The sequence below is a fragment of the Rhodanobacter sp. OR92 genome (genome assembly GCF_000427545.1).
Lineage (GTDB): Bacteria > Pseudomonadota > Gammaproteobacteria > Xanthomonadales > Rhodanobacteraceae > Rhodanobacter > Rhodanobacter denitrificans.
The window spans coordinates 109,590-335,498 of the sequence record NZ_ATYF01000012.1 but is presented as its reverse complement, the minus strand read 5'-3'; the positions used below and the strand labels follow the sequence as shown (position 1 = coordinate 335,498).

The 225,909-nt window shown below is 68.1% G+C and carries 202 protein-coding genes and 2 tRNA genes (2 of these 204 running past the window's edge); 115 read left to right on the top strand and 89 right to left on the bottom strand.

From position 1 onward, the window contains the following. A protein-coding gene (locus RHOOR92_RS0106890; protein ID WP_027489925.1) for a phosphotransferase crosses the window boundary here: on the bottom strand, positions 1 to 374 show its start. 637 nt of this gene lie to the left of the window's left edge; 374 of the gene's 1,011 nt are visible here — the first part of the coding sequence; the start codon lies at positions 372 to 374; the stop codon falls past the left edge of the window. Between the two features lie 143 nt (positions 375 to 517). On the opposite strand from RHOOR92_RS0106890, the gene RHOOR92_RS0106885 reads away from it, so the two are divergent. The 7 genes from RHOOR92_RS0106885 (at position 518) to panE (ending at position 8,070) form a co-directional block, all read left to right on the top strand. Next, on the top strand, positions 518 to 1,006 hold the full coding sequence (locus tag RHOOR92_RS0106885; RefSeq protein WP_007512110.1) for an SUF system Fe-S cluster assembly regulator: 489 nt from the start codon (positions 518 to 520) through the stop codon (positions 1,004 to 1,006). Between the two features lie 8 nt (positions 1,007 to 1,014). Next, positions 1,015 to 2,481 carry a Fe-S cluster assembly protein SufB gene (sufB, locus tag RHOOR92_RS0106880; RefSeq protein WP_162829213.1) on the top strand — a complete coding sequence of 489 codons (1,467 nt, stop codon included), beginning with the start codon at positions 1,015 to 1,017 and terminating at the stop codon, positions 2,479 to 2,481. 211 nt (positions 2,482 to 2,692) lie between these two features. Further along, on the top strand, positions 2,693 to 3,445 hold the full coding sequence (gene sufC / locus RHOOR92_RS0106875) for a Fe-S cluster assembly ATPase SufC (RefSeq protein WP_027489924.1): 753 nt from the start codon (positions 2,693 to 2,695) through the stop codon (positions 3,443 to 3,445). Continuing rightward, positions 3,442 to 4,761, top strand: a complete 1,320-nt coding sequence (gene sufD / locus RHOOR92_RS0106870; protein ID WP_027489923.1) for a Fe-S cluster assembly protein SufD — start codon at positions 3,442 to 3,444, stop codon at positions 4,759 to 4,761. Before sufC ends, sufD begins: the two co-directional genes overlap by 4 nt. 153 nt (positions 4,762 to 4,914) lie before the next feature. Next, positions 4,915 to 6,159, top strand: coding sequence for a cysteine desulfurase (locus RHOOR92_RS0106865; RefSeq protein ID WP_027489922.1), 1,245 nt, complete (start codon positions 4,915 to 4,917; stop codon positions 6,157 to 6,159). A 74-nt stretch (positions 6,160 to 6,233) separates the two neighbouring features. After that, entirely contained in the window at positions 6,234 to 7,148 is a 915-nt protein-coding gene (locus tag RHOOR92_RS0106860; protein ID WP_027485175.1) for an acyltransferase, read from the top strand. A gap of 1 nt (position 7,149) precedes the next feature. Continuing rightward, on the top strand, positions 7,150 to 8,070 hold the full coding sequence (gene panE / locus RHOOR92_RS0106855; protein WP_027485176.1) for a 2-dehydropantoate 2-reductase: 921 nt from the start codon (positions 7,150 to 7,152) through the stop codon (positions 8,068 to 8,070). A gap of 152 nt (positions 8,071 to 8,222) precedes the next feature. Here the strand turns inward: panE and RHOOR92_RS0106850 are convergent, their stop codons facing one another. Next, the gene (locus RHOOR92_RS0106850; RefSeq protein ID WP_027489921.1) at positions 8,223 to 10,268 is read right to left on the bottom strand and encodes a M13 family metallopeptidase; all 2,046 of its coding nucleotides are present in this window, start codon (positions 10,266 to 10,268) and stop codon (positions 8,223 to 8,225) included. Between the two features lie 177 nt (positions 10,269 to 10,445). Between RHOOR92_RS0106850 and RHOOR92_RS0106845 the strand changes: the two genes are divergently transcribed. The 3 genes from RHOOR92_RS0106845 (at position 10,446) to RHOOR92_RS0106835 (ending at position 12,129) form a co-directional block, all read left to right on the top strand. Beyond that, entirely contained in the window at positions 10,446 to 10,994 is a 549-nt protein-coding gene (locus RHOOR92_RS0106845) for a GNAT family N-acetyltransferase (RefSeq protein ID WP_027489920.1), read from the top strand. After that, positions 10,991 to 11,305 (top strand): non-heme iron oxygenase ferredoxin subunit, encoded by a 315-nt coding sequence (locus tag RHOOR92_RS0106840; RefSeq protein WP_007512127.1) that lies wholly within the window; start codon positions 10,991 to 10,993, stop codon positions 11,303 to 11,305. The genes RHOOR92_RS0106845 and RHOOR92_RS0106840 overlap by 4 nt, the downstream gene beginning before the upstream one ends. Positions 11,306 to 11,376: 71 nt before the next feature. Next, positions 11,377 to 12,129 carry a type II CAAX endopeptidase family protein gene (locus tag RHOOR92_RS0106835; protein WP_027489919.1) on the top strand — a complete coding sequence of 251 codons (753 nt, stop codon included), beginning with the start codon at positions 11,377 to 11,379 and terminating at the stop codon, positions 12,127 to 12,129. On the opposite strand, the gene RHOOR92_RS0106830 is transcribed toward RHOOR92_RS0106835, so the two are convergent. Then, positions 12,103 to 12,885 (bottom strand): MipA/OmpV family protein, encoded by a 783-nt coding sequence (locus RHOOR92_RS0106830; protein WP_015447134.1) that lies wholly within the window; start codon positions 12,883 to 12,885, stop codon positions 12,103 to 12,105. The two genes, RHOOR92_RS0106835 and RHOOR92_RS0106830, sit on opposite strands and share 27 nt — an antisense overlap. 140 nt (positions 12,886 to 13,025) lie before the next feature. Between RHOOR92_RS0106830 and RHOOR92_RS0106825 the strand changes: the two genes are divergently transcribed. The 4 genes from RHOOR92_RS0106825 to RHOOR92_RS18595 all read left to right on the top strand — a co-directional run bounded on the left by RHOOR92_RS0106825 (position 13,026) and on the right by RHOOR92_RS18595 (position 18,865). After that, positions 13,026 to 13,727, top strand: coding sequence for an MtnX-like HAD-IB family phosphatase (locus RHOOR92_RS0106825; RefSeq protein ID WP_007512133.1), 702 nt, complete (start codon positions 13,026 to 13,028; stop codon positions 13,725 to 13,727). Between the two features lie 47 nt (positions 13,728 to 13,774). Beyond that, positions 13,775 to 15,178, top strand: coding sequence for an aminotransferase class III-fold pyridoxal phosphate-dependent enzyme (locus RHOOR92_RS0106820; protein WP_027489918.1), 1,404 nt, complete (start codon positions 13,775 to 13,777; stop codon positions 15,176 to 15,178). 1,000 nt (positions 15,179 to 16,178) lie between these two features. Further along, positions 16,179 to 17,534: a hypothetical protein gene (locus RHOOR92_RS0106810; protein ID WP_027489917.1), complete on the top strand. Its 1,356-nt coding sequence runs from the start codon at positions 16,179 to 16,181 to the stop codon at positions 17,532 to 17,534. Between the two features lie 143 nt (positions 17,535 to 17,677). Further along, positions 17,678 to 18,865, top strand: coding sequence for a hypothetical protein (locus RHOOR92_RS18595; protein WP_037115020.1), 1,188 nt, complete (start codon positions 17,678 to 17,680; stop codon positions 18,863 to 18,865). A gap of 204 nt (positions 18,866 to 19,069) precedes the next feature. Here the strand turns inward: RHOOR92_RS18595 and RHOOR92_RS0106800 are convergent, their stop codons facing one another. The 3 genes from RHOOR92_RS0106800 to RHOOR92_RS0106790 form a co-directional block, all read right to left on the bottom strand. Continuing rightward, on the bottom strand, positions 19,070 to 19,849 hold the full coding sequence (locus RHOOR92_RS0106800) for a hypothetical protein (protein WP_027489915.1): 780 nt from the start codon (positions 19,847 to 19,849) through the stop codon (positions 19,070 to 19,072). A gap of 685 nt (positions 19,850 to 20,534) precedes the next feature. Further along, complete coding sequence (locus RHOOR92_RS0106795) at positions 20,535 to 21,764, bottom strand: beta-ketoacyl-[acyl-carrier-protein] synthase family protein (protein ID WP_027489914.1); 1,230 nt, start codon at positions 21,762 to 21,764, stop codon at positions 20,535 to 20,537. After that, positions 21,764 to 22,036, bottom strand: a complete 273-nt coding sequence (locus RHOOR92_RS0106790; protein WP_007512144.1) for a phosphopantetheine-binding protein — start codon at positions 22,034 to 22,036, stop codon at positions 21,764 to 21,766. Before RHOOR92_RS0106790 ends, RHOOR92_RS0106795 begins: the two co-directional genes overlap by 1 nt. A gap of 90 nt (positions 22,037 to 22,126) precedes the next feature. Here RHOOR92_RS0106790 and RHOOR92_RS0106785 point away from each other — a divergent pair, with 90 nt between their 5' ends. Both RHOOR92_RS0106785 and RHOOR92_RS0106780 read left to right on the top strand, forming a co-directional pair. Continuing rightward, complete coding sequence (locus tag RHOOR92_RS0106785; RefSeq protein ID WP_007512146.1) at positions 22,127 to 23,197, top strand: GNAT family N-acetyltransferase; 1,071 nt, start codon at positions 22,127 to 22,129, stop codon at positions 23,195 to 23,197. Then, positions 23,190 to 24,080 carry a hypothetical protein gene (locus RHOOR92_RS0106780; protein ID WP_027489913.1) on the top strand — a complete coding sequence of 297 codons (891 nt, stop codon included), beginning with the start codon at positions 23,190 to 23,192 and terminating at the stop codon, positions 24,078 to 24,080. Before RHOOR92_RS0106785 ends, RHOOR92_RS0106780 begins: the two co-directional genes overlap by 8 nt. Here the strand turns inward: RHOOR92_RS0106780 and RHOOR92_RS0106775 are convergent. The 11 genes from RHOOR92_RS0106775 to RHOOR92_RS0106725 form a co-directional block, all read right to left on the bottom strand. After that, positions 24,077 to 25,672 carry a glycosyltransferase family 39 protein gene (locus RHOOR92_RS0106775; RefSeq protein ID WP_027489912.1) on the bottom strand — a complete coding sequence of 532 codons (1,596 nt, stop codon included), beginning with the start codon at positions 25,670 to 25,672 and terminating at the stop codon, positions 24,077 to 24,079. The genes RHOOR92_RS0106780 and RHOOR92_RS0106775 overlap by 4 nt on opposite strands. Positions 25,673 to 25,807: 135 nt before the next feature. Further along, a complete protein-coding gene (locus RHOOR92_RS0106770; protein ID WP_027489911.1) occupies positions 25,808 to 27,013 on the bottom strand; it encodes a DegT/DnrJ/EryC1/StrS family aminotransferase in 1,206 nt (401 codons plus the stop codon). 22 nt (positions 27,014 to 27,035) lie between these two features. Continuing rightward, complete coding sequence (locus tag RHOOR92_RS0106765) at positions 27,036 to 27,443, bottom strand: EamA family transporter (RefSeq protein ID WP_007513328.1); 408 nt, start codon at positions 27,441 to 27,443, stop codon at positions 27,036 to 27,038. Next, positions 27,440 to 27,820, bottom strand: coding sequence for an EamA family transporter (locus RHOOR92_RS0106760; protein ID WP_007513327.1), 381 nt, complete (start codon positions 27,818 to 27,820; stop codon positions 27,440 to 27,442). Before RHOOR92_RS0106760 ends, RHOOR92_RS0106765 begins: the two co-directional genes overlap by 4 nt. Further along, entirely contained in the window at positions 27,820 to 28,656 is an 837-nt protein-coding gene (locus tag RHOOR92_RS0106755; RefSeq protein WP_027489910.1) for an alpha/beta fold hydrolase, read from the bottom strand. Before RHOOR92_RS0106755 ends, RHOOR92_RS0106760 begins: the two co-directional genes overlap by 1 nt. Positions 28,657 to 28,723: 67 nt before the next feature. Next, positions 28,724 to 29,695, bottom strand: coding sequence for an HlyD family efflux transporter periplasmic adaptor subunit (locus RHOOR92_RS0106750; RefSeq protein WP_027489909.1), 972 nt, complete (start codon positions 29,693 to 29,695; stop codon positions 28,724 to 28,726). Beyond that, the gene (locus RHOOR92_RS0106745; RefSeq protein WP_007513320.1) at positions 29,692 to 30,444 is read right to left on the bottom strand and encodes an ABC transporter ATP-binding protein; all 753 of its coding nucleotides are present in this window, start codon (positions 30,442 to 30,444) and stop codon (positions 29,692 to 29,694) included. The genes RHOOR92_RS0106750 and RHOOR92_RS0106745 overlap by 4 nt, the downstream gene beginning before the upstream one ends. Before the next feature lie 5 nt (positions 30,445 to 30,449). Next, positions 30,450 to 31,580 carry an ABC transporter permease gene (locus tag RHOOR92_RS0106740; RefSeq protein WP_007513318.1) on the bottom strand — a complete coding sequence of 377 codons (1,131 nt, stop codon included), beginning with the start codon at positions 31,578 to 31,580 and terminating at the stop codon, positions 30,450 to 30,452. A gap of 136 nt (positions 31,581 to 31,716) precedes the next feature. Next, complete coding sequence (locus RHOOR92_RS0106735; RefSeq protein WP_007513316.1) at positions 31,717 to 33,171, bottom strand: efflux transporter outer membrane subunit; 1,455 nt, start codon at positions 33,169 to 33,171, stop codon at positions 31,717 to 31,719. A 160-nt stretch (positions 33,172 to 33,331) separates the two neighbouring features. Beyond that, positions 33,332 to 34,747, bottom strand: coding sequence for a sensor histidine kinase (locus RHOOR92_RS0106730; protein WP_027489908.1), 1,416 nt, complete (start codon positions 34,745 to 34,747; stop codon positions 33,332 to 33,334). Beyond that, on the bottom strand, positions 34,744 to 35,436 hold the full coding sequence (locus RHOOR92_RS0106725) for a response regulator transcription factor (RefSeq protein ID WP_027489907.1): 693 nt from the start codon (positions 35,434 to 35,436) through the stop codon (positions 34,744 to 34,746). Before RHOOR92_RS0106725 ends, RHOOR92_RS0106730 begins: the two co-directional genes overlap by 4 nt. Positions 35,437 to 35,708: 272 nt before the next feature. Between RHOOR92_RS0106725 and RHOOR92_RS0106720 the strand changes: the two genes are divergently transcribed. From RHOOR92_RS0106720 to RHOOR92_RS0106710, 3 genes are all read left to right on the top strand, one after another. Beyond that, complete coding sequence (locus tag RHOOR92_RS0106720) at positions 35,709 to 37,391, top strand: sulfite reductase flavoprotein subunit alpha (RefSeq protein WP_007513312.1); 1,683 nt, start codon at positions 35,709 to 35,711, stop codon at positions 37,389 to 37,391. A gap of 81 nt (positions 37,392 to 37,472) precedes the next feature. Then, complete coding sequence (locus tag RHOOR92_RS0106715) at positions 37,473 to 39,695, top strand: M1 family metallopeptidase (protein ID WP_037115017.1); 2,223 nt, start codon at positions 37,473 to 37,475, stop codon at positions 39,693 to 39,695. Further along, positions 39,695 to 40,615 (top strand): hypothetical protein, encoded by a 921-nt coding sequence (locus RHOOR92_RS0106710; protein WP_027489905.1) that lies wholly within the window; start codon positions 39,695 to 39,697, stop codon positions 40,613 to 40,615. The genes RHOOR92_RS0106715 and RHOOR92_RS0106710 overlap by 1 nt, the downstream gene beginning before the upstream one ends. Positions 40,616 to 40,660: 45 nt before the next feature. Here the strand turns inward: RHOOR92_RS0106710 and RHOOR92_RS0106705 are convergent, their stop codons facing one another. The 3 genes from RHOOR92_RS0106705 to RHOOR92_RS0106695 all read right to left on the bottom strand — a co-directional run bounded on the left by RHOOR92_RS0106705 (position 40,661) and on the right by RHOOR92_RS0106695 (position 42,152). Beyond that, positions 40,661 to 41,200 carry a GNAT family N-acetyltransferase gene (locus tag RHOOR92_RS0106705; RefSeq protein WP_007513306.1) on the bottom strand — a complete coding sequence of 180 codons (540 nt, stop codon included), beginning with the start codon at positions 41,198 to 41,200 and terminating at the stop codon, positions 40,661 to 40,663. Positions 41,201 to 41,205: 5 nt separating this feature from the next. Continuing rightward, positions 41,206 to 41,679, bottom strand: coding sequence for an SET domain-containing protein (locus RHOOR92_RS0106700; protein WP_007513303.1), 474 nt, complete (start codon positions 41,677 to 41,679; stop codon positions 41,206 to 41,208). A 104-nt stretch (positions 41,680 to 41,783) separates the two neighbouring features. Beyond that, positions 41,784 to 42,152: a helix-hairpin-helix domain-containing protein gene (locus RHOOR92_RS0106695; protein WP_007513302.1), complete on the bottom strand. Its 369-nt coding sequence runs from the start codon at positions 42,150 to 42,152 to the stop codon at positions 41,784 to 41,786. 207 nt (positions 42,153 to 42,359) lie between these two features. Between RHOOR92_RS0106695 and RHOOR92_RS0106690 the strand changes: the two genes are divergently transcribed. The 5 genes from RHOOR92_RS0106690 (at position 42,360) to RHOOR92_RS0106670 (ending at position 47,625) form a co-directional block, all read left to right on the top strand. Continuing rightward, the gene (locus RHOOR92_RS0106690) at positions 42,360 to 43,775 is read left to right on the top strand and encodes a M20 family metallopeptidase (RefSeq protein ID WP_027489904.1); all 1,416 of its coding nucleotides are present in this window, start codon (positions 42,360 to 42,362) and stop codon (positions 43,773 to 43,775) included. Positions 43,776 to 43,877: 102 nt separating this feature from the next. Next, positions 43,878 to 44,612, top strand: a complete 735-nt coding sequence (locus RHOOR92_RS0106685) for a YggS family pyridoxal phosphate-dependent enzyme (RefSeq protein ID WP_027489903.1) — start codon at positions 43,878 to 43,880, stop codon at positions 44,610 to 44,612. 182 nt (positions 44,613 to 44,794) lie between these two features. Continuing rightward, positions 44,795 to 45,484, top strand: a complete 690-nt coding sequence (locus RHOOR92_RS0106680; RefSeq protein WP_027489902.1) for a C40 family peptidase — start codon at positions 44,795 to 44,797, stop codon at positions 45,482 to 45,484. Between the two features lie 142 nt (positions 45,485 to 45,626). Further along, the gene (locus RHOOR92_RS0106675) at positions 45,627 to 46,244 is read left to right on the top strand and encodes a rhomboid family intramembrane serine protease (RefSeq protein WP_007513294.1); all 618 of its coding nucleotides are present in this window, start codon (positions 45,627 to 45,629) and stop codon (positions 46,242 to 46,244) included. Positions 46,245 to 46,269: 25 nt separating this feature from the next. After that, positions 46,270 to 47,625: an amino acid permease gene (locus RHOOR92_RS0106670; RefSeq protein WP_015447150.1), complete on the top strand. Its 1,356-nt coding sequence runs from the start codon at positions 46,270 to 46,272 to the stop codon at positions 47,623 to 47,625. A 47-nt stretch (positions 47,626 to 47,672) separates the two neighbouring features. Here the strand turns inward: RHOOR92_RS0106670 and rapA are convergent, their stop codons facing one another. From rapA to RHOOR92_RS18590, 4 genes are all read right to left on the bottom strand, one after another. Continuing rightward, complete coding sequence (gene rapA / locus RHOOR92_RS0106665; RefSeq protein ID WP_027489901.1) at positions 47,673 to 50,513, bottom strand: RNA polymerase-associated protein RapA; 2,841 nt, start codon at positions 50,511 to 50,513, stop codon at positions 47,673 to 47,675. 234 nt (positions 50,514 to 50,747) lie between these two features. After that, positions 50,748 to 52,871, bottom strand: a complete 2,124-nt coding sequence (locus tag RHOOR92_RS0106660) for a M13-type metalloendopeptidase (protein ID WP_027489900.1) — start codon at positions 52,869 to 52,871, stop codon at positions 50,748 to 50,750. Positions 52,872 to 52,989: 118 nt separating this feature from the next. Next, on the bottom strand, positions 52,990 to 54,822 hold the full coding sequence (locus RHOOR92_RS0106655; protein WP_037115014.1) for a M14 family metallopeptidase: 1,833 nt from the start codon (positions 54,820 to 54,822) through the stop codon (positions 52,990 to 52,992). Further along, positions 54,819 to 55,496: a DUF502 domain-containing protein gene (locus RHOOR92_RS18590; protein ID WP_037115012.1), complete on the bottom strand. Its 678-nt coding sequence runs from the start codon at positions 55,494 to 55,496 to the stop codon at positions 54,819 to 54,821. The genes RHOOR92_RS0106655 and RHOOR92_RS18590 overlap by 4 nt, the downstream gene beginning before the upstream one ends. A 178-nt stretch (positions 55,497 to 55,674) precedes the next feature. Between RHOOR92_RS18590 and RHOOR92_RS0106645 the strand changes: the two genes are divergently transcribed. Continuing rightward, the gene (locus RHOOR92_RS0106645; RefSeq protein WP_007513282.1) at positions 55,675 to 55,851 is read left to right on the top strand and encodes a type II toxin-antitoxin system HicA family toxin; all 177 of its coding nucleotides are present in this window, start codon (positions 55,675 to 55,677) and stop codon (positions 55,849 to 55,851) included. 32 nt (positions 55,852 to 55,883) lie between these two features. Next, the gene (locus RHOOR92_RS0106640) at positions 55,884 to 56,303 is read left to right on the top strand and encodes a type II toxin-antitoxin system HicB family antitoxin (RefSeq protein WP_007513280.1); all 420 of its coding nucleotides are present in this window, start codon (positions 55,884 to 55,886) and stop codon (positions 56,301 to 56,303) included. A gap of 764 nt (positions 56,304 to 57,067) precedes the next feature. Here RHOOR92_RS0106640 and RHOOR92_RS0106635 read toward each other — a convergent pair. From RHOOR92_RS0106635 to RHOOR92_RS0106610, 5 genes are read right to left on the bottom strand one after another with little or no spacing between them, the layout of a single operon-like run. Next, the gene (locus RHOOR92_RS0106635; protein WP_027489898.1) at positions 57,068 to 58,687 is read right to left on the bottom strand and encodes a type I restriction-modification system subunit M; all 1,620 of its coding nucleotides are present in this window, start codon (positions 58,685 to 58,687) and stop codon (positions 57,068 to 57,070) included. 6 nt (positions 58,688 to 58,693) lie between these two features. Further along, positions 58,694 to 59,854 carry an AAA family ATPase gene (locus RHOOR92_RS0106630; protein WP_231378343.1) on the bottom strand — a complete coding sequence of 387 codons (1,161 nt, stop codon included), beginning with the start codon at positions 59,852 to 59,854 and terminating at the stop codon, positions 58,694 to 58,696. Further along, on the bottom strand, positions 59,851 to 60,861 hold the full coding sequence (locus RHOOR92_RS0106625) for a virulence RhuM family protein (RefSeq protein WP_027489896.1): 1,011 nt from the start codon (positions 60,859 to 60,861) through the stop codon (positions 59,851 to 59,853). Before RHOOR92_RS0106625 ends, RHOOR92_RS0106630 begins: the two co-directional genes overlap by 4 nt. Beyond that, positions 60,858 to 62,114, bottom strand: a complete 1,257-nt coding sequence (locus RHOOR92_RS18585) for a restriction endonuclease subunit S (RefSeq protein ID WP_196802008.1) — start codon at positions 62,112 to 62,114, stop codon at positions 60,858 to 60,860. The genes RHOOR92_RS0106625 and RHOOR92_RS18585 overlap by 4 nt, the downstream gene beginning before the upstream one ends. 2 nt (positions 62,115 to 62,116) lie before the next feature. After that, positions 62,117 to 65,140, bottom strand: a complete 3,024-nt coding sequence (locus RHOOR92_RS0106610) for a type I restriction endonuclease subunit R (RefSeq protein WP_027489893.1) — start codon at positions 65,138 to 65,140, stop codon at positions 62,117 to 62,119. A gap of 295 nt (positions 65,141 to 65,435) precedes the next feature. Between RHOOR92_RS0106610 and RHOOR92_RS0106605 the strand changes: the two genes are divergently transcribed. From RHOOR92_RS0106605 to RHOOR92_RS0106585, 4 genes are all read left to right on the top strand, one after another. Further along, complete coding sequence (locus RHOOR92_RS0106605; RefSeq protein ID WP_027489892.1) at positions 65,436 to 65,921, top strand: hypothetical protein; 486 nt, start codon at positions 65,436 to 65,438, stop codon at positions 65,919 to 65,921. Positions 65,922 to 66,286: 365 nt separating this feature from the next. Then, positions 66,287 to 66,808: a sigma-70 family RNA polymerase sigma factor gene (locus RHOOR92_RS0106595; protein WP_027489890.1), complete on the top strand. Its 522-nt coding sequence runs from the start codon at positions 66,287 to 66,289 to the stop codon at positions 66,806 to 66,808. Continuing rightward, positions 66,805 to 67,476, top strand: a complete 672-nt coding sequence (locus tag RHOOR92_RS0106590; RefSeq protein WP_231378342.1) for a hypothetical protein — start codon at positions 66,805 to 66,807, stop codon at positions 67,474 to 67,476. Before RHOOR92_RS0106595 ends, RHOOR92_RS0106590 begins: the two co-directional genes overlap by 4 nt. 120 nt (positions 67,477 to 67,596) lie before the next feature. After that, a complete protein-coding gene (locus RHOOR92_RS0106585) occupies positions 67,597 to 68,202 on the top strand; it encodes a hypothetical protein (protein WP_027489888.1) in 606 nt (201 codons plus the stop codon). A gap of 66 nt (positions 68,203 to 68,268) precedes the next feature. On the opposite strand, the gene RHOOR92_RS0106580 is transcribed toward RHOOR92_RS0106585, so the two are convergent. Together RHOOR92_RS0106580 and trxA are read right to left on the bottom strand one after the other, a co-directional pair. Further along, a complete protein-coding gene (locus RHOOR92_RS0106580; protein ID WP_007510381.1) occupies positions 68,269 to 68,721 on the bottom strand; it encodes a DUF4442 domain-containing protein in 453 nt (150 codons plus the stop codon). 193 nt (positions 68,722 to 68,914) lie between these two features. Continuing rightward, a complete protein-coding gene (trxA, locus tag RHOOR92_RS0106575; RefSeq protein WP_027484769.1) occupies positions 68,915 to 69,781 on the bottom strand; it encodes a thioredoxin in 867 nt (288 codons plus the stop codon). Positions 69,782 to 69,905: 124 nt separating this feature from the next. Between trxA and RHOOR92_RS0106570 the strand changes: the two genes are divergently transcribed. The 8 genes from RHOOR92_RS0106570 (at position 69,906) to nadD (ending at position 78,556) form a co-directional block, all read left to right on the top strand. Continuing rightward, on the top strand, positions 69,906 to 70,523 hold the full coding sequence (locus RHOOR92_RS0106570; protein ID WP_027484770.1) for a paraquat-inducible protein A: 618 nt from the start codon (positions 69,906 to 69,908) through the stop codon (positions 70,521 to 70,523). Then, a complete protein-coding gene (locus RHOOR92_RS0106565; protein ID WP_007510384.1) occupies positions 70,520 to 71,173 on the top strand; it encodes a paraquat-inducible protein A in 654 nt (217 codons plus the stop codon). The genes RHOOR92_RS0106570 and RHOOR92_RS0106565 overlap by 4 nt, the downstream gene beginning before the upstream one ends. Next, positions 71,166 to 72,863: an MlaD family protein gene (locus RHOOR92_RS0106560; protein WP_027484771.1), complete on the top strand. Its 1,698-nt coding sequence runs from the start codon at positions 71,166 to 71,168 to the stop codon at positions 72,861 to 72,863. The genes RHOOR92_RS0106565 and RHOOR92_RS0106560 overlap by 8 nt, the downstream gene beginning before the upstream one ends. After that, complete coding sequence (locus RHOOR92_RS0106555) at positions 72,860 to 73,519, top strand: PqiC family protein (protein WP_007510386.1); 660 nt, start codon at positions 72,860 to 72,862, stop codon at positions 73,517 to 73,519. Before RHOOR92_RS0106560 ends, RHOOR92_RS0106555 begins: the two co-directional genes overlap by 4 nt. A 100-nt stretch (positions 73,520 to 73,619) precedes the next feature. Beyond that, positions 73,620 to 76,259, top strand: a complete 2,640-nt coding sequence (leuS, locus tag RHOOR92_RS0106550) for a leucine--tRNA ligase (RefSeq protein ID WP_027484772.1) — start codon at positions 73,620 to 73,622, stop codon at positions 76,257 to 76,259. Between the two features lie 5 nt (positions 76,260 to 76,264). Beyond that, positions 76,265 to 76,813: an LPS assembly lipoprotein LptE gene (gene lptE, locus RHOOR92_RS0106545; protein WP_027484773.1), complete on the top strand. Its 549-nt coding sequence runs from the start codon at positions 76,265 to 76,267 to the stop codon at positions 76,811 to 76,813. Next, a complete protein-coding gene (holA, locus tag RHOOR92_RS0106540; RefSeq protein ID WP_007510389.1) occupies positions 76,813 to 77,823 on the top strand; it encodes a DNA polymerase III subunit delta in 1,011 nt (336 codons plus the stop codon). The genes lptE and holA overlap by 1 nt, the downstream gene beginning before the upstream one ends. 85 nt (positions 77,824 to 77,908) lie before the next feature. Beyond that, complete coding sequence (gene nadD / locus RHOOR92_RS0106535) at positions 77,909 to 78,556, top strand: nicotinate-nucleotide adenylyltransferase (RefSeq protein WP_007510390.1); 648 nt, start codon at positions 77,909 to 77,911, stop codon at positions 78,554 to 78,556. On the opposite strand, the gene RHOOR92_RS0106530 is transcribed toward nadD, so the two are convergent. From RHOOR92_RS0106530 to RHOOR92_RS0106500, 6 genes are all read right to left on the bottom strand, one after another. Further along, a complete protein-coding gene (locus tag RHOOR92_RS0106530) occupies positions 78,544 to 80,100 on the bottom strand; it encodes a PepSY-associated TM helix domain-containing protein (protein WP_007510392.1) in 1,557 nt (518 codons plus the stop codon). The genes nadD and RHOOR92_RS0106530 overlap by 13 nt on opposite strands. Positions 80,101 to 80,110: 10 nt before the next feature. Beyond that, positions 80,111 to 80,374, bottom strand: a complete 264-nt coding sequence (locus RHOOR92_RS0106525; protein ID WP_007510394.1) for a hypothetical protein — start codon at positions 80,372 to 80,374, stop codon at positions 80,111 to 80,113. Continuing rightward, a complete protein-coding gene (locus tag RHOOR92_RS0106520) occupies positions 80,374 to 80,661 on the bottom strand; it encodes a hypothetical protein (RefSeq protein ID WP_007510396.1) in 288 nt (95 codons plus the stop codon). Before RHOOR92_RS0106520 ends, RHOOR92_RS0106525 begins: the two co-directional genes overlap by 1 nt. Before the next feature lie 3 nt (positions 80,662 to 80,664). Then, on the bottom strand, positions 80,665 to 82,839 hold the full coding sequence (locus RHOOR92_RS0106515; RefSeq protein WP_037114998.1) for a TonB-dependent siderophore receptor: 2,175 nt from the start codon (positions 82,837 to 82,839) through the stop codon (positions 80,665 to 80,667). Between the two features lie 399 nt (positions 82,840 to 83,238). Beyond that, positions 83,239 to 85,113, bottom strand: a complete 1,875-nt coding sequence (locus RHOOR92_RS0106505) for a 3'-5' exonuclease (protein WP_027489887.1) — start codon at positions 85,111 to 85,113, stop codon at positions 83,239 to 83,241. A gap of 76 nt (positions 85,114 to 85,189) precedes the next feature. After that, the gene (locus tag RHOOR92_RS0106500) at positions 85,190 to 86,113 is read right to left on the bottom strand and encodes an oxygenase MpaB family protein (protein ID WP_007510402.1); all 924 of its coding nucleotides are present in this window, start codon (positions 86,111 to 86,113) and stop codon (positions 85,190 to 85,192) included. Positions 86,114 to 86,348: 235 nt separating this feature from the next. Between RHOOR92_RS0106500 and RHOOR92_RS0106495 the strand changes: the two genes are divergently transcribed. Next, a complete protein-coding gene (locus RHOOR92_RS0106495; protein ID WP_007510404.1) occupies positions 86,349 to 87,443 on the top strand; it encodes a 3-deoxy-7-phosphoheptulonate synthase in 1,095 nt (364 codons plus the stop codon). Between the two features lies 1 nt (position 87,444). Here RHOOR92_RS0106495 and RHOOR92_RS0106490 read toward each other — a convergent pair whose 3' ends face one another. Next, positions 87,445 to 87,870: an OsmC family protein gene (locus tag RHOOR92_RS0106490; protein ID WP_007510406.1), complete on the bottom strand. Its 426-nt coding sequence runs from the start codon at positions 87,868 to 87,870 to the stop codon at positions 87,445 to 87,447. A 149-nt stretch (positions 87,871 to 88,019) separates the two neighbouring features. Here RHOOR92_RS0106490 and RHOOR92_RS0106485 point away from each other — a divergent pair, with 149 nt between their 5' ends. The 8 genes from RHOOR92_RS0106485 to RHOOR92_RS0106450 all read left to right on the top strand — a co-directional run bounded on the left by RHOOR92_RS0106485 (position 88,020) and on the right by RHOOR92_RS0106450 (position 92,567). Then, positions 88,020 to 88,295 carry a GNAT family N-acetyltransferase gene (locus RHOOR92_RS0106485; protein WP_007510407.1) on the top strand — a complete coding sequence of 92 codons (276 nt, stop codon included), beginning with the start codon at positions 88,020 to 88,022 and terminating at the stop codon, positions 88,293 to 88,295. 21 nt (positions 88,296 to 88,316) lie between these two features. Next, a complete protein-coding gene (locus tag RHOOR92_RS0106480; protein ID WP_007510409.1) occupies positions 88,317 to 89,009 on the top strand; it encodes a DUF1345 domain-containing protein in 693 nt (230 codons plus the stop codon). A gap of 91 nt (positions 89,010 to 89,100) precedes the next feature. Beyond that, complete coding sequence (locus RHOOR92_RS0106475; protein WP_027489886.1) at positions 89,101 to 89,373, top strand: pentapeptide MXKDX repeat protein; 273 nt, start codon at positions 89,101 to 89,103, stop codon at positions 89,371 to 89,373. Positions 89,374 to 89,466: 93 nt separating this feature from the next. Next, a complete protein-coding gene (locus RHOOR92_RS0106470) occupies positions 89,467 to 90,534 on the top strand; it encodes a nitronate monooxygenase (RefSeq protein ID WP_007510414.1) in 1,068 nt (355 codons plus the stop codon). Positions 90,535 to 90,640: 106 nt separating this feature from the next. Next, a complete protein-coding gene (gene rsfS / locus RHOOR92_RS0106465) occupies positions 90,641 to 91,027 on the top strand; it encodes a ribosome silencing factor (RefSeq protein ID WP_007510416.1) in 387 nt (128 codons plus the stop codon). A gap of 14 nt (positions 91,028 to 91,041) precedes the next feature. Continuing rightward, a complete protein-coding gene (rlmH, locus tag RHOOR92_RS0106460; protein ID WP_007510419.1) occupies positions 91,042 to 91,512 on the top strand; it encodes a 23S rRNA (pseudouridine(1915)-N(3))-methyltransferase RlmH in 471 nt (156 codons plus the stop codon). A 21-nt stretch (positions 91,513 to 91,533) separates the two neighbouring features. Then, complete coding sequence (locus RHOOR92_RS0106455; RefSeq protein ID WP_007510421.1) at positions 91,534 to 91,983, top strand: GNAT family N-acetyltransferase; 450 nt, start codon at positions 91,534 to 91,536, stop codon at positions 91,981 to 91,983. Then, a complete protein-coding gene (locus RHOOR92_RS0106450; protein WP_027484779.1) occupies positions 91,980 to 92,567 on the top strand; it encodes a Maf family protein in 588 nt (195 codons plus the stop codon). The genes RHOOR92_RS0106455 and RHOOR92_RS0106450 overlap by 4 nt, the downstream gene beginning before the upstream one ends. On the opposite strand, the gene RHOOR92_RS0106445 is transcribed toward RHOOR92_RS0106450, so the two are convergent. Both RHOOR92_RS0106445 and RHOOR92_RS0106440 read right to left on the bottom strand, forming a co-directional pair. Continuing rightward, positions 92,551 to 93,378, bottom strand: coding sequence for a type II CAAX endopeptidase family protein (locus RHOOR92_RS0106445; RefSeq protein WP_027489885.1), 828 nt, complete (start codon positions 93,376 to 93,378; stop codon positions 92,551 to 92,553). The genes RHOOR92_RS0106450 and RHOOR92_RS0106445 overlap by 17 nt on opposite strands. Positions 93,379 to 93,491: 113 nt before the next feature. Continuing rightward, positions 93,492 to 93,881, bottom strand: a complete 390-nt coding sequence (locus RHOOR92_RS0106440) for an MAPEG family protein (protein WP_007510431.1) — start codon at positions 93,879 to 93,881, stop codon at positions 93,492 to 93,494. Positions 93,882 to 94,004: 123 nt separating this feature from the next. Between RHOOR92_RS0106440 and RHOOR92_RS0106435 the strand changes: the two genes are divergently transcribed. Together RHOOR92_RS0106435 and RHOOR92_RS0106430 are read left to right on the top strand one after the other, a co-directional pair. Then, on the top strand, positions 94,005 to 94,865 hold the full coding sequence (locus tag RHOOR92_RS0106435) for a neutral zinc metallopeptidase (protein ID WP_007510433.1): 861 nt from the start codon (positions 94,005 to 94,007) through the stop codon (positions 94,863 to 94,865). Positions 94,866 to 95,031: 166 nt separating this feature from the next. Further along, entirely contained in the window at positions 95,032 to 95,418 is a 387-nt protein-coding gene (locus RHOOR92_RS0106430; protein WP_007510435.1) for a YkgJ family cysteine cluster protein, read from the top strand. 83 nt (positions 95,419 to 95,501) lie between these two features. Here RHOOR92_RS0106430 and RHOOR92_RS0106425 read toward each other — a convergent pair whose 3' ends face one another. From RHOOR92_RS0106425 to RHOOR92_RS0106415, 3 genes are all read right to left on the bottom strand, one after another. Continuing rightward, entirely contained in the window at positions 95,502 to 97,097 is a 1,596-nt protein-coding gene (locus tag RHOOR92_RS0106425) for a hypothetical protein (protein WP_027489884.1), read from the bottom strand. 410 nt (positions 97,098 to 97,507) lie between these two features. After that, complete coding sequence (locus RHOOR92_RS0106420; protein WP_027489883.1) at positions 97,508 to 99,124, bottom strand: sulfotransferase; 1,617 nt, start codon at positions 99,122 to 99,124, stop codon at positions 97,508 to 97,510. A 69-nt stretch (positions 99,125 to 99,193) separates the two neighbouring features. After that, entirely contained in the window at positions 99,194 to 101,053 is a 1,860-nt protein-coding gene (locus RHOOR92_RS0106415; protein WP_027484783.1) for a DEAD/DEAH box helicase, read from the bottom strand. 155 nt (positions 101,054 to 101,208) lie between these two features. Here RHOOR92_RS0106415 and fghA point away from each other — a divergent pair, with 155 nt between their 5' ends. Continuing rightward, complete coding sequence (gene fghA / locus RHOOR92_RS0106410; protein ID WP_027484784.1) at positions 101,209 to 102,057, top strand: S-formylglutathione hydrolase; 849 nt, start codon at positions 101,209 to 101,211, stop codon at positions 102,055 to 102,057. A gap of 69 nt (positions 102,058 to 102,126) precedes the next feature. On the opposite strand, the gene RHOOR92_RS0106405 is transcribed toward fghA, so the two are convergent. Further along, positions 102,127 to 103,455, bottom strand: a complete 1,329-nt coding sequence (locus RHOOR92_RS0106405; RefSeq protein WP_007510447.1) for a DEAD/DEAH box helicase — start codon at positions 103,453 to 103,455, stop codon at positions 102,127 to 102,129. Between the two features lie 169 nt (positions 103,456 to 103,624). Continuing rightward, entirely contained in the window at positions 103,625 to 104,281 is a 657-nt protein-coding gene (locus tag RHOOR92_RS0106400) for a class I SAM-dependent methyltransferase (protein WP_027489882.1), read from the bottom strand. 105 nt (positions 104,282 to 104,386) lie between these two features. Between RHOOR92_RS0106400 and RHOOR92_RS0106395 the strand changes: the two genes are divergently transcribed. Next, complete coding sequence (locus RHOOR92_RS0106395; RefSeq protein WP_015447186.1) at positions 104,387 to 105,619, top strand: MFS transporter; 1,233 nt, start codon at positions 104,387 to 104,389, stop codon at positions 105,617 to 105,619. 54 nt (positions 105,620 to 105,673) lie between these two features. Then, entirely contained in the window at positions 105,674 to 106,159 is a 486-nt protein-coding gene (locus RHOOR92_RS0106390; RefSeq protein WP_015447187.1) for a peptidylprolyl isomerase, read from the top strand. A gap of 171 nt (positions 106,160 to 106,330) precedes the next feature. Here RHOOR92_RS0106390 and RHOOR92_RS0106385 read toward each other — a convergent pair whose 3' ends face one another. From RHOOR92_RS0106385 to RHOOR92_RS19570, 5 genes are all read right to left on the bottom strand, one after another. After that, complete coding sequence (locus RHOOR92_RS0106385; RefSeq protein ID WP_027489881.1) at positions 106,331 to 106,876, bottom strand: C40 family peptidase; 546 nt, start codon at positions 106,874 to 106,876, stop codon at positions 106,331 to 106,333. A 126-nt stretch (positions 106,877 to 107,002) separates the two neighbouring features. After that, a complete protein-coding gene (locus RHOOR92_RS0106380; protein WP_015447189.1) occupies positions 107,003 to 108,223 on the bottom strand; it encodes a TonB family protein in 1,221 nt (406 codons plus the stop codon). A 1-nt stretch (position 108,224) separates the two neighbouring features. Next, positions 108,225 to 108,611 carry a BlaI/MecI/CopY family transcriptional regulator gene (locus RHOOR92_RS0106375; protein WP_015447190.1) on the bottom strand — a complete coding sequence of 129 codons (387 nt, stop codon included), beginning with the start codon at positions 108,609 to 108,611 and terminating at the stop codon, positions 108,225 to 108,227. A gap of 486 nt (positions 108,612 to 109,097) precedes the next feature. Continuing rightward, positions 109,098 to 110,543, bottom strand: coding sequence for a hypothetical protein (locus tag RHOOR92_RS0106370; protein WP_015447191.1), 1,446 nt, complete (start codon positions 110,541 to 110,543; stop codon positions 109,098 to 109,100). Between the two features lie 171 nt (positions 110,544 to 110,714). Then, positions 110,715 to 110,963, bottom strand: a complete 249-nt coding sequence (locus RHOOR92_RS19570) for a hypothetical protein (RefSeq protein WP_015447192.1) — start codon at positions 110,961 to 110,963, stop codon at positions 110,715 to 110,717. Positions 110,964 to 111,062: 99 nt separating this feature from the next. On the opposite strand from RHOOR92_RS19570, the gene hutG reads away from it, so the two are divergent. Both hutG and RHOOR92_RS19250 read left to right on the top strand, forming a co-directional pair. Then, on the top strand, positions 111,063 to 111,842 hold the full coding sequence (gene hutG / locus RHOOR92_RS0106360) for an N-formylglutamate deformylase (RefSeq protein WP_015447193.1): 780 nt from the start codon (positions 111,063 to 111,065) through the stop codon (positions 111,840 to 111,842). Between the two features lie 188 nt (positions 111,843 to 112,030). After that, entirely contained in the window at positions 112,031 to 112,288 is a 258-nt protein-coding gene (locus RHOOR92_RS19250) for a hypothetical protein (protein WP_155950211.1), read from the top strand. Positions 112,289 to 112,372: 84 nt separating this feature from the next. Here the strand turns inward: RHOOR92_RS19250 and RHOOR92_RS0106355 are convergent, their stop codons facing one another. The 7 genes from RHOOR92_RS0106355 to asnS form a co-directional block, all read right to left on the bottom strand. Next, a complete protein-coding gene (locus tag RHOOR92_RS0106355; protein ID WP_015447194.1) occupies positions 112,373 to 112,804 on the bottom strand; it encodes a Rid family hydrolase in 432 nt (143 codons plus the stop codon). Then, positions 112,801 to 113,466 carry a carbonate dehydratase gene (gene can, locus RHOOR92_RS0106350; RefSeq protein ID WP_015447195.1) on the bottom strand — a complete coding sequence of 222 codons (666 nt, stop codon included), beginning with the start codon at positions 113,464 to 113,466 and terminating at the stop codon, positions 112,801 to 112,803. Before can ends, RHOOR92_RS0106355 begins: the two co-directional genes overlap by 4 nt. Before the next feature lie 30 nt (positions 113,467 to 113,496). Next, positions 113,497 to 114,984: an aldehyde dehydrogenase gene (locus RHOOR92_RS0106345; RefSeq protein WP_027484792.1), complete on the bottom strand. Its 1,488-nt coding sequence runs from the start codon at positions 114,982 to 114,984 to the stop codon at positions 113,497 to 113,499. A gap of 87 nt (positions 114,985 to 115,071) precedes the next feature. Beyond that, positions 115,072 to 115,863 carry an SDR family NAD(P)-dependent oxidoreductase gene (locus tag RHOOR92_RS0106340; protein WP_007510479.1) on the bottom strand — a complete coding sequence of 264 codons (792 nt, stop codon included), beginning with the start codon at positions 115,861 to 115,863 and terminating at the stop codon, positions 115,072 to 115,074. A gap of 14 nt (positions 115,864 to 115,877) precedes the next feature. Beyond that, entirely contained in the window at positions 115,878 to 116,192 is a 315-nt protein-coding gene (locus RHOOR92_RS0106335; protein ID WP_015447198.1) for a hypothetical protein, read from the bottom strand. Beyond that, a complete protein-coding gene (locus tag RHOOR92_RS0106330) occupies positions 116,189 to 117,016 on the bottom strand; it encodes a MalM family protein (protein WP_007510483.1) in 828 nt (275 codons plus the stop codon). The genes RHOOR92_RS0106335 and RHOOR92_RS0106330 overlap by 4 nt, the downstream gene beginning before the upstream one ends. Before the next feature lie 14 nt (positions 117,017 to 117,030). Beyond that, positions 117,031 to 118,446, bottom strand: coding sequence for an asparagine--tRNA ligase (asnS, locus tag RHOOR92_RS0106325; RefSeq protein WP_027489880.1), 1,416 nt, complete (start codon positions 118,444 to 118,446; stop codon positions 117,031 to 117,033). A gap of 151 nt (positions 118,447 to 118,597) precedes the next feature. Between asnS and RHOOR92_RS0106320 the strand changes: the two genes are divergently transcribed. The 6 genes from RHOOR92_RS0106320 to radA all read left to right on the top strand — a co-directional run bounded on the left by RHOOR92_RS0106320 (position 118,598) and on the right by radA (position 123,658). Then, positions 118,598 to 118,924, top strand: coding sequence for an iron-sulfur cluster assembly accessory protein (locus RHOOR92_RS0106320; protein ID WP_007510487.1), 327 nt, complete (start codon positions 118,598 to 118,600; stop codon positions 118,922 to 118,924). A gap of 282 nt (positions 118,925 to 119,206) precedes the next feature. Next, positions 119,207 to 119,629, top strand: a complete 423-nt coding sequence (rpsF, locus tag RHOOR92_RS0106315; protein WP_007510489.1) for a 30S ribosomal protein S6 — start codon at positions 119,207 to 119,209, stop codon at positions 119,627 to 119,629. Between the two features lie 14 nt (positions 119,630 to 119,643). Beyond that, positions 119,644 to 119,874 carry a 30S ribosomal protein S18 gene (gene rpsR / locus RHOOR92_RS0106310; protein ID WP_007081973.1) on the top strand — a complete coding sequence of 77 codons (231 nt, stop codon included), beginning with the start codon at positions 119,644 to 119,646 and terminating at the stop codon, positions 119,872 to 119,874. A gap of 151 nt (positions 119,875 to 120,025) precedes the next feature. Beyond that, positions 120,026 to 120,475 (top strand): 50S ribosomal protein L9, encoded by a 450-nt coding sequence (gene rplI, locus RHOOR92_RS0106305; RefSeq protein ID WP_015447200.1) that lies wholly within the window; start codon positions 120,026 to 120,028, stop codon positions 120,473 to 120,475. A 289-nt stretch (positions 120,476 to 120,764) separates the two neighbouring features. After that, entirely contained in the window at positions 120,765 to 122,159 is a 1,395-nt protein-coding gene (locus RHOOR92_RS0106300; protein ID WP_007510500.1) for a replicative DNA helicase, read from the top strand. Between the two features lie 113 nt (positions 122,160 to 122,272). Next, positions 122,273 to 123,658, top strand: coding sequence for a DNA repair protein RadA (gene radA / locus RHOOR92_RS0106295; RefSeq protein WP_007510503.1), 1,386 nt, complete (start codon positions 122,273 to 122,275; stop codon positions 123,656 to 123,658). A gap of 9 nt (positions 123,659 to 123,667) precedes the next feature. Here radA and ccsA read toward each other — a convergent pair whose 3' ends face one another. Next, positions 123,668 to 124,465 (bottom strand): cytochrome c biogenesis protein CcsA, encoded by a 798-nt coding sequence (gene ccsA, locus RHOOR92_RS0106290; protein WP_007510505.1) that lies wholly within the window; start codon positions 124,463 to 124,465, stop codon positions 123,668 to 123,670. Positions 124,466 to 124,561: 96 nt separating this feature from the next. On the opposite strand from ccsA, the gene ffh reads away from it, so the two are divergent. The 5 genes from ffh (at position 124,562) to rplS (ending at position 128,092) form a co-directional block, all read left to right on the top strand. Then, positions 124,562 to 125,941: a signal recognition particle protein gene (gene ffh, locus RHOOR92_RS0106285; protein ID WP_007510507.1), complete on the top strand. Its 1,380-nt coding sequence runs from the start codon at positions 124,562 to 124,564 to the stop codon at positions 125,939 to 125,941. 133 nt (positions 125,942 to 126,074) lie between these two features. After that, positions 126,075 to 126,329: a 30S ribosomal protein S16 gene (gene rpsP, locus RHOOR92_RS0106280; RefSeq protein ID WP_015447205.1), complete on the top strand. Its 255-nt coding sequence runs from the start codon at positions 126,075 to 126,077 to the stop codon at positions 126,327 to 126,329. A 1-nt stretch (position 126,330) separates the two neighbouring features. Then, positions 126,331 to 126,846: a ribosome maturation factor RimM gene (gene rimM, locus RHOOR92_RS0106275; protein ID WP_027489879.1), complete on the top strand. Its 516-nt coding sequence runs from the start codon at positions 126,331 to 126,333 to the stop codon at positions 126,844 to 126,846. 35 nt (positions 126,847 to 126,881) lie between these two features. Then, positions 126,882 to 127,655: a tRNA (guanosine(37)-N1)-methyltransferase TrmD gene (gene trmD / locus RHOOR92_RS0106270; protein WP_007510515.1), complete on the top strand. Its 774-nt coding sequence runs from the start codon at positions 126,882 to 126,884 to the stop codon at positions 127,653 to 127,655. Positions 127,656 to 127,699: 44 nt separating this feature from the next. Beyond that, on the top strand, positions 127,700 to 128,092 hold the full coding sequence (gene rplS, locus RHOOR92_RS0106265) for a 50S ribosomal protein L19 (protein ID WP_007510517.1): 393 nt from the start codon (positions 127,700 to 127,702) through the stop codon (positions 128,090 to 128,092). A 95-nt stretch (positions 128,093 to 128,187) separates the two neighbouring features. Here the strand turns inward: rplS and RHOOR92_RS0106260 are convergent, their stop codons facing one another. After that, complete coding sequence (locus RHOOR92_RS0106260; protein ID WP_027489878.1) at positions 128,188 to 130,230, bottom strand: GGDEF domain-containing phosphodiesterase; 2,043 nt, start codon at positions 130,228 to 130,230, stop codon at positions 128,188 to 128,190. Between the two features lie 134 nt (positions 130,231 to 130,364). Next, a complete protein-coding gene (gene epmB, locus RHOOR92_RS0106255; RefSeq protein ID WP_007510521.1) occupies positions 130,365 to 131,381 on the bottom strand; it encodes an EF-P beta-lysylation protein EpmB in 1,017 nt (338 codons plus the stop codon). A 117-nt stretch (positions 131,382 to 131,498) separates the two neighbouring features. Between epmB and efp the strand changes: the two genes are divergently transcribed. From efp to folE2, 7 genes are all read left to right on the top strand, one after another. Continuing rightward, positions 131,499 to 132,065: an elongation factor P gene (efp, locus tag RHOOR92_RS0106250; protein WP_007510530.1), complete on the top strand. Its 567-nt coding sequence runs from the start codon at positions 131,499 to 131,501 to the stop codon at positions 132,063 to 132,065. Positions 132,066 to 132,283: 218 nt separating this feature from the next. After that, entirely contained in the window at positions 132,284 to 133,612 is a 1,329-nt protein-coding gene (locus RHOOR92_RS0106245; RefSeq protein WP_027489877.1) for a TRZ/ATZ family hydrolase, read from the top strand. A 14-nt stretch (positions 133,613 to 133,626) separates the two neighbouring features. Further along, complete coding sequence (locus RHOOR92_RS0106240; RefSeq protein WP_007510534.1) at positions 133,627 to 133,881, top strand: YciI family protein; 255 nt, start codon at positions 133,627 to 133,629, stop codon at positions 133,879 to 133,881. A gap of 92 nt (positions 133,882 to 133,973) precedes the next feature. Next, the gene (ubiG, locus tag RHOOR92_RS0106235; protein WP_027489876.1) at positions 133,974 to 134,678 is read left to right on the top strand and encodes a bifunctional 2-polyprenyl-6-hydroxyphenol methylase/3-demethylubiquinol 3-O-methyltransferase UbiG; all 705 of its coding nucleotides are present in this window, start codon (positions 133,974 to 133,976) and stop codon (positions 134,676 to 134,678) included. Beyond that, the gene (gene gph / locus RHOOR92_RS0106230) at positions 134,675 to 135,355 is read left to right on the top strand and encodes a phosphoglycolate phosphatase (protein ID WP_007510538.1); all 681 of its coding nucleotides are present in this window, start codon (positions 134,675 to 134,677) and stop codon (positions 135,353 to 135,355) included. The genes ubiG and gph overlap by 4 nt, the downstream gene beginning before the upstream one ends. Beyond that, a complete protein-coding gene (locus RHOOR92_RS0106225) occupies positions 135,352 to 136,206 on the top strand; it encodes a squalene/phytoene synthase family protein (RefSeq protein WP_027489875.1) in 855 nt (284 codons plus the stop codon). Before gph ends, RHOOR92_RS0106225 begins: the two co-directional genes overlap by 4 nt. Before the next feature lie 109 nt (positions 136,207 to 136,315). Further along, entirely contained in the window at positions 136,316 to 137,263 is a 948-nt protein-coding gene (gene folE2, locus RHOOR92_RS0106220) for a GTP cyclohydrolase FolE2 (protein ID WP_027489874.1), read from the top strand. Between the two features lie 120 nt (positions 137,264 to 137,383). Here folE2 and yidD read toward each other — a convergent pair whose 3' ends face one another. Then, entirely contained in the window at positions 137,384 to 137,626 is a 243-nt protein-coding gene (gene yidD / locus RHOOR92_RS19565; protein ID WP_231378341.1) for a membrane protein insertion efficiency factor YidD, read from the bottom strand. A 145-nt stretch (positions 137,627 to 137,771) separates the two neighbouring features. Here yidD and dksA point away from each other — a divergent pair, with 145 nt between their 5' ends. Further along, positions 137,772 to 139,016, top strand: a complete 1,245-nt coding sequence (dksA, locus tag RHOOR92_RS19840; protein WP_196802007.1) for an RNA polymerase-binding protein DksA — start codon at positions 137,772 to 137,774, stop codon at positions 139,014 to 139,016. A gap of 110 nt (positions 139,017 to 139,126) precedes the next feature. Here the strand turns inward: dksA and RHOOR92_RS0106205 are convergent, their stop codons facing one another. From RHOOR92_RS0106205 to cysS, 3 genes are all read right to left on the bottom strand, one after another. Then, entirely contained in the window at positions 139,127 to 141,226 is a 2,100-nt protein-coding gene (locus tag RHOOR92_RS0106205; RefSeq protein WP_027489872.1) for a TonB-dependent siderophore receptor, read from the bottom strand. Positions 141,227 to 141,525: 299 nt separating this feature from the next. After that, positions 141,526 to 141,960 carry a SufE family protein gene (locus tag RHOOR92_RS0106200; RefSeq protein ID WP_007510551.1) on the bottom strand — a complete coding sequence of 145 codons (435 nt, stop codon included), beginning with the start codon at positions 141,958 to 141,960 and terminating at the stop codon, positions 141,526 to 141,528. Positions 141,961 to 142,079: 119 nt separating this feature from the next. Continuing rightward, positions 142,080 to 143,450, bottom strand: coding sequence for a cysteine--tRNA ligase (cysS, locus tag RHOOR92_RS0106195; RefSeq protein WP_027489871.1), 1,371 nt, complete (start codon positions 143,448 to 143,450; stop codon positions 142,080 to 142,082). 190 nt (positions 143,451 to 143,640) lie between these two features. On the opposite strand from cysS, the gene RHOOR92_RS0106190 reads away from it, so the two are divergent. The 14 genes from RHOOR92_RS0106190 to RHOOR92_RS0106125 all read left to right on the top strand — a co-directional run bounded on the left by RHOOR92_RS0106190 (position 143,641) and on the right by RHOOR92_RS0106125 (position 158,065). After that, on the top strand, positions 143,641 to 144,168 hold the full coding sequence (locus tag RHOOR92_RS0106190; protein ID WP_007510554.1) for a glycine zipper 2TM domain-containing protein: 528 nt from the start codon (positions 143,641 to 143,643) through the stop codon (positions 144,166 to 144,168). Positions 144,169 to 144,529: 361 nt separating this feature from the next. Further along, positions 144,530 to 145,537 carry an N-acetylornithine carbamoyltransferase gene (locus tag RHOOR92_RS0106185; protein WP_027484803.1) on the top strand — a complete coding sequence of 336 codons (1,008 nt, stop codon included), beginning with the start codon at positions 144,530 to 144,532 and terminating at the stop codon, positions 145,535 to 145,537. Positions 145,538 to 145,543: 6 nt separating this feature from the next. Continuing rightward, positions 145,544 to 146,167, top strand: a complete 624-nt coding sequence (locus RHOOR92_RS0106180) for an FMN-binding negative transcriptional regulator (protein WP_027489870.1) — start codon at positions 145,544 to 145,546, stop codon at positions 146,165 to 146,167. Beyond that, the gene (locus RHOOR92_RS0106175; RefSeq protein ID WP_027484805.1) at positions 146,164 to 146,637 is read left to right on the top strand and encodes an OsmC family protein; all 474 of its coding nucleotides are present in this window, start codon (positions 146,164 to 146,166) and stop codon (positions 146,635 to 146,637) included. The genes RHOOR92_RS0106180 and RHOOR92_RS0106175 overlap by 4 nt, the downstream gene beginning before the upstream one ends. Before the next feature lie 28 nt (positions 146,638 to 146,665). Continuing rightward, positions 146,666 to 147,859 carry an argininosuccinate synthase gene (locus tag RHOOR92_RS0106170; RefSeq protein WP_027484806.1) on the top strand — a complete coding sequence of 398 codons (1,194 nt, stop codon included), beginning with the start codon at positions 146,666 to 146,668 and terminating at the stop codon, positions 147,857 to 147,859. Next, entirely contained in the window at positions 147,856 to 148,989 is a 1,134-nt protein-coding gene (locus RHOOR92_RS0106165; RefSeq protein WP_027489869.1) for an acetylornithine deacetylase, read from the top strand. Before RHOOR92_RS0106170 ends, RHOOR92_RS0106165 begins: the two co-directional genes overlap by 4 nt. Positions 148,990 to 149,006: 17 nt before the next feature. Continuing rightward, positions 149,007 to 150,326: an acetylglutamate kinase gene (locus RHOOR92_RS0106160; RefSeq protein ID WP_027484808.1), complete on the top strand. Its 1,320-nt coding sequence runs from the start codon at positions 149,007 to 149,009 to the stop codon at positions 150,324 to 150,326. A gap of 3 nt (positions 150,327 to 150,329) precedes the next feature. After that, positions 150,330 to 151,283, top strand: a complete 954-nt coding sequence (gene argC, locus RHOOR92_RS0106155) for an N-acetyl-gamma-glutamyl-phosphate reductase (protein ID WP_027484809.1) — start codon at positions 150,330 to 150,332, stop codon at positions 151,281 to 151,283. Between the two features lie 19 nt (positions 151,284 to 151,302). Then, complete coding sequence (gene argH, locus RHOOR92_RS0106150) at positions 151,303 to 152,598, top strand: argininosuccinate lyase (protein WP_027484810.1); 1,296 nt, start codon at positions 151,303 to 151,305, stop codon at positions 152,596 to 152,598. Between the two features lie 13 nt (positions 152,599 to 152,611). After that, the gene (proB, locus tag RHOOR92_RS0106145; protein WP_051281156.1) at positions 152,612 to 153,799 is read left to right on the top strand and encodes a glutamate 5-kinase; all 1,188 of its coding nucleotides are present in this window, start codon (positions 152,612 to 152,614) and stop codon (positions 153,797 to 153,799) included. After that, positions 153,796 to 155,058, top strand: a complete 1,263-nt coding sequence (locus RHOOR92_RS0106140) for a glutamate-5-semialdehyde dehydrogenase (RefSeq protein WP_027484812.1) — start codon at positions 153,796 to 153,798, stop codon at positions 155,056 to 155,058. The genes proB and RHOOR92_RS0106140 overlap by 4 nt, the downstream gene beginning before the upstream one ends. Before the next feature lie 165 nt (positions 155,059 to 155,223). Next, a complete protein-coding gene (locus tag RHOOR92_RS0106135; protein ID WP_015447228.1) occupies positions 155,224 to 155,937 on the top strand; it encodes an ABC transporter ATP-binding protein in 714 nt (237 codons plus the stop codon). Continuing rightward, a complete protein-coding gene (locus RHOOR92_RS0106130; RefSeq protein WP_007510581.1) occupies positions 155,937 to 156,875 on the top strand; it encodes an efflux RND transporter periplasmic adaptor subunit in 939 nt (312 codons plus the stop codon). Before RHOOR92_RS0106135 ends, RHOOR92_RS0106130 begins: the two co-directional genes overlap by 1 nt. Beyond that, entirely contained in the window at positions 156,875 to 158,065 is a 1,191-nt protein-coding gene (locus tag RHOOR92_RS0106125; RefSeq protein WP_027489868.1) for an ABC transporter permease, read from the top strand. Before RHOOR92_RS0106130 ends, RHOOR92_RS0106125 begins: the two co-directional genes overlap by 1 nt. Positions 158,066 to 158,101: 36 nt before the next feature. On the opposite strand, the gene kynU is transcribed toward RHOOR92_RS0106125, so the two are convergent. The 6 genes from kynU to RHOOR92_RS0106095 all read right to left on the bottom strand — a co-directional run bounded on the left by kynU (position 158,102) and on the right by RHOOR92_RS0106095 (position 164,710). Then, positions 158,102 to 159,397: a kynureninase gene (gene kynU / locus RHOOR92_RS0106120; protein WP_027489867.1), complete on the bottom strand. Its 1,296-nt coding sequence runs from the start codon at positions 159,395 to 159,397 to the stop codon at positions 158,102 to 158,104. Between the two features lie 61 nt (positions 159,398 to 159,458). Beyond that, positions 159,459 to 159,977: a hypothetical protein gene (locus tag RHOOR92_RS0106115; protein WP_015447231.1), complete on the bottom strand. Its 519-nt coding sequence runs from the start codon at positions 159,975 to 159,977 to the stop codon at positions 159,459 to 159,461. Then, a complete protein-coding gene (locus RHOOR92_RS0106110) occupies positions 159,974 to 161,008 on the bottom strand; it encodes an amidohydrolase family protein (RefSeq protein ID WP_007510589.1) in 1,035 nt (344 codons plus the stop codon). The genes RHOOR92_RS0106115 and RHOOR92_RS0106110 overlap by 4 nt, the downstream gene beginning before the upstream one ends. Positions 161,009 to 161,071: 63 nt before the next feature. Beyond that, a complete protein-coding gene (locus RHOOR92_RS0106105; protein WP_027489866.1) occupies positions 161,072 to 163,168 on the bottom strand; it encodes an FUSC family protein in 2,097 nt (698 codons plus the stop codon). A gap of 83 nt (positions 163,169 to 163,251) precedes the next feature. Then, complete coding sequence (gene yeiP / locus RHOOR92_RS0106100) at positions 163,252 to 163,815, bottom strand: elongation factor P-like protein YeiP (RefSeq protein ID WP_007510594.1); 564 nt, start codon at positions 163,813 to 163,815, stop codon at positions 163,252 to 163,254. Positions 163,816 to 163,942: 127 nt separating this feature from the next. Then, positions 163,943 to 164,710 (bottom strand): SDR family NAD(P)-dependent oxidoreductase, encoded by a 768-nt coding sequence (locus RHOOR92_RS0106095; RefSeq protein ID WP_007510597.1) that lies wholly within the window; start codon positions 164,708 to 164,710, stop codon positions 163,943 to 163,945. A gap of 198 nt (positions 164,711 to 164,908) precedes the next feature. Between RHOOR92_RS0106095 and RHOOR92_RS0106090 the strand changes: the two genes are divergently transcribed. Beyond that, on the top strand, positions 164,909 to 165,361 hold the full coding sequence (locus RHOOR92_RS0106090; RefSeq protein WP_007510599.1) for an RcnB family protein: 453 nt from the start codon (positions 164,909 to 164,911) through the stop codon (positions 165,359 to 165,361). A gap of 74 nt (positions 165,362 to 165,435) precedes the next feature. Here RHOOR92_RS0106090 and RHOOR92_RS0106085 read toward each other — a convergent pair whose 3' ends face one another. The 3 genes from RHOOR92_RS0106085 to RHOOR92_RS0106075 are packed head-to-tail and all read right to left on the bottom strand — an operon-like array spanning position 165,436 to position 167,155. After that, entirely contained in the window at positions 165,436 to 165,999 is a 564-nt protein-coding gene (locus RHOOR92_RS0106085; RefSeq protein ID WP_027484815.1) for a GNAT family N-acetyltransferase, read from the bottom strand. 10 nt (positions 166,000 to 166,009) lie between these two features. Further along, the gene (locus RHOOR92_RS0106080; RefSeq protein WP_027484816.1) at positions 166,010 to 166,612 is read right to left on the bottom strand and encodes a YdeI/OmpD-associated family protein; all 603 of its coding nucleotides are present in this window, start codon (positions 166,610 to 166,612) and stop codon (positions 166,010 to 166,012) included. Positions 166,613 to 166,621: 9 nt separating this feature from the next. Continuing rightward, on the bottom strand, positions 166,622 to 167,155 hold the full coding sequence (locus RHOOR92_RS0106075; RefSeq protein WP_255325543.1) for a GNAT family N-acetyltransferase: 534 nt from the start codon (positions 167,153 to 167,155) through the stop codon (positions 166,622 to 166,624). 11 nt (positions 167,156 to 167,166) lie between these two features. On the opposite strand from RHOOR92_RS0106075, the gene RHOOR92_RS0106070 reads away from it, so the two are divergent. Beyond that, positions 167,167 to 167,802 carry a glutathione S-transferase family protein gene (locus RHOOR92_RS0106070; protein ID WP_015447238.1) on the top strand — a complete coding sequence of 212 codons (636 nt, stop codon included), beginning with the start codon at positions 167,167 to 167,169 and terminating at the stop codon, positions 167,800 to 167,802. Continuing rightward, positions 167,799 to 168,275, top strand: coding sequence for an NUDIX domain-containing protein (locus RHOOR92_RS0106065; protein WP_015447239.1), 477 nt, complete (start codon positions 167,799 to 167,801; stop codon positions 168,273 to 168,275). Before RHOOR92_RS0106070 ends, RHOOR92_RS0106065 begins: the two co-directional genes overlap by 4 nt. Before the next feature lie 30 nt (positions 168,276 to 168,305). Here RHOOR92_RS0106065 and RHOOR92_RS0106060 read toward each other — a convergent pair whose 3' ends face one another. The 4 genes from RHOOR92_RS0106060 to RHOOR92_RS0106045 form a co-directional block, all read right to left on the bottom strand. Then, on the bottom strand, positions 168,306 to 169,640 hold the full coding sequence (locus RHOOR92_RS0106060) for an amidohydrolase family protein (protein ID WP_027489865.1): 1,335 nt from the start codon (positions 169,638 to 169,640) through the stop codon (positions 168,306 to 168,308). A gap of 41 nt (positions 169,641 to 169,681) precedes the next feature. Continuing rightward, on the bottom strand, positions 169,682 to 170,584 hold the full coding sequence (locus RHOOR92_RS0106055) for a hydroxymethylglutaryl-CoA lyase (RefSeq protein WP_007510614.1): 903 nt from the start codon (positions 170,582 to 170,584) through the stop codon (positions 169,682 to 169,684). 137 nt (positions 170,585 to 170,721) lie between these two features. Beyond that, entirely contained in the window at positions 170,722 to 172,713 is a 1,992-nt protein-coding gene (locus tag RHOOR92_RS0106050) for a biotin carboxylase N-terminal domain-containing protein (protein WP_027484818.1), read from the bottom strand. Between the two features lie 93 nt (positions 172,714 to 172,806). Further along, on the bottom strand, positions 172,807 to 173,604 hold the full coding sequence (locus RHOOR92_RS0106045) for an enoyl-CoA hydratase-related protein (RefSeq protein WP_007510619.1): 798 nt from the start codon (positions 173,602 to 173,604) through the stop codon (positions 172,807 to 172,809). Between the two features lie 120 nt (positions 173,605 to 173,724). Between RHOOR92_RS0106045 and RHOOR92_RS0106040 the strand changes: the two genes are divergently transcribed. From RHOOR92_RS0106040 to RHOOR92_RS0106030, 3 genes are read left to right on the top strand one after another with little or no spacing between them, the layout of a single operon-like run. After that, positions 173,725 to 173,970, top strand: coding sequence for a FeoA family protein (locus tag RHOOR92_RS0106040; protein WP_027489864.1), 246 nt, complete (start codon positions 173,725 to 173,727; stop codon positions 173,968 to 173,970). Beyond that, a complete protein-coding gene (locus tag RHOOR92_RS0106035; RefSeq protein ID WP_027489863.1) occupies positions 173,967 to 175,802 on the top strand; it encodes a ferrous iron transporter B in 1,836 nt (611 codons plus the stop codon). Before RHOOR92_RS0106040 ends, RHOOR92_RS0106035 begins: the two co-directional genes overlap by 4 nt. Continuing rightward, on the top strand, positions 175,799 to 176,101 hold the full coding sequence (locus RHOOR92_RS0106030) for a DUF6587 family protein (protein ID WP_015447245.1): 303 nt from the start codon (positions 175,799 to 175,801) through the stop codon (positions 176,099 to 176,101). The genes RHOOR92_RS0106035 and RHOOR92_RS0106030 overlap by 4 nt, the downstream gene beginning before the upstream one ends. Positions 176,102 to 176,212: 111 nt before the next feature. Here RHOOR92_RS0106030 and rpsT read toward each other — a convergent pair whose 3' ends face one another. Next, a complete protein-coding gene (rpsT, locus tag RHOOR92_RS0106025; protein ID WP_007510628.1) occupies positions 176,213 to 176,476 on the bottom strand; it encodes a 30S ribosomal protein S20 in 264 nt (87 codons plus the stop codon). A gap of 222 nt (positions 176,477 to 176,698) precedes the next feature. Between rpsT and murJ the strand changes: the two genes are divergently transcribed. The 5 genes from murJ to ispH all read left to right on the top strand — a co-directional run bounded on the left by murJ (position 176,699) and on the right by ispH (position 183,997). After that, on the top strand, positions 176,699 to 178,309 hold the full coding sequence (gene murJ / locus RHOOR92_RS0106020; RefSeq protein ID WP_027489862.1) for a murein biosynthesis integral membrane protein MurJ: 1,611 nt from the start codon (positions 176,699 to 176,701) through the stop codon (positions 178,307 to 178,309). Positions 178,310 to 178,339: 30 nt separating this feature from the next. Beyond that, positions 178,340 to 179,293, top strand: coding sequence for a bifunctional riboflavin kinase/FAD synthetase (locus RHOOR92_RS0106015; RefSeq protein WP_027489861.1), 954 nt, complete (start codon positions 178,340 to 178,342; stop codon positions 179,291 to 179,293). Between the two features lie 97 nt (positions 179,294 to 179,390). After that, the gene (ileS, locus tag RHOOR92_RS0106010) at positions 179,391 to 182,252 is read left to right on the top strand and encodes an isoleucine--tRNA ligase (RefSeq protein WP_027489860.1); all 2,862 of its coding nucleotides are present in this window, start codon (positions 179,391 to 179,393) and stop codon (positions 182,250 to 182,252) included. Between the two features lie 159 nt (positions 182,253 to 182,411). Further along, complete coding sequence (lspA, locus tag RHOOR92_RS0106005; protein ID WP_007510636.1) at positions 182,412 to 182,912, top strand: signal peptidase II; 501 nt, start codon at positions 182,412 to 182,414, stop codon at positions 182,910 to 182,912. Positions 182,913 to 183,034: 122 nt separating this feature from the next. Further along, entirely contained in the window at positions 183,035 to 183,997 is a 963-nt protein-coding gene (gene ispH / locus RHOOR92_RS0106000) for a 4-hydroxy-3-methylbut-2-enyl diphosphate reductase (RefSeq protein WP_027489859.1), read from the top strand. Between the two features lie 172 nt (positions 183,998 to 184,169). Here ispH and RHOOR92_RS0105995 read toward each other — a convergent pair. Further along, positions 184,170 to 184,245 (bottom strand) — tRNA-Thr (locus RHOOR92_RS0105995). Between the two features lie 279 nt (positions 184,246 to 184,524). Here RHOOR92_RS0105995 and RHOOR92_RS0105990 point away from each other — a divergent pair. The 7 genes from RHOOR92_RS0105990 (at position 184,525) to RHOOR92_RS0105960 (ending at position 193,732) form a co-directional block, all read left to right on the top strand. Continuing rightward, complete coding sequence (locus RHOOR92_RS0105990; protein ID WP_027489858.1) at positions 184,525 to 186,381, top strand: GGDEF domain-containing protein; 1,857 nt, start codon at positions 184,525 to 184,527, stop codon at positions 186,379 to 186,381. Positions 186,382 to 186,557: 176 nt separating this feature from the next. Continuing rightward, positions 186,558 to 187,190 (top strand): GspH/FimT family pseudopilin, encoded by a 633-nt coding sequence (locus tag RHOOR92_RS0105985; protein ID WP_007510642.1) that lies wholly within the window; start codon positions 186,558 to 186,560, stop codon positions 187,188 to 187,190. Next, complete coding sequence (gene pilV / locus RHOOR92_RS0105980) at positions 187,187 to 187,714, top strand: type IV pilus modification protein PilV (RefSeq protein ID WP_007510645.1); 528 nt, start codon at positions 187,187 to 187,189, stop codon at positions 187,712 to 187,714. Before RHOOR92_RS0105985 ends, pilV begins: the two co-directional genes overlap by 4 nt. Then, positions 187,711 to 188,763 carry a prepilin-type N-terminal cleavage/methylation domain-containing protein gene (locus RHOOR92_RS0105975; RefSeq protein WP_081660222.1) on the top strand — a complete coding sequence of 351 codons (1,053 nt, stop codon included), beginning with the start codon at positions 187,711 to 187,713 and terminating at the stop codon, positions 188,761 to 188,763. The genes pilV and RHOOR92_RS0105975 overlap by 4 nt, the downstream gene beginning before the upstream one ends. Before the next feature lie 82 nt (positions 188,764 to 188,845). Next, a complete protein-coding gene (locus RHOOR92_RS0105970) occupies positions 188,846 to 189,373 on the top strand; it encodes a PilX N-terminal domain-containing pilus assembly protein (RefSeq protein ID WP_007510649.1) in 528 nt (175 codons plus the stop codon). Between the two features lie 76 nt (positions 189,374 to 189,449). Continuing rightward, a complete protein-coding gene (locus RHOOR92_RS0105965) occupies positions 189,450 to 193,208 on the top strand; it encodes a PilC/PilY family type IV pilus protein (protein WP_027489857.1) in 3,759 nt (1,252 codons plus the stop codon). A gap of 92 nt (positions 193,209 to 193,300) precedes the next feature. Further along, positions 193,301 to 193,732 (top strand): type IV pilin protein, encoded by a 432-nt coding sequence (locus RHOOR92_RS0105960; protein WP_007510654.1) that lies wholly within the window; start codon positions 193,301 to 193,303, stop codon positions 193,730 to 193,732. Positions 193,733 to 193,864: 132 nt separating this feature from the next. Here the strand turns inward: RHOOR92_RS0105960 and recD are convergent, their stop codons facing one another. From recD to recC, 3 genes are read right to left on the bottom strand one after another with little or no spacing between them, the layout of a single operon-like run. Beyond that, complete coding sequence (gene recD, locus RHOOR92_RS0105955; RefSeq protein WP_027489856.1) at positions 193,865 to 195,706, bottom strand: exodeoxyribonuclease V subunit alpha; 1,842 nt, start codon at positions 195,704 to 195,706, stop codon at positions 193,865 to 193,867. Then, positions 195,703 to 199,284: a UvrD-helicase domain-containing protein gene (locus RHOOR92_RS0105950; protein ID WP_027489855.1), complete on the bottom strand. Its 3,582-nt coding sequence runs from the start codon at positions 199,282 to 199,284 to the stop codon at positions 195,703 to 195,705. The genes recD and RHOOR92_RS0105950 overlap by 4 nt, the downstream gene beginning before the upstream one ends. After that, positions 199,281 to 202,724 carry an exodeoxyribonuclease V subunit gamma gene (gene recC, locus RHOOR92_RS0105945; protein WP_027489854.1) on the bottom strand — a complete coding sequence of 1,148 codons (3,444 nt, stop codon included), beginning with the start codon at positions 202,722 to 202,724 and terminating at the stop codon, positions 199,281 to 199,283. Before recC ends, RHOOR92_RS0105950 begins: the two co-directional genes overlap by 4 nt. A 149-nt stretch (positions 202,725 to 202,873) precedes the next feature. On the opposite strand from recC, the gene RHOOR92_RS0105940 reads away from it, so the two are divergent. From RHOOR92_RS0105940 to RHOOR92_RS0105915, 5 genes are all read left to right on the top strand, one after another. Further along, positions 202,874 to 203,293, top strand: a complete 420-nt coding sequence (locus RHOOR92_RS0105940; protein ID WP_027489853.1) for a YciI family protein — start codon at positions 202,874 to 202,876, stop codon at positions 203,291 to 203,293. Between the two features lie 126 nt (positions 203,294 to 203,419). Further along, on the top strand, positions 203,420 to 204,697 hold the full coding sequence (locus RHOOR92_RS0105935; protein WP_027489852.1) for an RNA polymerase sigma factor: 1,278 nt from the start codon (positions 203,420 to 203,422) through the stop codon (positions 204,695 to 204,697). Between the two features lie 115 nt (positions 204,698 to 204,812). Then, on the top strand, positions 204,813 to 208,544 hold the full coding sequence (locus tag RHOOR92_RS0105930; RefSeq protein WP_027489851.1) for a diguanylate cyclase: 3,732 nt from the start codon (positions 204,813 to 204,815) through the stop codon (positions 208,542 to 208,544). Positions 208,545 to 209,015: 471 nt separating this feature from the next. Beyond that, a complete protein-coding gene (locus RHOOR92_RS0105920; protein WP_007510671.1) occupies positions 209,016 to 209,330 on the top strand; it encodes a type II toxin-antitoxin system RelE/ParE family toxin in 315 nt (104 codons plus the stop codon). A gap of 14 nt (positions 209,331 to 209,344) precedes the next feature. Continuing rightward, entirely contained in the window at positions 209,345 to 209,623 is a 279-nt protein-coding gene (locus RHOOR92_RS0105915; protein ID WP_015447258.1) for a helix-turn-helix domain-containing protein, read from the top strand. A gap of 55 nt (positions 209,624 to 209,678) precedes the next feature. Here RHOOR92_RS0105915 and RHOOR92_RS0105910 read toward each other — a convergent pair whose 3' ends face one another. Further along, on the bottom strand, positions 209,679 to 210,110 hold the full coding sequence (locus tag RHOOR92_RS0105910; protein WP_027489850.1) for an Arc family DNA-binding protein: 432 nt from the start codon (positions 210,108 to 210,110) through the stop codon (positions 209,679 to 209,681). Positions 210,111 to 210,198: 88 nt separating this feature from the next. Here RHOOR92_RS0105910 and RHOOR92_RS19560 point away from each other — a divergent pair, with 88 nt between their 5' ends. Both RHOOR92_RS19560 and RHOOR92_RS19000 read left to right on the top strand, forming a co-directional pair. Beyond that, on the top strand, positions 210,199 to 210,561 hold the full coding sequence (locus RHOOR92_RS19560; protein WP_015447260.1) for a hypothetical protein: 363 nt from the start codon (positions 210,199 to 210,201) through the stop codon (positions 210,559 to 210,561). Positions 210,562 to 210,625: 64 nt separating this feature from the next. Further along, entirely contained in the window at positions 210,626 to 211,390 is a 765-nt protein-coding gene (locus tag RHOOR92_RS19000) for a hypothetical protein (protein ID WP_027489849.1), read from the top strand. 95 nt (positions 211,391 to 211,485) lie between these two features. On the opposite strand, the gene RHOOR92_RS0105900 is transcribed toward RHOOR92_RS19000, so the two are convergent. Beyond that, a tRNA-Val gene (locus RHOOR92_RS0105900) sits at positions 211,486 to 211,560 on the bottom strand. Positions 211,561 to 211,684: 124 nt separating this feature from the next. On the opposite strand from RHOOR92_RS0105900, the gene RHOOR92_RS0105895 reads away from it, so the two are divergent. After that, positions 211,685 to 212,026, top strand: a complete 342-nt coding sequence (locus RHOOR92_RS0105895; protein ID WP_007512800.1) for a lipid-A-disaccharide synthase N-terminal domain-containing protein — start codon at positions 211,685 to 211,687, stop codon at positions 212,024 to 212,026. A gap of 30 nt (positions 212,027 to 212,056) precedes the next feature. Here RHOOR92_RS0105895 and metH read toward each other — a convergent pair whose 3' ends face one another. Genes metH through RHOOR92_RS0105880 form a run of 3 tightly spaced genes read right to left on the bottom strand, consistent with a single transcriptional unit; the run spans position 212,057 to position 216,795 of the window. Further along, complete coding sequence (gene metH / locus RHOOR92_RS0105890; RefSeq protein WP_027489848.1) at positions 212,057 to 214,756, bottom strand: methionine synthase; 2,700 nt, start codon at positions 214,754 to 214,756, stop codon at positions 212,057 to 212,059. Next, entirely contained in the window at positions 214,753 to 215,832 is a 1,080-nt protein-coding gene (locus RHOOR92_RS0105885) for a homocysteine S-methyltransferase family protein (RefSeq protein WP_007512804.1), read from the bottom strand. The genes metH and RHOOR92_RS0105885 overlap by 4 nt, the downstream gene beginning before the upstream one ends. A 33-nt stretch (positions 215,833 to 215,865) precedes the next feature. Continuing rightward, the gene (locus RHOOR92_RS0105880; RefSeq protein WP_007512807.1) at positions 215,866 to 216,795 is read right to left on the bottom strand and encodes a metalloregulator ArsR/SmtB family transcription factor; all 930 of its coding nucleotides are present in this window, start codon (positions 216,793 to 216,795) and stop codon (positions 215,866 to 215,868) included. A gap of 132 nt (positions 216,796 to 216,927) precedes the next feature. On the opposite strand from RHOOR92_RS0105880, the gene RHOOR92_RS0105875 reads away from it, so the two are divergent. Continuing rightward, positions 216,928 to 218,088 carry an acyl-CoA dehydrogenase family protein gene (locus tag RHOOR92_RS0105875; protein WP_007512809.1) on the top strand — a complete coding sequence of 387 codons (1,161 nt, stop codon included), beginning with the start codon at positions 216,928 to 216,930 and terminating at the stop codon, positions 218,086 to 218,088. 174 nt (positions 218,089 to 218,262) lie between these two features. Here the strand turns inward: RHOOR92_RS0105875 and RHOOR92_RS0105870 are convergent, their stop codons facing one another. Both RHOOR92_RS0105870 and RHOOR92_RS0105865 read right to left on the bottom strand, forming a co-directional pair. Continuing rightward, positions 218,263 to 221,430, bottom strand: coding sequence for a multidrug efflux RND transporter permease subunit (locus tag RHOOR92_RS0105870; protein WP_027489847.1), 3,168 nt, complete (start codon positions 221,428 to 221,430; stop codon positions 218,263 to 218,265). Positions 221,431 to 221,442: 12 nt separating this feature from the next. Beyond that, positions 221,443 to 222,630, bottom strand: a complete 1,188-nt coding sequence (locus RHOOR92_RS0105865; RefSeq protein ID WP_027489846.1) for an efflux RND transporter periplasmic adaptor subunit — start codon at positions 222,628 to 222,630, stop codon at positions 221,443 to 221,445. A 522-nt stretch (positions 222,631 to 223,152) separates the two neighbouring features. Between RHOOR92_RS0105865 and RHOOR92_RS0105860 the strand changes: the two genes are divergently transcribed. After that, a protein-coding gene (locus tag RHOOR92_RS0105860) for an NAD-glutamate dehydrogenase domain-containing protein (RefSeq protein ID WP_027489845.1) crosses the window boundary here: on the top strand, positions 223,153 to 225,909 show its 5' portion. It continues 2,172 nt past the right edge of the window; only the first 2,757 of its 4,929 coding nucleotides appear in the window; it begins with the start codon at positions 223,153 to 223,155; its stop codon lies beyond the right edge, outside the window.

Here is a 225,909-nt window from a genome sequence, read left to right as displayed (position 1 = left end):
GTCTGCATCGCCAGCAGCGCGTCCATCGCGTCGCCGTAGAGTCTGTCCGCGTTCGCGCCGTTCAATTCGGCCAGGTACAGCCGCGAGCCGAGATCCTCGATCAGCAGGAAGCCCTGCTGCAGATCGTGTGCTTGCACGGCCGGCACGTGCAGGCCGGCGGCGGCCAGCCGCGCGCCGATCGCCAGCCATGGCCGCGGGTCTTCGCGCTGCGGCGGCGAATCCATCACGATCCAGCTTTGTCCACCATGCGCGGTGCGCCAGTAGCTGCGGAAGCTGGCGTCGGCCGAGGCAGGTTGCAGGGTCAGGCTGGCGTCGTCCAGCACCTGGCGGGTCCAGGCGAGGCGGGCGGCGACGCGGTCGGGTATCGGGGGCATGGCAACCATGGGCAACAGGGTGGCGCCAGCTTAGCGAGCCGTCGGCGTGGTGACGAGACAGCCGGCGTCGCGGCATTGACCGCGCGGCATCGAATCAGTACCATTTTAGTCCCGATTCAAGCACGCCAGCCCGAGCGCCCCCCATGCTCCGCGTCAGCCGACTGACCGATTACGCCACCGTGGTGATGACCTGCATCGCCGCGCACCCGGCTGAGGTGCTCAGCGCGGTGCAGATCGCCGACGAGACGCGGCTGGAACTGCCCACGGTCAGCAAGCTGCTGAAGGCGCTCGGCCATGCCGCGCTGGTCGAGTCGTTCCGCGGCGTCAACGGCGGCTACCGGCTGGCCCGGCCGGCCGGCGAGATTTCGCTGGCCGAGATCGTCGAGGCGATCGAAGGGCCGATCGGCATGACCGAATGCAGCGTGGCCGAAGGCCAGTGCGAGCGCGAATCGCAGTGCGGCGTGCGCGGCAGCTGGCAACTGGTCAACAACGTGCTGGACAACGCGCTGCGCGCGGTCAGCCTGGCCGACATGCTCAAGCCGCAGCCGCCGCGGCCGCCGCGCCGGATTGCCACCGTGCCGCTGAGCGACATCGTCATGCCGGCGAAAGCCCGCCGGGTCACCACCGAATGAACGAGATCATGAACAACCAGAGCAGCACCGCCGCCACACTGCGTGACAACGCGCAGGTGGCCCAGATCCTCGGCCGCAACTACAGCGCCGGCTTCGTCACCCAGATCGAGATGACCGGCCTGCCGCCGGGCCTGGACGAGGACACCATCCGCGCGCTGTCCGCGGTCAAGCGCGAACCGGAGTGGATGACCGAGTGGCGGCTTGAGGCCTACCGCCACTGGCTGACCATGCCGAAACCGGACTGGGCCAAGCTCAACATCGACCCGATCGATTACCAGGCGATCAGCTATTACGCCGCGCCCAAGAAGCAGCCCAAGTCGCTGGACGAAGTCGACCCGGCGCTGCTGGAAACCTACGAGAAGCTCGGCGTGCCGCTGCACGAGCGCGCCGCGCTGGCCGGCGTGGCGGTGGACGCGGTGTTCGACTCGGTCTCGGTCGGCACCACCTTCCGCAAGCAGCTGGCCGACGCCGGCGTGCTGTTCTGCTCGATGAGCGAAGCGATCCGCGAATACCCCGAGATCGTGCAGAAATACCTGGGCAGCGTGGTGCCCACCGGCGACAACTTCTTCGCCGCGCTGAACTCGGCGGTGTTCTCCGACGGCAGCTTCGTGTTCATCCCGAAAGGCGTGCGCTGCCCGATGGAGCTGAGCACCTATTTCCGCATCAACGCACAGAACACCGGCCAGTTCGAGCGCACCCTGATCGTGGCCGAGGAAGGCGCCCACGTCTCCTACCTCGAAGGCTGCACCGCGCCCAAGCGCGACGAGAACCAGCTGCATGCGGCGGTGGTGGAACTCGTGGCGCTGGAAAAGGCGCAGATCAAGTATTCCACCGTGCAGAACTGGTACCCCGGCGACGAGAACGGTGTGGGCGGCATCTACAACTTCGTGACCAAGCGCGGCGACTGCCGCGGCGACGATTCGAAGATCTGCTGGACCCAGGTCGAGACCGGCTCGGCGATCACCTGGAAATACCCTTCCGTGGTGCTGCGCGGCGACCGCTCGGTGGGCGAGTTCTACTCGGTGGCGCTGACCCACCACTTCCAGCAGGCCGACACCGGCACCAAGATGATTCACCTCGGCAAGCACACCAAGTCGAAGATCGTCTCCAAGGGCATCAGCGCAGGCAAGAGCTCCAACAGCTACCGCGGCCTGGTGAAGATGGAGAAGGGCGCCGAGGGTGCGCGCAACTACACCCAGTGCGACAGCTTGCTGATCGGCAAGAAGTGCGGCGCACACACCTTCCCGTACATGGAAGTGAAGAACCCCACCGCGATCGTCGAGCACGAGGCGACCACCTCGAAGATCTCCGACGAACAGATGTTCTACTGCCGCAGCCGCGGCATCGGCGAGGAAGACGCCGTGTCGATGATCGTCGACGGCTTCTGCAAGCAGGTCTTCCGCGAACTGCCGATGGAGTTCGCGGTGGAGGCGAAGAAGCTGCTTGAGGTGAGCCTCGAAGGCGCGGTGGGTTGATGTTTATTCCTTCTCCCTCCGGGAGACAAATCGGCAGGACTGCCGTTTTGCACGGCGCGAGCCGCCGAAGGCAAGGCACATGGATGTGCCGAATGAAGGTGCCCGAAGGGCGGATGAGGGTACGGGCGGAGCGAGACATTGCGGCCCGCCCCGAACCCTCACCCCAACCCCTCTCCCGATGGGAGAGGGGCTAAAGAAACCAGGAACAACCATGCTCAAAATCGAAAACCTGCACGCCCGCGTCGCGGGCAAGGAAATCCTCAAGGGGCTCAGCCTCGAAGTGAATGCGGGCGAAGTGCACGCGATCATGGGGCCGAACGGCGCCGGCAAGTCGACGCTGGGCAACGTGCTGTCCGGCCGCGAGGGCTACGAGGTGACCGCCGGTTCGGTGACCTACAACGGCATCGACCTGCTGCAGCTTTCGCCGGAAGCGCGCGCAGCGGCCGGCGTGTTCCTGGCGTTCCAGTACCCGGTGGAGATTCCCGGCGTCAACAACACCTATTTCCTGCGCGCGGCGCTCAACGCGCAGCGCAAGACGCGCGGCGAGAAGGAACTCGATTCCATGCAGTTCCTCAAGCTGGTGCGCGAGAAGCTCAAGGTGATGCAGATCTCCGACGAGTTGCTGCACCGCGCGGTCAACGAGGGCTTCTCCGGCGGCGAGAAGAAGCGCAACGAGATCTTCCAGATGGCGGTGCTGGAGCCGCAGCTGGCGATCCTCGACGAGACCGACTCGGGCCTGGACATCGACGCGCTGAAGCAGGTGGCGCAGGGCGTCAACACGCTGCGTTCGCCGGATCGCGCGTTCCTGATGATCACCCACTACCAGCGCCTGCTCGACTACGTGGTGCCGGATTTCGTGCACGTGCTGGCGAACGGCCGCATCGTCGAGAGCGGCGACAAGTCGCTGGCGCTGAAGCTGGAAGAGCACGGCTACGCCGGGCTTGGCACGGGGGCCGTGGCATGAACCAGCCGGCATCCCTGCCGTTGGCCGCGTCGCTGCTGGACGCGCCGCTGCCGGCCAGCGGCATCGCCTGGCTGGATGAGGCGCGCCGCGAGAACCGCGCCGCGTTCGCTGTCGGCGGGCTGCCCGGCGCGCGGGTCGAGGCGTGGAAGTACACCGCGCTGCGCGGTCTCGGCCAGCGCCGCTTCGCCGCCGGCGACGCCGGAGCGGCGACGCGCGACGTCGATGCCGCCGAGTTCGCCCTGCCGGGCGTGGGCGGGCCGCAGCTGGTCTTCGTCAACGGCGTGTTCCGCGCCGACCTGTCGGCGCTCGAGGCGCTGCCCGACGGGCTGTCGCTGCAGCCGCTGGCGCAGGCCCTGCGCGACGACGCGGAGCCGCTGCGCTTTGCCTTGTCGCGGCCGGCCTTGGTCGGGCACGTCCGCGAGGGCGGCGACGCGTTCGTGCAGGTCAACGCCGCCAGCGCCGCCGACGGTGTGGTGCTGAAAGTCGCCGCCCACGCGACGATCGCGGTGCCAGTGCAACTGGTCTTCGTCGGCACCGCCGCGGAAAGCGAACTGGCCTGGCATGCGCGCAACCTGATCGAGCTGGGCGAGGGCGCCTCGCTGGCGCTGGTCGAGCACCACGTGGGCCACGGCGAGCAGGCCCAACTGGCCACCCTGGTCGGCGACGTCGAACTGCACGAAGGCGCGCAACTCCACTACACCGTGCTGCAGAACACCGCGACCGGCGCCAACCTGATCCGTCGCAGCGGCTTGCGCCTGCACGCGCGCGCGCAGATGCGGCTGCACGTGCTGGAGCTGGGCGGCGCGCTGGTGCGGCACGACCTGCAGGCCGAGCTGGTCGGCGACGGAGCGCAGCTGCACACCCGCGGCGTGTTCATGCCGCACGGCCGCCAGCACGTCGATACCCAGCTGGCGATCCGCCACCAGGCGCTGAACACCACCTCCACCTCCACCTGGCGCGGTGTCGCCAACGACCGTGCACGCGGCGTGTTCCGCGGCGCGATCCTGGTGGCGCCCGGCGCCGACGGCAGTGATGCCAGCCTCACCAACAAGAACCTGCTGCTGTCGCCGAATGCCGAGATCGACACCAAGCCGGAGCTGGAGATCTACGCCGACGAGGTGCAGGCCGCGCACGGCGCCACCGTGGGCCAGCTCGACGAGCGTTCGCTGTTCTACCTGCGCTCGCGCGGCATCCCGCTGGCCGAGGCGCGTGCGCTGCTGACTGCCGCATTCTGCCGCGCGGTACTGGACGACGTGCCGAACGAGGCGCTGCGCGAGCATTTGTCGGCGTTGCTGAGCGCGCAATTGCCGGACTGATGCCCTTATCGCCTCCCCCGCTTGCAGGGGGAGGCGGGGAGGGGTAAGGCTTGTGATCTGAAGGTCAGGAGCGACCCCTCCCCAACCCTCCCCTGCGACCGAAGGAAGTCCCTTTGGGGCAAGCAGGGAAGGGACCCAACCGGATTCCCTCGAATGAACACCACCGTCAGCACGCCCACCGTCTTCGACGTCCAGCGCATCCGCGCGGATTTCCCGCTGCTGGCGCGCACGGTGCACGACAAGCCGCTGGTGTACCTGGACAACGCCAACACCAGCCAGAAGCCGCTGTCGGTGATCGAGGCGGTGGACCGGCACTACCGCGAGCGCAACGCGAACGTGGCGCGCGCGGTGCACCAGCTGGGCGAGGAAGCGACCGCCGCCTACGAAGGCGCACGCGACCGGTTGGTGCGCTTCCTCAACGCGCCCTCGCGCAACGAGGTGATTCTCACCTCCGGCACCACCCAGTCGATCAACCTGGTCGCCTACAGTTACGCGTTGCCGCAGCTGAAGCCCGGTGACAGCATCCTCACCACGGTGATGGAGCACCACGCCAACATCGTGCCGTGGCAGCTGGTGGGTGCGCGCAGTGGCGCCACGGTGAAGGCCGCGCCGATCGACGAGCGCGGCGAGCTGATCGTGGAGAAGTACGTCGAGATGCTGACGCCTGAGGTGAAGCTGGCCTGCGTCACCCACGTTTCCAACGTGCTGGGTACGGTCAACCCGGTGCGCGAGATCGCGCGCGAATGCCGGAAACGCGGCATCCCGCTGCTGGTCGACGGCTCGCAGGCAGCGCCGCACCGGCCGGTCGACGTGCAGGCGCTGGGCTGCGATTTCTACGCGGTCACCGGGCACAAGATGCTCGGCCCCACCGGCACCGGCGCGCTGTGGGCGAAGCGCGAACACCTGGAGGCGATGCCGCCGTTCTTCGGCGGCGGCGAGATGATTCGCGAGGTGAAGTTCTCCGGCACCACCTTCGCCGCGCCGCCGCACAAGTTCGAGGCCGGCACGCCGAACATCGCCGGCTTCGCCGGGCTGTCGGCGGCGATCGACTATTACGCCTCGGTGGGCTTCGAGGCGATCCATGCCTGGGAGCAGCAGCTGCTGCACTACGCCACCGAGCGCCTGCGCGAGGTTCCCGGCCTGCGCATCATCGGCGAGGCGGCCGAGAAGGAGCCGGTGATCTCGTTCCTGCTGGAAGGCGCGCAGGCCACCGACCTGGCCACCCTGCTCGACCTGCAGGGCGTCGCGGTGCGCTCCGGCCATCACTGCGCGCACCCGCTGATGCAGTTCTACGGCGTACCCGCCACGCTGCGCGCCTCGCTCGCGTTCTACAACACGCGCGAGGAGATCGACGCGTTCGTGGTGGCCTTGCTCAAGGTACGCAAGCTGCTGATGTGAGGCGGCGCCCGCCCGCATGGTCTGTCGCCGCCGTCGGCATTATGCTTTCCGTTCCACCCGCCACGACCGACTCCATGCTCGCCAAGCTCCCCGGCCCGATCCGCATCCCGCTGGCCCTGCTGCTGCTCGCCGCCAATATCCTGCTGCACGTGCTGCCGCTGTTCGCGCTCAGCCTGGTCAAGGTGGTCGTGCCGGTGCACGGGATCCGGCTTGCCTGCTCGCGCATGCTGGTGGCGATCGCGGAGAGCTGGATCGGCGTCAACAACTTCCTGTTCGGCTTGTTCACCCGCATCCGCTGGCAGGTCGAGGGGCTGGCCGGCCTGCGTCGCGACGGCAACTACCTGGTGCTGTGCAACCACCAGAGCTGGGTGGACATCCCGGTGCTGCAGAAGGTGTTCAACCGGCGCGTGCCGTTCATGCGCTTCTTCCTCAAGCAGCAGCTGATCTGGGTGCCTCTGCTCGGGCCGGCGTGGTGGGCGCTGGATTTCCCGTTCATGAAGCGCTACTCGCGGGAAACCCTGCTGCGCCATCCCGAACTGCAGGGCCGCGACCGCGAGGCCACCCGGCAGGCCTGCGCGAAGTTCCGCCACATGCCGGTGTCGGTGATGAACTTCGTCGAGGGCACCCGTTTCACGCCGGCCAAGCATGACGCGCAGTCCTCGCCGTACCGGCACCTGCTGCGGCCGAAGGCCGGCGGGCTGGCGTTCGTGCTGGACGCGATGGGCGACGCGCTGCACGCGACCCTCGACGTCACCATCGTCTATCCGGAAGGCCGCGGCACGATGATGGATCTGATTGCCGGTCGCGTGCACGACATTCGCGTGCACGTGCGCGAGCTGCCGATCGACGCCACCCTGGTGGGCAGCTACGACGACGACGCGGCGTTTCGCGGGCGCGTCAAGCTGTGGGTCAATGCGCTGTGGCGCGAGAAGGACGCCCGGGTCGCGCAGATGCTGATGGCGGCGGATGCCGCACCGATGGGAGAGTGACATGCGTATTCTGATCGTGGGCGCCGGTGCCACCGGTGGCTACTTCGGCGGTCGCCTGCTGCAGCACGGGCGCGACGTGACGTTCCTGGTGCGCGAAAAGCGCGCGGCACAACTGGCGCAGCATGGCCTGTCGATCAGGAGCGCCACCGGCGACGCCGACCTGCGTTCGCCGCCGACCGTACTGGCCGGCGACCTGCGCGGGCCGTACGAGCTGATCCTGCTGAGCTGCAAGGCGTATGGCCTGGAGCAGGCGATGGCCGACATCGCGCCGGCGGCAGGGCCGCAGACCGTCATCCTGCCGCTGCTCAACGGCATGCGCCAGCTCGACCTGCTCGATGCGCGCTTCGGTGCGCAGCACGTGCTCGGCGGGCAGTGCGTGATCGCCGCCACGCTGGATGCAGACGGCGCCGTGCGCCACCTCAATACCTCGCACAGCCTCACCTTCGGCGAGCGCGACGGCAGCGCGTCGGCGCGCATGCGGCGAATCACGCAGGCGCTGTCCGATGCGGGCTTCGATGCGCGGCCGAGCAGCACGGTGCTGCAGGACATGTGGGACAAATGGATCTTCCTGGCGGCGCTGGCCGGCATCACCTGCCTGATGCGCGGCTCGGTCGGCGAGATCGTGGCTGCGCCGGGCGGCAGCGCGGCAGCGCTGGATCTGCTGGAGGATTGCCGCGCGGTGGCCGAGCGTGCCGGGCATGCGCCGAGCGAGCAGACCCTGCAGCGGGCCCGCGGCGTGCTGACCGAGGCCGGCTCCACGCTGACCGCCTCGATGCTGCGTGACCTGCAGCATGGCCACCCGATCGAAGCCGACCACATCGTCGGCGACCTGCTGGCCCGCGCCGACCGCTCGCGCGACGAAGGCTCGCTGCTGGCGACGGTGTATGCGCATCTGAAGGTCTACGAAGCGGGCCGAGCCTGATCGCCGCCATGTAGGAGCCCGCTCGCGGGCGATGCTCTTGGAGCCGTGGCTCGGGGTTCGGGATTCACAAAAGCAAAGGCATCGCCCGCGAGCGGGCTCCTACGGGCCATCCGTGGCATCCGCCGTAGCCGCGCCGTGGCCGGTCGCGTGACCTACCAGATCTTCACCTGCTTCGCGCCGTCGCGCACCATCGCGTCGCCTGTCCTGCACTGGAACGCCCTGGCGAACTCCGGCATGTTCGACGGCGCACCGATCGCGCGGAATTTCGCCGGTGCGTGCGGGTCGGTGTTGAGCAGGGTCAGCTGCGCCTCCGGGCGGATGTTGCCGCGCCACACGCGGGCCCAGTTCAGGAAGAAGCGCTGCTCCTGGGTGTAGCCGTCGATCTTGCGCTGCGCCTCGGCCGGGTTCTTCGCCAGCGCCATCTGCAGCGCGGTGTAGGCCGCGTTGAGGCCGCCCAGGTCGCCGATGTTCTCGCCCATGGTGAGCTGGCCGTTGACGTGCTTGCCCGGCAGCGCCTCGTAGCCCTCGAACTGCGCGCCGAGCTTCGCGGTGCGCGTCTCGAACGCCGAGCGGTCGGCGTCGGTCCACCAGTTGACGTTGTTGCCGCGGGCGTCGAACTTGCTGCCCTGGTCGTCGTAGCCGTGGCCCATCTCGTGGCCGATCACCGCGCCGATGCCACCGTAGTTGATCGCGTCGTCTGCGTTGGCGTCGAAGAACGGTGGCTGCAGGATCGCGGCCGGGAACACGATCTCGTTCTTCTGCGCGCTGTAGTAGGCGTTCACCGTCTGCGGGGTCATGCCCCATTCGCTGCGGTCGACCGGCTTGCCGATCTTGGCGATGGCGTAGTCGTAGTTGAACTTGTTCGCCGCCTGCACGTTGGCGTAGTAGTCGCCCGGCGTCAGCGCCAGACCGGACCAGTCGCGCCACTTGTCCGGGTAGCCGATCTTCGGCACGAAGGTGGCCCACTTCTGCAGCGCCTTCTGCCTGGTCGCGTCGCTCATCCATTCGAGCTGCTCGATGCGCGTGCGGAAGGCCGCGCTGAGGTTGGCCACCAGTTCCTCGGCGCGCTGCTTCGCGGTCGGCGAGAAGTGGTCGGCCACGTACAGCTGGCCCAGTGCCATGCCCATGCCGTCGTTGGTGGTCTCCAGCACGCGCTTCCAGCGCGGCTTCATTGCCTTCTGGCCGTTCAGGGTCTGCGCGTTGAACGCGAAATCCTCGCGCTGGAACGGCGTGGACAGGTACGGCGCCGCGTTGGCGATCGCGTGGTAGCGCAGGTAGGCCTGCCATTGCGCCAGCGGCACGCCGCCCAGCATCTTCTGCACCTCGGCGAAGAACTTCGGCTGCGACAGCGAGAAGCCGTCCTTCACGTCGGCACCCTGTGCCTTGAAGAACGCGGCCCAGTCGAAGTCCGGCGTGACCTTGTCGGCCTCGGCGAGGCTGACGTAGTGGTAGCGGTTGTTCGGGTTGCGCATTTCCACCGGGGGCAGCGACACGGCGGCGAGGCGGGTTTCGAACGCCAGCACCGACTTGGCCTGCTGCTGCGCGTCGGTGGCGCCGACGCCGGTCAGTTCCAGCAGCTTGGCGATGTGCGCGACGTAGGCGGCGCGGATCTTGGCGAAGTCGGGCTTGGCGTAGTAGTCGACGGTGGGCAGGCCGAGGCCGCCCTGGCCGGCGTAGGCGATCTGCCGGTTGGAATTCTTGAAGTCGGCGTTGCCGAAGAAGCGGAACAGCACCGGCTCGCCACGTGCGTAGCTGTCGCGGATGTAGCCGACCACGTCGGCGCTGCTGTTCAGCCCGGCGATGCGCGCCAGTTGCGGCTTGATCGGGTCGAAGCCGGCCTGGTCGATGGCCGCCTGGTCCATGCCGGAGGCGTACAGGTAGCCGATCTTCTGCTCGATCGAACCCGGCCTGGCGGCAGCCGCATCGTGCGCGGCCTTCTCGACGATCGTGTGCTGCACGTTGAGGCTGTCCTCGCGCAGCGCATCGAACGAACCCCAGCGCGTGCGGTCGGCGGGAATCGGGTTGGCGGCCACCCACTTCGCGTTGACGAAGCCGTTGAAGTCGGTGCAGGCCTTGATCGAGCCGTCCAGCTCGCCCACGTCGAATGCGGTGGTGGAGGCGGTGGAGGCGGCCAGCGCGCCGCCACCCAGCGTCATCGCCAGGGCGAATGCCAGCGGCTTGATGCAACGGTGCTTCATGGATGGCTTCCTTCGGGTCGGGGGACGCGGGCGTCCGGTCGTGGCGGGTGCCGCAACATATTGCGAGGCTCGCAGGCTAGGCAGCAAGGCGGGGAACTGCCCAGTGTCGAAGGTCACGCCCGGCTGCCTGTTCCAGGTCATAGTGGGCTCGCCCTGCGGCGCACTATCATCGCGGCGATGAGCGCACAAACCCTTCCCGTTTTCCGCGCGGCGACCCCTGCCGACGTCGATGCCATCGTGGCCCTGGTCGAATCCGCGTACCGCGGCGAATCCGGCCTGCGCGGCTGGACCACCGAGTCGCACCTGCTGGACGGCCAGCGTACCGATGCGGCCGATGTGCGCGCGCTGATCGGGCGGCCCGGCAGCCGCATCCTCTTGGCCGAACGCGACGGCCGGCTGGTCGCCAGCTGTCACATCGAACGCCAGGGCGACAACGGCTACTTCGGCATGTTCGCGGTCGACCCGGCCGGGCAGGGCGGTGGCCTCGGCAAGCAGGTGCTGGCCGAGGCCGAGCGGATCGCGCGCGAGGAGTGGCATTGCCGCGGCATGCGCATGACGGTGATCGTGCAGCGCGAGGAACTGATCGCCTGGTACGGCCGCCGCGGCTACCGGCGTACCGGCGAGTACCAGCCGTTCCCCTATGGCGACGAGCGTTTCGGCATCCCGCGCCGCGACGATCTGCGCTTCGAGGTATTGCGCAAGGACTTCGACGAGGTGACGGCATGAACGGCTGGGTACGGGTCGGCACGCGCAGCGACTTCCTGCCGGGCGAGTACAAGGTGGTGTGGGACGGCGACACGCCGATCGCGGTGTACAACATCGACGGCGCGCTGTACGCGGTGGAGGACATCTGCACCCACGACGGCGGCGATCTGGCCGGTGGCGAGGTGTTCGGCTTCGAGGTGGAATGCCCGCGCCACGGCGCCCGCTTCGACCTGCGCACCGGCGCGGTGACGAAACCGCCGGCGTACGAGCCGATCGCCAGTTTCCCGGTGCGCGAGGACGACGGCGCGATCTGGACCCGCGACGATCGCTGATATCCTGCGCGCCGCTGGCGTTTGCCGGTGGTGATGGGGCAGGGGCAGCCGTGAAGAACCGTTGGCGGGCGATGCTCGCATTCGTCGTGTTGTGGCTGCTGTACCAGTCGGCCGAAGGCGTCGGCGGACGCTGGCTGCACAGTTTTCCGGTGCAGGCCGGCCTGATGCTCTCGTGCGTGCTGGTGGCCTGGCCGCTGTCGCGCTGGCTCGGCTATCGCGGCTACGGCGCGTACGCGCTGACCCTTAGGCATGGCTGGCAGACATGGTTGCCAGCCGGCTTGTTGCTGGCCGTGCTGGCGAAGTTTGCCGCAGTGCGGCTCGGCCTGGCCTGGGGCGTCTATGCGCCCGACCCGCAGACAGCCAGCGGCGGCGTGGCCAGCCTGCTGTCCGCGCTGCCGTTGCTGTTGCTTTCCACCTTCGTGGCATCGCTGGCCGAGGACATCCTGACCCGCGGCTTCTGGTATCGCGCCGCCGGCGTGCACTGGCGCGGCGGTGTGGTGTTCGTGCTGGCATCCAGCACGATCTACGTGCTCAACCACATCTACCGTCTTGCCGACGGCCCGCTGGAGTGGTTCACGTTGTTCAGCTTCGGGCTGGCTTATGCCGCCGCGTTGTGGCGCAGTGGCAGCCTGTGGGCAGCGGTCGGCCTGCATTGGGGCTGGAACCTGGGCAACGGCGTGGTCGATGCCACGCTGCCCGCGACCGTGGTGGATGCGCGGATGGCTCCCTGTCTGTCCATCGGTGCACACCTGCTGATGCTGTTGCTGGTACTGGCCTTGCCGACATCGCGCGTGGCCTCACAGGTGGTAGACGAACGCCAGTGATTCCGACAGCTGCGTGCGCGAGCCGTAACGGGTGACCAGCGGACTGTCGGCAGCATCGCCGAGCAAGCGCCCGTAGACCAGCGCCAGCGCCATGCCGGTGTGCCGGCTGGTGGGCATGAACAGGTTGTACTCCAGCGAGGCCAGCTGGCTGCCGGCGCCAGGTTGCCACGCGCGCACCGACAAGGCGCGCGCGGCTTGCGGACCGATGCCGAAGAAGCGGTTCATCGCCGGCGCGTTCATCGCCTGCCAGTGCAACTCGAAGGATTGCTCCAGCAGGCCGATCGGCGGCGGGTCCCATTCCGCATACAGCTCCAGATAGGCGCCGGCGCCGTTGATGTCGTGGCGGAGGCTGCCGCCCACGTCGAGCTGCCGGTTGAGCTGCCATTCGAGGTAGCCGCCCAGGTTGATCCGCGGCGCCAGCGACGGGATCTTCCCGCCCAGGCTGCCGAGGTCGTCGCGCGAGCGACCCCATTGGTAATCGCCATGGATGCCGGCGTGCCATGTGTCGCCGTGGACCAGCTGGATCTGCAGCCCGTCCAGGGTGGAGAAGCTGCCGCGACCGGGCAGTTCGATGTCGATGTACGGCAGCGGCTCGCTGTGCTGGTTGCTGGCGCCGGGCCAGCTGGGCATGCGTTGCATGCCGACGCCGACAGCGAGCGTGGTCGGCTCGGCCGCTGCGGTGCAGCCCGGCAGCCACAGCAGGCACGCGGCCAGCAGCAGGCCAAGTTGCAACGGGATGGCGCAGTGGTTCGGCATGGGGTGGCAGCATACGGGCTGCCGGCGTGCTTCAGCGGGCGACACGGTGCGTACGCTCAGCATCCGTTCGGAAAGGGGAAAGGGCGCCGAAAGACAGCGTTCCTAGGCTGCACCACATCATCCATGCGAGTGTGCCGACGATGCCCGTTTCCGGCTGGACCATCCTGTGCGATTTCGACGGCACCATTTCCGTCGAGGATGTGATCGACTCGCTGCTCGATCGTTTCGGTCGTCCCGGCTGGGAAGTGCTGGAGCAGGATTGGCGCGCCGGCCGGATCGGTTCGCGCGAGTGCATGGCCGGCCAGGTCGACCTGCTGCAGATGAGCCGCGCCGAACTCGATGCGCACCTGGCCGAGATGTGGATCGACCATGCGTTTCCGGGTTTCGTGGCGAAGGCGCGCGAGCTCGGCGTGCCGATCCGCGTGGTCAGCGACGGCCTCGATTATGCGATCCACCGCATCCTCGCCCGCTACGGCCTGGACGACCTGCCGCTGGCGGCGAACCACCTGGCGCCGGCCGAACCGCCGCGGCAGTGGCAGCTGACCTCGCCGTTCCAGGCGGACGGTTGCCGCAGCGGCACCTGCAAGTGCGCCTGCGTGGGTCAAGCCCGCGAGACGGGGGCGAAGACCCTGCTGATCGGCGACGGCGCCTCGGATTTCTGCGCTGCCGACCGCGTCGACTTCGTGTTCGCCAAGCACCGCCTGATCGAGCACTGCCGCGCCGCCGGCATCCCCTACGTGCCGATCACCGGCTTCGAGGACGCGCTCGAGTTCTTGCCGCGACTGCTCGACGGCAGCCTGTCCGGCCATCCCACCGCAACCGCATCGGCGACGACAGCCTGAGCGGTCGCCTTGCCACCCATCCCCCGCTCTCCGACTCCGGACTCCCGATGAATGTTTTCGACAAGAACGCTTCCGTGGTGATCGACGACGCCGAGCTGCTCGCCGACGAGGCGAAGTACAGCTCGTTCGGCGACACCGTGCACTACGTCGACCCGCCAAAGATCTTCCGCCACGGCGAAGGCAGCTACATGTTCGACACCGCCGGCACGCCGTTCCTGGATCTGCAGATGTGGTACTCGGCGGTCAACTTCGGTTACGGCAACAAGCGCCTCAACGACACGCTGAAGCGCCAGATCGACCTGCTGCCGCAGGTGGCCAGCCAGTACCTGCACCAGACCCGCATCGAGCTGGCCAAGACGGTGGCGCTGGACGCGAAGAAGAAGTTCGGCCTGGACGGCCGCGTGCACTTCAACGTGGGCGGCGCGCAGGCGATCGAGGATTCGCTCAAGCTGGTGCGCAACTACAAGAACGGCAAGAGCCTGATGTTCGCCTTCGAGGGCGGCTACCACGGCCGCACCCTGGGCGCCTCGTCGATCACCTCCAGCTACCGCTACCGCCGCCGCTTCGGCCACTTCGGCGAGCGCGCGATGTTCCTGCCGTTCCCGTACCCGTTCCGCCGCCCGAAGGGCATGACGGCGGAGGAGTACTCGGACGCCTGCGTGAACCAGTTCGCGCGCCTGTTCGAGACCGAATACAACGGTGTGTGGGATCCGAAAACGAACCAGTGCGAATACGCCGCGTTCTACGTCGAGCCGATCCAGGGCACCGGCGGCTACGTCGTGCCGCCGATGAACTTCTTCAAGGACCTGAAAAAGGTGCTCGACCAGTACGGCATCCTGCTGGTGGTGGACGAGATCCAGATGGGTTTCTGGCGCACCGGCAAGCTGTGGTCGATCGAGCACTTCGGCGTGACGCCGGACGTGATCGTGTTCGGCAAGGCGCTTACCAACGGCCTCAACCCGCTGTCCGGCCTGTGGGCGCGCGAGGAGATGATCAACCCGACCATCTTCCCGCCGGGCTCCACCCACAGCACGTTCAACTCCAACCCGCTGGGCACCGCGCTGGGTCTGGAAGTGATCAAGATGGGCTACGAGCTGGACTACGAGAAGACCGTGCCAGTGAAGGGCGCGCACTTCCTCGAAGGCCTGCGCGGGCTGCAGAAGAAGCACAAGGAAATCGGCGACGTGGATGGCCTGGGCCTGGCGCTGCGTGCCGAGATCTGCACGGAGGACGGCTTCACTCCGAACAAGGCGCTGCTCGACCGCATGGTCGACATCGGCCTGGCCGGCGACCTCACGCACAACGGCAAGAAGATCGGCCTCGTGCTCGACGTGGGCGGCTGGTACAAGAACGTGATCACCTTCGCGCCGTCGCTGGACATCACGCACGAGGAGATCGATCTGGCGATCAGCCTGCTGGATCAGCTGCTGACCAAGGCGAAGAAGGGCTGATACGCGTATAGCGGATGGAAGGCCCGGCAGGCGACTGCCGGGCCTTTTTCATGTCCGCGACTTTCTCCCTCTCCCCGCCATGCCTGCGAAGGCAGGCATCGCACTTCATCCACCATGCCTGCGACGGCCAGCTCTCTGCCGCGTCCCCCATGCTCGTCATGCCTGCGAAGGCAGGCATCGCATTTCATCCGTCATGCCTGCGACGGCCAGCTCTCTGCCGCGCCCCTCATGCTCGTCATGCCTGCGAAGGCAGGCATCGCATTTCATCCACCATGCCTGCGACGGCCAGTTCTCTGCCGCGCCCCCCATGCTCGTCATGCCTGCGAAGGCAGGCATCGCATTTCATCCACCATGCCTGCGACGGCCAGTTCTCTGCCGCGCCCCCATGCTCGTCATGCCTGCGAAGGCAGGCATCGCACGTCATGCCTGCGACGGAGCTTCCAGGCAGGCCAAAGCTTTCGTCTGCCTGCGGCAGCCGAGCTACTTTCTCTTTGCGTGCTCAAAGAGAAAGTAGCCAAAGAGAAAGTAGCCAAAGAGAAAGAGCACCCCGCTTGGCGCTTGCCGGGCATCGGGCAACTGCTCCCTGCGTTGCCTCAACTCGGGCATCCATGCCCTCGCCTGCCCGGCAAGTCCGTGAGCCGGGGCCGGGCTTTTCGACAGGGCATCCTGCCCTGTCGAAAAGGAGCCGACATCCCTGTCGGCTCCCGCTGCGCGGCCTGTCGTCCCCGCCTCACCGCCGCACAGGGGCCCCGGGTAGAGCAGCGCGCCATCCTGGCGCGCACTCGGTGCGCAGCCGCTTCGCAGTCGCGAGAGCAGGGCGCGGCGGCAAAGGGAACGTTCTCTATCGGCCAGAAGCGGACGTCCTCTCTCCTGTACCAAACCGAACGGAGTCATTGCATCCTCGACAGATGCATTCACTTGTTGCGGGCTTCTGGTCGGATACCTAGCCTAGGTCCGCTGTTAGTATCTCCCTGAACGACGCCGCCGCACCGGGATTTTCATGGACGAGAAAGATTTACCCAAGATCCCCACCCACTTGGAAGAGCAGCTGCGACTGCGCCGTCTCCAACCGGAGTTGGAACCCTTAGCAAGGGAGCTGGTCGAACTCGCCAGTGCCGGGAGCCGCGAACTGTGGCCTGAGTTGACCCCTGAACGGCTGAAGGACGATACCGACTTCCGCCACAGGTTCCACGTGCTGGCACATGACGGCATGTATAAGGCTCAGGAGCGGATGGTCGAGCGCATCCTCACCGGCGTGCCGCTAGACGTCTCCGAGACCATCCTCTTCCGCGGCGTGGCTGACTCGATCGCTTGGGCGATGATTGGTGGCCAGCTGTGCTACGCGAGGCGCCTATATCGTGAGCAGAAGCAGCCGGACCTAGCCCAATCTAACTTTGAGTCGGTGGTGGCCGCTACCCGAGCCATTCGAGAGCGAGACCCGGGCTGCATGCCCTTGATTACAGACCTGACGTCTTTCATCCAGGTAGGCGACCTGATGTGTGTTTCACCCAGCAGGAGAATGACGCTAATTGAGGTGAAGCAGGGTAAGCACAACAAGCACGTCTTGGACTTGGTGAGTTTCTACCAAGAGTCGGGCTGCGAGAGGTTTCGGGAGATCCTTACCCAAACTGAGCCGCCGCACACCCTCAAGCAGTTCGAACGCGTGATACGACAGGAAGCCCGAATGGCGTTCATCGGCGAAGTGATGGGCAAGGGTTTTGCCAAGGACCCGGACACGAGAATCGACGTCTCTATCCCAGAGCGGGCCGTTGACATGGAAAGCTGGGACGAGGCGCTGAACGAGTTGATTAAGCGGGCGCGGGAGAAGAACTGGGCCTACGAGGTCCAAGGCTCGCTGTTCATGGGCGCGTACTGGGGCGACCCGTGGAGCAAGCAGGGGCATTTTGCCTTCTTGGGAGCCTTAGGCCTTGTGCGCGACTTGAAGAAGGACTTTTGCATTATTCGGCTTGCGGACTGTATGAATCACCCACTTGCGCCGCCGATTTTTTCGCGACGGCTGGAGGTCGACACAATGTTCGACCTGCTATTCGGACGATTGAATGTGTGCGTGGCCGTCAGTGTTCCGGACCTGATCCATGAATGCGAAAGCGCTGGACTCGATGCCCGCGTGGCCACGCGCAAAGAACTGGCCGAAGCTCGCCGGATGCACGCGGACCCCGTCCTAGTCGACGGCAAGGGTGTGATGTTTGGCTTGGAAGGCAGGGAGATGCTGCTGCTCGGTGGCATCATCTTCCGGGCACTGTTCCACGGGCAGCGACCGGCTTCGGTGATCCGCGGCTACTTGGAAAGCTCTGACGAGATGCCGGAGCCCCTTGCGGCCGGAGTCGGGAGCTGACCAGCAGTCCACAGGGAGACCACCCGGGAACCGCTTCCCGATGCCAGCTACATGTCAGGACCAGACGCTACGCAAACCATGAACCGCCGCTGCTCTAGCCCTTCAGAGCCGTGCATTCTTGGCTCTTTCTTCGAGCAACTGCTATGACACTTCCCGCCGATTTCGTTGCTGAACTCAAGTGCCCACCGTTCACTGACATCCTCGCTGAGCTGCAGCGCAAGGATCGATCGCCGCAGTCGACGTTTTGTGCCCTCGGGAACGAGGTCGCACCAAGCGATCTGTACTGCTATTTCCGCGCTCGATTCGGTCTTCCGAACGGCCCGCAAAATTTCTTGCGGAATGATAGCTCGGACAACCTGATCCACTGGGAATGGATGCTACGGATCTCCACCGGTTGGGTGCTGTTCCAGGGCATGAACTTCCGGACAGCCGTCGTCTTTCTTGATGTTCCCGGCATCAATCAGGCCGACATGGCAAATCTCGCTGCCCATATCAAGGCTGACTTCGCGAGTCACGGACAACAGATGGCTCAGTTGCGAAGGTCGCTCGAAGACTGGACCGAATTCGTGAACCCATATCAGCGAATTCGCAGTTCTGTCGACTCGCTTCTCCGCGAACTAGACGCTTTGAAACTTCGGCCCGAGGACGAGGAAATTCCGGACATTACGAGCGTTCAACAAGTGTGTGACGCCGACTGGTCTGAGGTGAGTGCAAGGTATTCGAAAGGCCTTGGCTTGTGCTTCGGCATCCGGTCTATGCTCCCGGTAATGGCCGAAGCGTTTGTCAATCTTCTGCTATTCGCTCTCATGCGGCCGGAAATAAAGTCCGACGAAAGACTGCGAGACAACGCCATCCGCCAGCCTATCGACGTTCGCATCAAGAGTCTTTCGATGACCTGCGTAGGCTTCGAATCCCCTGTGGATTACAAGCACGCAGCGTTCAAGGCATATCACACACTGGTGAACGAAAGAAACGACCTGCTTCATGGCAATGTTGTACTTGAGAAACTCAAGTTCAACGAGGTCTTTTTCAATGGCCGTGTGCCCGTCTTCAAGTGCTACCGGTCGCTATGGGAGCGCACTGTCGGTGTTGATATTCAAGCGGTTGGCCTGCACCGTTTGGCGAACGAAGTCCAAGTTGTAGACAGCATGGTGGACCAGTTGAAGTCGCACATGACTCCGACCACACGCAAGTTCATCGAACAAGTATCCGAGCAACGTGACCTCGCCCTTGACGAAGGGAGAGGAAAGTTCGGTGTGCTGTTCTCCCGGCGCTTGGTCAACATGTTCACGCCTGACGACGGTGAAGCCGACCTCAATACAGCGGTCTGAGTCGGTGCAGCCAGACTCGATAGCAACCTAGACGTCTTTCGCGATCGCTTTGCCCCTCGGCAACTAAGCCGGAGCTGCGTTACCTCTCGCAGGCGTCGCGAGCAGCTGGTGAGTTTCTCGCGGCAGACCAGACAGTTGGAACTCGGGGCGCCAAGTGCATAAATGACCGCAGTCGAAAATGGATACCGGTCGCCCCAAGCCAAGTTATGGTCTTGGCTGGAGGGGCGCCATGTGTTCGTCAACGAGGGCGCGGTAGGCCTCAAGCGCTGCCAATGCCAGATTCCGTTGCCGCCCAAGCGCTGCCACGACCTTGGCGAGAGGCATAGCTGGTCGTCCGCCAAAACCGTACGCCGCTCCCTTGGGCAGCTTTTCTCGCGAATACATGCTGTGCATGCCCCAAAGGACACGAGGCGGGAGCCGATGGGTGTAACGCTCACGGAAATATTCGGTATCCGCTTGATAGCCTCCGTCGTTGAGCAGGTTCACTGCGCTTCGAAGTGTGGGGAAAGCCACCCATCCATTGCCATACTTGTCGCAAATCGCCCCGTTGATCTTTCTATCCTCGGGAAGGTCATCCACCCATGCGCTACCCATTTTCGCGTGGTTGGCTAGATGACAAAGGTGAGCCACGGCGTAGAGCATCCGCTGCTGGATGACATAAGGAAGATTCATAGCGACGGTGGCAAGTCGATCGACGAAGGCAATGGCGATCTCGAACAGATCGTCTTCACAAAGTCCCTGGGTTGCCTTGTCCCACGCCATTAGGTCGTGGATGTACATCGTCAGTTCGTTGATCGCGTTGGGGAGCGCCATGCCGGCCTCTTGCCGCAACTCGACGTAAGGCAGCCAGTGCCCATCGTAGGGGCCACCCTTGTCGTCTTCATAAGTGGCAAAGTTCCCCTGAGTCGGCGGTGCAATGGCACGCTTGGCCTCCAGGAAGGCCTGATAACGACTCAACTCCTTCGCGTCGCGTTCGATCAGCATGCGGCTCAGATTCCAAATTTAGGATGTCCGAAGCATAGCGGCAGTGACGGCATTCCCTTCCGACCTCCGGACATGGTCACCGCATCCACAAGCCACCCCATGATAGGTCCGCTTTGGGTCGCAAGCGGTCGATCAGCAATTGGCTTTGGAGCTCTTGCCCTCGTGGGGAACGTGACAGTTCGCGCGCGGTGCTGTGGCTTTGCTCCGGCTTTCTCCAAAAGTGCGGGCCAGGATGGCCCGCTGCTCTACCGGGGCCCCTGTGCGGCGGTGAGGCGGGGTCGACAGGCCGCGCAGCGGGAGCCGACAAGGATGTCGGCTCCTTTTCGCCAGGGCAGGATGCCCTGTCGAAAAGCCCGGCCCCGGCTCACGGACTTGCCGGGCAGGCGAGGGCATGGATGCCCGAGTTGAGGCAACGCAGGGAGCAGTTGCCCGATGCCCGGCAAGCGCCAAGCGGGGTGGCCTTTCTCTTTGGTTACCTTTCTCTTTGGCCACGCAAAGAGAAAGTAACTCGGCTGCCGTAGGCAGACGAAAGCTCTTGCTCTCAAATGCCGTCGCGCCAAGCAAGAGCATCGCGCGCAAGCGCGCTCCTACAGGGCATTCGTCGTCTTGCGCGACGGCTGAAGCGCGATTCCTGCCTTCGCAGGAATGACGAGCGGAGAGGCGGACTTGTTTGGGGCGCCGTCACTCAGGACGCCCGCTTCAACGCCAGCACCGCATTCAACCCCCCGAACGCGAACGAATTGCTGAGCACCGCCCGCACCGGCATCTCGCGCGCCACGTTCGGCACGTAGTCGAGGTCGCAGGCAGGGTCGACCTGGTTGAGGTTGGCGGTGGGCGGCACCACGTTCTCGCGCAGCGCGCCGATCGCGGCGACCAGTTCCAGCGCGCCGGAGGCGCCGAGCGCGTGGCCGTGCATGGACTTGGTGGAGGACACCGCGAGGCGGTCGGCGTACGCGCCGAAGGCCAGGCGGATCGCGCGCGTCTCGGTGACGTCGTTGGCCTGGGTGCCGGTGCCGTGGGCGTTGATGTAATCCACGTCTTGCGGGTTCAGTTCGGCCTCTGCCAGTGCCAGGCGCATCGCCGTAGCGGCGCCTTCGGCGCTGGGCATCACGATGTCGCTGGCGTCGGCGCTCATGCCGGTGCCGGCCAGTTCGGCGAGGATGGTGGCGCCACGCGCCTGCGCGTGCTCCAGTGATTCCAGCACGAAGATGCCGGCGCCTTCGCCGAGCACCAGGCCGCGCCGGTTCGCGCTGAACGGACGGCAGGTGTCGTCGGCCACGACGCGCATCGCCTCCCATGCGCGCAGCGCGCCGTAGGTGAGGCAGGCTTCGGTGCCGCCGGTGACGGCGGCGTCGGCCATGCCGTAACGGATCATCTGCGCGGCCTGGATGATCGCGTGGTTGGCCGAGGCGCAGGCGCTGGCCACGGCGTAGGTGGGGCCGTGCAGGCCGTACGCGATGCTGATCTGGCTGGCCGAGGCGTTGGTCATCAGCCGCACGATGGTGAGCGGGTGCGCGCGCTGTGCGTTCTCGGCATACAGGCGCCGGCTCTGCTCGTCCTGGGTGGTCTCGCCGCCCACGCCGGTACCCACGATCACCGCGGTGCGCAGGCCCAGGCCGCCGGCGAAGTCCACGCCGGACTGCGCCACCGCCTCGCGCGCCGCGTGCAGCGCGAACTCCGAGGTGCGGTCGAGCAGGGGCAGGGTGCGCTCGTCGATGTGGGCGGCGGGGTCGAAACTCTCCGGTACCTGGGCGGCGACCTTCACGCGCAGGCGTTCGGCATCCGGGTGCCGCAGCGGGCCGATCGCACTGCGGCCCTCGCGCAGGCCCTGCCACAGTGCCGCGGCGCCCACGCCCAGCGGGCTGATCGCACCCATGCCGGTGATCACCACCCGGCGCGTCGATACGGTCGGCATCACTTGCTTCCTTCGCCCGTGGCGGCCTTGTCGTCCAGCGCTTTCTGCACCGCGTCGACCAGGCTCTGCGCGGTGTCGGTGTCGAAGTTGGCGCCCTGCTGGTCGGGGAAGTTGATGTTGAAGTGTTCCTCGATGTCGAAGATCATCTCGATCGCTTCCAGCGAGGCGACGCCCAGGTCCTTCAGGGTGGATTCGGGCCTGATCGTCGCCACCTCGATCTTGGCCTGCTTGGCGATGATCTCGAACACCTGCTGCTGGATCGTTGCGGTCATGACGATGTCCTTCGGTGGCAGACAGTGATGGAAGGCCCGCGCAAGGTGTCTGGTGCAGGCTGCGCACAGTCTAGGCAAACTCGCTTACTCATGCCTTTCATTTCGCAACTGGAACCGGATGCGTTGCTCGCGGCATTCATGCTGGAGCCGCCGATCGGCTTCGTGGTGGACCATTCGCCGCAGGGCATGCCGGTCTTCGTGGCGCCGTTCGACCTCTTGACCACCGCCGACGAGGCACTGCGCCGTCGCCTGGCTGCCTTGCCGCTGTACCGCCACTGGAGCCGTCTGCTGCGCTGGCGCACCCGCTTCGCCGGCACCACCGTGACCGAGTACGCGCCGCTGCCTGCCGGCGTGTCGCCGGCGCGGCTGGCGCAGGGGCTGAAGGCTGCGTTCGGGCGCGAGTGCGCTCTGCTGATCGTGAAGGACATTGCGCAGGAGTCGCCGCTGCTGGACGAGGCGGCGAATGCCCACGCGGGTGCCTTCGCCGCGGCCTGTGCGGCGGCGGGCTTCGTGTTGCTGGAAGGCCAGGCGCTGGCCTTCGTGCCGATCGACTTCGGCTCGGACGACGACTATCTCGCGCGACTCTCGCACAGCCGGCGCAAGAATATCCGGCGCAAGCTGCGCTCGCGCGCCGACCTCGAGATCGAGACGCTGCGCACCGGCGACGCCTGCTTCCGCGACGAGGCGACGCTGGCGGCGTTCCATGCGCTGTTCGACAACGTGTATGCACAAAGCACGATCCACTTCGACCGGCTCAGCGCGGCGTTCTTCCGTCTGCTGCTGCAGGATGCGGCCAGCGGTGGCGTGGTGTTCGTCTATCGCCATGCCGGGAAGATGATCGGCTGGAACCTCTGCTACGAACACGGCGGCAAGCTGGTCGACAAGTACGTCGGCTTCGCCTACCCCGCGGCGCGCGAGCACAACCTGTACTTCGTCAGCTGGATGCACAACCTGGGCTACGCGCGCGAACGCGGCCTGACGCATTACGTGGCCGGTTGGACCGACCCGGAGGTGAAGTCCTTCCTCGGCGCGCGCTTCACCTTCACCCGCCACGCGGTGTACGCGCGCAATCCGCTGCTGCGCGCGCTGCTGCGCCGGCTCGGCAGTCACTTCGAGAGCGATCGCCGCTGGCAGACGGCGGTGGAGGCGGTCGATGGATAGGCTGGCCAACCGTCCCGTGGTGCTCGACATCGACCATTCGGTGGGGCCGCTGCCGGATCGCTTGGTGCTGCCGCTGGAGCATTGGCAGGAGTCGATCCGCTTCGGCTGTTCGCTGTCCGGCATGCAACGCTTCCGCACCATGCTGGACCAGCTGCTGCCGGAGCGCCACGGCACCGTGTTCACCGGCAGCGGCGACTTCCATCATCTGAGTTGGCCGCTGATCGAGCGCGTGCGCAGCGAGGCGCCGTTCCAGGTGGTGGTGCTGGACAACCACCCGGACAACATGCGCTTCCCGTTCGGCGTGCACTGCGGCTCGTGGGTGCGCAAGGTGGCGCGGCTGCCGCAGGTGAGCCACGTGCACGTGCTCGGCATCACCTCCGCCGACATCGGCGCCGGTCACGCCTGGGAGAACTACCTGGCGCCGCTGCTCCGCGGCAAGCTGAGCTACTGGAGTATCGGCGTGGACACCGGCTGGGCGCGCCGGTTCGGCCTGGCGCGCGCGTTCCGCGGTTTCGACACGCCCGCGGCGCTGGTCGATGCGTTCGTCGAGTTCCAGCGTACGCACGCCGCGCCGAGCTACCTCACGATCGACAAGGACGTGTTCGCCGCCGACGTGGCACGGACCAACTGGGACCAGGGCCGCCTGCAACTCGACCACGCGCGGGCGCTGATCGGCAGCCTGCGCCACGGCCTGGTCGGCAGCGACATCAACGGCGAGATCTCGCATTACCGCTACCGCAGCTGGTGGAAGCGCAAGCTGTCGGCGCTGGACCAGCAGCCGGTCATCGACCCGGCGCAGCTCGCCGGCTGGCAGGCGCAGCAGCACGCGCTGAATCTCGAACTGCTGCGGGCGATCGCGGCGCGCGTCGATGCCGCGCCCTAATCGCGCGATGGAGCCGCCATCGCGCCGGTGACGTCGCCGGCGCGCCAGATGCGCAGGCTGCCGTCGCGATAGGGCTGGCGGTACAGCGGGGTGGCCGGGTAGCGGTAGTCCGGCTCGCTGCTGATCACCCAGCCTTGCGGATGCGCATGCGCCCAGGCGGCCACCGCGGTCGGGTTGCTGGTGGCCGGGATCGGCGCGGTCAGCCGTCCGGCGAAAGTGAGCAGGCCGTACTGCGGGCCGGCGAACAGCAGCGGCACGCCAGCCTGTTGCGCGGCGGCCACGCGGCGGGCGGCCGCCGCGATGTCGTAGCGCGGGCCGGCGGCCAGCACGAAGGCGAGCTTGCCCAGCAGCAGCGCCGCCAGCATGCCGAGCGCGGCGCGGCCCACCGGCAGCAGCGGCGTCCGTCGCCCCACCACGAACGACAGCCCCACCACGACGATCAGCACGCCGCAGGCGATCGCCCCGATGCGGCCGGCATGATCGACCGCGAGCTTGCCCAGGCCGACCGCCACGGCGATGCCGATCAGCGCCAGCAGCAGCCCGACGCGCCAGCCCACCACGCGCCAGCGGCCTGCGCCGAGGCGAACCCCGCCGGCCAGCGTCAGCGCCGGCAGCAACGGCAGCAGGTAGTGCGGCTGCTTGCCGCTGATCAGGCTGAACAGCACGAAGCCGGGCACGAACGCGGCCGCCACGAAGCGGTCCAGCATCCGGCTGCCACCGGCTGCGGCGGCCTCGCCGCGCCCGATTGCCGCCACCCACGGCAGCAGCATTGCCGGCAGGATCGGCAGGTACCACCACCACGGCCGGGCGTGCGCGAAGCTCTGCACCACGCGGCCCAGCGTCTGGCGCAGGAAGATCGCGTCCGCGTACTGCGTGCCGCCCGCCCTGGCCGCGGGCAGCGCCCAGGCCAGCGCCAGCAGCACGGCGCCGAGCAGCGCGGCGAGCAGCCGCAGCCAGGTCGCCAGCGGCCGCGTCTGCGGCCGCCACCACGGTGCCAGCAGCGCCGGCACGCCGCCCACCAGCAGCGCGACCGGCCCCTTGACCAGCGTCCCCGCACCCAGCGCCAGCGCCATCGCCACCACCGCGAGCGGCCAGCGCCGGCCGGCCAGCGCTGGCGTGGCGCGCCACGCCACCAGCGTGCACAGCGTGAGCAGCATGTCGAACATCACCGTGCCGGCGTACGCCGCGAACGCGGCGCAGCCCAGCCACAGCCACAACGAGGCCTGCACGGCGGCGGGTGCGGCACCCAGCCGCCGGCCGAGCGAGGCGAGCAGCGGCAGTGTCGCCAGCGCCAGCAGCAGCTCCAGCAGGCGCGCCGCCCAGGCGTGCACGCCGGTTACCGCCCACACCAGGTTGATCAGCCAGAACAGCAGCGGCGCCTTGTCCGAATACGGCGCGCCGTCCAGCCACGGCACCAGCCACTGGCCGCTGAGGCGCATGTTCCACGCCACGGCGAGGTAGCGCGTCTCGTCGATCGGTACCGGAAACAGGAAGAACACCGGCGGCAGCAGCAGAAGCAGCGCCGCGAGCGCCTGCAGCCGTGGCTCCTCGCGGAACCGGCCGATGAAACCCGTGTGCGGTGCTGCCGTCATGGCGACCCCCCGGAACTGCGCGAGAATCCTCGCCGGCGCTTGCGTGCGGGCATCGGCGGAGCGGCGAGGCGGCGCCATTCTTGCGGGTGGAAGATTTCGTCCGCGTGAAATGCCGGCGGCAGCCGCGGCGCCGCCTCAGCCGTTGCCGAGCACGCCGCAGATCGTCTCGAAGTCCGCGTCGGTCAGCCACGGGCTGTTGCCGAGGCTGAGGCTGCGCGCGGCGAAGTCGCGGGCGTGCGGCACGTCCGCGGCGGGAACCACGTCGGCGAGATAGGGGTAGTCGGGCAGGGCGTGGATGAACAGCCGGCTGGCGCCGTAGCCGGCCGGCCACAGCTGCGCCAGCGCGGCGTCACGGCGCCGGCGGTCGGGCAGCAGCAGCAGGAAGAATGGCCAGGTGCCGCAGGCGCCGGCGGGGTCGTCGAGCACGTCGATGCCGCCGATCTGGCGCAACCGCGGCAGGCGACGTTGCGCCTGCGCGGACAGCTGGGCGAGAAACGCCGGCAGCCGCGGCACGGCATGCGAGCCCACCGCCTGCCGCCAGCGGCCGACGCGGTGCAGCGGGATCGTCGGCGGGAAGTCGTCGCCCACCGCGGCGATCTCGTCGCCGCGGCGCAGCGCGCGGCGCAGCGGCGCGCCGTAGGCCAGGCGCAGGCCCCACGGCCGGTACAGCGCGGCGTAGCCGAGCAGTTCGAGGCGGCGCCGCCACTCCCAGCCCGGCCGTTGCGGCACGCCCGCGGCGGCGCGGGCCAGCCGCTCGCGCAGCACGGGGTCGCGCGCAGCGAGCAGGCCGCCCTCGTAGATCGACAGGCCCTTGCCGGCGGCCAGGCTGAAGAAGCCCGCGTCGCCGGCCAGCCCCACGCTGGTGCCGTCGGCCCGGCGTGCGCCCAGCGCCTGCGCGGCATCCTCGATCACGTACGCGCCGACCTGGCGCGCCACGGCGAGCGCGTCGTCCACGTCGGCGACGCGGCCGGCCAGGTGGGTGGGCACGATCGCCAGCGTGCGCTCGTCGCAGGCCGCGCGCAGCGCGGACGGGTCCATGTCGTAGTGGCCGGGCCGCAGGTCGCACAGCTGCAACTCCAACCCGGCCTGCCGCACGGCGATCGCCACCAGCGGGCAGGTGTACGCCGGCACCACCACGCGGCGGCGGCGCGGCGCCAGCTCGCGCAGCGTGGCCAGCGTCAGCAGCAGCGCCGCGGTGCCGGAACAGGTCAGCTGCAGCGGCGGCGTGCCCAGCAGCGCGGCGATGTCGTCGGCCAGCGTCGGCGCCCCGGGGCGCAGGTCGGCGAGGCCCAGCGGCAGGCCGGCGGTGGGCGGCAATTCGTGGCGGCGACGGAGCAGCATGCGCGCAGCGTAGCGCGGGCGCCTAGCCGCGCGCCGGCTCGGCATCGGCTTCCGCTGGGTGTTCGCGGCTCTCGGCCAGCCCCAGGCAGACGATGCCGGCGATGATCGCCAGCGCACCCAGCGCGCGGGCAAGGGTGAGCTGTTCGTCGAACAGCCAGATCGACAGCAGCATCACCGACACCACTTCCAGGTGCGAGGCGGCGAAGGCGGGGCCGATCGGCGCACGCTTGAGCAGGGCCATCCAGGTGAAGAAGGCGCCGATGTAGCCGATCACCGCGCCGTAGACCCAGGGCTGGCCGAACACGCGCAGCAGCCACGCCAGGCTGGCCTGCACCGGCAGCGCCTGGCTGCCGGCATACTTGAAGCTGATCTGGGCGAGGGTGTCGAAGCCCATCAGCAGCAGGAAGCCGAGCAGGTAGAAGCGCTTCATGTGCCCAGCCCCACGATCGCCACGCCCAGCGTGACCAGCAGGATGCCGGTGACCCGCAGCCGGGTCAGCTTTTCGCCGAACAGGAAGCGTCCGGCGACCATGATCGCCACGATGTTGATCGAGCCCAGCAGCACGCCTTCGGACAGCGGGATCAGCGACAGGAACGCGATCCACACCAGGAACTCGATCACGTAGCTGGCCACGCCCAGCCATAGCCAGGGCCGTGATGCCATGTGCTTCCAGCGCGCCAGGCCATCACCGGCCGCTTCATCGCCGGCGGCGGCCTTGAACGCCAGCTGGCCGCCGGTGTCGAGCACGATGTTGAGCAGCCACAGGCCCGCCACGAGGGTGGAGATGGAGCCTTCCGCCGGCATCATCAGGCAGCGACGCGCTGCGTACCGTTCGACGCGACGATGCCGTCGAAGAATGCCGCCGAGCGCTCGATCAGGGTGCGCCGCTGCTTGTCGATGGTGATCATGTGGTAGCTGTCCTCGAGCAGCAGCAATTCGGTCGGTGCGCTGACTCCGCGCACCACCAGCTCGGCGTTCTTCGGGCTGGCGACGTCGTCGTCGCTGGCATGGGCGACTAGGCACGGCGCGGTCACCTGCGGCAGCTGACGCCGCACGCTGGCGGCCAGGCCGTACATTTCGGCCAGCGAGTACCACGGATTGCCGGGCAGGCCGGCGGCGGCGCTGTCGCCGCCGAGCATCGCCGCGCTGACCTGCGCGCGCAGGCGCTCGTCGCGGATGCCGTAGGGTGGCTGCTCCATGAAGCTGCGGTCGCGGCCGATGCCCAGTTTCTTCAGCAGTGGCAGCAGGAACGATAGCCGTGCCAGTTTCGGGATGCTCCAGCCGTCGTAGCGGAAGGTGGCGCCGTAGACGCCCACGCCGGCGATCCGCCCGGGCCGGTCCGCGGCCAGTTTCAGCGCCAGCAGCGCACCCATCGAGAGGCCGCCGACGAACAACTGGTCGACCTTGCCGAGCATCGCGTCGGCCGCCCGCTCGACGCTGGCATACCAGTCGCGCCAGCCGGTGGCGAGCAGGTCCTCGACGTTGCCGCAGTGGCCGGCCAGCTGCATGCCGTGCACGGTGAAGCCGGCGTTGTTCAGGCCCTTGCCCAGCAGCTTCATTTCCATCGGCGTGCCGGTGAGGCCATGGATCAGCAGCACGCCGCTGCGCCCGCCCTCGAGGAAAAAGTCGGTCTGCTGGATCACGCGCTTGCCTCGCTGGAACGAATTACGGCGATTTTCATGCCTGGCATGGTCGCAGCGGGCGGTTTCCTCAGTCTTTCGGCGCGCTGGCGGTGCCGAAGCGCACCGTCACGCGCTGGCCGATGCGCAGATCCCGGGTCGGCTCGGCGTCGGGCTGGTCGAACGCCAGCACGCATTCGACCGTGCGCGCGTTGGCGCGCACCTGCGGGTCGTTCTCCAGCGTGGCCGGCCCGTAGACCTGGCCGATGCGCAGCACGTGCGCGCGCCAGCGCGTGTGCGCGCCGCCGCTGTCGGCGACCACCTCGGCCGGCATGCCCGGGCGCACTGCCGCGGCGAAGCTGTCGTTGAGCTCGGCGCGGACGATCCGCGGTTTCTGCGGCAGCAGCACGAACAGCGGCCCGGACGCGGGCGACACGCTGGCGCCGGGCTGGGCCGACACCCGCACCACGTCGGCGTCGAACGGGGCGAGCAGGCTGCGCTGTTTCAGCTCGTAGCGGGCCTCGTCCAGTTTCTGGCCGGCGACGCTCAGGGCCGCGCGGGCGGCCTGCTGCTCCGCGTCGACCTGTGCCGCCGCCTCGTTCGCGTCGTCGGCGCTCTGGCCGTCTCCGGCACCGGCGTCGGCCGCGGCGGCCAGCCGCCGGGCGCGTTGCTTCGCCGCGGCCAGCTTGATCCCGAGCAGCTTCAGCTGCGCCTGCGCCTGTTCGCGTTGCGCCTGCGCCGCTTCGACTGCCAGTCGCGCCGGCTCGGTGTCCAGCGCCGCCAGCAACTGGCCCTGTTTGACGTGGTCGCCTTCATGCACGGCCACCGCGGCCAGCGTGCCCTCGCGCGGCATCGCCAGGCTCAGCAGGCCGCCTTCGATGTCGACCTTGCCGCGTGCCACCGCGACGTAGGCGGCCGCGGGCGAGGCGCTGCTGTCGGCCGGCGCCTGGCCGGCGGGCGAACAGGCCGGCAGCAGGCACGCGACGGCCAGCGCGAGGCCGCCGCGGCGGAGCAGTCGCGCGGCTTGCGTGCGCCGCGACGGGTGGAAGGCTGGCGGCTTCATGCGGGGTTTTCCTTGCTGTCGATGACCGCGGCGCGATTGCGCCGGTCGCTGAGGATACGGCCGTCTTCCATGGCCAGCACGCGATCGGCGTGGACGACCAGGCGCGGGTCGTGGCTGACGCACAGCACGGTGGTGCCGTGGGTATGGGCGATCCGGTGCAGGATGTCGATGATGATCTGGCCGTTGGCGGCGTCCAGCGCGCTGGTCGGTTCGTCGGCGAACAGCAGCTCGGGCTGCTTGGCCAGCGCGCGGGCGATCGCCACGCGCTGTTTCTCGCCGCCGGACAGCTCGGACGGACGCAGCTGCATGCGGTGCGCCAGGCCGACTTCCTCCAACGACTGCTGCGCGCGCCGGCGTGCCTCGTCGCGCGACAGGCCCATGTGGTTCAGCGGCAGCTCGACCTGCTCGAACGCGGACAGCGCGGGAAACAGGTTGAAGCCCTGGAACACGAAGCCGGTGTGCTGCAGGCGGAAGCGTTCCAGCGCGCGCAGGTCGAGCTGGCCCAGCTCGCTGCCGAGCGCCCGCACACGGCCGCTGTCGACCTTCTGCAACCCGCTCAGGATCGCCAGCAGGGTGCTCTTGCCGCAGCCGGACGGGCCCGAGATCAGGGTCAGTTCGCCGGCGTCGATGCTCAGCGAGAAGTGGTCCAGCACCTGCGTGCGCTGGTGGCCGGAGACGAACGCCTTGCTGACGTTCTCGGCCTGCAGCGCGGGCGTGCCCAGCGGTTCGGCGACAGGGGCGGGATGCATCGCGGCTACCTCAGCAAGGTCGCGGGGTCGGCGCGGCGCAGGCTGCGCATCGCGGCCAGCCCGGAGACGGCAGCCAGGCCCATCACCAGGATGATGCAGGCCAGCGCCGCCGGAACATTGAGGATCACCGGCACGTCCTGGCTGCGTGCCAGCAGCATCAGCACGATGCCGAGCACGCTGGCGCCGAGCAGGCCCAGTGCGCCGACCCAGAACGCCTGCTCCAGCACCACCTTGCGCAACGCGTTCACGCCCACGCCGAGCGCGTTGAGCGTGGCGTATTCACGCACCGAGCCGTTGACCGCGGCGATCAGGGTCTGGCTGGTGATCGCCGCACCGACCAGGAACACGATGCCGGCCAGGAACAGCACGCCGGCGCCGGCGCCGGTGTCGAACAGCCAGTAGCGCACCGAGAGCCGGGCGAAGTCGCCGGCGCTCCATGCCGTGTACGGGCCGAAGGCGGTGTCGCCGCGTAGGCGCGTCGCCACCACGTCGGCCTGGGCCGGGTCGCGCAGTTTCGCCACCAGGTAGGTCGGCCCGGCATCGGTCGGATCGTTGTCCAGCCGGCGCGCGGTGTCCAGCGAGCACAGCACGTTGACCCCGCCGAGTGCGCGCAGACCCGTGCTGATGCCGACCACGCGCACCTGCTGGCCGTTGATGGTGGCGGTCTGGCCGACGTCGACGCCAAGCTGGTCCTGCGCGGAGCGGTCGATCACGATCGCGTCCGGTTCGGCCAGTCGCGCGCGCAGCGCCGGCGAAAGGGTTTTGGAGAACATCAGCCCGTCGGCGGCCGGATCGATGCCGGAAACGAACACCGAGACGCCACCGGTCTCGCGCGGCCCGCGCCAGTCGCCGTCGACCCACAGGTACGGCTCGACCTGCTGCACCGCCGGATCCATCAGCAGGCGCGACTCCACGTCGGGGTCGATCGTGCGGCCCAGGCTCACGCTCTGCGTGCCGGGGTAGCCCACCCACACGTCGGCCGACGAGCCGGTGATGTACAGGCTGGTACTGCCGAAGATACCCAGCACCAGCGCGATCTGCAGCAGCTGCAGCAGGCCGGCGAAACCGACCGCCAGCATCGCCGGCAGGAAGCGCCGCCACTCGTAGATCAGCGTCTTGCGCGCCAGGGCCACCATCAGCGGGAACCTCGGAAAACCAGCCCATTCCGCGTCATTCCTGCGAAAGCAGGAATCCAGCGTCTCTTGCCTTCAATGGTCCGACGGCATTGGACCCCGGCTTTCGCCGGGGTGACGGCGTTGTTCGCGGTTCCCATCAGCGCGGCGCTCCGTGGGCGTCGGCGGGCGCCGGCGAGGCGGCCTGTTCGGTATCCGGCGCGGGCAGCGGTGCGCCGCCCAGCGCCTTGAACAGCGCCACGTAGGCGAGGCCGTGCGCAGCGCGCGCATCGGCCAGCTCGAGCGCGGCCTGGTCGGCGGCGACCCGGCTTTCGAGGCGATCGAGCGGGCCGTCCAGGCGCAGCCGGGCGCGCACCTGCACGGCCTGGTCGGCGCGCTGCAGCGCCTGCCACGCCTGCCTGTCCTGCTGTTCGCGCTGGCGTTGCTGCTGCAGGCTGCCCAGCGCGGTTTCCACCTCGGCCACGCCCTGCAGCACGGCCTGCCGGTAGGCCAGCACGCTGGCCCTCAGCTCGTGCGCCTTGGCGTGCGTGGCGGCCAGCCGCATGCCCCAGTCGAACAGCGGGATGTCGATCATCGGGCCCAGCGAGGTGATGCCGTTCGGGGTGGTCGAAATGCGATGGTTGTTGTTGATGTCGGTGGCCCAGACCATCGAGGCACCGAGGCCGACGCTGGGAAACAGCTCGGCGTGGGTCAACGCCAGTTCGCCGGCGGTGCGCAGCACGTCCGCCTCGGCGCGGGCGATCTCGGGCCGCGTGCGCAGCAGCTCGGCCGGGGTGCCGTCGAGTCGCCAGGCGCCCAGCTCGGGCGGCGCGCCCGCCTGCAGCCACGCCGGGTCGGGGTGGTTCTGCCCGAGCAGGACGGCCAGCCGCTGCGCGCTGGCGTCGATCGCCTGACGTGGTGCCGCCAGTGCGGCTTCGGCCTGCGCCCAGGCGGCCTGCGCCTGGTCCACCGCGCTGGGCGCCGCCAGCTGCAGGCGCTGCCGCGTCTGCTGCAGTTCCCACGCCTGTCGGCGCTGCCGGCTGATCTGCTGCAGCAACTGCTCCTGCTGCTGCGCGGTGCGCAGGCCGATCCATTCGCGCACCACTTCGGCGACCAGGCTGACCCGCGCGGCGTGCAGGTCCGCCACGCCGGCATCCAGGGCGCCCTGCGATTCGCGCCGGGTGCCTTCGGCGCGACCGAACAGGCCCAGTTCCCAGCTGGCATCGAAACCGGCCATCAGGAACGAGGCGCTGGCGTCCGGATCGATCGCGTCATGGGTGCGCGCGTGCAGCTCCGGCAGATAGCGGGCGTGGGCGCGTTCGTGCAAGGTGCGCACGGCACGCAGCCGCTCGACCGCCTGCGCCACGTCGAGGTTGCCGGCCAGCGCGCGATCCACCAGCGCATCCAGCGCGGGGTCGGCAAAGGCGTGCCACCAGCCATGCAGGTCGGTCGGTCGCGCCGGATCCGCGGCGACCGCATGCTGCCAGCGCGCAGGCACCGGCGGCGCCAGCCGGGGCAGCGGCGCGGCGCAGCCAGCCAGCCCGCAGGCCACGGCACCGAGCAGGCAGGTAAGCCACCCGTGCTTCGAGGTTGTCTTGCTCAGTGGCCGTGGCACGGCGTGCGCTTTCCCGGGGTCATGATCGGACGGGATACCAGGGAGGAGTGGATGGGAGGTCATCGCACGCCATTGTTGCCGAAAAATCTTTCTTCGTCCTGACGACCGCCGTAGCGGCGCGGCCGGCTCGCGGGGCGCAGCGGATCATCGCCGGTCGTCCTCATGCCGGTCGGTCGAGGATCGCCGGCGGGGCGGGGAAACGCACTTCCACGCACAGACCGCGCGACTCGCCGGGCCGGTAGACCACGTCGGCGTGATGCCGCTCGGCGATGCGCTGGACGATCGCCAGTCCCAGCCCGCTGCCTTCCTCGTTGTTGCTGGCGGCGCGGAAGAAACGCTCGCTCAGTCGCGGCAACAGCTCGGCGGGCACGCCGGGGCCGTTGTCCTCGACGCTGAGGCTGGCGCCGCCATCGGCGCGTGCCGCCAGCCTGACGGTGACGGTGCTGCCGCGGCCGGCGTAACGCACCGCGTTGTCGATCAGGTTGTCCAGCAGGTCGTGCAGGCTGGCGGCGTCGCCGAGCACGAACAGTGCCTGCCCGCCGCCTTCGTAGCCCAGGTCCACGCCGGCCCGGATGGCCTCGTGGACCCGTTCCGACACCGCTTCGGGGATGAACCGGGCGAGGTCGAGCAGGGTGCGCTCCCCGGTCTCCAGCGACGGCGCCTGCGCGCGCGTCAGCGCCAGCAGTTGCGCGGACGTGCGCGCGGCGCGCCGTACCAGTCGCTGGATGTGGAGCAGGGCGTCGGCCACTATCTCCGGCTGCGGGTTGGCCATGGCATATTCGACGTGCAGGCTCAAGCCGGTCAGCGGCGTGCGCAACTGGTGCGCGGCATCGGCGATGAAGCGGTCGTGCAGGATCAGCATGCCGCGCAGGCGGCCGAACAGCGCATCGATGGTCTGCGTCAGCGGCCGGATCTCCAGCGGTACGTCGGAGCCGTCGATCGGCGTGAGTTCGTCGGTGCGCGCGGCGAGTCGGGCGGTCAGCGGGTCGAGCACGTGCAGGCCGCGGCCGACGCCGAACCAGACCAGCGAAAGCACGCCGGCGATCAGCAGCGTCTGCGTCACGCTGGCCAGCAGCAGGATTTCGCGCGCCTGCTGGTGCCGGTCGTGCAGGGTTTCGGCGACGGTGACGACCAGGCTGTCGCCGGGGTCGCTGCGCATGGCGATGTGTACCGTGGCGGCGCGCAGGGCGTGCTTCGCCAGCTGCGCGTCGTACAGCGTCGGGCGGGCGCCGATGGCCGGCACCTGCGCGGGCTGCGGCAATTGCCCGTTGCTGGCCAGCAGGCCGTGCCGGGCACTGCTCACGGTGAAGTAGCTGTGGCCGCCCGGATCGTATTCGAGCAGGAAGCGCGCCCGCGGGGTCAGTTCGCCATCGAACCGGTCGTTGCCGAGCATCGTGGCCAGGGTCAGGGCGTCGTTGCTGAGGTCGCGGTCGTGTACCCGGTTGGCGTAGGTGAGTGCCACGCCATAGGTCAGCAGCGCATCCAGCAGCAGCAGCACGCCGACCGGGACCAGCAGCGCCAGCAGCAGGCGCCGGCGCAGGCTGGGGCGCCGCGGACGTATGCGTGGCCGGTTCATGCCTGGCTGTTCCCGCTGTCGTCGGTTTCTTCCAGCAGGTAGCCCAGCCCGCGGATCGTGCGCACGCCGGTGCCGCTGCCTTGCAGCTTGCGGCGCAGCCGGTGGATCGCGATGTCCAGGCCGTTGTCGGTCAGCTCCTGGTCCCAGTTGCACAATGCCGCGACCAGTTGGGCGCGACTGGTGACGCGATCGACCCGCGTGGCCAGCGCCTCGAGCAGGCCGAACTCGCGTGCGGTCAGTTCCAGCGGCGTCTGGCCGATCCAGGCGCGGTGCCCCGGTAGGTCCAGCCGCAATCGGCCCAGTTGTTGCAGCTCCGGCTTGCCCTGGCTATTGGCCCGGCGCAGCAGTGCCCGCACGCGGGCTTCGAACTCGGCCAGCGCAAAGGGTTTCACCAGGTAGTCGTCGGCGCCCAGGTCGAGCACGCGGATGCGTTCGGCCAGGCCCTCGCGGGCGGTCACCACCAGCACCGGCATGCCGGTGCCGCGATGACGCAGGCGGCGCAGCACTTCGGTGCCGTCCAGCGCGGGCAGGCCCAGATCCAGCACCAGCAGGTCGTAGTCATGATCGCGCAGCGCCACGTCGGCCAGGTTGCCCCGCGCGGCATGGTCCACCGCATGGCCGCCATGGCGCAGCGCCGCACAGAGGCCGTCCGCGATGGAAGGGTCGTCCTCGGCCAGAAGAATGCGCATGCGCTGGGTGCTCCCGGGATGCATGGAGATGGCTCGGCGCCAAGCTCGATGGGTTTGTTGAGATTGATTCTTGTTTGCGGTCTAATGATCGCCGGCGCAACCCGGGACACCGGATTCTGCGCTCATCGAGACCATCCATGCCGGCCGCAGTTCCCCGGGTGGCACGGGTGTGCGAATCATGGACAAGCATGGGTCAGTCGTCATCATCCGCCAACTTGCTTGAACCACGGCGCGGTACCTGCCGCGGGGGGGGCGCGGCAGCCGTGGCCGCGATGAGCAGGCACGACGCGGCGATGGCATGGCGCGCGGCGCTCGGCAACGCGATCCTGCCGGCCGGGTGGGCGCTGCTGCCGGTGGCGCTGCTGCTGTGGCACACCGATGCGCGCGATCCGGGCGCCGCACGCTGGCTTGGTGCGGCGCTGGTGCTGGCGGCGTGGCTGGGCCTGCTCGGCTGGTGGCGTCTGCGGCGCCCGCCGGCGCCGCGCAAGCCGCTGGCCGTGGCCGATACCGCCGCCGCTCGCGATCCGGTCGCGGTGGTTGCCGCGGCGCCGGTCGACGCTTCGCAGGCTGCGGTCGGCGTTCACGTGGTCTACGCCAGCCAGACCGGCTTCGCCGAACAACTCGCGCGGCAGACCCTGCAGAGCCTGCAGGCCGCAGGCATGCCGGTGCGGCTGCATGGCATCGACACCTTGACGCTCGAGGAGCTACGCCACGCCGGTCGCGTGCTGTTTGTGGTCAGCACCACCGGCGACGGCGAGCCGCCGGACAGGGCGCAGGCGTTCAGCCGTCTGGCCATGCGGCAACCGGCGCAGCTGGGCGGTTTGCGCTACGGCCTGCTCGCGCTGGGCGACAGCGACTACGAGAACTTCTGCGGCTTCGGCCGCCAGTTGCAGCGCTGGCTTGAGGCCAGCAACGCGCAGGCGCTGTTCGATCCCGTGGAAGTGGACAGCGAGGACGAGGCCAGTCTGCGTCACTGGCAGCACTGCCTGGCGATGCTCACCGGCATCAGCGACCTGCCGGACTGGCAGGCGCCGAAGTACCAGCGCTGGCGGCTGGCCGAACGGCGCCTGCTCAACCCCGGCAGCGTGGGCGAACCCTGCTTCCATCTCGAACTGCAGCCGCTGCAGGGGCGTGCGGACTGGCAGGCCGGCGACCTGGTCGAGATCGGGCCATGCCACGCGCCGGACCGGGTGGCGAGCTGGCTGGCGGCCAGCGGACTGGATGGCCGCGTGCCGGTGGCGTCGGGCAGGGAGCGGCTGCCGCTGGCCGAACTGCTGGCGCGCTGCCGGCTGCCCGAAGCTCACCAGATCGACGGGCTGGACGAGGAAGCCGTGGCGGCGAGGCTGCAACGACTGCCGCACCGCGCGTACTCGATCGCCTCGCTGCCGGGCGACGGTGCGATCCACCTGCTGGTGCGCCAGATGCGCGGCCGCGGCGGCTACCTCGGGCTCGGTTCGGGCTGGCTGACCGCGCACGCGCCGGTCGGCGCGGCGATTGCCCTGCGCGTGCGCAGCAACGTCAATTTCCACGCACCGGCGAATGCGCGGCCGCTGCTCCTGATCGGCAACGGCACCGGGCTGGCCGCGTTGCGTTCGTTGCTGAAGGCGCGCATCGTCGCCGGCCACCGGCGCAACTGGCTGTTGTTCGGTGAGCGCCATGCGGCGCACGACTTCCTCTATCGCGAGGAGATCGAGCGCTGGCTGGCGGATGGCCGGATCGAGCGCGCCGATTTCGCCTGGTCGCGCGACCAGGCCGAGCGCATCCACGTGCAGCAGCGACTGCGCGAAGCGGCCGACGAGCTGCAGCGCTGGGTCGACGCCGGCGCGGCGATGTATGTCTGCGGCAGCCTCGATGGCCTGGCGCCTGGTGTCGATGCAGTGTTGCGCGACGTGCTGGGCGATGCGCGGGTCGAACAGTTGCGGGCGCAGGGTCGCTATCGGCGCGACGTCTACTGAACCCCGCGGCATGACCTATGGCCTATGCCCGGCATGGCCGCTTGGGTGCACTCTGCGGGGATTGCTCAGGGGAGTGGCAAGATGCGGCGAATCGTACGCAAGTGGGGGCGTCTGTGCGCTGTGGTCGTGTTCTGGCCCTGGCTGGCGGCGGCGCAACAGGTCGCTCCGGCCGCATCGGCCACGCCGCCGGCCAGTGCGGCCAGCGTAGCGCTACCCGACATTCCCTTTGCGGCCGCCGACGCCGCCGCGGTCAGCGTGCCCAGTGCTGCGGATGCCTGGGGTGGCGAGCGCAGCGGCAACGAGCCGACCCTGTCCGACCGTGTGGTGAGCTATCGCATCGACGCCACGCTTGACGCGGCGAAACATGTGGTAAGCGGCCAGCAGCACATGACCTGGCGCAACCGCAGCGACCGTCCGGTCAGCAAGGTCTACTTCCACCTGTACCTCAACGCGTTCCAGAACGAGGCCAGCACCTGGTTCGCCGAGCGCAAGGTGCTCACCGCGCACGGCAGTTCGCGTGGCGCGGCGGTGCTGAAGAAAGGCGAGTGGGGCTGGATCGAGCTGAAGCAGGTGAAGCAGGGCGACGCCGCCTTGAAATGGCGCTTCGTGCAGCCTGATGGCGGCCCGGCCACTGACCAGACCGTGGCGCAGGTCGAGCTGGCCGAGCCGGTGCCGGCCGGCGGCACGCTGACGCTGGACATCGATTTTCTGAGCCAGCTGCCGCGGGTGGTCGAGCGCACCGGCTGGTTCGGCGACTTCAACCTGGTGGCGCAGTGGTTCCCGAAGATCGGCGTGCTGGAACTGCCCGGCGAGCGCGGTGCCGCCGCGCCGCGCTGGAACGTGCACGAGTTCCATTTCAACAGCGAGTTCTACGCCGACTTCGGCCTGTACGACGTGCGCCTCACCGTGCCCGGCGACTACACCGTGGGCGCGGTCGGCAAGCTGCAGGGGCCGCCGGAGACGGCGAACGGCAAGAGCACCTACCACTTCGTGCAGGGCGACGTGCACGATTTCGCCTGGGTCGCGGCCAAGGGCTACAAGACGCTGGACGGCAGCTGGCAGGGGCCTGGCAGCCCGAAGGTCGACGTGCGGGTGATCTACCCCGCCGAATACGCGGCCAGCGCCGGGCCGGTGCTCAAGGCCACCACCGATTCGCTGACGTACTTTTCGAACTCGCTGGGCGCCTACCCGTACCAGACGGTGACGGCGGTGGTGCCGCCGTACAACGCGTCGGAGGCGGGCGGCATGGAGTATCCGACCTTCTTCACCGCCGATGGCTTCGCCAAGGTCGAGCCGGGCACGCTCACGCAGTACGCGATCGATTTCGTCACCATCCACGAGTTCGGCCACGGCTACTTCTACGGCCTGCTCGCTTCCAACGAATTCGAGGAGCCAATGCTCGACGAGGGCATGAACGAGTACTGGGACGGTCGCATGACGCGCGCCAGCGGCGAGAAGATCGTGCTGGCATCGGGCTGGATGAAGCGCCTCGGCATCACGCCGGCGATGACCGGCTTTGAAGCGGAGCGGCTCAGCGCCGGCCTGCATCAGCCGCCCGATCCGCTGGGCGCGAATGCATGGGATCGACTGTCCAGCAGCAGCTACGGCACGGTGTATTCGCGCACCGCCACTGCCATGCACGACCTGGAGGAGCGCCTGGGCACGCCGGTGCTGGAGCGCGCGATGCACGCGTACTACCGGCGCTGGCGTTTCCGCCATCCGTCGACGGCCGACCTGCGCGCCACCCTGGCCGAGGTCTCCGGCAACCCGCAGGCGGTCAACGAAATCTTCGACCAGTACGTCTACGGCACCGCGCAGATCGACGACCGGGTCGCCAGCATCGACGCCACCGAAGTGCTGCCGTTGGCCGGCAGCACGCTGAAGGACGGCAAGCGCAGCGAGCTCGACGACGATGCCCTCGACAAGCGGGTCGACGAACAGCGCAAGGCCTGGAACAAGGCCCATCCGAACGCGAAGCCGGGCAGCGGGCCGTTCCCGTGGCACAGCACCGTCACCGTGCGCCGTGACGGCGTGCCGGTGCCGCAGCTGCTGCGGGTGAAGTTCGCCGACGGCAGCAGCGAGGACGTGCACTGGAACGACGGCCGCCGCTGGGCCCGCTTCGATTTCACCCGGCCGTCCAAGGTGGTCGCAGCCACGCTCGATCCCGAGCAGAAGATCTACCTGGATGCGAACAAGCTCAACGACAGCCGGACGGCCAAGGCCGACGGCAGCGCCTCGCGCCGCTGGAGCGCGGATGCCGCGTCGCTGTTGCAGGTCTTCTACGCCTTGATGGGGTCACTGTGATGATGAACAGACATGCTTCCCGGCGGGTGGATCTCGGTGCCGTGGCACGCGCGCCGCTGGCCGCCATGCAGTGGCGCCTGCTGCTGCTGTGGACGCTGTTGCTGCTGCTGCCGACCGCGGTGGTCAGCCTGCCGCTGTGGCGCAGCCTGAGCGGGCTGCTCGACCACTCCGTGCAGGCGCCAACATGGGCCGCGCAGTTCAGTCCGGTGATGTTCGGCGACACCCTGTCGGCACTGCGCGACGATACCGGCTGGCTCAGCGGCGTGGCGATCCTCGGCCTGCTGCTTACCCTGTTGCTGACGCCGTTCCTCAACGGCATGCTGGTCGGCGGTGGACGCGCCAGCCGCGTGCTGGGTTTCGGCCACCTGCTCCAGTGCGGCATCGTCGAGTACGGCCGCATGTTCCGCCTGATGCTGTGGTCGATCGTGCCGTACGCGGTGATGGCGGCGCTGATCGGTGTGGCGTTGCACATGGCCGACGGCGTCGGCGACAAGGCGGTGCTGCAAGCGCAGGCCGACCGCGCGACGCACCTGGCCTTGTTCGTCGCTGGCGTGCTGTTCGTGCTGGCGCAGGCCATGGTGGAGTCGGGGCGGGCCGCGTTCATCGCGGACGGCAACCTGCGTTCGGCCACCCGCGCCTTCGGCCGTGGCTTCATGCAGCTGCTGCGGCGCCCGTTCAGCACGCTGCTCAGCTACGTGCTGATCAGTGTGATCGGTTATGCGGCGGCGCTGGCCCTCGGCGTGGGTCGCGTGCACACCCCGGCGCTCGGCACGACCGGCCTGCTGCTGGCGGTGCTGCTGACGCAACTGCTGGTGCTGGTGCTGGGCTGGGTGCACGTGGCCCGGGTGTTCGCCCTGGCCGAAGTGGCGCGTTCGCTGTGGTCATCCCGGCGCGGCGGCGGCTTGCCGCAGGCGCTGTAGGTCGTTCTTCACCGCCTTGCCGGCACCTGCCGGCGGGGCGCTGGATCAGCCGTAGGCGCGGCGATGTTCGCGATGCGGCGGATAGTAGGCGAACACGTGGCTGTGGCTGCCGTAGAAGTCCATGTCCTCGATGTGTTCGCCGCCGAGCCGCTCGGCGACCCGGTCGGAGGCCTCGTTGCCGATCCGCACCAGGCTGATCACGCGCGGGGCGTGCAACTGGTTCCAGGCGAAATCGAGCACGGCGTTGCCCGCCTCGGTGGCGTAGCCGTGGTGGCGGTGCTCGGGCTTGAGCATCCAGCCCATTTCCAGGTCCGGCCAGCCGTCGGGATACATCAGGCCGGCGCGGCCGATGAACTCGCCGGTGGACTTGAGCTCCAGCGCCCACATGCCGAAGCCGCGCAGTTGCCAATGGCCCAGCAGCATCGCCAGCGAGCGCCAGGCATTGGTGCGGTCCAGCGGTTCGCCGTCGCCGATCCAGCGCGTGCTGTCCGGGTCGGCCAGCATCGCGGCGTAGTCGTCGAAATGGCGCTCGGTGAGCGCGGTGAGGCGCAGGCGCGCCGTTTCAAGGGTCGGGATATCGAACATCACGCTCAGCGGTGGGCGGCAGCCAGCAGTTCGGCCAGTACACGGGTGCTGTCGGCGAGGCTCTCCTGCCAGGTCAACCCGGTAATTGTCTCACCTGTGACCGAATCGACAAAATCCTCGGCCTGGCCGGGGGGCAGCAGGTGCCGGTAGTCCACCGTGATCTCGCTGCCGGCGGGCAGTTCGGCCAGCGCGAACACGAAACCCAGGTGCCACAGCCCGTTCGGCGTGAAGCTGTGGTTGATGTAGCACTCGTCCGGCCAGTCCGGCGACAGCGTGTAGTGATCCTCGAACCAGCGTGCGCTGGCGTGGAACTGCGCGCGGAGCTCAGGTGAGGCCATGATGTCGGCGTAGCGGAAGGTCTGCTCGATGCCATCCGGCGCGGTGATGATGCGCCCCGCCGCCACGGCTTCGTCGAGGAACAGGCCGTTGCCCGCACCGTGGATGGCAGAGGCGGCGATGTGGTAACGCGGCAGGATCATGGCGGCACGGCGACGGATTGGGCGCGCGAGTGTAGCGCAAGCGGCGCGGCCTGCCGTGGGTCGCGCCGCCCGGCTCCCGGCCGGCGGGAACCTTGGGCCGTGGCCTACTCCTCGGCGGCGGTCTCGGCCATGGCGGCCTTCTTGCTCCGCTGCGCTTTCTTGGCGGGGGCGTCCGCTCCGGTGGTGGCCGCGGCGGCGGAGCCATCGTCGGCGAGCAGGATGGCGGCGCGGTTGCGCTCGATGGTGGCCTTGCCGATGCCCTTGACGTGCTTGAGGTCGTCGGCCTTCTTGAATGGGCCGTGGGCTTCGCGCCAGGCCACGATGGCCTCGGCCTTGGCCTGGCCGATGCCGTCCAGCGACTTGGCGATGGCGACCGCGTCGGCCTGGTTGATGTTGACCGGCGTGGCGGCCAGCAGCAGCCCGGGCAGGGCGAGGGCGAGCGCGAGGGTGGCAGCGACGAGTTTGTTGAACATGGCTTTTCTCCTTGGGCGATGGTGGTGGCGGCGTCCCGGGGCCGCCGGCGCACTATGGCGCCGCGGCGCCGGGACGCGCAGTGGGAGGCGCCAAGGGCCAGGCGTACGCGGTGGGAGCTTTCGCCTGTGGGCAGCTTCCGCTCGTGTGTCGGTGCACCGGAAGCGCGCTGTTACAATGCCGCTCTTGTCCGCCTGATGGAGTGAGCCATGGATACCGCCCGCCTTTCCCGCTACGTCAGCGGCCTGTGGGACGACGAGATCGTGCCGCAGCTGGTCGAATACATCCGCATTCCCAACAAGTCGCCGATGTTCGACAAGGACTGGGTGGCGCACGGCTACATGGATGCGGCGGTCAGGCTGATGGAAACCTGGGCGCGCTCCAAGCTGAGCCAGCTGCCGGGCGCCACGCTGGAAGTGGTGCGGCTGGAAGGGCGCACGCCGCTCATCTATATCGAGGTGCCGGGCCAGGGCGACGACACCGTCATGCTGTACGGCCACCTGGACAAGCAGCCGGAGATGACCGGCTGGGCCGACGGCCTGGGCCCGTGGACGCCGGTGCTCAAGGGCGACAAGCTGTACGGCCGCGGCGGCGCCGACGACGGTTATGCGATCTTCGGCTCGCTGGCGGCCTTGCTGGCGCTGCATGAGCAGGGCGTCCCGCATGCGCGCTGCGTGGTGATGATCGAGGCTTGCGAGGAATCGGGCAGCTACGACCTGCCGTTCTACGTCGACCACCTGGCCGCGCGCATCGGCAGTCCGTCGCTAGTGGTGTGCCTGGATTCGGGCTGCGGCAACTACGACCAGCTGTGGCTGACCACGTCCTTGCGCGGCATGACCGGCGGCAACCTCAGCGTGCAGGTGCTGGAAGAGGGCGTGCATTCGGGCGACGCGTCCGGCGTGGTGCCGTCGAGCTTCCGCATCCTGCGCGAGCTGCTGTCGCGGCTGGAGGATCCGGAAACCGGCACGATCAAGCCGAAGGAGCTGTACGTCGAGATCCCGCCGCAGCGCATCGAGCAGGCGAAGCTCTCGGCCGAGGTGCTGGGCGAGGACATCTACAGCAAGTTCCCCTGGGCCGAGGGCATGCAGCCGGTCACGAAAGACCTGGCCGAGCTGGTGCTCAACCGCACCTGGCGCCCGCAGCTGGCGGTCACCGGCATCGGCGGCATCCCGCCGCTGGAAAGCGCCGGCAACGTGCTGCGCCCGTTCACCGCGGTGAAGCTGAGCCTGCGCGTGCCGCCCACGCTGAACGGCGCCAAGGCCGGCGAGTTCGTCAAGCAATTGCTGGAGAACGACCCGCCGTATGGCGCCAAGGTCAGCTTCACGCTGGAGAAGGACGGCTCGGGCTGGAACGCGCCGGCGCTGTCGCCGTGGCTGGAGCGGGCGGTGGCCGACGCGTCGCAGAACTATTTCGGCGCACCGGTCGCCTGCATGGGCGAGGGCGGCAGCATTCCGTTCATGGGCATGTTGGGCGAGAAATTCCCCCAGGCGCAGTTCCTGATCACCGGCGTGCTCGGCCCGCATTCCAACGCGCACGGCCCGAACGAGTTCCTGCACATCCCCACCGGCAAGAAGGTCAGCATGGTGGTGGCCGAAGTGGTGGCGAAGCACTTCAAGCAAGGCTGAGGGCGAGGAGTGAGTAGTGAAGAGTGAGAGATAGCCGCCCGCTCCTCTCACTCCTCACTCCTTAGTTTCTCACTCCTTAGTTTTCCGCGCGGAGTCCGCAAGATGACCACCCTCTCCCACCTCGCCGCCAACTGGTCCGACATCCGCCGCCGGGTGGACGAGGCCTGCCGTGCCGCCGGCCGCGACCCGGCCGGGGTAGCCATCCTGCCGGTCAGCAAGACCTTCGGCCCGGAGCTGATCCGCGAGGGTGTGGCGCTGGGCATGCGCCGCTTCGGCGAGAACAAGGTGCAGGAGATCCGCGACAAGGCACCGCTGTTGGCCGACTGCGGCATCGCCTGGGTGATGATCGGCCACCTGCAGACCAACAAGGCGAAGGACGTGGCGCGGCTGGTCAGCGAGGTGCAGTCGCTGGACCGGCTGGAACTGGCCGAGGCGCTGGATCGCCGCCTGCAGCACGAGGGTCGCGCGATCGACGTGCTGGTGCAGGTGAAGACCTCCACCGAGCCCAGCAAATACGGACTGCCGCCTGAACAGCTGGCCAGCTTCCTGGACACCCTGCGCGGCTACGCCACCTTGCGCGTGCGCGGCCTGATGACCCTGGCGATCCACTCCACCGACCCGGTCGAAGTGCGCGGCTGCTTCCGCCGGCTGCGCGAACTGCGCGACCGGGCCATCGCGCAAGGCCATGACATCCCGCGGCTTTCCATGGGCATGAGCGGCGACTTTCCGCTCGCGATCGCGGAAGGGGCGACCGAGGTGCGGATCGGTACGGCGATCTTCGGCAGCCGGCCGTATCCGGACGCGTATTACTGGCCGGAACCGACAGCGAAGCCGTAATTCAAGATGAATCAATGGCTTGGACGGAGTGTGCGCGGTGTCGCCGTTTTTTGAAACGACAGGGTTCAGTTAACCTCGATCCAACATCTGGGCGTCCCCTTCTTGTTAAGTTGACCACTTCGTCACGTCGTCGGCTTCTGTCGGGCGGCCAATCCTGTGAACAACAAGGGATTTTTCCCGGCATGCCCATCAAGCCACTGACCGCCGCCGCCGCGCTCGTCTTCGTGTTGCTGGCATCCGGCCCGCTTCAAGCCAAGAGCCTCCCCGCTTCACCCGCCGCCGGCAGCACGCCGGCCGCCACCCTCGATTCGCCCCTGCCGGTCCAGCTGCCGATCCTCGACCCGGCGACCGCGCTGGCGCGGTCGGTGCTCCCGGACGCCGCCTCGCTGCAGGCGCCGGCACAGCCGCTAGCCGATGCCGCGGACGAGCAGGACGCCGCCACGGCGGCGGCCAGCGCGAACATCACCGACCTGCGCAAGTCGCTGATCGCGATGGCGATGAAGCTGCGCGACACGCGCTACGTGCGGGGCGGTCGCGACCCGTCCACCGGTTTCGATTGCAGCGGCTTCGTCCGCTACGTGTTTGCCCACGCGGTCGGCATGCAGCTGCCGCGCAACTCCGCGTCGCAGTTCCTGGCCGGGCTCAAGGTCAATCGTGCCGACATGCAGCCGGGCGACCTGGTGTTCTTCCGCACGCATGGCAAGCGGCGCATTTCGCACGTGGGCATCTACATCTCGAATGGTCGCTTCATCCACTCGCCGGCCAGCGGCAAGTCGGTGGAGATCTCCAGCCTCAACGAGGGGTACTGGGCCAAGCGCTTCGCCGGCGCCAAGCGCCCGGAAGCGATGGCGCAGGTGGTCGACAAGGGCTGAACCTTGCCGGCGCCGGTGCCTCGCCAGGCCGCCGCAAGGCGGCTTTTTGCTGACCGCGGCGGATGAACCATCGCCGCCGGGCGCGGTCTGCCGGCGGTTGCGCCGTTATTATGCTGCTCCCTGATTCCACGGAAACCGCCCGATGCCTCTGGACCTGCCGCCTGTCACCCGCAACCTGCTGATTGCCAACGTGGCGGTGTTCTTCCTGCAGTTCGTGGCGGGCCAGTTCCTGCTGCTGCACTTCGCGCTGTGGCCGCTCGGCTCCGGCCTGTTCGAGGTATGGCAGATCGTCACCAGCGCGTTCATGCATGGCGGCGTCACCCACATCATGTTCAACATGCTCGCGCTGTACATGTTCGGCGGCACCATCGAGCGCACCTTTGGCGCGCGCGAGTTCACCGTCTACTACTTCGTCTGCGCGATCGTCGCCTCGCTGCTGCAGCTGGCGGTGCTGTGGTTCTTCCCACCGGCCCAGTACGGCCCCACGCTGGGTGCGTCCGGCGCGATCTTCGGCCTGCTGCTGGCGTTCGGCATGCTGTATCCGCACGAGAAGGTCATGCTGATCTTCCTGCCGATCCCGATGCCGGCGTGGTTGTTCGTGATCCTCTACGCCGCCGCCGAGCTGACCATGGGCGTGACCGGGATCGAGCCGGGCGTGGCCCACTTCGCCCATCTCGGCGGCATGCTCGGCGGCCTGGTGCTGATCCAGTACTGGCGCGGGCGGCTGCCGTGGAAACCGAGGCGCCGCCTGCTACGCTGAGCGCTTCCACGCCACGAATGCACCCATGACCCAGACCCTGCAGCGCCAGCTTACCCCGCGCCACATCACCTTCATGGCACTGGGCATGTGCATCGGCGCCGGTCTGTTCCTCGGCTCGGCCAGCACCATCCAGCTGGCCGGGCCGTCGCTGCTGTTCGCCTACCTGTTCGGCGGCACGATGATCTTCATCATCATGCGCGCGCTGGGCGAGATGGCCGCGCACGAGCCGATCGCCGGCTCGTTCAGCGCCTACGCGCACAAGTACCTCGGCCCGTTCGCCGGCTACCTCACCGGCTGGAACTACTGGATCCTGATGATGGGCGTGGGCATCGCCGAGAGCACGGCGGTCGGCATCTACATGAAGGCGTGGTTTCCGGCATCGCCGCAGTGGATCTGGGCGTTCGCCAGCGTGGCGATGATCGGCGGCCTGAACCTGATGGCGGTGAAGGTCTACGGCGAGCTGGAGTTCTGGTTCGCGCTGATCAAGGTGCTCACGGTGGTGGCGATGATCGCCGGCGGCTGCGCGATGATCTGGCTGGGCTGGGGCAATGGCGGCAAGCCGATCGGCCTCAGCAACCTGTGGACGCACGGCGGCTGGTTCCCGAACGGCATCACCGGCATGGTGCTGGCGTTGCCGGTGCTGGTGTTCTCCTTCGGCGGCATCGAGACGATCGGTATGGCTGCCGCCGAGGCGGCGCAGCCGGAGCGCACCATTCCGCGTGCGGTGAACTCGGTGATCTGGCGCATCCTGATCTTCTACATCGGCTCGCTGTTCGTGATCATGGCGATCTACCCGTGGAACGCGCTGGGCACGCAGGGCAGTCCGTTCGTCACCACGTTCGCCAGGCTGGGCATTCCGCAGGCGGCGGGGCTGATCAACTTCGTGGTGATCACCGCGGCGCTGTCCAGCTTCAACTCAACGATGTTCAGCGGCAGCCGCATGCTGCACAGCCTGGCCACGAAGGGGCAGGCGCCGATGGCGATGGGGCGGCTGAGTGCGCAGGGCGTGCCGGTGCGCGGGGTGCTGGTGACGCTGGTGTTCCTGCTGTTCGGCGTACTGATGAACTACCTGGTGCCGGGGCGCATCTTCGGCATGATGATGTCGATCCTCGCCTTCAACACGGTGTGGACTTGGGGCATGGTGCTGGTGGCGCACTGGCGCTTCCGCCGCCAGCAGCCGGTGCCGCTGGCCTTCCGGTTGCGCTGGTTTCCGCTGAGCAGCGTGGTCTGCCTGGCGTTTCTGGCGTTCGTGCTGGTGATGCTCGGCTACAGCGCGGACACCCGCGTGGCGCTGTACGTGGGCGTGATCTGGCTGGCGCTGCTGACGGTGGGCTACCGCGTGGGCGGCATCGAGCAGCGCATGCGCATGGCGTCGGCTTGAGCTGAGGGGTGCCGCGGCCTTCTCCGCACACCGGGGCGGGGTGGGCCTCAGCGCAACGCCAGGAAGTCCGCGCTGACCACGAAACGCACCGCATCCAGCCGCAGCCGCGATTGCGGCAGCGCGGCCAGCAGGGCGGCGCGCTCGGCGGCGATGGCGGCGATCTCCGCTTCGCTGACCGACGGGTTCACCGCACGCAGCGCCAGCAGGCGCGAGAGCTCGGCGTCCAGCGCCGCGGTGGCCAGCGCCACCGCCTCGTCGATGCGCGTCTGGCCGCGCGTGCCGGCCAGCGCCTCGGCGCGCTCCAGCATCGGCGGCACCAGCTTGGCCAGGAACTTGCGGTAGCGCGGTACCTCGATGTTGCGGTCGCCGGCCTTGCGCAGCGCGACCTCGCTGGGTGCGAAGTCGGCGCGCTCGGCCAGCCGGGTGTCGACGGTGACCGCGATCGGCAGCACCGGCAGGAAACGTTCGGCGTCGAGTTTCCGCTCGGCCACGCATTCGAGCAGGAACACCGCCTGCAGCAGCGCGGTGCGCGGCGGCAGCACGTCGTCGACCATGAAGGCGGCGTTGCCCTGTTCGCCCGACAGCGCCAGGTCCAGCGCGCCGGCGACCAGCGGGTGGTCCAGCCGCAGCAGCGGCAGTTCCTCGCGCGCCAGCGCCACCTCGCGCGCGAAGGTCACCGACTGCGGACCCTCGGCGAAGCCGGGCAGGGCGTCGGTGGACAGGTATTGCGGGTCGAGCAGCAGCACCTGGCCGCCGAGTTCCTCGGCGTGGATGCCGAACGCCTCCAGCAGGCGCTGCACGAAGGCATCGCGGCCGGGGTCGCGGTCTTCGCGGGCGAACGCCTGCTGCAGCTCGTCGGCGTGCAGGTCGCGGCTGGCGGCCAGCTCCAGCAGGCGGTCGCGGCCACCGCGGATCAGCGCGGCCATCTGCTCGTGGCTGGCGCGGGTCTCGGCCAGCAGCGCGTCCAGTTCCTGGTCGCGGTTGTCGTCGCCGCGCGCATGCTCGTCGGCCAGCCGGGTCAGCGGCTCGCCGTAGCGGCGCAGCAGCTCGCGGCCGTCGGCCGGGCTCGAGCGGAACGCGTCGACGCCCTCGTCGTACCAGCGCGCCAGCACGTGCTGGGCGCTGTCGGCCACGGCCAGGATGTGGATCGCGATGTCGTGCTGCTGGCCGATGCGGTCGAGCCGGCCGATGCGCTGTTCGAGCAGGTCCGGGTCCAACGGCAGATCCCACAGCACCAGCCGGTGCGCGAACTGGAAGTTGCGCCCTTCCGAGCCGATCTCCGAGCACAGCAGCAAGCGTGCGCCGTCGGGCTGGGCGAAATACGCGGCGTTGCGGTCGCGCTGCACGATGCCGAGGCCTTCGTGGAAACGCGCCACGCCGACGCCACTCCGTGTGCGCAGCGCTTCCTCCAGCGCCAGCACCTTGGCCTGGCTGCGGCAGATCAGCAGGAACTTGTCCTGCGGGTGCGCGTCGAGCAGGGCGACCAGGGCGTCGATGCGCGGGTCGGCGGCATAGTCGACCTCGATCAGCGCAGGCGGCTGCTGGATGTCGGCGTGGAATTCGGCCAGCAGCGCCTGGCGTGCGCTGTCGTCGAGCGTCGTCATCGGCAGCAGGTGCCATTCGGGCCGGCGCTGCGGGAAGCCGCCGACGCCGGCGCGGTTGTTGCGGAACATCGCGCGGCCGGTGCCATGGCGGTCGATCAGCGCGGCCAGCAGTTCGCGCGCGTTATCCGCTTTGGTCGGGTCGGCCAGCCGGGCGGTGAGCGCCTGGTCGCCATGGAAGGCCTCGGCCAGCGCGGCGCGCTGCGCGTCGTCCAGCGGCTGGCCGTCCTGCAGGCGGTCGGCGATCTTCGACAGCGCCAGGTAGCTGTCCGCTTCGGCCAGATAGCCGTCCAGGTCGTGGTAGCGCTGTGGGTCGAGCAGGCGCAGGCGGGCGAAGTGGCCGCTGCGGCCGAGCTGTTCCGGGGTGGCGGTGAGCAGGACCACGCCGGGAATCGCCGCGGCCAGTTGCTCCACCATCGTGTAGCGCGGGCTGGCCGCTTCCGGCGACCACGCCAGGTGATGCGCCTCGTCCACCACCAGCAGGTCCCACGGCGCGTCCAGCAGCTGCCGCGCGTACTTCGGCGAACTTTCCAGGAAGCCGAAGTCGGCGATCACCAGTTGCTCGTCCTCGAACGGGTTGTCGGCGTCGCCGGATTGTTCCAGTGCTTCGCAGCGTTCCTCGTCGTAGATCGCGAAGCTGAGGTTGAAGCGGCGCAGCATCTCCACGAACCACTGATACACCAGCGTGTCGGGCAGCAGCAGCAGCACGCGCGAAGCACGACCGGCGGCGAGCTGGCGCGCGATGATCATGCCCGCCTCGATGGTCTTGCCCAGTCCGACCTCGTCGGCCAGCAGCACCCGCGGCGGGCGACGGGCAGCGGCGATGCCGGCCACGCGCAGCTGGTGCGGCACCAGTCCGATCCGCGCGGCGCCCAGCCCCCACATCGGCGAACGGCGTGCCTCGGCACGTCGCTTCAGCCCTTCCAGACGCAGCTCGAACTGCGCCACCGCGTCGGTGCGCCCGCCTATCAGGCGGTCGTCGGCCTGGCTCACGCTCTGCTCGTCGTCGAGCTGGCCCTCGTGCAGTTCGCGGCCTTCGCCGCGGTAGATCAGCAGCTCGTCCTTGATCTCGACGCGCTCGACCAGGAACGCAATGCCCTTGCCGGCGACGCGCTGGCCGGCGCGGAACTCGGCGCGCAGCAGCGGCGCCGAATCGACCGCATACGGGCGCAGCACCCCGGCCTTGGCGAACAGCACCTGTACGCCGCGTCCCTCGACGCGCAGCACGGTGCCGAGGCCTAGCTCGGGTTCGGCGGAGGAGATCCAGCGTTGACCAGGGACGAACATGGGGCGACCGTGCGGCATCAAGGGCCGCCGATTATCCGCTCCACGGCCCGCGCTGGGAACCGCCGCGGCGCGGCCGCGCGCGGTTTCGGGGTGCCGCGCGGCGGCCAGCCGTCGGCATCGGTGCCGCCTGGCCCCGGCATGCGCAGGCGACGGAAAGAAAAACGCCGCGCAGTGGCGCGGCGTTTCCGGGCTGGCGAGCTGGCCGCCACGGCGGATGCCGTGGCGGCCGCGGACTCACCAGATCTTCACTTGCTTGTCGTCGGCACGCACCATGGCGTCGCCCGGCTTGCACTGGAACGCACTGGCGAAGGTCGGCATGTTCGACGGCGCGCCCATCGCGCGGAACTTCATCGGCGAGTGCGGATCGGCGTTCAGATAGACCATCTGCGCCTTCTCGCGGATGTCGCCGCGCCACACGCGGGCCCAGTTGAGGAAGAAGCGCTGGTCCTCGCTGTAGCCCTCGATCTTCTTGCCGGCTTCGGCCGGGTTCTTCTTCAGCGCGGTCTGCAGCGCGTCATAGGCGATGTTCAGGCCGCCCAGGTCGGCGATGTTCTCGCCCAGGGTCAGCGTGCCGTTGACGTGCAGTTCGGGGTGGTCGGCCAGCGGCGCGTAGGCGTTGAACTGGTCGACCAGCTTGCCGGTGCGCGCCTCGAACTGCTTCTTGTCGGCGTCGGTCCACCAGTTGACGTTGTTGCCGTCGCCGTCGAACTGGCTGCCCTGGTCGTCGAAGCCGTGGCTGGCTTCGTGGCCGATCACCGCGCCGATGCCGCCGTAGTTGATCGCGTCGTCGGCCTTGGCGTCGAAGAACGGCGGCTGCAGGATCGCGGCCGGGAAGTTGATCGTGTTGTCGGTCGGGTTGTAGTAGGCGTTGACCGTCTGCGGGGTCATGCCCCATTCCTTGCGGTCGGTCGGCTTGCCGATCTTGGCGATGTCGTACTCGTAGTTGAACTTGCTGGCCGCCTGCATGTTGGCGTAGTAGCCGTCCTTGCTGATGCTCAGGCCGTCCCAGCTGCGCCAGGTTTCCGGGTAGCCGATCTTGGGCAGGAACTTGGACCACTTGTCCAGCGCCTTGGCCTTGGTCTCCTCGCTCATCCAGTCCAGGTTCTGGATGCGCGTCTTCAGCGCGTCGCGCACGTTGGTGACCAGCTCTTCCGCGCGGGCCTTGGCCTCGGGGGTGAAGTACTTGGCCACGTAAAGCTGGCCCAGCGCCTGGCCCATCGCGCCGTTGACCGCGTTCAGCGAACGCTTCCACTGCGGCTGCTGTTCCGGCTGGCCGCGCAGGGTCTTGCCGTAGAAATCGAACTGCGCGTCCACGAACGGCTCGGACAGGGCGGTGGCGGCGTTGGAGATGGTGTGCGCCTTCAGGTAGGCCTTCCATTCGTCCATCGGCGCGCTGGCGACCAGCTTGTCGAACTCGGCGAAGAACTTCGGCTGCGACAGCGAGAAGCCCTTCTCGACGGTGACGCCCTGCCCAGTGAAGAACGCATTCCAGTCGAAGTGCGGGGTGACCTTGTTCGCCTCGGCGACGGTCGCGAAGTGGTACTGGTTCTCCGGCTTGCGCATTTCCACCCGCGGGATGGAGTGCTGCGCCAGGTCGGTCTCGAACTTCATCGCCAGCGCGGCCTGCTTGCTTGCGTCGGCGGCGCTGCTGCCGGTCATCTCGAACAGCTTGGCCAGGTACTTGACGTAGCTGTCGCGGATGTCCTTGTACTTCGCGTCGGTGTAGTAATCGGTGGTGGGCAGGCCCAGCCCGCTCTGCTCGGTGTAGGCGATCTGCACCTTGGCGTCCTTGTAGTCGGCGCCCGAGCCGAAGGCGAACACCGCGCCGTCACCCTTGGCGAAGGACTGGCTCAGCCATGCCGGCAGGTCCTTGTTCGACTTCAGCGCGTCGATGCCGGCGAGGTCGGCCTTGATCGGATCGAAGCCGGCCTTGTTGCGCGCGTCCATGTCCATGCTGGCGTGGTACAGCCAGCCGATCTTCTGCTCGATCGAACCGGCCTTGGCGCTGTCGGCGTTCTTTACCGCGTCGTCCACCAGCTGGTGCTGGTCGGCCAGGCTCTTCTCGTGCAGCAGGCTGAAGGCGCCCCACACGGTCTGGTCGGCCGGGATCGGGTTGGCCTTGACCCACTTGGCGTTGACGAAGCCGTTGAAGTCCTGGCACGCCTGCGCGCCGTCGCCCAGCTCGCTGACGTCGAAGATGCTCTTGCCGAGGTCGGCGGCGGCGGTGGTGCCGGCGGCGGCCGGCGCGGTGCTGGCCGGAGCCGGCGCGTTGCTGGCTGCCTCGTGCTTGCCGCAGGCGGTCAACGCCAGGCTGACGGCCAGCGCCAGCGCCAGCGGCTTCAGAAACTGCTTGGTCATGGATATCCCTCTGTGAATGGTGGGTGGTGTCATCAGGCCGCGTCGTCGGGTCCCCCTCGCAACGCGGACGTGGCCGTTCACGCTAGGTCAAACGTCATGGGTGGCACAGTGTCAAAGGTCAGGGTTGCGACGGGCTGGGAGCGGGTGCCGAGGGCGCCAGTTGCCGCCACGCCGCGGCGTCCAGCCGCAGCACCGGGTAGGCGCCCACGTTCTGCGCGGCGTACCACGGCGAGCGCTCGAAGAAGTACATCAGCCGGGCGCGGCTGTCGGCGGCGAAGGCGGGGTCGTCGTGCAGCTTCTGCGCGAACGCGGCCTTGAGCGCTGGGTTCCGCGCCAGCATGTCGCGCGCCAGCTGTTCGACCACGCGCGGCTCGCCGTATTCCTTGGCCTCGAACACCGCGTCCAGAAAGCCCCAGCGCAACAGCGAGTCCGGCGCCTGCGGCTCCAGCAGCTCGATCGCCACGTTCGCCGCGCGCTGGTCCAGCGGCACGATCGCCGAGCCGGCCGGCAGGGTCACCTCGCGCGGCACCGCGCGCAGGCGGAAGTCGCGCAGCATCAGGTGGCCCTCGAACGGCTTGCTCGCCCACACCGGATCGTCCAGCTGGTAGCCCTCGGCGCGGATCGTCAGCGGGCGCTCGGTACGGCGGTAGGCGATGCCGTGCGCGTCGAGCCGGTCGATGATCGTCGTCCACTGCGCCGGCACCGCATAGGCGGCCGGCGGCGCGATCGAGACGTCCGGCAGCAGGCCGTTCCAGTTGTCGATGGTGTAGCGCTTCGGCGTGCGCGGGTCGTAGCGGATCCACTCGCTGCCGGAAATGTCGCTGTGGCTCAGCGTGAAGGCGTAACCCTTCAGCTCGAACCTCGTCGGTTGCGGATCGGGCTCGAAACTCAGCGCCACCCTCGCGTTCGCGTCATGGGCGCGGGCGATGGTGGCGGCATCCGCCTGTGCGGTGGCGGCGAGTAGGGCGGCCGGGTGCGCGCCGACCTGTTCCAGCAGCAGCTCGACCAGGTCGTACACCGCGCGCACGCGGTTCGCGTACGGTTTCAGCATGTGCGTCTCGATCAGCAGCGCGGGGCGGTTCTGCAGCGCCGCGTAGCCGGTGGAGAAGCGCGGGCCGGAACCGAAATTGATGATGCCCTTGCGTGGCTCGCGGCCGTCCTTGAACTCCAGGTAGATCGAGGCGAGGTGGCCGCGCTGCTCGTACGCCGGCATCACGTGCTTGACGATGGCGTCGCGCTGCCACGCGCTCAGCGCAGGGTCGAGCTTGTGCGGGTCCTCGGTGTACCAGGTGAGGTCGTACTGGTAGTCGGCGCCGTCGGTGGTGTGCACGTCGATCAGGAAGTCCGGCAGCCAACGCTGCCACAGCTTCAGCCACGCGCGCATTTCCGGTGCGTCGGCCTTCACGTAGTCGCGGTTGAGGTTGAGGTACTGCGCCTGGCCGCGGAAGCCCATGCGCTCCGGGCCGTTCTGGTTGATGCGGTGGTACGGCGAAGCATTCTCGTGGCCGTCCACGTTGAACACCGGGATGTAGACCAGCACCACCTGGTCGAGCAGGTGCGGGACCTTGCCGGCGACCGCGATATCGCGCAGCAGCATCAGCCCGGCGTCCTTGCCCTCGATCTCGCCGGGATGGATGCCGGCCTGCAGCAGCACCACGGGTTTGTGCGCGGCGCGTGCGGCGGCCGGATCGAAGCTGCCGCCGGCGCTGGCGATCACCACCGTCATCGGCCGGCCTTGCGGCGTGGTGCCGAAGGTCTCCAGCCGGATCACGCCCGGCGCCGCCCGCTGCAGCCGCTGCAGGTACGCGAGCGTGTCGGCGTAGCTCGGCGTGGTGCGGAACTGCGCGGCCTCGGCCGGGGTGGTCCAGTCGGTCGCGCCCGGGCCGGCCGCGTGCGCGGACAGGGCCGCGACTCCAAGCAAGGTGCACCACAGGACGCGGCGCAGGCTCATGCGTGATCCCCGCCATCGTCGCGGTGCGGCAGCGCAGGCGAAGCGGGCAACGTGTCCGGCGCCACCGCGCCGCCGGAGATGATGAATGCCATCGCCTGGTCCATGGTCCAGTCGGTCGGCGTGAGCTCGTCCAGCGGCACCACTTCCAGGTAACCGCCGGTAGGGTTCGGCGTGGTCGGGATGAACACCGCCGCCATCTCGCGGCCGCTGCCCTCCTCGATCATCACCCGGGTGACGAAGCCGACCACCTTCATGCCGCGGCGGGGGAACTCCACCAGCACCACGCGCTGCACGCCGGACGGCTTGTTCTGCAGTACCGCCATCAGCTTCTTGGTACCGCCGTAAATCGTCTGCACCAGCGGAATGCGCGCCAGCAGGGCGTCGAAGGCATTGAGGAAACGCTGGCCGATCACCCGGTTCGCCACGAAGCCGAGCAGGTACAGCGCGACCAGGGTGATCAGCAGCGCCAGGATGAAAACCAGCCATTCCACCTTGAGCGATTCCGCCGTATGCGGCGCCACCAGCGCCAGGCCGTTCAGCAGTGCGGCGACCAGCGGCGCGCCGATCCCGGCCAGCAGCCCCAGCACGAACTTGAACACCAGCCAGGTCACCCACAGCGGCAGGAAGGTGAGCAGGCCGGTCAGCAGGTAGCGTTTGAAGCGCAGGCGGGGCATGGGGGTCCGGGGCGTGGGGGTTTCCCGGCATTGTAGGCCAGGCCTGCGGCGGGCTGTTTCCTCTACTTCCCGGCTGGCCTGAAAAGAGGGCGGGTGAAGCGCGGAAGCACGACAACACTTGTGTTGTGCGCAACACGAATGTTGTTATGCTGCGTGCGTGCCGACAAGGAAGAGGCCGATGAAGTACAGCGAGTTCCAGCGGTGGCTCAGGCAGCAGGGAGTGAGCTTCGAGCCCGGCAAGGGCAGCCACCAGCTGGCGCGCTACAGAGGCCGGACTTCCGTCTTTCCCTTCCACGGATCGAAAGAGATGCCCGAGCCGCTGCGCAAGAAGATCCTGAAGGACCTGGGTCTTTGAGTATTCGCGACACCACAGGATCAGGAGCCACGATGAAATACCCCGTCAAGCTGACCCGTGCCGATAGCGTGGTGATGGTGACCTGCCCGGACCTGCCGGAGTTTTCCAGCGTCGGCGACACCGAGGGCGAGGCTCTGCGCGAAGCCGTCGACGGTATCGAAACCACGCTGCAGGCGTACATGCAGGACCGGCGTGACATTCCGCCGCCGGGCGCGCGCAAGCGCGGCCAGCGGCTGGTGGAGCTGCCGCCGCTGGCGGTGGCCAAGCTCGGTCTGTACCGGGCCATGCGCGAACAGGGGTTGCGCAAGGCTGACCTGGCCCGCCGGCTCGACGTGCATCTGCCCCAGGTCGACCGCCTGCTCGACCTGCGCCACAGCTCGAAGCTGGAACAGGTGGAGGCGGCGCTCAACGCGTTGGGCTACCGGATCGAACTGGCGGTGCTGGCGGCGTAGGGCGGTGCCGCCCGCCGGCCTTTGCGCTGCGGTGTCGTGCCCGGAGCGGCGGATTGCCGCTCACACATACCGCACCGCTTCCCGCAAACGCGCCGTCGGTGTCGAGCTTTTCGCCCAGCATGCGCAGGTGGTTGAACTCGTGGGTGATGCTCTCGGCTGCCTGCAGCGCGGGAGAGCTTCAGAGCCAGGAGCTTTCGTCTGCCTGCGGCAGCCAAGTTACTTCTCTTTTGCTTGTCCACGTGCACGCAGGATGCGTGCGCGAACAGCGAAGCTGGCCCGAAGGGCGAAGGGCAGGATGCCCGGAGTAAAAGAGAAGTAACCAAGAGAAAACGCCCCCCGCTTGGCGCTTGCCGGGCATCGGGCAACTGCTCCTGCGTTGCCTCAACTCGGGCATCCATGCCCTCGCCATGCCCGGCAAGTTCGTGAGCCGGGGTCGGGCTTTTCGACAGCACCTCCCTGTGCTGGCGAAAAGGCATCAGCATCCTGCCGATGCCCGTTGCGCGGCCTGTTGACGCCGACTCACCGCCGCACAGGGCCCGGGTAGAGCAGCGGGCCATCCTGGCCCGCACTCGGTGTGCAACCGCTGCGCGGTGGCGAAAAGCCGGCAGCTTTTGGCTTTGGATCGATGGGCTGGTATCTGCCATCGGCCAGAAGGGACGCTGGTTGAATGAGCCTGCGCCCACCGTTGCATGCGCACGCGGCAGAGCGTTGCATCAAGCGGACCTGGAACCTGAGTCTTGAACGAAGTGCGGGACTTTCCGAACTCAAGGCAACGGAGCCAGCCCCAATTCCTTGAGAAAGGCGTTGTGGCGCTTTTTCGCCTCGTCGATCTTCGCCTCGATCGCTTCCAGATCGGCATGCACTGTCTTTAGATCGATTGCCGTCTCAGCCTCTGCAGTGCTGACATAGCGCGAGATGTTGAGGTTGTAGCCTTCCTCGGCGATCCGCTTCATCGAGACGCGCTTGGAATAGCGCTCATGCTCATCGCGGTTCTGATACGTGCTGACGATGCGAGCGATGTGCTCTTCCGTCAGCTGGTTCTGCCGCTTGCCCTTCACGAAGTGATCGGCCGCGTTGATGAACAGCACGTCGTCCGGCTTCTTGCACTTCTTCAGCACCAGGATGCAGACTGGAATGCCGGTCGAATAGAACAGGTTGGCCGGCAGGCCGATCACCGTGTCGATATGCCCATCGGTGAGCAGCTTGGTGCGGATGTCCGCCTCCTTGCCGCCGCGGAACAGCACGCCGTGCGGCAGGATGATGGCCATCACGCCGTCGTCCTTCAGGTAATGCAGGCCGTGCAGCAGGAAGGCGAAGTCGGCGGCGCTCTTCGGCGCAACACCGTGGTTCCTGAAGCGCGGGTCGTCCTTGGTCCCGTCCTTCGGCTCCCAGCGGTAGCTGAAGGGCGGGTTGGCCACCACGGCGTCGAACTTCGGCTTCTTTGCGGGATTGGTTTCACGCAACCAGTCCCAGTCATTCTTCAGCGTGTCGCCGTGCCAGATCTCGAACTCGGTGTCCTTCACCCCGTGCAGCAGCATATTCATGCGCGCGAGGTTATACGTGGTGATGTTGGATTCCTGCCCGTAGATGCGGCCGATGCGGCCGCCGGCTTCGGTCATGCGATGGCGCACGTTGAGCAGTAGCGAACCCGAGCCGCAGGCGAAATCGAACACGCTGTCCAGCTTGCGGCGCGGGCCGGTTTTCGGCTCCTGGCTGTCCAGCGTGATGATGGCCGAGAGGATGTTGGAGATCTGCTGCGGGGTGTAGAACTCGCCGGCCTTCTTGCCCGAGCCGGCCGCGAACTGGCCGATCAGGTATTCGTACGCATCGCCCAGCGTGTCGCTGTCGGTGGAGAACAGTGCCATGCCGCGGGCGATCTCGCTGATGATGGAACACAGCTTCGCATTGCGGTCGTGGTACTTGCGGCCGAGCTTGTCCGAGCCGAGATTGATCTCCGAGAACAGGCCTTGGAAGTGGCTCTGGAAGGACTCTTCCTCGATGTACTTGAAGCCACCCTGCAGCGTATCCAAAAGCGTGTCGTCCTGGGTCTTCGCCAGGTGGACGATATGGCCCCAAAGATACTTGGGCTGGATGACGTAATGCGCCTTGCGCCGCATCTGCTGCTCGAACTGTGCCACGTCCGCCTTGTTGGCCGCATACCAGACCGACAGCGGTGTCTTGCCAGCGTTGCCGATGGCGTTCGGGTCCGGGTAGTCCGATCCCAACTCCTTCCGCGCCGCCGCCTCATAGTTATCCGAGAGGTAGCGCAGGAATAGGAACGACAGCATGTAGTCGCGGAAGTCGTCCGCGTCCATCGTGCCACGCAGCTGGTCGGCGACGTTCCACAGGGTCTTGCCGAGTTGTTTCTGGTCGTTTTCAGTCATGGTGTCTTATGTCGCTTCATTCGGGAACAGCGCCGGGCTGAACGGATGTCGGGTGATGAACTGCCGCAAGATGCGAGCGAAATGCTCCTTGTTCTCCGGCAACATTTCCCTCGGCTCATAGAGGGAGTAGTCGCCATGGCTCATCAAATCGATGACTCGCTTGTAAACCGTCTGGTTCGGTTCATTGTCTTCGGCCTTGATGCACTCGTCCCACTTCGCGTAACCAAAGAAACACGCCGTCTGCTCCATGACTCGACGCATCATGTTGAAATGGTGGGTATAGAGCGCGCCCGACTTCAAGGCTTCATGCAACTCGACTAGCGACGCGAGGTGATACAGGAACGGCGTGCTGTCGGTTTCATGCAGGGCAAAGCCTTCGGCTTGCGGTCCCTTGCTGAAAAAATATCGGCGTGGCTTCTTCAATTCGTTGCACAGCACGTTGAAGAACAACACGTGATGCGTGGATATCACCACACGTAGCCGCTCGTGCGACCCCGTCATCAGTTGCGCCAGATGGTGCGCAACCATGACCGCGTTGTTGTCGTCCAGCGAAGAGATGGGATCATCGATGTAGATGTATCTGACCCACTTGTAAGCCTCGGCACCGTCGAGTACCAGTTGCACAATGGCCAGGAAGAAGCACCAGATGAAGATGTTTTCCTCGCCGCGCGAGACCTTGATGTCCTCCTCGCGCTTGGTCTCGTAGGTGCCGTCTTCCCTTTTCTGCCGAGTTTCGCGCGCGAAGCTGACCTCCCATGCGTCCGTGTCGATCTCGAACTCGAAATCGACATAACGGTTCAACAGCGGACGGATGCGGTTGTCCATCTCCAGTTCGCCTATTCCGGCGAAGAAGCGGGAGTCCTGGTTGATCTTCAGCACCCGCTCGCGGTCGTTGGCGAGATCGTTGTCCCACTGGAACAGGTCTTCGGTGAATGCGTTGAAGTAGAGCGTGTCGCGCTCGGTCACCTCGCCGTTCTCATCGACCTTCTTGCCCAGATCCTTGAACATGGTGGACAGCCGGGTCTTGCCCGTGCCGTTGTAGGCGTAGAGCAGAACGAATTTTTTCTTGTCCAGCTCCTCGCGAAGATGCTTCGCCAATGCCGGGAGATCGGGGAACGGCACAGCACCCATGGCCTTGCCCGACTGTTTCTGGCCGGTCCCCGTCATGGCTTCGGGCGTCTCTTGATCTTGTTTTCCAGCGCGGCCAGTTCGGCCTCATCGGCGGCATCGGCCGCCCGCGCTTCCTGCTGCTTGCGTTGTTCGTCGAAGGCGAGATAGCGCTCGCTGGTGTGCGCTTCCATCTGCCCGTGACTCACGGAGCCGGCGCTCGTCAGCAAGGGGAAGCCGTTGGAGCTGATGATCTCGCCCACGTTCTCCATCCAGAAGCGCATGGGGATCTCCTGCCGGCGCTTGGCACGCAGCTCGGCAGTTTCCAGGAAGATCACCACCAGCCGGTTGAGGGTGTCGATCTCGTCCTCGCTGAGGTAATTCTTGGCGATCACGATGTCCTGCTTGCGCACCCGGCCGCCGCTCCATGCGCGCAGGCCGAAGTGCGGATCGGCGGGATTCGCGCGGGCCATGATCAGCTCCGCCGCCGTCTGCTGCGTCACCGCGTACAGCAGCAGGTTCTGCACCGTGGCGAAGAACACCTGCGTGGCACGGTCGCTCTTGTCATAGTCCACGCTCAGCGCGAACAGGTCGCGCAGCTTCTGGTAGAAGCGCTTCTCCGAGGCGCGGATGTCGCGGATGCGCACCAGCATCTCGTCGAAATGGTCGGGGCGCCCGTCCGGGTTCTTCAGGCGCTCGTCGTCCATGACGAAGCCCTTGAGCAGGTATTCCTTGAGCGCCGTGCTGGCCCACTGGCGGAATTGCACGCCGCGCGGCGAGCGCACCCGATAACCCACGGCCAGGATGGCGTCGAGGTTGTAGAGCGTGACCGGGCGCTGCACCTGGCGACTCCCCTCGGTTTGAACTACCGAGGATTCCTCGGTAGTTGCCTCCCGGGCCAGCTCAGCATCCTCGTAGATGTTCTTGAGGTGCAGGCCAATGTTGTCGGTGCTGACATCGAACAACTCGGCCATCTCGCGCTGGGTCAGCCACACCGTCTTGCCGTCGGCACGCAGCTGGATGCGGCTGGTGCCGTCCTCGGTGGTGTAGAGGATCAGGCCGCTCATGCGCTGGCGGCCTCCGGCGCGGGGAACAGTTGCTGCATCAGGCCCTGCTTGTGGGTCTTGAGGGCGGCGAGCTGGTGGGATTCGGCGGTGATTTTGGCGTCGAGGGAGGAGAGGCAGTCGGCGATGCGTTGCTGTTCGGCCAAGGATGGAACGATCACGCTCAACTCCTTGAAAAACGGCAGGCCAATGGTCTTGATCGTGCTGCCTGACGCCACGTCCTCGAACAACGGCTTCATGAGCTGAAACAAGTAATACAGATACCAATTCGAAAGCAGCTTTGCATCGCAACTCCACACCATGAAGTGCTGACTAACTGCCATCGGCTCCTTCATGACCGCGCTCTTACCTACTCCGGCATCACGGCAAAGGATGACTGAACCCGCCTGATGCAGAACGGCTGATGAGTTAGCGATTCCTTGCTCCGAGATCTCAATCGTCGTTTCAGAAATGAAGCCGCTATCCAACCGTTTGGAATCCGCAAGCGAAACCCATTTGATTCCTTCACTGTAGTACGCAGGATTTGATTTGCTCGGGGTGTGTCCTGACCCGCGCTTCGCTAGTTCGCCGAGCCCTCTCTGTTCCCACTCCGGCGCGTTGCGGAATTCGGGGAAGCGGAGGCGGGGGCGGGTTTCGCCTTTGCGGGGGAAAAGTTGCTGCATCAGGCCGCGTTTGTGCGCCTTCAACGCCTCCACTTTCCGCCCCTGCGCGGCAATCACCTCGTCCAGCGACGTCAAGCAATCGGCGATCTTTTTTTGTTCATCTTCATCACTTGGATACGCAACTTCGATACGCTGAAAATTCTCGTACTTAAGATTCAACGTGTCTTTGACGAGACCTTGTGAATACTTTCGGAATTGGCCGACCAGCGGGGCCGTCTTGAAATAGTAAGAAAAGAATCGGCTGTTCGCCCCGCCAGTCGGTGCGCAAACCGTGTATGCGGGACTGATAAGGCCATCGATTCCCGCGTAAGCACTTCGACCTTCCCACATCCGCATGGTGTTATACGCAATGTCCCCCGGCACAACGCGGAGGTATTTAGATTTATCCGCATTGGAGTTGTTCTTACGGTTCGACTCGGCTTGTGGAACGATCCCATCTTTGTCCATGAGCGAAAGAAGTGGCAGGTCAGTAAAACCAGCCTCCTGGCGCTCCGAGAACAACTTCCCCAAGCGTGCGCGTTTCCAATTGCCAGCTTTCCGGAACTTCGGAAACCGCAGCCTCGGCACCGCCGTCGCTTTGCCCTGCTTCGCCATCGTCATTCCTCATACGCCTTAAGCCCGGCGATCTCCCGCCCACTTGCCCGTTTCTTCAGCAGCGGCAGCAGATCGCCCATCAGCGCCAGCTCCTTCTGCGTGCGTGCCTTCCAGCCCAGATCGAGTGGCGCGAGCAGTTCGGTGAGTTGCTCGCCGTCGAAGATGCGGCGGGCGAGGATGGCATCGACGAAGGCCTGCAGCGCGGCCACGGGCAAGCCGTGCTTGTCGGACAGCGCGGCCATGTCCTTCGCCGCCTTGTCGGTCTTGAACTGCCGGTAGCCGGCGCGGATGGCGGCCTCGTCCAGGCCTTCGCCGGCCTTGAGGCCACGCACGTACTCGCTGATGTCTTCGCGCTCGTCCATGAACTTGGCGTCGCCGGCGATCAGGCCGATCAGCTGCTCGCGGCTCATGCTGGCCTTGCCGGGGGTTTTCGCCGAGTAATCGGCGATCAGTTTCATGATGTAGTCGTAGTCGATGGTGCTGGAGGCAAACAGCACGAACTCGAAATCGAGCTGATCCACCGCCTCGTCTTTCTGGCCGTTCGGCTTGGCTTGCTGCGCGCGCAGCCGCTGCGCGGTTTCCAGGTAGGCGCCGCGGAAGGCATTGTGCTCATCGCGCGGCAAGACGGCTTCGATCTGCTGTTTTTGTGCGTCGTCCAGGTCGGTGTACTGGTCGAGCTGGGTCTTGAGCTTCTGCACCTGTTTGAAGTGCTCGACGAAGGCGGCACGGGCGGCGTCGCCCTTGAGGTTGGCGATGTCGTCGGGCTTGCCGGTGAGGCCTTGTGACTGCATGAAGCTGTCGAGCTTGTCGCGTGCATCTTTCAGCTTGTCGATGACCACGGGCGCAGTGTCCACCAGCCAGATCTCGCGTGCCTTGTCGGCCTTGGCGCCGGAGAACAGCGCGATGGCAGCGTCCACCTCTTTCTGCTGGCCGCGGAAGTCGAGGATGTTGCCGTAGGGCTTGGTGTCGTTGAGCACGCGGTTGGTGCGGCTGAACGCCTGGATCAGGCCGTGGTGCTTGAGGTTCTTGTCCACGTATAAGGTGTTCAAGTACTTGCTGTCGAAGCCGGTGAGCAGCATGTCCACCACGATGGTGATGTCGAGCTTTTCGCGGCCCTTCATCGGCAGGTCGGCATTGGGGAACTGCTGGTCCTTGATGCGCTGCTGCACGTCCTGGTAGTAGGCGTCGAACTCCTCGATGCGGTGGTTGGTGCCGAAGCGCGCGTTGTAGTCGGCAATGATCGCCTTGAGCGCATTCTTCTTGGCTTCGGGATCGTGCTTGTTGTCTTCCTGCTCCTGCGGCAGGTCCTCCTGCAGCTGCTTCACGTCGGCGCTGACGTCGGCCGGCGGCGAGAACACGGCGGCGATATTGAGTGGCCCGAAGTCCGGATCGGCCTGCTGCTTCTCGGCCTGCGCGACCTCGAAAAGTTTGAAGTACTCGATGGCGTCGTTGATGGACGCGGTGGCGAGGAGGGCGTTGAAGCGACGCCCGCCGGTGGCGGCATCGTGCTTGGCCAGGATGGCATCGACAATGGCGCGCTTGGCCAGCGTTTCGCCGGGCTTGGGCGCCTGCTTGCCGTTGGGCCGGCCCTTCTCAGGCTTGTAGTAGTCCACGTGGAAGCGCAGGACGTTCCTATCTTCGATGGCGTGGGTGATGGTGTATTCGTGCAGGGACTGCTGGAACAGGTCTTCGGTGGTCTTGAGGGTCTGCTCCTCGCCCTCGATGCGCTTGTAGCTGGCGTTCTGCTCGAAGATCGGCGTGCCGGTGAAACCGAACAGCTGGGCCTTGGGAAAAAATTCCCTGATGGCCTGATGGTTGTCACCGAACTGCGAGCGATGGCATTCGTCGAAGATGAAGACGATGCGCTTGTCGCTCAGCGCCGCAAGCTGCTCGGTGTGGCTGGCCAGCCCGCGCTTTTCCCGGCTTTTGTTGCGCTTGCTGTTTTCGTCCAGCGCCAGGCCTAGCTTTTGGATGGTGCAGACGATGACCTTGTCGGCCGCCTCGTCCGAGAGCATGCGGCGCACCAGCGCGCCGGTGTTGGTGTTCTCCTCGACACAACCTTCCTGGAAGCGGTTGAACTCCTCGCGGGTCTGCCGATCGAGATCCTTGCGATCCACCACGAACAGGCACTTCTCGATGGCCGGGTTGGCCTTGAGCAGGGTGGATGCCTTGAAGCTGGTGAGCGTCTTGCCGCTGCCGGTGGTGTGCCAGATGTAGCCGTTGCCGAGGTTCTTGTCGATGCACTCGACGATGTTCTTCACCGCGTAGATCTGGTACGGCCGCATCATCAACAGCTTCTGCTCGCTGGCCACCAGCACCATGTAGCGGCTGATCATCTGGCCCAGCGTGCACTTGGCCAGGAACGCCTCGGCGAAGGCATCGATGCCGTTGATCTTGCTGTTGTCGGGCGCGGCGTACTGGTAGATCGGCAGGAAGCGCTCGTCCGCATTGAACGCGAAGTGGCGCGCGTTGTTGTTGGCGAAGTAGTAGGTGAAATCCCGGTTGCTGACGATGAACAGCTGGATGAAGCACAGCAATGTTCGGGTGTAGCTGTTGCCGGGGTCGTTCTTGTACTCGACGATCTGCTCGATGGCCCGGCGCGGGTTGATACCCAGCGTCTTCAGCTCGATCTGCACCGCCGGCACGCCATTGATGAGCAGCAGCACGTCGTAGCGGTGGTAGCTGTAGTCGGTGTTGATGCGGAACTGGCTGGCGACCTCGAAATCGTTCTTGCACCAGTCGTTGGTGTTGACCAGCGTGTAGTTCAGCGGCGTACCGTCGTCGCGGGTGAACGCGTTGCGGTGGCGCAGCGCGTGCGCGGCCTTGAACACATCCGGTGTCACGATCTCTTCCAGCAGGCGCTTGAACTCGGCATCGGTCAGGCTGACCCGGTTCAGCGCCTCGAACTTTTCGCGGAAGTTGCGCTCCATGGCCGCGCGGTCGCGAATGTCCGGGCGCAGCGTGTACTTGAGCTCGCCGAGCTTTTCGATGAGCTCCTGCTCGATGGTGCTTTCCCTGACTTGCATAAGCATCTCGCTCTCAGGTGGTTGCCGCACCATGGACAGGTGTTCGGCAAAATGGCCTGGGAAGTCTACCGGATGAGGCCAGCGCCACCCCGATGCTGGGCAGGTTGCTACCGGTCGACGTTTGCCGATCCCGACCCTCCAACGGGGTGTTTTGCCGACAAGAACGTGGTCGATGCCATCGCTGCGTGCGTCATCTATTACCTACACGACATCGCGCCCCAAGCCCGCAGCATACGATTGCTACCCTCCCCGCGCCGCCAAACCGGCGGCTTGCGACGCAACAAGGAGTGTTTCCATGTCCAGCGACAATCGTATTTCGGCGGTGCTTTCGGATGAGGACGTGACGGCGGTGCAGGGCGCGCTGGCGGCGATGCGCGCGGCGCTGCCGTTCCTGGTGACGCTGGCGGCGCAGGAGCGGCAGGCCTTGCCGCGGCTGGGGCCGAAGTCGGTGGGTTTCGACGAGAAGTGCGTGACCTACATGACGAACCGGGCGCAGTTCGTGCCGGGCTTCGTGGACCTGGCCGAGGTGCAGAAGGATCGCGCCCTGCGCAGCCAACTGCTGCGTTTCGCGGCGGAGCTGCAGACGCTGGCCGCCAGTGTGGACGACACGCTGCAGCTGGTGGCCAGCGAGGTGTGGATGGCCGACCTGGCGTACTACCAGAGCGTGCGCGAGGCGGCCCACCGCGGCCGTGACGGCGCGCAGGACGTGTACGACGACCTGCGCCAGCGCTTCCCCGGCCCGCGCGCCAACCGTGCCGCGCCGGAACCGGCCGCGGCCTGAGTCGTGAACCCCGGCGGGGCGGTTGCCGACCGCGCCGCCGGGACTTTGCCGGTCGACACGGACCTGCGCTACCGCGGCAGCGCGGTTCGCCACCCCGGCGCCGCGCTTCGCGACCGCCCCGTCGACTTTCCGAACCTCCCCGCCGGCCTGGGGTACCTCCCTGTCGAGGTTCGGAACCTCTCCGTCGGGCTTCGCGACCTCCCCGCCGGGGTTCCGTACCTCCCGCCCGACCTGTGGAGCCTCCCGGTCGGGGTTCGCCACCTCCCCGCCGACCTTCGGAACCGCACCCGCTTCCCCTTCGGTGCCCTGTGATTTTTTTCCGTACCCTGCGAATCATGGGGTGAACCGCGAGGAAGCAGGCGTCCATGACCGGCAGACAACACCAGCAACGTTTCGAGTCGCTGCTGCACGAGCATCGCAGGATCGTGTTCAAGGTGGCCGGGCTGTACAGCCGCAGCGCGGCCGATCGCGACGACCTGGTGCAGGAGATCAGCGCGCAGCTGTGGCGCTCGTTCGGCGGCTACGACGAGGGGCGGGCGAAGTTTTCCACCTGGCTGTACCGCATCGCGCTGAACGTGGCGATCTCGCAGGCGCGGCGCTGGCCGGAGGCGGACCGCATGGAGCCGCTGGACACGCACCACCTGGAAACGATCGGCGGCGGCGAGCCGATCGCCGAGCAGGACGAGCGGCTGGCCGCGCTGCATGCCTTCATCGGCCGGCTCGACCCGCTCAACCGCGCGCTGATCCTGCTTTACCTCGAAGACAGGAGCTACGCCGAGATCGCGCAGATCCTCGGCGTCAGCGAAACCAACGTGGCGACCAAGCTCGGTCGCATCAGGCAGAAACTGCGCGGCCAGATGACGGCCGCCGAAACCAGCGGAGCATGACGATGGAACTGGACGAGATGAAACAGGCATGGGCGCGCATGGATCTGCGCCAGGACGGCATGGAGGCGCTGCTGCGCCAGGACTTCCGCGAGCGGCGGATGGACAAGCTGCATTCGACGCTGCGCTGGAGCCTGTGGTGGCAGGCGGTCGAGATCGCCTGCTGGCTGGCCTTCGTGGTGTTCGTCGCCTCGTTCTGGGTGGCGCACCGGCAGGTCACGCACCTGCTGGTGATCGGCCTGCTGCTGCACGCCTACGGCATCGCCGGGATCTGGTCGAGCGTGACCCAGCTGTTCCTGCTCAGCCGCATCCATCTGTTCGACGCGCCGGTGCTGGTGCTGCAGCGGCGGCTGGCGCAGCTGCGCCGCTTCCGCATGGTCAGCACGCTGGCGCTGGGCCTGCCGTGGTGGTTCCTGTGGCTGCTGCTGCCGCTGGTGGTGCTGACCTGGTGGTCCGGGACGGACCTGTTCGTCGGGGCCTCGGGCTGGATCGGGGCGAACATGGCGGTGGGCGCCGTGGGCGTCGGCTTCAGCCTGTGGCTGGCGCGGCGCCTGGCCGCTCGCCCGCTCGGGTCGCCGTGGCTGCGGCGCGTGGTCGATGACATGAGCGGGCGCAGCCTGCTCAACGCGTCGCGCCAGCTGGACGAGCTGGCCCGCTTCGAGCGGGAGTGAACGGAGGCGGCGAATGACCGCCGGCTGAATCGATGCGGGCGGCAGGCGTCATCCCGCCACGGGGTCGCCTCGTTTGCTGCCTTCAACCCGCCACGGTGGCGGTGCGAGGGAGAGGACACCATGAAACGGTTCTACCGCAGATTGTTGGTCGCCAGCATCATTGCCGGCGTCGGCCTTTGTGGCGCGATGGCAGCCACGGCGCAAACCACGGCCAGTACCACCCAGCGCGACGTCAAGCAGCAGCAGCGCATCGAACAGGGGCTGAAATCCGGCCAACTGAGCACGGCCGAGGCGGCGCGGCTGGAGCGGGGCCAGGCGCAGGTGGATCGCCTGCAGGCACATGTGCTGCGCGACGGCAGCCTGAGCGCGGCCGAGCAGGCGCGCCTCAGCGCGGCGCAGAACCACCAGAGCCGGGCCATCCATGCCGAACGGCACGACGGCGTCAGCGGCAACCCGCAGTCGCGCTCGTCGCGGCGCATGCAGCGCGACGTGGCGCGCAACGTGCACCAGCAGAGCCGCATCGAGCACGGCGTGCAGTCCGGCGCGCTGACCGCGCACGAGACCGCCCGGCTGGAGGGGCGCCAGGCGCACGCCGCGCAGGTCGAGCAGCGCGCCGCCCGCGACGGCCACGTGGGGCCGCACGAGCAGCGCCACATCCAGCGCGTCGACCAGCGCGACAGCCGCAGCATCTACCGCAAGAAGCACAACGGGCGGGTGGTGGGCTGAGCGGCGGCGGCCATCCGCGTCAGGTTCGCGCCCCCGTGCCGTGCGCGGCGGGTGCGAACCTGGCGCTCAACGCGCCTTCGGCTTCAGCCGCACGTAGAGCTGCTTGCGCACGCGGGCGATGAGCTGGCCGGAAGCGGTGGTCACCTCGGTCTCGAACCAGCGCAGCACCTTCTCGCCGCCGGCGGCTGCGGTGCGCAACTCGTCGACCACGCTGGCCTCGAGTTTGAAGTGCGCGTAGACGTCCTCGTAGCCCGGCGCGACGAAGTCGATCGCGCCGGCCTTGTCCCACACGTAGTAGTCGCGGCCGAGCTGGTGCATCGCCAGCAGCATCCAGAACGGGTCGACCATCGCGAACAGGTTGCCGCCGAACTGGCTCTTCACGTAGTTGCGGTTCCACGGCCGCAGCCGCAGTACCACTTTCGCCTCGGTGTAGTCGTCGCTGAGCGACTGCAGGCGGATCGCGTTGACCAGGAACGGCGGCCACAGGTTGAGCAGGCGGCGGAAGGTCGATGCGCGCATGGGGAGGCTCGTTGGGGCGGGAAGGGGGCATCTTACCTAACCGTACCTTGCGGTATGGAGGCCCGGAAAAACTCCATGCAGCATGAATCCCGGCGAAGACCGGTAGCCAGTGACTTCAGCTCATTGGAAACGCAACGTCACGGGATTCCAGCTTTCGCTGGAATGACGAGCCTGAGGCGGGAGCGATGCGGGGTCAGAACAGCAGCGAGGCCATCCGCCGCCGGTAGCGGCCGACCAGCTCGGCGTCGTCGAGCGTGGCGAAGGCAGCGAGCAGGCGTTTCTTGGCCTGGCCGTCGTTCCAGTCGCGGGCTTTCTGCAGGATGACAAGGAACTGTTCCAGGCCGGCTTCGACGTCGCCTTCGAGCAGCAGATGCACGCCGAGCTGGTCGCGGGCGGCCCAGTCGCCGGCGTCGGCCTGCACGCGCTGCCGCAGTTCGGCGATGCCCGGCGCGTCTTTCAGTGCGTGGGCCAGCTCCAGCTCGCTGCGCAGGCGCACGGCGCGGGCGTCGGTGGCGAGGTTGGCCGGCAGCGCGGCCAGCTCGGCCTTGGCCGCGGCGACGTTGCCGGCGCGCATCAGCGCCAGCGCCAGATCGAGTTTCAGTTCGGGCCGGTTCGGTTCGGTGGCGATCGCCTGCTGCAGGCGGTTGATCGCCTGTTCGGCGGTTTCCGGCACGGTGGCTGCTTCGGCGGGTTCGGCTGATGCTTCCAGCGGCTGCACGTGGCGCGACAGGAATTCGCGCAGCTGGCCTTCGGGCAGCGCGCCGGTGAAGCCGTCGAGCACCTGGCCGTCCTTCACCAGCACCACGGTGGGGATGCTGCGGATGCCGAACATGCCGGCCAGCTCCTGCTGCGTGTCCACGTCGACCTTGCCCAGCCGGAACGCGCCGTGGTACTCGGCGGCGAGTTTTTCCAGCATCGGGCCGAGCGTCTTGCACGGCTCGCACCAGGTCGCCCAGAAATCCACCAGCACCGGCGTGGTCAGCGAGGCCTGCAGCACGTCGGCTTCGAAGGTCTGCTGATCCACGTCGAAGACGTGGGAAACGGCGGCGGCATCGGTCACGGGAAACTCCAGCTCGGCAGGTGCCGGTTCAGATCGGGGTTGCCGGGCAGCATATCAAGCGGCGCGTTCACGATAGATTTGCGAGAATCTGCGGATCGTCACGCCGAAGCAAGGCACCGGCTGCATGGGCACGAGCTCACCTGAAACGCTGCTGGTCTGCGAGCACTGCGACACGGTCTACCGCCGTCGTTCGCTGGCCCGCGGCGAGGTGGCGACCTGCGCCCGCTGCGGAGCGGAGCTGGAGCGCCACCACGCGTTGAGCGTGAACGCGATGCTGGCGCTGATCCTGACCGCGATGATCGTGTTCGTGCAGGCGAACATGTGGCCGATCGTGACGCTGGGCCTGAGCGGGCAGCAGAGCAGCACCACGCTGTGGGGCGTGATCCTCGCGATGTGGCGCGAAGAGGCCAAGGTGGTCTCGGTGCTGGTGGCCGCCACGCTGTTCTTCTTTCCGCTGCTGAAGATGTTGCTGCTGGGCTGGCTGCTGTGGTTCGGCAAGGCCGGGCGGCGCGCGCCGGGCTTCGTGCCGCTGATGGTGGTGCTGCACCGGCTCGGGCCGTGGACGATGAGCGAGGTGTTCGTGCTGGGCGCGCTGGTGGCGATCGTCAAGGCGCATACCTATTTCGACGTGACGCCGGACCCGGGCATCTACGCTTACGCGGCGCTGACCCTGCTGATCACCATCTTCGCCGGGGTGGACCTGCGCCAGCTGTGGGACCAGGTGCCGGAGCACGCCGCGTGAGCGCCCTGCCGCGCGCCGCCGAACTGGGCCTGATCGCCTGCACGGTGTGCGGGCAGGTGTGCCGCAACGTGCCCGGCGACCCGCAGCTGGACGGCGACGGCGTGGACGACGCGATGGCCTGCCCGCGCTGCGGCAGCACGTTGCGCCGGCGCAAGCCGCACAGCTACGCGCACACCTGGGCGCTGCTGATCGCCGCGTTCCTCCTGTACATCCCTGCCAACGTGCTGCCGATCATGCGCACCGCCAGCCTCAACGACGTGGACGACAACACCATCATCAGCGGCGTGGTGGAGCTGTGGGTGAAGGGTTCGCCGAACCTGGCGATCATCGTGTTCACCGCCAGCATCGTGGTGCCGGTGCTGAAGTTCCTCGCGCTGGGCACCTTGCTGGTGAGCAGCCAGCAAGGCAGCGACTGGGCGCGGCCGCAACGTGCAAGACTCTATCGGCTGGTCGAGCTGATCGGCTACTGGTCGATGCTGGACGTGTTCGTGGTGGCGTTGCTGACGGCGCTGGTGCGCTTCAGCGTGCTGAGCCTGGTGGAACCGCTGCCGGGCGTGATCTTCTTCGGCCTGACCGTGGTGCTGACCATGCTGGCCTCGATGAGTTTCGACCCCCGCCTGATCTGGGATGGCAAGGATACCGATGACTGACGACAACCCCATCGAACAGGCCCCGCCGGGCGGCGAGCTGCCGCGGCCGGTGGTGAAGCGGCGCCGCTTCAACGCCTCGCTGATCTGGCTGGTGCCGGCGCTGGCGGCGTTGGTCGGGCTGTCGCTGGTGATCAACAACTGGCTGCAGGCCGGGCCGCAGATCACCATCAGCTTCCAGAGCGCCGAGGGCCTGGACGCCGGCAAGACCCCGGTGAAGTACAAGAACGTGGTGATCGGGCGGGTCAACAAGATCCATCTGAGCAGCGACCGCAGCCACGTGCTGGTCAACGTGGCGCTGGAGAAGAGCGCCGAGGGCTTCGCCACCAAGGACACCCGCTTCTGGGTGGTGCGCCCGCGGATCGGGCTGGGCGGCGTGTCCGGCATCGACACCCTGCTGTCGGGCGCCTTCATCGGCGCCGACGTGGGCGATTCGAACGACTACCAGGACGAGTTCAAGGGGCTGGAGCTGCCGCCGGCGGTGAACCACGGCGCGCCGGGGCGCAGCTTCGTCCTGCACAGCGGCGACCTCGGCTCGCTCGACATCGGCTCGCCGGTGTACTACCGGCGCATCCAGGTCGGCCGGGTGGCGTCCTACCAGCTGGACCCGGACGGCAAGGGCGTCTCGCTGCAGATCTTCGTGGACGGCCCGAACGACAAGTTCGTCACCCGCTCCTCGCGCTTCTGGAATGCCAGCGGCGTGGACGTGTCGATCGGCGCGAACGGGCTGAAGCTCAACACGCAGTCGCTGGCCACCGTGCTGGCCGGCGGCGTGGCGTTCCAGGACCCGCCCGGGCCGCACGACAGCACGCCGGCGCCGGAGGACAACGCGTACACCCTGTTCGGCGACCAGGCCACCGCGATGGCGCCGCCGGACGGTACGCCGCACTACATCCGCATGCGCTTCGAGCAGTCGGTGCGCGGGCTGGCAGTGGACGCGCCGGTGGAGTTCCTCGGCATCAACATCGGCAAGGTGGTGTCGGTGCGGCTGGACTACGACGAGCAGAAGCAGCGCTTCCCGGTGCTGGTCGGCGCGGTGATCTATCCGCAGCGGCTCGGCGCCGCCTATGACAAGCTGGAGGCGCTGGCCAAGGCGCACGGCGAGAATCCGGACCTGTCGCAGATGATCGGCCGCCTGGTCGAGCACGGCCTGCGTGCGCAGGCGCGCACCGGCAACCTGCTCACCGGCCAGTTGTACGTGGCGCTGGATTTCATCCCGAAGACGCCGAAGGTGGCGTTCGACCCGGCCGCGAAACCGCTGACCATTCCGACCGTGCCGGGCAGCTTCGACAAGCTGCAGGAGCAGATGGCCGGGATCGTCGACAAGCTCGCCAAGGTGCCGTTCGACAGCATCGGGCAGAACCTGGACCGGAGCCTGGCCGGGCTCGACCGCACGCTGAAGCAGGTCAATGGCCAGACGCTGCCGGCGCTCGGCGACACCCTGCACGGCGTGCAGCGGACCATGGGCACGGCGAACGAGGCGCTGGCCGGCGACTCGCCGCTGCAGCAGAACCTGGGCGCCACGCTGGAACAGCTGCAGCGCATGGCACGCTCGCTGCGCGTGCTGACCGATTACCTGGGCGGCCATCCGGAGGCGCTGATCCGCGGCCGCCGCGCGGATGCGAAACCGGCCGACGCGAAACCCGTCACCACGCCCGCGGCGATGCCGCCGACGCAAGGGAGCAAACCATGATTCGTAGCGGAAGGCATCTGCTGGGCGTGGCGGCCGGCGTGCTACTGGCGGCCTGTGCCTCGGCGCCGTTGCACTACTACACCCTGGTTGCGCCGGCCGACGAGCCGGCTGGCGGCCTCGTTGCGCCGGCGGACGAGTCTGCCGGCGGCCTGGTGGCGCCGACGACTAGCGCGCCGTCGCTGCCGTTCGAGCTGCTGCCGGTCGGCGTGCCGGCGCAGGTCGACCAGCCGCAGCTGGTGGTGCGCGAAGGCGGGCAGGGCGTGGCCCTGCTCGGCAGCGAGCGCTGGATCGCCCCGCTCGGCGACGAGGTGCGCAGTGCGCTGTCGGCCGACCTGGCGCGCGAACTGCACAGCGCGGACGTCAGCGGCCTGCCCGGCAACGATAAGCCGCTGCTGCGGATCAAGCTGGACCTGCGCCGGTTCGACTCCGCGCCCGGCAGCTATGCGTTGATCGAGGGCGCATGGAGCGTACGCCTGCTGCACGGCGCACGGCCCGCCACGCTGGCTTGCACCAGCCGCGTCAATGAAGCGGTGAGCCCGGGTTATCCTGCCCTGGTACAGGGCCATCAGCGCGCGATCGCCCGGCTGGCGGCGCAGATCGCCAGCGCGGCGCGGGCGCTCGGCGAAGGCCAGGCGCCTGCCTGCCCGCCCGGCTGAAGGCCGCAAGCTTGGCGCCCGGCCTGCGCTGGGCTAGTCTGCCCAGTTCACTCAGCCGGCCCGGGCCGGCTCGCACCACTCGCACAACGGCAACGGAATCATGCAGGACATTCAAGCCCCGACCTCGCCCGAACAGGATGAAGCTGCCTATCGCCCCCAGGCGGTGGAAGCCGCCGCGCAGCAGTACTGGAATGCGCAGCGCGCCTACGAAGTGAAGGAGGATGCCTCGCGGCCGAAGTTCTATTGCCTCTCCATGCTGCCGTACCCGTCCGGCGCGCTGCACATGGGCCACGTGCGCAACTACACCATCGGCGACGTGATCAGCCGCTACCAGCGCATGAACGGCAAGAACGTGCTGCAGCCGATGGGCTGGGACGCGTTCGGCCTGCCGGCGGAGAACGCCGCGATCAAGAACGCCACCGCGCCGGCGAAGTGGACCTACGCGAACATCGAGCACATGCGCCGCCAGCTGCAGTCGCTGGGTTACGCGATCGACTGGAGCCGCGAGTTCGCCACCTGTCGCCCGGACTATTACCGCTGGGAACAGCTGATGTTCACCCGCCTGCTGAAGCAGGGCCTGGCGTACCGCAAGAACGCGGTGGTGAACTGGGACCCGGTCGACCAGACCGTGCTGGCCAACGAGCAGGTGGTCGACGGCCGCGGTTGGCGCTCCGGCGCGGTGGTCGAGAAGCGCGAGATCCCGCAGTGGTTCCTGAAGATCACCGACTACGCGCCCGAGTTGCTGGACGGGCTGGACACGCTGCCGGGCTGGCCCGACGCGGTGAAGACCATGCAGCGCAACTGGCTGGGCCGCAGCGAGGGCCTGGAGATCCACTTCGCGGTGGATGGCGAGGCCGCGCCGCTGACCGTGTTCACCACCCGCCCCGACACCTTGATGGGCGTCACCTTCGTCTCGATCGCCGGCGAGCATCCGCTGGCGCACAAGGCGGCGCAGGGCAATCCGCCGCTGGCGGCGTTCCTCGACGAGCTGAAGCACGGCGGCGTCTCCGAGGCGGAGCTGGAAACCCAGGACAAGCGCGGCATGGCCACCGGCCTGTTCGCGGTGCATCCGATCACTGGCGAGAAGCTGCCGGTGTGGGTCGCCAACTTCGTGCTGATGGGCTACGGCACCGGCGCGGTGATGGCGGTGCCCGGCCATGACGAGCGCGACTTCGCGTTCGCGCACAAGTACGGCCTGCCGATCAGGCAGGTGATCGCCGCCGGCGACGAAAGCTACGACCCGGCCGTCTGGCAGGACTGGTACTCGGACAAGACCCGCGTGGACATGCGCGTGGTGAACTCCGGTGCGATGGACGGCAAGGATTACCGCGCCGCGTTCGACCACATCGCCGGCGTACTCGAGGCCGAGGGCAAGGGCCAGCGCCGCGTGAACTGGCGCCTGCGCGACTGGGGCGTCAGCCGCCAGCGCTACTGGGGTTGTCCGATCCCGGTGATCTACTGCTCCGCCTGCGGCGCGGTGCCGGTGCCCGAGGATCAATTGCCGGTGGTGCTGCCCGAGGACGTGGCGTTCAGTGGCGTGCAGTCGCCGATCAAGGCCGATCCGGAGTGGCGCAAGACCAGCTGCCCGCAATGCGGCGGCGCGGCCGAGCGCGAAACCGACACGTTCGACACCTTCATGGAGTCGAGCTGGTACTACGCGCGCTACACCAGCCCCGGCGCGGACGCGCAGATCGACGAGCGCGCGAACTACTGGCTGCCGGTCGACCAGTACATCGGCGGCATCGAACACGCGATCATGCACCTGCTGTATTTCCGCTTCTATCACAAGCTGCTGCGCGACGCCGGCATGGTGCATTCGGACGAGCCGGCGCGGAACCTGCTGTGCCAGGGCATGGTGATCGCCGAGACGTTCTATCGCGACAACGCCGACGGTTCGAAGGAGTGGATCAACCCGGCCGCGGTCGAGATTCGTCGTGACGAGAAGGCGCGCGTGATTGGCGCGACGCTCAAGGCGGACGGTCAGCCGGTGCACATCGGCGGCACCGAGAAGATGTCGAAGTCGAAGAACAACGGCATCGACCCGCAGACCATGGTGGACAAGTACGGCGCCGACACGGTGCGCCTGTTCTCGATGTTCGCCGCGCCGCCGGAGCAGTCGCTGGAATGGAGCGAGGCCGGCGTCGAAGGCATGGCGCGCTTCCTCAAGCGGCTGTGGCGCGAAGTGACCACGCACGCGGCGGGGCCGGATCATGCGGCGACCGATCCCGCCACGCTGGATGCGGGCCAGAAGGCGCTGCGCCGCCAGCTGCACGAGACGATCCAGAAGGTCAGCGACGATTTCGGCCGGCGCCACGCGTTCAACACCGCGATCGCCGCGCTGATGGAACTCTTGAACGCGCTGGGCAAGTTCAACGACCAGAGCGAGCAGGGCCGCGCGGTGCGCCACGAGGCGCTGGAGGCGATGGTGCTGCTGCTCAATCCGGTGGTGCCGCACGTCAGCCACGCTCTGTGGCAGGCGCTCGGCCATGCCGAGAGCGTGCTGGAGGATCAGCCGTGGCCGCCGGTGGATCCGGCCGCGCTGGTGCGCGACACGGTCACCCTGGCGGTGCAGATCAACGGCAAGTTGCGCGCTACCATCGAGCTGGCCGCGCAGGCTTCGAAGGAAGAAGCCGAGGCGCTGGCGCTGGCCCAACCGCAGGTGGCGCACTTCCTGGCCGGCATGACGGTGCGCAAGGTCATCGTGGTACCCGGCAAGATCGTCAACATCGTCGCAGGATGAAACCCATGAGCTTCATGAAGGCGCACCGCCTGTTCCAGGTCTCGCTGCTGCTGGCCGCAACGCTCGTACTGGGCGGCTGCGGCTTCCATCTGCGCGAGAACGCCACCCTGCCATCCGAGATGCAGCGGGTGCACCTTGCCGCGAGCGGCGGCGGCGAGTTCGAGCGCCACCTGGCCCGCGCGCTGCAGACCTCCGGCGCCACCGTCGAGGACGACAGCGGCGCCGGCATCGCCGAGCTGCGTGTGCCGGTGGCGGCCTTCAGCACCGAGACGCTGAGTGCCGGCGGCTACGTGCGCGTCACCGAATATGCGGTGCGCTACCAGGTGCAGTTCGACGTGCTCGGCCCCGACGGACAGGTGCTGGTGCCGCACCAGCGCATCGACATGTCGCGCGAGTACAGCTACGACGCCGGCGACACCGTCGGCAACGCCTCGCAGGTGGAAGAGATCCAGCGCAGCCTCAACGACGACATGGTGCAGGCGATCCTGTTCCGCCTGCAGGCCGCCGGCAAGCATGAGCTGGCCGCACCGGCCGGCGCCGCCAGCACGCACTGATGCCGCTCAGCCCCGGCCAATGGCAGAAGGCGCTGGCGGCGGACAGCCTGCAGCCGGTCTACCTGCTCGCCGGCGAGCAGTTGCTGGTGCTGGAAGCCGCCGATGCCTTGCGCGCGCAGGCGCGCAAGCTCGGCTACAGCGAACGTGAAGTGCTCGAAGTCGGCCAGCATTTCGACTGGAACGACCTGGCCCGCGCCGCGGCGGGCATGTCGCTGTTCGCCAGCCGCCGGCTGCTCGACCTGCGCCTGCCCAGCGGTCGTCCCGGCATCGACGGCGCCAAGGCGATCGGCGCGTTCTGCGCCGACCCGCCGCCGGACGTCACCTTGCTGATCACGGCGATGGAATGGAGCAGCAAGCACGACGGCGCCTGGAGCAGGAAGCTCGACGCCAGCGGAGCGATGGTGGTGTTCAGTTCACCGCGGCCGGACCAGTGGCGGGTGTGGATCGGCGCGCGGCTCGCCTCGCGCGGACTCACCGCCACGCCCGATGCGGTGGCGCTGCTGGCCGAACGCGTCGAAGGCAACCTGCTCGCTGCCGCGCAAGAGGTCGACAAGCTCGCCGTGCTGCACGGGCAGGGCCGCGTCGACGCCGCCGAGATGGAGAACCTGGTCGCCGACAGCGCCCGCTACGACGTGTTCAAGCTCACCGACGCGGCCCTTGCCGGCGACGGCGCACGCGCGCTGCGCATCCTCGCCGGGCTGCGTTCCGAGGGCGACGAACTGCTGGCGCTGATGGGCTGGCTGGTCAATCAACTGCAGCTGGCGCTGCGCCTGGCCAATGCCGCGGACTTCGCCGCGCAGGCCAAGGCCGAGCACCTGTGGGACAGTCGCGCGCAGCAGTTCCGCCAGGCCCTGCGCCGCGCGCCGCGCGAGCACTGGCTGCAGTGCCTGGCCCGCGCCTCGCGCATCGACCGCATGGTCAAGGGCCGCGAGCAGGGCAACCCGTGGCAGGAAGCCGAACGGCTGATCGCCGCCATCGCCGAGCCGCGCGCGGCCCGGGCGCTCGCATGACATTTGACCGCCCCGTCGGGCAGCAAGGGGCCGTGACTTGCTCCCGCCCCTGCCTGCAGCGGCGGGTTGGGGAGGGGTAAGGCTCTTGCCGCAGACATCTGCCAGGCCACTCGCCATCTTCGGCGGCACCTTCGACCCGGTGCACCTGGGCCACCTCAGCGTGGCGTGGGAAGCGGCCGAACTGCTCGACGCCGAGGTGCGCCTGCTGCCGGTCAGCGTGCCGCCGCACCGCGCACCGCCGATAGCCACCGCGGCGCAGCGGGTGGCGATCCTGCGTGCCGCGCTGCGCGGCCAGTCACGGCTCGTGCTGGACACCCGCGAACTGGATCGCGAGGGCCCGTCGTACACCATCGACACCTTGCACGAGCTGCGCGCGGAGCAGGGCGAGCGCCCGCTGGTGCTGCTGCTCGGCGCGGACGCGTTTGCAGGCCTCGCCAGCTGGCATCGCTGGCGCGAGCTGTTCGCGGCGGCACACATCGGCGTGCTACGCCGGCCGGGTGTTTCCGCCAGCCTGTCGGAGGAACTGGAACGCGAAGTGGCCGGCCGCCGCATCACCGAGCTGTCGGCATTGCGCAGGTTGCCCGCCGGCAAGGTCGCCGAGCTGGCAGTGACCCCGCTGGAAATCTCCGCCACCCGCATCCGCGAACTGCTCGCCGCCGGGCGCGACCCGCGCTACCTGCTGCCGGCGGGATTGTTCGACGATCCCGCACTTTTGGCGCCTTACCGGTGCTGATCCGCCCACACGCTGTTCGCTGCGCCGGTGCGGCCGCGGCGAGCCGTCGCACGTGCCAGTGCGCCGAAACCGATGGCCAATGCCAGCGTGCCGATGTCGATGGCAAACAGCGCGCCGTGTCCGGCCGCGGCGCTGCGCCAGAACCACCAGCCTGTGGCGAGGCCATGCGCCAATGGAATGAGCGCGGTGACGAGGGCAGCCAGCCACAGCAGTTCCTGCGCCGCGTGCAACGGCGCGCGCCACGACGCCCATAGCGCGCACAGCGCCCAACTGCCGAAGCAAACCCAGCGCTCGCCCGCGCCCGCGTTCCCGCCCAGCCAGGGCAGCAGTTGCGCCGCGACGAAGGCGGCGGAGACCGCCACGCAGACGCCGATGCAGATGCCCACGGTGGCCCGCGCCATGATGATCGACGAGCGGCCCTGTTCCGGCTGGCGGCGCTTGCGCCGCGATTCGATCCACAACAGGTTGCCCGAGTAGAACAGGAACGCGCCGCCCAGCCCGAGCAGGAAGTACAGCCATTGCACCGCGACGTTGCCGTAGTCGCCGAAGTGCAGCGCATACACCGCGGCCAGGGTGGCGTGGTTGGCGTCGCGTGCGCCGGGCAACTGGGTGGCGAGTACGGTGCCGCTGGTGGCATCCAGCGCCACCGCGCCGCCGCCCAGCCCGCGCGGCGCGGTGCCGGTGATCTCGACCACCGCGTGTGCGTTGCCGGCATGCGCCAGCTTGAGGTAGCCCGGCGCGAAGTCCGCGATGCCCTGGTCGCGCGCCACCTCGATCGAACGTGCATGCCAGCTCGCCAGCGGCGACAGCGGCCTAGTGATGTCGGCCTTCTGCATGATCGGCGCGGTGTTCATCGCCGCCGCCGAGGCGGCCATCAGCTTGCCCTCGTAGATCAGCGGGTTCAGCGCCAGCATCAGCACGAACATCAGGCACAGCAGCGCGCCGGTGACCGCGAACACGATGTGGAACGGCAGGCTCAGCACGCCGATCACGTTGTGCGCGTCCTGCCAGAAGCGTTTGAGGTTGCGCCCGGGCCGCAACGCGAACAGGTCCTTGGCCAGCCGCGGCAGATGGATCACGAAACCGGACACCAGCGCGATGCCGTACAGCAGGCTGACGACACCCATCAGCCAGGTGCCCGCGACGGGAATGCCCAGCGTGTAATGCAGCTGGTTGATCAGTTCGGGCAGGTTGGCACCGGGCGGGGTCGAGCTGCCGGCCAGGTTGTCCGGGGTGGCGAACAGCCAGGTGCCATGGTGGTCCTGCCAGTACGCGGTGGGCTGGGCCAGTTCGTAGCCGGGGAACGTCATGCCCACGTGCTCGCGCGTTTCCGGATGCCGTGCCAGCACATCGTCGAGCAGACGTTGCGTGTCGTCGAGTGAGCCGATGGCGGCGGTGTGCGGTGTCGCCCATTGCTGCAGCGGCTGATGGAACACCGTGATCGCGCCGGCGTAGAACGCCACGAACAACGCGAAGCCGGCGACCAGCCCCATCCACGAGTGCAGCATGGTGAAGGTGCGCAGGGTGGCGGGTTGCAGTTTCATGCGGCCGATCTCAACGAACCCAGCCGGACGTCTGCAGCAGCCACAGCAAGCCCAGCGCGAGCAGCGCCCATCCGCCCAGCCATCGCCATGCGCGTCTGCCGCTGGAGAACCGGAACGCGGCGCAGATCAGCCCGATCCACAACGGGAAGAACGCGGCCAGCCCGGCTACGATGGTCGATTCCCACGGTCCGGGAAGCAGCCAGCCGACCAGGCCGACCAGGGCGGCGGCAAGGAAGAAGCCCGGCAGCACGCCGGCGCTGGCACGGGCCCACATCAGTCCTTCTCCACCGCGGCGACATCCGCCTCCGGCGTGCCGACGAACCATGCCAGGTACGGCTGCACCATCAACGCCAGCATCCAGCTGGCCAGCATCGCGCACAGCCCGACGGCGGCGCCGAGCGCGCCGATCCAGCTGGCCAGCGACAGCAGCGCCAGCACGCTGCCGGCGCCGCACGCCGCACGCGGGTGGCCGCGCAGCGCGAGCCACATGCAGTGCGGCGAGGCGGCGTACCACGCGATGGCGGAACACGCTGCGAACACGAAGGCCAGCAGGCTGATCATGCCTTACCAGCGGTAACGCGCGCTGGCGGTAACCGTGCGCGCGTAGCCGTAGTAGCACCACGCGGCGCTGTTGCAGGCCGAGACGTACTCCTTGTCGAACAGGTTGCTGGCATTCAACTGCAGCCGCCAGCCGCCCACGTCGTAGTGCACGGCGGCGTCGAACAGGGTGTAGGCCGGCGTCTTCCAGTCGTTGTGGATGTCGCCATAATGCTCGCCCACGTAGCGCACGCCGCCGCCGAAACCGAGCCCGGCCAGCGGACCGCCGACGATGGTGTAGTCGGCGCCCAGTGCGGCCTGCTGCTTCGGCAGCAAGGCGATCTGCTTGCCCAGCGAGGGCAGGTCGTTGGTGCGGGTGACTTTCGAATCGCTGTATGTGTAGTCGCCGTACACGCTGAGGTTGGGGCCGATGTTCCAGCGCCCTTCCAGCTCGACGCCGCGTAGGCGGGTCTCGCCCTGCTGTACCTGGAACAGCGTGTGGTCGGGGTCGATCGTCAGCGAGTTCTGCTGGGTGATCTGGTAGGCGGACAGGGTAAGCAGGCCGTTGCCGCCGGCCGACTGGTACTTCAGGCCGGCTTCGTACTGGTTGCCGGTGGTCGGCTTGAAGGCCTTGCCGGCGAAGTCGGTGCCTACGGTGGGCTGGAACGAATGCGACCACGACACGTACGGTGCCAGGCCATTGTCGAACAGATAATTGACGCCGACGCGGCCGGAGAACGCGTCGTCGGTCTGGTGCGCAGTGCTGCTGCCGAGCAGGTTGTCGGTATCGGTCTTCACGTGATCCTGGCGGCCGCCGACGGTGATGCCCCAGCGCCCCAGCTTGATCTGATCCTGCAGGTACACGCCCAACTGCGACTGCGTCTGCACGGTGTGGCTGGTGTACGCGGGAACGGCCACCGGGCTGCCGTAGACCGGGTCGAACACGTCCAGCCCGGCGACATTGAAGCCGAATGCAGAGGCGTAGTCGTCCTTCGCGCGGCGGTAGTCGACGCCGGCCAGCACGATGTGCTGCACGCTGCCGCTGTCGAAGACGTATTGCAGGTTGTTGTCGACGCCGAACGTTCTGGTGTGGTTCTCGTTCGGGAACAAGTAACGCAGCAGGGTGCGGCCGTCGCCGAGCAGGCCGAACGCGCCCACGTTGCCGCCGTCGTTGTCGACGTCGGCCTTGCCGTAGCGCAGGTTCTGGTTGAACGCCAGGCCGCTGGCGAAGTCGTGGTGGAACTCGTAGCCGATCGAGGCGATGGTCTTGTCGTAATCGTTCTGCCCCGGCTCGCCGGTGAAGCGGTCGCGCGGAATCTTGCCGTTGGGGTTCGGCAGCAAGGTGCCCGAGGCCGGCAGGAAGCCGCCGCCGGAGGCGGTCTCGGCTTTCTGGAAATGCGACAGCACGGTCAGCGAGGTGGTGTTGCTGGGCTTCCAGGTCAGCGCCGGCGCGAGGTAGTAACGGTCGTCCTTGATATGGTCGACCATGGTGTCGCTGTTGCGTGCCAGGCCGGTGAGCCGATACAGCAGCGTGCCCGAATCGTTCAGCGGGCCGGCGAAATCGAAGGTGCCCTGGCGCAGGTCGAAGCCGCCGACCTCGACGCCCACTTCACGCAGTGGCTGCCCGGTCGGCCGCTTGCTGACCATGTTGACCATGCCGCCCGGCGGCATCGCGCCGTAGACCACCGACGACGGCCCCTTCAGCACTTCCAGCCGCTCCAGCCCGTACGGCTCAATGCGGGTGATGCCGGTGCCCGAGCCGTCGGCCAACGCCAGCCCGTCCATGTAGCGCGCGGGGGTGAAGCCGCGCACCAGCAGCCAATCGCTGCGTGAGTCGGGGCCGTAGCCGCCACCCTGCGCACCGGCGGTGTACCACACCGCTTCCTCGATGCCCTGGATGCCGCGCAGGCTCATCTGCTCGTCGGTGATCACCGAGACCGACTGCGGGATCTCGATGATCGGCGTCTCGGTCTTGGTCACCGAGTCGCTGTCCTTGGCGATCGGCGCGGTGACCTGCACGCTTTCAAGCGTTTTTGCGGCTTTCTGCTGCGCGTCGGTCGTTGCGTCGGCAGCGTACGCGGGCAGCGCCAGTGCCGCCAGCAATGGCAAGCCGGACAGCGCCGCGCGGATCGCACGCGGCAATGCGGAAGGGCGGCGCGTGGCTGCGGCGCTCGGAACGGACAAAAAGGGAAACGGTGACATCGGGAACCTTGTGGGCAGGCTTGCGTGGATCGGGCTGGCTGTTCGCGCCGGTGCGGGTCATGGTCGAGATCGGCCAGCCGCCACCGTGCGATGGCTGTCTTTCTGCACTGGCTGGCGCTGCTCGCGGGTACGAGGCTGCGCCAAGTGAGAATGATTCTTATTGTAGAGAGGGGCGCGCCGTTCAGCAATCAGGCTCTTGAGCGTGCGTCGGCGGACAGTCGCGGGCTGGAGCGTGACGCGCGTTCCCGGTAACGCGAGCACACCGCAAGCTTGGACAAGTTCATGGCCCGTCGATGGCGCTGTTCCCGCGAAGCCGTGAAGCGAAATTTCGCCGAAGCCGAACATCATCGCCACGACGATGGTGGTCCGCAGCAGGGGGAGACCGCTTTCTGGGCACGCTCACCCGCGTTCCAGCTGTGCCGTCACCTCGTTGATCGAATCGCGGATGCGCCGGGAGAACATCGAGTCGAGGTGGTGGATCAGCAGCAGGTGTTCGGTGGCGCGGGTCATGGCGACGTAGAGCAGGCGCGCCTCGTCGGCTTCGGACTGGCCTTCCTTGGGCAGGCCACCGATGCCGGGAATGATCACGAACGGGAATTCCAGCCCCTTGCTGGAGTGCATGGTGACCAGCTTGACGCTGTCCTCGACCGCGAACAGGCTCTGCTTGCCGGTGTTGTCGGCGAGCCGGCTGGGGATGCCCAGGTCGCCCAGTACCTCGTGCAGTTTTTCGCCTTCCCACTGGTTGCGGTAGATCACCGCCATCTCGGAATACGGACGGCCATGCGCGTGCTCGTCGCGCAGCCGCGCAATCAGCACATCCATCTGCGCACGGGCGGTGTCGGTGCGCACCAGTTCGGGCACCGCGCCGCGGCGGCCGGCGCTTTCCGGCGCGACCAGCGGCACGCCGTCGCCGTCGGCGTCGTCGCTGCGCGAGGCGAGCAGGTCCTGCGCGAAGGTGCGCGCGACCGAGAGGATTTCCAGCGTGTTGCGGTAGTTGAGCTTGAGGATGGTGGTGCGGCCTTGCGCCTGCACGCCGAGGCTCTTCCAGCTGATCCTGCGGCGGTTCGGGTTGCCGTAGATGTTCTGCGCGTCGTCGTACAGCACCAGCAGCGAGTTGGTGACCGGGTCGATCATCTGCACGATCAGCTTGTACCAGTCCGGCTCGAAGTCGTGGCCTTCGTCGACCAGCACCGCGCCGTACTGCGCGCGCGGAATCCGGCCGCGGTCCACGCCGGCGATCACCGCCGGCGGCAGCGCTTCGACGAAGGCCTTGCCGCTGCCCGGCGGCAGCGGCTCGTGGTAGGCCACCAGCATCTTGCGGCACCACTTGTGGAAGTTGTAGACCTGCACCTTCTCGCTGAGGCCGCGCTCGCCGATCAACTGTTCCAGTCGTGCGGCCAGGGTCTTGTTGTAGCAGAGCACCAGGATCGGCTTGGAGAGCTCACGCGCGAGCTGCATGGCGCGGAAGCCGAGGATCATCGTCTTGCCGGAGCCGGCGACGCCGTGGATGATCCGGTGCTCGCCGCCGATCGAACGGGCGAGCTGTTCCTGCTGCGCGTCCATCACCTTGACCAGGTCGGGGATTTCCAGCGGCCGCACCGCGGCGTCGGTGGGACCGAACAGGCCGAACTGGCCGCTGCCGGCTTCCACCCGCAATTCCGGGAACAGGTGCCAGCGCACGCGATCGATCTGCGGCAGGGTCAGCGCCACCGGATACACCTGCGGGAACATCGCCCACAGCCGCTGCTGGAACGCTTCGGCGTCGACCGTCTCGTACAGCTCGTCGCGGCAGATCACCAGGTGCTCGGGCAGCACCTCGCCCAGCGCGCCCTCGTCGAACTGCTTGCGGGTGATGTTGGCCAGCACCACGCCCCAGCCCCACGGCATGATCAGCTTGCCGGCGTAACGCGAGCCTTCCGGGTGGCGCAGCGCGGGGTCGCGCTCCAGCACCACGCCGATCTCCAGCGCGTAGGCGCGCGCCTGCAGCAGCGGGTTGTTCTCCTTCACCAGGCCGCGCTCGGTGACCAGGGTGAACTGGGTGCTGTCGGCGTGGCGGAGGGTGTCGGCCTTCCAGTCCTTCACCTCCAGTACCAGCAGGCCGCGGCGCGGGTGGAACACCACGAAATCCGGGTGGCGCTGCTTCAGTCCGACCGGCACGTCGTACCACAGCAGGTAGTCGTCCTCCAGCTTCTGTTCCAGCCGCTCGGAAACGCGCTTCTCGCCGCCGGTCATCCGCGGCAGGCAGCTGTTGCGGGTCGGAATGAGTGTCGCCACGGAAGTCCTCGACTGACGCTGTCGCACGACGTTAGCCGATGGGATGACGCTGTCAATGCCGCCGGGCGGCGCAGTGCTACGCCCAGTGCCGCAGCTGCTCCGGCGGCATCTCCATGCGCCGGCAGGCGCGGCTGGCGATGCCGTCCTTCAGCGCGGCATGGAATACCGGCGCGATCGACCACAGCGCGTGCGCCGCCAGCCGCGCCTGGCGCCGCTGCCTTGGCGTGTGGTGCAGCAGCGCGAGCGCCCACTCTGGCAGCAGCGCGTGGCCGGCGTACAGGAACAGGTCGCGCGACAGCCCGGCCGCCGGCACCGGCAGGCGCACCTGCGCCAGCAGGCCGAGCACCACGCGCGAGCGTTCGGTGAAGGCCAGCTCGGGCCGGATGCGCCGGAAGTATTCCGCCACCTCGTGTTCGCTGGCCGGCACGTCGCGCGCGCCCAGCGCCTCGGCGATCTGCCGCACCTCGTCGTAGTAGCGGTCGGCCGCGCCGGGCGGCAGCGCGATGTGGCCGTAGCGGCGGTAGCCCTGCAGGAAGCAGCACGCCTCGCTGACGTGCACCCAGGTCAGCAGCTCGGGGTCATTGGCGCTGTAGGGGCGCCCGTCCTCGCCATGGCCGGCGATGTGGTCGTGGATCTGCCGCACGTGCGCGATCAGCGCCTCGGCCTGCGCGCGCGGCGCGTAGGTGGTGCCGCCGACGAAGGCGGTGGTGCGGCGCAGCCGGCCGAGCAGGTCGCCGCGGAAGTTGGAGTGGTCCCACACCCCGGCCAGCGCCAGCGGATGCAGGGTCTGCAGGGTCAGCGCGGCGAGGCCGCCGGCCAGCATGCCGGGGAAATCCGCGTGCACGCGCCAGGTCGCGCTGTGCGGACCGAACAGGCCCGGATCGCCGTGCGGATGGTCGTAGTCGAGGCCGCCGCTGTCGGCGCGAGGGAAGGCGCCGAGCACCCAGCGGCGGACCGCTTCGCGGGCAGGTCGGGTCAGCAGGTCGAGCGGCGAAGGCATGCCGCCAGTCTAGCCTCGTGCCGGCGGGGAGTTTGATTTGGACGTCCATTGTGTTATCAATGGCGACATGTCCTCTGCCACCGCTCGCCTGTATTTCTGGTTTTACGGCTACCCGAAGCCAATGGCGGCGGCGCGGACGCGATCGTTTTGATCTGATCGAAAGAACCACACCGAACCGCCATCCCAGGGCGGTTTTTTTATGGCCGCCACCTGAAAAACCTCCAGGAGAGCCGCCATGCACGCCACCGACGACCTGCGCATCCGCACCATCACCCGCCTCGGCACGCCGGCCGAGATCATGCGCGACTGCGCCGCCACCGAGACGGCGATGGCCACCGTGGAGGCTTCGCGGCGGGCGCTGCACGCCATCCTCGCCGGTGCCGACGACCGCCTCGCGGTGGTGATCGGCCCGTGCTCGATCCACGACCCGCGCGCCGCGCTGGAATACGCCACGCGACTGGCGCCGCTGCGCCGCGAGCTGGGCGACGCGCTGGAGCTGGTGATGCGGGTGTACTTCGAGAAGCCGCGCACCACGGTCGGCTGGAAAGGGCTGATCAACGATCCCGACCTCGACGGCAGCTTCCGCATCGACAAGGGCCTGCGCATCGCCCGCGGCCTGCTGCGCGACATCAACGCGCTGGGCGTGCCGGCCGGCTGCGAATTCCTCGACATGATCACGCCGCAATACATCGCCGACCTGGTGGCGTGGGGCGCGATCGGCGCGCGCACCACCGAGAGCCAGGTGCACCGCGAGCTGGCCTCGGGGCTGTCCTGCCCGGTCGGTTTCAAGAACGGCACCGATGGCAACGTGAAGATCGCGGTGGACGCGGTGCAGGCCGCGTCGCAGCCGCACCATTTCATGGCGGTGACCAAGGACGGCCAAGCTGCCGTGGCCACCACCAGCGGCAACGGCGACTGCCACGTGATCCTGCGCGGCGGCAAGGCGCCGAACTACGATGCGGCCAGTATCGACGCGGCTTGCACCGCGATCGGCAAGGCCGGCCTGCCGGCCCGGGTGATGATCGACGCCAGCCACGCCAACAGCGGCAAGAACCCGGAGAACCAGCCGCGGGTGGTCGAGGACATCGCTGCGCGGATCGCCGCCGGCGAGCAGCGCATCCTCGGCGTGATGGTGGAAAGTCACCTGCTCGGCGGTCGCCAGGACCTGCAGGCAGGCCAGCCGCTGCGCTACGGCCAGAGCATCACCGACGGTTGCATCGACTGGGACTGCTCGGTGCGGGTGCTGCAGCAGCTGGCACAGGCGGTGCGCCAGCGGCGGCGGGTCGAAGCCGGCGCGAGCCGGCCTTCCGCGCAGGAGATCGCCGCCTGAGTCAGCTTTCCAGCCGGGCGTCCAGCGTGATCGTGGCCTTCAGCAGCTTGGACACCGGGCAGGCCAGCTTGGTCGCCCGTGCGATACCGTCGAACGTGGCCGTGTCGATGCGCGGCACCCTGGCCCGGCAGGTCAGCGCCACTTCGGTGATGGCGAAGCCGTCGCCGTCCTTGAGCAGGGTCACCACCGCCGTCGTGTCGATGCTGTTGGCGGTGAAGCCGGCGTTGCCCAGCCCCAGCGACAGCGCCATCGAGTAGCAGCCGGCGTGGGCCGCCGCGATCAATTCCTCCGGATTGGTGCCGGGGCCGTCCTCGAAGCGCGATTTGAACCCGAATGGCGACTCTCGCAACACGCCGGTATCGGTCGACATGGTGCCCTGGCCGTCCGTGATGCCGCCGGACCAGTGCGCGGATGCGGTTCGTTTCATGGGACTCTCCCGTGGGTGGTGGCAGGCAGGCGCCCACGATGCCCGGCGCCACATGCAGCCGATGCGAATGAAGCAACGCGATCGCTTCACGCCCGTTTGCCTCGCGCGGGTCGTATGCTGTGGGGATTGTGTTCCGGCCAGGAGTTCGCATGCCGTTCGCCATCCTTCACGATCGCATGGCCCGTCGTTTCGAGACCCGCGTGGACGGCGTGCCGTGCCTGCTCGAGTACACCCTGGCCGACGGCGTGATGACGATCACCCATACCGGCGTGCCGGCCGCGGTGGGTGGGCGCGGCATCGCCGCCGCCCTGGTGCAGGAGGCGCTGGCGACGGCGCGCGCCGAAGGCTGGAAGGTGGTGCCGGCCTGCTCGTATGCTGCCGCGTGGATGCAGCGGCACCCGGAATACCACGACCTGCTCGGCTGAGCCCCTGACGCGGAGACAAGCATGGACGAATCATCAGGGCGCGCGGGCGAACGCGCGCCGCAGCGGCGCGGCTGGCGGCCATGGCGTTTCGTGAAGGGCCGCCGGTGGACGCTGCTGTCGCTGCTGATCTTCCTGGTGGCGCTGGCGCTGCTGCTGCATGCCGGCGTGCGTCCGGCCAATGCGGTGCTGCTGGGTTTCGACCTGGCCGCGCTGGTGTTCCTGGGCGTCTTCGCGCGCCTGTTCAGCCGGGCTTCGCCGAGTCACATGCGCATCCAGGCGCGGGCGCTGGACACCGGCCGCTGGGGCGTGCTGTGGGGCGGCGTGCTGCTCTCGGCAGTGGTGCTGGCGGCGCTGGGCAACGAACTGCATGCGGCCCGGGGCGGTGGCGTGCCGGCGCTGGCCGTCGGCGTGCTGAGCGTGGTGCTCAGCTGGCTGTTCCTCAACGTGATGTTCGCGGTGCACTACGCCCACGGCTACTACGGTGATTTCGGCGAGAAGCATGCCGGCCTGGAGTTTCCCGATACGCCCGAGCCGGACTACTGGGATTTCGCCTATTTCTCGATCGTCATCGGCATGACCTTCCAGGTCTCCGACGTGCAGATCACCAGCAAGTACCTGCGTCGCGTGGTGCTGCTGCACAGCGTGATCGCATTCTTCTTCAACGTGTTCATCATCGCCATCACGGTGAATATCGTGGCCGGGCAGGGCGGCTGAGCCGAGCGAGGTAACCGCCGGCCGGCGGGCGGCGAAGGAAGCGAGGGGGGCGGCGTGGCCGTTCCCCTTTCTTTCTCCCGAGGATCTTCCGATGAACGCACGACTTGCCACTCTTCTTGCCGTATCCATGGCCTGCGGCCTCGCCACCGCGTCCGCGCTCGCACAGGACGCGATGGCCGCCAGCTCCAGCACCGTCATGGCGCACGACGCCATGCAGAAAACGACCATGAAGCATGACGGCATGAAACACGGTGCCATGAAGCACGATGCCATGAAGCACGAAGCGATGAAGCACGAAGCGATGAAGGGCGACGCCATGAAGGGCGACGCCATGAAGGGCGACGCCATGAAGTCCGGCGGCTGAGCGCCTGCCGCCGGCAGGCGGAGCTGCCGGCGGCTTCTGCCGCGCGTGGCAGTGGCGGATACTGTGTCCGTTTCCGCCACGGGCCGCCACGCCATGGATACATCGTTCGCCAGCCGGCTCGGCATCGAGCATCCGCTGATCCAGGCCCCGATGTCCGGCTCGACGCCGCCGGCGCTGGTGGCGGCGGTGTCCAATGCCGGCGCGCTGGGCTCGCTCGGCGCCGGCTACCTGGAGCCGCAGGCGATCCTCGACCAGGCGGCGCAGATCCGCGCGCTCGGCGAGCAACCGTATGCGATCGGCCTGTTCGTGCTGCCGGACGAATTCGAGGCCGACATGGCGGCGGTGGCGAAAGCGTGCGAGCAGCTTGATGCGCTGATGGTGCGCGAAGGCCTCGACGTGCGCACCAGCGTTCCGCCGCGCTGGGCGCCGCTTTTCTCCGAGCAGTTCGCCGCGCTGTGCGAGGCGCGTCCGGCGGCAGCGATCTTTACGTTCGGGGTGATCGCCCCGGCGCAGTTGCGCGAGCTGCATCGGCGCGGCATCTGCGTGATCGGCACCGCCACCACGGTGGCCGAGGCACGCGCCTGGGCCGGCGCCGGCGCCGACGCGGTGTGCATGCAGGGCGCCGAGGCTGGCGGCCATCGCGGCACCTTCCTGCACGAGGCGGAGGACGCGATGATCGGCCTGTTCGCGCTGCTGCCGCTGGCCGTGCGCGCGATCGACATCCCGGTGATCGCCGCCGGCGGCATCATGGACGGCCGCGGCATGCTGGCGGCGGAAGTGCTCGGCGCGGCGGCCAGCCAGCTCGGCACCGCCTTCCTCACCTGCCCGGAGTGCTCGGCCGCCGAGGCGTGGAAGCAGGATCTGCCGCAGGTCGAGGAGCACCGGGTCACCACCATCCGCGGCTTCTCCGGGCGCGCCGCCCGCGGCCTGCGCAACCGCTTCGTCGAGGCGATGCCCGAAGCGGCGCAGGGCTTGCCGTATCCGGTGCTGAACGCGCTCACCGCACCGCTGCGGCGCGCGGCGGCCGCCGCCGGGCGCGGCGACCTGTTGTCCGAATGGTGCGGCCAGGCCGCCGCGCTGGTGCGCCCGCAGCCGGCCGCCGAGCTGGTGGCGCGACTGATGCACGAATACCGCTTGGCCAGGCGCTCGCTGGCGCACTGAACGGGCCTGTCCGTGACGGTGGGCACCTTGACGTGACGTTGCGGTTGCGCGGTTATACTGCGCCCGCGCCATTTTGCGCTGCGATCCCGCATCGAGGCCCACCCTCTTGAGCACAGCCCGTAGCAACAAGGCCGTCACCACGGCTACCCTGCGCAAGTCGGTCATCGACGCGCTCGAAGAACTGAAGGCCAAGGACGTGCGCGAGATCGACGTCCGCGGCAAGACCTCCATCGCCGACCTGCTGGTGATCGCCTCCGGCACCTCGGCCCGCCACGTCAAATCCATCGCCGACGAAGTGGGCAAGTTCGCCAAGAAGGCGGGCGTGATGCCGCTGGGCGTGGAAGGCGAAACGGAAGGCGAATGGGTGCTGGTCGACCTGGGCGACGTGATCGTCCACGTGATGCTGCCGCGCATCCGCGAGTTCTACGGCCTGGAGCGGCTGTGGACGGTGGGTGACCACGGGCAGGAAGTCGACGCTGCGCAAGCCAGCTGAGGCGAACCCACGGCATGCGCGCGCGCCTGATCGCCGTCGGTGAACGCATGCCCGGCTGGGTGGCGGAAGGCTTTGCCGAATACCGCAAGCGGCTGTCGCACGAATTGCCGCTGGAGCTGGTCGAGCTGAAACCCGGCAACCGCGGCAAGGGCCGCGACGATGTGCGGGCGATCCAGGACGAGGGCGCTGCGATCCTCGCGGCCTTGCCGCACGACATCCACGTGGTCGCGCTCGATGGCCGGGGCAAGAGCTGGTCCAGCGAGGAACTGGCCGCCCAACTGGCAGGCTGGCGCATGGCCGGGCGCGACCTGGCGTTCCTCGTCGGCGGCCCGGACGGCCACGCGCCCGAGGTGCTGGCGCGCGCCGACCAGCGCTGGTCGCTGGGCCCGCTGACCCTGCCGCACATGCTGGTGCGGCTGGTGCTGGCCGAACAGCTGTACCGTGCCACCACGATCGTGTCCGGCCACCCCTACCATCGCGCCTGAACTCCACGGAGCCCACCCGCCATGTCCTTCCACGTCCGGCAAGCCACCCTTCTCGACCTCGACCAGCTGGCGCCGCTGTTCGACGGCTACCGCCAGTTCTACGGCCAGCCGGCAGACCTGGCACGGGCGCGGGATTTCCTGGCGGAGCGCTTGCGCCAGCACGAATCGCTGGTGCTGCTGGCGCTGGACGAGCACGGCGCCGCGCTCGGCTTCACCCAGCTGTATCCGCTGTTCTCCTCGGTGCGCACCGTGCGCACCTGGCTGCTCAACGATCTGTTCGTGGCGGCGACGGCGCGGCGGCAAGGTGTGGGAGCTGGGTTGCTGAAGGCGGCGGCGGAACATGCGCACGCCCTGGGCGCGGCCAGCCTTTCGTTGTCCACCGCACTGGACAACGCCCCGGCGCAGGCGCTGTACGAAGCGCTGGGCTGGCAGCGCGACTACCAGTTCTGCGAATACAGCCTGACGCTGTGAGCCCGAGGCTTTATCTCGCCTCGCAGTCACCGCGCCGGCACCAGTTGCTGGAGCAGCTCGGCGCGGACTTCGTCGTGCTCGACGTCGACGTGCCCGAGCAGCGTGCGCCGGGCGAATCGCCGCGCGACTACGTGAGCCGGGTGGCGCGCGACAAGGCGTGCGCCGGCCTCGCCGCGCTGGCGCACGCTGGCGACGCGCTCGTGCTCGGCGCGGACACCGAGGTGGTGCTGGACGACGACGAAGTGTTCGGCAAGCCGCGCGACGCCGCCGACGCGGCGGCGATGCTGCGCCGGCTGTCGGGCCGCACGCATGCGGTGGTCTCGGCGGTGTGGCTGGTCGGCAGCGGCGGCGAGCGGTGCGAGGTGTGCGTGTCGCAGGTGCGCTTCGCCACGCTGGACGAGCCGGCGATCGCCGCCTACGTCGCCACCGGCGAGCCGTTCGGCAAGGCCGGCGCGTATGCGATCCAGGGCCGCGGCGCGGCGATGGTCGAGCATCTCGACGGCAGCTATTCCGGGGTCATGGGCCTGCCGCTGTTCGAGACCGCGCGACTCCTGCGCCGCGGCGGAATCAGCCCGGCGGGTTGATCGCCACGAACCAGACGGCGACGGCCAGCAGGTTGTTGACGCCATGCGCCAGCACCGCCGGCCAGATCGAGCCCGAACGCAGCCGCAATCCGGCCAGCAGCAGCGCCAGCAGAAGCAGGTTCGGCAGCGCGTACCACTGGTAGTCCAGCCCCGGCAGGTGCACCAGCGCAAACAGCAGCGAGCTGCCGGCCACCGCCCAGCCGACATGCACGCGCTTCATCAAGGCCGACAGCAGCACGCCGCGGAACAGCAGCTCTTCCACCAGCGGCCCCACGCACACCACCACCAGCACCAGCGGAATGCGCAGCCCCAGCGGGGTGTTGCCGCCGATCTGCTGGATGTCCTGGGTCACCGTGTGGCCGTGGGCCAGCCACTCGGTCAACAGCGCACCGAGGAACGGCGCGGCCAGTCCGACCAGCACCGCCAGCGCGAAGAACAGGGGTTGGCGCGGACGCACGAAGCCGAACCCCGGCGGCTGCGCCTGCGGCCACAGCGCCGGCCAGCTGCGGCGCATCAGCCACAGGGTCAGCGGCGCGGCCACGCCGAGCGAGAGGATCGCCAGCAGCGCCTGCATCGCCGGCTGCGCAAGCGTGGTGCGGATCGCCGTCTCGATGCCCGCGCCGTTGTTGCGCAAAGCCGCCGTCGCCGCAATCGCCGCCCCGAACAGGAAGCTGACGGCGAACTGCAGTGCGAAGTAGACGACGATGATGCCCACGCTGGCGCGCAGGCCGGGCGCGGTGCGGCCGGCATGCGGTGGGGGTGGCGAATCCGGAGGCGACAGGGGCGAGACCTCGGTGCTGCTGATCTGCATGCGGTGACCATGGCCTGTGGCAGGGAACGGTGCGAGCCCAAGCTAGTGGTTTGCAGGCCGGCCGCGCAAGCCGGTCGGCCGCCAGGATTGCCCGCGGCCTGCGGGCCGCGGGCTCAGACTAGCATCGCGCGGCCCACGCCGACGCAGGCCAGCACCAGCAGCGCGGCCCAGCCGAGCATGCCGACCATATAGCCGGGGCCGCGTTTGGCGGGATCCTTCAGGTAGGCCAGCGCGTACCACACGCGGCCGACGATCCAGACCAGCCCCGCCACGCCGGCCCAGCCGCTGAAGCCGTAGTTCGCCGCCAGCCACAGCGTGGGCAGGAACATCACCGTGCTCTCCAGCGTATTCATCTGCACCCGATAGGCGCGCTCGAATGCGGGGTCGCCGCTGGTGGCCGGTGCCTTGATCCCGTACTTGCCGCGGGCGTGGCCGACGGCCCACATGGTGCCGAACAGCAGCAGCACGGTGAGCAGGGTGACCAGGGCGGGCAGGTGGGTCATGCTGAAATCCTCACAAAAGGTCACCTACTTTAGCGGCAGCGCATGCCGTGGCGTGATCCCGGTCGACGCGCTATCGTCGCCACGCGGCGTCGGGGCGCGTGCATCGGTCAGCAAGGGATTCCTATGGATTGGCGAAAAGGCGGCAGCAGCAGCAATGTCGAGGTCGACAACGGTGGCGGCGGTGGCCCGCGTTTCGGTGGCGGTGGCCGCATGGGCCTGGGCGGCCTGATCGTGCTGGCGCTGCTGGGCTGGATCTTCTTCAAGAATCCGCTGGCACTGCTGGACCAGAGCGGCACCCCGCCGGGCGCACCGACACAGACCGGGCGGCCGGTCCAGGTCGATCCCGAGCAGCAGGCCTTCGTCAGCGCGATCCTGCATTCGACCGAGCAGAGCTGGGGCGCGATCTTCCAGGCGCACGGTGCCACCTATGTCGAGCCCAAGCTGCACCTGTTCAGCGGTGGCGTGAACACGGCCTGCGGCGGCGCCACCACGGCGGTGGGCCCGTTCTATTGCCCGGGCGACCAGAAGGTGTACCTGGACCTGACGTTCTTCCAGCAACTGCAGGACGAACTGCATTCCTCCGGCGACTTCGCCCGCGCCTACGTGATCGCGCACGAGGTCGGCCATCACGTGCAGAAGCTGACCGGCGTGTTCGACAAGGTCGACGAGGCGCGTCGCCGCGGCGTGCCGATGGATGGCGCCGATGGCCTGTCGGTGCGGCAGGAACTGCAGGCGGATTGCTACGCCGGCGTGTGGGCGAACCACAGCCAGCAGGAGCTGAACTGGCTGCAGCCGGGCGACATCGAATCGGCGCTCAACGCGGCCAGCCACATCGGCGACGACGCCCTGCAGCAGCAGGCGCAGGGCCGGGTGCGGCCGGATACGTTCACCCACGGCACCTCGGCGCAGCGGGTGAAGTGGTTCAAGGCCGGCTTCGGCAGCGGCGACATCGCCCGCTGCAACACCTTCGCCGGCGAGCCATGAGTAACCAAGCCGGCAGCCGCGCAGCGGTTGCCGGCTTTCGGAATCTCCTCCCCTGCTCGGCAGGGGAGGGCAGGGAGGGGTAGCGCTTGCTTCCCTGCTGCGCACCGGACGTCCGCTGCACTAGAATCCGCCTCCTGCGCGCCTCGGGGCGCCCACGGTCGATTCGATGCAACATCCCTGCCTGCGTTGCGGTGCCTGCTGCGCGTACTTTCGCGTGGCGTTCCACTGGTCGGAAGCGGAAGCCTTCCTCGGCGGCAACGTACCGTCGGAACTGACCGAGAAGCTCGACCCGAACCGCTTGGCGATGCGCGGCACCAACGCCGCGCAACCGCGCTGCGTGGCGTTGCAGGGCACGGTGGGCGAGGCGGCGCATTGCGGCATCTACCCGCAGCGGCCGTCGGTGTGCCGCGAGGTGCAGCCGTCGTGGGAGTTCGGCACGATCAGCCCGCAGTGCGACAAGGCACGCCTCGCCCATGGCCTGCCGGTGCTGACGCCGGAGGACTGGCTCGACCCGTTCGACGCCGGCGAACCGCCGCTGCCGCAGAGCGCCTGAGCGCGCTGCCGCGTCCGAAACAGCAGGAGAGAGCTGCCCGCCACCGCGATGGGTGACGGGCATGCTGGATAACCCGAGCCGGTTTATTGGCAGCCCGGGAACTTGAACGACGCAAGGCGCGTGTTCCAGTTGAACGAGCCGGTGCTCTTCAGGTACTCGGTGGTGTACCAGAACGTGCAGTCGTCGACCGGATCGACCGTCATCGCGCTGTAGTCGCCCCAGCGCGACAGGTTGTTGCCGCTTTGCGAGCCCTGGCCCTCGATGATGCTGTTCTCGGCCTGCATGGTGCTCAGCGCGTCGGTGCTCAGCCGCCCGGTGTAGCGGATCGCCGGGTGCAGCGCGCTGCTGGATACGCTGTAGCCCAGCGCCATGTTTCCCTGCTTGTCCATCGCCACCGAGCCCATCCAGCGATAACTGGTGTCCGGCGAGAAGGTGGACTGCTGGTAGACCACCGGCGTGGTGCCCGGGCTGCGGATCTCGTACCAGCGCACCCCGGTGTAGGGGTTGTTGTGCTTGGCGCCGACCTGCACCGAATGGTTGACCACCAGCGACTCGTGGTCGCCGAAATTGCGGTAGGCCAGGCGGAACATCAGGCGATCGCCCAGCGAGTCCAGCTTTTGCCGCGTACCGTATTGCGGGATGCAGCTGCCGCCCCGGCAGGCAGTGGCGAAGGCGGCCACCGGGATGTTGATCGGACCGCTCAGCGTGGTGTTGGCGCTGTTCGCCCAGTCCACATGGAATTTCCACAGGTTCAGCGAGTTGCTGGTGAAGTTCAGCATGTAGTTCGGCGCGCCGGCCGGCGGCGCGGTGGCGCCGTCGAGGTCCGCCGGCAGCACGCCGCCGTAGCTGGTGGACAACTGGAAGCACTGCTGGGTCGCCGCCTGGCCGCTCAACATCGCAGTGCGGTCATAGGCGCACAACTTGGCGCCCTGGAAGGTATTGGTGAACATGTTGAAGGTTTCGTAATAGCCGTCCGGCCAGACGCCCATCTTTGGATAGTCGGGAAAGACGCTGCCGTAGGAGAAGGCGTAGCGGTAGTACGCGCCGGTGGCGTCACTGGTGGCCGACACGGCCACGCACTGGTAGTACGGCGTGGCGCTGACGGCGAATTGCGAGACGACCCAGCGGTTGGCGGCCTTGTCGTAGACCACCACGGCGTCGCCGTCGTTGTCGGCCTCACAGGGGCCGCCAAAGCCGGACCATAGGGTGTTGCTCGGCACCGGACCGTAGATCACCGCCTTGCTGGCTTTGTCGAACACCGCGAAGCCGGTGTTGACGATCTGCAGGTACTGGGTCGCGCCCACGGCGCCATTCGTATCCGGCGGCGCGCTGTTGACGGTGAAGGTGCCCTGCGGGCCGCTGAAGCCCTGGCCGACGCCTTCGAAGCCGGCGCCCAGCGCGGGCGCAAACGCCCCGGTGACGGTGTGCTGCACGGCGCCGTCGGTCTGGTTGCCCGGAGCCAGCGGTGGCAGCGGATGCAGCGGATGAATGCGTGGACTCTTCGAGAAATCTTCCGGGCGCGGCATGGTGCCGCGCAGGGAGCGCAAGGTGTCGTGCTTCACGGCAGGCGTCACTTCCACCTTCGGCGCCGCGTTTTCGGCGAAGGCCTGGTGGCTTGCCGCCAGACCGAGAACGGCGCCTAGCGCGATGCTCAGGCCGGTCAAGTTTCGTGATGACATGGGTTCCCCTCCACGAGGTAACGGCATGGGAAAGGATCGGCGCGTGCGACTGGCGTTGCGCTGCTTTTGTGGCCAGGCACGACGGGGATCCGACAACCGTTCCACCATCACGCGACGTCGGCATCGCGCGCCCCCGGACTCCCTGGTGGAACGGCGGAGTCATAGCGCTTCGACGGGAATTTTTCGTGAAGAAGTCATCCGGCGCCGGATGGCGGACCGCCGCTTATCCTGCAAGCCGATAGATGTCCAAGGCCAGGAAACCCGTGTCGATGCCGGCGTCGATCCGTTGCGAAGGAGGCGTTCGCAGCGGCGGCGTTGCGTGCCACGAACGGCGGCAGCAGGTGTTCGTCGGTGGAGTGCACGCGTTTGGCGAACGCTGCGTTGCCTGCGCGAACGACCGGCGTGGGCTCCTAGCGGCCGAGCATCGGCAGACCGAGGCCCAGGCGCAGCGGGTCGAGCAGGGCGCCGTAGCGGTCGGCGCGTGCCGTGTCGCGTTGCAGCGGCTGGCGTACCTGCGCGGCGCTGGCCGTGCGCACGCTGCGGCTGGCCTGGTGGTAGGCGAGGCAGGCCGGGTCGAACGGCAGGCCGCAGAATGCCAGCAGCGCATGGATCTCGCGCTCGGGCTCGGCCAGCAGCGCCTCGTAGCGCTGGAGGCGGATGCGCTGCGGCTCGGCCGCCTGCCACGCGTCCATGATCCGCTGGTAGTCGCGCAGGTAGGCGGCAATGTCGCTCAGCGTGCAGGCGAAATGCGGCAGCCGGTAGAACTGCTGCTTGTAGCAGGACCAGCCGGCTTCCAGCGCATCGCGCCGCGCGTCGACGATGCGCGCGCCCGGCAGCATCGCGCCCAGCACGCCGGCCAGCAGCCAGTTCGACGGCAGCTTGTCGGTGTGCCGCGGCTTGTGCGCTCGCCAGCGTGCGGTGCGTTCCAGGTAGCGTCGGCCCAGCCGCTGCCAGTCGTCGCCCGTTGCCGTGGCGAACCACTGCAGCAGCGGCTGGCGGCGGCGGGCGGATTCCTCGCCGAGCACCTGTTCCAGGTCCGGCAGCTCGCTGGCGCCTTCGACCTCGGGATGGGCGGCGAGGATCTGCTCGAACAAGGTGGAGCCGGAGCGCGGCAGGCCGACGATGAAGATCGCCTCATGGCCCAGGGCCGGATCCCTCGCCGTCGGCAGCCCGCTTGAAGCGGCAAACAGGGCATCGGCATGCGCCCGGAACGCGGCGGCGTTCCATGGATGGAGCTGGCGCAGTGCGGCATTGGCCTGGTCCAGGGCGGCGAAGGCCTGCTCGTAACGCTGCTGGTCCTCGCACACCTTGCCCAGCGCGAAGCCCATCGCGATGCGGTCGGCGGGGTTCAGCCCGGGCAGGCGCAGCGCGGCCGTCAGGCGTTCGCGGTCGGCGTCCGGCAGCGGTCGCGTCTTGATGTTCGCCAGCCCGCGCCAGGCGTCGCCGCAGGCCGGGTGCAGCGCCAGCGCGGCACGGTAGCGGGCAGCCGCATCGTCGAAGCGGCCGGTGTGTACCAGCGCGTCGCCGAGCAGGATGAGTGCCGGCAGGAACTCCGGTGCCAGCGCGTGGGCCTGCTCAAGCGCCTCGATCGCTGCGGCGGTGTCGCCGTGCAGTTGCAGGTTGCGGCCGAGATTGAACCACGGCATCGGCGCGTGCGGCGCCAGCGCGCAGGCGCGCCGCCAGCTGGCAAAGGCCGCGTCCGCCTCGCCGGCAGCGAGCTGCGCGTTGCCCAGGTCGGCGTGCGCCAGCGCGTAGTCCGGCCATTGCGCCACGGCCTGCTGCAGGGCCGCGCAGGCTTCGGCATGGCGTTGTGCGCGGGCGTGCAGCAGGCCGAGCATGCGCAGCAGTTCCGGATGCGCCGGGGCGAGCGCGAGCGCCGCATCCAGCGCCTGGCGCGCGACCGCTTCGGCACCGTCGCGGATCGCATGGGCCGCCGCCTGCAGGTGCGGCAGGGCGGCCGGAGCCAGCCCATCGAGCCGCGGCTCGGCGCCGCGGGATGGGTGATGTTCGACGGTGGGGGTGGGCATGCGACGGCTTCACGGCGGCGGCGATGGTGCCGATCTTACGGGGCCGCGCCGCGGCTCATCGAGTGGCGGCTACTTGCGCCGCGGTGGCTTGCCGGCGCCGGGCCGCGGCTTGACGCCGGCGGGCTTCCTGAAGCCGCCCGGCTTGTGTGCCGGCGGCGCGCCGTTGCCGGCGTCGTTGCCGTCCCACTCGTGGATGCGCAGCTGCTGCTGCACCACCCACACCTTCTTCAGGTGCTCGAACACTTCCTGCGGCATGCCGTCGGGCAGGTCGATCAGGCTGTAGTGGTCGCGGATGCTGAGGCGGCCGATGTACTGGCTGTCCAGGCCGGCCTCGTTGGCGATCGCGCCGATGATGTTGCCCGGCTTCACGCCGTGCTCGTGGCCGACCTCGATGCGATAGGTGCGCTTGCCCTGCTCGGTGGCGTGCGCGCGCAGCGGGCGCTGGGCGGACTCGCGCGGCGGCGCACCCTCCTGCGGGCGCGGCTCGTGCGTACGCGGCTTGTGTTCGCGTGGGACCCGTGCGGGCGTGCCTTCGCGCTCGCGCGGCTTGTGTTCGCGCGCGGCCGGTTCGTACTTCTCGCGCTTCGGTGGCGGCGTCAGCAGCAGCGGTTGGTCGCCCTGGGCGATGCGCGCCAGCGCGGCGGCGATCTCGACCGCCGGCACGTTGTGTTCCTGCTCGTACTGCTCGATCAGCTGCTGGAACTGCTCCAGCTCGCCCTGCGCCAGCATGTCGCTGATGCGCTGCTTGAACTTGCCGATGCGCACGTCGTTGACCACCTCGACCGACGGCAGCTGCATCTGCTCGATCGGCTGCCGGGTGGCGCGCTCGATCGCGTGCAGCATGCCGCGCTCGCGCGGGCTGACGAACAGGATCGCCTCGCCGCTGCGCCCGGCGCGGCCGGTGCGGCCGATGCGGTGCACGTAGCTTTCGGTGTCGTACGGGATGTCGTAGTTCAGCACGTGGCTGATCCGCTCCACGTCGAGGCCGCGCGCTGCCACGTCGGTGGCGACCAGGATGTCGAGCTTGCCGTCCTTCAGCTGCTGGATCACCCGCTCGCGCTGCGCCTGGGCGATGTCGCCGTTGATCGCGGCGGCGGCCAGGCCGCGCGCCTGCAGCTTCTCGGCCAGCTCCTCGGTGGCCTGCTTGGTGCGCGCGAAGATGATCATCGCGTCGAACGGCTCGGCCTCCAGGATGCGGGTCAATGCATCGAGCTTGTGCATGCCGCTGACGAACCAGTAGCGCTGGTGGATGTTCGCCGCGGTGGTGGTCGAGGACTTGATGGTGACCTCGACCGGCTCCTTCAGGTGTCGCTGCGCGATCTTGCGGATCGGCGCCGGCATGGTCGCCGAGAACAGCGCGACCTGGCGCCCGGGCGGGGTGGCCTGCAGCACTTTCTCGACGTCGTCGATGAAGCCCATGCGCAGCATCTCGTCGGCTTCGTCGAGCACCAGGAATTTCAGCTCCGAGAGATCCAGCGTGCCCTTGTCCAGATGGTCGATCACGCGGCCCGGGGTGCCGACCACGACGTGCACGCCGCGCTTGAGCGAATGCAGCTGCGGGCCGTAGCTCTGGCCACCGTAGATCGGCAGCACCTGGAAGCCGGGAACGTGCGCGGCGTAGGTCTGGAACGCCTCGGCCACCTGGATCGCCAGCTCGCGCGTGGGCGCCAGCACCAGCGCCTGCGGCTTGCCGGGCCTGCGCTCGATGCGCGACAGGATCGGCAGCGCGAACGCGGCGGTCTTGCCGGTGCCGGTCTGCGCCTGGCCGAGCACGTCGCGGCCTTCCAGCAGCGGCGGAATGGTGGCGGCCTGGATCGGCGAGGGCGACTCGTAGCCGACGTCGGCCAGCACGCGCTGGACGTCGGGGTGCAGCGCGAGTGCGCCGAAGCCGGACGACACCGGGGTGTGGTCGGGAGCGGGGGACGACATGGGGGAACCTCGGGAAGGCAGCGCCGGGGTTGCGGCGCGCGGGTCGGCCATTCTACCAGTGTCCTCGGATGCGCGTGGCGATTCTGGCTGAACGCGAAAGGGCCGGCCGCGCGGTTATGCTCCGCGTTGCCTTTGCCAGCGGAGCGAAGACCACGATGGGCATGCTCGAAACGATCTCCGAACAGCGCTGCCACGGCGGCATCCAGGGCTTCTACCGCCACCACTCGGAAGCCTGCGCCGGCGCCATGCGTTTCGCCGTCTACCAGCCGCCGCAGGCCGGCCGGCAGTTGTGCCCGGTGCTGTATTTCCTGGCCGGACTGACCTGCACCGAGGAAACCGCCACGATCAAGGCCGGCGCACAACGGCTGGCCGCCGAACTGGGCCTGGTGCTGGTGATGCCCGATACCAGCCCGCGCGGCACCGGCATCGACGGCGCCACCGACGACTGGGAGTTCGGCGAGGGTGCGGGTTTCTACCTCGACGCCACCGAGGCACCGTGGTCGGCGCGCTTCCGCATGGCGAGTTACGTGGTGGACGAATTGCCCGCGTTGATCGGCGCGCAGTTCCCGGTGGATGCCGCGCTGAGCGGCATCTGCGGCCACTCGATGGGCGGTCATGGCGCGCTGACCCTGGCCCTGAAGCATCCGCAGCGCTACCGCTCGGTGTCGGCGTTCGCGCCGATCGTGGCGCCCAGCCAGGTGCCGTGGGGGCGCAAGGCCTTGCCGCGCTATCTCGGCGACGATCCGGCGGCGTGGGCCGACCACGATGCCTGCGAACTGGTGCGGCGGCAGACCTTTCCCGGCAGCATCCTGATCGACCAGGGCGAAGCCGACGGCTTCCTCGAGGCGCAGCTGAAACCCGAGCTGTTCGACCAGGCCTGCGCCGAGGCGGGGCAGCCGCTGCTGCTGCGCCGGCACGCCGGCTACGACCACAGCTACTGGTTCATTGCCAGTTTCATCGACGACCACCTGCGCCATCACGCGGCCGTGCTGGGTCTGCTCTGAATTTCCGGACGCCCGAGACGAACGTGGCGACCATCAGGCCGCCACGTTCGGTGTCATTCAAGCCATCGCTCAGGCCTTGGCGGCCGGACGATGGTTCGAGCGACGGCGCTGGTTGCCGGCGGCGTGCTCGCCGCGGCCCTGCGGCGCATAGCCGTTCGGCCGCGCCGCGCCGGCGGGCTTGCCCTGCCGCGGTGCGCGTTGCTGTTGCCGCTGACCGCCGCCGCCCTGCTTCGGACGCGGCGCGCCGGCATCCAGCCGCAGCGGGGCGGACGGCTCGTAACCGGCCACCGGGGTGATCGCGATGTCCTGTTTCAGCAGCTTGCGGATGTCGAACAGCAGCCCGGACTCGTCGTGGCTGACCAGCGACAGCGCGAGGCCTTCCATGCCGGCGCGACCGGTGCGGCCGATGCGGTGCACGTAATCCTCGGCCACCGAGGGCAGGTCGAAGTTGATCACGATCGGCAACTGCTCGATGTCGATGCCGCGCGCGGCGATGTCGGTGGCCACCAGCACGGTGACGCGACCGCTCTTGAAGTCGCTGAGTGCACGGGTGCGCGCGTTCTGGCTCTTGTTGCCGTGGATCGCGGCGCTGCGCAGGCCGGAGGCATTGAGGAAGGTGACCAGTTTGTCGGCGCCGTGCTTGGTGCGGCTGAACACCAGGCTCTGGCGGCGGCTGTCTTGCGACAGCACGTGCAGCAGCAGGTCGCGCTTGCGCGAGGCGTCCACTGGATGCACCTGATGGCTGACCAGGGTGGTCACGGTGTTCGGCGCCGAGACCGAGATCTCGCGCGGGTTGTGCATGAACTCCATCGCCAGCGTCTTGATCGCCGGCGCGAAGGTGGCCGAGAACAGCAGGGTCTGGCGCTTCTTCGGCACCGACTGCAGGATGCGCTTCAGTGCCGGCAGGAAGCCCATGTCGAGCATGCGGTCGGCTTCGTCCAGCACCAGCGTTTCCACCGCCGACAGGTCCAGCGTGCGCTGCTGCATGTGGTCCATCAGCCGGCCGGGGGTGGCGATGACGATGTCGACACCGCGACGCAGTGCGTTGATCTGCGGACCCATGCCGACGCCGCCGAAGATGGTGGTGGCGCTGACGTGGATGTGCTTGCCGTAGTCGCGCATGTTCTCGTGGATCTGCGCCGCCAGCTCGCGGGTGGGAGTGAGGATCAACGCGCGCGGGCGGCGGGTCATGGTCTGGCCGCTGGTCGAGAGCTTCTGCAGCAGCGGCAGCGCGAATGCGGCGGTCTTGCCGGTACCGGTCTGGGCGGCGGCGAGCAGGTCGTGGCCTTCCAGTGCGGGCGGAATCGCGGCGGCCTGGATCGGGGTGGGCTGGGTGTAGCCGTAATCGGCAAGCGCACGCAGCAACGCGGGCGCAAGGCCCAGCGAATCGAAAGACATGGAACACTCCTGAGCAACCCGGAGTGTTCGTACCGTGTTGCAGACTAAGGGGAAGGGGCGACGGTGTGTCGCAGCACGCGTGAGGACGAGTGCAGGAACGAGTATAGCCGATCCTTCGCCGCCGCGTGCGCTGGCGGGACATCAAGCTGAACGGCGCATCGCGATCATCTCAGCGGTGCGGTTGCGCCAGGATCAGGTAGCTGTTGAACGGCGTGTGCCCGCGCAGCGGTTCGATGCGCACCTCGAGCTCGGCGTCTTCCAGTGGCGCGCGCACTTCGCCGGCACTCGGATAGTGCTGCGCACCGCCGGGAATCCAGCCCGAAACGCGCAGGAAAAACTCCTCGACGCGGGTGGCATGGAAGCGCCAGGTCGGTTCGCGCAGCACGTTGCGGATGATCAGGCAGCCATCGGGCGCCAGGTGCCGGGCGGCTTCCCGCAGCAGGACGGGCTGGCGTTCGGCGGGCAGGTAGTGCAGTACGTCGAGCAGCGCGACGTGGCCGTGCATCGGCGGCAGCTCGGCCACGTCGGCATGACGCAGGCTGATCGAGGCGCCGAGTCCGGCACGCTGCGCGGCCCGTTGCCCGGCGGCGATCTTGCGCGCATCGTGATCCAGTCCGAGGTAAGGCTGGGCATGGTCCCGTGCGTGCAGGTACAGCCCGAGCAGGCCGATGCCGCAGCCGATGTCGAGCAGCGGCATCGCCGTGCCGGCCACCAGTGCGGCGGTGGCCGCGTAGACCGGGTCGCCGGCCAGTTTGCTCCGGACGTAGCCGCGCTGCAGAGGGTTGTCGTACAGCTGGGCGATGCGCTGGCGGCCGTGGCGATCCACATCCGGGCTCCGCTGTTCGGTGGTGACCAGCCTAGGCCATCGGGTGCACGAGTACCATCGTCGCCGGCACGCCCCATGCGTGAGGTCCCGTTCGAGGAGAGACCGATGTCGCTGCTTGCACCCTTGCGTGAACTCGATACTGTCCAGCGGCACACGGTGCTGGCCAGTTTCCTGGGCTGGACGTTGGATGCGTTCGACTATTTCCTGCTGACCTTCGTCATCGTCACGGTGGCGAAGGAGTTCGACGTGGGTACGGCGCAGATCACCTACGCGCTGTTCCTGACCCTGGCGGCGCGGCCACTGGGTGCGCTGCTGTTCGGGCGGCTGGCCGATCGTTTCGGGCGGCGGCCGATCCTGATGCTCGACGTGATCCTGTTCTCGTTGTTCGAATTCGCCACGGCATTTGCCTCGTCGCTGACCGCGTTGCTGGTGCTGCGTTTCCTGTTCGGCGTCGCGATGGGCGGCGAATGGGGCATCGGCGCGTCGCTGGCGATGGAGTCGATCCCGGCGAAGGCGCGCGGCGCGGTGTCGGGCCTGCTGCAAAGCGGCTACCCGTGCGGCTTCTTTCTCGCCGCGCTGGCGAACTGGTTGCTGGTCGACCACATCGGCTGGCGCGGCCTGTTCGTGGTCGGCGCGCTGCCGGCGCTGCTGGTGCTGTACATCCGCCGCAAGGTGCCGGAGTCGGCGGTATGGCAGGAGGGCGCGCGGGCGGCGAAGCGGCCCGGCCTGCGGGAGGCCATGCGCGGGCACTGGAAGCTGGCGATTTACCTGATGCTGCTGATGATGGCGTTCAACATGTTCAGCCACGGCTCGCAGGACATGTACCACACCTTCGAGGAGGTGAACCTGCACCTGCCTACCGGCTCGGCCACGGCCTTCGTGCTGGTGGCGCTGCTCAATCTCGGCGCGCTGGCGGGCGGTCTGTATTTCGGCGCGCTGTCGGAGCGGATCGGTCGGCGCAAGGCGATGATGATCGCCGCGCTGCTGGCGATACCGGTGATTCCGCTGTGGATGTACGGCGGCTCGCTGATCCTGCTGGGGGTGGGCGCGTTCCTGATCCAGGTGATGGTGCAGGGCGCCTGGGGCGTGGTGCCGAGCCATCTGAACGAGCTGTCGCCGGCCGCGCTGCGCGGCACCTTGCCCGGGTTTGCCTACCAGATGGGCAACCTGCTGGCGGCGGTCACCGCCACCGCGCAGACCTGGCTGGCGCAGCGCCATGGCGGCGATTTCGCGTTCGCGATGGCGCTGTGGATGGTCTTGGTGGCGCTGCTGCTGACCTTGCTGCTGTGGCTGGGACCGGAGGCGCGCGGGGTAGGCTTCGGTCACCGCGAGTCCTAGCGTCGCCGGGCTACTGCTAGAATCCGCCGTTTGATCCCATCGACGAGACAGGCAATGAAGGCTGGCAAGGACAAGGTCATCGCACTCCACTACACGCTGACGGCGGATGGCGAAAAGGTTGAGAGCTCGCACGATCGCGACGAGCAGTTGTGGATCCTGCTGGGGCACGGCCAACTGATCCCGGGCCTGGAAACGGCGCTGGAAGGGCATGCGTCCGGCGAGACGCTGAGCGTGGACGTGGCACCGGCCGACGCTTACGGCGAACGCCAGGAGGGCCAGATCCAGCGCATGTCGAAGAAATACTTCCCGCAGGCGAACCGGCTCAAGCCGGGCATGACGACCGTGCTGCAGCTGAAGCAGGGCGGCCAGCGCGCGGTGACCGTACACAAGGTCGGCATGAGCGCGATCGACGTGGACCTGAACCACCCGATGGCCGGCAAGACCCTGCATTTCGACGTGGCCATCGGTGAAGTGCGCGACGCCACCGAGGAAGAGATCGCCCACGGCCACGCCCATGCGCCGGGCAGTGCGGAGCACTGACCCCGCTTCAATGAAGCCAACGCGATAACGGCGCCCTCGGGCGCCGTTATTCGTTCGCCCCTTCTCCAACCGGGAGAAGGTTGGGATGAGGGTGCCGGTCCGTGCCTCGATCTATCCGCTGCCTGCTTCGCTGTTTCGGAAGATTCTGGAAGGGCGCTCCCCGCACCACCCTCAATCCAGCACCCGCTTCCCATAGGCGAAATGGCCGCCCCAGTACGGCCCGTCGATGTCGTCCAGCCGCACCGTGCCGCCGCTGTTCGGCGCGTGCACGAAGCGGCCCTTGCCGACGTACACGCCGACATGGCTGATCGCGCCGCCGATGTCGAAGAACACCAGGTCGCCGCTGGCCAGCTGGGTCATCTTGCGCACCTTGTGGGCGTCCATCGAGGCCATGTCGTGCGAGGTGCGCGGCAGCTTGATGCCGGCAGCGGTGCGGTAGATGTAGTCGACCAGGCCGCTGCAGTCGAAGCCGCCGGCGGGCGTGTTGCCGCCCCAGCGATACGGCGTGCCGACCAGGCCGATCGCGCGGAACAGGATGTCGTTCGCTTCCCCAGCGCTGGCGGCCGAAGGTGCGCGCGGCGGCAGCTCGGCCAGTGCCGAGTGCGAGGCTTTGTAAGTGGGCTGGCGCCGTTGCGGACTGCTGGCGCACGCAGCCAGCAAGGCGATCGCAGAGAAAAGCAGCACCCAGCGTGCGACCTGCGGCAGCGCTAACGACAAGGGAAATCGGGCGACGGGCTGCGGACTCACGAGACAACCTCGGCGTGGGGCGTGCCGAGGTTATCAATTCAATAATTCATATGCAAATCAATACGCTTTTTTGCATTTTAAATTCAGTTTCTCAACTCAATCCTTGTTGGCTCCGTCCGGAAGTGGCGTCAGGTCGAATTTGACCGGCACACGCGCATAGCCATCGACCGGCTTCCCGTCCTTCATCTGCGGATTGAAGTGCCATTGCCTTGCCGCATCACTGGCGGCGGCGATCAGGTCAGCAGACGTGGTGGTGCTGTGCTTAGGGTCGTAGGCGATGGTGCCCACCGTACCGTCGGCATGGACCTGGACCGTGAGCAGTACCGTGCCTTGCTCGTTGTTCTTGATCGCCGGAGCCGGGTAGCGGGGCTGGAGTTTTGCGTTGTAGGTCAGGTCCGATTCGGCTTGCCGATCGGACGATGGCCCAGTGCTGGCCTGGACCACGAATACGCCGCCTGCCATCAGCGTGGCGAGTGCAAGACAACCGATGCGACGGCGCAGGGCGCCGGGACGATGACGCTGGATCATGGTGAGTCGCTCCTTGAGTTGTGGCTCGGCGAGCCAGGGAATCAGCGCCGGTGCGGGGGACATGCCGGCGCTGTGCAGCAAGGTTTGCGCGTAGCCCGCTTCATCCTGCGGCGAGTGGCGCAGCACGCGTTCGTCGCAGGCCAGCTCCTGATCGAGCCGGAAACGCGGCAGCGCCAGCCACATCAGCGGATGGAACCACAACAGCGCGCCGGCCAGCTCGGCCAGCAGGTTCCACAGCGCATCGCCGCGACGCAGGTGGGTCAGTTCGTGACGCAATACCAGCCGACGCTCGGTGGCGCCGAAACGCTGCATGAAATCTGGCGGCAGCAGCAACAGGCTGCGTGGCGCCCATAGCACGGCCGGACCGGCCGGATGCAGACGCAGGCGGTGCGGGTCGAGCGTGTCCATTGCCGACCGCAAGGCCGGCTGCCATGCCTCCGGTAGCGGACGGCTGTGCCGATGAAGTTTCAGGTACTGCACGACCAGACGCAGCAGGCAGAACAGCACGCCAGGCAACCACGCCGACGCCAGCCAGATCCCTCGCGAGCCGTGGTGGGCCGGAGCGACGGCCATGGCGAGGTTGCCGGACAGCACCTCGATGCTCGGCAACGTCAGCAGAGGGGCTGGCAGTGTCGGTATCCAGGGTAGCGTTGCCATCAACGGCGGCAACAGCCACAGCGTGAAGGCCGGTCCCGCGCCGAAGCCGCGGCGCAGCGGGCGTCGCACCAGCAGCACCAGGAAAATCGCCGCGGTCACCAGCAGCAAGGAGCGCAGCGCGGCGGCATCCATGTCAACGGTCCTTCTTCTCGATGGCGTCGAGCAGCTTGCGCAGTTCGGCAATGTCCTTCGCGCCCAGTTTCTCGTGGGCACTGAAATGCACCAGCAGCGGCGAAAGCCGACCGCCGAACACACGATCGAGCAGACTGCGGCTTTCCTGCGATTGCCATTGCCCGCGGGTCAGCGTGGGCGAATAGAGGTAGCGCCGGCCATCCCGCTCGGCAGCTACCGCGCCCTTGCCGAGCAGGCGGCTGAGCAGGGTGCGGATGGTTTTCTCGTGCCAGCCGGTGGGTTGCAGCAGTGCGGCGACGATCTCCTCGGAGGTTCGCGGAGCCTGCTGCCACAGCAGCTCCATGACCCGGCTCTCGGCTTCGCTGATGGCAATGGGTTTGTCCGGCATGAGCGTCCCGCCATTGGATTACATGTGTAGTTCAAAACGAAGACTACGCGTGTAATTCTTTTGTGGCAAGCGTCTGCGCAACGCGCAGGAAAGCGGACGGATCGGGGCCGTGCCTGGACGGGGTTGGCGCGATGTCCCGGAAGAGCCAGGGAGTACCGCCGCGGACGGCAAGCTCTTGCCGCCTGGACGTCCCGGACATGTTTGAAGACACGCGGTGCCACGACAGAACCCTGGCAGACCAGGGTTGCACGATGGCCTTGCCGCGGCGGCCCAACGAGGAAACTCTCCGGGAACAACCTGCCCGCGACGATCTTCCGAGTTGCCGCGTCATTGGCGCCCGAGGCCGCAACCGACAACGAGCGGGCGAAATCGCCGGGCGTGGAACCGATGGCGCAGACCAGACCACCATCCGGGTCAATCGAGACGCCGCCGCCAGCAGGGTGCAAGCGGGTAGGCGCGCTGTTGGCGGCCGCAAGGCGGATCGAGTCAGGGAGTCGCGACCGCTATGGTGTGTTCGTTCATGGTCCGCCCGTCGGCGCCGATGCTGCGTAACCGGTAGGTGCCGGGGCGCAGGTAAAGTACATTTTTCGCATGGCGCAGGAAGAGATAGCGGTCGGCGGCAATGGCGTTGGCGGATTCCGTGGCGTAATGCGCCTCGACCAGACACGGAAATTTCTGCTCGCAGGACTCGCTGTCGACGGGCACGGCGACGCGCTGGCCGCCGAGCGAGAGCCAGTCGGGCCGGTGGCCGTTGTTGGCAGGCGGCAGCACGGCGCGCTTCTCGCCGTCGATCGACAGCCAGAGCGGGCCTTGCGTGTAATCGGAAGGCACCGGGTTGGCCGGCGGCAGAATGATGTTGAGGTCGTATGCGCCGGGCCTGGCACTCCATGGGGTGTGGTCGGCGGTCCGCAGAAGCGCGATCGGTCCGCTGGGGTGGAACGTGGCGACGATCCGGGTGTAAATACCGGTCACCGGGCGTGCCGGCAGGTCACCGGGGCCATTGGAGTTCAGTGATTGCCTGGCCGTTTGCGTGAGCGTCTCGTATTTCCGCAAGGCGTGCCGGAACGCGTGGTACGCCAAGGCTTCATTCTCCGGATTTTCTTCCCGGACGTCGGTCTGGTCGACCGACAGGGGATCGAGGCCGCTGAGCTTGCTCAATTGCATCGCCATCGGCCTGGTCGAGCCGATCCGGCCGCGCTGCTTGTCGATGTGGGCATAACCGGCGTGCACGAAGAGCTTCGCCTCGGGGTTGTGGGCAAAGACCTGCTCGTACAGGTTCCTGGCCTGGCCGTCCTCGCGGCCCTGCGGCGTGGCATCGACCGCTTCATAGGGAACGATGACGTAGCCCAGCCGGATGGCCTCGCGCACGATGTCGCCGTACAACGGCTCGTGGAGGTATTCGCTGCCGCTGCTGGTCACCGGGTAGCCGCGTTTCATGAGTGGAACATCCCGACGGTCGAGGGCTTCGGCGGCGAAGTGCGTGTAGCCTTCCGCACGCAGGCGCGGCAGCAGCATCAGGGTCAGCTCGCGGGTATGACCGTCGTGATGGGCCTCGTTCACCATCACCAGGCGCCGGTTGCGGGCCAGCGCGGCGATGGCATCGACCCCGTCCACCGCCTGCCAGCGATCGGCTTGCGGTGCGGTCAATCCTTTTGGCAGTTCGTTGCGCAGCGGGAAATCGCGAACCGCCTCGCTGTAAAGCCCCAGCTCGTTTTCGCTGAAGGCCAGCATCTGCTGGGCGAGCGACTGGTCGTTGCCGGTCAGCTGGGGCGTTGTCGCGATGAGGTAATCGTACCGGGCCAGTTCTCCGCTCAACGACTGCAGTTGATCGAACAGATTCGGCGGCGCTTCTTTTTGCGCGGCGTGAGCTCCGGTGCAGGCGATTGCAAGTGCCAGCAGGATCCATGTGGCGGCAGACGGGCGCTGATGCATGATTTTTCACCTGCGATGCGTTATCCGAATCCAGACTAGGTTTCCCCGATGTGCCACGCAAGGAACGTCATTGGGTTTTCCTGATGGCTTGACGTTCGTTGGTCGTGATGACCTGCTCGGACAGGGTTCTGCGGCGGATGTCCCATGCGCGCAGCCGGTAGTGGCCGGGCCTCACAGCTTGCTCACGGTGTCGTCCTGCATGAAGGCGTAGCGGTCGGCGGCGATCGCGCTCCCGTCTTCGTCGGCATAGTGCGCGTCGACGACGCAGGGCGTGGTGACGCGGCACAGGGTCGTGCTGGTCGTGTACGGGAGGCGTTCACCGTGCAGGGTGAGCCATTCCGGGCGCTGCGTGTTGACGAGGTGCGCCAGCATGGGCTGGTTGCGGACGGGAATCAATCGGAACAGCGCTCTGGCCGGCATATGCAACCCCCCGTGGATGATCCGGGGCTAGCGTGCCGGCGTATGCTCCGGCAGGCAAGCGCCTGCCGGCCCGGCGGGCGGACTGGGTACAATGCGCCGATGGCCCCATTCACCCTGCAGCGCGGTCGCGCACCGTTGTTGATCAGCCTGCCGCACGACGGCAGCTTCATTCCCGACGATATCGCCGCACGGATGCACTCGGCGGCGCGCCGTGCGCCGGACACCGACTGGCATGTCGGTCGGCTGTACCAGCCGTTGGCCGAAGCGTTGGGCGCCAGCGTGCTGAAGCCGCGGGCGTCGCGCTACGTCGTCGACCTGAATCGTCCCGCCGACGGCCATGCGTTGTATCCCGGGCAGCGCGAGACTGGCCTGGTTCCCTTGATTGGTTTCGATGGTAAACCCCTGTACCGGGACGGCGCCGAGCCGGATGCCGCCGAAATCCAACGGCGCATAAACGATTGCTGGCAACCCTACCATCAGGCCATCGCGCAGGAACTTGCACGGCTGTGCGCCGAGCATGGCCGCGCGGTGTTGTGGGAAGGGCATTCGATCCGCAGCCGGGTGCCCATGCTGTTCGAAGGTCGGTTGCCGGACTTCAACCTCGGCACGGCGGCTGGGGCCAGCTGCACCCCCGCGCTGCAGGATCGGTTGCAAGCCTGCCTGGCGTCGCAGTCGCGCTTCGATTTTGCCGTCAACGGCCGCTTCAAGGGCGGCTACATCACGCGCCACTACGGCACGCCCGCGACCGGCGTGCAGGCCGTGCAGCTGGAACTGGCCCAGCTCAATTACATGGACGAAGCGAGCTTCGCGTACGACGAGGCGAAAGCGCCCGAGGTGCAGGAGCTGATCGGCCGGATGCTGCAGCTCTGCCTGGCATGAGCGCAAGGAATTGCGGGCACGATCGGCTGCCGTGAAAGTCAAGATCCCGTGCGCCTGTCGCGCGGGAAAGTCCGTGTTCCATTCAGCCCTGGTATTCCCTCGCCGTCGCATCGTCGGTTCGTCGCGCCGCCCGAGTTGCCGGGTTCCGGCCGGGTCCGCGATACCTTCATTGTCCGAGGCTCGACATCATGATGCGTAAACTTCTGACCGCTGCCCTGCTCGTGGCGGGCGTTGTGCTTTCCGGTTCCGTGCTGGCCCAGGCCGCTGCTGCCCCGCAGGCAGCTGCTCCGGCGGCGCAGGCAGCCCCGGCGGCGGCTCCCGCTGCTGCAGCGGACGCCGCGCCGAAAACGGCCATGCACCACAAGTCGCACCACAAGTCCCATCATCACAAGAGCCACAAGGCGGCTGCAGACGCAGCACCGGCGCCTGCGTCGACGGCGGGTTGATGCGGTCGTAGCAGCCCGGAACCCCGCCGGAGCCATCCGGCGGGGTTTTTCATGTGCAGCTGGTTCGCGTGCCGCTTGCAGGGCTCAGTGCGGCGGCGCCGGCAAGGCGGCGATGCACTTCAGCTCGATCGCGATCGGCGTGGGCAGGGCGTCGATGCCCACCGTGGTGCGGCAGGCGTCGACGCCGGCGAAATACTCGGCGTAGAGACGGTTGTAGGCGGCGAAGTCGCGCTGCATGTCGGTAAGGAACACGGTGACGTCGACCAGGTCCTCCCAGCGTGCGCCGCTGGCTTCGAGCACGGCGCGCACGTTGGCGAACACCTGCCGGCACTGCGCCTCGATGTCGTAGCCGGCCAGGCGGCCGTCCGCGTCGTGCACGTTGCCGGGAATCGCATTGCTGCCGGGTTGGCGCGGGCCGACGCCGGACAGGAACAGCAGGTTGCCGACGCGCCGCGCGTGCGGGTAGGCGCCGACCGGCGCAGGGGCGGCGTCGGTGCGGATGCTGTCGCTGCTCACGCGGCGCCTTCCCAGCGGCGAGTGAGTTCGATCACTGCCTGCTGGTAGGCCTCAGGCAATTGTTCGCGGCTGCGCACGTCCAGGCCCAGGTCGTGGATATGCCCATTGTCGAGGCCATAGATCCACGCATGCACGGCCAGCTGCTGGCCACGCTCCCACGCCTCGCGCACCACCGTGGTGTGGCATACGTTGAGCGCCTGTTCCAGCGCGTTGAGTTCGCACAGGTGTGCATGCCGAATCGCGAACGATTGCGCCGGGTCGAGCTTGTCGGCGTGCTTCATGGCGATGTCGGTGATATGCCTGAGCCAGTTATCGATCAGGCCGAGGCGGCTTTCCTTCAGCACCGCACCGACGCCGCCGCAGCCGTAGTGGCCGACCACCAGGATGTGCTTCACCTTGAGCACGTCGACCGCGAACTGGATGGTGCTGAGCGCGTTGAGGTCGGTGTGCACCACCACGTTGGCGACGTTGCGGTGCACGAAGATCTCGCCCGGCGGCAGGTCGACGATCTGCGTGGCCGGCACGCGTGAATCCGAGCAGCCGATCCACAGGTAACGCGGCGCCTGCTGCTGCGAGAGTTGTTCGAAAAAGGTCGGGTCCTGCGCGGTGACCTGGGCGGCCCAGCGGCGGTTGTTGGCAAGCAGATCTTTCAGTGAATTCATCAGGACTCCATGGGTTCGCGCCAGCGTGTCCTAGCGCTGCGGCGGGGTCGCAGCGTAGGCAAGGCAGATGTTTTTCGGTTCGGTGAAAAAGTGCAGCGCTTCGCTGCCGCCCTCGCGACCAAGCCCGGATTGCTTGACTCCGCCGAACGGCGTGCGCAGGTCGCGCAGCAGCCAGCAGTTGATCCAGACGATGCCGAATTCGAGCAGGGCGGCGAGCCGGTGCGCACGCGCGAGGTCCTGCGTCCACAGCGAGGCGGCCAGGCCGTAGCGGCTGTCGTTGGCGATCGCCAGCGCCTCGGCTTCGTCCTCGAACGGGATCAGGCTGACCACCGGGCCGAAGATCTCCTGCTGGTTGGTCGGCGCCGCGGACGGCAGGCCTTCGAACACGGTCGGCGCGATGAACCAGCCGCCGGCGCAGCGGCCGGGCAGGCTGAGCGCGCCGCCACCGCAGAGCACGCGGCCGCCTTCGGCGCGGGCCTGTTCGATGCAGCCGAGCACCTTGTCGTAGTGCGCCTGCGAGACCATCGCGCCGAGGTCGCTGCCGGCGTCGTTCGGATCGCCCACGCGCAGTGCCTGCACGCGCGCCAGGTAGCGCTGGCGAAAGGCGTCGTAGATCGAGCGCTGCACCAGCAGGCGCGAGCCGCACAGGCAAATCTCGCCCTGGTTGGCGAAGCCCGAGCGCACGATGGTGTCCAGGTTTGCGTCGGACAGCTCGGCATCGGCGAACACGATCGCCGGGTTCTTGCCGCCCATCTCCAGCGAGACTTTCTTGAACTGCGCAGCCGCGATGGCGGCGATCCGTGCGCCGGTGGCCGTGCTGCCGGTGAAGGAGACCGCCTTCACCGCCGGGTGTTCCACGATCGCCTCGCCCACGCTAGGGCCGCGGCCCTGCACGATGTTCAGCACGCCGGGCGGGAAGCCGGCCTGGATGCTCAGCTCGCCGAGCAGGGCGGCGGTGCACGGCGTCACCTCCGACGGTTTGGCCACCACCGTGCTGCCGGCGGCCAGCGCCGGCGCGATCTTCCAGCTGAACAGGTACAGCGGCAGGTTCCACGGACTGATGCAGCCGACCACGCCGAGCGGCTGGCGCAAGGTGTAGTTGATCGCGCCGATGCCGCTGGCGCCGGCTTCCATCGCGTGCGATTCGCTGCCCCAGCCGACGATCGCGGCGGCGAAGTAGCGCAGGTTGCTGACCGCGCGCGGGATGTCGAGCCGGCGCGCGAGGCCCAGCGGCTTGCCGCTGTCGCGCGATTCCAGTGCGGCGAATTCCTCCAGCCGTGCCTCGACCAGGTCGGCCAGCCGGTTCAGGTAGTGCGCACGCTGCTCGATCGGTGTACCGGCCCATCCCGGCGCGGCGCGGCGGGCGGCGTCCACCGCCGCGGCGACATCCGCCGTCGACGAATCGGGGCAGTGCATGAAAACCTGACCGGTCGCCGGATCGTGCACATCGAGCCAAGCATCGAGGTGGGGCGCCTGCAGGCGACCATCGATCAGATTGGCTAGGCGCGGGGTGGACATCGTTGCAAGCTTAAAACCAGCGTGCCGCAATTGCACCGGACGCCGGCGTATGCGCCGGCAGGAAACGGGGCGACGACGACGGGTCGCTCAGCTCAACGCGCGGGTGCGGCCACCGTCCACCGCGATGCTGACGCCGTTGACGTAGGCGGCGGCGGGCGTGCACAGGAACGCGATCACCGCGGCCACTTCGCCGGCTTCGCCGAAGCGGCGGGCCGGCACCGAGGCCAGCATGGCCTGGGCGATCGCGTCCTCGTTGCGTCCGCTGGCCGCGGCCTGCGCGGCGAGCAGGCTGTCGAGGCGCTGGGTGCGGGTGTAGCCGGGCAGCACGTTGTTGACGGTGATACCGTCGGCGGCCAGTTCGGCGGACAGGGTCTTGGCCCAGCCGGCAACGGCGGCGCGCACAGTGTTGGACACGCCCAGCCCGGCGATCGGTTCCTTCACCGAGGTGGAGATCACGTTGACGATGCGGCCGTAGCCGCTCTGGCGCATGCCGGGCAGCAATGCCTGCAGCAGCACCTGGCCGGCCAGCAGGTGCTGCCGGAACGCGGCCTCGAAGGCCGCAGGCTCCGCGCTGTGGGCCGGGCCGCCCGGCGGGCCGCCGCTGTTGTTGATCAGGATATGTACCGGGGCGCGGGCGGCGAGGTCGGTGGCGGTGGCCTGCAGGCCGGCGGTGTCCAGCATGTCCACGCTGCGCCAGTCGTGCCGTTGCCCGGCATGCGTCCGTGGCAGGCTTTCGGCGGCGGCCTGGAGCCGGTCGCCCGAGCGCGCCAGCAGGGTGACGCTGGCACCCAGTTCGGCCAGCTCGATCGCGCTGGCGCGGCCGATGCCCTGCGAAGCGCCGCAGACCAGCGCGTGACGTCCACCCAGATCCAGTTGCATGTCCCTAGGCTCCTTCAGTGCACCCACAGCCGCATGGCCAGCGCGGCGAGCCAGCACAGCCAGCCCAGCCACTGACTGTAGCGCCACACCAGGCGCCAGCGGTTGATCGCGGCGTCGCCCAGCGCGGGCAGCGCCGGTGAGCGCAGCACCTGCTGCATGCTGGCCCATACACGGAACCCGGAGAGCCGGCCCTGCGCGGCGTTGGCGATGACCTGCCAGTGTTGGGGGTAGCGCGTGCGCAGCAGCGCGGCGACCCGGAACGGCGCCACGTACGACAATACGAACAGGCCGACGCCGCTCGCCAGCAGGGCGAGATAGAGGACGATCATGGCGAAGGACTATGGCCGGCCTTGCCGGCGCTGCCGTTGCTCCAGGGCAGCGGCAAGGCCGTGCGCAGGGTATTGAGCACGCCGTCGCCCTTCGCCGCCTTCTTGCAGATCGCGTTGTCGAGCGCCTTCTCGTAGGTCTTGTTCATCAGGCCGACCCACAGCGTACCGTCCGGTCCATGCGGGATGCTGAAGCTGCCGGTGGAATTCATCTGCAGCGAGGCGGCGCTGGAAGCGGAGAACGACGCCGGCGACTGCTCCCAGTAGGTCTTGCCCGACTGCTGCTCGGCCGAGCTGTAGACCAGCAGGTAGCGTGCCTGCGCGCTGTCGATGCTGAGGCTGCCGAAGGCGCCGGTGGTCTCGTCGCCCCAGCCCATGTGCTCGCACAGCCCGATGTCTTCCGAGCGGATCGGCTGGAAGCCCGCGTCCAGCAGCACCACGGTCGGTGCGAACAGGTAGCTGGCATGCAGCCAACGGCCGTTCAATTCCGACTTCATGGCCACCTTGTACGGCAGTTTCAGTTCGGTGGGCAGGCGGAAGGCGAGAAAATAGCTCTGTGTGCCGTTGAGGTTGGCCACCATGCTGCCGCGGCCCAGCACGAACTTCTGCGGTTGCCACGGCAGCAGGTTGCGGTAGGAAAAGTCGGCGAAGCTGCTGCAGCACGGGCTGGCCTGCATCAGCTGCAACTGGGCCAGCTTCAGCGCATCGCCGGTGTTTTCCGACGGCGGGCGCAGGTTCGGCGGCAGCAGGGCCTTGGCGTTGTGGCAGCCGCCCAGCAGGGCGGCGAAGGCCAGTACGGCGGCGATGGCGGGGAGGCGAAGCGGCATGGGGAATGGGTCGCTCAGAAGTCGGCCGTTCCGGCGGCCCGGGGATAAGGGATGGCGTCGCGGATGTTGGACAGGCCGCAGATGTAGACCAGCAGTCGCTCGAAGCCGAGACCGAAGCCGGCATGCGGTACCGTGCCATAACGGCGCAGATCGCGGTACCAGCCGTAGGCCGCGGGGTCGAGGCCGAACTGGACCATGCGGCGGTCGAGATAGTCCAGCCGCTCCTCGCGCTGGCTGCCGCCGATGATCTCGCCGATGCCCGGCGCCAGCACGTCCATCGCCGCGACCGTCTTCTCGTCATCGTTCAGACGCATGTAGAACGCCTTGATTGCCTCGGGGTAGTTCATTACGACCACCGGACGGCCAATATGTTTCTCGGCCAGGTAACGTTCGTGCTCAGTTTGCAGGTCGATGCCCCAAGCCACCGGGTATTCGAACTTCTGCCCGGATTTCTGCAGGATCGCGATGGCGTCGGTGTAGTCGATGCGCTCGAACGGCTTGGCGATGAACGCTTCCATCCGGCTGATCGCGTCGCTCTGCACGCGCTCGGCGAAGAACGCCATGTCGTCCGGGCGTTCGTCCAGCACGGCCTTGAAGATCGCCTTCAGGAACGCCTCGGCGCAGTCCGCGTCGGCCGCCAGGTCGGCGAACGCGATCTCCGGCTCGACCATCCAGAACTCGGCCAGGTGGCGCGGCGTGTTGGAGTTCTCGGCGCGGAAAGTGGGGCCGAAGGTGTAGACCTTGCTCATCGCCAGCGCGTACGCCTCGACGTTGAGCTGGCCGGACACGGTGAGGAACGCCTCGCGGCCGAAGAAATCCTTGCGGAAGTCGATCTTGCCGTCGGGCAGGCGCGGCAGGTTGGCCAGGTCCAGCGTGGACAGGCGGAACATGTCGCCGGCACCCTCGGCGTCGGAGGTGGTGATGATCGGCGTGTTGATCCAGAAGAAGCCCTGTTCGGTGAGGTGGCGGTGGATCGCCGTCATCATGGTGTGGCGCACCCGGGTCACCGCACCGAACAGGTTGGTGCGCGGGCGCAGGTGGGCCACCTCGCGCAGGAATTCCATGGTGTGCTGCTTGGGCTGGATCGGGTAGGTCTCCGGGTCGTCGACGAAGCCGGTGACCTGCACGCTGTCGGCCTGCAGTTCGAACGCCTGGCCCTTGCCCTGCGACGGCACCAGCGTGCCGCTGACGATCACGCCGGCGCCGGCGGTGAGGTGCTTCACCTCGCTGTCGTAATTGGCCAGCGTGGCCGGCACCACCGCCTGGATCGGGTCGAAGCAGGAGCCGTCGGTGACGTTGACGAAAGACAGGCCGGCCTTGGAGTCGCGGCGGGTGCGCACCCAGCCGCGCACGGTCACCGCGCTGCCGGCATCGAGCTTGCCGGAAAGAGCCTGCTTCACGCTGCATAGCGTCGGACTGACCACAGCCATCGGTTGAAACTCCTGCTGATGCGCCGCACGTCGGCGCGTAGATGATGAACGGCGCGCGCGGCGGCGCCGCAAGGCCAAACCGGCATGATAATGTAGGCATCGCCCGCGCCGCGACTTTCCGGGCCATCCATCGAGGTCGACACCCATCGCCATGAGCATCACCATCACTCCCGCCGCCAACGAACGCATGCGCCACTTCCTGGCTGGCACGCCGACTGCGGCCGGCGTGCGTTTCGGGGTCCGCCGCAGCGGCTGCTCCGGCTTCGCGTACGTGGTGGATCTGGCCGATGCGGTCGGCGAGGGCGATTCCCTGGTCGAGGTGGACGGGCTGCCGTTGATCGTCGATGACAAGAGCCTGTCCCTGGTCGACGGCACGGTGATCGACTTTCAGCGGCAGGGACTCAACGCCAGCTTCGTGTTCCACAACCCGAACGCCACCGGCGAATGCGGTTGCGGCGAGAGTTTCACGGTGGGTTGAGCGAGGCGGTACTTGTGCGCTCATCCCTGGGCGCGGAGGTCAAAAGCGGCCATCCGTGGCCGGACCTTTCAAGTCCCGTCTGCTCTTTCGTGGGCGCATGAGCCGGAAGGCGGTCATCCGTGACGGTACTCTTCAGATTCAGTCACTTGCGCGGCATCGCGCATTCCACGTAGAATCCCGCTTCTGTCCGCACCCCAACCGGCGCCGGCAGGACACTTGCCTCACCGCACCGGCGGGAGGCTGCGAGGCCGCAAGGCCGCATCCACAAGGAGTCAACCTACAATGACCCTGCGTCATTACGAAGTTGTGTTCATGGTCCATCCGGACCAGAGCGAGCAGGTCCCCGCGATGCTCGAGCGCTACAAGGCGCTGATCGAGACCGACGGCGGCAAGATCCACCGCCTGGAAGACTGGGGGCGCCGCCAGCTGGCCTACCCGATCGTCAACCTGGCCAAGGCGCATTACGTGCTGCTCAACATCGAAGTGAGCCAGAACGCGCTGAACGAGCTGGAGTCGGGTTTCCGCTTCAACGACGCCGTGCTGCGCCACCTGGTGATCCGTCGCGACGAGGCCGACACCGAGCCGTCCTTCATCCTGAAGTCGAAGGAGAAGGACGATGCCAAGTCCACCCGCCGTCGCGACGACGAGGGTGAGGGCGAGGGCCGCGGCCACGACCGCGACAACGATCGCGACAGCGACGACTGATCAGGAGCACAGCCATGTCCAAGTTTTTCCGCCGCCGCAAGTTTTGCCGCTTCACTGCCGAGGACGTGAAGGAGATCGACTACAAGGATCTCAACACCCTGCGCCAGTACGTCACCGAGAATGGCAAGATCGTGCCCAGCCGCATCACCGGCACCAAGGCCCGCTATCAGCGCCAGCTGGCCACCGCGATCAAGCGTGCGCGCTTCCTCTCGCTGCTGCCGTATACCGACAACCACGACGTCTGATTGAAAAGCAGGGAATAGGGAGCAGGGAATAGGGAGTTGGTTGCCTCGCGGCACCTGCTGTTCCTGTTCCCCATTTCCCCTTCCCGGAAATTCGGACAACCGTCCTCTGGCTGCGCCGGGCCACACCGGCGCTAACGAACAGGAAAGCATCATGGAACTCATTCTTCTGCAGAAGGTCCGCAACCTCGGTACGCTCGGCGACAAGGTCGTCGTGAAGCCGGGTTACGGGCGCAACTACCTGCTGCCGCAAGGCAAGGCCGTGCGCGTCAATGCCGCCAACCTGGCCGCGTTCGAGCAGCGTCGCGCCGAATACGAGGCGAAGGCCAACACCATGCTGGCCAATGCCGAGTCGCGCAAGGCCAAGCTGGCCGATGCATCGGTCACCATCGCCGCACACTCCAGCGCCGAAGGCAAGCTGTTCGGCTCGGTTGGTCCGCGCGACATCGCCGAGGCGCTGGTCGCCGCCGGCCACGAAGTCCACAAGAACGAAGTTATCCTGGGCGAAGGCCCGCTGCGCAACGTTGGCGAGTACGACGTGGTGGTGAGTCTGCACGCCGACGTGCAGACCACGGTCAAGGTGGTCGTGGTCGGCGACAAGTAAGCCGTACGCCATCCGCGTGGTGGAACGAACGGGCGCCGCGAGGCGCCTGTTTGTTTTTGGAGGCCGGGAATAGGGAATGGAGAATGGGAAACGGCCGGAGCGTCGCGGTTCCTGCCTTCGATTCCCCGTTCCGTGTTCACAGGTTTTATCCCCATCAACCCACAGCTTATCCACAAGGTTGTTGTATCGACGGTTGAGACGCCGCCGCGCATCATGGTGTCCGTGTGGCTACCCGCGACATGTCGGTGCATCGCGTGCCGCTCGCGGGGTAATTTTTCGAGGTAAGTCGATGTCCTTCGTGCCCGAGCGCAAACCTTCCTCTCCCGCCATCGAGGCACTGCGGGTGCCGCCGCATTCCATCGAGGCCGAGCAGGCGGTGCTGGGTGGCCTGATGCTGGCGCCGGATGCGCTGGACAAGGTGGCCGACCGGCTCGCCGAGGATGACTTCTACCGCAAGGACCACCGGCTGATCTGGCGTGCGATCAACGAGCTGGCGAACAAGGGCATGCCGTGCGACGCGGTGACCCTGGGCGACTGGTTCGAGAGCAACGGCCTGGCCGAGATGGTCGGCGGCGCCGGCTACCTGATCGAGCTGGCCAACAGCACGCCCAGCGCCGCCAACATCGCCGCCTACGCCGAGATCGTGCGTGAGAAATCGGTGCTGCGCCAGCTGATCGACGCCGGCACCTCGATCACCGAGGACGGCTACCGGCCCGAGGGCAAGAGCGTGCACGAGGTGCTGGAAAGCGCCGAGCAGCGCGTGTTCCACATTGCCGAATCCGGCGCGCGCGGCAAGAAAGACTCCGTCTCCATGCGCGAGGCGGTGAAGGACGCGTTCCGCTTGCTCACCGAGCGCTACGAGAACCGCGGCCAGCTGACCGGCGTCAGCACCGGCTTCACCGACCTGGACAGGCTCACCTCCGGCCTGCAGCCGTCGGACCTGATCATCGTGGCGGCGCGCCCGTCGATGGGCAAGACCGCCTTCGCGCTGAACATCGCCGAGGCCGCCGCGCTGGGCGGCAAGAAGGCGGTGGTGGTGTTCTCGATGGAAATGTCCTCCTCGCAGCTGGCATTCCGGCTGATCTCCTCGGTCGGGCGCATCCACCAGCAGCATCTGCGCAACGGCGACCTGCAGGAGGAGGACTGGCCGCGCGTGTCCAATGCGATCGCGCTGCTGTCCGAAGCGAAGATCTTCATCGACGACACGCCTGGCCTGTCGCCGGTGGAGCTGCGCTCGCGCGCGCGCCGGCTGCACCGCGAGCACGGCGGGCTGGGCCTGATCGTGATCGACTACCTGCAGCTGATGCAGGTGCCCGGCAACAAGGAGAACCGCGCCACCGAGATCTCGGAGATCTCGCGCTCGCTGAAGGGGCTGGCCAAGGAGCTGAACGTGCCGGTGATTGCCCTGTCGCAGTTGAACCGCTCGCTGGAGCAGCGCGCCGACAAGCGTCCGATGATGTCCGACCTGCGCGAATCCGGCGCGATCGAGCAGGACGCCGACGTGATCATGTTCATCTACCGCGACGAGTACTACAACAAGGAATCGCCCGACAAGGGCGTCGCCGAGATCATCATCGGCAAGCAGCGCAACGGCCCCACCGACACCTGCAAGCTCACCTTCCTCGGCCACTACACCCAGTTCGTGAACTACGCGTCGGATTCGTTCGTCGGCTCGTTCGACTGAGCGCAAGGAAACCGCGCGGCGAAAACGGACAGCTTTTCGCGCCGATACGTCTCGTCGCCTGCGATGATCGCGTGCCAAGCTCGCTTCATCCACGCATCCAGCCGGGAACCCGCATGGCCAAAGCCAAGACCGCCTACGTCTGCACCGATTGCGGCGCCGAACACCCGAAGTGGCAAGGTTCATGCGCCGAGTGCGGCGCCTGGAACACGCTCAGCGAGATCGTGCTGGCGCCGGCCTCGGCGGCGAAGCCGTCGGTGGGCGCGCAGCGCTCCAGCTACGCCGGTGCCGCCGCCGGCGCGCCGCGCATCACGCCACTGACCGCGGTGGCGCTGACCACCGAGGCGCGCACGCTGACCGGCATTGGCGAACTGGACCGCGTGCTGGGGGGCGGCCTGGTCGAGGGTTCGGTGGTGTTGATCGGCGGCGACCCCGGCATCGGCAAGTCCACCCTGCTGCTGCAGATGCTGGGCACGCTGGGCGCGCATCTGTCCAGCGTCTATGTCACTGGCGAGGAATCGCTGGCGCAGGTGGCCGCACGCGCGCAGCGCCTGGGCCTGCCGTTGGAGCCGCTGCAGGCGCTGGCCGAAACCTGCATCGAGCGCATCCTCGAACAGGCCGCGGCGATGCGCCCGCGGGTGCTGGTGATCGACTCGATCCAGACCATCTGGACCGAATTGCTCACCGCCGCGCCCGGTTCGGTGTCACAGGTGCGCGAGTCGGCGGCCAAGCTCACCCGCTATGCCAAGGAGACCGGCACCTCGGTGTTCCTGGTCGGCCACGTCACCAAGGAAGGCGGCATCGCCGGCCCGCGCGTGCTGGAGCACATGGTCGACGCAGTGCTGTATTTCGAGGGCGAATCCGGTTCGCGCTTCCGCGTGCTGCGCGCGTTCAAGAACCGCTTCGGCGCGGTCAACGAACTGGGCGTGTTCGCGATGAGCGACAAGGGCCTGCGCGAAGTGCCGAACCCGTCGGCGATCTTCCTGTCCGCGCACGCGGGGCCGACTTCGGGCAGCGCCGTGATGGTCACCCGCGAGGGCACCCGGCCGCTGCTGGTGGAGGTACAGGCGCTGGTCGATCAGTCCTCGCTGGGCAATCCGCGCCGGGTCACCCTGGGGCTGGAGCAGAACCGGCTGGCGATGTTGCTGGCCGTGCTGCACCGGCATGGCGGCGTGGCGGCCTACGACCAGGACGTGTTCGTCAACGTGGTCGGCGGCATCCGCGTGCAGGAAACCGCCGCCGACCTGCCGGTGCTGCTGGCGGTACTGTCGTCCCTGCGCGACCGGCCACTGCCGGAGCACACCATCGCCTTCGGCGAAGTCGGCCTGTCCGGCGAGATCCGCCCGGTGCCGAACGGCGAGGAGCGCCTGAAGGAAGCTGCCCATCACGGCTTCCGCCGCGCCATCGTGCCGAAGGCGAACGCGCCGAAGAAGGGTCGCGTCGGCGAGATGGAGGTGGTCGGGGTGGAGCGCTTGAGCGAGGCGATCGACGCCTGCCGCTGAACGTTGCCGCTACATCCCCCGGTGCAGAATCAGTTCCAGCACCGCCTTGCTGCCGAAGAACGCCAGCACCAGCACGGCCATCCCGATCAGGGTCAGGTTGACTGCGCGCGCGCCGCGCCAGCCGTGCCGCCAGCGGCCGTACAGCAGCACGCCGAACACCAGCCAGGCGCCGATCGACAGCACGGTCTTGTGCGCCAGGTGCTGGCCGAACAGGTTGTCGACGAACAGCACGCCGGTGAGCAGGGTCAGCGTAAGCAGCACGAAGCCGGCGCTGATCAGGCGGAACAGCAGGGTTTCGGTCAGGGTCAGCGGCGGCAGCGCGCGCAGCCAGCGGCCGAACTGGCGATGGCGCAACGCCCGCTCCTGGAGCGCCAGCAGGATCGCCAGCGCCGCGGCGATCGACAGCACGCCGAACGCGAGCAGGGCCACCGTCACGTGCAGCTTGATCTGCCAGTCCATCGGCTGCGGCAGGGTGGGCGGCGCCAGGAAGCCATCCAGCGCGAGCAGCGCGGCGGTCAGCGGGAACACGATGACGCCGAGCGCGGCGACCGGACGCGAGGCGTTCACCAGCAGGGTCAGTGCCGAGACGACGAACGCGACCAGCGACAGCGCGGCGAAGAAGTGCAGGTCCAGCGCGCCGCGGTGCATGCCCAGCAGGATGCCGGCGTGGATCAGCACGGCGCTGCCGGCCAGCGCCAGCGCCAGCCGGTTCAGCGGTTGCCCGCCGCCCAGCAGCGGGCGCGCCAGCCCGGCAGCGGCGGCGAGATAGAGCACGATGGCGAGCAGGGCAAGAACGTGGAGGGTCATGGCCGCGCAGTGTCGCACAGGGTCGTGCCGGCATGCATGCGGAGCGGAGCGATCCGTCCGCTATAATCGGCCACTTTCCCGTTTGCCGGTTTCGCCATGTTCGAGTCGCTCAGCCAACGCCTTTCCACCACCGTCAATCGCCTGCGCGGTCGCGGCCGGCTGACCGAGGAGAACATCCGCGAAGCCCTGCGCGAGGTGCGCATCGCGCTGCTGGAGGCGGACGTGGCGCTGCCGGTGGTGCAGGCGCTGATCCAGCGCATCAAGGTACGCGCGGTCGGCCAGGACGTGACCAAGAGCCTGTCGCCGGGCCAGGCGCTGATCAAGGTGGTCAGCGACGAGCTGACCGTGGTGATGGGCACTGCCAACACCGAGCTGAACCTGGCCCAGCAGCCGCCGGCCGTGGTGCTGATGGCCGGCCTGCAGGGCGCCGGCAAGACCACCACGGTGGCCAAGCTGGCGCGATTGCTGACCGAGCGCAAGAAGAAAAAGGTGATGGTGGTCAGCTGCGACGTCTACCGCCCGGCCGCCATCGAGCAGTTGCGCACGCTGGCCGAGCAGGTCGGGGTGAAGTTCTTCCCGTCCGCGGCGGGTCAGGATCCGGTGCAGATCGCCAGGGACGCGATCGCCGCTGCGCGGCGCGAGGTGGTCGATGTGCTGCTGGTCGATACCGCCGGCCGCCTGCACGTGGACGAGGCGATGATGGCCGAGATCAAGGCGCTGCACGCCGCGGTCACGCCGATCGAGACCCTGTTCGTGGTCGATTCAATGACCGGCCAGGACGCCGCCAACACCGCCAAGGCATTCAACGAGGCGCTGCCGCTGACCGGCGTGATCCTGACCAAGACCGACGGCGACGCCCGCGGCGGTGCCGCGCTGTCGGTGCGCTACGTCACCGGCAAGCCGATCAAGTTCCTCGGCGCCGGCGAGAAGAGCGACGCGCTGGAGCCGTTCCACCCGGATCGCCTGGCCCAGCGCATCCTCGGCATGGGCGACGTGCTGTCGCTGGTCGAGGAGGTCGAGCGCAAGGTCGACCAGGACAAGGCGCAGAAGCTGGCCCAGAAGGTGATGAAGGGCAAGCGCTTCGACCTGAACGACATGAAGGACCAGTTGGAGCAGATGGGCAACATGGGCGGCCTGGCCGGCCTGATGGACAAGCTGCCCGGCGTGTCCAGCCTGCCGGACAGCGTCAAATCGAAAGTGAACGATGGCGAGATGAATCGGATGATCGCGATCATCAGCTCGATGACGAAGAAGGAGCGCCGCCATCCGGATTTGCTGAACGGCTCGCGCCGCGCCCGCGTGGCGCGCGGTTCAGGCACCCAGCCGGCCGACGTCAACCGCCTGCTGAAGCAGTACATGCAGATGGAAAAGATGATGTCCAAGCTGTCCAAGGGTGGCAGCAAGGGCCTGCTGCGGCAGATGCGCGGCGCCATGAAGGGCATGGGCGGCATGGGCGGGCTGCCGCCGATGCGCTGAGGGCGGCGGCGCAGTCCGAGGCTGCTTTTCCGATGCCCTATTCCCTTTTCCCGATTACGCCCCTAAAATACCCCGTTTACCGCGCACGACTCTCGTGCGCCTGCCGCTGATTCGGCAATTCTGGAGTTTTACCATGGTCAAGATTCGTCTTTCGCGCGGTGGCGCCAAGGGCCGTCCGTTCTACCACGTCGTCGTGACCGATCAGCGCAACAAGCGCGACGGCCGCAACATCGAGAACGTGGGCTTCTACAACCCGGTCGCGGCGGGCAAGGACAAGCGCCTTGAGCTGAACATCGCGCGCGTGCAGGAGTGGGTCGGCAAGGGTGCCCAGTTGACCGACAAGGTCGCCGCCCTGGTCAAGGAAGCCGGCAAGCAGCAGGCTGCCTGAAGTGGCGGCAGCCGGTCGGCGCGTCCTGATCGGACGCATCGTCGGGCTGTATGGCGTGCAGGGCTGGCTGAAGATCGAATCCTTCGCCGAGCCGCGCATGCGCATCTTCGACTACCAGCCGTGGCTGCTCGGTGCAGCGCCCGGCACGGAGACGCAGGTCAGCGGAGTGAAGGGTCGTGCGCAGGGCAAGGGCATGGTGGCCCATCTGCCCGGGGTGGACGACCGGGAGCAGGCAGCGGCGCTGGTCGGTGCCGACATCCATGTCGCCCGCGAGCAGCTGCCGCCGCCGGCGCAAGGCGAGTATTACTGGGTCGATCTCGAAGGACTTGAGGTCGTCACCACGGAAGGCGTGAAGCTGGGGCGGGTCAGTCACCTGTTCGCCACCGGTGCCAACGATGTCGTGGTGGTGAGGGACGGCGAGCGCGAGCGGCTGGTTCCCTTCGTCCAGGGTTCGTATGTGCGTTCGGTGGACTTGTCCGCAGGGCGCATGGTGGTGGACTGGGATCCCGAGTTCTGACGTCGCCGGGTCGCGGGCTGAAGGGGTCGAGGATCATGCGCATCGATGTCGTCAGCCTGTTTCCCGACTTCGTGCGCCAGTGCGCCGCCGTCGGTGTGGTGGGACGCGCGCAGCAACGCGAGCTGCTGCAGGTGGAAACCTGGAACCCGCGCGACTACGCCACCGACAAGCACCGCAGCGTGGACAGCGGCTCGTATGGCGGCGGTCCCGGGATGGTGATGATGATCGAGCCGTTGCGCACGACCCTGGCGGCCATGCGCGCGGCGGCACCGGAACCGGTGCATCTGGTTTATCTCAGTCCGCAGGGAGTGCGGCTGACGCAGGGCCGGGTGGAGGCGCTGGCGAAGTTGCCGCGCATCGCTCTGCTCTGCGGGCGTTACGAAGGTGTGGACGAGCGTCTGCTGGCGCACGAGGTCGACGAGGAGCTTTCCATCGGCGATTATGTGCTGTCCGGCGGCGAGCTCGCCGCGGCGGTGGTCATCGACGCGGTGGGGCGCTTGCAGGAAGGTGCGTTGCACGATGCACAGTCGGCCGAACAGGATTCGTTCGCCGACGGCCTGCTGGATTGCCCGCACTATGCGAGGCCGGTGCACGATGCACTGGGTAGCGTGCCGGACGTGCTGCTGTCCGGCGACCACGCGGCAATTGCCCGCTGGCGCCTGAAGCAGTCGCTGGGACGCACCTGGTTGCGTCGCCCGGACTTGTTGTCACAGCGTGGACTGGATGCGGCATCCCGGGCCTTGCTGGATGAATTCCGCCGCGAACATGCCCAAGCCGGGCGTTTGCGGCAAGACGATGCGGCCGAATGACGACCGCAGCATTGATATCGCTGAAGTGAACCGACAGGTGCGCCATGAACAAGATCATTGAACAGTTCGAATCCGAGCAGATCACCCGCCAGCTGCCGGAATTCAGCCCCGGCGACACCGTGGTGGTCAACGTCAAGGTGAAGGAAGGCAACCGCGAGCGCGTGCAGGCGTTCGAGGGCATCGTCATCGCCAAGCGCAGCCGCGGCCTGCATTCGGCCTTCACCGTGCGCAAGATCTCGCATGGCACCGGCGTGGAGCGCGTGTTCCAGGCGCACAGCCCGGCCATCGACTCGGTGACCGTGAAGCGCAGGGGCAAGGTGCGCGGCGCCAAGCTGTACTACCTGCGTGGCCTGGAAGGCAAGGCCGCCCGCATCAAGGAAGACGTCGCCGCTGCCGCCGCCGCCAAGGCGAACGCGAAGGCTGCCGCCGCCGAGTAATCCGCTGCGCCATCGCTGCATGAAAAACCCGCGGAGCGATCCGCGGGTTTTTTCGTGCTTGCGGGGTGGCGTGCGGCAGGTTTTGCCGGAAGGGGTTACTCCAGGCGCTGCGGCTGCTGCAGGAAGTTTCCCTGCACGAAATCCACGCCGCAGGCGAACAGCAGCGAGGTACTGGTGGCGTCCTCGACCCATTCGGCGATGGTCTGACGCTTCAGCTCGTGGGCCTGCAGGCAGATTTCGGAGACCTTCTTCTGGCTTTCCGGGTGCTGCGGCAAGTCGGCCATGTAGCTGCGGTCGATCTTCAGGTAGTCCGCGTCGATGTGGTTGAGCAACTGGAACGAGTTCAGGCCCGAGCCGAACTGCTCAAGCGCGAAGCGGCCGCCCAGCTTCTTCCAGCCGTTGACGAACTCCTGGGCCGGGCGCAGCAAGGTCATCACCTTGCTCTCGGTCATCTCCAGCACCAGCTGGCCGCGCTTCAGCCCCGCCAGCTTGAGCCGATCGCCCAGCCACGCCAGCAGGGTGTCGTCCTGCAGCGAGGCAGCAGTGAGCTTGACGAAGAACGTGGTCTGCTGGCCCTGGCCTTCACGATCCTGCAGCGCCTTGATGGTCTGGTCGAATACCCAACGGTCGATCGCGCCGGTGAGGCCGTGTTTTTCGGCGATCGGCATGAAGAAGCCGGGCAACACCTCGCCCTGCGGGCCGTTCATGCGCAACAGGATTTCCGAATAGTCGCCCTCGGCGTCCTGCAGGCTGATGGTCTGCTGGTGGTAGAGCAGCAGGCCTTCGCCGGTGAGTGCGTTGCGCAGCAGTTCCAGCCAGTAGCGCTCGCGTTCCTCGTCAGCCTTCTCGCGCGCGGCCGGGTCGTGCAGTTCCACCTGGCTGCCGCCGAGGCTCTGCGCGGTGCGCAGGGCCTGGCTGGCCTGGTTGAGCAACAGTTCGGTGTTCGCGTTCTTCTCGCCCAGCAGGCTGCCGCCGATGCTGGCGGTGACCGTGATCGAGCGCGAGCCGGCGTCGAAGATCTCGTTGCTGACGCTGTGCTGCAACTTGGCGATCCACTCCCTGATCGCCTCGTCCGGGCGCGAGTCGAGCACCACGCCCAGGGTGTGTTCGGCGAGCATGCCGGCGACGTCGTCGGCGCCGAGCAGCATGCGGATGCGGTCGGCGAAGCCGGCCAGCAGTTCGTCGGCCTTGCCCAGGCCGATGCCGCCCACCAGCGAGGCCCAGTTGTCCGGCTCGATCAGCAGCAGCGACTGGCCCTTCTTGCCCTTGGCCGCCGCGGTGACGGCGTCGTCGATGGATTCCAGCATGCGGGCGCGATTGAACAGGCCGGTGACCGGGTCGCGCTGCAGTTGCTCCAGCACGGCCTGGTCGACGAGTTGCCGGCGGAACACGATCTGCAGGCAGGGTTCGCCCTCGAACGTGGCCGGCGCGAATTCCACCGTGGCGTCGAACTGGCTGCCGTCGGCGCGGCGCGCGTGCAGGGTGAGCTGGGACGGCGTCTTCTCCTGCCGTGCGTGGCCGCGCAGCAGGGCCTTGAACTCGTCGGCATGGGTCGAGTCGATCATGTCCAGCACCGGCAGCCCGAGCAGGTCGTCGAAGCTGTCGTAGCCGAAGGTTTCCAGGTAGGCCTGGTTGGCGCGCACGTGCATGCCCTCGTGCACGTAGGCGATCGCGTCGGTGGACGAGTCGAGCAGCGCGTCGCAGCGCCGCTCCGATTCGCGCAGGGCGGTCTCCAGGCGGCGCACCTGGCGGCGCGTCTGCAGCGAGTCGAACTCGCGCTGCAGTACCGCGATCAGCTGCTTCGGCTGGCTGCGCGAGGCGACGCCGCGGGCGCCATGCACGAACAGCTCCGCCACAACTTGGTTGTCGATCGAGTTGACCAGGCCCAGCAGCGAGTAGTCGCGGCCGTAGGCATCGAGCACCTTGACGGCGTCCTCCAGGTTGATGCTGGTGATCGCCGGGTCGAACATCACCACGTCCGGTTCCAGCTCGTTCACCGCAGCCTGCATCTGTTCCACATTGGTGGCACGGGCCGGCCGCACGGCAATGCCGGTATTGCGCAACAGGCTGATGATCTGCTCGGCCTCTTCCAGCGAGCTTTCGACGAAGAGGATCTTGATGACGTAATCTTTTTTCATGGGGCGTGATGCTGTCCGTTGATCATCGCAGGCGGTACCGGGCGGTCTGCGCATTCAGCCGCGATGACTGTTTGTAACGGATTCCGCCGGCAGCCGCCAGCGGGAAAACCGTGCAACAGGCACCGCTGCCCGGTTTACAGGGGACGCTTGGAGGCGTCGCCGCCCACCTCGCGTACCAGCCGGGGCACCAGGTAGCCCGGCAGGCGTGCACGCAGGGCCTCCATCAGCGCCAGTGCGCGGCTGTCGTCAACCTCGAAGTGCGCCGTGCCCTGCACGCGGTCGAGCTGGTGCAGGTAGTACGGCAGCACGCCGGCGGCGAACAGCCGCTCGGACAGGTCGGCCAGGGTATCGGCACCGTCGTTCACCCCCTTGAGCAGCACCGACTGGTTCAGCAGCGTGGCGCCGGCTTCGCGCAGCCTGGCACAGGCGGCGTCCACGCTGGCGTCGAGCTCGTTCGCGTGGTTGGCGTGCAGCACCACCACTTTTTGCAGGGGCAGCGACGCCAGCCAGTGGATGAAGGCGTCGTCGATGCGCTCGGGCAGCACCACGGGCAGGCGGCTGTGGATGCGCAGGCGGGTCACGTGGGGGATGCCTGCCAGTTCCTGCGTCAGCTCCTCCAGCTTGCCGGTGGCCAGCGACAGGGGGTCGCCGCCGGAGAGGATCAGCTCGTTGATCGACGGCGCGCGGCGCAAGTGCTCCAGTGCCTCCCGCCAGTGGTTGCTGGCGGCCATTTCCTCACCGTAGGGAAAGTGGCGACGGAAACAGTAGCGGCAATTCACCGCACAGCTGCCGCTGGCGATCAGCAGGGCGCGGCCCGCGTACTTGTGCAGCACGCCGCGTGCCTCGCGCGCCGCCATGTCGCCGACCGCGTCGACGACGAAGCCGGGCACCTCGTCCAGCTCGGCCAGTTGCGGCAGCACCTGCAGCAGCAGCGGGTCGCGCGGGTCGCCATGGCGCATGCGGGCGACGAAGCCGCGCGGCACGCGCAGCTGGAAACCGGCGTCTGCCGGCGGCAGCTGGTCGGCGAGGTGCTGCAGTCCGAGCAGGTCCAGCAGTTCGCCAGCGTCGGTGACGGCTTCGCGCCACAGCTGGCGCCAGTCGGCGGCCGGGGCGTCCGGCGTAATGCGTGCGGCAGGGCTTGCGGTTATCATGTGTGGCCTTGTCTGGGCCGGCCGGCCCGTCAAACCACCTATTTTAGCTGCCGGCAGCGGCGCAAGGGCCCGTTTCGGGCCCTTGAACATTGAAATTCACATATCGGAGCTCACTGCATGGCCACTTACGGTCTCAACGACGTCAAGAACGGGGTGAAGATCATCGTCGACGGCGATCCCTACGTCATCGTCGAGGCGGAGTTCATCAAGCCGGGCAAGGGGCAGGCGTTCACCCGCATCCGCATCCGCAACCTGCTCAACGGCCGCACCACCGAGAAGACGCTGAAGTCGAGCGAGTCGTTCGAAGGCGCTGACGTGGTCGATACCGACATGCAGTACCTCTACAGCGACGGCGAGTTCTGGCACTTCATGCAGCAGGAGACGTTCGAGCAGCATCAGGCCGACAAGGCGGCCGCCGGCGACGCCGCGAAGTGGCTGAAGGGCGAGGAGGAGTGCGTGGTGACGCTGTGGAACGGCCGGCCGATCGCGGTGCAGCCGCCGAACTTCGTCGAGCTGAAGATCGTCGAGACCGATCCGGGCGTGCGCGGCGATACCTCCGGCGGCGGCGGCAAGCCGGCCAAGCTGGAGACCGGCGCGGTGGTTCGCGTGCCGCTGTTCGTAGGCCAGGACGAGGTGATCAAGGTCGACACCCGCACCGGCGAATACGTCAGCCGCGTCAAGTGACGAACCGGCGCGCAGGCATTCGCCCGCGCTGTTGCCGGTGCATCATCCCGGTGCAAGCCGGGATCCAGTGAAACACTCGTGCGCAGCGCGCCTCACTCTTTGCACAAGCAGCCGCAGCAACATGGGATCCGGACCTGGTCCGGGATGACGGACATGGGGCGGGCGCTGCACGGTGCACCGCCCTTTCTCGTATCCACCCCTTGCACAGTGAGTGAACGATGAACCAGCCCCCCCAGCCCGTCGACCTCCTCATTGAAGCCCGCTGGGTGGTGCCGGTCGAGCCGCATGCCGTGGTGCTGGAGAACCATGCGGTGGTGGTGCAGGACGGGCGCATCGCGGCACTGCTGCCGATCGCCGGGGCGCATGCCACCTACGCGCCGCGCGAGCGCGTTTCGCTTGCCGAGCACGCGCTGATCCCCGGCCTGGTCAACAGCCACACGCACAACCCGATGACCCTGCTGCGCGGCCTGGCCGACGACCTGCCGCTGATGGTATGGCTGCAGCAGCACATCTGGCCGGCCGAGGCGAAGGTGATGGGGCCGGAGTTCGTGCGCGACGGCGTCGAGCTGGCGGTGGCCGAAATGCTGCGCGGCGGCACCACCTGCGCCAACGAGAACTACTTCTTTCCCGACGTGATCGGCGCCACCTACCGCAAGCTGGGTTTCCGCGCGGTGGTCGGCTTGCCGGTGATCGAGTTTCCCACCGCGTGGGCGAAGAGCCAGGACGAATACTTCGAGCGCGCCGGCGAAGTGCACGACAGCTTCCGCGGCGACGGCCTGATCAGCACCGCGTTCGTGCCGCACGCGCCGTACACGGTGTCGGACGAGAGCTTCGAGCGCATCCGCGTGCTGTCCGACCAGCTCGACATCCCGGTGCATCTGCATACGCACGAGACCGCGCACGAGGTCGAGGACGAGAAGGCCAAGAGTGGCCTGCGTCCGTTCCAGCGCCTGCAGAAACTGGGCCTGGTCAACGATCGCCTGATCGCGGTGCACATGACCCAGCTGACCGACGGCGAGATCGCCGCCTGCGCTGCCGCCGGCGTGTCGGTGGTGCACTGCCCGGAGTCCAACCTCAAGCTCGCTTCCGGCTTCTGTCCGGCCGAAAAGCTGCGCGCGGCCGGCGTCAACGTGGCGCTCGGCACCGACGGCTGCGCCTCCAACAACGACCTGGACATGTTCGGCGAGATGCGCACTGCCGCGCTGCTGGCCAAGGCGGTGGCCGGCGACGCTGCCGCGTTCGATGCGGCGTTCGCGCTGCGCGCGGCCACGCTCAACGGCGCCAGGGCGGTCGGACTGGAGGCGAAGATCGGCTCGATCGAAGTCGGCAAGCAGGCCGACTTCGCCGCCGTGCGATTGAGCGACCTGGAAACCCAGCCGCTGTTCCACGTCGTCTCGCAGCTGGTCTACGCCACCGGCCGCCACCAGGTCAGCGACGTGTGGATCGCCGGCAAGCGCAAGCTGGCCGCGCGCGAACTGACCGGCATGGACACCGCCGCGATCCTGGAGCGCACGCGCGCCTGGCGCGAACGTATTGCCTCGGCCTGAACCGGAGTCTTTCGATGAACCGTTACCTGGTCCTGCTGATCCGCCGGCCGCACCTCGACCCGGCGGTGGTGCCGCTGCACCTGGCGTTCCTGCAGGGCTTGCGTGCAGAAGGCCGGGTGGAACTGTCCGGCGGCTTCAGCGACAAGTCCGGCGGCGCCTACCTGCTGCACGCGGCCGACCTCGCCGAGGCGACCGCGATCGTGCACGACGATCCCGCCCACGTCAGCGGCGGCTGGGACATCACGGTGTACGAGTGGCAGGTGGTTTGATCTTTGCGCTCCTCCATGGGTGCGAAAATCAGGAAGCGGCCATCCATGGCCGCACTTTCCAATAAACTCACAGGTTCACCGTGGACTCGAACATGACCGCCGCCAACGTCAACCCCGACGAGATCGCCCGCTTCGACAGCCTGGCGGCACGCTGGTGGGATCCCGACGGCGAGTCGCGCCCACTGCACGACCTCAACCCGGTGCGCGCCGCCTATGTCGCTGCCCGCGTCGACCTGCGCGGGGCGAACGTGGCCGACGTCGGTTGCGGCGGCGGCCTGCTCAGCGAGGCGCTGGCGCGCGCTGGTGCGAAGGTCACCGGCGTCGACCTGGGCGAGAAGGTGATCGATGTCGCGAAGCTGCACCTGCATGAGTCCGGGCTCGATGTCGACTACCGCGTGCAGTCCTCGGCCGAGTTGGCCGCGGCCGAGCCGGCAGGTTTCGACGCGGTGTGTTGCATGGAGCTGATCGAGCATGTGCCCGACCCGGCGGCGCTGGTGAACGACCTGGCCGCGCTGCTGAAGCCGGGCGGGCGGCTGTTCATGTCCACCCTCAACCGCACGCCGGCCGCGTTCGGCGCGGCGATCGTGGGTGCGGAATACGTGATGCGCCTGCTGCCGCGCGGCACCCATCACTACGCGCAGTTCCTCAAGCCGTCCGAGCTGGGCCGCCTGCTGCGCCACGCCGGGCTGGAGCTGGAGGACGTCTCCGGGCTGGCCTACAACCCGCTCAACCGCAAGGCCCGGTTGAGTTCGACCACCGCGGTCAACTACGTGCTCAGCGCACGCAAACCGGCATGAAGCCCTTGCCCGGAAACATCCAGGGCGTGCTGTTCGACCTCGACGGCACCTTGCTCGACAGCGCGCCCGACCTGTACGCCGCCTTGCAGGTGCAGTGCGCGGAAGAGGGCGTGCCGCCGCCGCCGTATGCGCCGGTGCGCGAGGTGGTTTCGCGCGGTGCGCGTGCGGTGCTGCGCTGCGCGTTCGCCGATCGCGGCGAAGACGGGCTGGTCGCGCTGGTACCACGCTACCTGCAGTTGTACCAGGACGTTATGGTGCGGCAGACGCGTGCGTTCGAGGGTATCGACGAGCTGCTGGCGCGGATCGAGGCACACGGCCTGCGCTGGGGCATCGTCACCAACAAGGCGGGCTTCCTCGCCGATGAGCTGGTGGCGCGCATTGGCTGGGCCGGGCGCGTCGACGCGGTGGTGTGCGGCGACACCCTGGCCGTGAAGAAACCCGATCCGGCGCCGGTGCTGCTGGCTTGCGAACGCGCCGGCGTAGCGCCTGCGCAAAGCCTGTTCGTCGGCGACGATCGCCGCGACGTGCAGGCCGGCGCGGCCGCCGGCCTGTACACGGTGGCGGTGAGCTGGGGCTACCTCGATGGCGGCGATCCGCACACGTGGGGAGCCGACGCCGTGCTGGACCATCCGGCCGAGCTGGCCGAACTGCTGAAATTGCAACCGGTGTCGGCATGATCGAATTGGTCGAACAGAACGCGGTGCTGCAGGGCTTCATCGACAAGTGGCTGGCGGTGCAGCCGCGCCAGCGTGTGGCGCTGGCCTTCGTCGACGGCCGGCGCTACCCCGGCCACATCGCGCTGGCCGCGCTGGAACAGGAACTGCTCGGCGCCGCCTACGGCATTCGCGAGCCGCAGGTCGCCACCGCCAAGCTCAACTGGTGGGCCGAGGAGCTGGCCGGCGCGCCGGCCAGCGGCGGACGCCATCCGCTGAGCCAGGTGCTGTTCGACGACGAGCGCGCGCATGCCATCGCCAGCGAGCTGTGGCTGGCGCCGGTACTGGCCGCGATGGCGCAACTGGAGCAGGGCACCGCCGCCGACTTCCCCGCGCAGGTCGAGGCGGCGTTGCCGCTGCACGGTGCGCTGGCCGCACTGGAAACCGCCTGGTGGTATGGCGCCGAGGCGTCGCCGGCGCGGGCATCGCGGGTGGCCGTGCTGAACCATTTGCTGCATGCGCTGTTGCGCTTGCCGCAGGATGTCGAGCGCGACCGCCTGCCGCTGCCGATGGCGCGGCTGGCGCGGCATGGCCTGAGTCGCGTGCAGTTGCGCAGCCACGGCGCGGCGCGGCAGCAGGCGATCAAGGCGCAACTGGACGACCTGCTGGCCAGCTGGCAGGAGTCGGCCACGCTGGCCGGGCCGCTCAGCGTGTTTCGCGTGCTGGAATCGCGTCACGCCTGTGGCCTGGCGCGACGCGCGGCGCGCGCCGGCGACGCGCTGGCGGTGCTGCAGGCCGGCCAGTCGCGTACCGCGCTGACCACCGCGCTGCAGGCCTGGCAGGCCGCACGTGCATGGCGCCGCTACGTGGCGTAAAACGGCCACGGACGCAGTGTTTCCGCCACGCCACTATTGCGTGGCCGCCCGCCTGCCCCAAGATTGTCTGCTTCACGGCGACCGCTCGCCGATGCCAGGATTCCCCGCCATGCCGAACCAGGAAAACACCGCCCGCCTGTTGCCCGATGTCGCCGTGCACGCGCAGCCGCATCTTGCCGGTGCGCTGGACTGGGTCGGCATGGCCGACATCCAGGTGCCGGTGTTGTTCGACGCCGGCGATGGCCAGGCGCAGCGTTCCAGTGCCCGGGTCGGCGCCTTCGTCAATCTGAACCGGCCGGACAAGCGCGGCATCCACATGTCGCGGCTGTACCTGCAGGTCGAGCAGGCGCTGGGCACGCAGACGTTGAATGCGTCGATGCTGCATGCGCTGCTGCGCGGGTTCCTCGAATCGCACAAGGATCTGTCCGACCGCGCCTGCCTCAGCATCCGTTTCGAGCACCTGGTGCGCCGTCCCGCGCTGAAAAGCGCCAACAGCGGCTGGCGCGCGTACCCGGTGTGCATCGAGGCCAGCCTCACCGGTGACGAGTTCCTGCTCGAGTTCGGCACCGAGGTGGTCTATTCCTCCACTTGCCCGGCCTCCGCCGCGTTGTCGCGCCAGCTGATCCAGGACCAGTTCGCCAGCGACTTCGATGCCGGCAAGCCGCTCGACCATGCCGCGGTGCTGGCCTGGCTCGGCAGCGAGAAGGGCATCGTCGCCACGCCGCATGCCCAGCGCAGCGTGGCGCGGCTGCGCATCCGCCCGGTGATCGGCGCGGGCTTCAACCTGATCGGCCTGATCGACCGCGTCGAGCGCGCGCTCGGCACACCGGTGCAGACGGCAGTGAAACGTGAGGACGAGCAGGCCTTCGCGCTGGCCAACGGCGGCAACCTGATGTTCTGCGAAGACGCCGCCCGGCGCATCCAGAAGGCACTCGATGCCGATGCCGCGCTGGGCGATTTCCACATCCGCGTCGAGCATCAGGAAAGCCTGCACCCGCATGACGCCGTGGCCTACGCAAGCAAGGGTGTGGAAGGCGGCTACGGCTCCACGCCGTGACGATCGCTGCCGCTCGCTTGCGCCGGCCCGGCATCGGCGGCCATCCCGAGGTAACCGTGCTTCACGCGAGACAGCGTGGGGACGGCGGCCTTGTGGCGACGAGTTCGCATTCCAGAACGCTCAGTGCGCCTCGGGAGAATGTCCCCGGTGGCGGCAGCGGGAAAAATGGAAGCGCTCGGGCACCGGGTCCTCGCCGCCCTCGCACAGCGGCTGGCAGCGCAGCAGGCGCCAGCCAGCCAGCAGGCTGCCGCGCCATGGGCCGAAGCGGGTGACCGCAATGCGTGCATAATCGGAGCAGCTGGGGTGGAAGCGGCAGCGCGGACCCAGCAGGGGACTGAGCCAGCGCTTGTACAAACGCAGCATCCACAGTATCAATCGGGTCAGGACGTTCACGGTGCCGAAGCGGCCAGCGGCAGGTAGTGGTACAAGTATTCCAGATGCGAGCTTGCTGGTGTAGGACACATGGGCTATAACACCCGGCCGCCACGGCCAAAAACGGTGAAGGGATATGGCGAAAACGACGCGTAGTTCGACCGCCGCCAAGGCGCAGAAGGGCAAGACTTCGACAGCGGCCAGGACCGCCGGCGCGACCAGGGCGGCGGCGAGCAAGGGGCGAACCGTGAAGAGCGCCGGCAAGGCAGCCGCAAAGACCGTTCGCGGCGCGACCGGCAAGGCGGCGCCGAAGAAGGCCGCCACCCGGCCGGCCGCTGCGAAGAAAACGCTCGCCAAACCCGTGGCCGGGAAGGCCGTTGCCAAGTCGTCCGCGAAGAAACCCACCGCGAAGAAACCAGCTGTGAAGAAACCAGCCGCGAAGAAGGCGGCCGTGAAGAAAGCCGCGGTCAAGAAGGTGGTGGCGAAAAAAGTCGTAGCGAAGAAACCGGTCGCGACGAAACCGGTAGCGAAGAAGGCACCCGCGAAAAAGGCGGTCACTCGGAACATCCGGCCGGCGAATGGCGCCGCTGCGAAAACGGCAGCGAAGCCGGCGACGCGGGTGGTCGCCGGCAAGGCGCCGCCGGCCAAGACCGTGGCGAAACAGGTCGCCAAGCCGGAAACCAGGCCGGCTGCAAAACCCGTCGCAAAACCTGCTGCACAACCTGTCGTCAAGCCGGTACTGGCGGCTGTCAAAAGCGTATCCCCGGCACCCGCCAGCACCCTGTTCAAGGGCAAGGTGGCGAGTGCAACCGCCATGGTGACACCGCGTGCAGCCCCGGCCGCCGCGGGCCATGCCTCTTCCCCCAAAAGCCCGAAAAACTCGTCGTCCTCAATGAATAAATCCGCTGCAAAGAAACTCGACAACGGCATCACCCGCGAAGACGGGCGATACGCGCTGCCGTCCACCAGCAACATCACGTTGCCCAAGGGTTACCACCCCTCGCCGAGCGAGGAGTACATGAACCCGATGCATCTGGCCTACTTCCGCAACAAGCTGCGCGACTGGCGCGACCAGCTGGTGGAAGAGTCGCGCCAGACCATGGACAACCTGCGTGAGGAGGTGCGCGACGTCGGCGACGAAGCCGAGCGTGCCACCCGCGAGACCGAGAATTCGCTGGAGCTGCGTACCCGCGACCGCTACCGCAAGCTGATCTCGAAGATCGACAAGGCGCTGCGCCGGATCGAGGAAGGCAGCTACGGCTTCTGCGAGGAGACCGACGAGGAAATCGGCATCGACCGCCTCGACGCCCGCCCGATCGCCACGCTGTCGCTGGACGCGCAGGAGCGTCGCGAGCACCTGCAAAAACAGATGGGCGACTGATCACCGCGCCGTCCCTGCAGCCGGGGATGGCGTCGTTGTCCGCATCCACGATCAGCAAAACCCCCGAGCCTCGTGGCTCGGGGGTTTTGTTTTCCCGGGCGGGCTCGACGCTAGAACTGGTAGCGCAAGGTCAGGTTCGCGCCACGCGGCGCACCCGGCAGGTTGAGGTTCGGGCTGGTGCCGTGGGCGGACACGATGTAGCGCGTGTCGAACAGGTTGGTCAGGTTGAGCTGCAGCGAGACCGGCCCGGTGCGGTACTGCGCCATGAGGTCGGCGGTCACGTAGCCGGGCAGGGTCACCGTGTTGCCCGGGTTGGCCTGTCGCGCACCGACCAGGTTCAGGCCGCCGCCCAGTTGCCAGCGCTGCGCAAACGCGCGGGTGATCCACAGGTTGCCGCTGTTGCGCGGGGTGAGGGTGGCGCGCTTGCCCTGGACCGGACGCCCGGCATCCATCGCCACGGAACGGATGACGCGCGCATCCAGCCAGGCGTAGCCGGCGAGCAGGCGCCAGCCGTCCGCCAGGTCCGCGGCGGCGCTGAGCTCGACGCCGCGCGTGCGTTGCGTGCCGATCGGCAGCACTTTGTGCGTGACCGGATCGGTGGCCTTGATGCCGCTGCGTTCCAGCTCGAAGAGCGCGGCGTTGAAGGTGACGCGTCCATCCAGCAGGTCGTATTTCGCCCCGACCTCGGTGTTGTGCGTGCGCTCCGGTGCGATGTCCGCATTGCTCGCGGCGAGCGCGAACGCCTCGCCGGAAGGCTGGAACGAACGGCTCCAGGACAGGTAGTAGGACTGCGTGGCCGAAGGCTGCCAGACCACGCCCGCGCGCGGGCTCAGCGCCTTGTCGGTGCGCGCTAGGTTGCGCTGGCCCGGCAGGTGGTTTTCCGTCTCCTGCCTGAAGCGGTCGTAGCGCACGCCCAGCAGGGCTTTCCACTGTGAACCCAGGCTCACCAGATCCTGCAGGTAGACGGCAGCCGTGTCGAAGAGGCCGAGGTTGTCGGCGGCTGGCGTGCGGGCCACCCGCAGCGGCAGCACCGGCAACACCGGATGGAACAGGTCGACCACGGCCACGCCGCTCGCGCTGCGATTGAGCAGGGATTTGTCCTGCCGCCCCAGCTCCAGGCCGTAGAGCAGGTCGTGACTGAGCGCATCGCCGCCCAGGCGCTGGTTGAGTTCGGTCTGGTTGAGCCAGCCGTGCTCGTGCCGGTACACATTGGAGCGGTTGAGCGAGACGGTCTGCGCTTTTTCGTTGACGCTGCCCGGAAGCGTATTGTTGCGGTCGAGCTTGTAGTCGTACCAGCGTGTGGCGTTGCGCAGGGTCAGGTCGTCGCTGAAGGCGTGGGTCAGGGTTGCGGTGGTCGAGCTCACGGTGGACTCGCTGGTGTCGACGTCGCGCGCATTGGCCGCGCCGTAGTAGGTGCCCCTCGGCACGTCGACCGGGCGTCCGTGCCAGGCCGGAATGCCGAAATCGGTGACACGGCGGTCCTTTAGGTAATCGGCCTGCAGCAGCAGCGTGGTGTCGCTGCCGGGGTGCAGCAGCACCGAGGGAGCCACGGCACGGCGTTTGAGGAACTGCGGGTCGCGGTAGCCGTTGGCATCCTCGACCGCGCCGGTGAGACGCCACGCGCTGCCGGCGTCGCCAAAGCGCCGCCCGACGTCCAGCTCGCCGCGGCGATCGGCCCAGCTGCCGTAGCTGAGCGCGAGCTGGCCACCGTCAGTGCCGGGCTGCCGGGTGATGCGATTGATCAGGCCGCCCGACGAGCCACGCCCGTACAGCACCGACGCCGGTCCCTTCAGCACCTCGATGCGCTCAATGTTGGAGAGGTCGCGGAAGTACAGCGCATCGTCGCGCAGGCCGTCGACGAACTGGTCCGCGATTGCGGTGAAGCCGCGGATGGAGACCTGGTCGCGCTGGCCGTCACCGGTCGAGAAGCCGACGCCGGGCACGTTCTTCAGTGCATCCTGCATCGACGTGGCGTGCTGGTCGCGCAGCACGCTGGCCGGCACCACGTTCACCGTCTGCGGCACGTCGCGCAGGGCGGCGTCGATTTTGGTGGCGCTGGTGGCGTCCGGCACGCGGTAATCGCCGGGATGGGTGGCCTGCACGTTGACGCCGGGCAGCAGCTTGGCTTGGTCGGCGGAAGCTTCGTCGGCAACGGCCCGGGGCGAGCCCAGGATGGCGAGCAGGGCGAGGGAGAGAGGCAGCAGGCGCATGGCGAAATCCTGGGCAGCCGTGGGCCACGCGCGTCCCTCGCGGGGGCGCGATGAGCACACAGGGGATGGCGCCGGGCCGGCGTGGCGCTGGCTGGCTCAGGCCGCGGCGAACGGATGGAACGCTTTCATCGTTGCCGGCCGGAAGCAGCCAGCAAGATGTTGCGAATTATTCTCATTTTCACAAATGGCGTCAACACTGCAGTGGATCGACGCCGTGCGGTGCGCAGCGAGCACCGTTGCGGGCGATAGGCAATGCGGCGAAGAGAGCAAAAGGTGCGTGGCGTCTCCGCTTCGTGCGATCAGCCGCCGCCCGCCGCGGCGGCGTAGCCCTTCAATTTGGCCAGCATCGCGGCCAAACCGTTCGAGCGGGTCGGCGAGAGGTGCTTGGCCAGGCCGATCGTGCCGATGAAGGCCGGCTCGGTGACGAGGATCTCCGCGGCCGGGCGGTCGGAGTAGACGCGCAGCACCAGCGCGATCAGGCCCGACACGATCGCCGAGTCGCTGGCCGCTTCGAAATGCATGCATGACGCATCGCCACTGGGTACCAGCCAGACCATCGACTGGCAGCCGTGCACGCGGTATGCCTCGGTCTTGTACTCATCCGGGAACGGCGGCAACTGCCGGCCGAGATCGATCAGGTACTGGTAGCGTTCGGTCCAGTCGCCGAGGAAGGCGAATTCCTCGGTGATCTCCTGCTGCGCCTGCTCGGCGCGGGTGGTGGCGGTAGCGTTCATGCGCCCATTATCGCGCGGAGCGGGGCGGGAAATGAAATGCGCAGAAGCGCACCCTGTGCGCGATGTTCTTCGTCACGTGATGGAAGGCATCGCGTACAGGGTGCGCTCTTGCATGTGCGTCATGGCTTGGCGATGCTCCAGCGCGTGCCCTGGGCGCTGTCCTCGATCGCGATGTGCATGGCCGCCAGTTCGTCGCGGATCGCGTCGGCACGCGCAAAATCGCGGGCGGCGCGGGCGGCCTGGCGCTGTTGCAGCAGATCCTCGATGTGCGCTGCGTCGACCGTGCTCTCGCCACGCCTGAACCAGGCTTCCGCATCCTGCTGCAGCAGGCCGAGCAGGGCGCCGCCCCCGAGCAGCGCGGCTTTCGCCGCGGCGCTGCCGGACTGGCGCGCGGCATCGGCCAGTACGGACAGCTCGGCCAGCGCCTGCGGCGTGTTGAGGTCGTCGCACAAGGCTGCTTCGATGCGCTCGGGCACCGGCAGTTCGCCGGGCGGCAGTTCGACCATGGCCAGGTCGCGCAGCACGCGATACCAGCCGTCCAGCGTGCTGGTCGCCTGGGCGATGGCCGCCTCGGACCAGTCCAGCGGCTGCCGGTAGTGGCCGCTCAGCAGGCGCAGGCGCAGCGCTTCGGGCGGGTGCAGTTCCAGCAGGTCGTGCAGCAGCAGCACGTTGCCCAGCGACTTGGACATCTTGCGGCCGTCGAAGGTGAGCATGCCGTTGTGCATCCACCAGCGCGCGAAGGTCTTGCCGCCGTGCGCGCAGGTGGACTGGGCGATCTCGTTCTCGTGGTGCGGGAACAGCAGGTCGATGCCGCCGGCGTGGATGTCGATGGTCTCGCCCAGGTGCGCTGCGCTCATCGCCGAGCACTCGATGTGCCAGCCGGGGCGGCCGCGGCCCCATGGGCTGTCCCAGCCGGGCAGCTCCGGCGTGGACGGTTTCCACAGCACGAAGTCGCCGGGGCTGCGCTTGTAGGGCGCCACGTCGACGCGCGAGCCGGCGATCAGCTCGTCGGTGTCGCGGCCGGACAGCTCGCCGTAGGCCGGGAAGGAGCCGACGTCGAACAGCACGTGGCCTTCGGCGGCGTAGGCATGGCTGCTGTCGAGCAGGCTTTCGATCATCGCGATGATCGGGCCGATGTGGGTGGTGGCATGCGGCTCGATGTCCGGCGGCGCCACGCCGAGCACGGCCATGTCCTCGCGATACGCCTGCGCGAAACGTTCGGTGATCGTGCCGATCGGCACGCCCTGCTGCTGCGCAGCGGCGTTGATCTTGTCGTCGACGTCGGTGATGTTGCGCGCGTACGCCACCTGCGGGTAATGCCGCCGCAGCAGCCGCACCAGCACATCGAACACCACCGGTCCGCGCGCATTGCCGATATGCACGTAGTTGTAGACGGTGGGGCCGCACAGGTAGATCGTCACGCGCTCGGGGTCGAGCGGAGCGAACGGTTCGGTGCGGCGGGTGAGGCTGTTGTAGAGCGAAATCGGCATCGGTGGGGTCCGCAGCGTGGGGCGGCGCACGGCAGGGCGCAGCCAGCGCGGCATCTTAACAAGGTGTAAGCGACCGAGTCGCGCAAGGTCTCGCCGGGAGGGGTTCTAAGCGTGTATTCAGTGTCAATTTGCTGGAATGCTGCCAGTACGCGCGCAAGCGCGCCCGCCGTTCTGCAATTGGGAGGCTGCCATGACCAAGCCATGGCTTTGTGCACTGGTACTCGCCGTGATGGCCACAAGCGTCCACGCTCAGGATGGGCGTTACGCCAATGCCGATGACAATACCCACTACGGCTGGGCCGACGTGCTGCGGGCCGACCCGGTGCAGGGCGTCACCCGCACCGAAGTGCCGCGGCAGGAGTGCTACGAGCAGCCGGTGGTGCGCCGCGAGGGCGGCAACAGCACGGCCGGCACGGTGCTGGGCGCCGTGATCGGCGGCGTGCTGGGCAACACCGTGGGCAAGGGCGATGGACGCAAGGCCGCCACCGTCGCCGGTGCCGTCGCCGGCGGCGCCATCGGCAACCGGGCATCCAGCCGCGGCAGTGAATACGAGTCCACCCAGACCCAGTGCCGCGAGGTCAGCTCGATCAGCGAGCAGCGCCGGATCATCGGCTACGACGTGGAATACCGCTATCGCGGCGAGATCTATACGTCGCGCCTGAACTACGACCCGGGCGAGCGCCTGCGCGTGCGCGTGCGGGTCGACCCCGCCGACTGATTCGCCCGCCTGACCGTCGCCGCCACCCGTTGGCGGCGATCTTTTTCCGGGACCCGATTTTTTTGTTGCACGGCAGCGAAATTGCCGCCATCATGCGCACTCGTTACCTGGAACCCCGCATGTCCACAGCCGTCTATACCGCCACCGTACTGACCAGCGCCCGCGCGGCTGCTGGCATGACGTCGCGTGCGCGCCGACCGCTGGATGGACATTCGGCCGGGTAGGCAGTCGCACGCGTTTCATGTGCATCGACGACAAAACCCGGCCATCGCGCCGGGTTTTTTGTTGGTTTATTTCACGCGGATCCATCCGCAACACCCCGGCCGTCCATGGCCGGACTCTTCAACAAGGCATCGACTTCATGACCATTCGGCATTTCTTGACCACCCAGGATTACAGCCGCGCCGAGATCGATGCGCTGCTGGAGCAGGCCACCGTGTTCAAGCGCTCGCCGCGCGGGCAGCAGCTGGCCGGCAAATCCATCGCGCTGCTGTTCTTCAACCCCTCGATGCGCACGCGCACCAGCTTCGAGCTGGGTGCGTTCCAACTGGGTGGCCACGCGATCGTGCTGGCGCCGGGCAAGGACGCGTGGCCGATCGAGTTCGAGGCCGGCAGCGTGATGGACGGCGATACCGAGGAGCACATCGCCGAGGTGGCGCGGGTGTTGTCGCGTTACGTCGACCTGATCGCGGTGCGCGCGTTTCCGAAGTTCCAGGACTGGGCGGTGGACCGGCAGGACAAGGTGATCAAGGCGTTCGCCCAGTACGCCACGGTGCCGGTGATCAACATGGAGACGATCACCCACCCCTGCCAGGAGCTGGCCCACGCGCTGGCGCTGAAGGAGCACCTGGGCGACCTGCAGAACAAAAAGTACGTGCTGACCTGGACCTATCATCCGAAGCCGCTGAATACCGCGGTGGCGAATTCCGCGCTGCTGATCGCGACCAAGCTGGGCATGGACGTGACCTTGCTGTGCCCCACGCCCGATTACGTGCTGGACGAGCGTTACATGGCGTTTGGCCGTCTGAACGCCGAGCAGAACGGCGGCTCGCTGAAGGTCAGCCACGACATCGAGGAGGCCTATGCCGGCGCCGACGTGGTCTACGCCAAGAGCTGGGGCGCGCTGCCGTTCTTCGGCCGCTGGGAGCAGGAAAAGCCGGTTCGCGAGGTGAGCAGGCACTTCATCGTCGACGAGGCGAAGATGGCGCTGACCAACCACGGCCTGTTCAGCCACTGCCTGCCGCTGCGCCGGAACATCAAGGCCACCGACGCGGTGATGGATTCGCCCGCCTGCATCGCCATCGACGAGGCCGAGAACCGCCTGCACGTGCAGAAGGCGGTGATGGCTTCGCTGATCGGGCAGGGCTGAGCCGTCATGTACACGCCGAAGCATTTCGTGGAAAGCCGCGTCGAAGCCCTGCACGGACTGATCCGCGCGTATCCGTTCGCCACGCTGGTGACCCGTGCGGCCGACGGATTGACGGCCAATCACCTGCCGTTCGAACGGGTCGGCGAGGTGCTGCACGGCCATGTCGCCCGCGGCAACGAACTGGCGCGACTGGACGGCGCCGAAGTGCTGCTGGTGTTCCAGGGGCCGGACGGCTACATCAGCCCGAACTGGTACCCGAGCAAGCACGAGACCGGGCGCGAGGTGCCGACCTGGAACTACGCGGTGGTGCACGTGCATGGCCGCCTGCGCGTGATCGATGACGCGGCCTGGCTGCGTCGCCTGCTGGAAACCTTGACCGATCACCATGAGGCCGGCCAGCCGCAGCCGTGGAAGATCACGGATGCACCAGACGACCACATCGAGAAGTCGCTGCGCGCGATTGTCGGGCTGGAGGTCGTGGTCGAGCGGATCGAAGGCAAGTTCAAGCTGAGCCAGAACCATCCCGCGCGCAACCGCGCGGGCGTGATCGCCGGGCTGCGCGGGCGCAACGGCGGTGGCGACGCGGAGCTGGCCGCATGGATGACTCAACAAGAGGAATCGAAACCGTGAACCATCAGCATCACTATCGCGTCGCCGTGGAATGGACCGGCAACCTCGGCAGCGGCACGGACGGCTACCGCAACTACAGCCGCGACCACGTGATCCGCATCGACGGCAAGCCGGCGATCGCCGGTTCCTCCGACCCCACCTTCCGCGGCGATGCCGCGAAGCACAATCCCGAGGACATGCTGGTGGCCGCGCTGTCGACCTGCCACATGCTGTCCTACCTGCACATGGCCACCGTGGCCGGCGTGGTGGTGACGGCGTATAGCGATGCTGCCGAAGGCACGATGGTCACCGAAGGCGATGGCGGCCGCTTCGTCGAAGTGGTGCTGCGCCCCACGGTGACCATCAGTGCCGCCAGCGACCCGGCCAAGGCCGAGGCCGCGCACGAGGCGGCGCATCACGCCTGCTTCATCGCCAATTCCGTGAATTTCCCGGTGCGCTGCGAGCCGCGCGTCGTCGTCGAATCCGCCTGACCACCCTTCTTTTCAGGATCTGCAAGCCATGAGCAAAGACATCGTCCTCGCCTTTTCCGGCGGCCTCGACACCAGTTTCTGCGTGCCCTATCTGCAGGAGCGCGGCTGGGCCGTGCATACCGTGTTTGCCGATACCGGAGGCGTGGATGCCGCGGAGCGCGCCTTCATCGAAGGGCGCGCGCAGGAGCTGGGCGTGGCCAGCCACGCCACCGTGGATGGCGGCCCGGCGATCTGGAACGGTTTCGTCAAGCCGTTCGTGTGGGCGGGCGAGGGCTACCAGGGCCAGTACCCGCTGCTGGTGTCCGACCGCTACCTGATCGTCGAGGCCGCACTGAAGCGCGCAGCCGAACTCGGCACGAAGGCGATCGCACATGGCTGCACCGGCATGGGCAACGACCAGGTGCGCTTCGACCTGGCGGTGAAGGCGCTGGGCGACTACCAGATCGTGGCGCCGATCCGCGAGATCCAGAAGGAACACACGCAGACGCGCGCCTACGAACAGAAGTTCCTGGAAGAGCGAGGCTTCGGCGTGCGCGCCAAGCAGCAGGCGTACACCATCAACGAGAACCTGCTCGGCCTGACCATGTCCGGCGGCGAGATCGACCAGTGGCAGGCGCCCGGCGCCGGCGCGGTGGGCTGGTGCAAGCCGCGCGCCGAATGGCCGTCCAAACCGCTGCGGGTGAAGATCGGCTTCATCAACGGCGAGGCGGTGACGCTGGATGGAGAAAAGATCGCCGGGCATAAGATGCTGGCGACGTTGAACGGTCTGTTCGCCGCCTATGGCGTGGGTCGCGGCCTCTACACCGGCGACACCACCATCGGCCTCAAGGGCCGCATCATCTTCGAGGCGCCGGGTCTGACCGCGCTGCTCGCCGCGCACCGCGCGCTGGAAGAAGCGGTGCTCAGCAAGCAGCAGAACCGCTTCAAGCCGGATGTCGCGCGCAAGTGGGTGGAGCTGGTCTACGAGGGCTTCTTCCACGATCCACTGAAGACCGATCTGGAGGCGTTCCTGGCGTCCAGCCAGTCCACCGTCAACGGCACGGTGACGCTGGAAACGAACGGCGGCAGTGTCGGCGCGGTGGCGGTGGAGTCGAAGCACATCCTCAATGCCAAGGGCGCCACCTACGCGCAGTCGGCCGACTGGGGCGTGGAAGAAGCCGAGGGCTTCATCAAGCTGTTCGGCATGAGCAGCACGCTGTGGGCCGAGGTCAATCGCGGATGAGCGCACTGCTCGATGCCACGTTGAAACATCTGGCGGCGCTGGTCGGCTTCGACACGCGCAATCCACCGCGCACGATCGACACCGGTGGCATCTTCGACTACCTGCGCGCGCAACTGCCCGGCTTCGGGGTGACGGTGACCGACTTCGGCGCCGGCGCGGTAGCCCTGCACGCGGTGCGCGGCCAGCCGAAGGTCCTGTTCAACGTGCACTTGGACACCGTGCCGGACTCGCCGGCCTGGACCGCCGACCCGCACACGCTGCGGGTCACTGCCGATCGCGCGATCGGTTTGGGTGCGTGCGACATCAAGGGGGCGGCGGCGGCGCTGCTGGCGGTGGCGAAGGCCAGCGACGGCGATCTGGCGCTGCTGTTCACGACCGACGAGGAGGCCAACGATGCGCGCTGCATCGCCGGCTTCCTGCGCAAACCGCATGCCTACGACGCGGTGATCGTGGCCGAGCCCACCCGGGGCGAGGCGGTGCTGGCGCATCGCGGCATCCAGTCGGTGCTGATGCGCTTTGCCGGGCGGGCCGGGCATGCGTCGGGCGAGCAGCAGCCCGGCGACAGCGCGCTGCACCAGGCCGTGCGCTGGGGCAACGCGGCGCTGGATTTCGTCGCGGCACAGTCGCACGAACGTTTCGGCGGACTCACCGGCCTGCGTTTCAACATCGGCCGCATCGAGGGCGGCATCAAGGCGAACATGATCGCGCCGACGGCGGAAGTGCGCTTCGGCTTTCGCGCCTTGCCCACGATGAATCCGGATCACCTGCTGATCCGTTTCCGCAATCTGGTGGAACCGCAGCCGGTGGAGTTCGCCGAGACTTTTCGTGGCGCCTCGCTGCCGGCCGGCGATACCGCCAACGCCGAGGCGAACCGGCTGGTCGCGCGCGATCTCGCCGACGAGCTGGGCATCCCGGTCGGCAACGCGGTGGACTTCTGGACCGAAGCCGCGCTGTTCTCTGCCGCCGGCTACACCGCCTTCGTCTACGGCCCCGGCGACATCGCGCAGGCGCACAGCGCCGACGAGTGGGTCGCGCTGGACCAGCTCGAACGCTATGCGCAAACGGTTTATCGAATCATTGAAAAGTCCGGCCAGGGACGGCCGGTTTTTGACTCTGGCGTTCACGGATGAACGCACTGGAAAACACAATGGACACGGCTAAGCACAACACCCGCAAGACCATCGTGCGCCTGCTTTCCAGCATGGGCAGCGCGAAGGAAATCCAGCAGTACCTGAAGCGCTTCTCCGAGCTGGACGCCAAGCGCTTCGCCGTGGTCAAGGTCGGCGGTGCCGTGCTGCGCGACGAGCTGGCCGATCTGGCCTCGTCGCTGACCTTCCTGCAGCAGGTGGGGTTGACCCCGATCGTGCTGCACGGCGCCGGCCCGCAACTCGACGAGGAGCTGGCTGCCGCCGGCATCGTGAAGCAGACCGTGGGTGGCCTGCGCGTGACCTCGCCGAAGGCGCTGGGTATCGTGCGGCGCGTGTTCATGCAGCAGAACCTGAAGCTGGTCGAGGCGCTGCAGTCGATGGACACCCGCGCCACCGCCGTGCCGTCGGGCGTGTTCATGGCCAGTTACCTCGACCGCGAGACCCTGGGGCTGGTCGGCAAGGTGGAGAGCATCAACCTGGCGCCGATCGAGGCCAGCCTGCACGCGAATTCGATCCCGGTGATCGCCAGTCTGGGCGAGACCGACGAGGGGCAGATCCTCAACGTCAACGCCGATGTCGCCGCCAACGAACTGGTGCGCGCACTGCAACCGTACAAGATCGTGTTCCTCACCGGCACCGGCGGCCTGCTCGACGGCGAGGGCAAGGTGATCGACTCGATCAACCTCAGTACCGAGTTCGAGCAGCTGATGGCGCAGCCGTGGATCAATGGCGGCATGCGGTTGAAGATCGAGCAGATCGCCGACCTGCTGGCCGACCTGCCGCTGACCTCGTCGGTGTCGATCACCCGACCGTCCGAACTGGCCAAGGAACTGTTCACCCACAAGGGTTCGGGCACCCTGGTGCGGCGTGGCGAGAAGGTGCTGCGCTTCGATTCCTGGGAAGGCGTGGACCGCGCGCGCATGCGCGGGCTGATCGAATCCAGCTTCGGCCGCACCCTGGTGCCGGATTATTTCGAGCGCACGAAACCGTTCCGCATCTACGTCAGCGAGAACTACCGCGCCGCGATGATCCTCACCATGGAAGGCGACCTGCCGTACCTGGACAAGTTCGCCGTGCTCGACGACGCGCAGGGCGAAGGCCTGGGCCGCGCAGTGTGGCAGGTGATGCGCGAGGAAAACCCGCAGCTGTTCTGGCGCTCGCGTCACCGCAACCCGGTCAACATCTTCTACTACGCCGAGTCGGACGGCTGCATCAAGCAGCCGCGCTGGAAGGTTTTCTGGTACGGCATCGACGAGCTCGACACGATTTCCCGCTGCGTGGCGCATTGCGCGCAACGCCAGCCGACACTGGTGGATTGAGCCATGCACACGAACAGGAAAACGGTAGGCATCGTCGGCGCGCGCGGCCATACCGGCATGGAACTGATCCGCCTGATCGCGGCGCATCCGGTGCTGCAACTGGCCTTCGTTTCCTCGCGCGAACTGGACGGCCAACGCGTGGCCGATCACGTCGACGGTTTCGCCGACGAACTGCGCTATGCCAGCCTGGACCCGGCCGCGGTGGCGGCGCAGGGCGCCGACGTGGTGATCCTGGCGCTGCCCAACGGCAAGGCGGCGCCGTTCGTCGAGGCGATCGACGCGGCGAAGCCGGACACGTTGATCCTCGACCTTTCCGCCGACTACCGCTTCGATCCGTCGTGGTACTACGGCCTGCCGGAACTCACCCGCGGGCAGTGGCGGGGCGAGAAGCGCATCAGCAACCCCGGCTGTTACGCCACCGCGATGCAGCTGTCGATCGCGCCGCTGAGGGACCTGCTGGCTGCGCCGCCGGTGTGCTTCGGCGTCTCCGGTTATTCCGGCGCCGGCACCACGCCGTCGGACAAGAACGACCCGGAGAAGCTGCGCGACAACCTGATGCCGTACGCGCTCACCGGCCACATGCACGAGAAGGAAGCCTCGTTCCGCCTCGGCGTGCCGGTGGAATTCATGCCGCACGTGGCGCCGCACTTCCGCGGGCTCACCGTCACCACCAACCTGTATCTGACCCGCCCGCTGAAACGCGAGGACGTGCTGCAGCGTTTCCGTGCCGCCTACGACGGCGAGAAGCTGGCCATCGTGACCGACGAGGCGCCGTGGGTCAGCCGCATCGCGCACCGCCACCATGCCGAGGTCGGCGGCTTCGCCGTATCGGCCGACGGCAAGCGCGTGGTGATCGTGGCCACGCTGGACAACCTGCTGAAGGGCGCCGCCACCCAGGCGATGCAGAACATCAACCGCGCGATCGGCGTGGACGAGTACACCACGATTCCGCTCTAGCCGATTTCAGGACACCACCATGACCCAACCCCTCTGGCAAAAAGCCGGCATCCAGATCGACGCGAAGATCATGCGGTTCCTCGCCGGCGACGACGTGCTGCTGGATCGCGAGTTCTTCCTGCACGACATCACCGCCAGCAAGGCGCACGTGGAAGGGCTGGCCAACATCGGCGTGGTCAGCACCGACGAAGCCGCCGCGCTGAAGCGCGAGCTGGATGCGCTGGCCGAAGATTTCACGAGCGGCGCCTTTGTGCTGGACGAGCGCTACGAGGACGGCCATTCGGCGATCGAGGCCCGCCTCACCGAACGCCTCGGCGACGCCGGCCGCCGCGTGCACACCGGGCGCAGCCGCAACGACCAGATCCTGGTCGCCACCCGGCTGTGGCTGAAGGACAAGCTGGCCGCGCTGGAGGCGCATTGCCGCGCGATCGCCGAGGCCTGCCTTGAGCGCGCGTCGCAAGAAGCCGTGCCGATGCCCGGCTACACCCACCTGCAGCGCGCGGTGGTCTCATCCACCGCGATGTGGTTCGCCGGCTTCGCCGAGGGCTTCATCGACAATGCGCTGCGCGCGCGCCAGACGATGACGCTGATCGACGCGAATCCGCTCGGCACCGCCGCCGGCTACGGCGTGAACATGAAGCTCGATCGCGAGCACACCACCCGGGCGCTCGGCTTCGCGCGCATGCAGATCTCGCCGATCTACGCCCAGCTGTCGCGCGGCAAGTTCGAGATGGCCGTGCTGGAGGCGATCGGCGGCGCGCTGCTCGACCTGCGCCGGCTGGCGTGGGACCTGTCGCTGTTCACCACCGCCGAATTCAACTTCGTACGGCTGCCGGCCGAGTACACCACCGGCAGCTCGATCATGCCGAACAAGCGCAACCCCGACGTGATCGAACTGCTGCGCGCCAGCTATGCCAGCGTGGCGGCCGCGCGCACCGAGATCGAGCAGCTGCTGTCGCTGCCGTCCGGCTACCAGCGCGACCTGCAGTTCTCCAAGGGTTCGCTGTTCCACGGCGTGCGCCACGGCCTGGGCGCACTGGAGCTGGTGCCCGACCTGCTGGCACGACTCGAGTGGAACGCGGGCGCCATGCGCGCTGCGATCGAGCCGGCGATGTACGCCACCGACGTGGCGATCGAACAGGCGGCCGCCGGCGTGCCGTTCCGCGATGCGTATCGCGCGGCGGCGGAAACCGCGGCATCGGCGGGGCAGGGGCGCACGCCCGAAGGCAGCCTCGCCGCGCGCGTCTCGCCGGGCGCCGGCAACGACTTGCGACTGGATGAATTGCGCGTTCGTCTGCGCGAACTCGACGGCTGAGAGGCCTCAGGGCATGGCGATGATCGACACGAAGAAAGTGCGCGACGTTTTGCCCGAACAGGTGTTGCCCAGCTGGCGCCGTGCCGTTCTCAAGGTCGGCAGCAACCTGCTCGCCGCCGATGGCGGCGGCCTCACCCCGCGCCATGCCGAGGCGCTGGCCGCCTTCATCGCCGCCAGCCACGCCGATGGCCGCGAGGTGGTGCTGGTGTCCTCCGGCGCGGTGGCGGCCGGGCGCGCGCTGCTGTGCCAGCATGCGCGCGGCAGCAGCGGCCTCGCCGCGCGGCAGGCGCTGGCCGCGCTGGGCCAGGCGCCGATGATCGCGCTGTGGCAATCGCTGTCCGCGCGGCCGGTGGCGCAGGTGCTGCTGACCCACGACGACCTGCGCAACCGCCGCCGCTACCTCAACGCGCGCGCCACCCTGCGCGAGCTGCTGCAGCTCGGCGTGCTGCCGGTGGTCAACGAGAACGACACCGTCTCGGTGGACGAACTGAAGCTCGGCGACAACGACAACCTCGCCGCCATCGTGGCCGCGCTGGTCGATGCCGACCTGCTGCTGATCGCCTCCGACGTCGATGCGCTGTACAGCGCCGACCCGCGGCGCGATCCCGCGGCCGTGCCGATCGCGCAGGTCGCCGCGCTGACCCCGGAGATCGTCGCCATGGCCGGCGACAGCGGCAGCGCGGCCGGCACCGGCGGCATGCGCACCAAGCTGCAGGCGGCGGCGAAGGCTGCCGCCGCCGGCATCCCCACGGCCTTGTTCAGCGGGCGCGAGGCGGCCACCGTGCAGGCGCTGCAACGCGGGCGACTGCGCGGTACGCTGATCGCCGCGGCTTCCACGCGATTGCAGGCGCGCAAATACTGGCTGCGCCACGCACCCGCCGCGCCGGGCCGCATCCGTATCGACGCCGGTGCGGTGAAGGCGCTGGCCGGCGGGCGCGTCTCGCTGCTGCCGGGTGGCGTGCTTGGCGCCGACGGCGAGTTCCACCGCGGCGACCTGGTGGAGATCGTCGACGCGGACGGCGCCGCCATCGCGCGCGGACTCAGCCAGTACGGTGCCGCCGAGGTGCGCCGGCTGGCCGGCCGGCACAGCCGCGAGATCGACGGCGTGCTCGGCTACAGCCACGGCGACGAGGTGGTGCACCGCGACGACCTCGTCGGCATGAACCGCCCGGTTGCGTCCGGGCAGGAGATCAGCGCATGAGCACGATCCGCGAACAGGCACTGGCTTGCCGCGACGCCGCCCGGGTCGTGGCGGCGCTGGGCAGCGAGGCGAAGCGCGCGCTGCTGCGCGACATGGCCGCAGCGCTGGAAGCGCAGTCCGCCGCGGTGCTGGCCGGCAACGCCGAGGACATGCGCCAGGCCGCGGCGAAAGGCGTGCAGGGCGCCATGCTCGACCGGCTGCGGCTGGACGAGGCGCGCGTGACCGGCATCGCCGGCGCGCTGCGCAAGGTGGCCGAGCTGCCCGATCCGGTCGGCGTGACGACCCGCCGCGAGACGCGGCCGAATGGCCTGTCGGTCGAGCGCGTGCGCATCCCGCTCGGCGTGATCGCGATGATCTACGAGGCGCGACCCAACGTCACCGCCGACGCCGCGGCGCTGTGCCTGATGGCCGGCAACGCGGTGATCCTGCGCGGCGGCTCCGAGGCGATCCATTCCAACCTCGCTATCGCCGCGGCATTGCACACCGCGCTGCGCGCGCACGGCGTGCCCGAGGCGGCGGTGACGGTGCTGCAGGATCTCGGCCGCGAGGCGATGGTCGAGCTGCTGCAACTCGTCGACATCGTCGACCTGGCCATCCCGCGCGGCGGCGAAGGCCTGATCCGCTTCGTCGCCGAACACGCGCGGGTGCCGGTGATCAAGCACTACAAGGGCGTCTGCCACCTGTACGTGGACCGCGCCGCCGACCTCGAGCTGGCGTTGAACCTGCTGATCGACGGCAAGACCTCGCGCCCCGGCGTGTGCAACGCGCTGGAGACGCTGCTGGTGCATCGCGATGTGGCCGATGCGTTCCTGCCACGCGCCACGCAGGCACTGCGTGAGCGCGGCGTCGAACTGCGCGGCGACGAACGCAGCCGCGCCCTGGTGCCCGACATGCACGCAGCCACGGAAGATGACTACGCCGCCGAGTTCCTCGACCTGATCCTCGCCGTGCGCGTGGTCGATAATCTCGACGACGCCATCGCCCACATCCGCCGCTACGGCTCCGACCACACCGAAGTCATCGCCACCGCCGACCAAGCCGCCGCGCGACGCTTCGTGCAGGCGATCCGCTCCGCCGTGGTGATGGTCAACGCCTCCTCGCGCTTCAGCGACGGCGGCGAACTGGGCCTCGGCGCCGAGATCGGCATCTCCACCACACGACTGCATGCCTACGGCCCGATGGGCGCCGAGGCGCTCACGGTGGAGCGCTTCGTGGTGCGCGGGGTGGGACAGGTGAGGCATCCGCCAAGCCGGGTCTGAGAGCCCGTTCAAGATTTCCAGGTACCCCGTGCCGGCATCGGTGCTGGCTCGAGTCGCTATCGTGTCGCCGGTGCGTGCGCGATTTCTTGCGCAATGCCCATGTCTTTGCATTCGTGAGCGCGGGCTACAATCCGACCCTGATACTCCTGAAGGCAGCAGTCGTCGATGACACGTGCAGACCAGGAACCCGCCGTGCGCTGCCGCGGCCTGACCAAACACTATGGTTCGGGCAACGAGCGCGTGGATGCGTTGCGCGGCGTTGACCTCGATGTGCGCATCGGGGAATTGCTGATGTTGGTGGGGCCGTCGGGATGCGGCAAGACCACCCTGATCTCGATCATCACGGCGATCCTCGACCAGGATGAGGGCACCTGCGAAGTGCTGGGCCGCGATATCGGCCGCATGACGGAGAGCGAGCGAACGCGCTTTCGCGGCGGGGCCGTCGGTTTCGTCTTCCAGGCCTTCAACCTGCTGCCTGCGCTCACCGCGGCGGAGAACGTGTCGGTACCCCTGCTGGTGTCGGGCGTAGCGCGTGAGGTAGCCGAGAAGCGTGCCAGGTCCGTGCTCGAAGAGGTCGGATTGGGAGCACGGGCCGACGCGCTGCCGCGCAAGCTCAGCGGCGGACAGCAGCAGCGCGTCGCCATCGGGCGTGCCCTGGTGCACGATCCGAAGCTGGTGGTGTGCGACGAGCCGACCAGCAACCTCGATGCGAAGACGGGACACGAGATGATGGACATTCTGCGCGGCGTGGCTCGTGCGTCCGGTCGGACGCTCATCGTGGTCACGCACGACAACCGGATCTTCAGTTACGCCGACCGCATCGCACGCATGGAGGACGGGCGGATCGTCGAGGTTGGGCGGCAGGGGGCGCCATCGTGATGACGCCGTTCGAGAAGCGGTTATACCTGCTGGCTGGCCTGGCGCTGGCAGGGGTGGTCATCGCCGTGGCGGTGGTCTTCCGCTCCGGCGATTCGGCCGAGGTGACGACCGCGGCGCCAGCAGTCGAGAAGGTGCCCTTTGACGACTACGTCGTCGGCACCGGCATCACCGAAACCGGCCTGGGCAATGTCTCGATCGGCACCGCGGTTCCCGGCGTGGTGAGCACGATCGACGTGAGGCCGGGCGACGAGGTGAAAGCGGGTGCCCCGCTCTTCAGCATCGATGACCGTGACCTGCAGGCGCGACTCGGCGTCGCCAAGGCCAATGTCCGGCTGGCCCAGGCGGCGCTGGCGAAGCCCGCGCACCGGCTGGATTACCTTACGCGCCTGCAGCACATCGACAAAGCCGCCCTCAGCGTCGAGGCGCTGACCAATGCGAAGGACGACATGGAGGCGGCCGCTTCGGCGGTGGAGACGGCTTCGGCGACCGAGCGGCAGATCGAGGTCGACATCGGGCGCGCAGTAGTCCATGCCCCCATCGCCGGACGCATCCTGCAGGTCAACGTGCGGGTAGGCGAGTTCGCGCCGGCGGGCGAGGTGGCCAAGCCACTGGTGCTGATCGGCGACGACAGGCGCATGTATCTGCGCGTGGACATCGACGAGAACGATGCCTGGCGCGTTCGTCCGCATACGCGGGCGCGCGCGTTCGTGCGCGGCAATCCCCAGCTGTCCATTCCGCTGCGCTTCGAATACATCGAGCCGTACGTCACCCCCAAGACCTCGCTGACGGGGCTGAGTACGGAGCGCACGGACGTCCGCGTGCTGCAGGTGATCTATAGCTTCGAGCGCGGCACACTGCCGGTGTACCTCGGACAGCAGATGGATGCCTTCATCGAGGTACCGGCCGCGCCGGGAAAACCGGCGGCCGGACAGCGCTGATGTTCCGCATCGCGCTGAAGATGCTGGCAGCGGATCGCGCGAAGTTCGTGGGGCTGCTGTTCGGGATCGCGTTCACCTCCTTCCTGGTCACCTTCGCCGCCTCGTATTTCTGCGGCTTCATGACCGATGGTTTCGCGCTGATCGCCGAAAACGGCGCCACCGACGTGTGGGTGATGGACCCGGCGGTCGAGTCGGTGGAGCAGACCGTCAACATGCCGGCATCCGCGCTGGACCGGGTGCGCAGCGTCCGGGGCGTCAGCCGCGCGGTGCCACTGGCGCTTGGCACCGCGGACGTGCGCTTCCCGAGCGGGCAGTTCCAGACCTTCCAGGTGATCGGCGTGGACGATGCGTCGCTGGCCGGCGCGCCGATAGTGCCCGGGCGGAATCTGGAGGAGCTGCGCGCACGCGATGCGGTGATCGTCGACGCGGGCGGTACGACCGGCAAGCTGGAGACCCCGGCGCTGGCGCGGGACCAGTGGCCGCATGACGGCGCGCACCTGGATGCGCCGACGCGCGAGCTGCGCGGCGGCGACGAACTGCTGGTCAACGAGCATCTGGTGCGCGTGCTGGGCCAATCCTCGGCCTTGCCGCGCTATCCGCCACGGCCACTGCTCTACACCACGCTGTCCAACGCGCTGCGCATCCTGCCGGTGGAACCGCATACGCTGACCTTCGTGATGGTGCGGGCTGCGGCAGGTGTCTCGCCGCGGGAGCTGGCAAGGCGCATCGAGCAGCGCACCGGCCTGCGCGCGCGCGCGACGGCCGACTTCAAGTCCGATACGGTCCGCTGGTTCCTGGTCAACTCCGAGGATGTCGGCGACATCGCGGCGATGCTGACGCTGGCGATGACCATGGGGTTCGGCGTCACCGGCGTCATGCTCTACATGTTCACCTACGAGCACCAGAGCCAGTACGCCGTGCTCAAGGCGCTGGGGACGCCGTCCGCAACGCTGATCGCGATGGTGCTGGCGCAGGCCGCGGCGTGTGCCTTGCTGGGGACCGGCATGGGCCTGGGATTGTGCGGCATTGCCGGCGAGGTCGTCGTCCGGTTGGGGTTCCCGTTCCGCATGCTGTGGTTCACCCCGCTGGCAGGCCTGCTGGGTGTCGTCCTGGTGAGCGTGGCGGCGGCCTTGATCAGCGTGCGTCCGGTGGTGAAGTTGCAGCCGGCGGTCGTGTTCGCCGGGCGGTAAGCTGGTGGTGATGGCATGTTCCGAGCCGCAGCCGATTCAGATGCTGCGGCTCCACCCCCGCACCGCCTCCGCAAACGCCAAACAATCCGCAAACCGGTTGTACAGCGGCGCGGGCGAAATGCGGATGACGTCGGGTTCGCGCCAGTCGCCGATGACGCCGTTTGCCATCAGGTATTCGAACAGGGCGCGGCCGCGTTCGCGGCCGCCGGTCACGCGGATCGACAGCTGTGCACCGCGGCGTTCGGGTTCGGTGGGGGTCACCACCTGCAGCACGTCGGCCCACTGCGTCTGCACCAGCCATTCCAGATAGCCGGTGAGCTGCAGCGATTTTTCGCGCAGGCGAGCCATGCCGGCGCGGCGGAAGATTTCCAGCGACACGCGCAGCGGGGCCAGCGCGAGGATCGGCGGGTTGGACAACTGCCAGCCATCCGCGCCGGGGGTGGGCACGAACTCCGGGCCCATCTGGAAGCGGGTGGTCTTGTCGTGGCCCCACCAGCCGGCGAAGCGCGGCAGCATGGCTTTCGCGTGACGCTCGTGCACGAACGCGCCGCCGACGGCACCGGGGCCGCTGTTGAGATACTTGTAGCTGCACCAGATGGCGAAGTCGGCGTCGCTGTCGTGCAGTTGCAGCGGCAGGTTGCCGACCGCGTGGGCGAGGTCGAAGCCGACCGTGCAGCCATGCCGGTGGCCGAGCTCGGTGATCGCCTTCAGGTCGAACGCCTGGCCGGTGCGGTACTGCACGCCGGGCAGCAGCACCAGCGCGATGCGCGAGCCGTGCTCGGCCAGCGCGCGTTCGATCGCCGACATCGAGGTGATCCCGTTCGGCTCATCCGCTTCCAGTTCGATCAGCGCATCGGCCGGGTCGAAGCCGTGGAAGCGGATCTGCGATTCCACCGCGTAGCGGTCGGTGGGGAAGGCACCGGCTTCGATCAGGATCGCCGGGCGTGCGGCGGTGGGGCGGTAAAAGCTCACCATCATCAGGTGCAGGTTCACGCCCAGCGTGTTCATCGCCACCACTTCGGACGGCTGCGCGCCGACCACGGCGGCGAGGTCGTCGCGCACGAACTCGTGGTAGTCCATCCATGGCAGGCGGCCCTTGAAGTGGCCTTCCACGCCCAGCTCGCCCCAGTAATCCAGTTCCGCGTTGACCGCCTCGCGCACCGCGCGCGGCTGCAGGCCCAGCGAGTTGCCGCAGAAGTACGTGCTGTCAGAGAGCCGGCTGTCGCGGCCTTCGTGCGGCGGGATCAGGAACTCGTCGCGGAACGCGCGCAACGGATCGGCGGCGTCCCGGGCGTTGGCCCAGTCGAGGGTGGCTTCGAAGCTTGCGGGCATCGGGTATCTCTTCGGAGTGTTGATCCCTCCCCTGCGAAGCAGGGGCGGGATCGGCACGGACTCACTTCAGTTGCGCGGCGATCGCGTCGCAGCCCTTGTCGAAGGCGGCCTTCCAGTCGGCGCCGGCCTGGGTCTGGCTGGGACGCACGCAGCGCAGCTGGATCGCGTGGCCGCTCTTGAACCAGTAGTGCTCGGTGTAGCTGAAGGCCGTGCCGTTTTCCTGTGCGGAGTAGACGTTGCTGTTCGGGCCGGGCGGCACCGCGGCGGCCTTGTAGCCGGGCAGCGCCATGGCCTTCGCGGTGGCTTCGCTGCGGTACTGGTTGAAGCCGTTGACGTCGGCCACCTGCTTCACCGTGACGGTGACGCGGGCGAGGCTGTTCTTGCCGGTGGGCGAGGGGTCGGGTACCTGGAACACACGGGCTTCGGGGTCGCCCTGGGTTTCCATGATGCCGAGCCAGTTGTCCGGCGTGCTGAAGTGGACGCTGCCGTCGGCCATGCTGACGTCGGCGGCACGCGCGCCACCGGCCAGCAGGACGGTGGCGAAGGCGATCGCGAGGGTGGTGCTGCGCAGAAGGCTCATGCGGGTTCCTTCGGGATGGGGTCGGGGACGAAGCGGTGGCGGGGCAGGCCCAGCCATTCCAGCGCGGTGCCGTGGAACAGCCTCGCGCGGTCGGCCTCGTCCAGGCCCAGTGCCTCGATGCCGCTGCCGGGTGCCTGCTCCCCCAGCGGGAAAGGATAGTCGGTGCCGAGCATCACCTGGCGGGCGCCCGTCACATCCAGCAGATAGCGCAGCGCCTGGTCGTCGTGCACGCAGGAGTCGAAGTAGAAACGCTTGAGGTACTCGCGCGGGTTGCGCGGGTTGTCGGTGGCGACCAGGTCCGGGCGCATGCGGAAGCCGTGCTCGATGCGGCCGATGGTGTACGGGAAGCTGCCACCGCCGTGGGCCAGCATCACGCGCAGCTTCGGCAGCCGCTCCAGCACGCCGCCGAAGACCAGGCAGCAGGCGGCGCGCGACTGTTCGGCCGGCATGCCGACCAGCCACGGCATCCAGTATTTCGGCATGCTGGCCATGCCCATCATGTCCCACGGGTGCACCAGCACCGCGGCGCCGAGGTCGGCGGCGGCCTCGAAGAACGGGAACAGCTCCGGCGCATCCAGGTTCCAGTCGCCGCAGTGCGAGCCGATCTGCACACCCTGCAGGCCCAGTTCGTCGATGCAGCGCTCCAGCTCGCGCACGGCCAGCTGCGGCGCCTGCAGCGGCACCGTGCCGATGCCGGCGTAGTGGCGCGGGTGGTCGCGGCAGATGCCGGCCATGTGCTCGTTCAGGTGGCGATGCAGCTCCAGCGCCTGGTGGCCGGGTGCCCAGTACGAGAACAGCACCGGCACGGTGGAGATCACCTGCACGTCGACGCCGAAGCGGGCGTAGTCGTCGATGCGCGTCTGCGGGTCGAACGCCGAATCCCACACTTCGCGGAAGAAGCGGCTGTCCTTGTAGATGCGGTGGCGCCCGTCGGTATGCGTCATCACCGGGAAGCGGTCGTCGCCGTACCTGGCTGCCAGGTTCGGCCAGTCGCGGGGCAGGATGTGCGCGTGGGTGTCGATCTTGAGCATCCGTGCAGTGTAAAACCTCCGCACGAAGGCGTCGCGTTGCGCCCGCACATGCTGCGGCGCGGCTTACGCCACCGGTGGCTCTGCGGCGGCAAGCTCCGACAGGCCGCGCTTCGTCACGTGGGCCAGCGTGTCGACGTTGTCGACCAGCCGGTCGCTGATCCGCGCCAGCAGCTCGAATGCGGTGCGGTCGCCGACGCCCTGCATCGAGGTGACCAGCTCGCGCTGCATGGCGCGCAGCTTGGGCAGGGCGCCCGGCGGCTGCCGCTCGCGCAGCGCCGTGGCGATGGCCTGCACGGCGTCGGCGTTGCGCTCGACGAAACGGCCGATGGCGTCCGCCGCCGGCAGCGCGGCGAGATCGCCGAGGGTGGCTTCCAGGGTCATCGCGGTGCGCGCCAGGCGATTGCCGTTGGCGAACAGCGCGCGGGCCAGCGCCAGCAATTCCGGCGGCGTGGCCGGCTCGGTGCGCATGCGGTCGATCGAGGCCTGCGCATTGGTGCGGGCGGTGCGCGCCGCGGTGCGGGTGTCGTTGCGGTTGCCGCCCCGGTCGGGTTGCGCCAGGGCGCGCAGGTAACTGGCGTAGGCGTCCAGCATCACCGCCAGCGCGGCGCGCGCGCGACCGCGTTCCCAGGTCGGCCAGGCCACGTAGGCGAGCAGCGCCATGCCGCAGCCGAGCGCGGTGTTGAGCACGCGGTCGGACACCGCCAGGCCGGGGTTGACGCCCTCGAACGACAGCAGGATCACCACGGTGCCGGTCAGTGCCGCCACCGCAATGCCGTAGTGCGCGCCGGCCAGGTAGCGAAACGCCATGCACAGCAGCGCCATCAGCGCCAGGTGCGCCCACGGTTCGTCCGGCGTGACGTGCAGCAGCACCGTGGTGAGCACCAGCCCCAGCACCGTGCCGAGCACGCGCAGCAGGCCGAAGTTGAAGGTGGCGGCGAAGTCCGGGCGCAGCACGATCGCCGCGGTCATCGGCAGCCAGTAGCCGTGCGGCAGCTGCAGCAGGCGCGAGATCCACAGCGCCGCGCTGAGGCAGACCGCCATGCGCACGGCGTGGCGGAACGCCACCGAGCGCGGGGTGAGGTTGGCGCGCAGGGTGGCCCAGGTGGAGCTGCTGCGGAGCGAATTGGGCAGCCGGGTTTCCGCTGCGCTGGCGCGCAGCTCGCCGCGGCTGCCGGCCCAGTCGGCGTTGCGCACCGCGGCGGCCAACTGGCCGGCCAGCGCATGGATGTGCGCGGTCAGGCCGTCGGCGTTGCCGCCGCCGTCGAGCAGGGCGCGCTCGCTGGCGCGCAGGGTCTGCAGCGCGCGGTCGGCCCGCTCGGGCGGGTCGCCCTGCTGCAGTGCCTCGGCGATCGCCGCCAGCACGCGCGCGGCGTCGTCGCGGAACATCGCGTGGATGGCCGGGTTGGCGTGCAGCTCGGCCATCGCGGTGAGCTCCAGCCGGATCCGCTCGGCCAGCTCCAGCAGCACGCCAAAGGCTTCCATCGCGCGGCCATGCGCGCGATGACGACCCAGCAAGGTGCGCTGCAGGCTGGTCATCGCCTCGGTCAACGCCGGCACTTCGGCATCGTCATGCGCCTGCTCGCGGGCCAGTGCGGCCAGCCCGGCGTACACCCGCGCCAGCTCGATGCGCTCGGGCCAGTAGCGCTGCAGCGGCCACGCCGCCAGCGAGAACGCGGTGAGCAGCACGCCGCCGGCGAAGATCAGCGCAGCGCCGCCGAGCGCATGGCTCGGCGACGTCGGCGTCGAGGCGGTGATCACCAGCAGGATCATGCTGGTCATGCCGACCCGCGCGGTATCCGCGCCGAACACCACCAGCATGCCGCCGAAGAAGCCGCAGGCGGCGGTGGCGAGCAGGATCGGCAGCAGCTGGCCGCCGATCAGGAAGCCCACCAGTGCGGCGAGGCCGGCCGCCAGCGACGCCAGCAGCAGTTGCCGCATGCGCTGGCGGTATGGCCCGGGCTGGTCGGAGAACATCGTGTCCAGCGCGCCGGCCGCCACGCCCAGGCCGATCTGCGGATGGCCGGTGGCCATGCCCACGGCCAGCGGCAGGATCACCGCCGCGGTATTGCGCAGCACCACGCGCAGCGGCACGTCCGGCCGCTTGATATCGGTCAGGCTCTCGATCGCATGGGCGCGTAGCGAATAACCGCTGGGTCGCATGGGGCAGGAAATGGGTGGAGAGGAGTGAGGGTCGAGTATGACAAAAGCACTCGTTTCTCACTCCTCTTCACGCACTCCCGCTCTCAGGCCCTGCCGGCGAACTCGCCGGTGAGCGTGTTCACCCACACCTTCTCGTCGTTGCTGATGTACTCGGGCACCTGGATCTCGATGCCGGTGTCGAGCTTGGCCGGCTTGGTGCGCTTGGTGGCACTGGAGCCCTTCATTTCCGGCGCGGTGTCGACCACGGTCAGCACCACGCTGGTGGGCACCTGCAGGCCCACCGGCACGTCGTCGATCAGCTGCACGTAGTAGCCCTCGACGCCCTCGACGATGTAGCCGGCGTTGTCGCCAACCAGTTCCGGCGACAGCGGGTACTGGGTGTAATCCTCGGCATCCATGAACACGAATGCGCCGTCGTCCATGTAGGAGAAGTTGGCGGCGCGGCGCACCAGGTCCATCTCGCGCAGCTCGTCGTCGGCGCGCAGGCTGAGGTCGAACTTGCGTCCGCCGGGGATCGAATACAGGGTGAAGCGGAAGGTGACGTTGCCGCCACGCGCGCTCGGCGAGCTGCGCTCGATGTCGCGTACCTGGTAGACGGTGCCGTCGTGCTCGACCACGTTGCCTTTCTTGACGTCGGAAGCTTTCATGGGGTTTTGGCCGGGAATAGGGAGTCGGAAATAGGGAATCGTAAAAGCGGTTCGTCGTGCCGGAGGGCGTCGAGACGGGGCGCGATTTTGCCTTTGCGATTCCCGATTCTCTATGCCCTGTTCCCGGCTATTTGGCTGCCAGCCGCACCGCGCCATCCAGCCGGATCGTCTCGCCGTTGATGTAGCGATTGACGAGGATGAAGGCCACGGTCTGCGCGAATTCCTCCGGCTTGCCCAGCCGTGAGGGGAATGGGATCGAGGCGGACAGCGACTGCTGCACGGCTTCGGGCATGCCGTCCACCATCGGGGTCCAGAAGATGCCCGGCGCGATGGTCGCCACGCGAATGCCGAAGCGCGACAGCTCGCGCGCCATCGGCAGGGTCATGCCGACCACGCCGCCCTTGGAGGCGGAGTAGGCGGCCTGGCCAATCTGGCCTTCGTAGGCGGCCACGCTGGCGGTGTTGACGATCACGCCGCGCTCGCCGTCCTCGCCGGCTTCGTTGTGCTGCATCAGCGCCGCGCCGGCCTTGGCCACGTTGAAGCTGCCGACCAGGTTCACCATCACCGTGCCGGAGAACGTGGCCAGCGGCATCGCGCCTTCCTTGCCCAGCACGCGGCCGGCACCGAGGATGCCGGCGCAGTTCATCACCACGTTGAGGCCGCCCATCGCGTGGTGGGCGGCGGCCACATTGGTGGCCACGCCGTCCTCGGAGGTGACGTCGGTGCGGAAGAAGCGCGCCGCGCCGCCCAGTTCCTTCGCGGCGGCCTGGCCCTTGTCCTCGTTGACGTCGAACAGCGCGACCCTGCCGCCGTTCGCCACCAGATGCTGCGCCACCGCGTGGCCGAGACCGGAGGCGCCGCCGGTGATGATTGCCTTGACCTGATCGAGCCGCATGGGGAATCCTTGGTAGCCAACGTCGAAAGGCCGCCATGGTAGCCGACCGGCGCGGGTTGCTGCAGGCTGAACGCGAAATCTGCCATGGCAGGGGATTCACGCCGCGTTGGGGCGGCGGCGGTCACTTTGGACCCGAACCACCGGGCAGTCCGGGTTCGTCCGGGCAGGCCTTTTTCCATCGAGGATGGGGAGCAACGCATGAAGAAGCTACTGAGTCTGTCTGCCGTTCTGGGTGCCATGCTGATGCTGGCCAGCGGCTCCGCGCTGGCCCAGGGCAACGGCCATGGCCGGGGCCATGGGCACGATCGCGATCGCTACGAACAGCAGGATGATGGCGATCGCGGATACAACGACGACGGCGATCGCTACGTGCGCTACGAAGACGACGACCAAGGCAACGGCCATGGTCGCGGCCACGCCTATGGCCATTACAAGAACTGGCACGATCGCGGCCGCCACGAGGGCTGGTACAAGCGTGGCGGCTACCTGCCGGAGGAATACCGCAGCACCCGCTACGTGGTGACCGACTGGCGCCAGTACGACCTGCGCGAACCGCCACGCGGCTACCGCTGGGTGCGCAGCGACAGTGGCGACTACCTGCTGGTGGCGATCGCCACCGGCGTGATCGTCGACCTGCTGCTCAACCACTAGGCGCCAGCCAGCGCCTCACCGGGACCGACGGCGTGCCTGCGACCCGCAGGCACGCCGTTTTCGTTGCGGCCGGTTCAGCCCAGCAGGGCGTGCAGCGCCGGCGTATCGGCGAGTGCCTGGAACGGCGTCACGGGTTGCGGCGGAGCGGCGGCCGGCTGAAGTTCCTTCTGCCACACGCCCACGTCCCACCATTGCCCCAGCTTGTAGCCGCACTGGCGCCAGACGCCGGCGGGGGCGAAACCCATCGCCTCGTGCATCGCCACGCTGGCCGCGCCGGGCAGGGTGATCACGCCGACCGCCTGGGTAATGCCCTGCAGCCGCATCACCTCCAGCAGCGCGCCGTACAGCCGGCGCGCGATGCCGCGGCGCTGCGCATCGTGGCGCACGTAGATCGAGGTCTCGGCGATCCAGTCGTAGGCGGCGCGCTCGCGGAAGCGCCCGGCATAGGCGTACGCCAGCACTTCGCCGGCGTCCTCCCACACCAGCCACGGGTAGTGTTGCAGGCGTGCGCGGAGGCGTTCGCGCATGGTCTCCACGCCGGGCAGCTCGGTCTCGAAGGTGGCCACGCCGGCGCTGACCGAAGGGGCGTAGATCGCATGGATGGCGGCGGCGTCTTCGTCGCGGGCGGTGCGGATCATGAACAGGCTCTCAGCATTTCTCGTACTTCCAGTGGCGCCGCTTGCCTTCGGCCAGCCACTCCAGGGTGGTGGCGAGGCGCTTCTGGTGGGTCGCTTCGGTTTTCGCCTCGGCGATCCAGTCGATGTACTCGCGTTGCGCGCCGGGTCCGAAGCCTGCCCAGGTCGTGCGCGCGGCGGCGTGTTTCTTCTGCGCGAGCAGGGCGGCCAGATCGTCCGGCAGTGCCGGTGCGGGTTTCGCGGCGGCCTTCGGGCGTGCCTTCTTCACGCCGGCCTCGTTCAGCGCCATCGCCTTCTTCAGGTGGGCGGCGAGTTGCCGGTCCGAGGGTAGGTCCTTCAACGAGGCGAGCTTGCCGAACTGGCCCATGCCGTCCTCGTCGCTGCCGCCGGTGACTTCCTTCGACAGCCAGAAACCGAAGCCGCAGTGCTGCTTGAACGCGGCCATCATGCACATCGGCGCGCCCTTGTAGCTGAAGAACGGCATGCTCCACTTCAGGCTTTCCTCCACCTCGGGGCAAGCCTCGTGCACCAGCGCGCGCAGGTGTTCCAGGATCGGGCGGGCGAACCCGGCGGATTTCGCGATATAGGCGTCGATGCGGGGAGCGTGGTTCGCCATCACCTCACCTCACAGCTCGCGGATGAAGTAGCGGTCGCAGCCGTGGTGACCGGTGCCGCCCATCGCGCTGCACAGGGCGGTGAAACCGCTGCGCTTGTACAGCGCCTGCGCCGCATCCATGCCGGTCAGCGTTTCCAGGTAGCAGCGCCTGAAGCCATGCGCGCGCGCCGCGTCGAGGCAGCGCTGCATCATCGCCGTGCCCGCGCCGATGCCGCGCGCCGTGGGCAGGAAGTACATCTTGCGCAGCTCGCACACGTCCGGCTCGCCGCCTTGCAGCGGCGCCACCCCGCCGGCGCCCACCACCATGCCGTCGCGCTCGACCACGAAATAGCTGCAGCGCGGTTGCGCGTAGGCCGCATGCATGTGGTCGACTTCCGGGTCGTGGATGGCGAAGCCGGGGCCGTCGGCGCCGAACTCGGGCATCACCGCGCGGATGATTGCGGCGACCGCGGCGTCGTCGCGCGGCTCGATGGGGCGAATGGTGTAGTCGTGGGTCATGGCAACGGCGCGGCGTCTGCGGTGTAGTGTTGGGTATTCTCGCACCGGAGTCACCCATGTTGATCTACGACGCGATCAGCCCCGCCCCGCGCTGCCTGCGCATGTTCGTGCTGGAGAAGGGCCTGCGCCTGCCGGCCGTGACGGTGGATGTGATGCGTGGCGAGAACCGCGAGCCGGCCTGGCTGGCGGTGAACCCCGCCGGGCAGACGCCGGCGCTGCGCCTCGACGACGGCAGCGTGCTGGCCGAGGCGGTGGCGATCGCCGAATTTCTGGAGGAACTGCACCCCGCGCCGGTGCTGATCGGCGCGACGCCGGAAGAGCGCGCGCTGACCCGCCAATGGTGGCGGCGGGTGGAGCTCAACGTCACCGAGTTCATCCACAACGCCTTCCACTACGCCGAGGGCCTGCCGCGCTTCACCCCGCGCATCCCGGTGGCGCCCGAGGCGGCGGCGGGCCTGAAGCGCATCGCGCAGGATCGCCTGGCCTGGCTCGATGGCCTGTTCGGCGCCGGGCCGTGGCTGTGCGGCGAGCGCTTCACGGCGGCGGACATCTGGCTCTACGTGTGGCTGGATTTCGGCGCCGGCGTGAACCAGCCGTTCGACCGCACCTTGCCGAAGGTTGGCCCGTGGTTCGCGCGGGTGGCGGCGCGGCCCAGCGCGGCGGCCAGCCGCGAACTGCTGGCCTCCGCATGAGCGCCGAACGCCGCCTGCCGGTGCGCAGCTCCATGGTGTCGGTGGTGGCGTTGCGCGGCGCGGGCGCGGCCACGCAGATGCTGGTGGCGCGACGGGTCGGCGCCTACCTCGACGGCGCGTGGAGTTACCTCGCCGGTCATGTCGAGGCGGGCGAGACGGGCTGGCAGGCCGCGTTGCGCGAACTGCGCGAGGAAACCGCGCTGGAGCCGGAAAGCTTCTGGGCCACCAGCTTCTGCGAGCAGGTCTATCTCGCTGCAACCGACGCCATCGAGATCGTGCCCGCCTTCGTGGCGCGCGTGGCCGAGGGAGCGCAGGTGCGCCTCAATGGCGAGCACTCGGCGTTCCGCTGGGTCACGCTGGGCGAGGCCGCCGCGCTGCTGCCGTTCGGCAGCCAGCGCGAGCTGCTGGCGCACGTGCGCCGCGAGTTCGTGGAGCGCGAGCCCTCGCCGTTCCTGCGTCTCGCGCATCGCTAGCTGGCGCCGCGACGAGGCGCTGCCGCCGTGTCAGCGCGGCGAATCTTCCCGCCCGCTGGCCGGGCGCAGGTAGACGCCGCCGTCCTTCATCACGAACACCGGCTTTTCCAGGGCGTCGATCTGCGCGCTCGGGTCGCCGGCGAAGGCGGCAAGGTCGGCGCGCAGGCCGGGCGCGATGCGGCCGAACGCGGCCTGCTGGCGCAGGATCTTCGCCGCCACGTCGGTGGCCGCGTGCAGCGCCTGCGCCGACGTCATGCCGGCGGCCACCATCGCGGCCGGCTCGCGCCAGTTCTCGCCGTGCGTGAACACGCCCACGTCGCTGCCGTTGCCGATGGTCACGCCCAGCTTCAGCGCGGTGCGGAACGCGCGGGCGGCTTCCTGCATGCGCGGCGTGGGCGGGTCGCGGCCGGGCACGTAGTGGTGGAAGTACTGCTCGGTGGAAGCGACCGCGGTTAGCGTGGGCTCATAGGCGATGCCCTTCTGCCTGAGCAGCTTGAACGTCCCCGCACTGGCGCCGTAGCCGTGCTCGATGCTGTCCGCGCCGGCCTCGGCCGCCATGCACACGCCGGCGTCGCTGGCTGCGTGCACGGCGACCGGGCGGCCGAGCTGGTGCGCGGTGTCGACCAGCGCCTTCAGCTCCGCCGGCGTGAAGGTGGGCGCGGTGGCGCCATCGGGGCCGACGCGGTAGTCGCCGTAGAGCTTGATCCAGTCGGCGCCGCGCGCGGCCTGCTCGCGCACCGCGGCCATCGCCTGGTCGATGCCGCTGACTTCCTGCGCGCCGCCGGGCAGGTCGAGGTCCGGGCGGAAGCCGCGCGGGCCGGGGCCGTAGCTGGCGGTGGCGACGATCGCGCGGGTGGCCACGAACAGCCGCGGGCCGGGGATCAGGCCTTCGTCGATCGCCCGCTGCACCGACACGTCGGCGTAGCCGGCACCCTCGGTGCCGAGATCGCGCAGGGTGGTGAAGCCGGCGAGCAGGGTGGCCTTCGCGTGGGCGGCGGCCTCCAGCGTGCGGTAGTCCTGCGGCTCGGTGAGCACCTGGTCGTTCCACAGCGTCTCGTTGTACGGGTGCAGGAACAGGTGCGAGTGGAGGTCGATCAAGCCAGGGGTGAGCGTGGCGCCGGGCAGTTCGATGCGTTGCGCGCCGGCCGGTGTCTGGATGCTCGCACGAGGGCCGACCGCGGCAATCGCGCCATCGTGCACCAGCACCGCCCAGCCCACGTGCGCGGCGTCGCCGTCGGCAGTCCACACGCGTTCGGGCAACAGCAGCCAGTCGCCCTTCGGCGTGGCCGCTAGCGTAGGCAGGGAGCACAGCAGGAGCAGCAGGACCGCTGCCGTTTGCCACCAGGTCGTCAGGCTTGCGCGCATCGCTTCGTCCGGTCAGCCGAAGGGCCGATGATAGCGAGCTTTCAGCCCGCGGCAGTGCGCGCGCGGGTGACCCGGCTGGCGGTGTCCTTGTGCAGCTGCGCGGCGAGCCAGGCACCGGTGGCGACCAGCAGGTCGAGGTCGATGCCGGTCTGCATGCCCATGCCGTGCAGCATGTAGACCACGTCCTCGCTGGCCACGTTGCCGGTGGCGCCCTTCGCGTAGGGGCAGCCGCCAGTGCCGGAGACCGCGCTGTCGATCACGCGCACGCCTTCCTCCAGGCAGGCCAGGATGTTCGCCAGCGCCTGGCCGTAGGTGTCGTGGAAGTGCACCGCCAGCGCGGCGATCGGTACCTCCTGCGCCACCGCGCGCAGCATCGCGCGCGCCCTGGTCGGGGTACCCACGCCGATGGTGTCGCCCAGCGAGATCTGGTGGCAGCCCAGCTCGTGCATGCGTCGCGCCACGCGCACCACGTCAACGACCGGCACCTCGCCCTGGTACGGGCAGCCGAGCACGGTGGAGACGTAGCCGCGTACTTTCACGTCGTCGGCCCGGGCCTGTTCCATCACCGGGATGAAGCGCTCGATCGACTCGTCGATCGAGGCGTTGATGTTCCGGCGGTTGAACGCTTCCGACGCGGCGGTGAACACGGCGATGTGGGTGGCCCCCACTTCACGCGCGCGCTGGTAACCCTGCAGGTTCGGCACCAGCACCGGGTAGCTCACCCCCGGCAGCTTGCGGATGCCGGCGTATACCTCGGCCGCGTCGGCCAGCTGCGGCACCCATGCCGGACTGACGAAGCTGGTGGCCTCGATGGTCTGCAGGCCCGTCGACGAGAGCCGGTCGATCAGCGCGATCTTCACCGCAGCCGGCAGCAGGGTCTTCTCGTTCTGCAGGCCGTCGCGGGCGCCGACTTCGACGATGCGGACGTGGTTGGAGGCGTTCATGGGGTGACTCCGAAGAAGGGTCGTCCTCCCGGCGGAAGCCGGAAGCGCTCAACGGCGGCGAAGCCGGTGATCCAGTGCCGGTGTCGCCGTGCGAACTCACTGGATTCCAGCTTTCGCTGGAACGACGGCAAGAGCAGTCAGGCGCCAGCGAAACGCACCAGCACGGCGTCGGCCTCGACGAACTCGCCTTGCGCGGCGCTCACGCTTTCGATGGTGCCGGCGCGGGGCGCCTTCAAGGCCAGTTCCATCTTCATCGCCTCCATCACCAGCAGCTCCTGGCCCTGTTCGACCGCGTCGCCGGCGCTCGCTTTCACCAGCACGATGCGGCCGGGCATCGGCGCGATCACCTGGTTGCTGCCGACGGCGTCGCTGGTGGCCCATGCGAACGCGGCGGCGCGGGCGAAGCGGTAGCGCTGGCCGTGGGCGTCGTGCAGCAGTACGTGGGCGGCATCGCTGCGCAACGGCACGCGGCGCGATTCGCCGTCGAAGCGGGCGCTGAGATGGTCGTCGAGCAGGCGCGCGCCGCGCACGCTGCAGCCGGTTTCGCCGTGGTGCAGCTGGTAATCGCCGGCGTGGCCACGCGCCTCGATCTCGAAGCGCTGCTCGCGCCAGCTCAGCGCCACGATGCGCTTGCCGGCATGGCCGATGCGCCAGGCATCGGCGCTGGCCCACGGCGAATGCGGGTCGGCTGCGGCGCTGGCCACGCGCGACTCGTCGCGCAGCAGCACCGCCGTCGCGGCAGCGAACAGCACGCCGTCGGTCGGCGCCACGTCGCCGACCAGGAACTCGTCGAGGTGGCGGTCGAGGTAGCCGGTGTCGATGCGTCCCTCGACCACCGCCGGATGCCGAGCCAGTCGTTCGAGGAAGCCGATGTTCGATTTCGGGCCGACGATCTCGCACGCCGCCAGCGCTTCGCGCAGCCGCTGCAGGGCCTGCGGACGGTCTTGGTCGAACACGATCAGCTTGGCGATCATCGGGTCGTAGAAGATCGTCACCGTGTCGCCCTCGATCACGCCGCCGTCGAGGCGCACGTGGGCCGACGCCGCGGGCAGGCATAGCGTCTGCAGCTTGCCGGAGCCGGGCAGGAAGTTCTGGTCGGGATCTTCCGCATACAGGCGCACCTCGATCGCATGCCCGTGCGCGCGTACCTGGTCCTGGGTCAGCGGCAGCGCTTCGCCCGCGGCCACGCGCAGCTGCCATTCGACCAGGTCCAGGCCCAGGGTCAGTTCGGTGACCGGGTGCTCGACCTGCAGGCGCGTGTTCATCTCCATGAAGAAGAATTCGCCGCTCTGCGCGACGATGAACTCCACCGTGCCGGCGCCGACGTAGTCGACCGCCTTTGCCGCGGCCACCGCGGCGGCGCCCATCGCCTGGCGGCGCGCGGCGTCGAGGAACGGCGAGGGGGTTTCCTCCAGCACCTTCTGGTAGCGGCGCTGGGCCGAGCATTCGCGCTCGTTGAGGTGGATGACGTGGCCCTGCGTGTCGCCGAACACCTGGAATTCGATGTGGCGTGGGTGCTCCACGTAGCGTTCCAGGATCACCCGGCTGTCGCCGAACGAGCTGGCTGCCTCGCGCTGTGCCGAGGCGAGCGCATCGGCGAATTCGGCCGCACCGCGCACGATGCGCATGCCCTTGCCGCCGCCGCCGGCCGCGGCCTTGATCATCAGCGGGAAGCCGGTCCTGGCTGCCTGTTCGGCAAGGGCGGCCGCATCCTGGTTGGCGCCGTGGTAGCCGGGCACCAGCGGTACCGCGTGCTTCTCCATCAGCGCCTTGGCGGCGGCCTTGGAGCCCATCGCGTCGATGCTTTCCGGCTTCGGGCCGATGAAGACGATGCCGGCCTCGCCGCAGGCGCGGGCGAAGCGGGTGTTCTCGGACAGGAAACCATAGCCGGGGTGGATCGCCTGCGCGCGGGTTTGCCTCGCCACGTCCAGGATGGCGTCGCCGCGCAGGTACGATTCGGCCGGCAGCGGGCCGCCGATCGGCCACGCCTCGTCGGCCAGCCGCACGTGCTGCGCGTCGCGGTCGGCTTCCGAGTACACCGCGATGGTGCGGATGCCGAGGCGGCGGCAGGTGCGGATCACGCGGCAGGCGATCTCGCCGCGGTTGGCGATCAGTACGCGTTCGAACATGCGGGGTTCCCGTAACCGTTGGTGTCGATGCAAAGCTACTGAAACTAACAGATTGCGCCGTCGCAGCCGATGCGCGGCGCAGCATGGCCGTGCTTATGTGGCCTGGCCGACCCACTCCGGTGCGCGCTTGTCGAGGAACGCCGCCAGGCCGTGCTGGCCTTCGGGCGAGACGCGCAGGCGGGCGATCAGTTCGGCATTGGCGGCGTCGATGCGCTCGGCCTGGGCCAGATCCGCGCCGCCGGTGCGCAGCGCCAGCTGCTTCGCCTCGCGCTGGGCCAGCGGGCCGGCCTTGGCCAGCCAGTGCAACTGGCGCTCGATCGCCTCGTCCAGTTCGCTGCCCGACACCGCCGCATGCAGCAGGCCGATGCGCTGCGCTTCGGCAGCGTCGAACACCTCGCCGCTGACGAACAGCCGGCGCGCCTGGCGCAGGCCGATCGCGGCGACCACGTACGGCGAGATCACCGCCGGCACCAGGCCCAGTTTCACTTCCGACAGCGCGAACTTGGCGGTGTCCACGCCGATCGCGATGTCGCAGCAGGCGACCAGGCCCACGCCGCCGCCGTAGGCCGCGCCGTTGACGCGCGCGATGGTGGGCTTGGACAGGAACTGCAGGCTGCGCATCAGTCGCGCCAGGCGCAGCGAGTCCTCGCGGTTTTCCTGCTCGCTGGCGGCGGCCATGCCGCGCATCCAGTTCAGGTCGGCGCCGGCGGAAAACGTGCTGCCGCTGCCGGTGAGCACGACGCAGCGAACCGCTGGATCGGCATCGGCGGCCGCCAGCGCTTCGGTCAGTGCGGCGATCAGGCCGTCGTCGAAGGCGTTGTGGACCTGCGGGCGGTTCAGGGTGAGCCAGGCGGTGGCGCCACGGCGTTCGCTGCGGATGGAATCGGTCATCGGTCGTCCCTGCGGCAAATAACGCGATGATAAACGCACCGGGGGTGCGGCAATCGGCGTGGTGCAGCGGGGCGGGTGTGGGGCTACAATGCGAACTATTCTTATTTGAGAATCAAACCTGTGCGCCTGTCCGATTTGCCCAAGGGTGCCCCCGCCGTGGTCGAGCGCGTGGACGACGCGCATGCGGCCGATCCGATCGCGCAGCGCCTGCGCGACCTGGGCTTCGTCGACGGCGAGCCGGTACGCGTGGTGGCGGTGGGGCCGATGGGCGGCGACCCGCTGCTGGTCCAGATCGGCTTCACCCGTTTCGCCCTGCGCCGCGCCGAGGCGGCCCGGGTCAGCGTGCGCAGCGAGGCGGTGGCATGAGCGCGTCCACTCTGCGCATCGCCCTGGTCGGCAACCCGAACTGCGGCAAGACCGCGCTGTTCAACCTGCTCACCGGCGGTCGCCAGAAGGTGGCGAACTATGCCGGCGTCACGGTGGAGCGCAAGGAGGGCCGTTTCACCGCGCCGTCCGGCCGCGTGCTGCAGATCCTCGACCTGCCGGGCGCCTACAGCTTCGACGCCAGCAGCCCGGACGAGCAGATCACCCACGACGTCTGCGCCGGCAACTACCCGGGCGAGGCGCCGCCGGACCTGATCGTGTGCGTGGCCGATGCCACCAACCTGCGCCTGCACCTGCGCTTCGTGCTGGAAGTGAAGCGGCTGGGCCGGCCGGTGGTGCTGGCGCTGAACATGATGGACACCGCACGCTCGCGCGGCATCGCGATCGACGTGCCGGAGCTGTCGCGCCGGCTGGACTTGCCGGTGGTGGAGACGATAGCGGTGAAGCGTGGCGGCGCGCGGGCGCTGATCGAGCGGGTCGACGGCGAGGTGCCGCCGGCGGCGCCGGTGCAGCCGGACGACGGCGCCAGCCGCGCCGACCTGCACGCGCAGGTGCGCGAGCTGCTCACGGCGACCGTGCGCATGCCGCGCGCCACCGCCGAGCTGGACGACGCGCTGGACCGCTGGACCCTGCACCCGGTGTTCGGCCTCGCGATCCTGGCGGTGGTGATGTTCCTGGTGTTCCAGGCGGTGTATGCCGCCGGCAAGCCGATGAGCGACCTGATCGGTGGCGGCTTCGGCTGGATGGGCGAGCACGTCGCCGCGCTGATGCCGGCCGGGCCGCTGCGCAGCCTGGTGGTGGATGGCCTGTTCGGCGGTATCGGAACCGTGCTGGGCTTCCTGCCGGTGATCCTGGTGCTGTTCTTCTTCATCCTCACGCTGGAGGAATCCGGCTACCTGCCGCGTGCGGCGTTCCTGCTTGACCGGCTGATGCTGTCGGTGGGGCTGACCGGCCGCTCGTTCATCCCGCTCCTGTCCAGCTTCGCCTGCGCGATCCCCGGCATCATGGGTACGCGCAGCATCCAGGATCCGCGCGACCGCATCACCACTATCCTGATTGCGCCGCTGATGACCTGTTCGGCGCGGCTGCCGGTGTACGCGCTGCTGATCGGCGCGTTCATCCCGGTCCACTACGTGTTCGGCGTGTTCAACCTGCAGGGCGTGGTGCTGTTCGCGCTGTATCTGGCCGGCATCCTCGGCGCGATGCTGGTGGGCTGGGTGATGAAGCACATCCGCCGCGACAAGAGCGAGCACGCACTGCTGATGGAGCTGCCCTCGTACCGCCTGCCGAAGGCGCGCGACGTGGCGATCGGGCTGTACGAGCGCGGCATGATCTTCCTGAGGCGGCTGACCGGGGTGATCCTCGGCCTGACCGTGTTGATGTGGTTCCTCTCCACCTTCCCGGGCGCGCCGGAAGGCGCCACCCTGCCGGCGATCGACTACAGCTTCGCGGGCTACATCGGGCGCGGCCTGCAGTACATCTTTGCGCCGATCGGCTTCAACTGGCAGATCAGCCTGGCGCTGATCCCGGCGTTCGCCGCGCGCGAGACGGCGGTAGCCGCACTGGCCACCGTCTACCTGGTGGGCGGCGAGGCGGAGGGGTTGAGCCAGGCGCTGGCCGGTCAGATACCGCTGGCCAGCGCGCTGTCGCTGCTGGTGTGGTTCGCCTATGCGCCGCAATGCATGTCCACCTTGGCAATCATCAAACGCGAGACCGATTCCTGGCGCAACGTGGCGATCTCGTTCGGCTACATGTTCGTGATGGCCTACACCGCGTCGTTCATCGTCTATCAGGTGACGAGGGCACTGACGTGAGCACGAGCCTGCTGCTGCAGTACGTGGTGATTGCCCTGGCGGTACTGGCCAGCGTGTGGATCGTGCTGCGCAAGCTGGCCAGGAAAACGACCAACCGCTGGCTGGCGGCCGCGTCCATCCACTTCAACCAGCCCGGCCGCGGCGCCTTGGCGCGGGCCTTCGGCCGGCGCTTGCAGCCGATCGAGGCCACCGGTGACTGCAGCGACGGCTGCAGTACCTGCGGCGCCTGCGGCCCGAAGCCGCCGGCGGCGGCACGCTCGGGCGAGCCGATGCCGCTGGAGTTCCGCCCGCGGCGGTAGGGTTCCGCCTTGGCTCTCCTCCCTCCGCTCGCAGGGGGGAGGGAGCAAGACGCGGGCACGAAAAAGCCGGCTTGCGCCGGCTTCTTCTTGTCACGCGGGTCGCGCCCCGGCTTACGCCAGTTCGCGGATCTTCGCGTTGAGGCGGCTCTTGTGGCGGGCGGCCTTGTTCTTGTGGATCAGGCCGCGGGCGGCGTAGCGATCCATCACCGGCTGGGCGACGGTGAACGCGGCGACGGCGCCGGCCTTGTCCTTGGCCTCGATGGCCTTGACGACCTTCTTCAGGGCGGTGCGGACCATGGAACGTGCGCTGATGTTGCGCAGGCGGCGCTGTTCGGACTGGCGCGCGCGCTTCTTCGCGGACTTGATGTTGGCCAAGGTAGAACTCCGGGATGCAGTGTTGGGTTGGGTGGAAAAAGACGCCAATTATGCGGTCGATTCGCCGGTGCGTCAATCACTTGGGCGGCTGCGCCCCCGGCCGGCGTGGCGCGCGGCGGCGCTGATGCCGGTAATTTGCCATATCCGGGTTGTGATCCTGCCCCGGCGGGCTGTCAAACTGTGCGCCCCGTGTGATCGACGCCGAAGGTAGAACAGCCGCTCATGAAGTCACCCAGCATGCTCCGCGGGCTGCTCTCGTTCAGCAGCATGACGATGGTTTCGCGGGTGCTCGGCCTGGTGCGCGACATGTCGATCAACGCCGCGTTCGGCGCCAACGGCGCCACCGACGCGTTCTGGGTGGCGTTCCGCATCCCCAACTTCATGCGCCGGCTGTTTGCCGAAGGTTCGTTCTCCACCGCCTTCGTGCCGGTCTTCACGGAAGTGAAGGAAAAGGGCAGCCACGCGCAGCTGAAGGAACTGATGGCGCGGGTGTCGGGCACGCTGGGGGGGGTGCTGTTGCTGATCACCGCGCTGGGCATCCTGTTCGCGCCGCAGGTGACGGTGCTGTTCTCGCCCGGCGCGATCGATGAACCGCGCAAGTTCGAGCTGACCGTCGAGCTGCTGCGACTGACCTTCCCGTTCCTGCTGTTCGTGTCGCTGACCGCGCTGTCCGGCGGTGCGCTGAACAGTTTCCACCGCTTCGGGCTGCCGGCGCTGACCCCGGTGATCCTCAACCTGTGCATGATCGCCGGCGCGCTGTGGCTGTCGAAGTGGCTGCAGACGCCGATCATGGCGATGGGCTGGGCGATCCTGGCGGCCGGCATCCTGCAGTTGCTGTTCCAGTTGCCGGCGCTGCGACAACTCGACCTGCTGACCCTGCCGCGCTGGGGCTGGAGCCATCCCGAGGTGCGGAAAATCATGCGGCTGATGGTGCCGACCCTGTTCGGCTCGTCGGTGGCGCAGATCAACCTGCTGTTCGACACGGTGATCGCCTCGCTGCTGGTGGTCGGCTCGCAGAGCTGGCTGTCGCAGGCGGACCGCTTCCTGGAGCTGCCGCTGGGCGTGTTCGGCGTGGCGCTGGGCACGGTGATCCTGCCGTCGCTGTCGCGCCATCATGTCAGCACCGATACCGCGGGCTTCTCGCGCGCGCTGGACTGGGGTCTGCGTGTCACCCTGCTGATCGCGGTGCCGGCGATGTTCGCGCTGATGCTGCTGGCCGGGCCGCTGGTGGCCACGCTGTTCCAGCACGGCCACTGGAGCGCGCACGACACCGCCATGGCCACCCTGTCGATCACCGCGCTGAGCTTCGGCTTGCCGGCATTCGCGCTGGTCAAGGTGCTGCTGCCGGCGTTCTATGCGCGGCAGGACACGCGCACACCGGTGCGCGCAGCGGTGGCTTCGTTGCTGGCGAACATGCTGTTGAACCTGGTGTTCCTGGCGCTGCTGTTCGAGCTGTGGGCACCGGTGGAACTGAAACGGCTGCCCTGGCTGGACGGCCTAGCCCGCTTGCCCGGCCTGCACATGGCGCTGGGCCTGGCCAGCGCAGTGGCGGCCTACGTGAACTTGGGGCTGCTGTGGCACTGGCTGAAGAAGGCCGGCGTGTACCAGCGCCAGCCGGGCTGGTCGCGGCATCTGCTGCGGCTGGCCGCGGCCTGCACAGTGATGGTGACGGTGCTGTTGCTGGGCCGCTGGCTGTGGCCGGACTGGACCCATGGCGTGTCGGTGCTGACCCGGCTGTGGCATCTGACCGTGCTGGTGCTGGCCGGCGGGGCCAGTTATGTCGCCGTGCTGTTCGCCGGCGGCTTCCGCCTGCGCGACCTGCGGGCGGCGTGAACCCGCGTGCCCGACCGTTATACTCACGCGATGATGAGACTTTCCAGGGATGTCGCAGGCCCTTGCCTGGCGCCGCGCGGCAGCGTCATCGCGGTCGGCGCGTTCGACGGCCTGCACCGCGGCCACCAGGCCTTGCTGGCCCAGGTGCGCGAGCGCGCACAGGCGCTCGGCTGCAGCCCGGCGGTGGTGAGTTTCGAGCCGCTGCCGCGGGCGTTCTTCTCGCCCGAACCGGTGCCGCGGCTGTCCAGCGTGCGCGAGAAGCTGCGCGGCTTCGCCGCCGCCGGCATAGAGGAGACCCTGCTGCTGCGCTTCAACCGCGCGCTGACGGCGATGTCGGCCGAGGCATTCGTGCGGCGCGTGCTGGTCGAGCGGCTGGCTGCACGCGAGGTCTGGGTGGGCGGCGATTTTCGCTTCGGCCACGGGCGCGCCGGCGACGTGGCGCTGCTGGAGCGGATGGGTGCGCAGTTCGGCTTTCGCGCTTGCGCCATGCCGACGATCCAGCTCGACGGCACCCGCGTCTCGGCCAGCCGGGTACGCGCCTTGCTCGGCGCCGGCGAGTTCGCCGGCGCCGAACCGTTGCTGGGCCGGCCGTTCGTGATCGACGGCAAGGTGGAGTACGGCAACCAGCTCGGCCGCATGCTCGGCTATCCCACCGCAAACATCCATCTGCAGCAGCGGGTCAGCCCGATCCAGGGCATCTTCGCGGTGCGCGTGGGGTTGGGCGAGGGCGAATGCAGCTGGCCCGGCGTGGCCAGCCTCGGCGTGCGTCCCACCGTGAACGAGGTCAGCCAGCCGCTGCTGGAAGTGCACCTGTTCGACTTCGAGGGCGATCTGTACGGCCAGCGCATGGCGGTACAGTTCGTCGCCAAGTTGCGTGACGAGCAGAAGTTCGACGGATTGGAACCGCTCAAGGCGCAGATGGCGCTGGATGCGCGCCGGGCGCGCGAACTGCTGGGCATGAACCCGCGGCTGGCCGAGGCGTGAGAACGCGGGCATTCCGGCACGGGTCGAAATCGACTAACTTTCCCTTCTTTGCCTGCCATCTGGCGGGCGGCAACACCTCAGTGACGGCATCCAGGCCATGACCCACGATTACAAGAACACGATCAACCTGCCGCAGACGGCGTTTCCCATGCGCGGCGATTTGCCGAAGCGCGAGCCGGGCTGGCTGGCGGAGTGGGCACGGGTCGATCGCTACGCGCAGATCCAGCAGAAGACCGCGCATCGCGACAGCGTGTTCGTGCTGCACGACGGCCCGCCGTACGCGAACGGCCCGATCCACATCGGCCACGCGGTCAACAAGATCCTCAAGGACATGGTGGTCAAGTCCAAGCTGCTGGCCGGCCAGCGCGCGCCGTACGTGCCGGGCTGGGACTGCCACGGGCTGCCGATCGAGATCGCGGTGGAGAAGAAGTTCGGCAAGCCGGGCGACAAGCTCGACGCCGCCGCGTTCCGGCAGAAGTGCCGCGAGTACGCGACCGAGCAGGTCGACGCGCAGCGCGCCGATTTCAAGCGGCTCGGCGTGCTCGGCGACTGGGACCACCCGTATCGCTCGATGGATTTCCGCTTCGAGGCCGACATGCTGCGCGCGCTGGCGCGCATCGTCTCCAACGGCCACGTGGTGCGCGGCGCCAAGCCGGTGTACTGGTGCTTCGACTGCGCCTCGGCGCTGGCCGAAGCGGAGATCGAATACGGCGACAAGGTCTCGCCGGCGGTCGACGTGGCGTACGACGCGGTCGATCCGAACGCGCTGGTGGCGGCGTTCGGCGTGGAGGCCGGCGACGCCATCGTCGCCATCCCGATCTGGACCACCACGCCGTGGACCCTGCCGGAAAGCCAGGCGGTATCGCTTGGTGCCGATCTGGAATACGCGCTGATCGAAGGTCCGTCGCGCGGCGGCCGGAGCGTGTTGTTGGTAGTCGCCAGCGCGCTGGTCGACAGGGCGGCGCAGCGTTACGGGCTGGAGCAGGCGGCCGTGTTGGGCCATGTCGAAGGCAAGGCGCTGGAAGGCTTGAAGCTGCACCACCCGTTCTACCCGCGCGAAGTGCCGGTGATCCTCGGCGAGCACGTCAGCGCCGAGGACGGCACCGGCGCGGTGCACACCTCGCCCGATCACGGCGTCGAGGATTTCGTGGTGGCGCGCGAGTACGGCATCGGCCTGCTCAACTACATCGAGCCGCGCGGCACCTATCGCATCGACACGCCGGCCGCCGATCCGCTCGTGTTGGGCGGCATGCATATCTGGAAGGCGAACGACGCCATCGTCGACCTGCTGCGCCAGCGCGGCGTGCTGCTGGCGTTCGCGAAGATCGAGCACAGCTACCCGAACTGCTGGCGGCACAAGACGCCGGTGATCTACCGCACCACGCCGCAGTGGTTCATCTCGATGGAGCAGGCGCAGCTGCGCGAGACCGCGCTGACCTCGATCAAGAACGTGCGCTGGGTGCCGGGCTGGGGTGAGGAACGCATCGCCGGCATGGTCGCCGGGCGTCCGGACTGGTGCATCTCGCGCCAGCGCACCTGGGGCGTGCCGATCGCGCTGTTCGTGCACAAGGCCACGCAGGAGCCGCACCCGGATTCCGTCGCTCTGCTGGAGCAGGTTGCGCAGAAGGTGGAGCAGGGCGGCATCGACGCCTGGTTCACGCTGGATGCGGCCGAGCTGCTCGGCGCCGACGCGAACGACTACGAGAAAGTCACCGACGTGCTCGACGTCTGGTTCGATTCGGGCGTGACGCACTACGCGGTGATCGGCCAGCGCCCGGAACTGCAGCAGGGCACGGCGTCGCACTACAAGGTGATGTACCTGGAAGGCTCCGACCAGCATCGCGGCTGGTTCCAGTCCTCGCTGCTGACCTCGTCGGCGATCCACGGCCGCGCGCCCTACGACGAAGTGCTCACGCACGGTTTCGCGGTGGACGCGAACGGCCGCAAGATGTCCAAGTCGCTGGGCAACGTGGTGGCGCCGCAGAAGGTGATGGACACGCTGGGTGCCGACGTGCTGCGCCTGTGGGTGGCCTCGGCCGACTACCGCAACGAGATGACCGTCTCCGACGAGATCCTCAAGCGCGTCTCCGACACCTACCGGCGCATCCGCAATACCGCGAAGTTCCTGCTCGGCAACCTCGACGGCTTCGATCCGGCCAGGCACCTGTTGCCGGTGCAAGGCAGCGTGCTGCTCGACCAGTGGGCCGTGCAGCAGGCGTACGACGTGCAGCAGGCGGTCACCGCTGCGTACGAGCGCTACGACTATCCCGAAGTGGTGGCGCGCATCCAGAACTTCTGCACCAACGAGCTGGGCGCGCTGTACCTGGACATCACCAAGGACCGGCTCTACACCATGCCGATCGACAGCCGCGGCCGGCGCAGCGCGCAGAGCGCGATGTACCGCATCGTTGAGGCGCTGGTGCGCTGGTTGGCACCGATCCTCAGCTTCACCGCCGAGGAAATCTGGCAGGCGCTGCCGGGCGAGCGCGGCGACAGCGTGCTGTTCGAGACCTGGTACGACGGCCTCGCCGCCACCCAGAACTCGCCGGAGCAGCGCCGCTGGTGGGCCGACCTGCTGGCGATCCGCGACACCGGCGCGCGCGTGCTCGAGGGCATGCGCAAGGCCGAGCGGATCGGCGCCGCGCTGGAGGCGAAGCTGGCGATCCACGCCGACGAGGCCACGGTGGCGCGCTACGCCCCCGCGGCCAGTGAACTGCGGTTCTTCTTCATCACCTCCGAGGTGCGTCTCGATCTGGCCGGCGGCCAACCGGCCGACGCGGTGCTGACCGAGCTGGAGGGCGCCGACGCTTGGGTCTCGGCCACGGTCAGCGGCGCAGCCAAGTGCGTGCGCTGCTGGCATCGGCGCGACGACGTGGGCAGCCACGCCGGGCACCCCGAGCTGTGCGGGCGCTGCGTCGGCAATGTCGAGGGACCCGGCGAGGATCGCCGCTGGTTCTGACCTTGACGTAACTCCCTCCCCTGCAAAGCAGGGGAGGGCCGGGGAGGGGTAGGTTCTTGATCTGATCTCCCAAGGTCAAAAGCGAACCCCCTCCCAACCTCCCCCTGCGTTGCAGGGGGAGGAGCCGAAGATCGCCCCATCACCGAGTCCCCGCGCCCCATGACCCCGAAACCCAACGCACTCCCCTGGCTCTGGCTGTCCGCCGCCGTCATCGTGTTCGACCAGCTCAGCAAGTGGTGGGCGCTGCATGCCTTGCAGCCGGCGGGCATGCCGCATCCGGTGATCTCGGGTTTCCTGAACTGGACGCTGGCGTTCAATACCGGCGCCGCCTTCAGTTTCCTGGCCGATGGTGCCGGCTGGCAGCGCTGGTTCTTCGTGCTGCTGGCGCTGGTCATCGGCGCAGTGCTGGTGGCGTGGCTGGCGCGCACGCCGCGGCGCGACTGGCGCACCGCGCTGCCGCTGGCGCTGATCGTGGGCGGCGCGGTCGGCAACCTGATCGACCGCCTGCACGCGGCCCAGGTCACCGACTTCATCCACGTGTATTTCCGCCAGTGGAGCTACCCGGTGTTCAACCTCGCCGATTGCGGCATCACGGTGGGCGCGGTGATGCTGATTGCGTTCGGCCTGTTCGCCGGCAAGGGGCAGGGCGACGTGCGATAATCGCATCCCTGTGTGTAGGAGCCCGCTTGCGGGCGATGCTCTTGCTTTGAATCTCCACCAGGCATCAAGACAAGAGCATCGCCCGCAAGCGGGCTCCTACAGGATCCTGAATCGAGGTCAGCTTGGACATCCTGCTCGCCAACCCCCGTGGCTTCTGCGCCGGTGTCGATCGTGCCATCGCCATCGTCGAGCGCGCGCTGGAATCCTACGGCGCGCCGATCTACGTGCGGCACGAGGTGGTGCACAACCGCTACGTGGTCGACAAGCTGCGCGCGGACGGTGCGGTGTTCGTCGAGGAGCTGCACGAGGTACCCGACGGCGCCACCGTGATCTTCAGCGCCCATGGCGTGTCGCAGGCGGTACGCGAGGAAGCCGGGCAGCGGCACCTGAAAGTGTTCGACGCCACCTGTCCGCTGGTCACCAAGGTGCACATGGAAGTGGCGCGGTTGGGCCGCATCGGCCGCAGCGTGGTGCTGGTCGGCCACGCCGGGCATCCCGAGGTCGAGGGCACCATGGGCCAGTGGAATCCGGCCCATACCGGCGAGATATGGCTGGTGGAGTCGGTGGAGGACGTCGCCGCGCTCGCGCCGAAATTTCCGCATGCGCTGTCCTACGTCACCCAGACCACGCTGTCGGTGGACGACACCAAGGCGATCATCGCCGCGCTGCGCGCGAAGTTCCCCGACATCGAGGGGCCGCGCAAGGACGACATCTGCTATGCCACGCAGAACCGCCAGGACGCCGTGCGCCGATTGGCCGGCGCGGTCGACCTGATGCTGGTGGTCGGCTCGGTCAACAGCTCCAATTCCAACCGCCTGCGCGAGCTGGCCGCGAAGCAGGGCGTGCGCGCGTTCCTGATCGATGGTGCCGAGCACATCCAGCGCGACTGGCTCGACGGCGTCAAGCGCATCGGCCTCACTGCCGGCGCCTCGGCGCCGGAAAAACTGGTGCGCGACGTGATCGCCCGGCTGCAGTCGTGGGGAGCCGGCGACGTGCGAGAGCTGGACGGCGAACCGGAAAACATCACCTTCGCCCTGCCGAAGGAACTGCGCGTGGTCGGCGGCAACGGCTCAGCCAGCTTCTGACTCCCCCGCGTCGAATCCGTAGGAGCGCACCCCGTGTGCGATGCCCTTCGTCACGTGAGGGGAAAGCCGTCGCGCACGAGGCGCGCTCCAGCCCGAAGCGCGATGCGGCGTCCTGCGCAGCAAAAAGCCCCGGAAAGCGTGGCTTTCCGGGGCTTTTTGCTGCTGCGTCAACTGGTGCCGGAGATAGGAATCGAACCTACGACCCCATCATTACGAATGACGTGCTCTACCAACTGAGCTACTCCGGCGGAGAACCGCGAATTCTACGGGCCGCACCGCAGCGGCGCAAGCGATGACGACGGCATTTGCAGCGCGGGGTGGCCGTGAGACGATGGGTCCGGCCTTGCGTCCGGCGGCTGGGGGATGGCCGCCGCACCAGGGTGATCAGACGGGTTCAGGTTTTCCGACGCGCGGCCGATAACGAGACGACGGCGTGGGCCGTGCGGACAGGGAAAGTTTGAATCGACTTTCTTGGGGGCGTGTTGTCCGGACTATTTCGTGGTTTGCCAGGTTTGCCGGGCTTGCTGATGTTGCTGCTGGCGGCGACGCCGTGCGCATTTGCGGCGCCGCCGCCGGCGCACGACGCGGCGGCGTTCGATCTGCTCGTCCGGCAGCTGGACAACGGCGATATCCCGCTGAACAGCCAGGCCGCGGCCAGGCAGGCCCTCGACCGCCTGGGCGCGCTGCTGCCGCCCGGCGATGCCTACCGGCAGCGTCGCTACGACTACCTGTACTGCTTCCTGGCGTTCGACAACGACGTCAAGGGCGGCTACGCCTATGCGGGCCGCGGCACCGAGCAGGCGCAGCAGGCGGGCGACCTGGAGGCGGAGTCCAACTTCCGGATTTGCCGCGGCCTCTACCAGAGCAAGCTCACCACGGAGCGCGACGCGCTGCCGGATTACGAAGCCGGCATCCGGCTCGCACGGCGCCTGGAAAACCCGCGCCTGATCGCCGACGCGCTGACCTGGCGCGGCAGCGCCCAGTCGCTGCTGGGCGAGCAGGCGAAGGCGCTGTTCGATTTCCTGGAGGCGCAGCGCCTCTACGAAACCGTGGGCAACACGACCGCGGCACAGTCCAATCTCATCAGCATCGCCACCATCTATCGGCGGCTGGGCGAGTACGACAAGGCCGGCGAGTACCTGCGGCAGTCGATGCAGTCTGCGCAGCGCAAGGGAGACAAGCAGGAGCAGATGGTGGTTGACATGCAGCTGGGGTTCCTGGCGACCGAGCGGGGCGACCCCGTGGGTGCCGTCGCCCCGCTGCAGCGAGCGTTGGCGCTGGCGCACGAAACCGGTTCGCGGCAAAGCGTGGGCTCTGCCCTGCTGGCGCTGGCGGAGAGCAGCAACGCCCGCGAGCGCTACGCCGAGGCCCTGCAGCAGGTCGAGGCCGCTGCGAAGGAATTCCAGGCCGTCGCGGACCAGTCCAACGCCGGCATGCTGGCGCTGCAGTCGGCCAAGGCGCACGCCGGCCTGGGCCAGCACGAGCTGGCCGCGCGCGAGTTCGACCTTGCCGAGGCGAGTGTCAGGAACAGCCGCAACATGCGCTACCTGGCCGAGCTGTATGACGCACGCTCCAGGAACCAGGAGGCGCTGGGCAAGCCGGCGGCCGCGCTGGCCGACCTCAGGCTGAAAATGGAGGCGGACGCCGCGCTGGCGCGCATGGCCAAGACCCAGCTGACCACCCTGATGAGTTACCAGTTCGATACCGAGCGGCGCGAGCTGGAAAACCGCAAGCTCGCCGCCGACAAGGCGCTCAAGGAGCAGCAACTGGCCACGCTGGAACGCGTTCGCGGCTGGCAATGGCTGGCCATCCTGCTGGCCGGCCTGCTGCTGCTGCTGATGCTGTGGCTGGCGTGGCGGCAACTGCGCCAGAGCCGACGCCTGCATCGGCTGGCGCTCACCGATGCGCTCACCGGCATCTCCAATCGGCGGCATATCGAACACACGCTGCACGGGGCCGTCGAGCATGCCCGCCGCGGCCAGCGGGAACTGGCCGTGATCATGCTCGACATCGATCACTTCAAGCGCGTCAACGACAGCCATGGCCATCCGGCCGGCGACCAGGCGCTGGAGCAACTCGTGCACGCCTGCCTGGGTGCGCTGCGCCAGCACGACCGGCTCGGCCGGTTGGGCGGCGAGGAGTTCCTGGTGGTGCTGCCGGATACCGACCTGGAGGGCGGCCTGCAGGTGGCCGAGCGCCTGCGCGCTTGCGTGGCCGCCGCGCGACCGCTGGTCAATGGCGTCGAGCTGCAGCTCTCGATCAGTCTCGGCGTGGCGCAGCTGCGGCCTGCCGAGTCGGGTGCGGCCTCCCTGGTGCGCCGCGCCGACGCCGCGCTGTACCACGCCAAGGACAACGGCAGGAACCGGGTCGAAGCGGCGCCCTAGCGATCCGGACGTCGCCGTGCGCCGATCGCCGTCGCCGGCCTCGACACGTGACCCCGATCACCTTTCCTCCGCCACCCGCCGCCGCTCATCGGCCAATTCCTACCGCCCGTCGGCTGGGAGCTGGCCGGGGCGGGGTGGATGGGTACAGTGAGTGCAGGGGCATCAGGGAGAATTCCATGCAAGTCATGTCGCGTCAGCGAGGCGTCTCGCTGATCCGGACGCGCAGGCCGGAACATGCCGGCGGCCGTCCATCGGGGTGCGGGTCGGCGCGGGCGCGCGAGTGCGGCTTCACCCTGGTCGAGCTGCTGATCACCATGGCCGTGGCGCTGGTGCTGATCATGATCGCGGTGCCGAGCTTCAAGAACATCACGCTTTCCAACAAGCTCGATACCGCCGCCAACGACATCGTCAACGCGATCCACGTGGCGCGGATGGAAGCGGTCAAGCGCAATGCGAACACCCAGCTGTGCAGCAACTCGGCCAGCGCCAACGGCGCCGGCACGCTGGGCGGCGCCTGCAGCACCCAGAGCGGGGCGGTCTATGCCATCGCCGGTGGCGGCGGGGCCAGCCAAGTGCTGGCCGGCACGGTCGGCATCAGCGGCGCCGTGCAGCTGAAGGGCGACGTGACGGCGATCCGCTTCGGCGGGCAGGGGCTGGGGCAGAAAGTCGGCACCCCGGGTTCCTACTCCGGCACGGTGGCCGACATCTGCACCAGCCAGAGCCAGATGAGCAAGGACAACCATCGCGTGATCACCATGACGACCGGTTCCATCCTCGTGACCACCACCAGCTCGGGAGCCTGCCCATGATCCGCCGCTCCGTTCCAGCCACGCCGCGCATCGCGGCACAGTCCGGCGTGGGCCTGATCGAGGTGCTTATCGCCGTGCTGGTGCTGTCCATTGCCTTCCTGGGTATCGCCGCGCTGCAGGCAGTGTCGCTTTCCACCAACAACAGCGCGATGGCGCGCAGCATGGCCACGGTCGCCAGCTACTCGATCCTCGATGCCATGCGTGCCGACATCGTCAATGCCAAGGCCGGCAAGTACAACGGCACGGTCGCGGCAGCCACGGCGGCTGTTCCTGCCAGCGGCTCCACGGTGGCTGTCCCGGCCAATCCCGCGGCTTGCCCGTCAGCAGGAACGGCTCTGGCGGCCTACCAGCTCAGTCGGTGGTGCGGCCAGCTCAGCACGAATCTGGGTGCGACGACCAACACCACGGGCACGATCAATTGCACGGGCGCTGGCGAATGCACCGTCACCATTGTCTTCGATGACAGTCGGGCGGGGGCGGGTGGCAGCAGCTCCCAGAAAGTCATCACCAAGGCCATGCTATGAGCAAGCGCTTCCTTATTCGTCGTGGTGCAGGTCGAGGTAAAGTCTGGTCGGCGCTGCCTTCGGCAGGCTTCACTCTGATCGAGCTGATGGTCGCCATGTTGCTGGGCCTGATCGTCATCGGCGGGGTGGTCAGCGTGTTCCTGGCCAACCAGCGCACCTACCGCACGAACCAGGCGTTGGGCGACGTGCAGGACGGCTCGCGTCTCGCGTTCGAGTTGATGGCGCGTGACATTCGCGAAGCTGGCCTCACCGGATGCAACAACAACGGGCGCATGTCCAACGTGCTCAACAACAAGAGCACCGCGTGGTGGGCGGACTGGGGCAATGCCGTGCACGGCTACGGCGCCGGTACGGCCACGGCGGATCCTGCCCTGACCGTGGGCACCGCCGCGACCAACCAGGTCAGCGGCACCGACTCGCTGCAGTTGCTCGGTGCCGCCGACTCGGGGCTGAGCGTGGCGGCCACGCCCAGTTCCACGGCTGCCAACTTCAAGCTCAACGACACCACGTCGGACATCGTGAAGGGCGACGTGATCATCGTGTGCGACCCCGACCATGCGGCCATCGTCCAAGTCACGAACTACAACAGCAGCAATGTCACGCTGGATCACAACAACGGCAGCAACCCCCTTCCCGGGAATTGCTCCAAGGGGCTGGGCTTCCCCACCACCTGCACCGCCAACGGTAACGGCTACACGTTCGGACCCAACTCGCAGATCTTCAAGCTGGGCGCGGTGGACTGGTACATCGGCTACAACCCGCTGGGCGGCAAATCGCTGTATCGCGTGAACGTGGTCACCACGGCCGGCACGCCCACGCCGACGACGCAAGAGATGGTGCGCGACGTCACCGGCATGGCCATCAGCTATCACCAGGCAGGTATCGCCAGCTTCGTCGATGCCAAGACGGTGGCGGCCAACTGGGGCGCTGTCGACGCCGTGCAGGTCCAACTCACGGTGGAAAGTGTGGACAAACGTGCCGGCACCGACACCAAACCCATCACACGCCAATTCACGGCCACCACCACCGTGCGCAACCGGGTGCAATGACATGAGCCGCATCGTCCCGACTTCTTGCCCTTTCCATCCAGCCTGCCGTCATCCGTCGCCGCGACGCGGAGAACAGCGCGGCGTGGCCTTGGTGGTGGCGCTGATCCTGCTGGTGGTGATCACCCTGGTGGGGCTGGCTGCGGTGCGCGGCACCATCATGCAGCAGAAGATGGCCGCGAACATGTACGACCGGCAGGTGGCGTTCCAGGGGGCTGAGGCAGCCATGCGCGCCGCGGCGGCCAGCATCCCCACCAGCCCGGGCGACGTGGCGCGCAACTGCCAGTCGGCCAGTGTGGTCTGCCTGGCCAACCCCTTCGATGATCCGTGGATTAAGGCCAATCCAGGCAGCATCAAGACCCTTTCGACCGCGCAATACACCGCGGGTTCGCTGGCCACCGGACAGCCGCAGTACGTGGTCGAGAACATGGGCAACTTCCAGGATCCCTCGGCCAGTACCGGCTTCAGCCAGAGCGCCAACTCGCACAACTACGGCGTCAACGGCGGCACCATCACCAACATCTACTACCGCGTGACGGCCCGCAGCGGCGATCCTGCCCAGGTGGGCGAGCGTGCGGTTGTCGTGCTGCAGGCCATGATCAAGCAGGGTTGAGTTTCCCGCCGTACCTCGACTTCACAAGGGCGCATGGGCTTTTCCATGCCGCACCATCGTAAAGAGCGGAACCGACATGAATAACACCTCCCGTTTGCACAGCAAGCCCGGCAGCTTTCTCGGCAGGCTGCTGACCACCGGCTTCTCACTCTGGCTGCTGGGCGTCGCGTTTTCGCCTGCGCTGGCCGCCACGCCGAGTCCGGCGGTGGACCAGTCGCCGCTGATCATCCAGAAGCCGCTGCCGCCGAACATCGTGCTGATGCTGGATGACTCGGGGTCGATGGCTTGGGATGTCATGCCGGATTGGAATTATTTGAGCAGTACCAGCGCAGACGCGCTGGTCAATTCCGACGTGAATGGGCTTTATTTCACCCCGACGGTCACCTATGTCCCTCCACTCAAGGCGGATGGTAGTTCATATCCAGACGCGGCCTTCGACAGTGCCTTGGTCGATGGTTTCAACTCCAGCAGCACGAAAGTGGATTTGAGTACCTACGATGGAAGCAGCGATGATAGCCGGAACGGGCAGATCCGCAGTGACATCGCATACTCGGTTGGTGCTGGCTCGGGTGGCTACGGCGCTTCGACATGCAGCAGTTACGACGGTACTTCTCAGCGTTATCCGGGATATTGCTATGCCAGTTATAATAACGGGTCAAGCGATTTTTCTTATAACGGAAATTATTACTATTATCGCTGCAGCAGCCATCAGGATAGGTATAACGCTGATGGAAAGTGCTACCCACATTCGTTTTTCACGTACACAAAGCGTGATTCGAGCGGCAACTACACGCGTTATTACGTAGCCAAGACTGTGGGCGATTGCGCTGCGGCATCGCTGGCAGCCACAGTGTGTGATGAGAGTGCGGTCACCCGGCAAAATGTCGCCAACTGGTTTTCGTACTACCACACGCGCATCCTGATGGCCAAGAGTGGCGTGATGGATGCGTTTTCTTCGGTGGACGCCGCCTACCGGATCGGTTTCGGCTCGATCAATGGCAATAACGACGCCAACCTGCCGACGCCGAATGCCGTCTATGGCAGCAACAACAACAAAATAGCGCAGGTGGTGCCTTTTGACAGCGGTGCCGCCGGCACCCAAAAGGCCAGCTTCTGGAAATGGGTTGCCGGAGCCAAAGCCAACAACTCCACACCCTTGCGCAGATCCCTGGATGCTGTCGGCCAGTATTATCAAGCCGCGCAACCCTGGCAGACCTCGGCAAGCGACACGACCGAACTGGCCTGCCGCCAGTCGTACACCATCCTGACCACGGACGGCTTCTGGAACGGCGGCACGCCTTCCAGCATCGGCAACGTGGACAACACCACCAAAGGCCCGATCACCGGGCCCAACAACCAGCCCTTCACCTACAACCCGGCGTTGCCCTATTCGGACGACCAGAGCGACACGCTGGCCGACGTGGCCATGAAGTATTGGGTCAACGACTTGCGCACTGGGTCGGTCAACGAGGTGCCCACCAGCAAGGAAGACCCTGCGTTCTGGCAGCACATGGTCACGTTCACGCTGGGCCTGGGTTTCGACCCGGTCTACTCGGCGGGTGGGGCGACGATCCCGGTGGACCAGGTCTTTGCCTGGGCCAACGGCGACAGCAGCCAGGCGATCAGCGGGTTCAGTTGGCCGACGCCGTCGAAGGACAATATCACCAACATCGCCGACCTGGCCCACGCCGCGGTCAACGGTCACGGCGGGTTTGCCTCGGCGAAGACGCCGGGCGAGTTCAGCGATGCATTGAAGAAGGCGCTGCAACGTGCCTCCGACCGCGTGGGTACCGGCGCCAGCCTCGCGGCCAACTCCACTCAGTTGAAGACGGGTGCGTTCGCCTATCAGGCCAATTACTACACCGGCAACTGGAAGGGCGACCTCAAGGCCATCGCGGTGAACCCGAACAACGGCACGCTGGCCCTGACGCCGACCTGGACGGCGGCCGGCAAACTGCCCGCCGCCAGCGACCGGAAGATCTACACCTACAACCCGAGCGTGGCCTCGGTGGCAGCCGTGGCGTTCACCGATCCGGCCACCCTGGCCAGCGCGGAGCAGACGGCACTTGGCGCCGACGCGACCGCGCAGCAGAACATGATCAACTATCTGCGCGGCGATGCCTCGCTGGAAAAACCGAAGACCGGTGGCATCTACCGTACGCGTGAAACCGCGCTGGGCGACATCGTCAACTCGCAGCCGGTCTACGTGGGGCAGCCTGAGGCGAACCAGTTCGTCGGCCAGGCATTCACCGGCAGCGACAGCTTCGGGTCGTACGCCGCCACCACCCGCCAGGGGCTGATTTTCGTGTCGGCCAATGACGGCATGCTGCACGCATTCAACGCCGATACCGGCGCCGAGGTCTTCGCCTATCTGCCTGCCGCCGTCATCACCAGCGGCTTGTCCAGCCTGTCCAATCCCGACTACGGCTCGACGTCGGTGCCGCACCAGTTCTTCAACGACGGCGAGTTGACGGTGGCGGACGTGTATTTCGGCTCGGCCTGGCACACCGTGGCGGTAGGCACGACGGGTCGTGGTACGGCCAAGGCGATCTATGCGCTGGACGTGACCGACCCGACCAACATCACGCTGCTGTGGGAGCGCTCCGCCGGCGATGGCAAGAGCGGTGCCGACTCCATCGGCCAGATGATCGGCAAGCCGGTGATCGCCCAGACCAACGTTGCGGCCAACGACACGACCGGCGACAACAACTGGTCGGTGCTGATCGGCAACGGCTACAACAGCAAGAACGGCACGGCGGCCCTGCTGCAGTTCGCCATCAAGGATGGCACCCTCAGCGTGCATGCCACCGATTCCGCCACCGCGAACGGCTTGGCCGCGCCGGCCGTGTGGATGGGCGATCTCTCCGTGGGCATCAGCACGGTGGCCTATGCCGGTGATGCGCAGGGGCGGGTGTGGTCGTTCGGCCTCAACACGGCCACGACCAGGGGGAATACGACCACCTACGCCGCCACGCCCACCAGTACCGGCAGCAAGCTTTACACCGCGATGGATGCGGCCACCGGCGGTACCGCGCAGCCGATCACCGGCGGCATGCTTGTCGGCAAGAACCCGCTCACCCAGGATTTGTGGGTGTTCTTCGGCACCGGCCAGTACCTGAGCTCGACCGATCTCACCAGTACGGCCACGCAGAGTTGGTACGGGTTGATCGTGAAGTCCGCCACCAGCGGGCTGGCCGTCGACGGCACCAAGAACCGCGGCAATCTCATGCAGCGTTCCATCATTGCGGAGACACCCGGGACGCCGGAGGTCCTGAACGCCGATGGCACGGTGAATACCGCGGCGATCGCGCCGGCGCGGGCGGTCACGGCGGCACCGAGCACGTCCGACATGGCCGGTAAGTCGGGCTGGTACATCGATCTGCTGTCGCCGACATCCAGCACTGATTCGACAACAGGCAATGTGACTTACACGCCCAACCAGACTGCCCAGGGCGAACGAATCGTCACCCCGAACCAGTTTCAGGGCAATCAGCTGCTGGCCACGACACGGATTCCGCAGGCGACAGACCTGTGCAATCCATCCGGGCGCGGCTGGATCATGGCGGTGGATCCATTCACCGGCACCAATCCGAAATCGAGCTTCTTCGACCTCAATGGTGATGGTCTGATCAACCAGCCAGCCGACTACATCATGGTGAATGGTGTAGCGGTGGCGACCAGCGGCATGGGCTTCAATTCGCTGCCCAACAACCCGATCTTCATGGGCGGCAGCATGCTGGTGAGTTTCGACAACGGCAGCGCCACCAGCATCAAGACCTCCGGTACCTCCGGAACCCTGCAGCGTGTTTCCTGGCGCGAGCTGATCGCCCAGTAAAGGAATGAATGATGAAATCGCTCCCGTCAAATGAAGGCAGGCTGGTGTCCGTGGATGGGTGCCTGGTGCCGTCTGTCCGCAGTTCTCATGCAGTGCGCGAACATCGCCGCGACCAGCGCGCCGGCGGCTTCACCCTGATCGAGTTGATGATCGTGGTGGCGATCATCGCGATCCTGGCCGCGATCGCCTTGCCCGCGTACACCAGCTACATCACCAAGACCAAGCGCGTGGCCGCGGAAGGTTGCCTGTCGGAGCACGCCAACTACATGGAGCGCTACTACACGACCAACCTCAGCTACAAGGCGGCGACATTGCCGGGGTTGGACTGCGCCAGCGCCCAGCGCACCGGTGCCGACTACAGCTACGACTTGCCGTCCTCCTCGTTGAGCGTATCGACCTACAAGATCACAGCCACGCCGAAAGGTGCGCAGCTGACCCGCGACGCCAAATGCGACACCCTCTCGCTCGACCAGACCGGCAAGCGCGATGTCACCGGTTCTGCTGGCGTGGCGGGATGCTGGTGATGCCGTGAGGTCTTCCGCACCGGCTTGGCGGGCGAACGGGAGCGAACGCTCACCCTGGTGACCGGAGGAAATCCCCTTTGGAAGCGCGAAGGAAGCAAGTTCGGCATGCTGGTACCAGGAAGTGCCGCGGCTTCATTGCGTTTCAAGCGGCTGCAGCCGCTCGCGCAGGCCGCCTTGCCGCCGGATCGGCCGCGCCAGCGCGGCGCGCAGTGCGTCGTCGGTGCTCCAGATCTCGGCATGCTCCTTCGCGCGCGAGATGGCGGTGTAGACCAGTTCGCGGGTGAGGATGCGGTTGTCGGCGTCCGGCGGCAGCAGCACGGCCACCTCGCGGTATTCCGAACCCTGGCTGCGGTGGATGGTGATCGCCCAGGCGCTGTCGTGCGCGGGCAGCGCCCGCGGCGAGTAGCTGCGCAGGCCGGCGTTGTCGTCGCGGTCGCTGAGTTCGAACCACACGCGCAGTCCTTCCGCACCTTCCAGCGCGATGCCGACGTCGCCGTTGAACAGGCCGCGGGCGTAGTCGTTGCGGGTGACGATGACGGGGCGGCCGTGGTACCAGGCGCGGCTGGCGTCGATGCCGAAACGGACGGCGAGCCGGCGCAGCACCAGCTCGTTGATGCCCTGCGCGCCGAACGGACCGTCGCGCAGCGCGCACAGGATCTGCAGCTGGCGCAGCCGCTGCAAGGCTTCGGCGGCGTCGATGGCCGGTGCCAGCAGCGACTGCAGCAGCCCGGCGTGGCGCTCGATCCAGCCGTCCACGCAGGCACGCATGGCGTGCACGGTGGGGCAGTGGCGCAGGTGCAGGTCGCCGTCGCGTCGCTGGTCCAGCAGTGCGTCCAGCCAGGCCGGGTCGGGTGCGTCGCGCAGCGCCTCGACGCCGCGCTGCAGGCCGCTGCCGGCGCGCCAGCTGTGGGTCAGCGCGAGTACCTGGCCGGCCAGCGGGGCGTCGCCGGCGGCGACATCGGGCGCCTGCTGCAGCAGCGGTGCGAGCAGGCCGGCCAGCGGCGGCGGCAGCCGCTGGCGCGGCGCGGCGGCGACGATGTCGGCCAGCACCGAACCGGCATCGACCGAGGCCAGCTGGCCCGGATCGCCGAGCAGGATCAGTACCGCTGCGGGGCGCAGCGCCTGCAGCAGCTGGCGCATCATCGCCAGGTCCACCATCGACGCCTCGTCCACCACCACGATGTCCTCGGCCAGCGGGTTGTGCGGGCCGTGGCCGAAGCTGTCGTCCATCGGCCGGTAGCCGAGCAGGCGATGCAGCGTGCGCGCCTCGGCGTGCGGGATGTGCGGCACGAGGTCGTGAAAGCCGCTGCCCGGCAGGCTGGCCTGCAGTTCGGCCTTGCCCTTGGCGACGGCCTGCGCCAGCCGCTGGGCGGCCTTGCCGGTGGGCGCGGCCAGCGCGATCGACGGCCACGCCGACAACCCGCAGGCATGCGCGTGGCGCAGCAGCATCAGCAGCATGCGCACCACGGTGGTGGTCTTGCCGGTGCCGGGGCCGCCGGTGAGCACGAAGAAACGTGCGCCGGGCACCGCGGCCACGGCGGCGCGCTGCCCGTCGGTGGCGCCGCGCGGCATGCCGGCGAACAGCGTCGCCAGGTCGTCGGCGAGGGTATCGGCTGGAATCGGCAGCGTGCGTTGCGCGCAGCGCCGCAGGATTGCCTCGGCGAGCTTCGTCTCGTGCTGCCAGTTGCGCCACAGGTAGAAGCGCCCCTGCGCATCGAGCACGAACGGGGTGAACGCGGTGCCGTTGCCGACCCAGTCGTGCCGGCGCAGCGCCTCCAGGGCATCGGCATCGAGGTCGGCGCCGGTATCCGGGTCGGCCAGCGCGGCGCAGGAATGGCCGTGGCCTTCGGCGCGGCTGGCCGCACGCACGGCGGCGGCGAGCAAGGCGGAGCCGGTGCGCCCGAGTACCCATTGCGCCAGGCTCTGGTCGATCGCGCGCTCGTCGGCGGCGGCAGGCGGCAGCGGGCGGTTCATGCCGCGGCCTCCTGCGCGCCGGCGAAGGCATCGTCGAGCGCCTCGACCAGCGCCGCCGGCCAGCGCCGCCGCCATACGCCCAGCCCGGGCGCCAGCCCCAGCGCGCGCACGAACAGGTACCAGCTTTCGCCGAGCTGGCGGCCGGCCGTATAGCCGTCCATCCTCTGACGAAGGTAGCGGTGCAGCGCCACGGTGTAGAGCAGTGCCTGCAGCGGGTAGTGGTGCGCAGCCATGGCCGCATCGAGCGGCTCGCCCCGGTAGTCGCCCAGCCGCGCGCCGAGCCAGTTGGTCTTGTAGTCGAGCACGTGGAAGCGGCCGTCCCAGGCGAAGATCAGGTCGGCGAAGCCGGTCAGCATGCCGTTCAGCGTGGTGGCATCCAGGCTGGCCGGGATCGCGTCGGCGTGGCCGTGGGCCGCGCAGATCCGGCGCAGTGTCGCCAGCGGCACCTGCCGCACCGGGAACTGGAACTCGAACTCGGCGATGCGCTGCTTCGGCGCCAGGTCGAGCAGGCGCAGGCCGCCGCCCAGGTCGGCCTGGCGCGCGCGGTCGATCATCCGGCCCACGCGTTCGAGCGCTTCCTCGTGCGCCAGATGCGGCGCGGCGACCGCCTGCGCGCCGAGCTGGCGGTGCAGCAGCTGGCGCTGGTCGGGCCACAGCGGGCCGGGCTGCGCCAGCTCGAACACCTGGTGCACGGCGTCGCCGAAGCGCGGGCCGCGCAACGGATGCAGCGCGAGCAGGCGGCCATCTTCGACCACCTCGTCCGCTTCGACCACCGGCTCTTCCGCGCCGGTTTCGTCGGCACTGCCGCTGTCGTCGATCAGCACGGCGGCGGCATGGCGGGTCAGCCCGCTGAAGCTGTGCAGCCACTGGAACGGCCGCAATGCCGGCAACGGCGCCTGGGCGGCGCGCGGCGCGGGGGCTTCGGCCGGCGGCCGGTAGCGGGTGAAGGTATCGGCGAACGGCGCGGCCAGGCGCATGCCGCCGAGTGCCGCGGCCATGGCGTCGAGCGAGGCTTCGCCCGCGGGCAGTGCCAGCTTCTGCCGGGCTTGCTCCAGCAGCAGGTCGATCGCGGCCCATTCCCAGGTCTGTGCATCGCCATCGGGCAGCGGGCCGCGGTCGACCCAGTACACGTGCACGGCGTGCACGGTGCGGGTCAGCGCCACGTAGAGCAGGCGCAGGCGCTCCTCCAGCTCCTCGCGGAAATGGCGCGCGCAGTGTTCGACGAAATGCGCTGAGCCCAGATCCACGCAGCGCTGGCCGGCATCGTCGTGGTAGCGCAGCAGCTTCGGCGCATAGCTGCCGCCCTGGCTGCGGATGCGCCACGCCAGCGGCAGGAACACGAGGGGAAACTCCAGCCCCTTGCTGGCGTGGATGGTCAGCAGCTGCACGCGGCGGGCGTCGCTCTCGATGCGCAGCTGGCGTTCGTCGGCCGCCTCGGCGTCGCCGTCGCCGCCTTCGCGGCGCATCTCCTGCAGCCAGGCGTACAGGCCGTCCAGCCCCTGCCGCGCGCCTTCTTCCGCGGCGAGCAGCTCGCCGAGGTGGCGCAGGTCGGTGAGCACGCGCTCGCCTTCCGGCAGCGCCAGCAAGGCGGTGGCGCGCGCGGCCAGCAGTTCGCCGACCAGCGCCAGCACGCCGCGGCTGCGCACCAGCGCGCGCCACGCCTCGAAGCGTTCCAGCTCGCGCTCGAACGCGGCGGGCTGCGCCTGCCACGCGTGGAACTGCTCCAGCGTGGCGCCGAGCAGGGTGGTGGCCAGCGCGCCGCGCACGGCCTGGTCGTCGTCGGCGTGCAGCACGGCGTACAGGATCAGCTCCAGCTCTCGCGCGACTTCGCCGGCGAAGATGTTGCCGCGGCCGCTGCCCACGCAGGGCACGCCGCGCGCGACCAGCCGCTGGCGCAGCGCCACGACCTGGTTGTTGGTGGACAGCAGCACGGCGACGTCGCCGGGCGTCACCGGGCGGCCACCGATCGCCTGGCGCGGGTCGTTGAGCAGTTCCGCGATGCGGTTGGCGCAATCGTCCAGCGCCAGCGCCTCGAGGTCGCCGAGCGCGTCCAGCGGCTTGCCTTTCTTGTCGAGCGCGTCACCGCGGAACGGGTGGAACACCAGCGGCTGCGCCACCGGCTGGCCGTCGACGGTGTACGGCTGCCCGTCCGCCTTGCCGGCCGGCGCGACCGGCTGGTAGCGGATCGGCAGCTGGCCGAAGCCGCCTTCGGTGTGGCCGTACCAGGCGTTCAGCGCTTCCACCAGGGCGCGGCTGGAGCGATGGTTGGTGCCCAGCGAGAAGCGCTGGCCGGCCTGTGCGCCGGCGTGCAGGTAGGCGGCGATGTCGCCGCCGCGGAAACTGTAGATGGCCTGCTTGGGATCGCCGATCATCACCAGCGTGCCGCGCTCGCGGTAGATCCGCTCGAAGATCGCGAACTGGCGCTGGTCGGTGTCCTGGAACTCGTCGATCAGGGCGACCGGGAAGGCGTCGAACAGGCGGTCGGCCAGCACCGCGTCGGCTGCCTCGCCGCACAGTCGCTGGTACACCGCGTCGATCAGCATGGAGAAGGTCAGCACGTGGCGCTGGCGCGCGCGGCGCGGCATTTCCTCGCGGCAGGTTTGCGCGGCGTCGGCGAGCACGGCGCCGCGGGTGAACACGTCGCGCAGGCCGAGCAGCGGGCGCAGTGCCTGCAGGGCCTTGATCAGGGGATGGGTGTTGAGTGGTTCGGTGCTTTCCGGCGCTTCCTGTTCGAGTACGGCATCCGGCTCGAAAGTCTTGTCGAGCCTGGCGGCCAGGGTTTCCTCATCGTTGCTTTGCAAGGCGTCGGCGATCTTGCCGAGCCGGTTCGAGAGAGCCGTCTTGCGTGGGGCGTAGAGCGATTTGTCGCCGGCGAGTCGCCGCAGTTCGGCGATGCTTGCATCGGTGCGCAAGGCGTCGAGCTGCCGTTCGAGTTCGGCCAGGCCACCGGCCTCGATGCGCGCGTCGGTGCCGTTGGCCAGCCCGCCGAGGTCGCGCAGCAGGCCTTCCGGCCCGTCCTTCAGCAGCAGCTCGGCCTCGCGCGGGTCGACCGCGCCGGTGAGGTAGCGGCGGCGCCAGAAGTCTTCCACGCATTCGCGCATCAGCTGCTGCTCGTCGAACAGCTGGTCGTCGGCGAACGCGGCGCCGCTCTGCAGCGGGTAGTCGCGCTGGATGCGCTGGCACAGCGCGTGGATGGTCGACACCGGCGCGCGGTCGAGGTCGCTGCGGGCCAGCTGGATCCGGCGCAGCGCGAGGCGGACGCTGTCGGCGTCGGGGCACAGCATGGCCAGCCAGCTTTCCAGCGGATCGACGCTGGCCGCGTCGCGCGCGGCGGCTTCGAGCAGGCGCTCGGCCTCGACCAGGCGCCGGCGCAGGCGCTCGCGCAGTTCCTGCGCGGCGGCGTCGGTGAAGGTGGTCACCAGGACCTGCTCTACCCGCAGCCCGCGTTCGAGCAGCAGGCGCAGGTAGATCACGCCGATGTTCCAGGTCTTGCCGGTGCCGGCACTGGCCTCGATCAGCACGCGCCCGTGCAGCGGCATGGCGCGCCAGTCGAGCGGGGGCAGGGCGGCGGCGGTCATGGCTGGGTGTCCTGCGTGACTTTCATCAAGGTCGTGCGCTGCGGGTCGAGCACGCCGCAGACCAGTTCGGTGGCGGCGACGAAGGCGCGATGGGCCGGGCTCTCCACGTCGAACAGCTCCAGGCCGCGGCTGAGCAGGGCCGCGTAGCCGGGCGCGTAGTCGCGTTCGCCGGGGTTGAAGCCGTCGCCTTCCCACGCCGCGGCCGCCCTGGCCAGGCGGTTCTCTGGCTCGTTGCCGGCCCAGGCCTGAGCGGCGCGCGGGAAGAACAGCAGCGGCCGCTGTGCGGCGGCCCGATACGCCTCGACCAGGCGGCGCAGGCCGTGGCGCAGCTGCTCGCCCTCCTGCGCGCGGATGGTGTCGAGCATGCCCGCCGCCTGGGCCACCAGCACGCTGCTGCCGCCTTGCGTGCGCCGGACCTGCTCCAGCAGCGTGGCCTGCAGGGGCGCGCCGTCGCCGGCACGGGCCAGTTGCAGGCAGGCCCAGTCGAGGTAGAAGTCCAGCAGGTCCTTCAGGTTGGCGGCGCGCCCCGGGCGGGCGTCGAACCACAGCAGCGTGCCGTCGGCGCCGCGGAATACGCGGTCGACCGTGCCGCTCAGGCGCAGGCCGTCGCCGAGGTCCAGCTCGATCGCCTGGGGCTGCGCCTGCGCGCCGGCGCCGGCGAACAGCGGCTGCGCCTGCGCCAGCAGGGGGCGCAGCGCGTCGCGCAGTTGCGTCCAGGTCCGCTCGCCGACCGCGCCACCGGCCAGCATGCCGGAGCGGGCCAGCCATGCCGGCGGTTCGGCGAGCAGTTCGGCGCGGCCGGCGGCGAGCGCGTCGAACAGCAGGCGGTGGTCGACCCGCTCGATTTTTTCCAGCGGCGTCTCCAGCGGCTCGCGATCCGGCCAGCCGCGGTCGTCCAGCGCCTGCAGGCTGATGCCCTGGCCACGCAGCAGGGCGTCCCGCGCGGGGTCGCGCCAGAAGCGCCTGAGCGTGCCGAGGGTGATCTCGCCGGCCCCGGTTTCCGGCGTGATCGCCGGCGTGTCGAGGAAGGGCGGCGTGCCGGCGCTGATCGATGCGGCGGCGAGGAACGCCGGCTCGTACGAGAACAGCCGCGGATCGTGCCGGGGTTGGCCCTCGGCATCACGCTCGTAGTAGCGCGCGTCGAACGGCTGCAGCGGGTGGCGCACGCGCCACGGCCGCTCGGCTGTTTCGTCACCGGCGAGGCCGTGCTGTTCGTCGAGGAACTGCAGCAGCTCGGCCAGCGGTGCGGCGGGGTTGCGCGGCTTGCCGTCGCGCACGCCTTCGCCGACGTAGCTCACGTGCAGCGCGTCGCGCGCCGACATCAGCGCTTCCAGGAACAGGTAGCGATCCTCGCTGCGCGTGTCGCGGTCGCCGCGGCGCGGCTGGGCGAGGATCTGGTTGAGGCCGGCGTCGTGGCCGGGGCGCGGGAACTCGCCTTCGTTCATGCCGAGCAGGCAGACCACGCGGAACGGGATCGAGCGCTGCGGCACCAGCCCGCAGAAGGTCACCCCGCCGAGCAGGAAGGCCTGGCGTTCCGGCACCACCTCGAGCGCGCCGCGCAGCGCCTCGCGCACCACGCTCCACGGCAGCAGGGTGTCGATGCCGGCCTCGGCGGCCTGGCCGGCGAGGCCGGCGACGAGCCGGCGCAGGGCGTCGAGCGCGTTCTGTTCGGCGGCGTCGCGCGGGTCGGCGAGGAACAGCGCGTCGAGCCGCTCCAGCAGCCACGCGCTCCATGCGGCCAGCGGACGCGCGCCGGCGAAGGCGTGGCGCAGCTGGCGCAGTTCGCCGAGCAGGCGGTCGAGCTGGCCCAGCGCCTCCACCGCGTTGCCGGCGACGCCTTCCAGCGGCAGGATGCCGTCGAGCAGGCCGTCGCCGCTGTCCTGGCCCGCGATCAGCCCGGCGTACATGCGGTCGAGGCCGAACTGCCACGAGTTCGCGTCGACTGCTGCTGCGCCGGCCTCGGCCTTCATCGCGGCATCCAGGCCCCAGGCCACGCGGGCGCGGCGCAGCCAGCGTTCCAGCGCGTCGCGCCCGCCGGCGTCGAGCGCGAAGCGCCGCGCCACCGCCGGCACGTCGAGGAAGTTCAGCACCTCGCTGACCGTGAAGCGGCTCTCGGCCAGGTCCAGCACCTGCGCGAACGCGCTCATCAGCGGGTGCGCATGCGCCAGCCCGACATCGGCCAGGTGCCAGGGCAGGTGCAGCGGGTCGTGCCGGTACTGCGCCGGCTCGCCGAACACCGCGGCGAGGTACGGCGCGTAGGCGCCGATGTCCGGCGCCATCACCACGATGTCGCGGTGCTGCAGGCTGGGGTCGTCGGCGAGGCAGCGCAGCAGGGCGTTCTTCAGCACTTCCAGTTCGCGCAGGCGGGTGTGGCAGACGTGCACGCGCAGGCTGGCGTCGTGGCGCAGCGCGGGCAGAATGTCCTCCAGCGCCACCCCGTCCACCTGTTGCGCGCCGACCAGCTCCGGCTGCAGGCAGCGGATGCTCGACTGCAGCCGGGCGAGCAGCGAGGTGGCGTCGTCGAGCGGTTCGGCCTCGTCGAGCGGGTCGCGCTCCTCGATGGCCTCGCATTCGTCCAGGGTGAGGCAGAAATCCTGCGCGATGCGACCGAGGGCGACCAGCAGCGGGTGGCCGACCTCGTAGTACAGCGCCTCCGGGTCGTCCGCGTGGGCGAGCAGGAAGCGTTGCCGGCGCAGGTAGACCCAGTGCTCGCGGCAGGGGTCGGGAAAATACAGGTGCACCGGCACATGCAGCGCGGTCGCCTGCAGCGCCGCCAGCACGTCCGGCGGCAGGTGGCTGACGCCGAACACGTGCAGCGGCGGCTCGCCGGCCAGCGCATTGCCGGTATGCAGGGCCTGCAGCAGGGCGGCACTGCGCTGCGCGCGGTGCGGCCGCGGGATGGCGGCGCGCAGCCGCTGCCACAGCGCGGCCTGCCAGTCGCCGGCGTGCCGTGCGGGGTGTTGTTCCCAGTCGAGGATCCAGTCCGGCCGGTAGATCAGGTACTGGGTGTACAGGCCGGCCAAGTGCTCGGCGAGCTGGAAGCTGCGCCGCGCCGCGTCGTCGCCGGACAGGTAGGCCGCCACTTCCGGCGCCTGCAGCGCGGGCAGCGCCATCAGCAGGCGCCAGCGCAGCAGCTCGTGCCGGTAGGCGCCGCCGATCAGCGCCTCGTCGCCCAGTGCCCGGCGCGCCGCGCGCTCGAACCACTGCCACGGCAGGATCATCTCGATGTTGGCGGCGATGCCATGGCCGCCATGCGGGCCACGGCGTTGCGCCAGGTGGCCGAGCAGCCAGCGCCGCAACCCCGGGTGCGCCACCACCACGGTCTGCGCGGCCAGCGGATTGGCCGGGCGCTGTGCTTCGAGCTGCAGCGCCAGCGCGTCGGCCAGCCGCTCGGTGCGGCTGCCGCGGTGGACGATCAGCCCGTCTGGGTTGTCCCTCATGCCTTCCTGCCCCGGTCGACGCAACCCGCACAGCATACCGAGCCATGGCGCATCGTTTGCGACCTGTCGATCCGCCGGCCTGCCGTTCGTCGTTCGCACAGAGCCGGAGTGGTCTGCCTGGCTCCCACCCGTTCGAAGGAGACACGACGATGCGCTGCATGGTGATAGTGAAGGCGAGCCCGGACTCGGAAGCCGGCGTGATGCCCAGCGAGCCACTGCTGACCGCGATGGGCCACTACAACGAGGAGCTGGTGAAGGCCGGCATCATGCTCGCGGGCGAGGGCCTGCAGCCCAGTTCGAAGGGCGTGCGGGTGAAGTTCTCGGGGCGCGCGCGCACGGTGACCGACGGGCCGTTCGCGGAGACCAAGGAGCTGATTGCCGGCTTCTGGCTGTGGCAGGTGAAGTCGATGCAGGAGGCGATCGAGTGGCTCAAGCGTGCGCCGTTCGACGACGATGCCGAGATCGAGATCCGCCAGGTGTTCGAGGCCGAGGATTTCGGCACCGAGCTCACCCCCGAACTGCGCGAACAGGAGGAACGGCTGCGCGCGCAGCTCGCCACGAAGACATGAGCCGGGTCCTGCGCGGACGCGCCGGGAGGCGCTGGTCGCGCGGCGGATGATGCCGGGCGGGAGGTGGGAAAGCAGGCGTGACTTCCGGCCTTGCGCGGGCATCGCGGGGATGCTGTGATCGGTCGCATGAGCGCGACCGACACCCATCGCACCATCGACGCCGTCTGGCGGATCGAATCGGCCCGGTTGATCGCCGGCCTCGCCCGCATGCTGCGCGACGTCGGCCTGGCCGAGGAGCTGGCGCAGGACGCGCTGGTGGTGGCGCTGGAGCAGTGGCCGCGGAGCGGCGTGCCGGACAACCCCGGCGCGTGGCTGATGACCACCGCGAAGCATCGCGCGATCGACCGGCTGCGCCGCAGCAAGCTGCTCGAACGCAAGCACGAACAACTGATGCACGAGCTGGAACACGAGCAGGAACATGCAAGAGCCGCCGACGAGGCGGCGCTGGACGATCCGTTCGGCGACGACCTGCTGCGGCTGATCTTCACCGCCTGCCACCCGCTGCTGTCGATGGAGGCGCGCGTGGCGCTGACCCTGCGCCTGCTCGGCGGCCTGACCACGGAGGAGATCGCGCGCGCCTTCCTGGTGCCCGAGCCGACCATCGCGCAGCGCATCGTGCGCGCCAAGCGCAGCCTGGCCAAGGCCGCGGTGGCGTACGAGGTGCCCCGCGGCGAGGAGATTGCCGCACGCCTTTCCTCGGTGCTCGGGGTGATCTACCTGATCTTCAACGAGGGCTATTCGGCCACCGCCGGCGACGACTGGATGCGCCCGGCCTTGTGCGAGGACGCCCTGCGTCTGGGCCGGGTACTGGCCGGGCTGATGCCGCGCGAACCCGAAGTGCATGGCCTGGTGGCGCTGATGGAGCTGCAGGCCTCGCGGTCGCGCGCGCGGGTGGACGCATGCGGCGAGCCGATCCTGCTGCTGGAACAGGACCGGTCATTGTGGGACCGGCTGCTGATCCACCGCGGCCTGGCCGCGCTGGAGCGGGCCGGGAAGCTGGGCGGCGCGCTGGGGCCGTATGCGCTGCAGGCGGCGATCGCCGCCTGCCACGCGCGCGCCTTGACCGGCGAGGAGACCGATTGGCCTGGCATCGCCGCGCTGTATCGAACCCTGGCCCGGGTGATGCCCTCGCCTGTCGTGGAACTCAACCGCGCGGTGGCTGTGGGCATGGCCGGCGGCGCGGCGGCGGGCCTGGAACTGGTCGATGCGCTGGTCGACGAGCCGAGCCTCAAGCGATACCACCTGCTGCCCGCGGTGCGCGGCGACCTGCTGGTCCGGCTGGGGCGTATCGACGAGGCGCGCCGGGAGTTCGAGCGGGCCGCTGTGCTGGCCATGAACCGGCGCGAGCGCGAGCTGATGCGCAAGCGCGCCCAGGCCTGCGGGGAGAGTACGTCGTCCGGGTGAACGAGGCCGCCCGTGCACGCCGGTGCAACGCGTGATGGATTAATGCGTGCTCCCGTGATGAAGTATGACGACGGTCGATGTACCGTCGGTTCGTTCGAGGGGTATCCGCAGGCGGATGAACAGCCAGGAGCAGGCACGTGGCGAACTGCGCGAGCGCTTCTACCGGAGCGTGGCGGAGACCCTTGCGCTGCTGCATGCGCCGCCGGATCGCGACCGCCGCCGGACCATGGTCACGATCGCGGGCATCCTGGCCTCGACCATGGATCTTCCGCTGGTATGGATCGGCCGGCGCGAACCGGGTCAGGACAGCGTTGAGGTAATGGCGGCGGCGGGAACCGCCGCGGAGTATGCGTCCACGCTGCGCCTCAGCGCAGACGAATCCGCCCCTGGCGGGAGCGGGCCGGTGGGCGTGGTGTTGCGCGAGGAGCAGGCACGGGTGACTCCGGTCGGCGCACCGGAATTCGCGCCATGGCACGACGCCGCGCGGCGGCACGGTTTCGGCTCCTCTATCGTGGCCGCGTCGAGGACGCGCGACGATGGCCAGCTGGTGCTGGCCGCCTACTCCCGTGACGACGGCCCCAGCCTGAGCGGCGAGCTGCTCGATTGGGCGCAGCGGCTGGCTGACGAACTAAGCCGATTCTGGGATCACCAGCTGCTGCTGGAACGCAGCGTGCGGATGAGCCGCTATCGCGATGCGCAGCGCACGATCCAGCGGGCACTGCTGGAGCAGCCCGATCCGGCGTCGGTCTATCGCACGCTGGCGCGCGCGTTGGCCGACATCGCTGGCGCCGCCGCGGTCGACGTGTTCGCCGTCGATGGCGACGACCCCATGCTGCGGCGGATGGCCCTGGTCGGCCCGATCGCGGACGTCGTGCGCAGCCTGCCGTCGCCGCCGCGGCACGATAACGGTGCGGTCGTGCTGGCGCCGACGCAGGCCTTCATGCAGGGCGCGCCGGTCATTTGGCGCCATTCACCCGATGCGCCGCAGGACGACACGGCGTTCCGCCGGGAACTGCTCGAACATGCCGGTGCGGTGGGGTGCTGGCCGCTGTTCGCATCCCCTGCCGGCGCGATCGGCGCAGCGCGGGTGCCGACTGGCGTGTTCGCGGTGTTGACCGTCGAGTCGGACGCCTTCGACGGCGAGATGTGCCGGCTGCTGGACGAGATCGCCGACGCGACCGGACTGGCGCTGCGGCAACACGCGCAGCGGCACGCCCTGCTGCAGGAGCAGGAGCGACAGACCTACCTGGCCCTGCACGACGACCTCACCGGCCTGCCGAACCGTCGTGCGCTGGATCGGCACCTGGAGAACGTGCTGGCCCGCGCCAGGCGGCGGGGTCGGCTGGTGGCCGTGGGTTTGCTCGACCTGGACGACCTGAAACCGATCAACGATCGCCACGGCCATGCCGTGGGTGATCGCCTGCTGGTCGAGATGGCAAGCCGCTTTCGCCAGATGCTTCGCGCCGGCGACTACGTGGCCCGGCTCGGTGGCGACGAGTTCGTGCTGGTGTTCGAGGATCTCGAATCCGCGCAGGACATCGACGGGCTGCTGGAGCGTATTGGTGAAGTCCTGGGGTTCCCGGTGACGATCGACGGCACGGCCATGGCCGTGGGCGCCAGCCTGGGCATCGCTTTGCATTCCAGCGAAACCCGGACCACCGGCGAACAACTGCTGCGCCGCGCCGACCAGGCGATGTACCAGGTGAAATCGCGCAAGCGGCACCGCTCGCACTGGTGGTCGCTGGTGTCGCCCGATGGCGTGGTGGACCAGGCCGACGAGCTCGATGCTGCCGCCACGCCCTACGGTGAACATGCCGCCATGTTGCTGGACGCCTGCAGCAAGGCGTGGGAACCGCGGTTGCCCGGCATCGTGGAAAGTTTCCATGCCGGGTTGCGTGCGCACGACGGCATCTCCAGGCTGCTGGATCTGCTTCCGGCCGCGGAGCTGAAGACGTTCGAGCAGCATCAGCTGAAGCATCTTCGGATCCTGCTGCGGGCGGATCTGGACATGGCCGACCATCGCGCCCGGGCGACACGGACCGGGTTGTTCCACGCTGCCTGCGGGCTCGAGGAGGTCTGGCTGCTGGAGGCGATCGAGCAGTTGCGCGACATCCTGGCCGGCGTGCTGGTCGGCGTCGGCCAGAACGAGCGCCGCGCGCTGGCGGTGCTGCTGCAGCGGCTGGGCATGGAGCGGCAGTGGCAGCTGGAAAGCATGCGCGAACTGCAGCGCCGTCGGGTGGCCCTGCTGGCCAGGGTCAATGCGCTGGCATGGTCGGCCGAGGGCTACCTGGAACTGATCCAGGGCGTGGCCGATATCCTGGTGTCGCACAAGGAAATCGTGGCCTGTTCGGCCGGGCGTCCGGACGCGTCGGGCCAGCTGACCTACGAGGCGGTGGCCGGTACGGCCTTTGCCGAGTACCTGCATGCGCTGGTCAGCGGCAAGGCGGCACCGATCCGGGTCGACGCCGACCAGCCGAGTGGGCTGGGCTCCAGCGGGCGCGCCTGGCGCACGGCGCGAATCCAGCGCTGCGCGCACTACGGCAGCGATCCGGCGATGGCGCCCTGGCGCGACATCGCGCTGAGCCTCGGGGTGGTTTCCAACGTGGCCATCCCGCTGTGCGCCTCGCCGCTGCAGCCGGCGGTGGTGCTGACCGTGTACAGCCCCTACGCCGGCGGCTTCCACAGCGAGGACCAGCGGGCCTTCCTCGAACAGATCAAGACCGTGCTGGACCTTGCCCTGGCGCGCCTGGCGCCGCCGCGCCAGGGCACCGAACTGCTGCCGTTCTTCATGCGCGAGCGCTGGCGCGCGATGGTCGCCACCGACGCGCTGCAGATGCACTACCAGCCGCTGGTCAGGCTGGTCGACGGCCGCGTCGCCGAGATCGAGGCACTGGCGAGGTTGCGCGACGGGGACGGCGAACTGCTGGCGCCGGCCCGGTTCCTGCCCGCGCTGGGCGCGGACGACCTGCTCGTGCTGTTCCGCCAGGGGCTGGGCCAGGCCGCCGCCTGCCGCGGGTCGCTGTTGCGCGCGGGCTATGCGCTGGACATTTCGGTGAATGCGCCGGCAGCCGCGCTGGGAGATCCGCGCTATGCCGAGGTGGCAGCGGCCGTGATCGCCAGCAGCGGCTGCGCGGCGCAGGCGCTGCTGTTCGAGATCCTCGAATCGCCGATCGGCACCGAACATGCCGCCGTGCCGCAGGGCTCGGGCATGCAGTCGCTGAAGGCCCTGGGCGTGCGCCTGGTCGAAGACGACCTCGGCGCGGGCTACAGCTCGCTGATCCGCCTGCGCCAGTGGCCGTTCGACCGCATCAAGATCGACCAGGCCATCGTCGGCCAGGCGCGGCAGGATCCGCTGGGCACCTTGCGCTTCATCCGCCAGCTGATCCGGATCGGGCACGACCTTCGGCTCGAAGTGGTCGTAGAGGGGCTGGAGTCGCCCGAGCTGATCGAGGCGGCGACAATCCTCGGCGCGGACTTCGGCCAAGGCTACGCGCTGGCCCGACCGATGCCTGCCGACGCGTTGTCCGCCTGGCTGACGGATTACCGCTGGGAGCAGGCTTCCGCATGGCCGCAAACCGGGTTGGGCGCGCTCGCCGGCGAGCTGCGCTGGGAGGAGCAGTTCGTTGCCTTGCCACCCGAACCGGCATTCTGGGCCCGGCATGCGCAAATCAGCTGCGACCCGGGCGAATACCTGCACCGGCCGGAACTCGGCAGCGTGCTGGATGCCAGCCACCAGGCGATGCACAAGGCGGCCCTGGCCGGCCCGGCCGACCCTGGCTACCGGCGCGAGCGCGAAGCCTTCCTCGCGCTGCTGGTCGAACACGTGCTGGACAACTTTCGCTCCTGAGCCAGTGTGCGCACGGCCGAAACGGACAAGGTGGTGGGCGATGCAAGGATCGAACTTGCGACACCTACCGTGTGAAGTGCCCGTTGCTACACGCACGCTGCGCTGTTCATGGTGTCCGCACAACGAACAGGGCCACCCGGCAAGGTGGCCTTGTTCGTCGGATTCGGTGGTGGGCGATGCAAGGATCGAACTTGCGACACCTGCCGTGTGAAGTGCCCGTTGCTACACGCACGCTGCGCTGTTCATGGTGGCAGGCACGTCCCTGGCGATGATCGAGAAGCACTACGGCCACCTGCTGCATGACCACGTTGCCAAGGCGATGGCTGGACTGGCGTTGTAACAAATTGTTACAGCACTAGATCAAGCTGCAACCAGTTCCACCTTGACGCGATAGCCCAGTGCGGCGCGGCTGGCGCTGTGAACCCATGTACGCCATTGACGCACATACGCCACTGACGTAGGATGCACCCCATGATCTTTGTTGAGACGCCAATCTTCACTGCCCAGATCAAGGATCTGCTGAGCGATGATGATTACGGGGCGTTCCAGCGCTATCTAGCCGAGAATCCGGAGGCTGGCGACGTCATCAAGGAAACCGGCGGACTACGCAAGATCCGCGTGGCGGCGAAGGGTCACGGCAAGAGCGGCGGCGCGCGAGTGATCTACTACTACTTCGTTTCTGCCTCGCGTATCGCCATGGTTTTCGCCTATCCGAAGAACGTACAAGAAAATCTGACGCCTGCGCAAAAAGCAGCACTAAAGAAAGTCATAGAGCAGTGGAGATAACCGTGGACGCCAATATGTTCGACAACCTGATGGAAAGCGTGACCCAGATGGACGAGATTGTCCGGGGTGAGCGCCAGCCGTCGCGCGAGGTCCATATCGACGCGCTGGCCGTCAAGGAGATCCGCCGCGCCACTGGACTGTCACAGGCCAAGTTCGCCGGCATCGTCGACGTGCAGGTCGGCACTCTTCGCAACTGGGAGCAGGGCAGGCGTGAACCCACTGGCCCAGCCAAGGCGCTACTGCGCGCGATCAGCAAGGACCCCAAGCACGTATTGGAGGCGTTGGCCGACTGAGCTTCAGCCACCCTCGACCATCAACCCCGCCTAGCGCGGGGTTTTTTGTGGGCGGTTAGTTCGCTACCGGCCTTGCCTTAATCAAGCGCTCAACATCTTCCTGCACCGACGCAGCAAGGGTGGTGAGAGTTTCCATCCGAATCTGGAACACCGAAATGCGTTCCCCGACGGACCGATATTCAGCCGATCCGGGATCAGCCCTTTGTAGCCGCGTTCGCTCTGCGTCTAGACGCGTGTGGATATCTTGAAGTGATCGCTGCAGGTTAGCGAGCTCCGCCATCCGCTGCCGCAGCATCTCGCTCTCGATGTCTGGTGGAAAGCTCGCCTCCAAGCGCTGAACGATTTCCGCGTTCATCGAGCGCCCCGATACTTTCGCAGCCTCATTGATGCGCTCGTGGAGGTCGGCGGTGCTATCGGTGGCGATGGCGATCTTCGGGGCGACCCGCGCCGAGCCGGTCATGGAGCTGGGGCTGATGATGCCGGGCAATGGTTATAGCCACTGATGAGGTGTACGTTATTGGCGGAGTGCGGATTGGCCGCGCCGCAATGGCGCATATCGGTCTAACGGGGGCGACATGAAACGACTTCTAATGGCAATGACGTTGCTGATTTCCACCGCAGCCATTGCTCAAGCGGTGCATCGAAATGCCACGCCGAAAGAATTGGCAGCCATCAAGGAAGGTATGGCAACGATGCTGAAGGACGCGGATTCTGCAAAATTTCGGAACGTCTTTGTCGACGATAAAACCGGGATGGCATGCGGCATGGTGAATGCTAAGAACGGCATGGGCGGATACACCGGATTCACTTACTTCATGGCTACGGTATGGCCGATGCCCAAAGGCAGCCCGCCGAACATCGGAGTACTCGGCATAGACGCAGATGACGAAACATCATGGCAGCAGCAGTGCGAAGAAAAAAGATTGACGGCCAGATGAGCATCACAAAACATGCATTCATCGCACTGATCGTGCTTGCTATCGCTTTGATGGTGTAGTTGGCATGATCGTCATGGACTGCGAATCACGCGAATCAGCGCTTGCATCCGTCTCCCAAATCTATGGCGTCTCCGGGATTGAGATTGACGGATTCCTGCAGGCCTTCGACCTTGAAGCCCATTATGAGAACTCCGACCCTAAGTACCCGGGTGATCAAGAGCTGCGCAGGATATTCGAGTGCTCGCTCGACTGCAGAGCTTCCCGACTTGATCGAGTGTTCTGGTTTCATCTAACACGAGTGCGCCCAGGCGCGGATTTCGCGGAGGGCATACAGCCGCTGTCCGTGTCGCTTGAGTGCGTTTGGCAAACCATATTGAATGTTTTTCGTGGCACGGAGCACGAGACGCGGCTGCTCAATATGCGCCGTAATGGCGTGCCAAATTTTCACTACGAGTTGAAGGCTGACGATGCGCTTCACGCTGGCCCCTACGCCATGATGGTTCGAGCAGTCGCCACTCGCTCGGAGGAGATCGGTAACCACAACTACCTATGGCTTCCAGAGATCATGGAAGACATCTGCAACGGCTATCTGGGGGCATATGGCACCGCCCTGCACACCGAGCTCAGTCAAGCACTCACGCCGACTATTGTGAAGTTCTGGAGCGCAAAGCGCTGCGGCATTGATTGCGTGGAAGCTGCGCTGTTCTATCTCTACCAAACCGCGCACGCCGAGCGCCTTTCGCTGGGCTCAAACACCTGCTTTGATGGCGAGAACCAAACGGTGCTGCCTGAGCAGGTTGTCAAGGTCGAGAGCCTCGCCGCATCTTGATGGTGGGGTGGTGGCGTTTCCCTTTGTGTTTCCGTATCAGCGTCCGTACAACGAAAAAGGCCACCCGCTAAGGTGGCCTAAGTCGTTGAATCTATTGGTGGGCGATGCAAGGATCGAACTTGCGACACCTGCCGTGTGAAGGCAGTGCTCTACCGCTGAGCTAATCGCCCGCCGAGAACGCGCAATTTTAGGGGGAGTCGCGGAACGGGTCAATGCCTTGCGTGGATCGAACGTGCCGGGACGGGGATGCGGGTTGCTAGACTTGCCTCCCTCTCAAGTCGAAAGCGCACCACCATGGAATTCATCAGCGTTCATCTGGCCAGCATTCTGCGTGCCCTGCAGCAATTCGAGCTGACGCCGTGGAAGATGGTCGGGTTTACCGGAACCTTGCTGTTCACCAGCCGCTGGTTCGTGCAGCTCTACTACACGCGTAAGTACAAGCGGGTGGTGATGCCGCTGGCGTTCTGGTGGCTGTCGGTGTTCGGCAGTGCCCTGTTGCTGGCGTATTTCGTGGTCGGCAAGAACGACTCGGTGGGCATCATCTCCAACTTCTTCCCGGTGTTCGTCTCGGTCTACAATCTGGTGGTGCATTTGCGCCACCGCAAGAACAGCGTCACCGGCGACACCACCGCGTGATGGCATGGCGCCGATGCGGGCGCCGTGCGGTTAGTCCGGGTCGTAGTCGAGGTTGGCGGCCAGCCAGCGTTCGGCTTCGGCCTGGCTCCAGCCCTTGCGTTTGGCGTAGTCCTGCACCTGTTCCAGGCCGAGCCGGCCGACCACGAAATACTGGCTGCCCGGGTGCGAGAAGTACCAGCCGGACACCGCCGCCGCCGGGTACATCGAGAAGCCTTCGGTAAGTTCGATGCCGGCGTTGCGGGTGGCGTCCAGCAGCTTGAACAAGGTGGTTTTCTCGGTGTGGTCGGGGCAGGCGGGGTAGCCGGGGGCGGGGCGGATGCCCTGGTACTTTTCGGCGATCAGCGCCTCGTTGTCGAGGTTTTCGTCGGGCACGAAGCCCCAGAACTCCTTGCGCACGCGCTGGTGCATGCGCTCGGCGAAGGACTCGGCGAGACGGTCGGCCAGCGCCTTCAGGATGATCGCGGAGTAGTCGTCGTGCTCGGCGTGGAAGCGCTCGAGATGCGCCTCGATGCCCAGGCCTGCGGTAACCGCGAAGCCGCCGATCCAGTCGGGCCGGCCGAACGCCTTCGGTGCGATGAAATCGGCCAGGCACAGGTTGGGACGTTCCACCGGCTTGTCGGCCTGCTGGCGCAGGTGGTGCAGCCGGGCCAGTGGCTGGGCGCGGGTTTCGTCGGTATAGATCTCCACGTCGTCCATGAGGTTGGCGGCCGGCCAGAAACCGATCACCGCGCGGGCCGTGAGCCACTTCTCGCTGACGATCTTGTCCAGCATCGCCTGGGCGTCCGCGAACAGCTCGCTGGCCTGCGCGCCGACCACGGCGTCGCTGAGGATGGCGGGATAGTGGCCGGCCAGTTCCCAGGCCTGGAAGAACGGCGTCCAGTCGATGCCCTGGCGCAGCTCGGCCAGCGGGTAGTCGTCGAACACGGTGAGGCCGGGCTGCGCCGGCTGCGGCGGGTCGTAGCTGGCCCAGTTGCAGGTGAAGCGGTTGCCGCGCGCGTGTTCCAGCGTCACCAGTTTCTTGCCGGGACCGCGGTGCTTGTGGCGCTCGCGCACCTCGGCGTATTCGCTGCGCACCTTGGCCAGGAAGCCGTCCACCAGCTCCTTGCTGACCAGCGACTGCACCACGCCGACTGCGCGCGAAGCGTCCTTCACCCACACGCAGGCGGTTTCGTAGTGCGGCTCGATCCTGATCGCGGTGTGCGCGCGCGAAGTGGTGGCGCCACCGATCAGCAGCGGGATGTTGAAGTTGCGCCGCTTCATTTCGCGGGCGACGTGGGCCATCTCTTCCAGCGAGGGGGTGATCAGGCCGGAGACGCCGATCATGTCGGCGTTTTCCTCGATCGCGGTGTCGAGGATCTTCTGCGCCGGTACCATCACGCCGAGGTCGATCACTTCAAAGTTGTTGCAGGCGAGCACCACGCCCACGATGTTCTTGCCGATGTCGTGCACGTCGCCCTTGACCGTGGCCATCACGATCTTGCCGTTGGAGCGGCTGGTGTCGCCGCTGTTCTTTTTCTCCTCTTCCATGAAGGGCAGCAGGTAGGCCACCGCCTTCTTCATCACGCGGGCGGATTTGACTACCTGCGGCAGGAACATCTTGCCGGCGCCGAACAGGTCGCCGACCACGTTCATGCCGTCCATCAGCGGGCCTTCGATCACGTCCAGCGTGCGCGTCACGCCCTGGCGCACTTCCTCGGTGTCCTCCACCACGAACTGGTCGATGCCGTGTACCAGCGCATGCTCCAGCCGCTTGCGCACCGGCAGTTCGCGCCAGGCCAGCGCGTTGCCGTTGTCCTGCTCGCGTGCGCCCTTCTTGTGTTTCTCGGCGATTTCCATCAGCCGCTCGGTGGCATCGGCGCGGCGGTTCAGCACCACGTCTTCCACGCGCTCGCGCAGCTCGGGTTCCAGCTCGTCGTAGATCGCCAGCTGGCCGGCGTTGACGATACCCATGTCCATGCCGGCCTGGATGGCGTGGTAGAGGAACACGCTGTGGATCGCCTCGCGCACGGTGTCGTTGCCGCGGAACGAGAACGAGACGTTGGAGACGCCGCCGGAGAGATGCGACAGCGGGAAGCGCTTCTTCAGCACCTTGCACGCCTCGATGAAGTTCACCGCGTTGTCGGCGTGCTCCTCGATGCCGGTGCCGATCGGGAAGATGTTGGAGTCGAAGATGATGTCTTCGGGCGGGAAACCCACTTCCTCGGTGAGCAGCTTGTACGAGCGCTCGCAGATTTCCAGGCGGCGTGCCACGGTGTCGGCCTGGCCGTTCTCGTCGAAGGCCATCACCACGGTGGCGGCGCCGTAGCGCAGGATTTTTCTTGCCTGTTCGAGGAACGGGCCTTCGCCTTCCTTCAGCGAGATCGAGTTGACCACGCCCTTGCCCTGCAGGCATTTGAGGCCGGCTTCGATCACGCTCCACTTGGAGGAGTCCACCATCACCGGGATCTTGGCGATGTCCGGCTCGGCGGCGATCAGGTTTAGGAACTTCACCATCGCCGCTTCGGCGTCGAGCAGGCCCTCGTCCATGTTCACGTCGAGGATCTGCGCGCCGCTTTCCACCTGCTGGCGGGCCACTTCCACCGCTTCGTCGTAGCGGTCTTCCTTGATGAGTTTCTTGAACTTCGCCGAGCCGGTGACGTTGGTGCGTTCGCCCACGTTGACGAACAGCAGGTCGGGCGTGATGACCAGCGGCTCCAGGCCGGACAGGCAGGTATGGCGTGTCATGGTCATGCGGCCTCCGCTTGGTCGGCCGAAGGCAGTGCACGCGGGGCGATGCCGCGCATCGCCTCGGCGATCGCCTTGATGTGCGCCGGCGTGGTGCCGCAGCAGCCGCCGACCAGGTTGAGCAGGCCGTCGCGGGCGAAGCCGGCGATCACGCCGGCCATGTGCTCGGGCGTTTCGTCGTATTCGCCGAACGCGTTCGGCAGGCCGGCGTTCGGGTGCGTGCTGACGCAGCTTTCGGCGAGGTTGGCCAGGGTCTGCACGTGCGGGCGCAGGTCCTCGGCGCCGAGCGCGCAGTTGAAGCCGACCGACAGCGGACGGGCGTGGCGTACCGAATAGTAGAACGCCTCGGCGGTCTGCCCGGACAGGGTGCGGCCGGAGCGGTCGGTGATGGTGCCGGAGATCATCACCGGCACCTGTGCGCCGCGCTGGTGGAACAGTTCGGAAAGCGCGAACAGCGCGGCCTTCGCGTTCAGCGTGTCGAAGATCGTCTCGACCATGATCACGTCGGCGCCACCGTCGATCAGGCCGCTGGCGGCTTCGGTGTAGTTCGCCGCCAGCTCTTCGAAGGTGACGTTGCGGAAGCCCGGGTCGTTGACGTCGGGCGACAGCGAGGCGGTGCGGCTGGTCGGGCCGAGCACGCCGATCACGAAGCGGGGCTGCTCCGGCGTCTTCGCCGTCATCGCGTCGCAGGCGGCGCGGGCCAGCTTCGCGCCTTCCAGATTCAACTCATGGGCCAGGTGCTGCAGCTTGTAGTCGGCCTGGCTGATCCGGGTGGAGTTGAAGGTATTGGTCTCGATCAGGTCGGCGCCGGCTTCGAGGTAGGCGTCGTGCACGCCGCGGATGATTTCCGGGCGAGTCAGGGTGAGCAGGTCGTTGTTGCCTTTCAGGTCGCAGGCACCGGCATGCTCGTGCGTGTGGCCGTCGTGGCCGTGCTCGAAGCGCTCGCCGCGGAAGCCGCTTTCGTCCAGCCCGTGCGCCTGCAGCATGGTGCCCATGCCGCCGTCGAGGATCAGGATGCGCTGGCGCAGCGCCTGCTCCAGCAGGGCGACGCGGTCGGGATGGAGCCAGGGCAGGGTACTCATCGAACTTCCTTTGATTGAACGGTGCAGCTGTGTTCAGGCGCTCTTGCGCGCCAGCAGGCTGATCACTTCGAAATGCGGCGCCTTGCGCTCGCGGCTGAGCCGGTTGCAGCTGAGTACGTCGAGGCCGGCGGCGCGGGCGTAGCCGTCGAGCTGCTCGCCGCTGAAACCGAGGTTGCGGTGGTCGAACGGCTCGACCGCGGCGCGGTGGTCGTGCTGGCCCAGGGTCACCGCGAGCAGACGGCCGCCGGGGCGCAGCAGGCGTGCAGCCTCGGCCACAGCCCTGGCCGGGTGCTCGGCGTAGGTCAGAGCGTGCAGCATCAGCACCAGGTCAAAACGCTGGTCGCCCAGCTCCAGCGCATGCATGTCGCCGCGGACCACGCGCACGTTGGCGAACGTCTTCAGCCGTTTCGCCGCGGCCGCGACGACGCGCTCGCTGGAATCCACGCAGACGATGGAGTGCGCGTGCGGCGCCAGCAGTTCGGCGGTGATGCCGTCGCCGGAGGCGATGTCGAGCACGTCGCCGGTCTCCAGCAGCTGCAGCAGTGAGCGGGCCAGTGTTTCCCAGGTGCGGCCGGGCGAGTAATGGCGTTCCATGTCGCCGGCCACGGTGTCGGCCCAGCCTTCCTCGCGGGCGCGGTTCGCCAGCACGCCGGGCAGGCGCGCCGAGTCCTCGCGCAGCAGCGCGTCGTCGATGCTGGTGCGCAGCGAGACCAGCAGGGCGTGCTGCGCCGCGTCGCCCTCGTTGTTGGCGCGGTAGTAGGCGGAAACGCCGGCGCGGCGGTCGCGCACCAGGCCGGCTTCCTTCAGCTTGGCCAGGTGGGTGGATACCCGCGGCTGTGCTAGGTGCAGCACCGCGGCCAGTTCGGCCACGGTGAGTTCCTCGTGTTCGAGTAGGGCCAGCAGGCGCACGCGGGTGGGGTCGGCCAGCAGGCGCAGCACGCTGGAAGCGGTGGCCAGATCCATCGGTTATCCCTGTATCGCGATACAAAGATGTACAGGCTAGGCCGGGCCTTGCCATGCGTCAAGCGCACATCGGCGAGCCGGCAGGCCATTTCCCGCTAAAATCGGCGGCTTGATTGCCTTCAGGAGCCGCCCGTGGATTTCCGTTTTACCGAAGACCAGTTGTCGATCCAGTCGATTGCCCGCGACTTTGCGCAAAAGCGCATCGTGCCGGTGGCCGCCGAGCTGGATGCGAAAGGCGAGTTCCCGCTGGAGAACATCCGCGAGATGGGCAAACTCGGCCTGATGGGCATCGAGGTACCGGAAGCCTACGGCGGCGCGGGCATGGACTCGATTGCCTACGTGCTGGCGATGATCGAGATTGCCGCCGCCGACGCGGCCACCGCGACCGTGATGAGCGTGAACAATTCGCTGTTCTGCAACGGCATCCTCAAGCACGGCAACGAAGAGCAGAAGCAGAAATACGTGCGCGCGATCGCCACCGGCGAGGCCATCGGCGCCTACGCACTGACCGAGCCGCAGTCCGGCTCCGACGCCTCGGCCATGCACACCCGCGCCACCAAGAATGCCAACGGCGACTGGGTGATCAACGGCAAGAAGAGCTGGATCACCTCCGGCCCGGTGGCGCGCTACATCGTGCTGTTCGCCATCTCCACGCCGGGCATCGGCGCCAAGGGCGTGTCGGCCTTCATCGTCGATACCCAGCTGCCGGGTTTCCACGCCGGCAAGACCGAGCCCAAGCTGGGCATCCGCGCCTCAGCCACCTGCGAGATCGAGTTCACCGACTACGTGCTGCCGAAGGAAAACCTGCTCGGTGACGAGGGCAAGGGTTTCTCGATCGCGATGGGTGTGCTCGACGCCGGCCGCATCGGCATCGCCTCGCAGGCGGTGGGCATCGCCCGCGCCGCGTACGAGGCGACGCTGCAGTGGTCGCGCGACCGCAAGGCGTTCGGCCAGCCGATCGGCACGTTCCAGATGACCCAGTCGAAGATCGCCGACATGAAGTGCAAGCTGGATGCCGCGACCTTGCTGACCCTGCGCGCGGCGTGGGCCAAGGGCGAGACCGAGAAGCACGGCGGCCGTTTCGGCACCGAGGCGGCGGTGGCCAAGCTCACCGCGTCGGAAGCGGCGATGTGGATCAGCCACCAGGCGGTGCAGATCCACGGCGGCATGGGCTATTCGAAGGAGATGCCGCTGGAACGCTACTTCCGCGACGCCAAGATCACCGAGATCTACGAAGGCACCAGCGAGATCCAGCGCATGGTGATCGCGCGGGCGGAGACGGGACTGCGCTGATTGCCGTCATGCGGGGTAGAAGCCCGCTGGCGGGCGAGGCTCTTTTCACGGGATTCGGGATTCGCGCAGATAAAAGCATCGCCCGCCAGCGGGCTCCGACGTAGGGCATTGGCGGTGGTGCGAGCATGAAAAAAGCCCGGCATGGCTGCCGGGCTTTTTCATGCTCGTGGCGGATCAGACGCCACGCTTTGGGTCGGAGTCGAACGTGTGCGGCCCGTGGATGCCCGGATGCTCGTGGCCGTCCAGCTTGTCGCCCAGCAGGCGCCGCACCACCACGTAGAACACCGGAATCAGCAGCACGCCGAGCAAGGTGGCGAACAGCATGCCGCCGATCACGCCGGTGCCGATCGCGTGGCGTGCATTGGCGCCGGCGCCCGAGGAGACGAACAGCGGGAACACGCCAAGGATGAACGCCAGCGAGGTCATCAGGATCGGGCGCAGGCGCAGGCGGGCCGCCTCGATCACGCCTTCGCGCAAGGTGCGGCCATGCGCCTGCTGTTCCACTGCGAACTCCACGATCAGGATCGCGTTCTTCGCCGCCAGGCCGATCACCGTGATCAGGCCGACCTTGAAGTAGATGTCGTTGGGCAGCCCGCGCAGCAGGGTGAACACCACCGCGCCGAGCAGGCCCAGCGGCAGCACCAGCAGCACCGACACCGGGATCGACCAGCTCTCGTACAGCGCCGCCAGCGCCAGGAACACGATCACGATCGACAGCACCATCAGCAGCGTGGCGGCGTTGCCGGAGAGGATTTCCTGGTAGGACTGGCCGGTCCAGTCGAAGCCGTAGCCCTTGGGCAGGTCGTTGCCGACGATCTTCTCCATCTCGGCCATCGCCTCGCCCGAGGCGTGCCCCGGCGCCGGCGAGCCGACGATCTCCACCGCCGCATAACCGTTGTAGCGGTTCAGCGAGGGCGAGCCCATCTGCCAGTTCGCGTGCACCACGTTGGACAACGGAATCATCGCCGGCGTGCCGGCGGCGGTGGTTTGCGTGCTGGGCGTGAAGAAGTGCTGCAGCGCGTCCGGGCTCATCCGGTAGGACGAGTCGGCTTGCATGATCACGCGCTTCACGCGGCCGCCGTAGGTGAAGTCGTTGACGTACACCGGCGCCAGCATCAGGCCGACCGCGTTGTAGATGTCGCCCACCGACAGCCCCATCGACTGCGCCTGCACGCGGTCCACGTCCAGTCGCAGCTGCGGTGCGTCCTCCAGCGCGTTGGGCCGCACGCCGGTCAGCAGCGGGTCTTGGCTGGCCTTGCCGAGCAGCGTGTTGCGCGCCTGGGTCAGCGCCTCGCGGCCGGCGCCGCTGCGGTCCTGCAGGTACATGTCGAAGCCGCCGAACTGGCCCAGGCCCTGCACCGTGGGGATGTTCACCACGAAGATGCGGGCGTCGTGGATCTGGAACAGCGACCGGTTGGCGCGCTGGATGAAGTCCGCCGCGGTGCCCTGGCGCTCGGACCAGTCCTTGAGCTTGATGAAGGCCATGCCCGCGTTCTCGCCGGCCCCGATGAAGCTGAAGCCGGTCACCTGCAGCACGGTATCGACCGCCGGATCCTTCTTGAGGATCGTCAGCATCTGGCCCATCACCTCTTCGGTGCGCTGCTTGGTGGAGCCGGGCGGCAGCTGGATGACCGACATCGCGTAGCCCTGGTCCTCCTCGGGCAGGAAGCTGCCGGGCAGGCGGGTGTACAGGAAGCCGCCCAGCACCGCGACCAGCACGAACACGAACATCCAGCGCGGCGCATGCCGCACCGCATTGCCGACGTGGCCGGTGTAGGTGTGCGTGGCCCACTCGAAGAACTGGTTGAACTTGCGGAAGACGATGTTCTTCTTCTTGTGGTGCTCCGGCTGCAGGAAGCTCGCGCACAGTGCCGGGGTGAAGGACAGCGCCAGGAAGGCCGAGAACGCCATCGACACTGCGATGGTCAGCGCGAACTGCTTGTAGATGATGCCCGAGGCGCCCGGCTGCAGCGCCGAAGGCACGAACACCGCCGTCAGCACCACCGTGATCGCCACCACCGCGCCGGTGATCTGGCCCATCGCCTTGCGCGTGGCTTCCTTCGGCGAGAGGTTCTCTTCGGTCATGATGCGTTCGACGTTCTCGATCACCACGATCGCGTCGTCCACCACGATGCCGATCGCCAGCACCATGCCGAACAGGGTCAGCTGGTTGATGGTGAAGCCGAGCACCAGCATGCCGAGGAAGGTGCCCAGCAGCGCCACCGGGATCACCAGCGTGGGGATGATGGTGGCGCGGAGGTTCTGCAGGAACAGCAGCATCACCAGGAACACCAGCACGATCGCCTCGACCAGCGTGTTCACCACCTGGTCGATGGAGATCTTCACGAAGGTGGTGCTGTCGTACGGGCTGAACCAGCTCACCCCCGGCGGAAAGCCGGGAGCCAGCTCGTCCATCTTGCCGCGCACCGCGGTGGCCACGTTCAGCGCGTTGGCGCCGGGCAGCAGCTGGATCGCGAAGGCGCCGATCGGCTTGCCGTCGACGGTGGTGTTGAAGCCGTAGTTGCCGGGGCCGAAGCTGATCCGGGCGACGTCGCCGAGCTTGACCGTGGTGCCGTCGGGGTTCGCGCGCAGGATGATGCCGGCGAACTGCTCCGGCGTGGTGAAGCGCCCTTCCGTCGACACCGTGGCGGTGAAGCCCTGGCCGGGCAGGGCCGGGTCGGCGCCGATCGAGCCGGCGGCGAACTGCACGTTCTGCGCGCGGATCGCGTTCAGCACCTGCGTCGCCGACAGGCCGTAGCCGTGCAGCTGGTCCGGGTTGAGCCAGATGCGCATGGCGTACTCGGAGCCGAACTGCTGGGTGCTGCCCACGCCCGGCACGCGCGCGATCTGGTCGAGCACCTGCGAGCCGACGATGTCGCCCAGGCGGTCGCGGTCGATGTTCGGGTTGTCGGACTTGAGCGCCACCACCATCAGGAAGCCGGCGTTGGCCTTGGCCACCACCACGCCCTGTTGGGTCACTTCGCTCGGCAGGCGCGGGGTGGCCAGCGCCACCTTGTTCTGCACCTGCACCTGGGCGATGTCGGGGTCGGTACCGCTTTCGAAGGTCAGCGTGATGCTGGCGCGGCCGCTGGCGCTGGAGGAGGAGCTGAAGTACAGCAGGTGGTCGATGCCGGTGAGCTGTTGCTCGATGACCTGGGTGACCGCCTTTTCGGTGGTCTCGGCGCTGGCGCCGGGGTAGGAGGCGCCCACCGTCACCGAGGGTGGCGCGATGTTCGGGTAGGACTCCACGCCCAGGTTGAGGATCGCCAGCACGCCGCCCAGCGAGATCAGGATAGCCACCACCCAGGCGAAGATCGGGCGGTCGATGAAGAAACTCGGCATGTTCGCTCTCCCTTACTTGCCGCGCGCCGGCGTGCCGGCGGCGGCAGGGCCGTGGTTGCCTTCGGCTTGCGGTTTCCACGGCGAGGCCTTGGCCGGCGCGCCTTCCTTCACGTTCTGCACGCCCGACACGACCACCTGGTCGCCCGCCGCGATGCCGTCGGTGACCACCCAGTCGCCGCCGCTGGCGGCGCCGAGGGTGACGTAGTGACGCGCGACCTTGCCGTCCTTGCCGACGGTGAACACATAGGCGCCCACGGTGTCGCGCTGCACGGCCGCCTGCGGCAGCAGGAACACCTTGTGCTGCTGGCCGAGCTGCGCCTTCAGCGTCACGTACATGCCCGGCAGCAGGCTGTGCTTCGGGTTGGGGATCTGCGCGCGCAGGTTCACCGCGCCGGTGGCCGGATCGACCGTGGTGGAGGAGAAGTCGACCGTGCCGGTTTCGGCATAGCTGCTGCCGTCGGGCAGGGCGACCTGCACGCTGGCCTTGTTCGGTTCGGCCAGGGTGACGTTGCCGCTGGTCTGCGCACGGCGCATCTGCTCCATGTCGGCCACGCTCAGGGTGAAGTTCACGTAGAGCGGGTCGATCTGGTCGACCGTGGTGAGCAAGGTGGCCTCGCCGTTGCCGACCAGGGCGCCCTCGGTCACCTGCTGCTGGCCGGCGCGGCCGTCGATCGGCGCGGTCACGCTGGCGTAGCCCAGGCTGATGCGCGCGGTCTGCACGTTGGCGCGTGCCGCCTGCACCGCGGCGGCCGCGGTGCGTTCGGTGGCCAGCGCGTTGTCCAGGTCGGACTTCGAGATGTAGCCCTTCGGCGCCAGCTCGCGTGCGCGTTGCGCGTTGATCCTGGCGTTGGTGTCGGTGGCCTGCGCCTGCGCTTGCGAAGCCTCCGCTGCGCTCAGCGCCGCCTTCAGCGGGGCCGGGTCGATCTGGAACAGCAACTGCCCCCGCTTGACGTCGGTGCCTTCCGTATAGGCGCGCTTGAGCAGCACGCCGGCCACGCGGGCGCGCACGTCGGCGCTGCGGTAGGGCGAGAGGCGACCGACCAGATCCCGCGTCAGCGGCGAGTCCTGCGGCTGCACCTGGACCACGCCCACTTCCGGTGGCGGCATCTGCGGCGGCCCCTGCTCCTTGCCTTTGCCGCAGGCGGCCAGCACCAGCAGGCTCAGGCACAGCAAGGGTGTGCTCAGTGACGAGGACTTCATGGGAACTCCAGAACTTGTTCGAACGGGGATGGGGGTGACGCCGGAGTGCGTTGCGGGCTTGCCGTGGACGGGATACCGCATCGCGCTCCGCATGTCCTGTGTCATAGGTTGGTACGAGGGGGGGCGATCGCGCCTGGAAACGGCGCCTGTTCCGCCAAGCGCCGTACCAGGCGGCCTGCGAAGCAGGCTATACCGGTCAGTTTACATTTTGTGGGCGCTGCGAATCCAGTCATTGACAGGGGCGTGGCGATCTGGACGCATGCCCGCGGATGCGTCGCAGAGGATCGCATGCCGCATCCGTCGCGCGAGCGTGCCGAGCGGCCGAGCTTTTTCCCGCCGCTCGCCGGGTGTCGACGCGCGATCCGCGGCATCGCGAAAATCGGTCGCGGGAAGGCACGAAACCATGCGCGTGTGCATGGTCGCGGCGGGCCGCGCGGCTGGATTCGCCCTGCCGTGCGGCGTATCCTTCCGAGGCTTTTTACCTGCCTCACCCATCATCGTCTCCACCAATCAGAAGATGCCATGAATGCGACCCCTGCAGCGAACGACCCTTCCCTTTCGTCAGTAGTACTCGCAGAGCTGAAAAAGGGCGGTTTTTCGCCCGCGCGCCTGAACGAGGCGCAGGTTTTCTGCGAGGCTTTCTTTGCACGCATCGGGGGCGGCGACGCGCATCTGCACACACCGGTGCAGTGGGCGGCGCTGGTCGGCAGCCTGCTGGAGTTCATGCAGCAGCGCCGCGGCGGCCATGCCAGCGTGCGCGTGCTCAACGCGGCTGACGGGCATGCCGGCCGCAGCCTGCTGCAGATCGTCACCGACGATATGCCGTACCTGGTCGACACGGTCAGCATGATCGTCTCGGCGAAGCTGCAGATCCATGCGGTGATCCATCCGGTGCTGAAGGTGGCGCGCGATGCTTCCGGCAAGCTGCTCGGCCTGGGCGGCGACGCCGGCAGCGCCGAATCGCTGATGCATTTCGAGATCGACCGGGTCGCCGATGCCGCCGAGCAGTCGCAGCTGGAAGCGCGGGTCGCGGCTGCGCTGGACGACGTGCGCGCCGCGGTGGGCGACTGGTCGGCGATGCGCGACAAGGCGCTGGCGGTCGCCAACGAACTGCCGCAGCGCAAGCTGCCGCTGGACGCGGCCTCGGTGCAGGAGGCCAGCGAGTTCATGCGCTGGATCGCGGCCGACAACTTCACCTTCCTCGGCTACCGCGAATACGAAGTCGCCGACGCCGACGGCGACCGCGTGCTGCGCGCGGTCGATGCGTCCGGCCTGGGCATCCTGCGCAAGAGCGATCGCTCGATGGCGCCGCGTTCGCTGCGCACGCTGGCCGCCAGCGAGCTGCCGCAATCGGGCGCCACCGACGCGATCATCCTGACCAAGACCAACGCGCGCTCGCACGTGCACCGCAGCGGCTACATGGATTACATCGGCGTGCTGCAGTTCGGCGCCGACGGCCGCGCGGTGGCCGAGCAGCGCTTCCTCGGCCTGTTCTCCTCCAACGCCTACATGGCCCGCCCGCAGGACGTGCCGCTGGTGCGGCACAAGGTGGAAACCGTGCTGGCGCGCTCGGGCCTCAAGCGCGATTCGTACTCCGGCAAGTCGCTGCGCCACATCCTGGAAACGCTGCCGCGCGAGGAGCTGTTCCAGAGCACCGAGGACGAGCTGTTCGCCACCGCGATGGGTATCCTCGAACTGCGCCAGCGCGCGCGCGCGCGGCTGTTCATGCGCCGCGACCGCTACGGCCGCTTCTTCACCTGCATGGTGTTCGTGCCGCGCGACCGCTTCAACACCTCGGTGCGCGAGCGCATCGAATCGCTGCTGGGCGCGGCGCTGCATGCCGAGCAGCGCGATTCCTCGGTGCAGATGGGCGAGGCCGTGCTGGCGCGGCTGACCATCGTGCTGCGGCCGAAGATCGGCGACCAGCCGTCCTACGACCTGGCCGAGCTGGAGCAGGGCGTGGCCGGCATCGTGCGCAACTGGCACGACGAGGTGCGCGACGCGCTGGTGCGCCTGCGCGGCGAACATGAAGGCGTGGTGCTGGCCAACCGCTACGCGCGCGCACTGCCGGCCGGCTACGTCGAGGACGTCAGTCCGGCGGTGGCCGCCGAGGACGTGTACCAGCTCTCGCAACTGGCCGGCGACAACGCGTTGCGGATGTCGTTCTACCACCCGCCGAAGGCGCCCGAGACGCTGCGCTTCAAGGTCTACCGCTCCGGCGGCGACATCGCGTTGTCCGAAGTGCTGCCGCAGCTGGAGAACCTCGGCCTGCGCGTGCTCACCGAGCACGTCTACGACGTTTCCGGCGAGGCGCCGCTGTCGATCCAGGATTTCGAGGTGCAGCCGGTCGGCAAGCTCACCTTCGGCGTGGAGCAGGTCGGCGCGCTGTTCGAGGACGCGTTCGAGCAGATCTGGCGCGGCAACGCCGAGAACGACGGCTTCAACCGGCTGGTGCTCGGCGCCAAGCTGGGCTGGCGCCAGGTGGCAATGCTGCGCGGCTACTGCAAGTACCTGCTGCAGACCGGCGCCACCTTCTCGCAGTCGTACATGGAGGAAACCCTCAACCGCTATCCGGCGGTGGCCGGACTGCTGGTGGAGTTGTTCCTGGCCAAGTTCGATCCGCGCCGCGAAGCGCTTTCCGCCGACGAGCTGAAGGCTGCCGGCGCGACCCTGGTCGCCGAGATGCTGGCGCTGATCCCGGCCAACGTGCAGGCCGCGCAGCCGGGCCTGATCGGCGAGCTGGGCGCGTCGTTGTCGAAGCCGCGCGACGCGCAGGTCCAGGCGGTGGAGAACGCGATTGGCATCCTGCTGGAGAACGTGGCCAGCCTCGACGAGGACCGCATCCTGCGCAGCTTCATGAAGCTGATCCGTGCCACCTTGCGCACCAGCTTCTTCCAGCAGTGGGACGGCGCCTACCGCGACTACATCAGCTACAAGCTCGACTCGCACCTGCTGCCCGACCTGCCCAAGCCGGTGCCGTACCGCGAGATCTGGGTGTGCGCGCCGCGCGTCGAGGGTATCCACCTGCGCTTCGGCGCGGTGGCGCGCGGCGGCCTGCGCTGGTCCGACCGGCGCGAGGATTTCCGCACCGAGGTGCTGGGCCTGGTCAAGGCGCAGATGGTGAAGAACACGGTGATCGTGCCGGTCGGTTCCAAGGGCGGCTTCTTCGTCAAGAAGTCCCCGCCCGCCAGCGACCGCGACGCGGTGCTGGCCGAGGGCATCGCCTGCTACCGCCTGTTCATCAACGGCCTGCTCGACATCACCGACAACCTGGTCGAC

Coding starts and splice junctions, on each gene's coding strand:
- hutG (WP_015447193.1), top strand. CDS start 111,063: ATGGCCCCATTCACCCTGCAGCGCGGTCGCGCACCGTTGTTGATCAGC.
- RHOOR92_RS0106110 (WP_007510589.1), bottom strand. CDS start 161,008: ATGCTCAAGATCGACACCCACGCGCACATCCTGCCCCGCGACTGGCCG.
- efp (WP_007510530.1), top strand. CDS start 131,499: ATGGCCACTTACGGTCTCAACGACGTCAAGAACGGGGTGAAGATCATC.
- RHOOR92_RS0106485 (WP_007510407.1), top strand. CDS start 88,020: ATGCCGTTCGCCATCCTTCACGATCGCATGGCCCGTCGTTTCGAGACC.
- rpsF (WP_007510489.1), top strand. CDS start 119,207: ATGACCCTGCGTCATTACGAAGTTGTGTTCATGGTCCATCCGGACCAG.
- RHOOR92_RS0106850 (WP_027489921.1), bottom strand. CDS start 10,268: ATGAAGCACCGTTGCATCAAGCCGCTGGCATTCGCCCTGGCGATGACG.
- RHOOR92_RS0106695 (WP_007513302.1), bottom strand. CDS start 42,152: ATGTTCAACAAACTCGTCGCTGCCACCCTCGCGCTCGCCCTCGCCCTG.
- RHOOR92_RS0106070 (WP_015447238.1), top strand. CDS start 167,167: ATGTTGATCTACGACGCGATCAGCCCCGCCCCGCGCTGCCTGCGCATG.
- ffh (WP_007510507.1), top strand. CDS start 124,562: ATGTTCGAGTCGCTCAGCCAACGCCTTTCCACCACCGTCAATCGCCTG.
- RHOOR92_RS0106445 (WP_027489885.1), bottom strand. CDS start 93,378: ATGCAGATCAGCAGCACCGAGGTCTCGCCCCTGTCGCCTCCGGATTCG.
- radA (WP_007510503.1), top strand. CDS start 122,273: ATGGCCAAAGCCAAGACCGCCTACGTCTGCACCGATTGCGGCGCCGAA.
- RHOOR92_RS0106055 (WP_007510614.1), bottom strand. CDS start 170,584: ATGAACGCCTCCAACCACGTCCGCATCGTCGAAGTCGGCGCCCGCGAC.
- ccsA (WP_007510505.1), bottom strand. CDS start 124,465: ATGACCCTCCACGTTCTTGCCCTGCTCGCCATCGTGCTCTATCTCGCC.
- RHOOR92_RS0106375 (WP_015447190.1), bottom strand. CDS start 108,611: ATGCCGGACAAACCCATTGCCATCAGCGAAGCCGAGAGCCGGGTCATG.
- can (WP_015447195.1), bottom strand. CDS start 113,466: ATGAATTCACTGAAAGATCTGCTTGCCAACAACCGCCGCTGGGCCGCC.
- RHOOR92_RS0106525 (WP_007510394.1), bottom strand. CDS start 80,374: ATGTGGGCCCGTGCCAGCGCCGGCGTGCTGCCGGGCTTCTTCCTTGCC.
- rpsR (WP_007081973.1), top strand. CDS start 119,644: ATGTCCAAGTTTTTCCGCCGCCGCAAGTTTTGCCGCTTCACTGCCGAG.
- lptE (WP_027484773.1), top strand. CDS start 76,265: ATGAGCTTCATGAAGGCGCACCGCCTGTTCCAGGTCTCGCTGCTGCTG.
- RHOOR92_RS0106610 (WP_027489893.1), bottom strand. CDS start 65,140: ATGCAAGTCAGGGAAAGCACCATCGAGCAGGAGCTCATCGAAAAGCTC.
- RHOOR92_RS0106865 (WP_027489922.1), top strand. CDS start 4,915: ATGAACACCACCGTCAGCACGCCCACCGTCTTCGACGTCCAGCGCATC.
- leuS (WP_027484772.1), top strand. CDS start 73,620: ATGCAGGACATTCAAGCCCCGACCTCGCCCGAACAGGATGAAGCTGCC.
- RHOOR92_RS0106680 (WP_027489902.1), top strand. CDS start 44,795: ATGCCCATCAAGCCACTGACCGCCGCCGCCGCGCTCGTCTTCGTGTTG.
- RHOOR92_RS0106060 (WP_027489865.1), bottom strand. CDS start 169,640: ATGCGCGCAAGCCTGACGACCTGGTGGCAAACGGCAGCGGTCCTGCTG.
- RHOOR92_RS0106370 (WP_015447191.1), bottom strand. CDS start 110,543: ATGCATCAGCGCCCGTCTGCCGCCACATGGATCCTGCTGGCACTTGCA.
- RHOOR92_RS0106395 (WP_015447186.1), top strand. CDS start 104,387: ATGTCGCTGCTTGCACCCTTGCGTGAACTCGATACTGTCCAGCGGCAC.
- RHOOR92_RS0105880 (WP_007512807.1), bottom strand. CDS start 216,795: ATGGATCTGGCCACCGCTTCCAGCGTGCTGCGCCTGCTGGCCGACCCC.
- RHOOR92_RS0106720 (WP_007513312.1), top strand. CDS start 35,709: ATGAGCAGGCACGACGCGGCGATGGCATGGCGCGCGGCGCTCGGCAAC.
- RHOOR92_RS0106740 (WP_007513318.1), bottom strand. CDS start 31,580: ATGGTGGCCCTGGCGCGCAAGACGCTGATCTACGAGTGGCGGCGCTTC.
- RHOOR92_RS0106570 (WP_027484770.1), top strand. CDS start 69,906: ATGGGCACGAGCTCACCTGAAACGCTGCTGGTCTGCGAGCACTGCGAC.
- sufB (WP_162829213.1), top strand. CDS start 1,015: ATGAACAACCAGAGCAGCACCGCCGCCACACTGCGTGACAACGCGCAG.
- rapA (WP_027489901.1), bottom strand. CDS start 50,513: ATGTTCGTCCCTGGTCAACGCTGGATCTCCTCCGCCGAACCCGAGCTA.
- RHOOR92_RS0106140 (WP_027484812.1), top strand. CDS start 153,796: ATGAGCACGATCCGCGAACAGGCACTGGCTTGCCGCGACGCCGCCCGG.
- RHOOR92_RS0106160 (WP_027484808.1), top strand. CDS start 149,007: ATGGACACGGCTAAGCACAACACCCGCAAGACCATCGTGCGCCTGCTT.
- lspA (WP_007510636.1), top strand. CDS start 182,412: ATGACCCCGAAACCCAACGCACTCCCCTGGCTCTGGCTGTCCGCCGCC.
- RHOOR92_RS0106225 (WP_027489875.1), top strand. CDS start 135,352: ATGATCGAATTGGTCGAACAGAACGCGGTGCTGCAGGGCTTCATCGAC.
- murJ (WP_027489862.1), top strand. CDS start 176,699: ATGAAGTCACCCAGCATGCTCCGCGGGCTGCTCTCGTTCAGCAGCATG.
- RHOOR92_RS0106810 (WP_027489917.1), top strand. CDS start 16,179: ATGGACGAGAAAGATTTACCCAAGATCCCCACCCACTTGGAAGAGCAG.
- RHOOR92_RS0105985 (WP_007510642.1), top strand. CDS start 186,558: ATGCAAGTCATGTCGCGTCAGCGAGGCGTCTCGCTGATCCGGACGCGC.
- RHOOR92_RS0105920 (WP_007510671.1), top strand. CDS start 209,016: ATGATCTTTGTTGAGACGCCAATCTTCACTGCCCAGATCAAGGATCTG.
- RHOOR92_RS0106080 (WP_027484816.1), bottom strand. CDS start 166,612: ATGGCGAACCACGCTCCCCGCATCGACGCCTATATCGCGAAATCCGCC.
- RHOOR92_RS0106515 (WP_037114998.1), bottom strand. CDS start 82,839: ATGTCACCGTTTCCCTTTTTGTCCGTTCCGAGCGCCGCAGCCACGCGC.
- RHOOR92_RS0106320 (WP_007510487.1), top strand. CDS start 118,598: ATGAGCATCACCATCACTCCCGCCGCCAACGAACGCATGCGCCACTTC.
- RHOOR92_RS0106135 (WP_015447228.1), top strand. CDS start 155,224: ATGACACGTGCAGACCAGGAACCCGCCGTGCGCTGCCGCGGCCTGACC.
- RHOOR92_RS0106495 (WP_007510404.1), top strand. CDS start 86,349: ATGCACGCCACCGACGACCTGCGCATCCGCACCATCACCCGCCTCGGC.
- RHOOR92_RS0106455 (WP_007510421.1), top strand. CDS start 91,534: ATGTCCTTCCACGTCCGGCAAGCCACCCTTCTCGACCTCGACCAGCTG.
- RHOOR92_RS0106595 (WP_027489890.1), top strand. CDS start 66,287: ATGACCGGCAGACAACACCAGCAACGTTTCGAGTCGCTGCTGCACGAG.
- RHOOR92_RS0106125 (WP_027489868.1), top strand. CDS start 156,875: ATGTTCCGCATCGCGCTGAAGATGCTGGCAGCGGATCGCGCGAAGTTC.
- pilV (WP_007510645.1), top strand. CDS start 187,187: ATGATCCGCCGCTCCGTTCCAGCCACGCCGCGCATCGCGGCACAGTCC.
- argC (WP_027484809.1), top strand. CDS start 150,330: ATGCACACGAACAGGAAAACGGTAGGCATCGTCGGCGCGCGCGGCCAT.
- RHOOR92_RS0106185 (WP_027484803.1), top strand. CDS start 144,530: ATGACCATTCGGCATTTCTTGACCACCCAGGATTACAGCCGCGCCGAG.
- metH (WP_027489848.1), bottom strand. CDS start 214,756: ATGACCATGACACGCCATACCTGCCTGTCCGGCCTGGAGCCGCTGGTC.
- RHOOR92_RS0106785 (WP_007512146.1), top strand. CDS start 22,127: ATGCCTTTCATTTCGCAACTGGAACCGGATGCGTTGCTCGCGGCATTC.
- RHOOR92_RS0106760 (WP_007513327.1), bottom strand. CDS start 27,820: ATGATGCCGGCGGAAGGCTCCATCTCCACCCTCGTGGCGGGCCTGTGG.
- kynU (WP_027489867.1), bottom strand. CDS start 159,397: ATGCCCGCAAGCTTCGAAGCCACCCTCGACTGGGCCAACGCCCGGGAC.
- rplS (WP_007510517.1), top strand. CDS start 127,700: ATGAACAAGATCATTGAACAGTTCGAATCCGAGCAGATCACCCGCCAG.
- fghA (WP_027484784.1), top strand. CDS start 101,209: ATGGGCATGCTCGAAACGATCTCCGAACAGCGCTGCCACGGCGGCATC.
- RHOOR92_RS0106705 (WP_007513306.1), bottom strand. CDS start 41,200: ATGTTCGATATCCCGACCCTTGAAACGGCGCGCCTGCGCCTCACCGCG.
- RHOOR92_RS0106095 (WP_007510597.1), bottom strand. CDS start 164,710: ATGCGGCTCGATCAGGTCAAGGCAATCATCACCGGCGGCGCCTCCGGT.
- RHOOR92_RS0106640 (WP_007513280.1), top strand. CDS start 55,884: ATGAAATACCCCGTCAAGCTGACCCGTGCCGATAGCGTGGTGATGGTG.
- proB (WP_051281156.1), top strand. CDS start 152,612: ATGGCGATGATCGACACGAAGAAAGTGCGCGACGTTTTGCCCGAACAG.
- RHOOR92_RS0105935 (WP_027489852.1), top strand. CDS start 203,420: ATGAGCGCGACCGACACCCATCGCACCATCGACGCCGTCTGGCGGATC.
- sufC (WP_027489924.1), top strand. CDS start 2,693: ATGCTCAAAATCGAAAACCTGCACGCCCGCGTCGCGGGCAAGGAAATC.
- argH (WP_027484810.1), top strand. CDS start 151,303: ATGACCCAACCCCTCTGGCAAAAAGCCGGCATCCAGATCGACGCGAAG.
- RHOOR92_RS18595 (WP_037115020.1), top strand. CDS start 17,678: ATGACACTTCCCGCCGATTTCGTTGCTGAACTCAAGTGCCCACCGTTC.
- RHOOR92_RS0106795 (WP_027489914.1), bottom strand. CDS start 21,764: ATGCCGACCGTATCGACGCGCCGGGTGGTGATCACCGGCATGGGTGCG.
- RHOOR92_RS0106885 (WP_007512110.1), top strand. CDS start 518: ATGCTCCGCGTCAGCCGACTGACCGATTACGCCACCGTGGTGATGACC.
- RHOOR92_RS0106480 (WP_007510409.1), top strand. CDS start 88,317: ATGGACGAATCATCAGGGCGCGCGGGCGAACGCGCGCCGCAGCGGCGC.
- folE2 (WP_027489874.1), top strand. CDS start 136,316: ATGCCGAACCAGGAAAACACCGCCCGCCTGTTGCCCGATGTCGCCGTG.
- RHOOR92_RS0106710 (WP_027489905.1), top strand. CDS start 39,695: ATGATGAACAGACATGCTTCCCGGCGGGTGGATCTCGGTGCCGTGGCA.
- RHOOR92_RS0106105 (WP_027489866.1), bottom strand. CDS start 163,168: ATGCGACCCAGCGGTTATTCGCTACGCGCCCATGCGATCGAGAGCCTG.
- RHOOR92_RS0106630 (WP_231378343.1), bottom strand. CDS start 59,854: ATGACGGGGACCGGCCAGAAACAGTCGGGCAAGGCCATGGGTGCTGTG.
- RHOOR92_RS0106860 (WP_027485175.1), top strand. CDS start 6,234: ATGCTCGCCAAGCTCCCCGGCCCGATCCGCATCCCGCTGGCCCTGCTG.
- RHOOR92_RS0106440 (WP_007510431.1), bottom strand. CDS start 93,881: ATGACCCACCTGCCCGCCCTGGTCACCCTGCTCACCGTGCTGCTGCTG.
- yeiP (WP_007510594.1), bottom strand. CDS start 163,815: ATGAAAGCTTCCGACGTCAAGAAAGGCAACGTGGTCGAGCACGACGGC.
- RHOOR92_RS0106085 (WP_027484815.1), bottom strand. CDS start 165,999: ATGATCCGCACCGCCCGCGACGAAGACGCCGCCGCCATCCATGCGATC.
- yidD (WP_231378341.1), bottom strand. CDS start 137,626: ATGCTGCGTTTGTACAAGCGCTGGCTCAGTCCCCTGCTGGGTCCGCGC.
- RHOOR92_RS19250 (WP_155950211.1), top strand. CDS start 112,031: ATGATGCGTAAACTTCTGACCGCTGCCCTGCTCGTGGCGGGCGTTGTG.
- asnS (WP_027489880.1), bottom strand. CDS start 118,446: ATGGCTGTGGTCAGTCCGACGCTATGCAGCGTGAAGCAGGCTCTTTCC.
- RHOOR92_RS0106165 (WP_027489869.1), top strand. CDS start 147,856: ATGAGCGCACTGCTCGATGCCACGTTGAAACATCTGGCGGCGCTGGTC.
- RHOOR92_RS0106345 (WP_027484792.1), bottom strand. CDS start 114,984: ATGTCCACCCCGCGCCTAGCCAATCTGATCGATGGTCGCCTGCAGGCG.
- RHOOR92_RS0105990 (WP_027489858.1), top strand. CDS start 184,525: ATGTTGCTGCTGGCGGCGACGCCGTGCGCATTTGCGGCGCCGCCGCCG.
- RHOOR92_RS0105870 (WP_027489847.1), bottom strand. CDS start 221,430: ATGCCGAGTTTCTTCATCGACCGCCCGATCTTCGCCTGGGTGGTGGCT.
- RHOOR92_RS0106045 (WP_007510619.1), bottom strand. CDS start 173,604: ATGACCGATTCCATCCGCAGCGAACGCCGTGGCGCCACCGCCTGGCTC.
- RHOOR92_RS0105965 (WP_027489857.1), top strand. CDS start 189,450: ATGAATAACACCTCCCGTTTGCACAGCAAGCCCGGCAGCTTTCTCGGC.
- ileS (WP_027489860.1), top strand. CDS start 179,391: ATGACCCACGATTACAAGAACACGATCAACCTGCCGCAGACGGCGTTT.
- RHOOR92_RS0106590 (WP_231378342.1), top strand. CDS start 66,805: ATGACGATGGAACTGGACGAGATGAAACAGGCATGGGCGCGCATGGAT.
- RHOOR92_RS0106555 (WP_007510386.1), top strand. CDS start 72,860: ATGATTCGTAGCGGAAGGCATCTGCTGGGCGTGGCGGCCGGCGTGCTA.
- RHOOR92_RS0106780 (WP_027489913.1), top strand. CDS start 23,190: ATGGATAGGCTGGCCAACCGTCCCGTGGTGCTCGACATCGACCATTCG.
- RHOOR92_RS0105895 (WP_007512800.1), top strand. CDS start 211,685: ATGGAATTCATCAGCGTTCATCTGGCCAGCATTCTGCGTGCCCTGCAG.
- RHOOR92_RS0106425 (WP_027489884.1), bottom strand. CDS start 97,097: ATGTCATCACGAAACTTGACCGGCCTGAGCATCGCGCTAGGCGCCGTT.
- RHOOR92_RS0106685 (WP_027489903.1), top strand. CDS start 43,878: ATGACCACCCTCTCCCACCTCGCCGCCAACTGGTCCGACATCCGCCGC.
- trmD (WP_007510515.1), top strand. CDS start 126,882: ATGCGCATCGATGTCGTCAGCCTGTTTCCCGACTTCGTGCGCCAGTGC.
- RHOOR92_RS0106180 (WP_027489870.1), top strand. CDS start 145,544: ATGTACACGCCGAAGCATTTCGTGGAAAGCCGCGTCGAAGCCCTGCAC.
- recD (WP_027489856.1), bottom strand. CDS start 195,706: ATGAACCGCCCGCTGCCGCCTGCCGCCGCCGACGAGCGCGCGATCGAC.
- RHOOR92_RS0106380 (WP_015447189.1), bottom strand. CDS start 108,223: ATGGATGCCGCCGCGCTGCGCTCCTTGCTGCTGGTGACCGCGGCGATT.
- RHOOR92_RS0105950 (WP_027489855.1), bottom strand. CDS start 199,284: ATGACCGCCGCCGCCCTGCCCCCGCTCGACTGGCGCGCCATGCCGCTG.
- rlmH (WP_007510419.1), top strand. CDS start 91,042: ATGCGCGCGCGCCTGATCGCCGTCGGTGAACGCATGCCCGGCTGGGTG.
- RHOOR92_RS0106240 (WP_007510534.1), top strand. CDS start 133,627: ATGAACCGTTACCTGGTCCTGCTGATCCGCCGGCCGCACCTCGACCCG.
- RHOOR92_RS0106415 (WP_027484783.1), bottom strand. CDS start 101,053: ATGTCGTCCCCCGCTCCCGACCACACCCCGGTGTCGTCCGGCTTCGGC.
- RHOOR92_RS0106015 (WP_027489861.1), top strand. CDS start 178,340: ATGATGAGACTTTCCAGGGATGTCGCAGGCCCTTGCCTGGCGCCGCGC.
- RHOOR92_RS0105915 (WP_015447258.1), top strand. CDS start 209,345: ATGTTCGACAACCTGATGGAAAGCGTGACCCAGATGGACGAGATTGTC.
- RHOOR92_RS0105975 (WP_081660222.1), top strand. CDS start 187,711: ATGAGCAAGCGCTTCCTTATTCGTCGTGGTGCAGGTCGAGGTAAAGTC.
- RHOOR92_RS19000 (WP_027489849.1), top strand. CDS start 210,626: ATGATCGTCATGGACTGCGAATCACGCGAATCAGCGCTTGCATCCGTC.
- RHOOR92_RS0106340 (WP_007510479.1), bottom strand. CDS start 115,863: ATGCAACTGGATCTGGGTGGACGTCACGCGCTGGTCTGCGGCGCTTCG.
- RHOOR92_RS0106335 (WP_015447198.1), bottom strand. CDS start 116,192: ATGATCGTCCTCTATCTCGCCCTGCTGGCGAGCGGCGTCGGCCTGTTC.
- RHOOR92_RS0106390 (WP_015447187.1), top strand. CDS start 105,674: ATGAAGGCTGGCAAGGACAAGGTCATCGCACTCCACTACACGCTGACG.
- RHOOR92_RS0106700 (WP_007513303.1), bottom strand. CDS start 41,679: ATGATCCTGCCGCGTTACCACATCGCCGCCTCTGCCATCCACGGTGCG.
- recC (WP_027489854.1), bottom strand. CDS start 202,724: ATGAGGGACAACCCAGACGGGCTGATCGTCCACCGCGGCAGCCGCACC.
- RHOOR92_RS0106825 (WP_007512133.1), top strand. CDS start 13,026: ATGCCCGTTTCCGGCTGGACCATCCTGTGCGATTTCGACGGCACCATT.
- RHOOR92_RS0106645 (WP_007513282.1), top strand. CDS start 55,675: ATGAAGTACAGCGAGTTCCAGCGGTGGCTCAGGCAGCAGGGAGTGAGC.
- RHOOR92_RS19560 (WP_015447260.1), top strand. CDS start 210,199: ATGAAACGACTTCTAATGGCAATGACGTTGCTGATTTCCACCGCAGCC.
- RHOOR92_RS0106090 (WP_007510599.1), top strand. CDS start 164,909: ATGAAGAAGCTACTGAGTCTGTCTGCCGTTCTGGGTGCCATGCTGATG.
- RHOOR92_RS0106580 (WP_007510381.1), bottom strand. CDS start 68,721: ATGCGCGCATCGACCTTCCGCCGCCTGCTCAACCTGTGGCCGCCGTTC.
- RHOOR92_RS0106170 (WP_027484806.1), top strand. CDS start 146,666: ATGAGCAAAGACATCGTCCTCGCCTTTTCCGGCGGCCTCGACACCAGT.
- RHOOR92_RS0106585 (WP_027489888.1), top strand. CDS start 67,597: ATGAAACGGTTCTACCGCAGATTGTTGGTCGCCAGCATCATTGCCGGC.
- rpsP (WP_015447205.1), top strand. CDS start 126,075: ATGGTCAAGATTCGTCTTTCGCGCGGTGGCGCCAAGGGCCGTCCGTTC.
- panE (WP_027485176.1), top strand. CDS start 7,150: ATGCGTATTCTGATCGTGGGCGCCGGTGCCACCGGTGGCTACTTCGGC.
- rplI (WP_015447200.1), top strand. CDS start 120,026: ATGGAACTCATTCTTCTGCAGAAGGTCCGCAACCTCGGTACGCTCGGC.
- RHOOR92_RS0106840 (WP_007512127.1), top strand. CDS start 10,991: ATGAACGGCTGGGTACGGGTCGGCACGCGCAGCGACTTCCTGCCGGGC.
- RHOOR92_RS0106655 (WP_037115014.1), bottom strand. CDS start 54,822: ATGAGCCTGCGCCGCGTCCTGTGGTGCACCTTGCTTGGAGTCGCGGCC.
- RHOOR92_RS0106430 (WP_007510435.1), top strand. CDS start 95,032: ATGCAACATCCCTGCCTGCGTTGCGGTGCCTGCTGCGCGTACTTTCGC.
- RHOOR92_RS0105930 (WP_027489851.1), top strand. CDS start 204,813: ATGAACAGCCAGGAGCAGGCACGTGGCGAACTGCGCGAGCGCTTCTAC.
- RHOOR92_RS0106675 (WP_007513294.1), top strand. CDS start 45,627: ATGCCTCTGGACCTGCCGCCTGTCACCCGCAACCTGCTGATTGCCAAC.
- RHOOR92_RS0106690 (WP_027489904.1), top strand. CDS start 42,360: ATGGATACCGCCCGCCTTTCCCGCTACGTCAGCGGCCTGTGGGACGAC.
- RHOOR92_RS0106800 (WP_027489915.1), bottom strand. CDS start 19,849: ATGCTGATCGAACGCGACGCGAAGGAGTTGAGTCGTTATCAGGCCTTC.
- RHOOR92_RS18585 (WP_196802008.1), bottom strand. CDS start 62,114: ATGGCGAAGCAGGGCAAAGCGACGGCGGTGCCGAGGCTGCGGTTTCCG.
- RHOOR92_RS0106300 (WP_007510500.1), top strand. CDS start 120,765: ATGTCCTTCGTGCCCGAGCGCAAACCTTCCTCTCCCGCCATCGAGGCA.
- RHOOR92_RS0106065 (WP_015447239.1), top strand. CDS start 167,799: ATGAGCGCCGAACGCCGCCTGCCGGTGCGCAGCTCCATGGTGTCGGTG.
- RHOOR92_RS0106435 (WP_007510433.1), top strand. CDS start 94,005: ATGGATTGGCGAAAAGGCGGCAGCAGCAGCAATGTCGAGGTCGACAAC.
- RHOOR92_RS0106635 (WP_027489898.1), bottom strand. CDS start 58,687: ATGACTGAAAACGACCAGAAACAACTCGGCAAGACCCTGTGGAACGTC.
- RHOOR92_RS0106845 (WP_027489920.1), top strand. CDS start 10,446: ATGAGCGCACAAACCCTTCCCGTTTTCCGCGCGGCGACCCCTGCCGAC.
- epmB (WP_007510521.1), bottom strand. CDS start 131,381: ATGATAACCGCAAGCCCTGCCGCACGCATTACGCCGGACGCCCCGGCC.
- RHOOR92_RS0106730 (WP_027489908.1), bottom strand. CDS start 34,747: ATGAACCGGCCACGCATACGTCCGCGGCGCCCCAGCCTGCGCCGGCGC.
- RHOOR92_RS0106475 (WP_027489886.1), top strand. CDS start 89,101: ATGAACGCACGACTTGCCACTCTTCTTGCCGTATCCATGGCCTGCGGC.
- RHOOR92_RS0106765 (WP_007513328.1), bottom strand. CDS start 27,443: ATGAAGCGCTTCTACCTGCTCGGCTTCCTGCTGCTGATGGGCTTCGAC.
- RHOOR92_RS0106405 (WP_007510447.1), bottom strand. CDS start 103,455: ATGTCTTTCGATTCGCTGGGCCTTGCGCCCGCGTTGCTGCGTGCGCTT.
- RHOOR92_RS0106500 (WP_007510402.1), bottom strand. CDS start 86,113: ATGCCTTCGCCGCTCGACCTGCTGACCCGACCTGCCCGCGAAGCGGTC.
- RHOOR92_RS0106625 (WP_027489896.1), bottom strand. CDS start 60,861: ATGAGCGGCCTGATCCTCTACACCACCGAGGACGGCACCAGCCGCATC.
- RHOOR92_RS0106420 (WP_027489883.1), bottom strand. CDS start 99,124: ATGCCCACCCCCACCGTCGAACATCACCCATCCCGCGGCGCCGAGCCG.
- RHOOR92_RS0106670 (WP_015447150.1), top strand. CDS start 46,270: ATGACCCAGACCCTGCAGCGCCAGCTTACCCCGCGCCACATCACCTTC.
- ubiG (WP_027489876.1), top strand. CDS start 133,974: ATGACCGCCGCCAACGTCAACCCCGACGAGATCGCCCGCTTCGACAGC.
- RHOOR92_RS0106715 (WP_037115017.1), top strand. CDS start 37,473: ATGCGGCGAATCGTACGCAAGTGGGGGCGTCTGTGCGCTGTGGTCGTG.
- RHOOR92_RS19570 (WP_015447192.1), bottom strand. CDS start 110,963: ATGCCGGCCAGAGCGCTGTTCCGATTGATTCCCGTCCGCAACCAGCCC.
- RHOOR92_RS0106035 (WP_027489863.1), top strand. CDS start 173,967: ATGAGCGCGTCCACTCTGCGCATCGCCCTGGTCGGCAACCCGAACTGC.
- RHOOR92_RS0106205 (WP_027489872.1), bottom strand. CDS start 141,226: ATGCGCCTGCTGCCTCTCTCCCTCGCCCTGCTCGCCATCCTGGGCTCG.
- RHOOR92_RS0106750 (WP_027489909.1), bottom strand. CDS start 29,695: ATGAAGCCGCCAGCCTTCCACCCGTCGCGGCGCACGCAAGCCGCGCGA.
- RHOOR92_RS0106470 (WP_007510414.1), top strand. CDS start 89,467: ATGGATACATCGTTCGCCAGCCGGCTCGGCATCGAGCATCCGCTGATC.
- RHOOR92_RS0106115 (WP_015447231.1), bottom strand. CDS start 159,977: ATGAGCCTTCTGCGCAGCACCACCCTCGCGATCGCCTTCGCCACCGTC.
- RHOOR92_RS0106050 (WP_027484818.1), bottom strand. CDS start 172,713: ATGTTCGAACGCGTACTGATCGCCAACCGCGGCGAGATCGCCTGCCGC.
- RHOOR92_RS0106830 (WP_015447134.1), bottom strand. CDS start 12,885: ATGCCGAACCACTGCGCCATCCCGTTGCAACTTGGCCTGCTGCTGGCC.
- RHOOR92_RS0106605 (WP_027489892.1), top strand. CDS start 65,436: ATGTCCAGCGACAATCGTATTTCGGCGGTGCTTTCGGATGAGGACGTG.
- cysS (WP_027489871.1), bottom strand. CDS start 143,450: ATGCCGATTTCGCTCTACAACAGCCTCACCCGCCGCACCGAACCGTTC.
- RHOOR92_RS0106820 (WP_027489918.1), top strand. CDS start 13,775: ATGAATGTTTTCGACAAGAACGCTTCCGTGGTGATCGACGACGCCGAG.
- holA (WP_007510389.1), top strand. CDS start 76,813: ATGCCGCTCAGCCCCGGCCAATGGCAGAAGGCGCTGGCGGCGGACAGC.
- RHOOR92_RS0106560 (WP_027484771.1), top strand. CDS start 71,166: ATGACTGACGACAACCCCATCGAACAGGCCCCGCCGGGCGGCGAGCTG.
- RHOOR92_RS0106190 (WP_007510554.1), top strand. CDS start 143,641: ATGACCAAGCCATGGCTTTGTGCACTGGTACTCGCCGTGATGGCCACA.
- RHOOR92_RS18590 (WP_037115012.1), bottom strand. CDS start 55,496: ATGCCCCGCCTGCGCTTCAAACGCTACCTGCTGACCGGCCTGCTCACC.
- RHOOR92_RS0106745 (WP_007513320.1), bottom strand. CDS start 30,444: ATGCATCCCGCCCCTGTCGCCGAACCGCTGGGCACGCCCGCGCTGCAG.
- RHOOR92_RS0106260 (WP_027489878.1), bottom strand. CDS start 130,230: ATGAAAAAAGATTACGTCATCAAGATCCTCTTCGTCGAAAGCTCGCTG.
- RHOOR92_RS0106770 (WP_027489911.1), bottom strand. CDS start 27,013: ATGCTGCTCCGTCGCCGCCACGAATTGCCGCCCACCGCCGGCCTGCCG.
- RHOOR92_RS0106490 (WP_007510406.1), bottom strand. CDS start 87,870: ATGAAACGAACCGCATCCGCGCACTGGTCCGGCGGCATCACGGACGGC.
- RHOOR92_RS0106130 (WP_007510581.1), top strand. CDS start 155,937: ATGACGCCGTTCGAGAAGCGGTTATACCTGCTGGCTGGCCTGGCGCTG.
- RHOOR92_RS0106725 (WP_027489907.1), bottom strand. CDS start 35,436: ATGCGCATTCTTCTGGCCGAGGACGACCCTTCCATCGCGGACGGCCTC.
- RHOOR92_RS0106245 (WP_027489877.1), top strand. CDS start 132,284: ATGAACCAGCCCCCCCAGCCCGTCGACCTCCTCATTGAAGCCCGCTGG.
- RHOOR92_RS0105940 (WP_027489853.1), top strand. CDS start 202,874: ATGCGCTGCATGGTGATAGTGAAGGCGAGCCCGGACTCGGAAGCCGGC.
- gph (WP_007510538.1), top strand. CDS start 134,675: ATGAAGCCCTTGCCCGGAAACATCCAGGGCGTGCTGTTCGACCTCGAC.
- RHOOR92_RS0105865 (WP_027489846.1), bottom strand. CDS start 222,630: ATGAAGTCCTCGTCACTGAGCACACCCTTGCTGTGCCTGAGCCTGCTG.
- RHOOR92_RS0106520 (WP_007510396.1), bottom strand. CDS start 80,661: ATGATCAGCCTGCTGGCCTTCGTGTTCGCAGCGTGTTCCGCCATCGCG.
- RHOOR92_RS0106200 (WP_007510551.1), bottom strand. CDS start 141,960: ATGAACGCTACCGCCACCACCCGCGCCGAGCAGGCGCAGCAGGAGATC.
- RHOOR92_RS0106790 (WP_007512144.1), bottom strand. CDS start 22,036: ATGACCGCAACGATCCAGCAGCAGGTGTTCGAGATCATCGCCAAGCAG.
- RHOOR92_RS0106775 (WP_027489912.1), bottom strand. CDS start 25,672: ATGACGGCAGCACCGCACACGGGTTTCATCGGCCGGTTCCGCGAGGAG.
- dksA (WP_196802007.1), top strand. CDS start 137,772: ATGGCGAAAACGACGCGTAGTTCGACCGCCGCCAAGGCGCAGAAGGGC.
- RHOOR92_RS0106530 (WP_007510392.1), bottom strand. CDS start 80,100: ATGAAACTGCAACCCGCCACCCTGCGCACCTTCACCATGCTGCACTCG.
- sufD (WP_027489923.1), top strand. CDS start 3,442: ATGAACCAGCCGGCATCCCTGCCGTTGGCCGCGTCGCTGCTGGACGCG.
- RHOOR92_RS0106660 (WP_027489900.1), bottom strand. CDS start 52,871: ATGACCAAGCAGTTTCTGAAGCCGCTGGCGCTGGCGCTGGCCGTCAGC.
- RHOOR92_RS0105885 (WP_007512804.1), bottom strand. CDS start 215,832: ATGAGTACCCTGCCCTGGCTCCATCCCGACCGCGTCGCCCTGCTGGAG.
- RHOOR92_RS0106835 (WP_027489919.1), top strand. CDS start 11,377: ATGCTCGCATTCGTCGTGTTGTGGCTGCTGTACCAGTCGGCCGAAGGC.
- RHOOR92_RS0106330 (WP_007510483.1), bottom strand. CDS start 117,016: ATGCCGCTTCGCCTCCCCGCCATCGCCGCCGTACTGGCCTTCGCCGCC.